202 protein-coding genes, 2 tRNA genes, 2 pseudogenes and 1 other annotated feature (2 of these 207 only partly in view) are annotated in these 230,686 nt (G+C 72.5%); of the genes and pseudogenes, 125 read left to right on the forward strand and 81 right to left on the reverse strand.

Annotation, left to right across the window (positions count from 1 at the left end):
- Nucleotides 1-913, reverse strand: partial view of an ABC transporter ATP-binding protein gene (locus tag AAEM63_RS05945; protein ID WP_341361319.1) — the 5' portion only. It extends 47 nt beyond the left edge of the window; 913 of the gene's 960 nt are visible here — the first part of the coding sequence; its start codon is at nt 911-913; its stop codon lies beyond the left edge, outside the window.
- Nucleotides 914-1,226: 313 nt separating this feature from the next.
- Between AAEM63_RS05945 and AAEM63_RS05950 the strand changes: the two genes are divergently transcribed.
- The 13 genes from AAEM63_RS05950 (at nt 1,227) to AAEM63_RS06010 (ending at nt 16,948) form a co-directional block, all read left to right on the forward strand.
- Nucleotides 1,227-1,997, forward strand: coding sequence for a winged helix-turn-helix transcriptional regulator (locus AAEM63_RS05950; RefSeq protein ID WP_341360707.1), 771 nt, complete (start codon nt 1,227-1,229; stop codon nt 1,995-1,997).
- Nucleotides 1,997-3,442, forward strand: a complete 1,446-nt coding sequence (gene sufB, locus AAEM63_RS05955) for a Fe-S cluster assembly protein SufB (RefSeq protein WP_341360708.1) — start codon at nt 1,997-1,999, stop codon at nt 3,440-3,442. The genes AAEM63_RS05950 and sufB overlap by 1 nt, the downstream gene beginning before the upstream one ends.
- Nucleotides 3,442-4,650, forward strand: coding sequence for a Fe-S cluster assembly protein SufD (gene sufD / locus AAEM63_RS05960; protein ID WP_341360709.1), 1,209 nt, complete (start codon nt 3,442-3,444; stop codon nt 4,648-4,650). Before sufB ends, sufD begins: the two co-directional genes overlap by 1 nt.
- A complete protein-coding gene (locus AAEM63_RS05965; RefSeq protein WP_341360710.1) occupies nt 4,647-4,997 on the forward strand; it encodes a non-heme iron oxygenase ferredoxin subunit in 351 nt (116 codons plus the stop codon). Before sufD ends, AAEM63_RS05965 begins: the two co-directional genes overlap by 4 nt.
- A gap of 27 nt (nt 4,998-5,024) precedes the next feature.
- Entirely contained in the window at nt 5,025-5,783 is a 759-nt protein-coding gene (gene sufC / locus AAEM63_RS05970) for a Fe-S cluster assembly ATPase SufC (RefSeq protein WP_341360711.1), read from the forward strand.
- 16 nt (nt 5,784-5,799) lie between these two features.
- On the forward strand, nt 5,800-7,125 hold the full coding sequence (locus tag AAEM63_RS05975) for a cysteine desulfurase (protein WP_341360712.1): 1,326 nt from the start codon (nt 5,800-5,802) through the stop codon (nt 7,123-7,125).
- Complete coding sequence (gene sufU, locus AAEM63_RS05980) at nt 7,118-7,606, forward strand: Fe-S cluster assembly sulfur transfer protein SufU (protein WP_341360713.1); 489 nt, start codon at nt 7,118-7,120, stop codon at nt 7,604-7,606. Before AAEM63_RS05975 ends, sufU begins: the two co-directional genes overlap by 8 nt.
- Complete coding sequence (locus tag AAEM63_RS05985; protein ID WP_123917943.1) at nt 7,603-7,950, forward strand: metal-sulfur cluster assembly factor; 348 nt, start codon at nt 7,603-7,605, stop codon at nt 7,948-7,950. Before sufU ends, AAEM63_RS05985 begins: the two co-directional genes overlap by 4 nt.
- 248 nt (nt 7,951-8,198) lie before the next feature.
- Nucleotides 8,199-9,518 carry a site-specific integrase gene (locus tag AAEM63_RS05990; protein ID WP_341360714.1) on the forward strand — a complete coding sequence of 440 codons (1,320 nt, stop codon included), beginning with the start codon at nt 8,199-8,201 and terminating at the stop codon, nt 9,516-9,518.
- 30 nt (nt 9,519-9,548) lie between these two features.
- Nucleotides 9,549-9,761, forward strand: coding sequence for a DNA-binding protein (locus tag AAEM63_RS05995; RefSeq protein ID WP_341360715.1), 213 nt, complete (start codon nt 9,549-9,551; stop codon nt 9,759-9,761).
- Between the two features lie 824 nt (nt 9,762-10,585).
- Nucleotides 10,586-14,140, forward strand: coding sequence for a MobF family relaxase (mobF, locus tag AAEM63_RS06000; RefSeq protein ID WP_341360716.1), 3,555 nt, complete (start codon nt 10,586-10,588; stop codon nt 14,138-14,140).
- 810 nt (nt 14,141-14,950) lie between these two features.
- Complete coding sequence (locus AAEM63_RS06005; RefSeq protein WP_341360717.1) at nt 14,951-15,610, forward strand: TetR/AcrR family transcriptional regulator; 660 nt, start codon at nt 14,951-14,953, stop codon at nt 15,608-15,610.
- 339 nt (nt 15,611-15,949) lie between these two features.
- Nucleotides 15,950-16,948 (forward strand): IS481 family transposase, encoded by a 999-nt coding sequence (locus tag AAEM63_RS06010; protein ID WP_341360718.1) that lies wholly within the window; start codon nt 15,950-15,952, stop codon nt 16,946-16,948.
- Between the two features lie 318 nt (nt 16,949-17,266).
- On the opposite strand, the gene AAEM63_RS06015 is transcribed toward AAEM63_RS06010, so the two are convergent.
- Entirely contained in the window at nt 17,267-20,374 is a 3,108-nt protein-coding gene (locus AAEM63_RS06015; RefSeq protein ID WP_341360719.1) for an efflux RND transporter permease subunit, read from the reverse strand.
- An 83-nt stretch (nt 20,375-20,457) separates the two neighbouring features.
- Between AAEM63_RS06015 and AAEM63_RS06020 the strand changes: the two genes are divergently transcribed.
- Nucleotides 20,458-20,952: a MarR family transcriptional regulator gene (locus AAEM63_RS06020; RefSeq protein ID WP_341360720.1), complete on the forward strand. Its 495-nt coding sequence runs from the start codon at nt 20,458-20,460 to the stop codon at nt 20,950-20,952.
- Nucleotides 20,953-21,148: 196 nt separating this feature from the next.
- Here the strand turns inward: AAEM63_RS06020 and AAEM63_RS06025 are convergent, their stop codons facing one another.
- The 3 genes from AAEM63_RS06025 to istA form a co-directional block, all read right to left on the reverse strand.
- Nucleotides 21,149-21,628 carry a peroxiredoxin gene (locus AAEM63_RS06025; RefSeq protein ID WP_341360721.1) on the reverse strand — a complete coding sequence of 160 codons (480 nt, stop codon included), beginning with the start codon at nt 21,626-21,628 and terminating at the stop codon, nt 21,149-21,151.
- A gap of 338 nt (nt 21,629-21,966) precedes the next feature.
- Nucleotides 21,967-22,794 carry an ATP-binding protein gene (locus tag AAEM63_RS06030; protein WP_341361320.1) on the reverse strand — a complete coding sequence of 276 codons (828 nt, stop codon included), beginning with the start codon at nt 22,792-22,794 and terminating at the stop codon, nt 21,967-21,969.
- 114 nt (nt 22,795-22,908) lie between these two features.
- Nucleotides 22,909-24,489 (reverse strand): IS21 family transposase, encoded by a 1,581-nt coding sequence (gene istA / locus AAEM63_RS06035; RefSeq protein WP_341360722.1) that lies wholly within the window; start codon nt 24,487-24,489, stop codon nt 22,909-22,911.
- A 737-nt stretch (nt 24,490-25,226) separates the two neighbouring features.
- On the opposite strand from istA, the gene AAEM63_RS06040 reads away from it, so the two are divergent.
- A complete protein-coding gene (locus AAEM63_RS06040) occupies nt 25,227-25,955 on the forward strand; it encodes a dienelactone hydrolase family protein (protein ID WP_246005955.1) in 729 nt (242 codons plus the stop codon).
- 224 nt (nt 25,956-26,179) lie between these two features.
- Here the strand turns inward: AAEM63_RS06040 and AAEM63_RS06045 are convergent, their stop codons facing one another.
- Both AAEM63_RS06045 and AAEM63_RS06050 read right to left on the reverse strand, forming a co-directional pair.
- Nucleotides 26,180-26,959, reverse strand: a complete 780-nt coding sequence (locus AAEM63_RS06045; RefSeq protein ID WP_341361321.1) for an IS1634 family transposase — start codon at nt 26,957-26,959, stop codon at nt 26,180-26,182.
- A gap of 52 nt (nt 26,960-27,011) precedes the next feature.
- Nucleotides 27,012-28,291 (reverse strand): IS3 family transposase gene (locus tag AAEM63_RS06050; RefSeq protein WP_341361322.1). Its coding sequence is split into 2 segments (ribosomal slippage): nt 27,012-28,018 and nt 28,018-28,291, totalling 1,281 coding nucleotides; the frame shifts between segments, so codons are not numbered across the junction.
- Nucleotides 27,888-28,019 (reverse strand) — a sequence feature (AL1L pseudoknot). It overlaps the preceding gene by 132 nt.
- A gap of 121 nt (nt 28,292-28,412) precedes the next feature.
- Here AAEM63_RS06050 and AAEM63_RS06055 point away from each other — a divergent pair.
- A protein-coding gene (locus AAEM63_RS06055; protein WP_341358930.1) for an IS3 family transposase occupies nt 28,413-29,578 on the forward strand; the annotation gives its coding sequence in 2 pieces (ribosomal slippage) (nt 28,413-28,659 and nt 28,659-29,578; 1,167 coding nt in all).
- Between the two features lie 45 nt (nt 29,579-29,623).
- On the opposite strand, the gene AAEM63_RS06060 is transcribed toward AAEM63_RS06055, so the two are convergent.
- A complete protein-coding gene (locus AAEM63_RS06060) occupies nt 29,624-30,325 on the reverse strand; it encodes a hypothetical protein (protein ID WP_341360723.1) in 702 nt (233 codons plus the stop codon).
- A 345-nt stretch (nt 30,326-30,670) separates the two neighbouring features.
- Here AAEM63_RS06060 and AAEM63_RS06065 point away from each other — a divergent pair, with 345 nt between their 5' ends.
- Both AAEM63_RS06065 and AAEM63_RS06070 read left to right on the forward strand, forming a co-directional pair.
- Nucleotides 30,671-30,883: a hypothetical protein gene (locus AAEM63_RS06065; protein WP_341360724.1), complete on the forward strand. Its 213-nt coding sequence runs from the start codon at nt 30,671-30,673 to the stop codon at nt 30,881-30,883.
- 45 nt (nt 30,884-30,928) lie between these two features.
- Complete coding sequence (locus AAEM63_RS06070; RefSeq protein ID WP_341360725.1) at nt 30,929-31,123, forward strand: helix-turn-helix domain-containing protein; 195 nt, start codon at nt 30,929-30,931, stop codon at nt 31,121-31,123.
- Between the two features lie 312 nt (nt 31,124-31,435).
- Here the strand turns inward: AAEM63_RS06070 and AAEM63_RS06075 are convergent, their stop codons facing one another.
- From AAEM63_RS06075 to AAEM63_RS06090, 4 genes are all read right to left on the reverse strand, one after another.
- Nucleotides 31,436-32,005, reverse strand: coding sequence for a PaaI family thioesterase (locus tag AAEM63_RS06075; RefSeq protein ID WP_341360726.1), 570 nt, complete (start codon nt 32,003-32,005; stop codon nt 31,436-31,438).
- Nucleotides 32,006-32,172: 167 nt separating this feature from the next.
- Nucleotides 32,173-33,027 (reverse strand): SDR family oxidoreductase, encoded by an 855-nt coding sequence (locus AAEM63_RS06080; protein WP_123914503.1) that lies wholly within the window; start codon nt 33,025-33,027, stop codon nt 32,173-32,175.
- A gap of 46 nt (nt 33,028-33,073) precedes the next feature.
- Nucleotides 33,074-33,607 (reverse strand): luciferase family protein, encoded by a 534-nt coding sequence (locus AAEM63_RS06085; protein WP_341360727.1) that lies wholly within the window; start codon nt 33,605-33,607, stop codon nt 33,074-33,076.
- Complete coding sequence (locus AAEM63_RS06090; protein ID WP_341360728.1) at nt 33,604-34,011, reverse strand: DoxX family protein; 408 nt, start codon at nt 34,009-34,011, stop codon at nt 33,604-33,606. The genes AAEM63_RS06085 and AAEM63_RS06090 overlap by 4 nt, the downstream gene beginning before the upstream one ends.
- Nucleotides 34,012-34,124: 113 nt before the next feature.
- On the opposite strand from AAEM63_RS06090, the gene AAEM63_RS06095 reads away from it, so the two are divergent.
- Nucleotides 34,125-34,472, forward strand: a complete 348-nt coding sequence (locus tag AAEM63_RS06095; RefSeq protein ID WP_341360729.1) for a winged helix-turn-helix transcriptional regulator — start codon at nt 34,125-34,127, stop codon at nt 34,470-34,472.
- A 292-nt stretch (nt 34,473-34,764) separates the two neighbouring features.
- A pseudogene (locus tag AAEM63_RS06100) lies at nt 34,765-35,344 on the forward strand (efflux RND transporter permease subunit); the annotation flags it as partial.
- Nucleotides 35,345-35,390: 46 nt separating this feature from the next.
- Here the strand turns inward: AAEM63_RS06100 and AAEM63_RS06105 are convergent.
- Nucleotides 35,391-35,831: a DUF6640 family protein gene (locus AAEM63_RS06105; RefSeq protein ID WP_341360730.1), complete on the reverse strand. Its 441-nt coding sequence runs from the start codon at nt 35,829-35,831 to the stop codon at nt 35,391-35,393.
- Between the two features lie 211 nt (nt 35,832-36,042).
- Here AAEM63_RS06105 and AAEM63_RS06110 point away from each other — a divergent pair, with 211 nt between their 5' ends.
- Both AAEM63_RS06110 and AAEM63_RS06115 read left to right on the forward strand, forming a co-directional pair.
- Nucleotides 36,043-36,525: a MarR family winged helix-turn-helix transcriptional regulator gene (locus tag AAEM63_RS06110; RefSeq protein WP_341360731.1), complete on the forward strand. Its 483-nt coding sequence runs from the start codon at nt 36,043-36,045 to the stop codon at nt 36,523-36,525.
- Nucleotides 36,526-36,589: 64 nt separating this feature from the next.
- Nucleotides 36,590-36,853 carry a hypothetical protein gene (locus AAEM63_RS06115; RefSeq protein ID WP_341360732.1) on the forward strand — a complete coding sequence of 88 codons (264 nt, stop codon included), beginning with the start codon at nt 36,590-36,592 and terminating at the stop codon, nt 36,851-36,853.
- Between the two features lie 13 nt (nt 36,854-36,866).
- On the opposite strand, the gene AAEM63_RS06120 is transcribed toward AAEM63_RS06115, so the two are convergent.
- Nucleotides 36,867-38,099, reverse strand: coding sequence for an IS110 family transposase (locus AAEM63_RS06120; protein ID WP_341360733.1), 1,233 nt, complete (start codon nt 38,097-38,099; stop codon nt 36,867-36,869).
- Nucleotides 38,100-38,294: 195 nt separating this feature from the next.
- On the opposite strand from AAEM63_RS06120, the gene AAEM63_RS06125 reads away from it, so the two are divergent.
- Nucleotides 38,295-39,773: an MDR family MFS transporter gene (locus tag AAEM63_RS06125; RefSeq protein ID WP_341360734.1), complete on the forward strand. Its 1,479-nt coding sequence runs from the start codon at nt 38,295-38,297 to the stop codon at nt 39,771-39,773.
- 489 nt (nt 39,774-40,262) lie between these two features.
- Here the strand turns inward: AAEM63_RS06125 and AAEM63_RS06130 are convergent, their stop codons facing one another.
- From AAEM63_RS06130 to AAEM63_RS06145, 4 genes are all read right to left on the reverse strand, one after another.
- Complete coding sequence (locus tag AAEM63_RS06130; protein ID WP_341360735.1) at nt 40,263-41,156, reverse strand: carbohydrate ABC transporter permease; 894 nt, start codon at nt 41,154-41,156, stop codon at nt 40,263-40,265.
- Nucleotides 41,156-42,187, reverse strand: a complete 1,032-nt coding sequence (locus AAEM63_RS06135) for a sugar ABC transporter permease (RefSeq protein WP_341360736.1) — start codon at nt 42,185-42,187, stop codon at nt 41,156-41,158. The genes AAEM63_RS06130 and AAEM63_RS06135 overlap by 1 nt, the downstream gene beginning before the upstream one ends.
- A gap of 119 nt (nt 42,188-42,306) precedes the next feature.
- Nucleotides 42,307-43,578, reverse strand: coding sequence for an extracellular solute-binding protein (locus tag AAEM63_RS06140; RefSeq protein WP_341360737.1), 1,272 nt, complete (start codon nt 43,576-43,578; stop codon nt 42,307-42,309).
- A 13-nt stretch (nt 43,579-43,591) separates the two neighbouring features.
- Nucleotides 43,592-44,686, reverse strand: coding sequence for a LacI family DNA-binding transcriptional regulator (locus AAEM63_RS06145; protein WP_341360738.1), 1,095 nt, complete (start codon nt 44,684-44,686; stop codon nt 43,592-43,594).
- 159 nt (nt 44,687-44,845) lie between these two features.
- Here AAEM63_RS06145 and AAEM63_RS06150 point away from each other — a divergent pair, with 159 nt between their 5' ends.
- The 4 genes and pseudogenes from AAEM63_RS06150 (at nt 44,846) to AAEM63_RS06165 (ending at nt 51,002) form a co-directional block, all read left to right on the forward strand.
- A complete protein-coding gene (locus AAEM63_RS06150) occupies nt 44,846-46,930 on the forward strand; it encodes a glycogen debranching N-terminal domain-containing protein (RefSeq protein ID WP_341360739.1) in 2,085 nt (694 codons plus the stop codon).
- Between the two features lie 323 nt (nt 46,931-47,253).
- Nucleotides 47,254-48,485: pseudogene (locus AAEM63_RS06155) on the forward strand (ISL3 family transposase); the annotation flags it as partial.
- Nucleotides 48,486-48,588: 103 nt separating this feature from the next.
- Nucleotides 48,589-50,001 (forward strand): cytochrome ubiquinol oxidase subunit I, encoded by a 1,413-nt coding sequence (locus AAEM63_RS06160; RefSeq protein WP_341360740.1) that lies wholly within the window; start codon nt 48,589-48,591, stop codon nt 49,999-50,001.
- A 17-nt stretch (nt 50,002-50,018) separates the two neighbouring features.
- Nucleotides 50,019-51,002 (forward strand): cytochrome d ubiquinol oxidase subunit II, encoded by a 984-nt coding sequence (locus tag AAEM63_RS06165; RefSeq protein ID WP_341360741.1) that lies wholly within the window; start codon nt 50,019-50,021, stop codon nt 51,000-51,002.
- A gap of 142 nt (nt 51,003-51,144) precedes the next feature.
- Here AAEM63_RS06165 and AAEM63_RS06170 read toward each other — a convergent pair whose 3' ends face one another.
- Together AAEM63_RS06170 and AAEM63_RS06175 are read right to left on the reverse strand one after the other, a co-directional pair.
- Entirely contained in the window at nt 51,145-51,963 is an 819-nt protein-coding gene (locus tag AAEM63_RS06170) for a cytochrome c oxidase assembly protein (protein ID WP_341360742.1), read from the reverse strand.
- A gap of 23 nt (nt 51,964-51,986) precedes the next feature.
- Nucleotides 51,987-52,475, reverse strand: a complete 489-nt coding sequence (locus tag AAEM63_RS06175) for a DUF2243 domain-containing protein (protein ID WP_341360743.1) — start codon at nt 52,473-52,475, stop codon at nt 51,987-51,989.
- A gap of 804 nt (nt 52,476-53,279) precedes the next feature.
- On the opposite strand from AAEM63_RS06175, the gene AAEM63_RS06180 reads away from it, so the two are divergent.
- On the forward strand, nt 53,280-54,722 hold the full coding sequence (locus AAEM63_RS06180) for a nucleobase:cation symporter-2 family protein (protein ID WP_341360744.1): 1,443 nt from the start codon (nt 53,280-53,282) through the stop codon (nt 54,720-54,722).
- 48 nt (nt 54,723-54,770) lie between these two features.
- On the opposite strand, the gene AAEM63_RS06185 is transcribed toward AAEM63_RS06180, so the two are convergent.
- A complete protein-coding gene (locus AAEM63_RS06185) occupies nt 54,771-55,652 on the reverse strand; it encodes a neutral zinc metallopeptidase (protein WP_341360745.1) in 882 nt (293 codons plus the stop codon).
- A 203-nt stretch (nt 55,653-55,855) separates the two neighbouring features.
- On the opposite strand from AAEM63_RS06185, the gene AAEM63_RS06190 reads away from it, so the two are divergent.
- Both AAEM63_RS06190 and AAEM63_RS06195 read left to right on the forward strand, forming a co-directional pair.
- Nucleotides 55,856-56,734 (forward strand): aminoglycoside phosphotransferase family protein, encoded by an 879-nt coding sequence (locus AAEM63_RS06190; RefSeq protein WP_341360746.1) that lies wholly within the window; start codon nt 55,856-55,858, stop codon nt 56,732-56,734.
- A 236-nt stretch (nt 56,735-56,970) separates the two neighbouring features.
- Entirely contained in the window at nt 56,971-58,584 is a 1,614-nt protein-coding gene (locus AAEM63_RS06195) for an ABC-F family ATP-binding cassette domain-containing protein (RefSeq protein WP_341360747.1), read from the forward strand.
- 34 nt (nt 58,585-58,618) lie between these two features.
- Here AAEM63_RS06195 and AAEM63_RS06200 read toward each other — a convergent pair whose 3' ends face one another.
- From AAEM63_RS06200 to AAEM63_RS06210, 3 genes are read right to left on the reverse strand one after another with little or no spacing between them, the layout of a single operon-like run.
- The gene (locus tag AAEM63_RS06200) at nt 58,619-59,698 is read right to left on the reverse strand and encodes an SURF1 family protein (protein WP_341360748.1); all 1,080 of its coding nucleotides are present in this window, start codon (nt 59,696-59,698) and stop codon (nt 58,619-58,621) included.
- A complete protein-coding gene (locus AAEM63_RS06205; protein ID WP_341360749.1) occupies nt 59,695-59,937 on the reverse strand; it encodes a hypothetical protein in 243 nt (80 codons plus the stop codon). The genes AAEM63_RS06200 and AAEM63_RS06205 overlap by 4 nt, the downstream gene beginning before the upstream one ends.
- Entirely contained in the window at nt 59,934-60,278 is a 345-nt protein-coding gene (locus AAEM63_RS06210) for a DUF3099 domain-containing protein (RefSeq protein ID WP_341360750.1), read from the reverse strand. The genes AAEM63_RS06205 and AAEM63_RS06210 overlap by 4 nt, the downstream gene beginning before the upstream one ends.
- Nucleotides 60,279-60,379: 101 nt before the next feature.
- Between AAEM63_RS06210 and fabG the strand changes: the two genes are divergently transcribed.
- The 3 genes from fabG to AAEM63_RS06225 are packed head-to-tail and all read left to right on the forward strand — an operon-like array spanning nt 60,380 to nt 62,415.
- On the forward strand, nt 60,380-61,096 hold the full coding sequence (fabG, locus tag AAEM63_RS06215; protein ID WP_341360751.1) for a 3-oxoacyl-ACP reductase FabG: 717 nt from the start codon (nt 60,380-60,382) through the stop codon (nt 61,094-61,096).
- A gap of 51 nt (nt 61,097-61,147) precedes the next feature.
- Complete coding sequence (gene fabI / locus AAEM63_RS06220) at nt 61,148-61,915, forward strand: enoyl-ACP reductase FabI (RefSeq protein ID WP_123918022.1); 768 nt, start codon at nt 61,148-61,150, stop codon at nt 61,913-61,915.
- Nucleotides 61,915-62,415 (forward strand): histidine phosphatase family protein, encoded by a 501-nt coding sequence (locus AAEM63_RS06225; RefSeq protein WP_341360752.1) that lies wholly within the window; start codon nt 61,915-61,917, stop codon nt 62,413-62,415. Before fabI ends, AAEM63_RS06225 begins: the two co-directional genes overlap by 1 nt.
- A 305-nt stretch (nt 62,416-62,720) precedes the next feature.
- On the opposite strand, the gene AAEM63_RS06230 is transcribed toward AAEM63_RS06225, so the two are convergent.
- From AAEM63_RS06230 to AAEM63_RS06240, 3 genes are read right to left on the reverse strand one after another with little or no spacing between them, the layout of a single operon-like run.
- Complete coding sequence (locus AAEM63_RS06230; protein WP_341360753.1) at nt 62,721-63,821, reverse strand: M56 family metallopeptidase; 1,101 nt, start codon at nt 63,819-63,821, stop codon at nt 62,721-62,723.
- Nucleotides 63,818-64,228, reverse strand: coding sequence for a BlaI/MecI/CopY family transcriptional regulator (locus AAEM63_RS06235; protein WP_341360754.1), 411 nt, complete (start codon nt 64,226-64,228; stop codon nt 63,818-63,820). The genes AAEM63_RS06230 and AAEM63_RS06235 overlap by 4 nt, the downstream gene beginning before the upstream one ends.
- On the reverse strand, nt 64,221-64,790 hold the full coding sequence (locus AAEM63_RS06240; RefSeq protein ID WP_341360755.1) for a hypothetical protein: 570 nt from the start codon (nt 64,788-64,790) through the stop codon (nt 64,221-64,223). The genes AAEM63_RS06235 and AAEM63_RS06240 overlap by 8 nt, the downstream gene beginning before the upstream one ends.
- Nucleotides 64,791-64,904: 114 nt before the next feature.
- Between AAEM63_RS06240 and AAEM63_RS06245 the strand changes: the two genes are divergently transcribed.
- From AAEM63_RS06245 to AAEM63_RS06255, 3 genes are read left to right on the forward strand one after another with little or no spacing between them, the layout of a single operon-like run.
- A complete protein-coding gene (locus tag AAEM63_RS06245; RefSeq protein WP_341360756.1) occupies nt 64,905-65,639 on the forward strand; it encodes a thioredoxin domain-containing protein in 735 nt (244 codons plus the stop codon).
- 2 nt (nt 65,640-65,641) lie between these two features.
- Nucleotides 65,642-66,652, forward strand: coding sequence for a cytochrome c biogenesis CcdA family protein (locus tag AAEM63_RS06250; RefSeq protein ID WP_341360757.1), 1,011 nt, complete (start codon nt 65,642-65,644; stop codon nt 66,650-66,652).
- The gene (locus tag AAEM63_RS06255) at nt 66,649-67,914 is read left to right on the forward strand and encodes a hypothetical protein (RefSeq protein WP_341360758.1); all 1,266 of its coding nucleotides are present in this window, start codon (nt 66,649-66,651) and stop codon (nt 67,912-67,914) included. The genes AAEM63_RS06250 and AAEM63_RS06255 overlap by 4 nt, the downstream gene beginning before the upstream one ends.
- Nucleotides 67,915-68,067: 153 nt before the next feature.
- On the opposite strand, the gene serB is transcribed toward AAEM63_RS06255, so the two are convergent.
- The gene (gene serB / locus AAEM63_RS06260) at nt 68,068-68,988 is read right to left on the reverse strand and encodes a phosphoserine phosphatase SerB (protein ID WP_341360759.1); all 921 of its coding nucleotides are present in this window, start codon (nt 68,986-68,988) and stop codon (nt 68,068-68,070) included.
- A gap of 43 nt (nt 68,989-69,031) precedes the next feature.
- Nucleotides 69,032-70,273: a glucose-1-phosphate adenylyltransferase gene (locus tag AAEM63_RS06265; protein ID WP_341360760.1), complete on the reverse strand. Its 1,242-nt coding sequence runs from the start codon at nt 70,271-70,273 to the stop codon at nt 69,032-69,034.
- 157 nt (nt 70,274-70,430) lie between these two features.
- Here AAEM63_RS06265 and glgA point away from each other — a divergent pair, with 157 nt between their 5' ends.
- Complete coding sequence (gene glgA / locus AAEM63_RS06270; RefSeq protein WP_341360761.1) at nt 70,431-71,657, forward strand: glycogen synthase; 1,227 nt, start codon at nt 70,431-70,433, stop codon at nt 71,655-71,657.
- A 95-nt stretch (nt 71,658-71,752) separates the two neighbouring features.
- On the opposite strand, the gene AAEM63_RS06275 is transcribed toward glgA, so the two are convergent.
- Nucleotides 71,753-72,553 (reverse strand): hypothetical protein, encoded by an 801-nt coding sequence (locus tag AAEM63_RS06275; protein ID WP_341360762.1) that lies wholly within the window; start codon nt 72,551-72,553, stop codon nt 71,753-71,755.
- 92 nt (nt 72,554-72,645) lie between these two features.
- Here AAEM63_RS06275 and AAEM63_RS06280 point away from each other — a divergent pair, with 92 nt between their 5' ends.
- From AAEM63_RS06280 to AAEM63_RS06305, 6 genes are all read left to right on the forward strand, one after another.
- Nucleotides 72,646-73,488, forward strand: a complete 843-nt coding sequence (locus tag AAEM63_RS06280; RefSeq protein WP_341360763.1) for an ABC transporter ATP-binding protein — start codon at nt 72,646-72,648, stop codon at nt 73,486-73,488.
- A gap of 65 nt (nt 73,489-73,553) precedes the next feature.
- Entirely contained in the window at nt 73,554-74,000 is a 447-nt protein-coding gene (locus AAEM63_RS06285; RefSeq protein ID WP_341360764.1) for an NfeD family protein, read from the forward strand.
- 31 nt (nt 74,001-74,031) lie between these two features.
- Nucleotides 74,032-75,390, forward strand: coding sequence for an SPFH domain-containing protein (locus tag AAEM63_RS06290; protein ID WP_341360765.1), 1,359 nt, complete (start codon nt 74,032-74,034; stop codon nt 75,388-75,390).
- Between the two features lie 294 nt (nt 75,391-75,684).
- Nucleotides 75,685-77,433, forward strand: coding sequence for an ABC transporter ATP-binding protein (locus AAEM63_RS06295; RefSeq protein WP_341360766.1), 1,749 nt, complete (start codon nt 75,685-75,687; stop codon nt 77,431-77,433).
- A 14-nt stretch (nt 77,434-77,447) separates the two neighbouring features.
- Entirely contained in the window at nt 77,448-79,367 is a 1,920-nt protein-coding gene (locus AAEM63_RS06300; protein WP_341361323.1) for an ABC transporter ATP-binding protein, read from the forward strand.
- 7 nt (nt 79,368-79,374) lie between these two features.
- Nucleotides 79,375-80,304 (forward strand): RNA methyltransferase, encoded by a 930-nt coding sequence (locus AAEM63_RS06305; protein WP_341360767.1) that lies wholly within the window; start codon nt 79,375-79,377, stop codon nt 80,302-80,304.
- A 283-nt stretch (nt 80,305-80,587) separates the two neighbouring features.
- Here AAEM63_RS06305 and AAEM63_RS06310 read toward each other — a convergent pair whose 3' ends face one another.
- Nucleotides 80,588-80,989: a nitroreductase family deazaflavin-dependent oxidoreductase gene (locus tag AAEM63_RS06310; protein ID WP_341360768.1), complete on the reverse strand. Its 402-nt coding sequence runs from the start codon at nt 80,987-80,989 to the stop codon at nt 80,588-80,590.
- A gap of 77 nt (nt 80,990-81,066) precedes the next feature.
- On the opposite strand from AAEM63_RS06310, the gene pip reads away from it, so the two are divergent.
- The gene (gene pip, locus AAEM63_RS06315) at nt 81,067-82,020 is read left to right on the forward strand and encodes a prolyl aminopeptidase (RefSeq protein ID WP_341360769.1); all 954 of its coding nucleotides are present in this window, start codon (nt 81,067-81,069) and stop codon (nt 82,018-82,020) included.
- 108 nt (nt 82,021-82,128) lie between these two features.
- Nucleotides 82,129-82,404: a DUF2277 domain-containing protein gene (locus AAEM63_RS06320; RefSeq protein WP_341360770.1), complete on the forward strand. Its 276-nt coding sequence runs from the start codon at nt 82,129-82,131 to the stop codon at nt 82,402-82,404.
- 72 nt (nt 82,405-82,476) lie between these two features.
- Here the strand turns inward: AAEM63_RS06320 and AAEM63_RS06325 are convergent, their stop codons facing one another.
- The 4 genes from AAEM63_RS06325 to AAEM63_RS06340 all read right to left on the reverse strand — a co-directional run bounded on the left by AAEM63_RS06325 (nt 82,477) and on the right by AAEM63_RS06340 (nt 85,406).
- Entirely contained in the window at nt 82,477-82,950 is a 474-nt protein-coding gene (locus AAEM63_RS06325) for a tRNA (cytidine(34)-2'-O)-methyltransferase (RefSeq protein WP_341360771.1), read from the reverse strand.
- 109 nt (nt 82,951-83,059) lie between these two features.
- Nucleotides 83,060-84,196, reverse strand: coding sequence for an AAA family ATPase (locus AAEM63_RS06330; RefSeq protein ID WP_341360772.1), 1,137 nt, complete (start codon nt 84,194-84,196; stop codon nt 83,060-83,062).
- Complete coding sequence (locus AAEM63_RS06335) at nt 84,196-84,732, reverse strand: YbaK/EbsC family protein (protein ID WP_341361324.1); 537 nt, start codon at nt 84,730-84,732, stop codon at nt 84,196-84,198. The genes AAEM63_RS06330 and AAEM63_RS06335 overlap by 1 nt, the downstream gene beginning before the upstream one ends.
- A 146-nt stretch (nt 84,733-84,878) precedes the next feature.
- Nucleotides 84,879-85,406, reverse strand: a complete 528-nt coding sequence (locus AAEM63_RS06340) for a YbhB/YbcL family Raf kinase inhibitor-like protein (RefSeq protein WP_341360773.1) — start codon at nt 85,404-85,406, stop codon at nt 84,879-84,881.
- A gap of 179 nt (nt 85,407-85,585) precedes the next feature.
- On the opposite strand from AAEM63_RS06340, the gene AAEM63_RS06345 reads away from it, so the two are divergent.
- The 6 genes from AAEM63_RS06345 (at nt 85,586) to AAEM63_RS06370 (ending at nt 91,986) form a co-directional block, all read left to right on the forward strand.
- Entirely contained in the window at nt 85,586-87,430 is a 1,845-nt protein-coding gene (locus AAEM63_RS06345; RefSeq protein ID WP_341360774.1) for a DUF4041 domain-containing protein, read from the forward strand.
- Nucleotides 87,427-87,612 carry a hypothetical protein gene (locus AAEM63_RS06350; RefSeq protein WP_341360775.1) on the forward strand — a complete coding sequence of 62 codons (186 nt, stop codon included), beginning with the start codon at nt 87,427-87,429 and terminating at the stop codon, nt 87,610-87,612. The genes AAEM63_RS06345 and AAEM63_RS06350 overlap by 4 nt, the downstream gene beginning before the upstream one ends.
- Nucleotides 87,613-88,362: 750 nt before the next feature.
- On the forward strand, nt 88,363-88,995 hold the full coding sequence (locus AAEM63_RS06355) for a hypothetical protein (protein ID WP_341360776.1): 633 nt from the start codon (nt 88,363-88,365) through the stop codon (nt 88,993-88,995).
- 1 nt (nt 88,996) lies between these two features.
- Complete coding sequence (locus AAEM63_RS06360; RefSeq protein WP_341360777.1) at nt 88,997-90,643, forward strand: DNA polymerase Y family protein; 1,647 nt, start codon at nt 88,997-88,999, stop codon at nt 90,641-90,643.
- A 96-nt stretch (nt 90,644-90,739) separates the two neighbouring features.
- Complete coding sequence (locus AAEM63_RS06365) at nt 90,740-91,618, forward strand: hypothetical protein (protein ID WP_341360778.1); 879 nt, start codon at nt 90,740-90,742, stop codon at nt 91,616-91,618.
- Nucleotides 91,615-91,986: a GntR family transcriptional regulator gene (locus AAEM63_RS06370; protein WP_341360779.1), complete on the forward strand. Its 372-nt coding sequence runs from the start codon at nt 91,615-91,617 to the stop codon at nt 91,984-91,986. Before AAEM63_RS06365 ends, AAEM63_RS06370 begins: the two co-directional genes overlap by 4 nt.
- A 39-nt stretch (nt 91,987-92,025) precedes the next feature.
- On the opposite strand, the gene AAEM63_RS06375 is transcribed toward AAEM63_RS06370, so the two are convergent.
- Nucleotides 92,026-93,948 (reverse strand): LTA synthase family protein, encoded by a 1,923-nt coding sequence (locus AAEM63_RS06375; RefSeq protein WP_341360780.1) that lies wholly within the window; start codon nt 93,946-93,948, stop codon nt 92,026-92,028.
- A 269-nt stretch (nt 93,949-94,217) separates the two neighbouring features.
- Between AAEM63_RS06375 and AAEM63_RS06380 the strand changes: the two genes are divergently transcribed.
- The 3 genes from AAEM63_RS06380 (at nt 94,218) to AAEM63_RS06390 (ending at nt 98,657) form a co-directional block, all read left to right on the forward strand.
- Nucleotides 94,218-97,790 (forward strand): error-prone DNA polymerase, encoded by a 3,573-nt coding sequence (locus AAEM63_RS06380; RefSeq protein WP_341360781.1) that lies wholly within the window; start codon nt 94,218-94,220, stop codon nt 97,788-97,790.
- 112 nt (nt 97,791-97,902) lie between these two features.
- Nucleotides 97,903-98,088, forward strand: a complete 186-nt coding sequence (locus AAEM63_RS06385) for a DUF6191 domain-containing protein (RefSeq protein WP_341360782.1) — start codon at nt 97,903-97,905, stop codon at nt 98,086-98,088.
- A gap of 125 nt (nt 98,089-98,213) precedes the next feature.
- Complete coding sequence (locus AAEM63_RS06390; protein WP_341360783.1) at nt 98,214-98,657, forward strand: hypothetical protein; 444 nt, start codon at nt 98,214-98,216, stop codon at nt 98,655-98,657.
- Between the two features lie 111 nt (nt 98,658-98,768).
- On the opposite strand, the gene AAEM63_RS06395 is transcribed toward AAEM63_RS06390, so the two are convergent.
- Together AAEM63_RS06395 and AAEM63_RS06400 are read right to left on the reverse strand one after the other, a co-directional pair.
- On the reverse strand, nt 98,769-100,109 hold the full coding sequence (locus tag AAEM63_RS06395; protein ID WP_341360784.1) for an AI-2E family transporter: 1,341 nt from the start codon (nt 100,107-100,109) through the stop codon (nt 98,769-98,771).
- 29 nt (nt 100,110-100,138) lie between these two features.
- A complete protein-coding gene (locus AAEM63_RS06400; RefSeq protein WP_341360785.1) occupies nt 100,139-101,161 on the reverse strand; it encodes an aminoglycoside phosphotransferase family protein in 1,023 nt (340 codons plus the stop codon).
- Nucleotides 101,162-101,393: 232 nt separating this feature from the next.
- Between AAEM63_RS06400 and AAEM63_RS06405 the strand changes: the two genes are divergently transcribed.
- Nucleotides 101,394-101,855 carry a hypothetical protein gene (locus AAEM63_RS06405; RefSeq protein ID WP_341360786.1) on the forward strand — a complete coding sequence of 154 codons (462 nt, stop codon included), beginning with the start codon at nt 101,394-101,396 and terminating at the stop codon, nt 101,853-101,855.
- A gap of 154 nt (nt 101,856-102,009) precedes the next feature.
- Nucleotides 102,010-102,915 (forward strand): D-hexose-6-phosphate mutarotase, encoded by a 906-nt coding sequence (locus AAEM63_RS06410; protein WP_341360787.1) that lies wholly within the window; start codon nt 102,010-102,012, stop codon nt 102,913-102,915.
- A gap of 45 nt (nt 102,916-102,960) precedes the next feature.
- On the opposite strand, the gene AAEM63_RS06415 is transcribed toward AAEM63_RS06410, so the two are convergent.
- Nucleotides 102,961-104,856 (reverse strand): DUF222 domain-containing protein, encoded by a 1,896-nt coding sequence (locus tag AAEM63_RS06415; protein ID WP_341360788.1) that lies wholly within the window; start codon nt 104,854-104,856, stop codon nt 102,961-102,963.
- Nucleotides 104,857-105,323: 467 nt separating this feature from the next.
- On the opposite strand from AAEM63_RS06415, the gene AAEM63_RS06420 reads away from it, so the two are divergent.
- The 3 genes from AAEM63_RS06420 to AAEM63_RS06430 all read left to right on the forward strand — a co-directional run bounded on the left by AAEM63_RS06420 (nt 105,324) and on the right by AAEM63_RS06430 (nt 108,376).
- The gene (locus AAEM63_RS06420) at nt 105,324-105,749 is read left to right on the forward strand and encodes a Fur family transcriptional regulator (RefSeq protein ID WP_341360789.1); all 426 of its coding nucleotides are present in this window, start codon (nt 105,324-105,326) and stop codon (nt 105,747-105,749) included.
- 136 nt (nt 105,750-105,885) lie between these two features.
- Nucleotides 105,886-107,418 carry a catalase gene (locus AAEM63_RS06425; RefSeq protein ID WP_341360790.1) on the forward strand — a complete coding sequence of 511 codons (1,533 nt, stop codon included), beginning with the start codon at nt 105,886-105,888 and terminating at the stop codon, nt 107,416-107,418.
- A 181-nt stretch (nt 107,419-107,599) separates the two neighbouring features.
- On the forward strand, nt 107,600-108,376 hold the full coding sequence (locus AAEM63_RS06430) for an enoyl-CoA hydratase-related protein (protein ID WP_341360791.1): 777 nt from the start codon (nt 107,600-107,602) through the stop codon (nt 108,374-108,376).
- Nucleotides 108,377-108,424: 48 nt separating this feature from the next.
- On the opposite strand, the gene map is transcribed toward AAEM63_RS06430, so the two are convergent.
- The gene (gene map, locus AAEM63_RS06435; protein ID WP_341360792.1) at nt 108,425-109,207 is read right to left on the reverse strand and encodes a type I methionyl aminopeptidase; all 783 of its coding nucleotides are present in this window, start codon (nt 109,205-109,207) and stop codon (nt 108,425-108,427) included.
- A gap of 52 nt (nt 109,208-109,259) precedes the next feature.
- The gene (locus AAEM63_RS06440; protein ID WP_341360793.1) at nt 109,260-109,934 is read right to left on the reverse strand and encodes a TetR/AcrR family transcriptional regulator; all 675 of its coding nucleotides are present in this window, start codon (nt 109,932-109,934) and stop codon (nt 109,260-109,262) included.
- Nucleotides 109,935-110,009: 75 nt separating this feature from the next.
- On the opposite strand from AAEM63_RS06440, the gene AAEM63_RS06445 reads away from it, so the two are divergent.
- The 4 genes from AAEM63_RS06445 to AAEM63_RS06460 are packed head-to-tail and all read left to right on the forward strand — an operon-like array spanning nt 110,010 to nt 115,926.
- Entirely contained in the window at nt 110,010-111,572 is a 1,563-nt protein-coding gene (locus AAEM63_RS06445) for a carboxyl transferase domain-containing protein (protein WP_341360794.1), read from the forward strand.
- Between the two features lie 5 nt (nt 111,573-111,577).
- On the forward strand, nt 111,578-113,716 hold the full coding sequence (locus AAEM63_RS06450; RefSeq protein WP_341360795.1) for a biotin carboxylase N-terminal domain-containing protein: 2,139 nt from the start codon (nt 111,578-111,580) through the stop codon (nt 113,714-113,716).
- Nucleotides 113,713-114,729, forward strand: coding sequence for a hydroxymethylglutaryl-CoA lyase (locus AAEM63_RS06455; RefSeq protein ID WP_341360796.1), 1,017 nt, complete (start codon nt 113,713-113,715; stop codon nt 114,727-114,729). The genes AAEM63_RS06450 and AAEM63_RS06455 overlap by 4 nt, the downstream gene beginning before the upstream one ends.
- A gap of 27 nt (nt 114,730-114,756) precedes the next feature.
- On the forward strand, nt 114,757-115,926 hold the full coding sequence (locus AAEM63_RS06460) for a nitronate monooxygenase (RefSeq protein WP_341360797.1): 1,170 nt from the start codon (nt 114,757-114,759) through the stop codon (nt 115,924-115,926).
- A gap of 36 nt (nt 115,927-115,962) precedes the next feature.
- Here AAEM63_RS06460 and AAEM63_RS06465 read toward each other — a convergent pair whose 3' ends face one another.
- From AAEM63_RS06465 to AAEM63_RS06475, 3 genes are read right to left on the reverse strand one after another with little or no spacing between them, the layout of a single operon-like run.
- The gene (locus AAEM63_RS06465) at nt 115,963-117,228 is read right to left on the reverse strand and encodes a Dyp-type peroxidase (protein ID WP_341360798.1); all 1,266 of its coding nucleotides are present in this window, start codon (nt 117,226-117,228) and stop codon (nt 115,963-115,965) included.
- Nucleotides 117,228-117,857: a copper chaperone PCu(A)C gene (locus AAEM63_RS06470; RefSeq protein WP_341360799.1), complete on the reverse strand. Its 630-nt coding sequence runs from the start codon at nt 117,855-117,857 to the stop codon at nt 117,228-117,230. Before AAEM63_RS06470 ends, AAEM63_RS06465 begins: the two co-directional genes overlap by 1 nt.
- Nucleotides 117,854-118,579 (reverse strand): copper resistance CopC family protein, encoded by a 726-nt coding sequence (locus AAEM63_RS06475; RefSeq protein ID WP_341360800.1) that lies wholly within the window; start codon nt 118,577-118,579, stop codon nt 117,854-117,856. Before AAEM63_RS06475 ends, AAEM63_RS06470 begins: the two co-directional genes overlap by 4 nt.
- Before the next feature lie 188 nt (nt 118,580-118,767).
- On the opposite strand from AAEM63_RS06475, the gene AAEM63_RS06480 reads away from it, so the two are divergent.
- Both AAEM63_RS06480 and AAEM63_RS06485 read left to right on the forward strand, forming a co-directional pair.
- Complete coding sequence (locus AAEM63_RS06480; RefSeq protein WP_341360801.1) at nt 118,768-119,748, forward strand: magnesium transporter; 981 nt, start codon at nt 118,768-118,770, stop codon at nt 119,746-119,748.
- An 82-nt stretch (nt 119,749-119,830) separates the two neighbouring features.
- Nucleotides 119,831-120,331, forward strand: coding sequence for a nucleoside deaminase (locus AAEM63_RS06485; RefSeq protein ID WP_341360802.1), 501 nt, complete (start codon nt 119,831-119,833; stop codon nt 120,329-120,331).
- Nucleotides 120,332-120,346: 15 nt separating this feature from the next.
- On the opposite strand, the gene AAEM63_RS06490 is transcribed toward AAEM63_RS06485, so the two are convergent.
- From AAEM63_RS06490 to AAEM63_RS06530, 9 genes are all read right to left on the reverse strand, one after another.
- Nucleotides 120,347-120,853: an A24 family peptidase gene (locus tag AAEM63_RS06490; protein WP_341360803.1), complete on the reverse strand. Its 507-nt coding sequence runs from the start codon at nt 120,851-120,853 to the stop codon at nt 120,347-120,349.
- 137 nt (nt 120,854-120,990) lie between these two features.
- Nucleotides 120,991-121,878, reverse strand: a complete 888-nt coding sequence (locus tag AAEM63_RS06495) for a type II secretion system F family protein (RefSeq protein ID WP_341360804.1) — start codon at nt 121,876-121,878, stop codon at nt 120,991-120,993.
- Nucleotides 121,879-121,886: 8 nt separating this feature from the next.
- The gene (locus tag AAEM63_RS06500) at nt 121,887-122,834 is read right to left on the reverse strand and encodes a type II secretion system F family protein (protein ID WP_341360805.1); all 948 of its coding nucleotides are present in this window, start codon (nt 122,832-122,834) and stop codon (nt 121,887-121,889) included.
- Nucleotides 122,831-124,402, reverse strand: coding sequence for an ATPase, T2SS/T4P/T4SS family (locus tag AAEM63_RS06505; RefSeq protein WP_341360806.1), 1,572 nt, complete (start codon nt 124,400-124,402; stop codon nt 122,831-122,833). The genes AAEM63_RS06500 and AAEM63_RS06505 overlap by 4 nt, the downstream gene beginning before the upstream one ends.
- Complete coding sequence (locus tag AAEM63_RS06510) at nt 124,399-125,616, reverse strand: AAA family ATPase (protein WP_341360807.1); 1,218 nt, start codon at nt 125,614-125,616, stop codon at nt 124,399-124,401. Before AAEM63_RS06510 ends, AAEM63_RS06505 begins: the two co-directional genes overlap by 4 nt.
- Nucleotides 125,613-126,389, reverse strand: coding sequence for an RcpC/CpaB family pilus assembly protein (locus tag AAEM63_RS06515; protein WP_341360808.1), 777 nt, complete (start codon nt 126,387-126,389; stop codon nt 125,613-125,615). Before AAEM63_RS06515 ends, AAEM63_RS06510 begins: the two co-directional genes overlap by 4 nt.
- Before the next feature lie 8 nt (nt 126,390-126,397).
- Nucleotides 126,398-127,375, reverse strand: a complete 978-nt coding sequence (locus AAEM63_RS06520; protein ID WP_341360809.1) for a pilus assembly protein TadG-related protein — start codon at nt 127,373-127,375, stop codon at nt 126,398-126,400.
- Complete coding sequence (locus tag AAEM63_RS06525) at nt 127,363-127,734, reverse strand: TadE/TadG family type IV pilus assembly protein (RefSeq protein WP_341360810.1); 372 nt, start codon at nt 127,732-127,734, stop codon at nt 127,363-127,365. Before AAEM63_RS06525 ends, AAEM63_RS06520 begins: the two co-directional genes overlap by 13 nt.
- Nucleotides 127,735-127,806: 72 nt before the next feature.
- Entirely contained in the window at nt 127,807-127,995 is a 189-nt protein-coding gene (locus tag AAEM63_RS06530; RefSeq protein WP_341361325.1) for a Flp family type IVb pilin, read from the reverse strand.
- 449 nt (nt 127,996-128,444) lie between these two features.
- Between AAEM63_RS06530 and AAEM63_RS06535 the strand changes: the two genes are divergently transcribed.
- Nucleotides 128,445-129,086 carry a TetR/AcrR family transcriptional regulator gene (locus tag AAEM63_RS06535; protein WP_341360811.1) on the forward strand — a complete coding sequence of 214 codons (642 nt, stop codon included), beginning with the start codon at nt 128,445-128,447 and terminating at the stop codon, nt 129,084-129,086.
- A gap of 125 nt (nt 129,087-129,211) precedes the next feature.
- Here the strand turns inward: AAEM63_RS06535 and AAEM63_RS06540 are convergent.
- A tRNA-Leu gene (locus AAEM63_RS06540) sits at nt 129,212-129,297 on the reverse strand.
- A 226-nt stretch (nt 129,298-129,523) separates the two neighbouring features.
- Here AAEM63_RS06540 and AAEM63_RS06545 point away from each other — a divergent pair.
- The 3 genes from AAEM63_RS06545 (at nt 129,524) to AAEM63_RS06555 (ending at nt 134,175) form a co-directional block, all read left to right on the forward strand.
- On the forward strand, nt 129,524-130,606 hold the full coding sequence (locus tag AAEM63_RS06545; protein ID WP_341360812.1) for a bifunctional GNAT family N-acetyltransferase/nucleoside triphosphate pyrophosphohydrolase family protein: 1,083 nt from the start codon (nt 129,524-129,526) through the stop codon (nt 130,604-130,606).
- Nucleotides 130,607-130,660: 54 nt separating this feature from the next.
- A complete protein-coding gene (locus AAEM63_RS06550; RefSeq protein WP_341360813.1) occupies nt 130,661-132,781 on the forward strand; it encodes a M3 family metallopeptidase in 2,121 nt (706 codons plus the stop codon).
- A 68-nt stretch (nt 132,782-132,849) separates the two neighbouring features.
- Complete coding sequence (locus AAEM63_RS06555) at nt 132,850-134,175, forward strand: M20/M25/M40 family metallo-hydrolase (RefSeq protein WP_341360814.1); 1,326 nt, start codon at nt 132,850-132,852, stop codon at nt 134,173-134,175.
- A gap of 21 nt (nt 134,176-134,196) precedes the next feature.
- Here the strand turns inward: AAEM63_RS06555 and AAEM63_RS06560 are convergent, their stop codons facing one another.
- Nucleotides 134,197-134,436 carry a DUF5703 family protein gene (locus AAEM63_RS06560; RefSeq protein ID WP_123918142.1) on the reverse strand — a complete coding sequence of 80 codons (240 nt, stop codon included), beginning with the start codon at nt 134,434-134,436 and terminating at the stop codon, nt 134,197-134,199.
- A 103-nt stretch (nt 134,437-134,539) separates the two neighbouring features.
- On the opposite strand from AAEM63_RS06560, the gene AAEM63_RS06565 reads away from it, so the two are divergent.
- A complete protein-coding gene (locus AAEM63_RS06565; protein WP_123918144.1) occupies nt 134,540-134,821 on the forward strand; it encodes a DNA primase in 282 nt (93 codons plus the stop codon).
- Nucleotides 134,822-134,823: 2 nt separating this feature from the next.
- Here AAEM63_RS06565 and AAEM63_RS06570 read toward each other — a convergent pair whose 3' ends face one another.
- Nucleotides 134,824-135,801 (reverse strand): aldo/keto reductase, encoded by a 978-nt coding sequence (locus tag AAEM63_RS06570; protein WP_341360815.1) that lies wholly within the window; start codon nt 135,799-135,801, stop codon nt 134,824-134,826.
- A gap of 151 nt (nt 135,802-135,952) precedes the next feature.
- On the opposite strand from AAEM63_RS06570, the gene AAEM63_RS06575 reads away from it, so the two are divergent.
- Both AAEM63_RS06575 and mshC read left to right on the forward strand, forming a co-directional pair.
- The gene (locus tag AAEM63_RS06575; protein WP_341360816.1) at nt 135,953-136,837 is read left to right on the forward strand and encodes an undecaprenyl-diphosphate phosphatase; all 885 of its coding nucleotides are present in this window, start codon (nt 135,953-135,955) and stop codon (nt 136,835-136,837) included.
- A gap of 120 nt (nt 136,838-136,957) precedes the next feature.
- The gene (mshC, locus tag AAEM63_RS06580) at nt 136,958-138,265 is read left to right on the forward strand and encodes a cysteine--1-D-myo-inosityl 2-amino-2-deoxy-alpha-D-glucopyranoside ligase (RefSeq protein ID WP_341360817.1); all 1,308 of its coding nucleotides are present in this window, start codon (nt 136,958-136,960) and stop codon (nt 138,263-138,265) included.
- Nucleotides 138,266-138,342: 77 nt separating this feature from the next.
- On the opposite strand, the gene AAEM63_RS06585 is transcribed toward mshC, so the two are convergent.
- The 3 genes from AAEM63_RS06585 to AAEM63_RS06595 form a co-directional block, all read right to left on the reverse strand.
- Nucleotides 138,343-138,570, reverse strand: coding sequence for a sulfurtransferase TusA family protein (locus AAEM63_RS06585; protein ID WP_341360818.1), 228 nt, complete (start codon nt 138,568-138,570; stop codon nt 138,343-138,345).
- Nucleotides 138,571-138,587: 17 nt separating this feature from the next.
- Nucleotides 138,588-139,646, reverse strand: coding sequence for a YeeE/YedE family protein (locus AAEM63_RS06590; protein ID WP_341360819.1), 1,059 nt, complete (start codon nt 139,644-139,646; stop codon nt 138,588-138,590).
- A gap of 210 nt (nt 139,647-139,856) precedes the next feature.
- The gene (locus tag AAEM63_RS06595) at nt 139,857-140,765 is read right to left on the reverse strand and encodes a PAC2 family protein (protein WP_123918156.1); all 909 of its coding nucleotides are present in this window, start codon (nt 140,763-140,765) and stop codon (nt 139,857-139,859) included.
- Nucleotides 140,766-140,852: 87 nt separating this feature from the next.
- Here AAEM63_RS06595 and AAEM63_RS06600 point away from each other — a divergent pair, with 87 nt between their 5' ends.
- A complete protein-coding gene (locus tag AAEM63_RS06600; protein WP_341360820.1) occupies nt 140,853-141,554 on the forward strand; it encodes an HAD family phosphatase in 702 nt (233 codons plus the stop codon).
- Here the strand turns inward: AAEM63_RS06600 and AAEM63_RS06605 are convergent.
- The gene (locus tag AAEM63_RS06605; protein ID WP_341360821.1) at nt 141,551-142,444 is read right to left on the reverse strand and encodes a PD-(D/E)XK nuclease family protein; all 894 of its coding nucleotides are present in this window, start codon (nt 142,442-142,444) and stop codon (nt 141,551-141,553) included. The two genes, AAEM63_RS06600 and AAEM63_RS06605, sit on opposite strands and share 4 nt — an antisense overlap.
- 107 nt (nt 142,445-142,551) lie before the next feature.
- Between AAEM63_RS06605 and AAEM63_RS06610 the strand changes: the two genes are divergently transcribed.
- From AAEM63_RS06610 to AAEM63_RS06640, 7 genes are all read left to right on the forward strand, one after another.
- The gene (locus AAEM63_RS06610) at nt 142,552-143,691 is read left to right on the forward strand and encodes a site-2 protease family protein (RefSeq protein ID WP_341360822.1); all 1,140 of its coding nucleotides are present in this window, start codon (nt 142,552-142,554) and stop codon (nt 143,689-143,691) included.
- A 150-nt stretch (nt 143,692-143,841) separates the two neighbouring features.
- The gene (locus AAEM63_RS06615; protein ID WP_341361326.1) at nt 143,842-145,026 is read left to right on the forward strand and encodes a tRNA (adenine-N1)-methyltransferase; all 1,185 of its coding nucleotides are present in this window, start codon (nt 143,842-143,844) and stop codon (nt 145,024-145,026) included.
- An 80-nt stretch (nt 145,027-145,106) separates the two neighbouring features.
- A complete protein-coding gene (gene arc, locus AAEM63_RS06620; RefSeq protein WP_341360823.1) occupies nt 145,107-146,864 on the forward strand; it encodes a proteasome ATPase in 1,758 nt (585 codons plus the stop codon).
- 8 nt (nt 146,865-146,872) lie between these two features.
- Nucleotides 146,873-148,558, forward strand: a complete 1,686-nt coding sequence (dop, locus tag AAEM63_RS06625) for a depupylase/deamidase Dop (protein ID WP_341360824.1) — start codon at nt 146,873-146,875, stop codon at nt 148,556-148,558.
- Nucleotides 148,559-148,588: 30 nt separating this feature from the next.
- On the forward strand, nt 148,589-148,774 hold the full coding sequence (locus AAEM63_RS06630; RefSeq protein WP_123918166.1) for a ubiquitin-like protein Pup: 186 nt from the start codon (nt 148,589-148,591) through the stop codon (nt 148,772-148,774).
- A complete protein-coding gene (pafA, locus tag AAEM63_RS06635) occupies nt 148,771-150,171 on the forward strand; it encodes a Pup--protein ligase (protein WP_341360825.1) in 1,401 nt (466 codons plus the stop codon). The genes AAEM63_RS06630 and pafA overlap by 4 nt, the downstream gene beginning before the upstream one ends.
- Nucleotides 150,172-150,209: 38 nt before the next feature.
- On the forward strand, nt 150,210-151,238 hold the full coding sequence (locus AAEM63_RS06640; RefSeq protein ID WP_341360826.1) for an FKBP-type peptidyl-prolyl cis-trans isomerase: 1,029 nt from the start codon (nt 150,210-150,212) through the stop codon (nt 151,236-151,238).
- A 106-nt stretch (nt 151,239-151,344) separates the two neighbouring features.
- Here AAEM63_RS06640 and AAEM63_RS06645 read toward each other — a convergent pair whose 3' ends face one another.
- On the reverse strand, nt 151,345-151,779 hold the full coding sequence (locus AAEM63_RS06645) for a rhodanese-like domain-containing protein (RefSeq protein ID WP_341360827.1): 435 nt from the start codon (nt 151,777-151,779) through the stop codon (nt 151,345-151,347).
- Between the two features lie 136 nt (nt 151,780-151,915).
- Nucleotides 151,916-152,500 carry a hypothetical protein gene (locus tag AAEM63_RS06650; protein ID WP_341360828.1) on the reverse strand — a complete coding sequence of 195 codons (585 nt, stop codon included), beginning with the start codon at nt 152,498-152,500 and terminating at the stop codon, nt 151,916-151,918.
- Nucleotides 152,501-152,570: 70 nt separating this feature from the next.
- On the opposite strand from AAEM63_RS06650, the gene hisF reads away from it, so the two are divergent.
- Complete coding sequence (gene hisF / locus AAEM63_RS06655; protein ID WP_341360829.1) at nt 152,571-153,341, forward strand: imidazole glycerol phosphate synthase subunit HisF; 771 nt, start codon at nt 152,571-152,573, stop codon at nt 153,339-153,341.
- A gap of 69 nt (nt 153,342-153,410) precedes the next feature.
- Here hisF and AAEM63_RS06660 read toward each other — a convergent pair whose 3' ends face one another.
- Complete coding sequence (locus tag AAEM63_RS06660; protein ID WP_341361327.1) at nt 153,411-154,043, reverse strand: TIGR03085 family metal-binding protein; 633 nt, start codon at nt 154,041-154,043, stop codon at nt 153,411-153,413.
- A gap of 169 nt (nt 154,044-154,212) precedes the next feature.
- On the opposite strand from AAEM63_RS06660, the gene AAEM63_RS06665 reads away from it, so the two are divergent.
- The 9 genes from AAEM63_RS06665 to trpA all read left to right on the forward strand — a co-directional run bounded on the left by AAEM63_RS06665 (nt 154,213) and on the right by trpA (nt 164,184).
- Nucleotides 154,213-156,192 carry an ABC transporter ATP-binding protein gene (locus AAEM63_RS06665; protein WP_341360830.1) on the forward strand — a complete coding sequence of 660 codons (1,980 nt, stop codon included), beginning with the start codon at nt 154,213-154,215 and terminating at the stop codon, nt 156,190-156,192.
- Entirely contained in the window at nt 156,189-158,060 is a 1,872-nt protein-coding gene (locus tag AAEM63_RS06670; protein ID WP_341360831.1) for an ABC transporter ATP-binding protein, read from the forward strand. The genes AAEM63_RS06665 and AAEM63_RS06670 overlap by 4 nt, the downstream gene beginning before the upstream one ends.
- 33 nt (nt 158,061-158,093) lie before the next feature.
- Nucleotides 158,094-158,465, forward strand: coding sequence for a phosphoribosyl-AMP cyclohydrolase (gene hisI / locus AAEM63_RS06675; protein ID WP_341360832.1), 372 nt, complete (start codon nt 158,094-158,096; stop codon nt 158,463-158,465).
- A complete protein-coding gene (locus tag AAEM63_RS06680) occupies nt 158,462-160,102 on the forward strand; it encodes an anthranilate synthase component I (RefSeq protein WP_341360833.1) in 1,641 nt (546 codons plus the stop codon). Before hisI ends, AAEM63_RS06680 begins: the two co-directional genes overlap by 4 nt.
- Nucleotides 160,099-160,803 (forward strand): Trp biosynthesis-associated membrane protein, encoded by a 705-nt coding sequence (locus AAEM63_RS06685; protein ID WP_341360834.1) that lies wholly within the window; start codon nt 160,099-160,101, stop codon nt 160,801-160,803. Before AAEM63_RS06680 ends, AAEM63_RS06685 begins: the two co-directional genes overlap by 4 nt.
- A 79-nt stretch (nt 160,804-160,882) precedes the next feature.
- Nucleotides 160,883-161,164: an HGxxPAAW family protein gene (locus AAEM63_RS06690; protein ID WP_341360835.1), complete on the forward strand. Its 282-nt coding sequence runs from the start codon at nt 160,883-160,885 to the stop codon at nt 161,162-161,164.
- Nucleotides 161,165-161,264: 100 nt separating this feature from the next.
- The gene (trpC, locus tag AAEM63_RS06695; protein WP_341360836.1) at nt 161,265-162,080 is read left to right on the forward strand and encodes an indole-3-glycerol phosphate synthase TrpC; all 816 of its coding nucleotides are present in this window, start codon (nt 161,265-161,267) and stop codon (nt 162,078-162,080) included.
- Nucleotides 162,077-163,372 (forward strand): tryptophan synthase subunit beta, encoded by a 1,296-nt coding sequence (gene trpB / locus AAEM63_RS06700; RefSeq protein WP_341360837.1) that lies wholly within the window; start codon nt 162,077-162,079, stop codon nt 163,370-163,372. The genes trpC and trpB overlap by 4 nt, the downstream gene beginning before the upstream one ends.
- Before the next feature lie 5 nt (nt 163,373-163,377).
- On the forward strand, nt 163,378-164,184 hold the full coding sequence (gene trpA / locus AAEM63_RS06705; protein WP_123920537.1) for a tryptophan synthase subunit alpha: 807 nt from the start codon (nt 163,378-163,380) through the stop codon (nt 164,182-164,184).
- 108 nt (nt 164,185-164,292) lie between these two features.
- Here trpA and AAEM63_RS06710 read toward each other — a convergent pair whose 3' ends face one another.
- A complete protein-coding gene (locus tag AAEM63_RS06710; protein ID WP_123918190.1) occupies nt 164,293-164,928 on the reverse strand; it encodes a hypothetical protein in 636 nt (211 codons plus the stop codon).
- Between the two features lie 250 nt (nt 164,929-165,178).
- Here AAEM63_RS06710 and lgt point away from each other — a divergent pair, with 250 nt between their 5' ends.
- From lgt to AAEM63_RS06750, 8 genes are all read left to right on the forward strand, one after another.
- Nucleotides 165,179-166,273, forward strand: a complete 1,095-nt coding sequence (gene lgt, locus AAEM63_RS06715; RefSeq protein ID WP_341360838.1) for a prolipoprotein diacylglyceryl transferase — start codon at nt 165,179-165,181, stop codon at nt 166,271-166,273.
- Nucleotides 166,274-166,820: 547 nt separating this feature from the next.
- Nucleotides 166,821-171,395 (forward strand): glutamate synthase large subunit, encoded by a 4,575-nt coding sequence (gene gltB / locus AAEM63_RS06720; RefSeq protein WP_341360839.1) that lies wholly within the window; start codon nt 166,821-166,823, stop codon nt 171,393-171,395.
- A complete protein-coding gene (locus tag AAEM63_RS06725; RefSeq protein ID WP_341360840.1) occupies nt 171,388-172,860 on the forward strand; it encodes a glutamate synthase subunit beta in 1,473 nt (490 codons plus the stop codon). Before gltB ends, AAEM63_RS06725 begins: the two co-directional genes overlap by 8 nt.
- 173 nt (nt 172,861-173,033) lie before the next feature.
- Complete coding sequence (gene pyk / locus AAEM63_RS06730; protein WP_341360841.1) at nt 173,034-174,461, forward strand: pyruvate kinase; 1,428 nt, start codon at nt 173,034-173,036, stop codon at nt 174,459-174,461.
- Between the two features lie 91 nt (nt 174,462-174,552).
- A tRNA-Leu gene (locus AAEM63_RS06735) sits at nt 174,553-174,634 on the forward strand.
- 125 nt (nt 174,635-174,759) lie between these two features.
- On the forward strand, nt 174,760-176,793 hold the full coding sequence (locus AAEM63_RS06740; protein WP_341360842.1) for a hypothetical protein: 2,034 nt from the start codon (nt 174,760-174,762) through the stop codon (nt 176,791-176,793).
- Nucleotides 176,794-176,952: 159 nt separating this feature from the next.
- Nucleotides 176,953-177,567: a response regulator gene (locus AAEM63_RS06745; RefSeq protein ID WP_246006294.1), complete on the forward strand. Its 615-nt coding sequence runs from the start codon at nt 176,953-176,955 to the stop codon at nt 177,565-177,567.
- Nucleotides 177,568-177,791: 224 nt separating this feature from the next.
- On the forward strand, nt 177,792-179,057 hold the full coding sequence (locus AAEM63_RS06750; protein ID WP_341360843.1) for an ABC transporter substrate-binding protein: 1,266 nt from the start codon (nt 177,792-177,794) through the stop codon (nt 179,055-179,057).
- 504 nt (nt 179,058-179,561) lie between these two features.
- On the opposite strand, the gene AAEM63_RS06755 is transcribed toward AAEM63_RS06750, so the two are convergent.
- The 5 genes from AAEM63_RS06755 to AAEM63_RS06775 form a co-directional block, all read right to left on the reverse strand.
- Nucleotides 179,562-180,362: an ABC transporter ATP-binding protein gene (locus tag AAEM63_RS06755; RefSeq protein WP_123918204.1), complete on the reverse strand. Its 801-nt coding sequence runs from the start codon at nt 180,360-180,362 to the stop codon at nt 179,562-179,564.
- 6 nt (nt 180,363-180,368) lie between these two features.
- Nucleotides 180,369-181,235, reverse strand: coding sequence for an ABC transporter ATP-binding protein (locus AAEM63_RS06760; protein WP_123918206.1), 867 nt, complete (start codon nt 181,233-181,235; stop codon nt 180,369-180,371).
- Nucleotides 181,225-182,211, reverse strand: a complete 987-nt coding sequence (locus tag AAEM63_RS06765) for a branched-chain amino acid ABC transporter permease (protein ID WP_123918208.1) — start codon at nt 182,209-182,211, stop codon at nt 181,225-181,227. The genes AAEM63_RS06760 and AAEM63_RS06765 overlap by 11 nt, the downstream gene beginning before the upstream one ends.
- 11 nt (nt 182,212-182,222) lie before the next feature.
- Nucleotides 182,223-183,620, reverse strand: coding sequence for a branched-chain amino acid ABC transporter permease (locus tag AAEM63_RS06770; RefSeq protein ID WP_341360844.1), 1,398 nt, complete (start codon nt 183,618-183,620; stop codon nt 182,223-182,225).
- A gap of 247 nt (nt 183,621-183,867) precedes the next feature.
- Nucleotides 183,868-184,278, reverse strand: coding sequence for a hotdog fold thioesterase (locus AAEM63_RS06775; RefSeq protein WP_123918212.1), 411 nt, complete (start codon nt 184,276-184,278; stop codon nt 183,868-183,870).
- A 146-nt stretch (nt 184,279-184,424) separates the two neighbouring features.
- Between AAEM63_RS06775 and polA the strand changes: the two genes are divergently transcribed.
- A complete protein-coding gene (polA, locus tag AAEM63_RS06780; RefSeq protein ID WP_341360845.1) occupies nt 184,425-187,103 on the forward strand; it encodes a DNA polymerase I in 2,679 nt (892 codons plus the stop codon).
- Nucleotides 187,104-187,137: 34 nt separating this feature from the next.
- Here the strand turns inward: polA and AAEM63_RS06785 are convergent, their stop codons facing one another.
- The gene (locus AAEM63_RS06785; protein WP_246006295.1) at nt 187,138-187,938 is read right to left on the reverse strand and encodes a class I SAM-dependent methyltransferase; all 801 of its coding nucleotides are present in this window, start codon (nt 187,936-187,938) and stop codon (nt 187,138-187,140) included.
- Between the two features lie 199 nt (nt 187,939-188,137).
- Here AAEM63_RS06785 and rpsA point away from each other — a divergent pair, with 199 nt between their 5' ends.
- On the forward strand, nt 188,138-189,613 hold the full coding sequence (gene rpsA / locus AAEM63_RS06790) for a 30S ribosomal protein S1 (RefSeq protein WP_123918218.1): 1,476 nt from the start codon (nt 188,138-188,140) through the stop codon (nt 189,611-189,613).
- 724 nt (nt 189,614-190,337) lie between these two features.
- On the opposite strand, the gene AAEM63_RS06795 is transcribed toward rpsA, so the two are convergent.
- Nucleotides 190,338-190,769, reverse strand: coding sequence for an OsmC family peroxiredoxin (locus AAEM63_RS06795; RefSeq protein WP_123918220.1), 432 nt, complete (start codon nt 190,767-190,769; stop codon nt 190,338-190,340).
- Nucleotides 190,770-190,912: 143 nt separating this feature from the next.
- Here AAEM63_RS06795 and coaE point away from each other — a divergent pair, with 143 nt between their 5' ends.
- The 5 genes from coaE to AAEM63_RS06820 all read left to right on the forward strand — a co-directional run bounded on the left by coaE (nt 190,913) and on the right by AAEM63_RS06820 (nt 196,866).
- Nucleotides 190,913-191,533, forward strand: a complete 621-nt coding sequence (gene coaE, locus AAEM63_RS06800; RefSeq protein ID WP_123918222.1) for a dephospho-CoA kinase — start codon at nt 190,913-190,915, stop codon at nt 191,531-191,533.
- A gap of 199 nt (nt 191,534-191,732) precedes the next feature.
- The gene (uvrB, locus tag AAEM63_RS06805; RefSeq protein WP_341360846.1) at nt 191,733-193,817 is read left to right on the forward strand and encodes an excinuclease ABC subunit UvrB; all 2,085 of its coding nucleotides are present in this window, start codon (nt 191,733-191,735) and stop codon (nt 193,815-193,817) included.
- A 232-nt stretch (nt 193,818-194,049) separates the two neighbouring features.
- Nucleotides 194,050-195,219: a TerC family protein gene (locus AAEM63_RS06810; protein WP_341360847.1), complete on the forward strand. Its 1,170-nt coding sequence runs from the start codon at nt 194,050-194,052 to the stop codon at nt 195,217-195,219.
- A gap of 7 nt (nt 195,220-195,226) precedes the next feature.
- Nucleotides 195,227-196,009, forward strand: coding sequence for an IclR family transcriptional regulator C-terminal domain-containing protein (locus tag AAEM63_RS06815; protein WP_341360848.1), 783 nt, complete (start codon nt 195,227-195,229; stop codon nt 196,007-196,009).
- 89 nt (nt 196,010-196,098) lie between these two features.
- Entirely contained in the window at nt 196,099-196,866 is a 768-nt protein-coding gene (locus AAEM63_RS06820; protein WP_341360849.1) for an IclR family transcriptional regulator C-terminal domain-containing protein, read from the forward strand.
- Between the two features lie 31 nt (nt 196,867-196,897).
- Here the strand turns inward: AAEM63_RS06820 and AAEM63_RS06825 are convergent, their stop codons facing one another.
- The 4 genes from AAEM63_RS06825 to AAEM63_RS06840 form a co-directional block, all read right to left on the reverse strand.
- The gene (locus tag AAEM63_RS06825; RefSeq protein ID WP_123918230.1) at nt 196,898-197,158 is read right to left on the reverse strand and encodes a hypothetical protein; all 261 of its coding nucleotides are present in this window, start codon (nt 197,156-197,158) and stop codon (nt 196,898-196,900) included.
- Between the two features lie 109 nt (nt 197,159-197,267).
- Nucleotides 197,268-198,233, reverse strand: a complete 966-nt coding sequence (locus tag AAEM63_RS06830) for a bile acid:sodium symporter family protein (RefSeq protein ID WP_341360850.1) — start codon at nt 198,231-198,233, stop codon at nt 197,268-197,270.
- On the reverse strand, nt 198,230-198,517 hold the full coding sequence (locus tag AAEM63_RS06835; protein WP_123918232.1) for a YciI family protein: 288 nt from the start codon (nt 198,515-198,517) through the stop codon (nt 198,230-198,232). The genes AAEM63_RS06830 and AAEM63_RS06835 overlap by 4 nt, the downstream gene beginning before the upstream one ends.
- A 41-nt stretch (nt 198,518-198,558) precedes the next feature.
- A complete protein-coding gene (locus AAEM63_RS06840) occupies nt 198,559-199,317 on the reverse strand; it encodes an MBL fold metallo-hydrolase (RefSeq protein ID WP_341360851.1) in 759 nt (252 codons plus the stop codon).
- Between the two features lie 71 nt (nt 199,318-199,388).
- Between AAEM63_RS06840 and uvrA the strand changes: the two genes are divergently transcribed.
- The 11 genes from uvrA (at nt 199,389) to AAEM63_RS06895 (ending at nt 212,422) form a co-directional block, all read left to right on the forward strand.
- Nucleotides 199,389-202,247: an excinuclease ABC subunit UvrA gene (gene uvrA / locus AAEM63_RS06845; protein ID WP_123918234.1), complete on the forward strand. Its 2,859-nt coding sequence runs from the start codon at nt 199,389-199,391 to the stop codon at nt 202,245-202,247.
- Between the two features lie 161 nt (nt 202,248-202,408).
- A complete protein-coding gene (locus AAEM63_RS06850; RefSeq protein WP_123918236.1) occupies nt 202,409-202,876 on the forward strand; it encodes an OsmC family protein in 468 nt (155 codons plus the stop codon).
- A 66-nt stretch (nt 202,877-202,942) separates the two neighbouring features.
- On the forward strand, nt 202,943-205,084 hold the full coding sequence (gene uvrC / locus AAEM63_RS06855) for an excinuclease ABC subunit UvrC (RefSeq protein WP_123918238.1): 2,142 nt from the start codon (nt 202,943-202,945) through the stop codon (nt 205,082-205,084).
- 195 nt (nt 205,085-205,279) lie between these two features.
- Nucleotides 205,280-206,227, forward strand: a complete 948-nt coding sequence (gene rapZ, locus AAEM63_RS06860) for an RNase adapter RapZ (RefSeq protein ID WP_341360852.1) — start codon at nt 205,280-205,282, stop codon at nt 206,225-206,227.
- The gene (gene yvcK / locus AAEM63_RS06865) at nt 206,224-207,327 is read left to right on the forward strand and encodes a uridine diphosphate-N-acetylglucosamine-binding protein YvcK (RefSeq protein WP_341360853.1); all 1,104 of its coding nucleotides are present in this window, start codon (nt 206,224-206,226) and stop codon (nt 207,325-207,327) included. The genes rapZ and yvcK overlap by 4 nt, the downstream gene beginning before the upstream one ends.
- 17 nt (nt 207,328-207,344) lie before the next feature.
- On the forward strand, nt 207,345-208,325 hold the full coding sequence (whiA, locus tag AAEM63_RS06870; RefSeq protein WP_123920542.1) for a DNA-binding protein WhiA: 981 nt from the start codon (nt 207,345-207,347) through the stop codon (nt 208,323-208,325).
- A 228-nt stretch (nt 208,326-208,553) separates the two neighbouring features.
- A complete protein-coding gene (gene gap / locus AAEM63_RS06875; RefSeq protein ID WP_341360854.1) occupies nt 208,554-209,561 on the forward strand; it encodes a type I glyceraldehyde-3-phosphate dehydrogenase in 1,008 nt (335 codons plus the stop codon).
- 89 nt (nt 209,562-209,650) lie between these two features.
- Nucleotides 209,651-210,841 carry a phosphoglycerate kinase gene (locus tag AAEM63_RS06880; protein ID WP_341360855.1) on the forward strand — a complete coding sequence of 397 codons (1,191 nt, stop codon included), beginning with the start codon at nt 209,651-209,653 and terminating at the stop codon, nt 210,839-210,841.
- A gap of 3 nt (nt 210,842-210,844) precedes the next feature.
- On the forward strand, nt 210,845-211,642 hold the full coding sequence (gene tpiA, locus AAEM63_RS06885; protein ID WP_341360856.1) for a triose-phosphate isomerase: 798 nt from the start codon (nt 210,845-210,847) through the stop codon (nt 211,640-211,642).
- A gap of 176 nt (nt 211,643-211,818) precedes the next feature.
- Nucleotides 211,819-212,064, forward strand: a complete 246-nt coding sequence (gene secG / locus AAEM63_RS06890) for a preprotein translocase subunit SecG (protein WP_123918250.1) — start codon at nt 211,819-211,821, stop codon at nt 212,062-212,064.
- 10 nt (nt 212,065-212,074) lie between these two features.
- On the forward strand, nt 212,075-212,422 hold the full coding sequence (locus AAEM63_RS06895) for an RNA polymerase-binding protein RbpA (protein ID WP_123918252.1): 348 nt from the start codon (nt 212,075-212,077) through the stop codon (nt 212,420-212,422).
- Nucleotides 212,423-212,519: 97 nt separating this feature from the next.
- Here the strand turns inward: AAEM63_RS06895 and AAEM63_RS06900 are convergent, their stop codons facing one another.
- The 5 genes from AAEM63_RS06900 to tkt form a co-directional block, all read right to left on the reverse strand.
- On the reverse strand, nt 212,520-213,464 hold the full coding sequence (locus AAEM63_RS06900; protein ID WP_123918254.1) for a glucose-6-phosphate dehydrogenase assembly protein OpcA: 945 nt from the start codon (nt 213,462-213,464) through the stop codon (nt 212,520-212,522).
- Nucleotides 213,465-213,513: 49 nt separating this feature from the next.
- On the reverse strand, nt 213,514-215,040 hold the full coding sequence (zwf, locus tag AAEM63_RS06905) for a glucose-6-phosphate dehydrogenase (protein WP_123918256.1): 1,527 nt from the start codon (nt 215,038-215,040) through the stop codon (nt 213,514-213,516).
- On the reverse strand, nt 215,037-216,734 hold the full coding sequence (locus AAEM63_RS06910) for a glucose-6-phosphate isomerase (protein WP_341360857.1): 1,698 nt from the start codon (nt 216,732-216,734) through the stop codon (nt 215,037-215,039). Before AAEM63_RS06910 ends, zwf begins: the two co-directional genes overlap by 4 nt.
- The gene (gene tal, locus AAEM63_RS06915) at nt 216,731-217,858 is read right to left on the reverse strand and encodes a transaldolase (protein ID WP_341360858.1); all 1,128 of its coding nucleotides are present in this window, start codon (nt 217,856-217,858) and stop codon (nt 216,731-216,733) included. Before tal ends, AAEM63_RS06910 begins: the two co-directional genes overlap by 4 nt.
- A gap of 159 nt (nt 217,859-218,017) precedes the next feature.
- Nucleotides 218,018-220,195 carry a transketolase gene (gene tkt, locus AAEM63_RS06920; protein ID WP_341360859.1) on the reverse strand — a complete coding sequence of 726 codons (2,178 nt, stop codon included), beginning with the start codon at nt 220,193-220,195 and terminating at the stop codon, nt 218,018-218,020.
- A 487-nt stretch (nt 220,196-220,682) separates the two neighbouring features.
- On the opposite strand from tkt, the gene AAEM63_RS06925 reads away from it, so the two are divergent.
- The 6 genes from AAEM63_RS06925 to AAEM63_RS06950 all read left to right on the forward strand — a co-directional run bounded on the left by AAEM63_RS06925 (nt 220,683) and on the right by AAEM63_RS06950 (nt 226,013).
- Nucleotides 220,683-221,597, forward strand: a complete 915-nt coding sequence (locus AAEM63_RS06925; RefSeq protein WP_341361328.1) for a heme o synthase — start codon at nt 220,683-220,685, stop codon at nt 221,595-221,597.
- Between the two features lie 12 nt (nt 221,598-221,609).
- Nucleotides 221,610-222,542: a site-specific tyrosine recombinase XerD gene (gene xerD / locus AAEM63_RS06930; RefSeq protein WP_341360860.1), complete on the forward strand. Its 933-nt coding sequence runs from the start codon at nt 221,610-221,612 to the stop codon at nt 222,540-222,542.
- Nucleotides 222,543-222,765: 223 nt separating this feature from the next.
- Nucleotides 222,766-223,596 carry a ParA family protein gene (locus tag AAEM63_RS06935; protein WP_341361329.1) on the forward strand — a complete coding sequence of 277 codons (831 nt, stop codon included), beginning with the start codon at nt 222,766-222,768 and terminating at the stop codon, nt 223,594-223,596.
- 130 nt (nt 223,597-223,726) lie between these two features.
- Nucleotides 223,727-224,671 (forward strand): ScpA family protein, encoded by a 945-nt coding sequence (locus AAEM63_RS06940; RefSeq protein ID WP_341361330.1) that lies wholly within the window; start codon nt 223,727-223,729, stop codon nt 224,669-224,671.
- On the forward strand, nt 224,668-225,270 hold the full coding sequence (gene scpB / locus AAEM63_RS06945; protein ID WP_341360861.1) for an SMC-Scp complex subunit ScpB: 603 nt from the start codon (nt 224,668-224,670) through the stop codon (nt 225,268-225,270). Before AAEM63_RS06940 ends, scpB begins: the two co-directional genes overlap by 4 nt.
- Nucleotides 225,267-226,013 carry a pseudouridine synthase gene (locus AAEM63_RS06950; protein WP_341360862.1) on the forward strand — a complete coding sequence of 249 codons (747 nt, stop codon included), beginning with the start codon at nt 225,267-225,269 and terminating at the stop codon, nt 226,011-226,013. The genes scpB and AAEM63_RS06950 overlap by 4 nt, the downstream gene beginning before the upstream one ends.
- A 139-nt stretch (nt 226,014-226,152) precedes the next feature.
- Here AAEM63_RS06950 and AAEM63_RS06955 read toward each other — a convergent pair whose 3' ends face one another.
- Nucleotides 226,153-228,225 carry a DUF222 domain-containing protein gene (locus tag AAEM63_RS06955; RefSeq protein WP_341360863.1) on the reverse strand — a complete coding sequence of 691 codons (2,073 nt, stop codon included), beginning with the start codon at nt 228,223-228,225 and terminating at the stop codon, nt 226,153-226,155.
- A gap of 311 nt (nt 228,226-228,536) precedes the next feature.
- Here AAEM63_RS06955 and AAEM63_RS06960 point away from each other — a divergent pair, with 311 nt between their 5' ends.
- The 3 genes from AAEM63_RS06960 to AAEM63_RS06970 all read left to right on the forward strand — a co-directional run.
- Entirely contained in the window at nt 228,537-229,661 is a 1,125-nt protein-coding gene (locus AAEM63_RS06960; protein ID WP_341360864.1) for a prephenate dehydrogenase, read from the forward strand.
- A gap of 208 nt (nt 229,662-229,869) precedes the next feature.
- Complete coding sequence (gene cmk, locus AAEM63_RS06965; RefSeq protein WP_341360865.1) at nt 229,870-230,574, forward strand: (d)CMP kinase; 705 nt, start codon at nt 229,870-229,872, stop codon at nt 230,572-230,574.
- Nucleotides 230,574-230,686 carry the beginning of a lysophospholipid acyltransferase family protein gene (locus AAEM63_RS06970; protein ID WP_341360866.1) on the forward strand. 577 nt of this gene lie beyond the right edge of the window, so the window shows 113 of its 690 coding nt (coding positions 1-113); its start codon is at nt 230,574-230,576; its stop codon lies off the right edge, out of view. Before cmk ends, AAEM63_RS06970 begins: the two co-directional genes overlap by 1 nt.

The following is a 230,686-nucleotide window of genomic DNA, read 5'->3' on the forward strand; positions in this document are numbered from 1 at the left end:
TGTCCTCGAGGGTCCGGCGGTGCACCGTGACCCCGGCTGCGCCGAGGCCCGCCGCGACCAGCGCCGCCGTGACGGCGGAGAGGGTGCCCGCGTCCAGCGGCCCCGCGACGGCCACCCGGACCTGGCCCCCGGCCACGGTCACCCCCGCCCCCGGCAGGGCCCCGAGCGCGCGTTGCACGTCCTCGACCGCCGTGCCCGGGGGCGGCGTCACCACCACCTGGGAGCCGCCGGTGAGCTCGGCCGGGGTGCCCTCGGCGATGACGCGCCCGTCGTCGATGACGACGACGTGGTCGGCCAGCTCCTCGGCCTCGGTCATGAGGTGGGTGGTCAGGACGATCGAGGTGCCGCCGGCGCGCAGCTCGCGCAGCAGGTCCCACACGGCCAGTCGCGACTGGGGGTCCAGACCGGCGGACGGCTCGTCGAGGAAGACCAGCTCGGCCCGTCCCACCACGGCGACGGCGAGGGCGAGGCGCTGGCGCTGACCGCCGGACAGGCGCCGCACGGGGGTCCGGGTGACGTCGGTCAGGCCGAGCCGGGCGAGCAGGGCGGCGGTGTCGACCGGGTCGGCGTGGAGGGCCGCCACGTGGGCGAGAACCGCCCCGGCGCGCGGGGCCATCGGCAGGCCGCCGTCCTGGAGCATGACGCCCACCCGTTCGCGCAGCTGGGCGCCCGCGCCGGGGGCGCTGCGGTCGAGCCCGAGGACCTCCACGGTCCCGCCGTCGGGCCGGCGCAGACCCTCGCAGCACTCCACCGTGGTGGTCTTGCCCGCGCCGTTGGGGCCCAGCACGGCGGTGATGTGCCCGGCGGCCGCCGTGAGGTCGAGGCCGCGCACGACCTCACGCGGGCCGTACGTCTTGCGCAGGCCACGCACCCGCAGCGCGGCGGCGGGCGGGGCGGGGGAGCCCGCGCCCACCGGTGGGGCGCTCGTGCTCGATGACAGGCCCGCCGGTGGGACGCCCGGGCGCGACGACGGGGCGCCCGTGCCCGCCGGGGCGGGCGCGGGCGTGTCCGGGGCGGGCCGGAGGACGTCGCCGGCGGCGGGGTCGAGGGCGGGCACGGGCCCAGAGTAGGCGGGGGCCGGGCCGGTGACGGACCGCACGGCCAGGTGAGGGTCGCCTTGCTTGCCTCGATCCATTTAAGGCACGACAATGTTTCCTATTGGGGTGTCGTCCGTGAACGCGCCGCACGTCGAAGCACCACACGCCGTCGAGGGGAGGTCTGCGCCCATGAGCGTCCCGGAGTCACGTCCCGTCGCGCCGCACGACGGCGAGGCCTCGACCCGCGAGCGGGTGCTCGAGCTCGTCGTCGAGCAGGGTCCCGTCAGCGCCGCCACGCTCGCCCGCGTGCTGCACCTGACGCCCGCGGCGGTCCGCCGCCACATCACCCACCTCGAGGACCACGGACAGGTGGTCGTGCACGACCCCACCGGCCTCGGCGCCCGCGGCCGGGGGCGGCCCGCGCGCCACTACGTGGCCACCGACGCCGGGCGAGCGGTCCTGTCCGACGCGTACTCCGACCTCGCCACCCACGCCCTGGGGTTCCTCCGCCAGGTGGCCGGGGCCGACGCCGTCGAGGCGTTCGCCGCCTCGCGGGTGGGAGAGCTCGAGAAGCGCTACGCCTCGATCCTGGAGGCCGCCGGCCCGGCCCCCGCCGAGCGGGTCCACGCCCTGGCCGACGCCCTGACCTCGGACGGCTACGCCGCCACCACCCGCTCCGCCGGCACCGCGGGGCTGGCCCTGCAGCTGTGCCAGGGCCACTGCCCGGTGCAGGACGTCGCCGAGGAGTTCCCCCAGCTGTGCGAGGCCGAGACCCAGGCCTTCTCGCGCCTGCTGGGCGTGCACGTCCAGCGCCTGGCCACCCTCGCGGGCGGCGGCCACGTCTGCACCACCCACGTCCCTCTGACCGCCGTCCGGCCGCGCACCACCCGGGTGAGCGGCGCGCAGGAGGCAGCCCGGACCACCACGCCGCCGACCGGCGACGTCACGGAAGGAAACTGATGACCAGTCCCACCCAGCAGGAGGTCACGGCCGCGCCGATGACCCAGGACGAGACGATCGCCTCCATCGGCAACTACAAGTTCGGCTGGCACGACGCCGACGAGGCCGGCATGAACGCGCGTCGCGGCGTCGACGCCGACGTCGTGCGGAACATCTCCGCCCTGAAGGACGAGCCGGAGTGGATGACCAAGCGCCGGCTCAAGGCGCTGAGCCTCTTCGACAAGAAGCCCATGCCCAGCTGGGGCGCCGACCTCTCCGGCATCGACTTCGACAACATCAAGTACTTCGTGCGGTCCACGGAGAAGCAGGCCACCAGCTGGGAGGACCTGCCCGAGGACATCAAGAACACCTACGACCGGCTCGGCATCCCCGAGGCGGAGAAGCAGCGCCTCGTCGCCGGCGTCGCCGCGCAGTACGAGTCCGAGGTGGTCTACCACCAGATCCGTGAGGACCTCGAGGCCAAGGGCGTGCTCTTCCTCGACACCGACACCGGGCTGCGCGAGCACCCCGAGATCTTCGAGGAGTACTTCGGCTCGGTCATCCCCGCCGGTGACAACAAGTTCGCCTCGCTCAACACCGCGGTGTGGTCCGGCGGCTCGTTCGTCTACGTCCCCAAGGGCGTGCACGTCGAGATCCCGCTGCAGGCCTACTTCCGGATCAACACCGAGAACATGGGCCAGTTCGAGCGGACGCTCATCATCGCCGACGAGGGCTCCTACGTGCACTACGTCGAGGGCTGCACCGCGCCGATCTACGACTCGGACTCCCTGCACTCCGCGGTGGTGGAGATCGTCGTCAAGAAGGACGCCCGGGTGCGGTACACGACCATCCAGAACTGGTCGACCAACGTGTACAACCTCGTCACCAAGCGGGCCACGGTCGAGGCCGGCGGCACCATGGAGTGGATCGACGGGAACATCGGCTCCAAGGTCACCATGAAGTACCCGGCCGTCTACCTCATGGGTGAGCACGCCCGCGGGGAGACGCTGTCCATCGCCTTCGCCGGCGAGGGCCAGCACCAGGACACCGGCTCCAAGATGGTTCACCTCGCGCCGAACACGTCGTCCTCGATCGTGTCGAAGTCGGTGGCCCGCAGCGGCGGCCGCGCGTCCTACCGCGGCCTCGTCCAGGTCCTCGAGGGCGCCACGCACAGCAAGTCCAACGTCCTGTGCGACGCCCTGCTCGTGGACCAGATCTCCCGCTCGGACACCTACCCCTACGTCGACGTGCGTGTCGACGACGTCGAGATGGGCCACGAGGCCACCGTCTCGAAGGTGAGCGAGGACCAGCTGTTCTACCTCATGTCCCGGGGCATGCCCGAGTCCGAGGCCATGGCGATGATCGTGCGCGGGTTCGTCGAGCCGATCGCCCGCGAGCTCCCCATGGAGTACGCCCTCGAGCTCAACCGCCTCATCGAGCTGCAGATGGAAGGGGCCGTCGGCTGATGACCGCGACCACCGAGAACCTGACCACCGACCACTCCCGGGCCGTCGCCGACGGCGCGCACAGCCACGGCCGCGGCGGCACCCCCGAGGCCTCCCGCGCGGACCGGAAGAGCTCGTTCGCGCTCGCCGACTTCGTCGTGCCCACCGGGCGCGAGGAGGACTGGCGCTTCAGCCCGGTCGACCGTCTCCAGCGGCTCTTCGCCGGCGACCTCAGCGGCGCCGGGCCCGTGGTCACCGCGGAGAAGGACGACGCCGTGACCCTCGAGCGGGTCGGGCGTGACGACCCCCGCCTGGGCGTGACCGGCGCCCCGGGCGACCGGGTGGCGGCCGCCGCCTGGGAGTCCTTCGGCGAGGCCACCGTCGTCACCGTCCCGCGCGGGTACACCGGCGGGCGGCACACCTACCTCGCGGTCAACGGCGACAGCGCCGACCCGGCCGCCGAGCACCTGCTCGTCGTCGCCGAGGAGCTCTCCGAGTCCCTCGTGGTCCTGGACCACGCCGGCACCGCCGAGCTCGCCCAGACCGTCGAGGTCGACGTCCGCGACGGCGCCCACCTCACCCTGGTCTCCATCCAGGACTGGGCCGAGGGCGCCGTGCACCTGGCCGCGCACCGGATCCGCATGGGCCGCGACGCGCACCTGCGGCACATCATCGTCACCCTCGGCGGCGACGTCGTCCGGGTCACCACCGACGCGGCGTTCACCGCGCCCGGGGCCGACGTGGAGCTCCTCGGCCTGTACTTCACCGACGCCGGCCAGCACCAGGAGCACCGGCTCTTCGTCGACCACGCGGTCCCGAGCTGCAAGTCCCGCGCCACCTACAAGGGCGCCCTGCAGGGCGACGCCGCGCACTCGGTGTGGGTGGGCGACGTCCTCATCCGCAAGGAGGCCGAGGGCACCGACACCTACGAGCTCAACCGCAACCTCGTCCTGACCGAGGGTGCGCGGGCGGACTCGGTGCCGAACCTGGAGATCGAGACCGGCGAGATCGAGGGGGCCGGGCACGCCAGCGCCACGGGCCGCTTCGACGACGAGCAGCTGTTCTACCTGCGCTCGCGCGGCATCCCCGAGGCCGACGCCCGCCGCCTCGTCGTGCGCGGCTTCTTCGCCGAGCTCATCAACCAGATCGGCGTCCCGCTCGTCCAGGAGCGACTCATGGAGGCCATCGAGGCCGAGCTCGACAAGACCATGGAGGCCGCCGCCCGATGAGCGCCCAGCACGCCTGCGACACCGGCGACCTCGAGCCCGGAGAGGCCATGCGCCTCGACCTCGAGGACACCGACGGCAGGAGCCTCCCCGTCGCGCTCGTGCGCGACGAGGACGGCGACTTCCACGCCATCTCCGACATCTGCTCCCACGGGCAGGTGAGCCTCTCGGACGGCGAGGTCGAGGGCTGCGCGATCGAGTGCTGGCTGCACGGGTCGACCTTCGACCTGCGCACCGGCCGACCCCTGAGCCTGCCGGCCACCCAGCCGGTGCCCGTCTACCCCGTGACCCTGGACGGTCCGCGTGTGCTGGTCGACGTCGACGCCCCCGTCGACGTCCCCGCCCGCTGACCGCCACGAAGAGAAGAGAAGAGACGCATGTCCACCCTTGAGATCAAGAACCTCCACGTCAGCGTCGAGACCAACGACGGCCCCAAGCCGATCCTGCGCGGCGTCGACCTGACCATCTCCTCCGGCGAGATCCACGCCATCATGGGCCCCAACGGCTCCGGCAAGTCCACCCTGGCGTACTCCATCGCCGGGCACCCGAAGTACACCGTCACCGACGGCGAGGTCCTCCTCGACGGGGAGAACGTCCTGGAGATGAGCGTCGACGAGCGCGCCCGCGCCGGCATGTTCCTCGCCATGCAGTACCCCGTCGAGGTCCCCGGCGTGACCGTCTCGAACTTCCTGCGCACCGCCCGGACCGCCATCTCCGGCGAGGCCCCGGCGCTGCGCAAGTGGGTCGGCGACGTCAAGGACGCCATGACCAAGCTCCGCATGGACCCCGAGTTCGCCCAGCGCGACGTCAACCACGGCTTCTCCGGCGGTGAGAAGAAGCGTCACGAGATCCTCCAGATGGAGCTCCTCGCGCCCAAGTTCGCCATCCTCGACGAGACCGACTCCGGCCTGGACGTCGACGCCCTGCGCGTGGTCTCCGAGGGCGTCAACCGGGTGCACGCCGCCACCGGGCTGGGCGTCATGCTCATCACCCACTACACGCGCATCCTCAACTACATCAAGCCCGACTTCGTCCACGTCTTCGTCGACGGCCGCATCGCCGAGCAGGGTGGCCCCGAGCTCGCCGAGCGGCTCGAGGCCGAGGGCTACGACCGCTTCCTCACCCCCGCCGTCTGAAGGGTCTGACCACGCCATGACAGCCGGGACCTCCCTGGCCGGCCGTGAGGCCGCCGGCCCCGCCCGCTCCCTGAGCGCGGCGGAGCTGGCGGCCGTCCGCGCCGACTTCCCGGTGCTCGGGCGCACCGTGCGCGAGCGCCCGCTCGTCTACCTCGACAGCGCCGCGACCGCGCAGAAGCCGCAGTGCGTCATCGACGCCGAGACCGAGTTCTACGAGCGGCACAACGCCGCCGTCCACCGCGGTGCGCACGCCCTCGCCGAGGAGGCCACCGAGGCCTTCGAGGGCGCCCGGGCCGCCGTCGCGGCGTTCGTCGGGGCCGACCCCGACGAGATCGTGTGGACCAAGAACGCCACCGAGGCGCTCAACGTCGTCACCTACGCCATCTCCAACGCCTCGCTCGGCCGCGGGGGAGAGGCCGCCCGGCGCCTCGCCGTGGGGCCCGGGGACGAGATCGTCGTCACCGAGGCCGAGCACCACGCCAACCTCGTGCCGTGGCAGGAGCTGTGCGCCCGCACCGGGGCGACCCTGCGCTGGATCGGGCTGACCGACGACGGGCGGCTCGACCCGGCCACCTACGGCGTCATCACCGAGCGGACGAGGGTCGTGGCGCTGACCCACGCCTCCAACGTCACCGGCGCCGTGAGCCCCGTGGGCGACGTCGTCGCCCTCGCCCGGGCGGTCGGCGCACTGGTCGTCCTCGACGCCTGCCAGTCCGTCCCGCACCTGCCGGTCGACCTGCGGGCCCTCGACGTCGACCTCGCCGCCTTCTCCGGGCACAAGATGCTCGGCCCCACCGGGGTCGGTGTCCTCTACGGCCGGCGCGAGCTCCTCGCCGCCATGCCGCCGGTCCTCACCGGCGGGTCGATGGTGCAGGTCGTGACGATGGAGTCCTCGACGTACGCCGAGGCCCCGGCGCGGTTCGAGGCCGGCACGCAGATGGTCGCCCAGGCCGTCGGGCTCGGCGCCGCCGCGGGCTACCTCGCCGAGCTGGGCATGGCCGCCGTCGCCGAGCACGAGGCCGGGCTCACCCGGCTGCTGCTCGACGGCGTCGCGTCCGTCCCCGGGGTGCGTGTCATCGGGCCCGCCGACGCCGCCGACCGGCTCGCCGTCGTCTCCTTCACCGTCGACGGCGTGCACCCGCACGACGTCGGGCAGCTCCTCGACGACTCCGGCATCGCCGTGCGGGTCGGGCACCACTGCGCCCAGCCCGTCCACCGCCGGCTCGGGGTGCCCTCCAGCGCCCGGGCCTCGGCCGGGGTGTACACCACCGCCGAGGAGATCGAGATCTTCGTCGAGGCCCTCGGGCGGGTCCGTCACTTCTTCGGGGTGGACCATGGCTGACGCGATGGAGCAGCTCTACCAGCAGGTCATCCTCGACCACTCGCGCGCCCGGCACGGCACGGGGGAGATCGAGCCCTTCGACGGCCAGTCCTTCCAGGTCAACCCCACCTGCGGGGACGAGGTGACCCTGCGCGTGCGCATGGACCACTCCACCTCGACCCCGCGCATCGCCGAGGTCGGCTGGGTCGGACAGGGCTGCTCGATCTCCCAGGCCTCGCTGTCCATCCTCACCGGGCTGGTCACCGGCCAGGACGTGGCCACCACCGACCGGCTGGGCGAGACCTTCCGCGACCTCATGCACGGTCGCGGCGTCCCGCTCGAGCCCGAGCGGCAGGAGTCCCTCGAGGACGCCGCCGCCCTCACCGGGGTGGCGCGCTACCCCGCCCGCATCAAGTGCGCGCTGCTGGGCTGGATGGCCCTGCGCGACGCGCTCGCCCACGCCCTGACGGCCGAGCCGTCCACCCAGAAGGAGGACTCATGACCGAGACCACCAACCCCACGGCGGCCGGCCCGTCGCCCACCACCGCCGCGGACGTCGAGGAGGCCCTGCGCGACGTCATCGACCCCGAGCTCGGCATCAACGTCGTCGACCTGGGCCTCGTCTACGGCGTCACCGTGGACCAGAACAACGAGGCGATCATCGACATGACGCTGACCTCGGCGGCCTGCCCGCTGACCGACGTCATCGAGGACCAGGCCGCCGTGGCGCTCGAGGGCCTCGTCACCGGTCAGCGGATCAACTGGGTCTGGATGCCGCCGTGGGGCCCGGAGAAGATCACCCCCATCGGCCGCGAGCAGCTGAGGGCGCTCGGCTTCAACGTCTGAGATTTTTCGCGGTGTCCCGCTGATCGCCAGATCAGCGGAGATGCCGCCTGACCTGCGACGACAGACTTTTCCGTCGAGGACCCAGGTGGACTGAAAGGCCCTCTCAGGGCACGTCATTCCCCCACAGTTCCCCCACGGATTTCAGTCCGTCTGCGCAGGCCGGAGCCCAGATCGTCGGCGCTGTCGGGTGTGCGATTCCCCCACCAGAGGAGGTCCGGGCGGGACACCTGATGGGTGGAGGCACACCCATGACCGAGAAGCAAGGACGAAAGCGGACCTTCGGCGAGCTGGAGCGACGCAGGAGCCAGCAGGCTGGAGCGGTCACCGGCTGGCGCGCCCGCTACACCGGGCCCGACCTGATGCGCCACTCGCGCAACTTCGGCGACAAGATGGCCGCCGAGGCCTGGCTCAACGCCGAGCGGCTCCTGATCGACCGCGACCTGTGGACCCCACCGCGCGACCGGGAGCGCCGCGCGCGGCTGGCTGCCCAGCGCGGGATCACGTTCGCCGAGTGGGCGGAGCGATCGATCGCCGGCAAACAGCTGCGCCCCTCGACCCGCTATCGGTACGAGCAGACACTGCGCAGACGCGTGCTGCCCGATCTCGGAGACATCCCGCTGCGGGACCTGTCGCGGCTGGACATCACCAACTGGTACACAAAGATGCGGGCGCAGCTGGCCGCCGAGGCCAGGGCCGCACAGCGCAGAGGCGAAGGTCGTGGCGCGGCGTTCTCCGCCTACCAGGTGCTGTCCTCGGTGCTGAACGACGCCGTCGACCACGACCTCCTTGAAACCTCGCCGGCCCGCGTCAAGGGGGCACTGCGGTACGACGCCGTCCACGAGCCCGTGGTGCTGACACCGGAGCAGATGTGGACGTTGCACGAGCTGATGCCGGACTACCTGGCAGCACTGGTGCCGTTGGCGGCGACCACCGGGCTGCGTCACGGTGAGCTGCGGGCATTGCGGCGCCGGCACCTAGACCTGGACGACCCGGCACGCGCCGTCGTGCAGGTACGGGGGACCGCGGCCAACAACCGGGTCCGTGGCAGGTTCAACGAGATCGGAGAACCCAAGACGAAGGCATCCCGGAGGGACGTCGCCATCCCGTCGTTCGTCGTGCCGATCCTGCAGGCTCACCTCGAGAAGCACGCACAGCCCGGTGACGACGGCTTCGTCTTCGTCGGACGGAAAGGCGCGGTGCTGCACGCGTCCGTCGTCGAGTCGAACTGGCAGACCGTGCGCCAGCAGCTGGGACTGGACGACCTACACATCCACGACCTGCGGCACACGGCGCTGACGTGGGCCGCCCGTTCGGGTGCGACGTTGGCTGAGCTCATGGCGATCGCGGGCCACAAGAACCCCACCATCGCGCTGCGCTATCAGCACATCGGTGACGAGGAACGTCGCCACGCCATCGCGGAGAAGGTGGGGGCCGCCTTCACCGACGAGCTCGCCCAGCGGCGTGCTCGGCGTGCGACGGGCGTCGAAGGGGTTACGCGGTCGGTGGGCTCAGGCGGACAGGGAGGGCCCGAAGGGGCAGGGGCGCACACCTCAGATGTGACGGAGTGACGGTGCGGTCCACACCACCAGGAGCAGCAGATGAGCACGAACCGGCGGGCGACCACGCGGGTGCCGAGCGGCAAGCTCGTCGCGCTCTCCGACGCCGCAGCAGAGTTCAGCGTCTGCACCAAGACGATCCGGCGACGCATCGCCGACGGCACGGTCACCGGGTACAAGGTCGGTCGCGTCATCCGGGTCGACCTCGAGGAGCTCCGCCGGGCGCTCGTCATCAAGATCCCGACGACGCGGTGAAAGTGGCGCCCGGCGTCTCGTCTTTCAGGGTCACGCGGCAGCACCCGCCCCGGTGCCCACCGAAATGTCGAGTCACTCGCTCCTCCTGACAGCAGCAACGACGAGAAGCGAACGCCGGACGTGGTGGTGAAAGGAGTCCTCACCACCGCTCTCTTCCCCCGAGGTGCCGTCTTCACCGAAGCGCACCTAACCCGGGGATGCTGGCCGCGTCTGCGGTCGTGACGAGTCGTCACCACCGCTCACTTCACCCGAGGTGCCGGCTCCACTGAAACGGGTCGTCTGCGCGGCGGCGGCGTGTCCGCGGTCGTGAGGAGTCCTCACCACCGCTCTCTTCCCCCGCGGTTGCCGTGGTCGGCGTGTATCGCGTTGCCGGCGTCCGGCTCACGTGTGTGATCGCGGGTTGCATGGGTCTTACTCTCGCGTGGGTGCGTTGCCGAGAACGTACGGGGGCATGACCCCGTACGCACCCCGTACGCACCCCGTACGCACCATGGCGGGACATATCGGCCCAGGTCAGGGTGCGTACGGGGAGAAGGTCGGCGTGAGTTGGCGACCTGACCTAAGTTCCCTCCTCTCTTCGCGCCCTGTGGTAGCTCGTCGACCAGCGCGCCCATGCCGGCGACAGCGTCCGGGAAGGGCTGTTCGACTATCAGGTGTGCCCACGACGCCAGAGGCCAAGCCACCGCGTCTCCGGACGTCCGGGGCCGACCGAAGACACGGTGACGGAGTCGACCCCCCGCTGGACGCCTACGGGTCTTCGGCCACTCGGTCGGGGTGGTTCGAGACGGCCCGTGGTTGCGGTCTCCACACCTCTGGCACCCGAGGTGGATTGGGTCGCGCACCTGGTGGGTGTGACGGTCTCGATGCGGGTGGTCTCGGCGGGCAAGGGGTACGGGTATCTGCTCCGCTCGGTGGTGCAGGGAGACGGCGACGCCGTCCAGGCGGCCGGGTTTACGCGGTACTTCACCGAGGCGGGTACCCCGCCGGGGGTGTGGCTGGGCAACGGGGTGGTGTTCTTCGGGGCTGGGGAGCTGCGCCCGGGGATGGCGGTGACACCGGAGCAGCTGCAGACGCTGTTGGGGCGCGGGAGCGACCCGGTCACCGGGGCGAGCCTGGGCCGGCCGTTCCGGGAGTACCCGAGCGTGGCGGAGCGGACCGCGGCGCTGACCGCGCGGGTGGACCGGGCCCTGCCGGCGGGGGAGTTCGACGCCGAGGTGACCCGCATCCGGGCCGAGCAGTACGCGCGCGGATCGCAGACCGCGACGGCGGGGTTCGATCTGACGTTCTCGGTGCCGAAGTCGGTGTCGGTGCTGTGGGGTCTGGCGGACGCGAACACTAAGGAGTTGATCGTCGAGGCCCATCACGCCGCCGTCGCGCAGGTGCTCGACCTGTTCGAGCGGGAGGTTGCGGCCACCCGCACCGGGCACGCCGGGATCGGACAGGTGCCGGTCGTCGGTGTCGCCGCGACGGCGTATGACCATTGGGACTCGCGGGCGAACGACCCGCAGCTCCACACCCACGTGGTGGTGTCGAACAAGGTGATGGCCGCCCATGACGGGCGGTGGCGGACCCTGGACTCGCGGGCGGTCCACCACGCGATCGTCGCCTTGTCTGAGCACTACAACGCCGTCCTCGCGGACCGGCTCACGGGCACGTTCGGGCTGTCGTGGGAGCGGCGCCAGCGGGGCGAGGACCGCACCGGCCAGTGGGAGATCCAAGGTGTCGGCGAAGACCTGATCGCCGCGTTCTCCAGCCGGGCCCGGGCCATCGACGTCGCGACCGACGCGAGGATCGCCGCCTACGTGGCCGAGCACGGGCACCGCCCCACGGACAGGCGGATCGTACGGCTGCGCGCGGAGGCCACCCTGGACACCCGCCCCGAGAAGTCCATCCGGGCACTTGCCGAGCTGACGGCCGAGTGGCGGGCACGCGCGCGGGACCTGGTGGGCGGCGACCCCACCGTGTGGGCACGCACCCTCACCACCACCCGTGAGCCAGCGCGGGCGCTGACCGGGGAGTCGGTGCCGATGTTCCTGATTGACCAGGCCGCCGCCGATGTCGTGGATGGCGTGTCGGAGCGGCGGTCGACCTGGCGGCACTGGAACCTGTGGGCCGAGGCCTCGCGCCGCACGATGGCCTGGCGCTTCGCCACCGCCGCGGACCGCGAACAGGCGGTCGCGCTCATCACCGACGCCGCCATCCGGCGGTCGGTCCCGCTCACCCCGGCCGACGTCGCATCCACCCCGGCGGGGATGCGGTGGGGTGACGGCACCAGCACCCTGCGGCCCCGGCACTCGACGTACTACTCGAGCTTGCGGCTGCTCGGCGCGGAGGACCGGCTGCTCGCCCTGGCCGAGGACCGCGACGCGGCGCTCGTCGCCCCGCAACACATCGTCGAGGCCGTGCCGGGCGGCCGGGGTGACGGTGTGGTGGTCGACGGGGAGCAGGCCGCCGCCCTCGCCAACGTCCTCACGTCGGGGCGGCGCCTGGACCTGTTGGTTGGTCCGGCCGGGACCGGGAAGTCCACTGCGATGGCCGGCCTGGCCGGTGCCTGGACCGAGGTGCACGGGCCCGGGTCGGTGGTGGGGATGGCGCCGTCGGCGGCCGCCGCGCAGGTGCTCGCCGAGGACATCGGGATCGGGTGCGACAACACCGCCAAGTGGGTGTACGACCACCGGCGCGGTAGGGCGGACTTCCGCCCGGGCGAGCTCGTCATCCTGGACGAGGCCACCCTGGCCTCTACCCGCACCCTGGAGGTTATCGTCACCCGCGCCGCCGAGGTGGGGGCGAAGGTCGTGCTCGTCGGGGACCCGGCGCAGCTGCAGTCCGTCGACGCCGGCGGCGCGTTCAACATGCTCACCGCGGTCCGCGGCGGCGACCTGGCCCGGCTGGTGGAGGTGCGGCGCTTCGTCCACGTCTGGGAGAAAGACGCCTCCCTCGGCCTGCGCGACGGCGACCCGACCGCGATCGACGCCTACGACAGCCATGGCCGGATCGTCGAGGGGACCACCGAGGCGATGATCGACGCCGCCTACCAGGCGTGGCAGCACGACCTGCAGACGGGGGTATCGTCCATTCTGGTGACCGAGGCCGCGGAGTCCGTGCGGCAGCTCAACGAGCGCGCCCGCGCCGAACGCATCCAGTCGGGCTTGACGTCCACACGGGGCGAGGTGGGGCTGCGCGAGGAGGCCCGCGCATCCGTGGGCGATGTGGTCATCACGCGCCGAAACGACCGCCGCCTGCACACCGGCCCCGGCACCTGGGTCCGTAACGGCGACCGGTGGACCGTCACCCACGTCGGACCAGGCGGCACACTCGATGTCTGCCTGCTCGGCGGGGGCGCGAGGGTGAGGCTGCCGGCCGGGTACGTCGCCCGGCACGTCGACCTCGGCTACGCCGTCACCGCCCACCGCGCCCAGGGCCTGACGGTCGACACCGCCCACGTCGTCGTCTCGCCGTCGACGACCCGGGAGAACCTGTACGTGTCCATGACCCGCGGCCGCCACGCCAACACCGCCTACGTCGCCCTCGACCAGCCCGACCCCCTCCACGCCACTCCAGCCGAGGCCGGCACCTCCGCGCGGACCGTGTTGTTCGGGGTGCTCAACCACTCCGGGTTCGAGCTCTCCGCACACCAGACTATCACCGCCGAGCAAGAGAAGTGGACCGGCATCGCCCAGCTCGCCGCCGAGTACGAGACCATCGCCACCACCGCCCAACACGACCGCTGGACCCGGCTCGTCACCGACACCCTCACCCGCGCCGGCGGGCTCACCCCGGCCGAGACCGCCCAGGTCACCTCCTCGGAGACCTTTGCCGTCCTCACCGCAGAGCTGCGCCGCGCCGAAGCCCACCACCACGACCTCGACACCCTCCTCCCACGCCTGGCCGCCCAACGCACCCTGCTCGACGCCGACGACATCGCCGCCGTCCTCACCACCCGCCTCGCCCGAGCCACCCGCCGACCCGCACCCGGCACGACCCCGGACCTCATCGCCGGACTCATCCCCGCCGCGAACGGGCCGCTGCCCACCGACGCCGCCCGCGCCCTGACCGAACGCCGCCAACTCATCGAGACCCGCGCCCGCACCCTCGCAGAGGCCGCCATCCGCGACCGGGCACCCTGGGTGGGGCGCATCGGTGACCGGCCGCACAGTGCCGGCGACCGCGAACGTTGGCTGGCCGAGGTCGCCGTCGTCGCCGCCTACCGCGACCGACACGCCATCACCAACCCCGCTCCGCTCGGCTCCTCGCCCCACACTCTCGCCCAGGAACGCGACCGGCGGCGAGCGGCTGACGCCCTGCGCCGCGCCCAGGGCATCGTCCAACGGCGCACGAGCGGCGCCGCCAGGGTGCGAACCCACGCACGCAGCCTCTAGGACGGTCCAGGCCCTCGTCCGAACCTCGCGAGTACCCAGCCGGGTAGAACAGAACGGTCCGCCGCAGAGTCTCGTCCGGGCCTGCGACCCTTGGCCGTTGCCCTGTTGGGCTGCGGCACAGCCCGGCTCGGTGATCCACGGCCGGTACGTCGGGCGGTGCCCGGCCCGCCAGGGGCCTCGGCCTGCGCGACCGTGGGCGGGATGGTCGGCTCGGCCCCGGTGCACCACGGGGCCTTGGCCTGCGCGACCGTGGGCGGGATGGTGGGCTCGGCCCCGGTGCACCACGGGGCCTTGGCCTGCGCGACCGTGGGCGGGATGGTCGGCTCGGCCCCGGTGGGCCACGACGCGGGAGCGGATCACGTCCGCGCACCCCTTGCCGTTACCGCGCTTGACCCACTCGTCCACCTTGGGAAGGTACCCGTCGATCATTCGCGGCCGGCATCCCTCAGGTCGAACCTCCTCGTAGTGCTCGAAGACCTCGAGCGAATCTCCGGAGGGACGCCTACGTCGGAGCGACACGACCCGTCCATGGCCACAGACGCGGAGAGCAACTGTCCGTCACCAGGGAAGTACGTATCCGTTTGCAAGAAGGTCGGCATGTCCCGCCAGCTGCAGACGACACGGACGCTGGCCCCGAGCACCGCCGCCGTGTCGCTCACACCGTGGTTTTGGACCTTTTCCACCTATAGCGGGTCATACTGAGAGCCACCGTCGCGCCAAGTGGAGGCGGCTGGGAGAGCACTACCACCCGAGAATGAGGTGTGTGGCTCTCGAGCCAGGATATTACGGTCTAGTGAGAGGGCGGGAGCGATGACACTTCTCCCTGACGACTCGCCGCCAGCCCGCCGCGGCCCCGGGCGTCCACGGCACGCCGACACCGAAGAACGCGCTTACCGGTCCGCCCTCGAGCTGTTCGGCCAGAGGGGCTGGGCAGGACTCAGTCTGGACGCCGTCGCCCAGCACGCTGGAGTCGGAAAGTCGTCGATCTACCTGCGGTGGAAGGACAAGCGCGAGTTGCTCCTGGACGCAGTTCGCGACTTCGAGACCCGGCACGTCAACCCGGCGGACCCGTCGCTCCCGATCCGCGACTACCTCGTCGAATACGCGGTCGCCCGGGCGGCCCTCTTTCTGGGCGAGCAGGGGGCCACCATGGCGGCGATCATCTCGGCTGCGGTGGCAAATCCAGAGGAGTACGCCGACATCCAGAACGAGAGCCTTAACCGAGGGGTGCTCGCTCTGATGGGCCGGCTCGAGCAGGCCGTCGCCGAAGGTGAGATGCCCATCGGTACATCCTCTGCCCAGTTCCTGGAAGCGCTCGAAGGGGCGATCGTCTTCCACACGATCATCGCGCCTGGCCGCCCATCCAAAGACCAGATCGCCCAGACCTTGCCGCAGTACGTCACTGAGCTCGTCGACTGGTTGCTCCGCGGACTGCCGCAGCGACGGAGCTCTGATCCGCCGGCGTGGTGAGCGTGGCCGCAGAAGTAGATGGAACCCCTTGTCAGAAGGCAACCCTGGCGCCGTCCTGATCCGGTCGCCCGGAAGGGCAGTCTCGGAGGCGAACCGGTCTGGACCGGTCCGGGGGCTGGTGGAGGACCGTGGTCGAGGCCAACGGGTGAACCGAACTCGGGCAGGCCCGTCCACCGCGGTAGACGCCGTACTCGCACCGCGGTGGAGACGCCGTACACGCTCTAGCTGTACTGACCCGGGAGGTTGTGGACACGTCGGCGTGCCTGTTGTGAACGAGTGAGGACCTCCGGGTAGGTGTGGAGCTGTCGAAGGCATCTACACCGAACCCAGGAGGTCCTCGTGTCCCACGCTAACGCCCCGCTGACCCCGACGGGTCGTCTGCGCCTGGCCCGGTGCGTCGTGGAGGAGGGCTGGCCGTTGCGCCGGGCGGCGGAACGCTTTGGGGTCTCGGTGACCTGCGCGCAGCGGTGGGCCACGCGCTACCGCGAGCTCGGCGAGGCCGGCATGGTCGACCGGTCGAGCCGGCCCCGGCAGTGTCCGCACCGCACCCGGGTCCGCACCGAGCACCGGGTGATCGGGCTGCGGGTGAGCCGGCGGTGGGGCCCGCACCGGATCGCGTACCACCTGGGTCTGAACGTCTCCACGGTCCACCGGATCCTGATCCGGTACGCCTGCCCGCCGCTGCGCTGGACCGACCCGGCCACCGGTGCCCCGGTCCGGGCCCAGCGCCGCAAGGTCGTGCGCTACGAGCACGAGGCGCCCGGCGACCTGGTCCATGTCGACATCAAGAAGCTCGGCCGCATCCCCGACGGCGGCGGACACCGCGTCCTCGGCCGGGCTGCCGGGAGGCGCAACAACCACAAGCACGACGTCGGCGGCGGTCGGGCCCTGGGCTACGCCTACCTCCACCACGCCGTCGACGATCACTCCCGGGTGGTCTACTCCGAGATCCTGACCGACGAGACGAAGGAGACCGTCACCGCCTTCATGACCCGCGCGCTGGAGCACTTCACCGCGAGCGGGGTCACGGTGGCCAGGGTGATGACGGACAACGGCTCGGCGTACCGCTCGAACGTCTTCAACACCCTGCTCGGCAAGGCCGGGATCACCCACAAGTACACCCGCCCCTACCGGCCCCAGACCAACGGCAAGGTCGAACGGTTCAACCGGATCCTGCTCGAGGAGTGGGCCTACGCCCGCCCCTACACCTCAGAGGCCGAACGCACCGCCGCCTACCCCGACTTCCTCCATCACTACAATCACCACCGCGGCCACACCGCCCTCAAAGGCGCCTCACCCGCCGACCGCGTACCCAACCTGGCGGGGCAGTACATCTAGCTCGCCGAGCCAGTCCAAGCCGGGCAACGCGTCGGGGGCGGGCCTCCACGATCGGAGTCCCTATGCGTCGCCGGATGAACACACATACCCATCCGCGGCGGGGGCCGGCCCCATGACGTCAGGTCGGTCACCCGCCACTGAATCCCGCCCGTAGCGCACGGTATTTGAAGTCCACCTGTACTTCTTGGAGAGGTCGTCAAGCACCGTCGCGGTCGCTCCGCCGTGGCGATGCGCGGCGCCCGGGGCGACGACGTTCATGCGATTCCCATCGGTCACTTCGGCTTCCTCCCACCCGGTGAGACTTCGGCATGGCCACGGTCAGGCCGGGAGGGTACCCCGGCGGCGGCCGCGCCGCTCACGCAGGGCCGTGCTGGCGCGTTCGGTCAAGTTGTACAGGACTGGGACGAGCACCAGCGTCAGAAGGGTGGAGGTGGTCAGTCCGCCGATGACCACCAGTGCCAGCGGCTGGGAGATGAACACGCTGCCGCCTGTCAGTCCCAGTGCCATCGGGGTCAGGGCACCGATGGTCGCCGCCGCCGTCATCAGGATCGGCCGCAGCCGGTAGCGGGAGCCTTCGATCACCGCGTTGAGGACACTCAGGCCCTGCTCGCGGTTCTGGTTGATCAGATCGATGAGCACGATCGCGTTGGTGACGACGATGCCGACGAGCATGAGCAGCCCGATCATCGACGGCACACCCAGAGGTGTGCCGGTGAGGAGCAGCAATGCCACCGCGCCGGTGGCGGCGAACGGCACCGACACCAGGAGTATGACCGGCTGAAGCAGGGAGCGGAACGTGGCGACCATCACCAGGTAGACGATGGCGATGGATGCCAGCAGCGCGAGATAGAGGTCGTCGAACGCGGACTGCTGCTCCGCGCTGACGCCCGCGATCTCGGCTTCTGCGCCCTCGGGCAGGTCGAGGGCGTCGAGCTGTTCCTGCAGCCTGGTGGTGATCCCTCCAAGGTTCTGATCGGTCGCGGTGGCGGTCACCGTGGCGGTGCGCACCCCATCCTGGCGGGTGAGGTTGGTGGGCTGCTGGACCTCGCTCACCTCTGCGACCTGCCCCAGGGGGACGATCCCGGTGGCGGTGGGGATCGCGGTGGCGCGCAGTGCCTGTACGTCGGCGGGCGCCTGGCCCAGGAGCATCACGACGTCGGTCGTGCGTCCGCCGATGTCCGCCTGACCGATCGGCGCACCGCGCAGCAGCCCAGCCATCGCCTGCCCGATCTCGCTCTCACTCGTGCCGGCCTGGACGGCCGCCTCACGGTCAACCTGGATCTGGAGGGCTGGTGCGTCCGAGGCCAGGTTGTTCACGACGTCGGTCGTACCGCGGACGTCCGCCATGGCAACGGCGACCAGGTCTGCGGCCTCGCGAAGGGTCTGGTCGTCGACGGCGCGGACCACGACCTCTACCGGGGGCAGCCCGAACCCGGCCTGGCCGGTGGTCACGGTGAGCTCGCCGGCATCGTCCAGGTCCGTGATCGCGGCACGAAGATCCTGCTCGACGCGGGCCTGGTCGGCGTCCAGGTCGGTGGTGATCGAGAAGGTGGCCGTGTTGGACCCCCCGCCGCCACCCAGGAAGGCGGTCTCCAGTCCGTCTCCACCCGAGCCGACGGTCACCTGGTACGTCTCGACCCCCTCCAGATCAGCAATGACGTCCTCGACCTTCCGTGCGGCGGCGTCGGTGACTTCCAGACTGGTCCCGGCCGGCAGCTGCTGGTTGACGCTGAGGGTGTTCTGCCCCGCGTCGCCGATGAAGTTGGTTTCCAGCCGCGGTGCGGCTGCGACGGTCCCGCCGAGCACGGCGGTCGCGATGACCAAGGTGATCACCGGGTGGGCAAGCGCTCCCCGAAGCACTGGCAGGTAGCTGCGCTGGAGGAGTCCGCGGCGTTCTCGCTGCTCGACCCGGTCTCGGTCCACAGCGGTGCGCGCGTGGTCGGCCGGGGCGCGCAGGAACCAGTAGGCCAGCACCGGGATGATGGTCAAGGAGACGAGCAGCGAGGCCAGTAGCGCCACAGCGACGGTGAAGGCGAAGGGCCGGAACAGCTCACCGACCTGACCTCCGACGATCCCGATCGGCACGAACACCGCCGCGGTCGTGATCGTGGACGATGTCACGGCGCCGGCGACCTCACGCACCGCGGCCAGGATCGCCTGCGCCTTGGCCTCCCCGTAACCGAGGTGGCGTTTGATGTTCTCGATCACGACGATGGAGTCGTCCACGACCCGCCCGACCGCGACCGTCAGTGCCCCGAGGGTCAGGATGTTCAGCGAGTATCCACCGACCAACAGCCCGGTCATCGCAATGAGCAACGACAGCGGGATCGATATCGCCGTGACCAGCGTGGACCGGAGCGACAGCAGGAAGAGCATGATCACGATCACTGCGAAGATCAGACCGAGGAGGCCCTCGGTGCTCAGGTCCTCGATGGACTTCTCGATGAACGGTGCCTGGTCGAAAACCACGTCGACCGCAGCACCTTCACCCAGCGCCGCCTCCATCCCCGGGATCAGATTCCGCACGTCGTGGGAGACGCTGACGGTGTTGCCGTCCGGAGTCTTGGTGATCGCCAGGGCGATGCTCGCCTGACCGTTCGTCCGCGCATACGAGGTGGCGGCGACCGCCGCCTGCTCGACCGTAGCCACGTCGCCCAGCGCGACCGGTGCACCGGAGGGGTTGGCGGCGGGCAGCGCGATCGCGGCGATGTCCTGCACCGAGGAGAGCCGCTCGCCCACCACCACGTTCAGGCTGCGCTGCCCGTCGGTGACCGTGCCGGCCGGGATGACCACACCATTGGCTTGCAGTGCCGAGCTCACAGCGTCGAAACCGATTCCCGCGGCCGCCATGGCAGCCGGATCCGGGACGACCTCCACGCGCATCTCCCGCGCACCGGACAGGGTGACCTCACGCAATCCCTCCACCCCGCGCAACTGCGGAAGGATCTCTTCCTCCACCCGGGTCACGAGCTCCTGCTCGTCCAGCTCCGGGGCAGCCACCGCCAGCTGCACCACCGGAAGCTGGTCGATGCTCCCGGTGATCACCGACGGTGTGACTTCAGCGGGAAGACCGCTGCCCGCGCCGGAAACGGCCTGTTCCAGGTCCTGCTGGGCAGCCTCCATGTCCGTGCCGTAGGCCAGTTCCACCGACACGACCGACAGGCTGTTGCTGCTGGTCGACTCGGTCCCCTCCAGACCCTCCACACCGCTGACGGCGCCCTCCACCACCTCGGTCACCTGCCGCTCGACCACGTCCGGCGCAGCACCCGGAAGAGGCGTCACCACCACTGCGAGCGGGACCTCCAAGGACGGAATGAGCTCCTGCTTCAGCGACGTGGTGGAAAAGACCCCCGCCACGATGAGGATCAGCGTGGCCAACGCCACCACAGCGCGGTTGGCGAGGCTCAGGCGGGCAAGGCGAGTCATAGGGATCTCCCGTATAGTCGGTTCGAGGTGAATAGTACGGCTTAGCCGAAGAATTGAGGGACGCGGTGGATCGGGACGGAGTGATGGCGGCGATCGCCGAGGACGAGGCGGCGCTGGTACGCCTCTTCTCGAGGGCGCAGTTCAGCGCTCTGTTGCAGACCACCTTGACGATGCAGCAACTCAAGGTCCTGTTGCTGCTGCACGTGGACGGGTCGCTGATGAGTCACGAGCTGGCCGACGCGCTGAAAATCAGCCCGGCATCGGTCACTGGTCTGGTGGATCGACTCGCAGACCGGGGGCTCGTCGAGCGAGTAGCGGATCCGGCGGACCGGCGTGCCCGACACATACATCCCACAGCTCGGGGATCAGATCTGGTGGAGCAGCTGATGGCCGAAGGTGCCGGACATCGCGTCGCGCTCCTGTCCCGCCTGGACGACGAGAGCGTTAAGACCATCGCGACGGCGTTCGCGGCGCTGCGTCGAGCCGCAGAGCAGCTCTACGGTCGCGATGTCACCCTCGCTGCTCCGCGTACCGGGGAGGGGCCGCAGGTCCGACCGCACGTCGTCGGCGCCGACTGACGTAGGAACGACCACCCGATCTTGCCCCGCGGTGCTGCTGGGCTTAACCACAGCCCCAAAGCGGCTGTCACTGACGCCCGTCCTCTGCCACACTGGATGTGAGCGCGGACCCGAAGATCGGTGCCTACGTGAACGAGCACGGCGCTGGCCCTCCAGCCAGCCTATCGATTGTGCGGCTGCAAGCCGAGGGCACGCGTCACAGTGGCGCCGGCGGCTCCTCGGCTTTCAATATGCGCAACGCCTCGTCCGCATGAGTCTCCATCCGCAGCTCACTACGGATGACCCCTCGTACCCGACGGTCGGAGCTGATCACAAACGTGCTTCGTCGCGGTGGGAGCCCGGGAAGGTTCCTCTGGATGCCGTAGTCGGAGGCGACGGTCCCATCCGGGTCGGACAGCAACGGGTACCCGAGGTGGTGTTCGGCGTCGAACTGACGTTGCCGAGCAACGGTGTCGCGGCTGATCCCGACCCTGATCGCACCGGCGGCGTTGAATTCCGCGGCCAGGTCACGAAAATGGCAGCTCTCCGCGGTGCAGCCTCGGCTCATCGCCAACGGATAGAAGAACAGCACCACCGGCCCGTCAACCAGCAACCGGCTCAACCGAACGGCGTTCTGATGCTGGTCGGGAAGTTCGAAGTCCGGGGCAAGGTCACCGACGCCAAGCAGACTGCTCATCTACGACTCCACCCGGACGAGAGGGACCGGCGCGGATCGCGCGACAAGGTGCGCCCAATCGAGAGGACCACGTCCACAGTGTCCGCACCGATCCTTCCGCCTGGAGATGGGCCCCGGCATGCCGACTCATGCACCCTAGGCCACCATTCTAGGTCAGGTCCTCATGAAGAGTAAGTACACTTCGTAAGTGCGCGTACAGTGGCGCGCGGCTGGCCCATAGAATCCTTCGCCCGGGGCGTGGTGGGTGTAGCAGGGTCAGCAGTGCGACGCCGATAGGTGTCGCTTGCCAGGGTGATGGGACCACCGTGTTGCCACGAGCATGGGACCACCTGGAGGTGTCACTGAGCATCGCGGGCCTGCCTCTCGTCGTCAACGGCGACACGCTCGGGGCGTTGGCGGTAGGAGGGGCCCTCGACGACGAGGGTGTGGGCTCCTGAGGTGAGGCGGTCGACGGCGGACTGGGCGAGCAGGGCGTCGGTGGTCATGCCTAGCCACTCGGACGGCTCGCGGTTCGACACCCAGATCGTCGGCGCCTTGCGGTGGCGCTCGACGACGAGCTCGTAGAAGTCGTTGGTCTGGGTCGCGTCCAGGACCCGGAGGGCGAAGTCGTCGATGATGAGGACGTCGACGGTGGTGAGGCGGCGCATCTCGGCCTCGAGGGTGTTGTCTAGACGGGCGGCCCGGAGGCGGGTGAAGAGCTTGTCGGCGCGGGCGAAGATGACGCTGTGGCGGCGGCGGATCGCGATGTGCCCCAGCGCGGTGGCCAGGTGGGTCTTGCCGGCCCCGACGGGGCCGAGGATGAGAACACCGGTGCCGGCCTCGGCGAACCGCAGCGAGGTCAGGTCGGACCAGAGGGTGCGGTCGTAGGACAGGCCGGGGTGCTCGTCCCAGGTCTCGAGCCGCATGGCCGGGTCCAGGCCGGCCTTGGCGGCGCGGAGCATCGCGGAGCGGGACTCGCGGCGGGTGACCTCGTCGGACAGCAGGAGCTCGAGGAAGGCGGCGTGGCCCATCTTGTGCTGGCGGGCCAGGGCCAGGCGCTCGGGCAGGGTGTCCTTAAGGCCGGAGAGCTTCAGGGCCCGCAGGATCCGGGACAGGTCCGCCCCGAGGGGGTCGACCGGCCCCGCGGGCGGCGAGGCCGGCGACGTCGTGGTCGTGGTGGTGGTTATCGGGTGGTCTCCAGTTCGGGTGTCATGGCGGCGTCAGCGCCGCCGCGGATGAGGGTCAGCTGGGCGGTCCCAGCACTGGCCGGGACGGTCCCACCAGTGCCAGGGGCGGTCCCCTCACTGGCAGGGACGGTCCCACCGGTGGCGACCGGGGTGGTCCTTCCGGTGGCGAACTCGGCGGGGTCGCGGGCGAAGCGCGCCGTGGTGGCGGCGGACCTCGCAGGCAGGAGCGGGGCGGGTGCCCTCGGTGGCCTTCTCCAGCATGGAAGCGACCTTGGTCACCGAGACGACGTCGAGGTCCAGGGCCCGGGCGCAGGTGGTCTCCACCGGGTCGGGCCCGTAGCGGCGGACCAGACCCAGCAGGCGGTAGACGGCCCGCATCCGGGTCCAGGGCAGCGGGTCGTCCAGGATCCGTTCGGCGTAGATGCCGATGTTCTCCCCGTGCGACGCGGCGGTGGCGATCAGCCGGGTGAGGTCGCGCAGGGCGTAGCCCGTCTTCTCCGCGGGCAGGTCCGCCCGGTCCGTCCAGCGCTGCCCGGGCCGCTGCCGCGGGTGCGTCTTGACCAGCTTGCCGCCCAGGTAGAGCTTGACCAGCTCGCTGTCGGCGCGCGCGTCGAGGTACTGGCCCAGGTAGTCCCCGGGGACGGAGTACAACGACTTGGCCACCTCGACGTGGAAGTCGCGATGGACCTTGACCCGGGTGAACACCGGCACGTCATAGGCGTCCGGGACGGCCAGCAGCGCGCCGGCCTCGGTCTCGGTGAAGACCTCGAGGGGGCGGGCCTGGATGGTGCCGTGGATCCGCATCCCCGCCCGGTCCTGGCACCACGCCTCGACGGCCTGCTGGGCGTGGGCGAGGTCGGTGAAGGTCTCCCCGGCCCAGAAGTTCCCCCGGACGTACTGCACCCGCTCGACGCGGGGCTTGTCCTTCGGGGACCGCACCCGGGCCGGGTCGGTGACGAACCCGGCGTGCTGGGCGTAGTCCAACCACCCCGTCGACAGGCGCGGATTGACGGCGTCGGCGTCGGTCACGACCGGCTTGAGGTTGTCCGGGACCAACACCCTGAACACCCCACCGAAGAACGCCCAGGCCGCCTCACACCCGGCGATGACCGCCGCCAGGGTCTGGGAGTACGTCAGCCAGACGAACATGTGCCGGGAGTACACGGCGGTGAGGATCAGCGCGTGGACCTTCCGCCGGCGCCCGTCCGCGGGGTCGGTCAGGTAGCCCATCTGTCCGAAGTCGACCTGCAGCTCGGCGCCCGGCTCGCCGTCGGCGACGCGGACGGTGGTGTCCTTGGCCCGGTACCCGCACCGCTCGGTCGCGAAGCGGTGCAGCGTCCGGTACGGCACCACGCAGCCCTGCCGGGCGAGGAGCTCCTCGATCTTCACGACCGACAGCGGCTTCTGATCCTTGCCATCCCCAGCCACCCACGCCCGGATCTGCTCCTCGCGCGCCAGCAGTGCTTCCCAGGCGGCGCCGTGACCGTTCGGGCGGACCGGACGCACCGCCGCCACGACCGCGCCGACCAGCTGGTCGTCGACCGCCGCCAGCCCCGCCGACCGCTCCAGCCCGGCGGCCTGGGCGGCCTGGACATAACGGCGGGCGGTCTTGCGGTCCACCCCCGCCCGCTCCGCGACCGTCCGCAAGCCCGCTCCGTCGAGCCAGCCCCGCAGCACCTCTCTGACCTCAATCACGCTGACCTCCCTGAACCCCACGCCCGGTGACCTCCGCGTCGACGAAGCTGACACAGCGATCAAACGGGCCATCGAGGAGACCACCAGCAAGACGCGCCGGGTGGTCCCATGACTGGCAATCCAGGTGGTCCCATGAAGCTGGCAGAAAACCGGCTACAGAGGTCCCATGCTCATGGCAGGCGACAGATAGGCAACTGTGAGGCTCCTGCAGCGCCCGGGAGCGGGAGTCGATCACGGGGGGCGAGGGCCTGTTGGCCATCTCGGAGACATAGTCTAGGTGAGCGGCCCCAACGGTCGGACCGCGTGGTGCATTCGGGCCTTTGGTGCGCTTGGCGATCTGCGCCGTGCTCAGGTCCACCAGCGACAGCTGCTGGAACGCGGCGACCCAGTCTCGGTCGGCCGAGCACTACCAAACGCGATCGTCACGTCTAGCTAGCTGAACGGGATCGTAGAAGTCCACCGCCGCATCGCCCGCGGCTTCCGCAACCCCACCAACTACCGACTCAGGATGCTCCTCGTCGGAGGCGGCCTCACCCCACCGATTCTCCGATGAGCCGTCAAACCGCTGACGTGGTGTGTGACATGAGCCCTCTGATTTGCGACTCGCAGCTGAGCATGGCCCAGGGCCTATCGCATCTCCGATGCTCCGGTAGCGTACCGCGAGTTAGGAGGATCGTCCGAGTTCGCAGAACTCGATACGGCGTCCATGCCCGCATCGCGATCGCTGGGGGACCACATTGCCCGAGACGACCATCCCGGCCGGCGCCAGTGCGCCCTCTCTGCGTGCTTACCTGGCCGCCCCTCCGATCGGGGAAGGGCCCTGGCCGGGTGTCGTGGTAGTGCACGAGGCCTTCGGGCTGACCGACGACACCAGGCAGCAGGCGGACCGGCTCGCAGCTGGAGGCTACCTGGCCGTGGCGCCCGACCTGTTCACCGCCGGTGGTCCGATGCGGTGCCTGAGATCGACGTTTCGGGCGCTCGCCCGCGGGGAGGGCCCTGCATTCGACGATTTGGCGGCCACTCGGGCGTGGCTGGACGAACGCGCCGACTGCACCGGGCGGGTCGGCGTGCTCGGCTTCTGCATGGGCGGGGGCTTCGCTCTCCTCGCCGCCACCCGCGGCTTCGACGCTGCCGCTGCCAACTATGGCCAACTCCCCGAGGACGCCGACAGCGCCCTCCTGGGCGCCTGTCCGGTGGTTGCCAGCTACGGAGCTCGAGACCGCACGCTGCCCGGGGCGGCCGAGCGACTGGACCGCGCGCTCTCAGGTCTCGGAGTTGAGCGCGACGTGAAGGAGTATCCCGACGCGGGTCACTCCTTCATGAACCGGCACAACAGCGGTCCTCTCGCTGTGGTTGAACGGATCGGCGGCTTCAACTACCACCACCCGTCATCGGAAGACGCCTGGGACCGCATCTTCAGGTTCTTCGAGCGACACCTCCGAAACGGTGGAATAGCGAAGTCCTGACGACTTCAGCAGCCGCCGGGGCCCTCGGTCACGCTTCGTTCTGAGTGCCGAACCACTCGACCTGAACGGATTCCCGTCGACGTCCTCTCCGATGGTTAATCAAGGCGATTACCAATCCGGCTGAGGCGCCTGCTCTGGAGGTCCAAGCGGGAGTCGCCCTTGCCGCGTTCACGCCGTGACCTACCTCGCCGTTCCTGCCGGCCTCGTACCTGAGTTCCACAGGGTTAGTGCCCCGTCGTGGTGATGGCCGGTAGGTGGTCGAGGATCTCGCGGGCGTCGGGGGTGATGGCGGGGTCTGCGGTGATGTGGTGGCCGTTGATGCTGATGGTCGCCGAGCGCAGGGGCCGCAGGGTGTTGACGATCTTCTTCAAGGATTTGCCGGTCGCGGTGGTGAGGTAGCGGCTGATGGCGAGAGCAGCGAAGACGACCGTGAGGTGGGCCTCGATGGCTTCGCGTTGGTGGTGGAAGACCGGGCGGGCGCGCAGGTCGGACTTGGTCATGCGGAAGGACTGCTCGACCCGCCACAGGTCGTGATATGCGCTGATGACCGCCGCGCCGGTCATCGTCTCGACGGGCAGGTTGGTCACATACCCCTTCAGCCCGGCGAGCTGACGGGCCCGGTCGATGGTGGCCTGGTCGAGCTCCTTGGTGGCGCCGGAGACCTTTAGGAACCGGGTTTTCCTCAGCGGGGCTGTGCCGGCGGCGATCTTCTCCGCCTTGGCGATCATCAAGTTGATGTCCCGGTCATCGCGCTTGTTCCGCTTGAACGACCACTGGTAGACCACCCGCCGCTCCCGGGCATTCGTCCCGGTGCCCATCACCCGGGTCGACTCCAGGATCTGCCCGTCGTCGAAGTAGTTGCCGTTGCGTTCGAAGTGTTCGGCCAGGTCGTAGGGTGCCTTGGTCAGCCGCGAGCCGACGATGAAGGAGAACCCCGCGTCCTCCAGGGCGTTGAGATTGGCCGCGGAGAGCATGCCGGCGTCAGCGACGACGACCATGTCCATCACGCCGTGGCGTTCCTGGAAGGCCTGAAGCGCCCCAGGTTCTGTGCCGCTCTCATACTGGCTGCGGCTCTCGGGCGAGAGTCGCGTAGTGGGCTTGCTCGTACTCGATGGGGGCGAGGTAGCCGAGGCTACTGTGCAGGCGTCGGGAGTTGTACCACTCGACCCAGCCGGCGGTGGCGAACTCGACGTCGGAGATCGTCTTGTAGGGCCCGGGGTGGAAGATCGTGGTGCGAACGCATTCGGTCTTGTACAGGCCGTTGATCGTCTCCATGAGGGCGTTGTCGTAAGCATCGCCGACGCTGCCGATCGAGGGACGGATGCCCTCGAGCTGGAGGTGCTCGGTGAACCGGACGGAGGTGTATTGGGCGCCGGCATCGGAGTGCGCGATCAGCTCACCGCCTGTGGCCGGGTGGCCCTCGCGGTCACGCTGCCAGATCGCCATGCGTAGCGGGATCATCACCAGGTCGGTGTGCATCGTGGCGGCGACGTGCCAGGCCACGATCCGCTGCGCGAAGACGTCGACGACGAAGGCGACGTAGACGAACCCGGCCCAGGTACGGACGTAGGTGAAGTCCATGACCCAGGTGCGGTTCGGTGCCGTGGCGGTGAAGTCGCGGTCGAGCAGGTCGCCGGCGCGCCGGCCGTCCCTGGCGGGGATCGTCGTGCGCAAGCCCTTGGCTCGCCGGATGCCGGACAGGCCCAGGGCCCGCATCGCCCGGTCCACCGCGCCCGGGCTCGACTCCGGCACGCGGCGGCGTACCAGGGCCGACATCTTGCGTCGCCCGTACAGGCCCTCCGGGGTCATCCTCGGTCGGCCCTCGTGATCGAGAGTCCAGGCCAGGGACCTGACGGTGTCCAGGACCTGGGCGTCGCTGATCGTGCGGGCCGCGACCGGCTGGTTGGCGCGCTTGCAGGCCCGGTAGGTTCGTGCGGCGATCTGGCAGCCCTGCTCACGCAGGACCCGGCAGACCGACTCGACCGCATAACCTTCGGCGCGCATCTGATCGATGAACGCCACGATCATCGGTTGCGGGGGTCGAGCTCCCCCGCGAAGAAAGTCGTCGCGGCCTTCAGCACGGCCACGTCTTCACGCAGGCGCCGGTTCTCCGCCTTCAACCGCCGGATCTCCTCGTTCTCCGCCGAGGTGATCCCTGGCCGGGTGCCCGCGTCAACCTCGGCCTGGGCGACCCACCGCCGGACCGACTCCCGGGCCACCCCCAGCTGCTTGGCCACCGCGACCATCGCCTCGGTCACCGAGGGGTACTCCTGTTGGTGCTCTCGAACCAGACGCACCGCCCGGGCCTTCAGCTCCGGATCGATCTTCTTCGGCATGGTGCTCATCCTCCTGGACTCAAACAGGAGCGGCATCAAACCTGGGGCGCTTTGAGGTGAGGGATTGAATCTGGACCAGGACCCCCAAGGTAGAATCCTTGGGAGAATTGGAAGGGATTCGATGGCTCCACGAAAGTTCACTCCGGAGTTCAAGACCGAGGCGGTGCGCGCGGTCATTAGTTCCTCGCGGACGGTCGCCGACGTGGCGCGCGAGTTCGGCGTTGGCGCGGAGACGTTACGGAACTGGGTCAATGCGTATCGGCGCGAGCACGCCGGGGAGGAGCCGGAGGTGACCGAGTCGGAACGGAATGAACTGGCTCGGTTGCGTAAAGAGGTCCGTGACCTGAAAGCCGAGCGTGAGTTCCTGGGAAAAGCGGCGGCCTTCTTCGCGAAGGAGTACCGGTGAGCGCGAAGTTCGCGTTCATCTCCAGCGAGGAAGGCAACTACTCCGTGCGGAACATGTGCTCCTGGGCGCAGGTGTCCCGGGCCGGCTACTACGAGTGGAGGGACCGGGCACCGTCGGCCACCGCGCGGTGGCGGGCCGAGCTCGGCGAGGTCATCGAGCACCTCTTCGCCGATTCCGACGGCACCTACGGCTACCGCCGCATCGCCGCCGCGCTGGCCCGCACGGGCCGGTACTGCGACGAGCAGACTGTCCGGGCGATCATGGCCGAACGCGGCCTGGTGGCTTGTCAGCCGCGCGCTAAGGGACCGGTGACCACGATCGCCTCGGACGCCGGTGACCTGCCCGACTTGCTCGAGCGGGACTTCACCGCCACCGAGCCCGGGGCAAAGCTCGTCGGCGATATCACGTACATCCCCTCCTGGCAGGGCTGGGTGTACCTGGCCACCGTGCTCGACTGCTTCTCCAAGAAGGTCGTCGGCTACGCGCTGGCCGAGCACATGCGCACCGAGCTCGTCACCGACGCCTTGGGTATGGCGAACAGGAATGGTCATATCCGCCCCGGCGTGACCATCTTTCATTCCGACCGGGGCACGCAATACACGTCGGCGGCGTTCGCTGAGTTCACCGCCGCGGTCGGCGTGACCCGTTCGGTCGGGCGCACCGGCATTTGCTACGATAACGCCTGGGCCGAATCTTTCAACGCGACCCTGAAGGTCGAGCGAGTTCACCGTACCGCCTATCCCACCCGGGGTCACGCCGTCCGAGATATCACCCGGTACATTGAGCTGCGGTACAATCAAAAGCGGCTCCACTCGACCCTCGGGTATCGCACACCGAACGAGGTCGAGCACGCCTGGTACGAAACGCACAGAGCCGCCTGAAAAGAAGCAGCAATCAGCGGTCCGGATTCAATCCCTCAGTCCACTTCAGGCCCGCAGGACCGGCACGATCGTCGTGGTCTCGGCCTTGTTGCCCTCGAACAGGTGGACCTCGAGGGGGAAGCCACCCGGGTCGACCAAGAGCCCGACCTGGACCTGGGGGTCGACCCGGTGCTCCTTGCTCATCCCGACCTTGCGCAGGTCGTCCTCGTCCTCGTTCTCGAAGTGCAGGGTGGTCACGTCGTACATCACCAACGCGGCCGTGCCGCTGGTGCGGGCGGAATGGGCCAGGCACGCCTTGGCGAGCCGGTCGCGGTAGTCCCTGCCCTGCGCCCGTCGCAGGGCCGCGTAGAGCGTGTTCAGGTGCGGGGCGCTGACCCCGATCTCCTCCAGCACCCGCACCGTGTCGGCCTTGGACGTCGGCTCGACGAGCCGGGCCAGGACCACCGCGGCGAACGCCTCGTCCTTCAACGACTCGAACCCCAGGACCCGGTAGGCGTCGGAGAGGACCTCCCACAGCACCCGGCTCGAGGTCCCGACCACATGGGCACGCACCGCAGAAGACACGGCCGGGGTGTCCAGGCCCAGGTCGAGTTCGTCCTGGCCGGCGTTGAGACGCTCTCGGGCGGCCTGGACCAGCACCGCCAGCTCGAGCTCGTCACGGGCAGAGCCCAGATGCTCCACGATCCGGCGCACCCCACCGCGCTTCTCCGCGATCTGTACCGCGGTCGCCCCAGAGGCGGTCTTCACCTTGCGGATGTAGGGCGACACATCCTGAGAATACCCGCCAACTTAGTGCCCCAAATCAACCCACCACAGAGCCCTGACCAGCACAAACACCGCTCAGCCCGCCACCACCTGTGGAAGTCGGGTCGTACCCTCCGAGGCTGGACCGTTGCCGCCGCGAGGGCCCAAAGCGGCTCTTCGAACATCCGGTGGGGAGTGAGACTCGCGGTGTGATCATGGCTGGGTAGGGGTCGAGGTCCCCGATGATCAGTAGCGACCAAGCAACCGCTCAACCCGAGGACCTCGACGTTGCCCAACGCTACGGGGTGCGTTGCCGCACCCACGACAGATCCCTGCTCGCGTTGTGACGTGCTGCTCGGCCTGGACCGTATCCGGGCCGAGGGCGTCGATCGCGACGAGACGGTGATGACCGTGGAGACGGTGATGACCGTGGCGGTCTCCACGCCCTGGCAGCTGATCGGTTGCCCGACCTGCGGGGTCGTCGCCCCGAGCCGCGGCCGGCGCCTGCGCGTCCTGCACGACGTTTCCGGAACTGTGGCGGTACAAGTGCTGTGGCGCTAGCGGACCTGGCGCTGCCTGGACCGCGGCTGCCCCAGGGGCACGTTCGTGGAGCAGGTCCCAGGGCTCGTCGCCGCCCGTGGCTCGATCACCACCTGGGCGATCACCTGGGCGATCGCGCAGCTGCGCCGTGAGCACGCCACGATCCAGGGCCTCGCCCGCCGGCTCGGGACGTCATGGAAGACGCTGTGGCGCACGGTCTGCCCGAGCCCGAGCGCCTCGCGGACACTACACTCAGACTGAGCGAACCGCCCGGTTCCCCGGAAACACAAGGGAATCCGTGAGTTCCCTAGGCTAGGCGCGGTTCACCCTGTTTCTGACGACGCTGCTCCGGGTTATCTACGCGTCCCCAGTGTGGAGTCTCGGCAAGCAGCCCTGCCCGCTATTCGTGACTTTACTCCACACGCGTCGGTGGGCTGGCTGCCCGAGGGGTGCGGTCGTCGAGTGCCGTGTCACGGCACCACCATGACGAACCTCCGACCAACGCGGTCCACGTTGCTACGTACCGGGAGCTAAGGCATGCCGCGGCCCCGCGGAAGACCGCCGAGACGCGCCCTACCCGCGTTGCTGACCCACCGCACCCTCCCGACCGCTGTCGCGGTGATCATCCGCGACGGGTGGCGTGGGGCTACCGCCGGATACGGCTCCGTGCCGGGCGAAATGTTCGACACCGACCGTGACGAACACCGCCGTCGACGTGGCCACGGTGCATCCGTCGAGGTCGCTCAGGGTGGCAGCAACAAAGAACTTCCGGTCCTCACGGCTCGTCACCCTCGCCTCCATCCGGTAGGTGACCCCCACGAGGACAGGTGACAGGTAGTCCACTGTGAGCTGGCGGGTGACTGCCGGCGTCCCCACCAGGTACAGCAGGAACCCCGACAGGTCATCGAGGACGGTGGCGACCGCGCCGCCGTGGACGACTCCTGGAGCTCCCACGTGGCGGTTGTCAAAGACGTGGTCGGCCGCCACCCCGTCCCCACGGCGGTTGACTTGGAGGTGATGGCCGTGGGCGTTGTCGGGGCCGCAGCCAAGGCACTGTTCGTGGTGCGGTGGCAGGATCGCGCCATCTGGGTGGGGCACGGCCCTCTCGGCCCAGTGCGCGAGCATCGCTTCCACGTCAGCCATCAAAGCGATCACCTTTCGCCTTACTGCTGCCGCGACGAGAGGTTCGCCGCAGGGAGAGGGTAGTGGGTGCGTGCTCACGGTGCCGGACGGTCGGTCTCGTCGAAGACCCGAAGTCAGTCACGCGGAGGTCAGGAAGCCCGCTGCGGGGCTCGCCTCGCATCCCATTGTCAGGCGGTGGGGGCGTTGGTCAACTTCTTCATCACGTCAACGAAGATCTGCCCGATGTCGGGGTCGGGGCGGCCGGCGCCGCCGGCTGCGACCCAGCCGCCGTCGACGACCAGGTTCGCACCGGTGACGTAGTCGGCCTCGTCCGAGCACAGGTACACCGCTGCCATCGCGATGTCCTCAGGCCGCCCGATGCGGGGGTTGAGCAGTGCGCGTTCGACCGGTGCGCGCCCGCCGGCCTCCAGCAGTGGTCGTGTAGCGGGGGTGTCGATGAACCCTGGGGAGACGGCGTTGACGCGGATGTTCCACGGTGACAGCTCAACGGCGAGATTGGTGGTCAGCCGCAGGACAGCGGCTTTGGCCACGTTGTGCACCAGGTTGCCTGCGACGTTCCCGGGCATGGCCGAGCCGACCATCGCGGCGACCGAGCCGGTGTTGAGGATGGTGCCGCGGCCCTTGCGCTTGAAGACCGGCAGGGCCTTCTGGATCGCCAGGAACAAGATCGTGACCTCGTTGGTCATGTCGAAGTCCCAGTCCACGCGGGTCAAGGACTCGATGGTGCCGCCGCGCACACCAGAGGCGTTGTTGTAAAGGATGTCGAAGTCGCCGTACTCCTTGACAGCGAAGTCGATCCAGCGCTGCACCCCGGCTTCGTCACCCAGGTTCAGCGGCTGCATCGAGACCATCTCACCGCCGTGTGCCCGGACGAGTTCGACGGTCTGTTCGGCTAGGTCCGCCTTGAGATCGCAGCCCACGATCTTGGCGCCTTCCATAGCGAAGGCGAGCGCGGCCGCCCGTCCCTGCCCGTCTGCCGTGCCGGTGATCAGGGCTACCTTGCCCTCGAGTCGTCCCGCCATGAGGTACTCCTTCTTGACTAGTTCCCGGACCAGCGCGACCTGAGAGTCAGGCCGTGCCCTCAGGGCCCGGTGTGGTCCCCGGCTCTGATCTGAGCGGAGGTTCTGCTCCTGTTGCGTAGGCGTATGACGCCATTACGAGACCGGCGGCGATGTCCGCCTCGTACGCGTCGCGTGGGGCGTAGATCATGACCGCACCGGGCGCGATGATCCCGAGGCGGGCGACGGGGTGCTGCTCGGCCCAGCCTGCTTCGATCGCAGCCTTGGCGGCCGTCGGCGGTAGTACCAGGTGCAAGGAATGGTCGGGGGCTGGATGGAGGTGGGCGAACTCGGTGTCGACCATGAAGGAATCGGGTGGGCCGTGGGCTCGGCCCCGGGGAAGCGTGAGCGCTCGTGCACCCGGGACGGAGATCATCGAGCTCGCCCAGACCACACCTGGCAGGTCGATGAGCTGCCCGATGAGGTACTGCCGCGGTTGGTCGTCGTCGGGCTGCTGGTCGAGCTGGGTGTGCGGGTTGGTCGAGGTCGTGGAGGGTCGTGGGCCAGGGCGATGAGGCATGGCCACGGGGTCGGCGTTGCTCATGACAGGGTGAACAGCGGGCTGACCAGGACGAGACCGAGATCGTCACCGAGGTAGGCGAAGACGGCGAACATCACCAGCGCCGCACCGGCCAGGGCCAGGTCCTTGAGGAACTGGGTCTGTTCCATGGCCTTGGCTCCGGGATCGGTCTCGGCCCAGAAGCCGTGCATGATGAAGGCTGTGGGTACCAGGAACGCCACCAGCAGCAGGGCACCGACGTCGGGCCAGATCCCCAGGGCCACCATCAGGGCGCCGACCAGGATCTGCAGCCCCGTCAGCGGGACCATCACGTTGGCGGCCGGCACGCCCTTGCCCGCGGCGTAAGCAGCCATCATCTGCCTCTGTGCCAGGTGGCCGTAGCCTGACCCGACGAAGAGCAGGCCGAAAAGCACCCTACCGAGGAGCACCAGGACATCCACGTTATCCTCCCGAGGTCGCCGCTTACCAAGAGTAAGTACTTGAGGTATAGCAGTACTCTGAGCTCAGGTCAATCACGCTTGAGCGGAGGTAGGAGGGCACGGTGGCGGACGAGGGGAGCGGCCCCATGGGTGGTGACTGCGGACGGTACTGCCCGTCCTTTCACCAGACCGTCGAGCTGCTCGGTCGGCGATGGAACGGTGTCATCCTTCATGCGCTGATGGCTCACGCGGAGCGCTTCAGTGAGATCCGCGCCGCGATACCGGGGCTGTCCGACCGCCTGCTGGCCGAAAGGCTGCGAGAGTTGGAACGCGAAGGACTGCTCTCGCGCACCTGCCCGGTGAGCAGCGGCGCGCCGCGATACGTGCTGACGGCCAAGGGGCGGGCTCTGGAGCCGGTGATCGACTCAATCTCGTCCTGGGCTTCAGACTGGAGCCAGGTAGCTGACTAGGCGTCGATCGCGCGGTGGCCTGACTTTCGGTGTGAGGTGGTCTGGCAGCGTGAACGCGGGAGTCTGGCGCCGGTGTGCCCGGCTATTGCAGTCGGACATGCCAACCTGGAGGCGGACACGTACTTCCCTGCTGACGGACACCTGATCTCCCTGTCTGTGGCCGTGGACCGGTCGTGTCGGTCCCGACGTAGGCGTCCCTCCGGGGATTTGCTCGAGGTCTTCGACCACCACGAGCAGGTTCGACCGGAGGGACGCGTGAAGAAGGCTGACAGGGAAGGCGGGGCCCACGCCCGAGATCGCCGGTATCAACGCGGAGCAGCAGGACGCCTTCGCCGACCTCGGCCTGGCGCTCTGGCCTTCGATGGCCATCGGCGACCTCGTCATGGTCGTAACGTTCCGGTCCCTGACCCAGCCGCTGATCCTGCTGGTCTCCGTGCCATTCGCCGCGACCGGCGCGATCGGCATGCTGCTCGCGACCGGGACACCGCTCCGCGTGCCCGCACTCATCGGACCACTCATGCTGGTCGGGATCGTCGTCACCAACGCCATCGTCCTGATCGACCTCACCCACCAGCACCGGGGACGAGGACTACCGGTTACTGAGGCCGTCATCGGACGGGCCCGCTACTGACTGCGGCCGATCCTCATGACGGCCGCCGCCACGATCGGTGCCCTCATCCCGATGTCCCTCGGGCTCACTGGCGGCAGCGTGTTCATCTCCCAGCCGCTCGCGTTGGTGGTCATCGGCGGGCTGACGACATCGACCCTGCTCACTCACCCTCGTGCTGGTCCCGGTACTGTACGAGCTCCTCGGCCGAGCGAGCAGCCGGCGCGCCCACCGAGACCACCGGGCCGGAAGGCAGCCGGCCTGAATCTGACAGCCCCTTGTCTCAGCTCCGGCACCCCGGCAGGCACGTGTCAGCCGTCAGGCGCCTTCGTCCCACGTCGCCGACGCCGGGCCGTAGTCTCCAGCGCGTAACCGGCGCCGCCCAGAGCGAGCATCGCCCCCGCCGCAAAACGCTCGTCGATCCAGACGCCACGGACCTGGGGGACGAGCCTGGGGAACTCCGACTCCAGACCCTCGGCGCCCGGGTAGGCGAACGCCGACGCCATCGCGGCCCAGAAGACGGCAGGCGCCGCGGCACCGACCACGAGCTCACGCTCCTGAGCGCCGTCGCGTAAGGCATAGAGCGACACGCCACCGAGCAGGGCACCGAGACTGATCGTCATCGCGTCATGGAACCGGGCATGCGGCGGCCATGCCGGGTTGAACAGGTGCGTGCGGTTCCAGTCCGCCGCGAAACCGCCCACTGCGGTGAGCCCAGCCACCACGCGAAGAAGAACGACGCCACCAGGCATGGTGCCACTCTGGCCCACATGAGCCCCGACGGCCACCGCAGCGACCGGCTCGCGTCGCCCGGACGACGACGGTGATCGTCGAACTCATCCACGCGCACCAGCGGACTTCCGCGGTCCGGCCAGCTGTCGCGTTTGCAGTCTCGCGCAGTTGATATATGGTTGCTCCATGCAAATAGGTGTGGACTCCGCTGTCGTGGAGCCCTTGGAGCCCTTGGAGCGGATCGAGCACGAGCTGACGCATCTGCTTCAGCGGGCGCAGCGCGTCTACTTGCACGCCGAGTTGCCGGGACAGCCGTTGGAGCGGTCCGCGTATCTGATCCTCGGCCGGCTGCGGGAGGAGGGGCCGCTGCGCAACGGTGCGTTGGCGGCGTTGCTCGGCCTCGATGCGTCGACGGTGAGCAGGCACGCAGCGGCGTTGCAGCAGGCCGGGCTGATCGCGCGGGAGGCCGACCCCGGGGACGGGCGGGCGTGCCGCCTGCGGCTGACCGAGAGGGGGCACCGGTCCGTGGTGGCCACTCGGAACGCCCGCCGCGCCCTGGTGCGGGAACTGCTCAGTTCCTGGCCGGTGGACGACCGCAGGACTCTGGCCGCTCTGCTGGAGCGGCTGAACGCGGGGCTGGACGACCGCCTCGCTCGCGCGGAGACGGGCGATCCTCCACCGTCGGCGCACAACCAGGCCGACGTCACAGTTTGAGGATCCCCCTGCAGAGCCCGTCGTTCACCCTTCCTACGGATCGCCACAGAGAGGCCGCACGCCCATGAGCTCAGCACCGGCCGACCGCCAGCACGGAACGGCGCACACCGAGCCGGTCATGCCGGTCCTGAGTCATCGCCAGGTCCTGACCGTGCTGGTCGGACTCATGCTCGGCATGCTGGTATCGGCGCTGTCCCAGACGATCGTGGCCACCGCGTTGCCGACCATCGTCGGAGAACTTGGTGGTCAGGAGCAGCTGGCGTGGGTGGTGTCGGCAACGCTGCTGACCTCCACCGCGTCCACGCCGATCTGGGGCAAGCTGAGGTGAAACCCCAAGGGGGTCAGGCTGGGACTGGCTCGGCGGTGACGGTGTAACCGAGTTGGGTGAGCTCGTTGATCAGGCGTCTGGCTCTGCGCTGAGGGTTGTTGCGGCGGATGAAGTAGTCGGCGCCGAGGTCTTGATATGGCTCGCGGCGTTCGAGCATGTAGAAGATTGACACCAGGATCGAGTGCTCGACGGCGACGATGGCCTTGGCGTGCCCGCGCCTGCCCTTGACCCGGGCGTAGAGCGCGGCGAGGTAGGAGCCCTTGACCTTGATCGCGGCGGTGGCGGCGTCGTGGAGGTAGGTCCGTAGCCACTTGTTGCCCTTACGCATGGCACCGGATCTGGATTTGCCGGCGGACTCGTGCTGTCCGGGGCAGCGCCCGGCCCAGGAGGCCAGTCGCTCCGCGGTGCCGAAGACCGTCATGTCGGCACCGATCTCGGCGAGGATCCCCTCGGCCGTGCGGGTGTTGATCCCTGGTGTGGTGGTGATCAGGTCACGCTCCGGCGCGAAAGGGTCGATCACCTTGTCGATCTCGACCGACAGGCGGGCGATGATCTCCTCGAGGTAGTCGATCTTGGCCAGGATCTCTCCGACGATCAGGGCGTGGTGATCGGAGAACCGCCCGGTCAGGGCCTGCTGCAGGGCGGGGATCTTCTTGCGTAGCGCGCCCTTGGCCAGATCGGCCATCACCTCCGGATCCTTGGTGCCGGAGACCAGGGCTGTGAGCATCGCCCGGCCAGAGACCCCGAGGATGTCCGAGGCTACCGAGGAGAGCTTGATCCCGGCGTCCTGCAACACCTTGTCCAGGCGCTGCGCCTCCCGGGTGCGTTCTTCGATCTGCGCCTTGCGGTACCGGGTCAGGCTGCGTAGCTCCCGGATCGGCTTGGGCGGCACGAACGAGGGCTGCACCAGCCCGTTGGCCACCAGCTGCGCGATCCACGCCGCGTCAGCCATGTCCGTCTTGCGGCCCGGGACGTTGCGCAGGTGCCGGGCGTTGAGCAACCAGCACGCCACGGCGTCCTCCAGGGCGTAGTACACCGGCTTCCAGTACACCCCGGTGGACTCCATCGCCACCAACGTCACCGCGTAACCGGTCAGCCAGTCCCGCAGCCCGAGCAGCTCCACCGTCGTGGTCCCGAACGTCGCCGCGTGCGTCTGGACCTGCGAGCCAGACGTGATCCGCACGCACGCAACAACCGTGTCCTTGTGCACGTCGAGCCCCGCACACCGCTCCACCAACGTCTCCACCGCTACCACCTCCACATCAACCAGCAAGAGGCGGATCACCCGAGGAGCTTCACCAGTGGAGTCTGAGGTACGCGCTCGAAGGCAGCAGTTCCATGTGCCCGAAGCTCCCACGTCACACTCAGAAACGGGCTCGATCGGCACCAAGCGCGCCCGACGTCGGCAGGTGACCCACCACAAAGGTTTCCCCCGCTCCACGTGGGCCGCAAGGCCCCCAACCACTCAGATCTGTACGGGCGGAAGATCATGTTCCAGTCCGCGATCAGGATCTTCCTGCTCGCCTCCCTGGCAAGCGGCTTCGCGCAGGACATGGCCCAACTGATCGGTTTTCGCGCGGTCCAGGGTCTTGGTGTCGGTGGATTGATGGCGTTGTCGCAGGCGATCATTGGTGACGTCGTCAGCCCACGGGAACGGGGCCGCTACCAGGGCTACATCGGGTCGGTCTTCGCGCTCGCCACGGTCGCGGGCCCCTTGCTGGGCGGATTCCTGGTCGAGAACCTGTCCTGGCGGTGGACGTTCTGGGTTGGCATCCCGGTCGGGATCGCCGCGCTCGTGGTGACCCAACGAGTGCTCAAGCTGCCGTTCCCGCGGACCCGGCACGCCATCGACTGGCTGGGCGCGTTCTTCATCGTCGCATCGGTCAGCGCGCTGTTGCTCATGCTGTCCCTAGGCGGTAAAGAGTTCGCCTGGAACTCGCCCTGGACTTACGTGTTGGCGGGCGTGGCCGCCGTGATGCTGGCCCTGGCCATCTGGCAGGAGCGCCGGGCCCGTGAGCCGATCATGCCGCCGCACCTGTTCGCCAACCACACCTTTGTCATCACAAGCCTGGCCGGCTTCGTCGTCGGTGTCGCGATGTTCGGCGCGATCATCTTCCTGCCGCAGTACCTGCAGATCGTCAAGGGCGAGTCGCCGACCGCCTCGGGGCTGCTGACGCTGCCGCTCATGGTGGGTCTGCTCGCTGCCTCCATCGGCTCTGGCCGGGCTATCACAGCCACCGGCCGGTACAAGATCTTCCCGGTCGTCGGCCTGCTGGTCGCCGCGGTGGGCCTAGGTCTGATGAGCCGGCTGGCCGTGGACACCTCGCTGGTCGTGGCTGGGTTGTACATGCTGGTCACCGGGGTCGGCATCGGCCTGGTGATGCAGGTACTGGTGCTGGCAACCCAGAACGCCGTAGAGCAGAAGGACCTGGGCGTGGCCACCTCCGGGGCGACGTTCTTCCGGTCCCTGGGGGGCGCCCTGGGCGTGGCGGTGTTCGGCGCGTTACTTACCCATCGCCTCGCCGACACCATCCCGTCCCGGCTCGCTGACGCCGGGGTCCCGGCCGAGCGGTTCGCCGGCGGCGGGCCCGCCCTGGGCAGCCCCGAGCAGATCGCGGCCTTGCCCGAACCCGTGCACGCCGCCGTCGTAGGTGGCTTCGCCGATGCCCTGCAGACCACGTTCCTGGCAGCCGTGCCGTTCGCCCTGCTGGGCTTCGTGCTGCTGCTCTTCCTACGGGAGACACCCTTGCGCCGCCACGCCGAACACCACGAGAGCGGTGAGCACCGGGCCGAGGCGTTCGAGACGGCCGTCGACCCCGACAGCGATCTGGGCCATGGCGACGAGGAAAGCGCCGCAGACCGCTCCGGCGCCGGCGGCAAGCGATCCGCGCCCCTCAGTTTGCCTCCGGACGAGCAGTAGGACGCCGCAGCGCCGGCAGACCGTCCGAAGTAGGACCAGAACCGTGGCCCGAGGAGACGACCGGCGGCGGGTCACGGGCGCTCAGCTCCCGGTTTGGCGAGCCAGCCCGGTGTGACTCAACAGGGGCTCGGAGGTGGCCGCCTCCAGAGGCCGGTCGTGGCCGACAACGGGCGCCGCCCCGGCCCCTTCTTCACCCGACGAGTCGATGCCATCACAACCTCCAGGATCACCGAAGTGTTGCGACCACACCTGGAAACCACCCCGTCGACACGGGGTCAGTTTTCACGCGTCGCCGACAGCGTCGTAGCACGACCCCATCGCGCCCACGGCGGCTCTCCAGCGCCATCTAGCCAGGAACCCGCGATCCGTTTGTCTACGAACTGGCGGAAGTCCGGCCGGAGTCGAGGTGGTGCTGCAGAGGGGTCGCGGTGTTCACGGGGGTTCTCGCGCACGTTAGTTCCCTGGCCCGGAGCTTCGCATGTCAGGAGGTCACTCCTTCACCGCCCCGGACGTGACGTTCATGATCCGCCGCTGGAAGACGAAGAACAGCACCGCGACCGGGATGGTCATGATGGCGGCTGCGCCGAGCTTGAGCGGGAACTGGCTGCCTTGACCAAGCCCACCGGCCGCGAGCTGGGCGACGCCCTTGGTGAGGGTGCGCAGCTCGGGGTCTTGCGCCGCCACGATGAAGTGGGACAGCTCGTTCCAGGACCCCTGGAACGAGAGAATGACGAGCGTGACGAGCGCCGGTGTGGCCATGGGCAGAACGATCGACCAGTAGGTCCGGAACGGACCGGCGCCGTCGATCCGGGCCGCCTCCTCCACGCTCTTCGGGATGGACTCAAAGAAGTTCTTCATGATGAAGATGCCGGCGGCATCTGCCATGAGCGGGATGATCATGCCGGCGAAGGAGTTGTAGATGCCGATCTGGTTGAGCACGAGGAATTTGGGGATGAGCAGCACCACGCCCGGTACGGCCATGACGGCGACCACGCCGGCGAACACCAGGCTCCGGCCGCGGAACTCGAGCCGGGCGAGGGCGTAGCCAGCGAGGGAGTTGATGAACACCCGCCCCAGGGTGACCACGATCGTGACGATCGTGGAGTTGCGGAACCACAGAGGGAAGTCCGAACGGAGAAAAAGCTCCTGGTACGCCGCCGACGACCAGGTCTGCGGGATTAGTCCCAGCGGCTCGGCAACCGCCTCGGACTCGGGCTTGAAGGACGTCGCCACCTGTACGAGGAAGGGGTAGATGTAGATGACGGCGAACGAGACCAGGACGACATATACCGCCACCGTGCCGATGCGGCGCTGTCGACCCGACCTGTCGGCGCGTCGTTCTGCGGCGGCGTACACGGACGATCGAGTGGTATCGGTGCTCATCAGGGCACTCCTGCTCCGGGGGTCGGGGCGCTCTCGCCGCCACGCGGGGTGAAGACCACGCGTTTGCGCCTTGGGGTGTCCCGTTCGCGCAGGATCCACCGCTGGATCGCGGTGAACACGACGATGATCGCGAAGAGGACGAACGCTATCGCGGCGCCCCTGCCCCACTGGTTCTGCTCGAACGACGCCTGGTAGGACAGGTACGCCGGCGTCAGGGTGGTCTTGGCCGGACCGCCCTGGGTGCCGGTGTAGATCTGGTCGAAGACCTGCCAGCACCCGATGAGGCCAAGCGTGATCACCGTGAACAGCGTCGGCCGGAGCATCGGCAGCGTGACGTACCAGAACCGCTGCCAGGCCGTTGCTCCATCCATGACCGCCGCCTCTTCGACATCAGCCGAGATGGCCTGGAGCGCCGCGATGAACAGCAGCATGAAGGTCCCGGAGGTGGTGAACACGGCCATGATGATGAAGACGCTCATCGCGACGCTGGGTCCAGCGAGCCACTGCCACCAGGTGATGCCGAGGAACCCGTTGGCGCCGAGCGCGGCCGGCGCGGAGTCGACGCCGAGGATGCCGAGCAGGATGTGGACCACGCCCCGGGCGTCGGCGAACCAGTTGGGCCCGTTGATGCTGAGATAGCTGAGCGCCTCGTTGACCGCGCCTGAGGCGGAGAACAGGAAGAGGAACAGGACCGTGATGGCGACCGAGCTCGTCACCGACGGGAAGTAGAAGGCCGTCCGAAAGACTCCTCGCCCCTTGAGGATCTTCCGGTTGACCATGACCGCCAGGAAGAGCGACAGGGCGGTCTGGAGGGGCACGACGAGGAAGACGTACCAGGCGTTGTTACGCAGGGCGGTGCCGAAGTCCTGGGTGGCGAGCCCACCGCCGGCGACGAGCTGGCGGTAGTTCTCCGCCCCGACGAAGCTCACCGAGGAGGACAGCGGGCTGCCGCGGCCGGTCCAGTCCGAGACGCTGACCCAGGCGGCCATGAGCACGGGGATGGCGAGGAAGAGCCCGAGGATGATGAGCATGGGTGCGATGAAGAGCCACCCGGCAACAGCCTCGCGGCCCTTGATCCCAGAGCGGCGCCGATTCGCCCGGGGCGGCCGGGTCGCCGTCTCTGGGCGCGGAACGGTGCTGGCGGCGGACATTAGCCCGCGGAGTCCAGCGCGGCCTGCATGTTGGTCTGGACCGAGGCCAACAGACCCTGGACGTCCGCGCTCTCCAGACCCTCGATCTGGCCGTTCATGTCGGCAATGACGTCGGACGTCCCCTGTACGGTCGGCATCCCACCGGCAAAATCGGCGCTGTCGATGAACGCCGCCTGCTCGGGGAACGTGGACCGGAAGTCCTCGGCGGCGGACTCCACCGAGGGCATGACGCCGAATGCCTCGGCGAAGGCCATCTGCTGCTCCGGTGTGGTGAGGTACTCGACGAGCTGCATGGCCTGCTCCTGGTTGTCGCTGTCGGCGGCGATGCCCCAGCAGTTGGTGAACTGCAGTGTCGCCTCGCCAGCCGGGCCGGCCGGTAGCGGGACGATGGTGTAGCTGGCGTCCGGGTAGTCGGCATTCATCGCCCCGATGATCCAGTTGCCCTCGATGGTCATGGCCGCGCGGCCGGAGCCGAAGGCTTCGCCGCCCCACCCAGAGTCGACCTCGGAAGGGAAGGCGAGCACGCCGTCGACGAGCATTTCCTGGACGAAGGTGAGCGCCTCGAGGTTCTCGGGGCTGTCGACGATCGCCGTCGTGCCGTCCTCGGCGATGAGGCCGCCGCCGGCCTGGGCCATGAAGGTGCCCACGCGTTGGTACTCGGGCCCGAAACTCAGACCCACCTGGTCCTCGGTGGTCAGCGCCTCGGCGGCGCTGCGGAGCCCGTCCCAGTCGGTGGGGACGTCGGCGTCGGTGAGGCCCGCCGCCTCCCATGCCGCGGTGTTGATGACCAGGGCCAGGGTGGAGAAGTCCTTGGGCGCGCAGTAAAATTCGCCGTCCACCGTGAAGTTCTCCACCAGCGAGGGGTAGAAGTCGCCGGCGTTGCTCAGCTGGTCGCCGTAGGCGTAGAGGGAACCGTTCGCTACCCAGCCGGCGAGCTGGTCGGTGCTGGCGTAGAAGAGGTCGGGCGGGCTCCCGGCGGCAAAGCCCTGGGCGAGTTCCTGGTTGAGGTCGGCTGCCACCGTGACCGACGCGGGGGTTCCCGACTCTTGCGACCAGGCGTCGACGGCCGCGTTGACGGCGTCGGTCTCGGCGTCGCCGCTGGAGCCGATGAGGACGCTGATCTCCCCGCCGCCGGCGTCCCCGCCGGCGTCACCGGTCGCGGCGTCGGTGGGCTCGTCGTCGAAGCCGGACCCGCCACCGCAGGCAGTCAGGGCGAGGGCACCCCCCGCGACGAGCGTGGTGAGGAATGTAGTGCGTGCTGTACGGCGCATGGTGACTCCTTCGTCAGGTCGGGTTCTGCGGTTGTGTTTGCTGGTCGGGCCGCGGGCTGGTTCTGCGCACGACGAGGGTGGGGTCGAGCAGGACATGGCGCCCGGTGCCCGGTGAGCCGATCCGGCCGAGCTGGTCGAGCAGCAGGAGGAACGCGCGCTTGGCGGCCTCGGTGACCGGCTGGGAGACACTCGTCAGACCGATCGTGCGTGCCACCGGGGTGTCGTCGAAGCCGACGACCGCCACCGCACCGCGCGGCTGCTCAGACTCCCCGGCGGAGTTCTCCCGCAGCGGTGGGATGCTTCGCGTGGCCGCCAGCACGCCGACAGCGAGTGTGTCGCTGACGCAGACGAACGCAGTCGGTGCCGACTCGCGGAGCAGGCGCCGGGCGGCCGCCACGGCCATCTCGATGTCGTCGGGCACACCCACGTCGAGACTGGCGATTTCAGCGGCAGGGATCCCGGCGGCCGTCATCCCTGCCCGCCAGCCGGCACGTCGATCGTCGCCGGTGTCGGAGCCGTCGGGCCAGCCGAGGAACGCGATCCGACGGTGGCCGAGCGCGCGTAGGTGGTCCGTCGCTGCACGGGTGCCGGACGCACCGTCGACGTCGACCCAGGCGTGCCCCCCATCCTTCTCGCCGGCCGGATCCCAGGGCCGTCCGAACGTCACGAACGGGACCCCTCGGAGGGCGAGCCAGCGGGTGCGCGGGTCGTCGTGGTGGGTGGACGTGAGTACGAAGGCGTCGATCTCCACGGTGTCGAGCAGCTCCGAGTATCGGGCGATCTCGAGGTCGTCGTCGGCCGCAGTGAAGAGCAGCACCCGGTAGCCGTGGTCCTGTGCCGTCTGGGTGAGGGCGTGGAGGAACCGGTCCAGGATGTCGCCGTTGATGCCGTCGCTGGGCTGGAGCCGCAGGCCGACGGTGTGCGATCTGCGCGTGCGCAGCTGACGCGCGGCGCCGTGCGGCCGGTAGCCCACCTCGTCGATCACCCGACGTACCCGCTCGATCGTGGTCGGGTGGACGAGGTGGGGGGCGTTGAGCACGTTCGACACCGTCTGCCGCGAGACGGCCGCCTGCCGGGCGACCGACTCAAGCGTGGGACGACTCCGCACCGACGCCTCCTCGCGTTGGCCCCCCACCGCTGGAGGGCTGTCTTCAGGCGCCCGGACCGGCTACTGTGCCGATCATTGGAACGCTCAAACTGTCGGGGATAGCCTGCTGATCCCCGGCACCGATGTCAAGGGATGCGCGCATCCCACGAAGGAGCACCGATGACGCTGCAGCCTCTCCTGCATGATCTCCTCGTCGCCACGATGGCCCCGGCCCAGGCGTGGTCGGCCCCGGACGGCCAGGTCCGCCCGGCGGGAGCACAGGGGTTCTACGAGGGCGACGTGCGGGTCCTCTCCCGCGCAGAGGTCATGGTCGCCGGGGCCGAGCCGGAGACGATCTCCGCCGGGCCCGCCGGCCCGGGAGCGGTCGAGGTGATCGCACTCCTCCGCGCCGTGGACGGACCCGGTGCCGATCCGACGGTCCGGCTGCGCCGCCGTCGGGAGGTCAGTCCCGGGCAGGTGGTGGAGCACCTCGAGGTCGCCTCCGCCACCGCGGCGGCGGTGCGGGTGCCACTGACGGTGACACTCGGCGCCGATCTGGCGCAAATGGACCGCATCAAGGCCGGCGAGTCACCTGCGCCGCTGCCAGCCGTGACCGACGGGAAGTCCGTCTCGTGGTCGGCCGAAGGCACCGACGTCGTGGTGCGCGCGGACGGGGCGAAGGTGGACCTGTCCGACCCGGCGGCGCCGCGGCTGCTGTGGGTGCTGGACGTCCCACCGGGCGCCAACCGCTCCGTCACATGGGCAGTCACCACCACACAGCCCGACTCCCCCATGCTCCCCGGACCAGGCGTTGCCACGTGGTCCACGCCCACCGTCCGGTGCGACGACAGGCGTCTGAGCGCCCTGATCGCTCGTGGGCTGGAGGACCTCGAGACCTTGCGCATGAGGGCGCGGTTCGCGCCCGACGACGTCTTCGTCGCGGCCGGCGCCCCTTGGTTCTTCACGCTCTTCGGCCGGGACTCGCTGTGGGCCGCCCGCATGATGCTTCCGCTGGGGACGGAGCTCGCGGCAGGCACCCTCCGCGCACTCGCCGCCCGGCAGGGCACTGTGGTCGATCCCGAGACGGCGGAGCAGCCGGGGAAGATCCTCCACGAGGTGCGCGGCGCAGAGCTCGACCTCGGCGGCGGCTCAGTCCTGCCCCCGGTGTACTACGGAACGATCGACGCCACGCCGCTGTGGGTGTGCCTGCTCCACGACGCGTGGCGCTGGGGCATGCCCACGGACGAGGTCGAGGCCCTCCTGCCCAATCTCGAAGCCGCCCTGGCGTGGATTGCCGACCACGGCGACTCTGACGGGGACGGCTTCCTGGAGTACCTCGACCAGACCGGCCGCGGCCTCGCCAACCAGGGGTGGAAGGACTCCGGCGACTCGGTACAGTGGCGCGACGGCACCCTGGCCCGCGGCCCCATCGCCCTCTGCGAAGTGCAGGCATACGCCCACGAGGCCGCCGTCTCCGGCGCCGCCCTGCTGGAGGCGTTCGGCCGCCCGGGCCCCGACCGGTGGCGAGGCTGGGCCGAGGCGATGCGCCGGCGGTTCCGCGGTGCCTTCTGGGTGGACGACGACCACGGCGGCTACCCCGCCATCGCGCTCGACGCCGACAAGCGGCCCGTCGACACCCTGACGAGCAACATCGGCCACCTCCTCGGCACCGGGCTGCTCACGAAGGAGGACGAGGTGCAGGTCGCCCGACGCCTCACCGACCTCGACTCCGGGTACGGGCTGCGCACTATGGCGACGACGTCTGCCGGGTACTGGCCGCTGCGGTACCACGGCGGCTCGGTCTGGACCCACGACACGGCCATCGCCGTCGCAGGCCTCGTGCGGGCTGGACACCCTGACGTCGCCGCCTCCTTGGCAGAGGGGCTGCTGGCCGCCTCGGCCGACGCCGGGTCACGGCTGCCCGAGCTCTACTCGGGCGACGCCCGGGGCACCGTGCCTGCGATGGTTCCCTACCCGGCGGCGTGCCGCCCGCAGGCCTGGTCGGCGGCGTCGGCGGTTGTGCTCCTCGGCGCCTTCCTGGGCCTGGAGCCCGATGTCCCGGCCGGGCGGCTGGGCGTCCGACCCGTCGTACCTGCGCCGTTCGGCGCCCTGGAGGTGCGGGGGCTGCAGGTCGCCGGCAGGGAGTTGACGGTCGCCGTCGATGCCGGAGGCCACGTCGTCACCGCGGAGACGTTGGCGCCGGTGCGGGTGGAGCCAGGCTCACCGTCTGGCCCGGATCCGCGAGCAGGGCTTGGCGGGTCCTGACGAGCAGACGCCCTTGGCGTTGGAACGGTGGAACGTTGGAACGGTGAGGCTTGAAAAATCTCGACCGTCCGGGTAAGGGGCATTTGTTTCATGGCTACGGCATGCAGGCGGCAAGGGAGGGCACCAACCGGCGGCAACGGCCCCGCCCGCACATCCGGGCCCGGCTTCGCCTCGTGTCGCGTGCCATGCATCGGACCGGTGTCGCCGGCTCTCTGGCTCTTCGCAGCAGGGTGTAGAGGGGAAGCGGGCGCGTCGGTCGCCGGATAGGGGTCGAGGCCTTCCGATGATGGGAGTTCTCACGCTGCCCATCCGAAGGACCTCGAGTGTCTGACGCTACCCTCGCTCGCCCTGAGCTGACCACGGTCGCCCGCCTCGACGAGCTCAGCCTCGATGTCGGCCAACGCCTCGAGCCCGATCGTGCAATCCTGGCCTGCCGGGTCGTGGAGCATGACAGCTGGTGCCGGCGGTGCGCGTGCGAATGCAGCCGCGGGACACCGTCACCCGGCGGCCGGCGCACGAGCCGCTCGGGTGGCGTCCCATGACGCTGGAGATCACTGTGCGCCGCTACTGGTGTACCCGGTGCGGGCACCTGTGCCGCCCGGACACCACCGCCGCGGCTGAGCCGCGGGCGAGGCTCTCGGGCCGGGGCCTAGTCTGGGCGCTGGAGGTCATCGTGTGCCAGCACCTGACCGTCGCCCGCGTCGCCGAATGACTCGGGGGTGTCGTGCAACACCGCCACGCGGCGGTCCTGGCCGAAGGCCGCCACATCTTGATCGAGGACTCTGCCCGGTTCGACGGCGTCACGGTCGTGGGGGTCGACGAGCACGCCTGGCGGCACACCCGCCGCGGCGAGAAGTACGTCACCGTCATCAACGACCTCACCCCGATCCGGGAAGGGACCGGGTCCTCGCGGTTGCTGGACATGGTCGAGGGCCGCTCCAAGCAGGCGTGCAAGCCGTGGCTGAGCGAGCGCCCGCAGGAATGGCGCGACGGCGTCGAGAGGTCGCTATGGACGATTTCACCGGGTTCAAGACCGCGACCGCCGAGAAACTGACCCACGCCGTGACCGTGATGGACCCCTTCCACGTCCTGCGATTTGCCGGCCATGCACTGGACCACTGGCACAAGGGCGACCCGCTCTACACCGCCCGCCGAACCCCGCACACCCTCGCCGACCTGCTCACCGGCAGACAGCAGGACCGACCGAGCAGGCTCTTCGCCACCGACGCCCACGTCGAGGTCGAGACCACCTGTGCCATCTACCAGCGGATGATCACCGCCTACCACGAACCCGACAAGACCCGATGCCGACACACCATGCAACACCTGCTGATCGACTCGCTCAGCCACGGCGTCCCCGGCGTCGCTGACAGAGGTCGTCACGCTCCGCCGCACCCTCCAGAAGCGGGCCGCCGACGTCCTGGCCTACTTCGACAGACCCGGCACCGGCAACAGACCGACAGAGGCGATCAACGCACCTCTCGAGCACCTACGCGGCTCCGCCATCGGCTTCCGCAACCTCACAAACTACATCGCCATATCAAAGCTGGAGACCCGCTCCTGTCGGTCCCCCTGTGTCCGCGTCGTGACCACTGTTCCGTTTCTGGTAGCGGGTGGCTCATCGGGCCCGCCGGCGCGGCCAGCCGTATGGTGCCTTCATGACGTACGACCTTGTGACGCTTGTCACGACTGCTGGAGACCCCGCTGGGCTGCTCCCGGCGCGGCAGCAGATGGCGCTGTCACTCGGATGGCACATCATCTTGGCGTCGTTCGGGGTGGGGTTCCCGGCCATGATCTTCGTCGCGCACTGGCGCGGTCTTGTCCGCAAGAACCCGGTGGCGCTGGGCCTGGCTCAACGGTGGGCGAAGGCTTCCGCGGTCCTGTTCGCCATCGGCGCGGTCTCCGGGACGGTGCTGAGCTTCGAGATGGGGCTGCTCTGGCCTGGTCTGATGGGTCGGTTCGGGGACGTGCTGGGCCTGGCGTTCGCGCTCGAGGGGCTGTCGTTCTTCGTCGAGGCCATCTTCCTCGGGATCTACTTGTACGGGTGGGGGCGCATGTCGCCCCGGTTGCATCTGTTCATGGTGGTGCCGATGGCGATCGCCGGTGTAGTAGGCACATTCTGCGTGATCTCGGTCAACGCATGGATGAATGCGCCCGCCGGCTTTCGTATCGTCAACGGTGAGGTCACCGACGTGGACCCCTGGGCGGCGATGTTCAACGACATCGCCGTGCCGCAGTTCCTGCACATGTGGCTTGCGGCCTACATGGTGGTGGGTTTCACCATCGCGGGCGTGTACGCGGTGGGGATGCTGCGGGACCGGCGCGACCAGCACCACCGGCTCGGCTTGATGATCCCGTTCGTCTTCGCCAGTGTCGCCGCTGTCATCCAGCCCGTGGCGGGGCATGTTCTCGGCAGTGACCTGGCCGATCGCCAGCCCGCCAAGCTGGCCGCCTTCGAGCTGGCCACCACCACGGAGAGTCCCTCGCCGCTGCGAGTCGGGGGCGTACTGATCGACGGCGAGGTGTACGGGGCGCTTGAGATTCCGATGCTCGGGTCGCTCATTGCACGTGGCTCGTTCACCGAGCCAGTGCCTGGGCTGGACACCATCCCGGTCGAGAATCAGCCACCGGTCAACCTTGTGCACTGGGCGTTCCAGACGATGGTCGGCATCGGTACGCTGCTCGCCCTGGCGGTGGTCGTCTACTGGGTTTTGCGCTGGCGCCGCCGCGATCTCCTTGAGCATGCGTGGTTCCTACGGTTCGTGGCCGTCACCGGTCCGCTGGCCGTCATCGCGGTCGAGTCCGGATGGGTCGCCACCGAGGTGGGCCGGCAGCCGTGGACGGTCTACGGCATTTTGCGCACCGTTGACGCCGCCGGTGCCAACTCTTACGGGCTGTGGTGGCTACTGGGCACGACCGCGGTCGTCTACACCGGGATGACGATCGGTGCGGTGGTCGTGCTGCGGTCGATGGCCCGGCGGTGGCGCGCGGGGGAACATGATTTGCCGAGCCCGTATGCCCCGCGAGCCCGGCTAGAGCACCAGGACGGTCCCCACGGCGGTGCGTCATGACGACGCTAGCTGTCGCGGTGGCCGCTGCCATGTTCGTCGGCCTGACGGCGTACGCGGTGCTCGGCGGCGCGGACTTCGGATCCGGCTTCTACGACCTCACCGCGGGCGATGCGGCGCGCGGTGCCGAGCTGCGGACCCAGGTCGACCACAGCATCGGCCCCGTCTGGGAAGCGAACCATGTCTGGCTGATCTACGTGCTGGTCATGTGGTGGACGGGCTTTCCCACCGCGTTTGCCGCCGCGATGACCACCTTGTTCGTGCCGCTGCTGCTCGCGCTGTTTGGCATCGTGCTGCGCGGCGCCAGCTTCGCCTTTCGCAAGTACTCCGCGACCCTGGCACAGGCCCGTTTCCATGGCGCACTGTTCGCCGCCTCGTCGCTGGTGGCCCCGTTCTTCCTCGGCACCGTGGCGGGGGCGATCGCCTCCGGGCGCGTCCCCGCTCAGGGCGGGGGTGACCCCTGGTCGTCCTGGCTGAACCCCACCTCCCTGCTCGTCGGTGTCCTCACCGTCGCGTCCTGTGCCTTCCTCGCCGGGACGTTCCTCACCGCCGACGCGGCACGGTCCGGTCGTGAGGACCTCGCCGCAAGCCTGCGTCGGCGCACCGTTGTGGTCGGTGCGGTCACCGGTGTGCTGGCACTCGGTGTACTCGTCCCGATCGGATACGACGCGCCGACCCTCGCCGAGGGGCTGACGACACGTGCGGCACCCCTGATCGCCACGTCCATCGTTGGTGGTATCGGCGCCCTGGTGCTACTGGTGCGCCGCCGCCACACCGCGGCCCGAGCGGGCGCGGTCGTGGCCGTCGTATCCGTCATCGTCGGATGGGGCGTCGCGCAGTACCCCTGGATGCTCGTCGACGAGCTCACGATCACCGCGGCCGCCGGCGCGCCCGCGACCCTGCGTGCGCTCCTGCTCGTCGCCGCGCTGGCCGCAGTCATCGTGCTGCCACCGCTGGTGTACCTGCTGCGCCTGACGCAGAGCGAGTCCTGGACCCAGCACTGAATCCGCGGCAATCCACAAGGGCCACTCCCAAGCCTTTTCACGCGTTCGCACCGGTCCCAAGTCACTGGCCCGTGGGCGGTGACATCTCGCAGCGCGAGTGGTGCATGGCTCATGACGCAGGTCGCCAGGAGGACAAAGGAGACTAGGCCGGCGCGGTGACGGCATCGTGAACGTTGGCGACGCCCCTGTGCCTCGACCGAGCGTGGTACCAGGTGGCGAAGAAGGTTACGGCGAGGGCGATCTCGGCGAGGTCTCCGCCGTAGTACATGACCTGTGCCGCCTGCTCCATCTCGGCGGCCGCGTGGCCGCCGCCCGGGGGCAGCGCGGACGCTCTGGCATACAGCATCTTGGCGAGATAGGCGTGCGAGGCCGCTGTGAGGACGAGCGCAACGAGACGCGCACGCGGGCCGGGGCGGTGGGGTGCCGGGTCGGGCCCGACGATCGCCCAGGTGAAGAGGGTGCCGGCAAGTACGAAATGTATGTTGATCACCCAGTGGAGCAGCGCGCTGTGCATGCTCGCGGCGTACAGACCGGTTAGGTAAAGGACGTACAGGCCGCCCATGTCGATCACACCGGCGACCATGGGGTGGGACGTGACACGAACTGGAAAACTGTCGAGCACGGTTGCGATTCGCCGCCGATTCTTCGTGGACGAGGCGCCCAGCAGCAGGGTCACCGGTGCCGCCAGCACCAGGCCCAGCGGGGCATACATGCCCAGCAGCAGGTGCTGGACCATGTGGCCGCGCGCATCGGTGTGAACCAGGTCGGTCATCAACGGCGAGACCCCGGACGCCAGCAGGACCACGCCGGCCACCCAGGCGCCCGTGCGCCACCCGCTCCACCGACGGCCCATCGCCCGGCGCCGGCGCGCCACCATGCCCAGGTAGCCGCCGATGAGTACCACCGTGAGAACAACGGGAAGAAGCCACCCGATGCCCTCCGCAACGAGCGCGTCCCGCATCGGGTTGTGCAGATGAGCGCTGTTCATCCCCGCGACGCCGTCGCCGGTGCCGTGGCCTCGTCCCGGCTGCGCAGCGCCAGCACGACGCCGGTCAGCAGGAGCACGAGACCAGCGGAGTTCCATGCCACGTCGTAAGGCAGCAGATCCACGCCGTAGCGGACCTGGTGCAGACCCAGCACCTTGTGGTCGACGAGCCCGTCGAACAGCTGGAAGCCACCCAGGCCGAGGAACGTCCCTGCCCACGCAGACCTCGGCGCGAGCGCCCGCCGCCGCCGCAGGTCCGCGAACCAGAAGAACCCACCGACGATGAGGACCAGCTCCCCCGCGTGCAGGAGTCCGTCGGACATCAACGCGACCGCGCTGGTGGACTGGTCGTAGAAGTGGTGCCAGGCCAGGATCTGATGAAAGACGATCTCGTCGATGGCCGCCATCAGCCCGACCCCGATCATCGCCGCCGCGAGGATCGATGACCGGCGCGCATTCGTTCCCGGGTCGGGGGACGGACTCGTCACGGAAACCTCCAGGGCGGCTCTGGGCACTTGTCCAACAACATCAAACCGCGTCCGGACATCACCCGCACCCACACGCGAACCATCCGGCCCCGCGGTCAGGTGCTTCCTGAGCCGGGGCGGCGCGGCTCTCGCCACCGCTGCTCGAGTCCTCCCTCGATTGCCCGTCGCCGGTGTGATCGGCGAAACGGTTGAATAACAAAGGAGCCGGCGTGCAACCGGGCTTGTCGTGAAGAGAAGGGCGGGCGGGCTCCCTCGATGGTGGCAAGCTGGTGTTGCACCACTCGAAATCTCCTACGTGAGAGGCAGACCAGCGCCATCGCGGTTGTCGGCAACGCTCGAAACCGAGGCGGATCCGACGGGGCTCGGTAGAGTGATGGTGGTGGGTGCGCTACCCATCCGAGATCACGACGATACCGTCGGGGTCTCGCCACCTCCGCTTCGCCGGGGGAGAGCGCATACGGCCCTGTTCCCCCATGGTTCCCCCACAGCGTCCAAGCTCAGAGCGAAACCCCAGGCCAGGACAGGTTCGGACAGTTCAACGTCTGAGAGCCGCGCCGGCCTCCCGCGTCGTCGGTCGCGTCCCTGACGGGGCGACGACCCGGGGCGGGCCGCCGCGTCGCCGGCCAGCCGTGGCCTCGGCCCGGCACCCCACGGGGTGCCGGGCCGTCGTCGTCCCCGGGTGCTTCCGGGACGCGGAAGAAGTTCCGTGATCTGGAAAAACCTGTCCAAACCTCCTTCCGTAAGGACGGTCCGTGCCCTAGCGTGTGCCGAACGTCACCACGACGGACTCACCCAGGAGGTCATGTGTCCAGCCCCGTCACTGCATCGGCCAAGCACCCGGTCGACGAGATCCCGCGGATCGACCGGCTCTTCCCGCTCGGGCTCCAGCACGTGCTGGCCATGTACGCCGGCGCCGTCGCGGTCCCCCTCATCGTCGGCGGGGCGCTCGGCTACTCCTCCGCCGACATCGCCTTCCTCATCAGCGCCGACCTCTTCGTGGCCGGCGTCGCCACCTTGGTCCAGTCGATCGGGTTCTGGCGGTTCGGCGTCCGGCTGCCCCTCATGCAGGGCGTGACGTTCGCGGCGGTCGGGCCGATGATCGCCATCGGCAACCAGTACGACATCACGGCGATCTTCGGGGCCACGATCGCCTGCGGGCTGTTCATGATCGCGCTGGCGCCCGTCTTCTCCTCGGTCCTGCGGTTCTTCCCACCGCTCGTGACCGGCACGGTCATCATGATCATCGGGCTGTCGCTCATGGGCGTGGCCGCGGGCTGGATCACCAACAACGAGGAGTCGGCGCAGCCGCGGGACCTCGCCTTCGCCGCCGGCACGCTGGTCCTCATCATCCTGCTCGAGAAGTTCGCGCCGCCGGCCCTCGCCCGGGTCTCGGTGCTCCTGGGCCTGGTCGTGGGCACGATCGTGGCGGTCCCGTTCGGCATGGTCGACTGGACCGGCGTGAGCGAGGCCGGCTGGTTCGCCGTCATCACGCCGTTGCACTTCGGGTTCCCGACCTTCCCGATCGCCGCCGTCATCTCGATGCTCGTGGTCGGTCTGGTGATCATGACCGAGACGACCGGCGACATGCTCGCGGTCGGGGAGATCGTCGACCGGCCGGTCACCAAGCGCCAGCTCGGCGACGGGCTGCGGGCCGACGGCCTGTCCACCATGCTCGGCGGGTTCTTCAACACCTTCCCGTACACGGCGTTCGCGCAGAACGTCGGGCTGGTGAGCCTGACGCAGGTGAAGTCCCGCTGGGTGACCGCCATGTCCGGCGTCATCCTCATCGCCCTGGGGCTGGTGCCCAAGGTGGCGGCCGTCGTCGAGGGCGTGCCGCGCGCCGTGCTCGGAGGGGCGGGCATCGCCCTGTTCGGCATGGTCGTCGCGGCGGGCGTGCGGACGCTGGTCAAGGTCCACTTCACCAACACGAACGTTCTCGTGGTGGCGATCGCGGTGGGCATCGCCCTGCTGCCGACCGTCCAGCCCGAGATCTACGCGAACTTCCCGAGCTGGTTCCAGCTCATCTTCGACTCCGGCATCAGCGCGGGCGCCCTGGCCGCGATCCTGCTGAACCTGCTGCTGAACCGGGAGCAGATGAACGACGACCACGTGGCCGCCGGGCACCACGCCCGGTCCATCCCCAAGAGCCTCAGCCGACCCGACGAGGTGCGCCGGGCGGAGGCGGCCCGGGAGGCTGGCCGGGCCGACCGCGAGGTGCTCGGCGACCGGGGCGACCCGGACCGCTGAGCCGTGGGCGCCCGGCCGTGGCGGCCGGGCGCCTGCACCGTCGGCCGCCTACAGCGACTCGGTGGCGAAGGTGTCGCACGCGGCCATGGACCCCTGCTCGTAGCCGGTCACGAACCAGCGCTGGCGCTGCTCGGCCGAGCCGTGGGTCCAGGTGTGCGGGTCGACCTCCTGACCCGCGCCCTCCTGGATGCGGTCGTCGCCGACGGCGGCCGCGGCGTCGAGAGCGTCGTTGACCTGGTCCCGCGTGGGGGGTTCGAGGAACGTCGCTCCGGAGTCGGGGTCGACGACGGTGGCCGCCTGGCCGACCCACATGCCGGCGTAGCAGTCCGCCTGCAGCTCCAGGCGCACCCCGTCGGACTCCGGGCCGGTGCCCTGGCGGTCGATCGTCGACATCGTGCCCTGCTGGTTCTGGATGTGGTGGCCCCACTCGTGGGCGACGATGTACATCTGGGCGAGCGGGGCGTTCTCGGCGCCGAGCTGGGACTCGAGCTGGTCGAAGAACCCCATGTCGAGGAAGACCGAGGCGTCCGGCGGGCAGTAGAACGGCCCGACGGCGGAGGTGGCGTTGCCGCAGCCGGTGGAGACCGAGTTCTCGAACAGCTCGAAGCCTGGCATCTCGTACTCGATGTCCGCCTGCTCGGGCAGCGCGGTGACCCAGTACTGGTCGAGCGCGTCCGCGGTGTAGATCATGCGGCAGTCGGTGAACTCGTTGGCGTCCTCGCCGCTCTGGCAGTGCGAGAAGTCCTGCGTCCCCTCCTCCTGGGTCTGCTCGCCGCCCCCGCCACCGAGGACGCCGGAGAGGTCCACGCCGGTGAACATGTAGATGAGCAGCGCCACGAGCCCGAGCCCGCCGCCCACGGCCGCGCCCTTGCCGCCGCGGGAGCTGCGCACGCGTCCGGTGTCGGCCCGGACGTCCTTGTTGAAGGTCATGGGCACAAACTAGTTCCACCGTCCTCACGCGGCATGGCGAGGGAGGTTCACAGCCCGGCACGGCCCGATCACTGCCCGGTGCGGCCCGCTTCGCCCTGTTTCGCGGTGCCCGGCTGGTGCCGGTCGAGGGCGGCGCGGGGACGGCGTCGTGGGCTCGGCTGTGCGCCGCGACCGGTTGCACTCCCATGAGGGAGGATCGGACGATGGTGCGCACACCTCCGGCCGAGGTCGGTGTCGACGCCGACCTGGTGCGCCGGCTCCTCACCGACCAGCACCCCGACCTCGCGGGGCTGCCGGTGCGGGCGGCGGTCAGCGGCTGGGACAACGTCGTGCACCGGCTGGGCGACCGGCTGGCGGTGCGCACGCCCCGCCGTCGAGCGGCCGCAGCGCTCGTCCGCCACGAGCAGCGGTGGCTGCCGGGACTGGCGTCCGGGCTGCCGGTCCGGGTGCCCGTCCCGCTGCGCACCGGCACCCCGACCACGTACTACCCGTGGCACTGGTCGGTGGTGCCGTGGTTCCCCGGCACCTCGGCGCTGACGCTCCCGCCGGTGCGGCGGGACGCCCTGGCGCCGGCGTTCGCCGACTTCCTCCTCGCCCTGCACCGGCCCGCGCCGTCCGGTGCGCCGCACAACCCGTTCCGGGGCGTCCCGCTCGCGGAGCGCGACGCCGTGGTGCGCGAACGGCTCGCGGGAGCCGACGTCCGGCTGCTCGCCGTGTGGGACCGAGCCCTCGCGGCACCGGCGTGGGACGGTCCGGCGGTGTGGCTGCACGGCGACCCCCACCCCGCCAACCTCGTGGTCGCCGGCGGACGGCTCGCCGCCGTCGTCGACTTCGGCGACCTCACCGCCGGTGACCCCGCGACCGACCTCGCGGCCGCCTGGCTGGTGTTCGGCCGGGCCGGCCGTCGGGTGATGCGCTCCCGGCTTGGCCCCTCCCGTGACACCTGGGCCCGCGCGGCCGGCTGGGCCCTGGCGATCGGCTCCGCCCTCGTCACCGCGTCCGACGACGCCCCCGCGATGCGGGCGGTGGGGGACGCCACGCTCTCGGCGCTCGCCCGCGACGGTGGGGCCGACGACGTCTGAGGGCCGCGACCCGGCGCTGAGGGCCGCGATCCGGCGCTGAGGGCCGCGATCCGGCGCTGAGGGCTGCGACCCGGCGCTGCGGCCGCACCCTGGGGACCGGCCGTCACGGGCCGGGGTGACGGATCTCCCCTCCGCGGCCCCGGTGGCCCGCCGTACACTGGGGAGGCGCACGTCCGCGAGGGAGTCCCGCCCGCGGCCACACCCCCCACCTTCTGCAGCGACCGAGGTATGCCCCTGTGATCACCGCCCACGACCTGACGATGCGCATCGGCGCCCGTGAGCTCCTGCACGAGGCGAACTTCCGGATCGACTCCGGGATGCGGATCGGCCTCGTGGGTCGCAACGGCGCCGGCAAGACCACCCTCACCAAGCTGCTGGCCAGCGAGGCCGCCACCTCCGGCGTCGTCCAGCACACGGGTCAGATCGTCCGCAGCGGCGACATCGGCTACCTCCCCCAGGACCCCCGCACCGGTGACATGGACGTCCTCGCCCGCGACCGCGTGCTCTCCGCCCGCGGGCTGGACGACCTCGTCCGGCGGATCCGCCGGGCCGAGCACGCGATGGCCACCTCCGAGGGTGAGGCCCAGACCAAGGCGATGGAGAAGTACGTCCGCCTCGACGCCGAGTTCGCCGCCCAGGGCGGCTGGGCCGCCGAGTCCGACGCCGCGCGCATCACCTCCAACCTCGGTCTGCCCACCCGGGTGCTCGAGCAGCCGCTGCACACCCTCTCCGGTGGCCAGCGGCGCCGCGTCGAGCTCGCCCGGATCCTGTTCTCCGGCGTCCAGACCCTGCTGCTCGACGAGCCCACGAACCACCTCGACCACGACTCGATCGTCTGGCTGCGCGAGTACCTGCGCACCTACTCGGGCGGGTTCGTCGTCATCAGCCACGACGTCGAGCTGCTTCGCGAGACCGTCAACCACGTCTTCTACCTCGACGCCAACCGCGGCGTGCTCGACGTGTACAACATGGGCTGGGACGCCTACGTCAAGCAGCGCGAGGCCGACGAGCGCCGTCGGCACCGCGAGCGGGCCAACGCCGAGAAGAAGGCCGGCGCCCTCATGGCCCAGGCCGACAAGATGCGGGCCAAGGCCACCAAGACCGTCGCCGCCCAGAACATGGCCCGCCGCGCCGAGCGGCTCCTGTCCGGCCTGGAGGAGACCCGCCGCGCCGACCGGGTGGCGCACCTGCGCTTCCCCGACCCCGCCCCCTGCGGGAAGACCCCGCTGACCGCGGAGGGGCTGAGCAAGTCCTACGGCTCGCTGGAGGTCTTCACCGATGTCGACCTCGCGATCGACCGGGGCTCCAAGGTCGTCGTCCTGGGCCTGAACGGGGCCGGCAAGACCACCCTGCTGCGCATCCTCGGCGGGGTCGAGGAGGCCGACACCGGTGAGGTGGTTCCCGGGCACGGTCTCAAGATCGGGTACTACGCGCAGGAGCACGAGACCCTCGACGTCGAGCGGACCGTCGTGGAGAACCTGCGCTCGGCGGCGCCCGACCTCGACGACACCGGCGTGCGGAGCGTGCTGGGCTCGTTCCTCTTCTCCGGCGACGACGCGGACAAGCCGGCGAAGGTCCTCAGCGGTGGCGAGAAGACCCGGTTGGCCCTGGCCGTCCTGGTCGTCTCCTCCGCGAACGTCCTCCTCCTCGACGAGCCGACGAACAACCTCGACCCCGCCAGCCGCGAGGAGATCCTCGGTGCGCTGCGGGCCTTCACCGGCGCCGTCGTCCTCGTCACCCACGACGAGGGCGCGGTCCAGGCGCTCAACCCCGAGCGGGTGCTCCTGCTGCCCGACGCCGACGAGGACCTGTGGAGCGAGAGCTACCTGGAGCTCGTGACGCTGGCCTGACGGTCGGCGCGTCGCGACGTCCGGGTCAGGCCGGTCAGCCTCCGGGCCGGCCGGCGCGTGGAGCGGCCCGCCCGCCGGCGTCCGTGCCGGCGGCTTGGTCGACGGCGCTCGTTGCCGGTGCGTCGTCGACCCGCCCGGCCGGCGCGTCGCTGACCCGTGGCGCCGCCGGAGCGTCGACGGATCTCGTCGCCGGTGCGTCGATGACCCGCGCCGCCGGTCCGCCGTCGACCGCGCGTCCGGGCGGGAGGGCCGGTCGGCGCAGCGCCGTGAGGACCTCCAGGTCCTCCTCGAGCTCGGCCCGTCCGACCGTGCGCACAGGACCGTGGCCCGAGCGCTCGGCCGCCTCGCGCCGGGCGAGCACGACGGGCGCCGCGAGGGCGCCGAGAGCGAAGAGCGCCCACTGGATCGTGTACGACAGGTTCATGCCGTAGTTGAAGGCCGGGCGCGGATAGCTGCCGAGGGCGACCTCGCCGACGGGACGCTCCTCGGCGGCGACGACGTACCCCTCGAGCGGCTCGACACCGACGGCCTCGGGCGGCGAGCCCGCGGCCGCGAGCACGGTCGTCGGGTCGAGGCTGTAGACCTGTCCCTCGGCCGCGGCCCGGTCCTGCGCCGTCTCGGCCAGCCGCAGCCGCGCGACGAGCTCGACCGTCCCGTCCGGGGACGCCGGCGCGGCGTCGGCGTCGGCGGTGGGCAGCCAGCCGCGGTCGACGACGACCAGCAGCTCCTCGCCACCCACGTCGGCGAGGAAGGGGGCGACGACGTGCACGGCGGCGGTGCCGTCGACGGGACGGTTGCGCAGGAGGACCGGCTCGCCGACGTACCGACCGGTGAGGAGCACCGGGCGCCACTGCGACCCGGCGTCGACGACGGGACCGGCAAGGGTCCGACCGATCGGCACCGGCTCGGCGTCGTGGACGGCGTCGACCTGCGCGGCCTGCGCCGAGCGGTCCTCGTAGCGACCCCACTGCCACGCACCCAGGAGAACGCACACCAGCGAGACGAGGACCATCGTGGTGATGAGCCGCACCCACCGCGGCGCGGTGAGGAACGCGTAGCGCCCCTCGGCGACCGGCGCGGGCGGCTCCGCCCGGTCCGGACCTGACCGGCTCACCCGTGGGACTCGTCGAGGTCGGCGACGGCGATGACGTCCCGCAGGAAGCTGCGCTGGTCGAGGAAGCCCCGCAGGCCCTCGAGGTGGTCCTCGCAGGCGAGCCAGACCTTGCGCCGGCCCGGCGTGTGCAGGCGCGGGTTGTTCCAGAGCAGCGCGTGCACCGCGTCGGCGCCGCAGCCCTTGGCGCTGCAGCGCAGCTCCTCGACCTCGACGTAGGGCAGGGCGGCGTCGGGGCTCATCGCAGGTACTCCGTGAAGGGGTCGTAGGGGAGCGGGCGGGCGGGCCCGATGCCCAGCTGTCCCGGGTCACCCGGCCCGCCGGGCAGGAGGTTCGCGGACGGCTCCGGCTTCTCCCGGCCGGCGTTGGCCACGAGGACGGCCAGCAGGGGCAGCAGGACCGCACCGACGAGGCACAGCCACTTCCACGGACCGGGCACCACGAAGAGCAGGAGGATGCAGCCGGTCCGGATGCCCATGGAGACGAGGTAGCGGATGGTGCGGTCGTGGACGTCCTCGGCAAGGGCGCGGCGCACCGAGGTGATCGCCTGGACCTGCGACCCGGAGTCGCGCCGCCTCCTCACCCATACAGGTTACGCCGCCGCCCCGCGGACGGCCTTCGCCGGTCCCGGCGGGCGTCGGCTACGGTTTCCTCGCAGCGACCGAGCGATGAACGGGAGACGACGTGGGCGAGCAGACGGCACGCAGCGTGCTGGTGACCGGCGCGAACCGGGGCATCGGCCGCGCCATCGCCGAGCGGTTCGTCGCCGCCGGGGACCGGGTCGCCACGATCTACCGCTCCGGCGATTTGCCCGACGGGGTCCTCGGCGTCGTCGGTGACGTGCGGGACACCGCCTCGGTCGACGCCGCCTTCACCCAGGTGGAGGAGGCGCACGGCCCGGTCGAGGTCGTCGTCGCCAACGCCGGCGTCACCCGCGACCAGCTCCTCATGCGCATGAGCGACGAGGACTTCGAGACGGTCATCGACACCAACCTCGCCGGCGCGTTCCGCGTGGCCCGGCGGGCGAGCAAGGGCATGATCCGGGCGCGCCGCGGGCGCATCGTCCTCATCTCCTCCGTCGTGGCGCTCTACGGCGGGCCGGGTCAGGTCAACTACGCCGCCTCCAAGGCGGGCCTCGTCGGGATCGCCCGCTCCATCACCCGCGAGCTCGGCGGCCGGGGGATCACCGCCAACGTCGTGGCACCCGGCTTCATCGACACCGCCATGACCCAGGCCCTGCCGGAGAAGCAGCAGCAGGCCTATCTCGGCGCGATCCCCGCGGGCCGTTTCGGAGGCGTCGACGACGTCGCGGCAGCGGTGGAGTTCCTCGCCGGCGACGGCGCGGCCTACATCTCCGGCGCGGTGATCCCCGTCGACGGCGGCCTCGGCATGGGGCACTGACCGAGCCTTCCACCCGCGGCCCGCCGGGCTGCGCCACAACCTAGGAGAGACATGGGACTGCTCGACGGCAAGACGATCCTCGTCACCGGCGTCCTCAAGGACAGCTCGATCGCCTTCCACGTGGCGCGGCTCGCCCAGGAGCAGGGCGCCACCGTCGTGCTGACCTCCTTCGGCCGGCAGTTCCGCCTCACCGAGGTCACCGCCCGCCGGCTCCCGGCCCCCGCGCCGGTGGTCCAGCTCGACGTGACCGACGAGGACGACCTCGCGGCGCTGGCGGACCGGGTGCGCGAGCACACCGACCACCTCGACGCCGTCGTGCACTCCATCGGCTTCGCCCCGCAGTCCGTCATGGGCGGGAGCTTCCTCGACGGTCGGTGGGAGGACGTCGCGACGGCGGTCCACGTCTCCGCGTACTCCCTCAAGGCGCTCGCCGTGGCCGCGAAGCCGCTCATGGGCCGCGGGTCCGCCGTCGTCGGACTGACCTTCGACGCGAGCTTCGCCTGGCCCGTGTACGACTGGATGGGCGTGGCGAAGGCCGCCTTCGAGGCGACCTCGCGCTACCTGGCCCGCGACCTCGGCAAGGACGGCATCCGCTGCAACCTCGTCGCGGCCGGTCCGGTGAAGACGACGGCGGCGACCTCGATCCCGGGGTTCGAGCAGGTCGAGGGCGGCTGGGACGAGCGCGCGCCGCTGGGCTGGGACGTCGCCGACGCCGACCCCACCGCCCGCACCGTGCTGGCCCTGTGCTCGGACTGGCTGCCCGCCACCACCGGCGAGATCGTCCACGCCGACGGTGGCGTCCACGCCATGGGGGTGTGATGGCGCGGACCCTCGTCCTGCTCCGCCACGCCAAGGCCGAGCCCGAGCGCGACCTCGGGGACGCCCAGCGACCGCTGGCGGCGAAGGGGCGACGCCAGGCGGCCGCGCTCGGCCCGGCCCTGGCCGACGCCGTCGGCGCCGTGGACCTGGCGCTGGTCTCCTCGGCGCTGCGCACCACCGAGACCTTCAAGCTGCTCGCCGGCGGGGTCGCCGTGCGGGAGCAGACCGTGGTCGACGACCTCTACGTCGCCGGTCCGCGCGAGGTCCTCGCGCTGCTGCGCGGGGTGCCGGAGTCGACCGGGACCGCCCTCGTCGTCGGGCACGAGCCGACGATCTCCCACCTCGCCTCGATGCTCCACGACGACGCCGACGACCTCGCCCTGCAGGTCTCCCTGGGCGTGCCCACAGCGACGGCGTGCATCCTCACCCTGCGGACGGGGTGGCGCGAGCTGGACCGCTCGACCGCTCACCTCACGCGGCTGCTGCGCCCGGAGCACTGAGGCGCCGAGGACGGCCGTCGGGCACTGAGGGTTTTTCGGGCGTCCCGGTCGCTGCGGTCACCACGAACCGGTCTGGCCCCGGAACGCCCGGCTGGGGCGTCGGCTCCGGGACGAGGTTGCTCGTGTGGTCGTGGTCAGCAGCCATCTGAGCGACTTCGTCGGGGGCCGCGCCGCTTCGCCCTGTGGCGCGCCGCTTCGGGCGACGGCCTGCGCAACCGTTCTGCTCAGGTGGTCGTGATGAGCAGCCATCCGAGCAGGCTCGTCACGTGCTGGCGGCCCGAGATGCGCATCAGGCGGCGTCCGGCTCAGCAGGTGCCGGTCACCAGCACCGTGCCGTAGGGCACGACGACGTGCGCGACCACGGCGACGACCGCCGCCACGTAGGCGACCACGGCCGCCAACCCCCAGCGTGACGGCGGCGACGGCGGGGTCACGAGGCGGGCGGTGCGCCACGGGACGGCCCGGCCGGCCGCGTGGAGCATCGGCATGCCGGCCGGGCCTCGCTGCAGGTCGGGATGACCTCCCAGGGCCAGCAGCGCCCCGGCCAGGGCGCGCGTGCCGGCCGCGCGGCGCGCGGCGTCGTCGGCGGCCATCTCGGCGTACCGGGCCGCCGACCGGTGCGCGTGGGCGACGAGCGGGACCCGGCCCAGGACCCGGGCCAGCGCGGCGAGCAGGCCGAGGACCGTGTGGTGGCGCTGGACGACGTGGGCGCGCTCGTGGCCGAGGACGGCATGGAGCTGCGGCGCGGTGAGGGCGTCGAGCCCGCCGCGGGTGAGCACCACCCCGCGCCGTCCGGGCAGCGCGTACGCAGCCGGTGCGTCGTCCTCGACGAGCCAGACGACGACCTCGTCCCCGGCCTCCGGCCGGGTTGCACCGTGCCGGGCTGAACTGCGCAGGGCGTCGCCGTGCAGGGCTGAGCCGTGCAGCGCCGTGCCGGGCAGCGCGTTCCTCTGCGGGGCGTCGCTGGGCAGGGCGTCGGCTCGTAGCGCTGTGCCGTCCAGGGCCGCGAGGTGCGCGTCGGCGGTGCGGCCCGCGCGGGCGAGGTCGATCACCGCCCGCCCCACCAGGGCGAGCGCCAGGACGGCGGGCACGAGGAGAAGGACGAAGACGGGGACGGCCGTGGTCGTGGTCGAAGGCGCTGGGCCGAAGGGGTTGGTGGCCACGAGGCACCTGCGGCAGACGTCGCCCACGGCCCCGGGCAGCGCCGGCCCGGTGACGGCCCAGGCCAGCAGCGGGCCGAGAACGAGCAGTCCAGCCGTCCAGGCGAGCGCCGCGCCCGTCCACGCGGCCAGGCCCAGGCGCGGCCGAGCGCTGAAGGTCGGCGTCGGACGCCGGCGCAGCCGCGGCGCGAGGGCACCCACGCCGAGCAGCACCGCCAGGAGCACGGCGAGGACCGCGGCCGTCATCGCCGCGGTGCCCGCGCGTCGTCGTCGGGCGCGTCGGGCACGTCGGGCACGTCGTCGAGGAGGCTGCGGAGGAGGTCGACGTCCTCGGGCGACATCCGCTCGACGAAGTGGAGGAACGACGCGGCCCGGTCGGGCGTGGCGGAGAACGTCTCCGCCATGAGCCCGCCGCAGTACTCGCTCCGGCTGGGGCCGTGACGGTAGGCCCAGGTGCGTCCTGCGGTGACCCGCTCGGCCATGCCCTTGCGCACGAGGTTGCCCAGGACCGTGGCCACGGTGGTGTACGCCAGACCCGTGGTGAGCCGCTCGAGCACCGCCCGGGTGGTCATGGCCGCACCGGAGTCCCACAGGACCTCCATGACCTCGCGCTCGAGGCTGCCGAGCCGGGGGAGGGGCGCGAGCTCAGGCATGCTCGGCGGCCGTCGGGGACGGGGCGGCCGGGGCGGCGGCGGGCGCCGGGACCGGGCAGTAGACCTCGCCGCGCAGCCGGACCACCAGCGCCCCGGCCGTCAGGGCGAGCCCGGCCACTGCGAGCACCGGCTGGAAGGGGGCGAACCACGTGAGCGCACCGGTGTAGCCGAGGGCCAGCAGGGCGATCTTGTTGCAGACGGGGCACCCCACGGCGAACCACGTGAGCACGCCCCCGGCCATCCCGGCCCGGCTCGGACCCTCGCCGGCGGGATCGGGTGCCGGTTGCGCGCGCCGCGGCCGGACGTAGGTCGCGACGAGCATCCCGGCGACGAGCGACGTGAGGATCCACACGGGGTAGTTCCACCACACGACCGGGATCTCCCGGCCGAAGACGGGGTTGGGGATGAGCACCGTCGGGATGCCGATGGCGAGCGCGACGGCGACGGCGGCGACCGCCGAGACGGCCCACCGGGCCGGCGTCCACGCGCGCAGCGCGGTCGCCGCGGTGCGCAGCGTGCCGGTGCGGGTGGGAAGGAGCGGGGTGGAGGTTCCGGGAGGCATGCGTCTACTATGCCGGATAGAGGTCTACTACGTCACGTAGTAGATCGCCCTCACCACCGGGCCCGCCCTCGGCCCCCCCCGGACCTCCCCCCGTCACCTCCGAAGGAGACCCTCATGCCCGCAGCGTCCGCCCGCCGGGTCCCGGCCTGGCTCGTCCCCGCCGCGATCGTCCTCGTCGCGCTCGTCCTGCTCGTCGTCTCCGTCGTCGGTGGCGACGACGAGGGTGCCGCCCAGCAGCCGGCCGCGACAGCGCCCTCCGACGCTCCGGTGGCCGACGTCGTCGAGCCCGAGCAGCAGACCTTGGAGATGGCGCGCCGGGAGGAGGGCGACGCGCTCGCCCACGGACCGGTCGACGCCCCGGTGACGCTCGTCGTCTACAACGACTTCCAGTGCCCGTTCTGCGCCGTGTGGGCGAAGGACACCGAGCCGACGATGATGGAGTACGCCGACGCCGGCGACCTCCGGATCGAGTGGCGCGACATCAACGCCTTCGGGCCGGTCTCGGTCCGCGCCGCGCAGGCTGCCTTCGCCGCGGGTCAGCAGGACGCCTACGTCGAGTACCACCACGCCCTCTTCGAGGGTGGGGAGAAGCGTCCCGCCGACGAGCTGACCGACGAGGCGCTCATCGCCCTCGCCGGCGAGCTCGGCCTCGACGTCGAGCGCTTCACCGCCGACCTGGACTCCCCGGAGGTCGCGGCCGGCGTCCAGGCGAACGTCGACGAGGCCGCCGCCATCGGCGTGTACTCCACCCCCGCCTTCCTCGTCGGTGGCACCCCGATCCTCGGCGCCCAGCCCACCGAGGTGTTCGTGCGGGCCTACGAAGAGGCGCTCGCGGAGGCGCAGGGCTGAGGGTGGAGATCAGCCTCCTCGCCGCCTTCCTCGGCGGTGTCCTGGCCCTCCTGAGCCCGTGCGGGGCGCTGCTGCTGCCGGCGTTCTTCGCCTCGACGCTGGGCGCCGGATCCCGCCTGTTCGCGCACGGCGCCGTCTTCTTCGTGGGCCTCTCGCTCACGCTCGTCCCGCTGGGACTGGGCGCGTCGTTCGTGGGGTCGCTCGTGACCACCGAACGTGACCTGCTCATCACGGTCGCGGGCTGGCTCATCGTCGTCTTCGGTATCGCCCAGATCCTCGGGTTCGGCTTCGACCTCTCCCGGGTGCTCCCCGGGGCGCGGAGCATCCAGGCCACGGCGCCGCGGCGGACCGGGGTGACCCGGTCGTTCCTCCTCGGCACGGTCTCGGGGATCGCCGGCTTCTGCTCCGGTCCGATCCTCGGCGCCGTGCTCACCATGGCCGCGACCGAGGACGACCTCGTGGCCGCCGGCGGCCTGCTCGCCGTCTACGGCGCCGGGATGGTCGTGCCGCTGCTCGCCCTCGCGGCGGTGTGGGGACGACTCGGGGCGGCCGGGCGGGCGCGGCTGCGCGGCCGGGAGCTGGCCGTGGGTCCGTTGCGCCTGCACACCACCTCGGTGATCACCGGCGTCCTGCTCGTCGCCGTCGGCGTCGTCTTCCTCAGGACCAACGGCATGGCCGCCCTGCCCGAGCTCCTGCCCGCGGCGCTCCTCGCGCAGCTCCAGCGCGCGGTGCTCAGCGTCTCCGCCGCCGTGCCCGAGCAGGTGGTCATCGTCGTGGCCGCGCTCGCCGCGCTGACGGTGTGGTTCCTCCGGCGCCGGCGCGTGACCGAGGACGGCGACGAACCGGCCGGCGCGGCCGAGCCCGACGCCGCGGGGGAGCCCGTTGCCGCGGAGGAGCGCGACGCCGCGGAAGAGCCCGCTGCCGCAGGGGAGCCTGCTGCCCCGGGGGACCCCGTTGTCGCAGGGAGGCTCGACGCCCCGGCGGAGCCCGACGCCGCGAGGAGGCAGTCATGACGCGCGTCACCGGCCGGGTCGCGCTGCGCCGGGGCGGTGCCGGGGTCGTCCTGGTCCTCGCGGCGCTGGCCGGGTGCGCGGACACCGCCGACGACGTCGCACCGGTGAACCCCACGCCTGTCGTCGTCGGTGAGAGCGCCCCGACGGCGCCCGTCGGCGCGTCCCTGCCCCTGCCGCTGGCACCGTTCCGCATGGTCGAGCCCGGCTGGGACCAGGTGCCGGAGGAGCTCGACGGGACCTTCCTCGGCCTGGCCGAGCCCACCCCGGACGGCGATACGTCGGACGCCGACACCGCCGACACCGCCGACGCCGACACCGCCGACGCCGACACCGCCGACGGCGCCGCGCTGAGGTTCGTGGCCGCCGACGAGCAGGGAACGGTGCTGTGGGAGGCCGCCCGTCCGCCGTCGTGCACCGGCTTCGCCCTCACCCGCGCCGGGGACCGGGCCCTCGCCGTCCTCACCGACCTCGCGCCGACGGACGACGCCGTGGCCGGCACCACCGCCACCGCCTACGACCTCACCACGGGCGAGCGGGTCTGGGGACCGGTCGAGGTGCCCGGGCCCCACCACGGTCCCGGGCTCGTGTTCTCCGCCGGGGCACCGCGGGCGACCGTGGGCGAGACCGGTCCCCGGGTGGTCCTCGACCCGGCGACGGGCGAGGTCCTCGCCGACGAGTCGGACGAGGCAGGCACCGGGGTCGTCGGTGAGTACGACGGGACGGTGCTCACGGCCGTGGACGGCGAGCTCGTCGCGACCGCCGGCGGTACGACGACGTGGCGGGTGCCGCTCGCCTCGCTCGGCCTCGACGGGGCGCCGACCGCCGTGGCCGGTGCCAGGCCGCCGCACGGCACCGCCCTCCTGGGTGCGCCGGGCGCCGAGACCGGTGCCCTCGTCGATCTCGCCGACGGTGCGGTCCTGGCCACCGACGTGGCCGACGCGCGCCGCGACCCCAGCTCCGGCGCGGTGGTCGCGCTCGGCGAGGAGCGCGTGACCGGTCTGCCGGCCACCGGGGAGCCGTGGGAGGTGCCGGTGACGGGCACCCGCCTCGCCGCGGCGGGGGGAGCACTGGTCTACCTGCGGGTCGGCGACGCCCTCCAGGTGCTCAACGCCACCACCGGCGCCGAGGCCCAGGCGTACGGCGAGGCAGGCTCGGCCGGTCTCGTCGTCCCCGTGCTGTTCTCGGCCGGCGGGGCCGCCGTGGTGCCCACGGAGACCGGGTACGGCCTCGTCACGACGGCGCCGGCGGGGGCGGAGGGCTGAGCACGCCGCCGGTGACGAGCCTGCTCATGTGGTCGTGATCAGCAGCCATCCGAGCAGGTTCGTCGGCTGACACGTCGTCAGGTTGCTCAGGTGGTCGTGATCAGCAGCCATCGGAGCGAACTCGTCACGGCACAGCGTCCGCGCGGTGCGGGCTCAGCGCCCGAGCAGGCCCCACACGGCGTCGAGCCGGGGGAAGGTGACGGCGGCGTCCGCCTCCTCCTGCACCACCGGCTTGGCCCGGAAGGCCACCCCGAGCCCGGCCGCACCGAGCATGTCCAGGTCGTTGGCGCCGTCACCGACGGCGACGACGCGCTCGAGCGGTACGCCGTCGGCCGCGGCCCACCGGCGCAGGTGCGCCTCCTTCGCGGCCCGGTCGACCACCGGCCCGAGCGTGCGCCCGGTGAGGCGGCCGTCGCGCACCTCGAGGGCGTTCGCCACCGCGTGGTCGATGCCGAGGCCGGCCCGCAGGGGCTCGACCACCTCGACGAACCCGCCCGAGACCACGCCGACCCGGCCGCCTGCGGCGTGCACCGCCTCGACGAGCTCGCGGGCGCCGGGGGTCAGCTCGACGGCGGCGCGCACGTCGGCGAGGACGGCCACGTCGAGCCCGGCGAGGGTGGCGACCCGCTCGCGCAGGCTGTTGGCGAAGTCGATCTCGCCGCGCATGGCGCGTTCGGTGACCGCGGCGACCTCCGTGCGGGTGCCCGCGTGCTCGGCGAGCAGCTCGATCACCTCGGCCGTGATGAGGGTGGAGTCGACGTCCATGACGAGCAGGCCCGGGCCGTCCTGGGCGAGCGAGCCCGTGGTCACGGCGACGTCGACGCCGAGCGCCGTCGCCGGCCCGACGAGCTCGGTGCGCAGCCGCCGCCCGACGGCGCCGGTGTCCCCACCGCCGGCGCGGAGCGAGGCCGTGACCGCGACGGCGAACCACCCGCCGCGCGAGGTCGTCGCGAGGGCGACGTCGTCGGCCACCGCGGCGACCAGCTCGCGCGCGTGCTCCACGAGCGAGACCGGCAGCGGCCGGGGCGAGACGAGGCCGACGCGCAGGGTGGGGCGGTCCGGGGAGACGTTCACGCCCGGCAGCCTACGGTCCGGCGCCGGAGCGGCGCCGGGGTGCTCAGCGCTTGACGACCATGCCCTTGGGCACGACGGTGATGCCCGACTCGGTGACGGTGAAGCCGCGCTCACGGTCCTGGTCGTGGTCCAGCCCGACCTGGGCGCCCTCCTCCACGACGACGTACTTGTCGAGGATGGCTCGCGAGACCGTGGAGTTGCGGCCCACCTGCACGCCGTCGAAGAGCACGGAGTCGCGCACCGAGGACCAGGAGTTCACCCGGGTCCCGGGGGAGAGGACCGACCCGACCACCTCGCCGCCGGAGACGATGACGCCGGGGGAGACGAGGGAGTCCAGGGCGTGGCCGAGGCGCTCGCGGTGGCCGTAGACGAACTTCGCCGGCGGGAGCCCGGTGTACCCGGTGAACAGCGGCCAGTCGTCGTTGTAGAGGTTGAAGACCGGGAAGACGGAGATGAGGTCCTGGTTCGCCTCGTAGAAGGCGTCCACCGAGCCGACGTCGCGCCAGTAGCTGCGGTCGCGGTCGGTCGCACCCGGCACGTCGTTGAAGGTGAAGTCGTACAGGCCGGCCGCGCCGTCGTTCACGAACGCCGGGACGATCGAGCCGCCCATGTCGTGCTTGGAGGAGTCGTCCTTCGCGTCGGCGGTGACGGCCTCGACGAGGGCGTCGGCGTCGAAGACGTAGTTGCCCATCGAGGCGAGCACCTCGTTGGGGGAGTCCACCAGCCCCTGCGCGTCCTTGGGCTTCTCCAGGAACTCCCCGATCTTGTGGGGGTTGTCCTTGTCGGCCTGGATGACGCCGAACTGGTCGGCCAGCGCGAGGGGCTGACGGATGCCCGCGACGGTCAGGGGGAACCCCGAGTCGATGTGCTGGGACACCATCTGGGAGAAGTCCATGCGGTAGATGTTGTCGGCGCCGACGACGACGACGATGTCGGGCCGCTCGTCGTCGATGAGGTTGAGGGACTGGTAGACGGCGTCCGCGCTGCCGAGGAACCAGTGCTTGCCGACCCGCTGCTGCGCGGGCACGGGCGCGACGTAGTTGCCCAGGAGGTTCGACATGCGCCACGTCTTGGCGATGTGTCGGTCCAGGCTGTGCGACTTGTACTGCGTCAGCACCACGATCTTGAGGTAGCCCGAGTTCACGACGTTCGACAGCGCGAAGTCGATCAGCCGGTAGATCCCCCCGAACGGCACCGCGGGCTTGGCCCGGTCCATGGTCAGCGGCATCAGCCGCTTCCCCTCGCCGCCGGCCAGGACGATCGCAAGTACTCGTGGGGATGCCATGCCCGAACCATATTGCCGTCGCGCGATCGGCGCGCCCGGATGGCAACTCCTTGCCTCGTGTTGCGCAGATCACCGCCCCAGGGGGCATGCTTGCCACGACCGCCGGTCACCGGCCCGCCCGGGCCGTCCCGCCGCCCGGAAGAACAGGACGTCAACGATGAGGGTCGATCTCCTCACCCGTGAGTACCCGCCGCACGTCTACGGCGGGGCCGGGGTGCACGTCACCGAGCTGGCACGCGTGCTGCGCCGCAGCATCGACGTGCGGGTCCACGCGTTCGACGGTCCGCGCCCGGCGGGCGACACCGACCACGACGTCGAGGTCCCCGTGACCGGCTACGACGACCTGCCCGAGCTCGGCTCGGCCAACGCCGCCCTGCGCACGTTCGGCGTCGACCTGACGATGGCCGCGAACCTCGCGGGGACCGACCTCGTGCACAGCCACACCTGGTACGCCAACCTCGCCGGCACGCTCGGCGGGCTGCTCAACGGCGTGCCCCACGTGCTCTCCGCGCACTCCCTCGAGCCGCTCCGGCCCTGGAAGGCGGAGCAGCTCGGCGGCGGGTACGCCCTCTCGAGCTGGGCCGAGCGCACGGCCTACGAGAGCGCCGCGGCGGTCATCGCCGTCTCCGGCGGCATGCGCGAGGACATCCTGCGCTCCTACCCGCAGGTCGACCCCGGCAAGGTGCACGTCGTCCACAACGGCATCGACCTCGACGGCTGGCGCCGGCCCACCGGCGCGGCGCAGGAGGAGGCCGCCCGGGCCACGCTCGCGCGCCTGGCCATCGACCCCGCGCGGCCCACCGTGGTCTTCGTCGGCCGCATCACCCGGCAGAAGGGCCTGCCGCACCTCCTGCGCGCCGTCGAGCAGCTGCCCCCCGAGGTCCAGCTCGTGCTGTGCGCCGGCGCCCCGGACACCCCCGAGATCGCCGCAGAGGTCACCTCCCTCGTCGAGGGTCTGCAGGACCGCCGTGACGGCGTGGTGTGGATCGAGGAGATGCTGCCGCGCGAGGAGCTCGTCGCGGTGCTCGCCGCGGGCACGGCGTTCGTGTGCCCCTCGGTCTACGAGCCGCTCGGCATCGTCAACCTCGAGGCCATGGCCGTGGGCCTGCCCGTCGTCGGCTCGGCGACCGGCGGGATCCCGGAGGTCATCGACGACGGCGTCACCGGCACCCTCGTCCCCATCGAGCAGGTGCAGGACGGCACCGGCACCCCGGTGGACCCGCGGGCCTTCGAGCACGACCTCGCCGAGGCCCTGACGGCGATGGTCTCCGACCCGGCCCGCGCGGCCGAGATGGGCGTCGCCGCCCGCCGCCGGGTGGAGGAGCACTTCGCCTGGGAGGCGATCGCCGAGCGCACCCTGGAGGTCTACCGCAGCGTGCTCTGACGGCCGTCACCGTTGCGGGTCGCTCGGTGTGGCGGCTCGCTCGGTGCGGTCGCTCGGTGCGGGTCGCTCGGTGCGGCTGGCTCGGCGCCGGTCGCTCAGTGCGGGGCCCGGGTGGCGGAGGCCGCGCTGAGCGCGTGCCGGGCCGCCCGGTCGACGGCGCGCAGCGCCGCCGCACGCTCCTGCACCTGGGCGGCGGTCCGGGCCCCGCCGTCGTCGGAGGTGGCGAGCTCGACGATGGCGAGCAGCCGCGCCGCCCGCTCGAGCACGTCCAGACGACGGGGCTCGATCGGCGGCAGCGGCTCGGCGAGGCCGGCGACCGAGATGTCGAGGAGCCGGTCGGCCAGGTCCGGGCGCTCGCGGGCGACGTCGAGATCCTCGAGCGTCTCGACGGCCTCGGTGAGGGCGAGCTGGATGTCCCGGCGCGCCTGGGAGAGGGAGTCGACGCCGGCGAGGAACAGGCTCGGCGCCGGGACGTGCTCGGTGACGTCGTGGTGCACCGACCAGGTGACCATCTCGCCCTCCTCGAAGACGCTGCCGAACCGCTCCCGCTCGGGCACCAGCACCGCGCAGGTCTCCCGCCCGGCCCGGGTGCGGCGCAGCAGCACGCCCTCCCCGGCGTCGACGAGCTCGGCCGAGCGCACCGCGGGCGCCCCCATGGGGTCGCCCGGACGGGGCAGGATCGCGGCGGTCTCGACGACGGGCCCGAGCCGCGGGATCAGCTCGGCCAGCGACCTGGCGGGCTGCTCGCCGCCGCCGTGCTCGAGGACCCGGTGCGGCTCGTCGGTGCCCGTGACCGCTCGCGCCGCGCGCCGGGCGGAGGGGACGCCGTCGACGTGGGGAAGCCAGATCGCGAGCGTCACCGATACGGGCAGCGTGAGGATCGCGGGGCCGGGCATGGAGCAACGATACGAGCCCGGCACGGAGGCGTCCCACCGGCCCGGCGCGCCCGCGCGGGGGCCACCGGTGCGGTCCCGTTAGGGTCGGTGCCATGGGTGATGTGCTGGAGCTGAACGACGTCTCCGTCCGGCGTGGGGCGAAGCTGATCCTCGACCGCGTGAGCTGGTCCGTCGACGAGGGCGAGCGCTGGGTGGTCCTCGGCCCCAACGGTGCCGGCAAGACGACGGTCATCCAGCTGGTCGCGGGCCGCCTGCACCCGACCTCGGGCACGGTGGACATCATCGGTGAGCGTCTGGGCCAGGTGGACGTCGCCGAGCTCCGCCCGCTCGTCGGCCTCGCCTCCGCGGCCCTGGACCAGCGCCTGCCCGCGGGGGAGCGGGTGCTCGACGTCGTCCTCACCGCCTCCTACGGCATGACCGGGCGCTGGCGCGAGCAGTACGAGGACGTCGACACCGTCCGTGCCGCGGCTCTCCTGGACGCCTTCGGCGTCGGCCACCTGGCCGAGCGGACCTACGGCACCCTCAGCTCCGGGGAGCGCAAGCGCGTCCAGATCGCCCGGGCACTCATGCCGGACCCCGAGGTCCTCCTCCTCGACGAGCCCGCCGCCGGCCTCGACCTCGGCGGTCGCGAGGAGCTCATGGGTGCCCTCGCCGAGCTCGCCGGGGACCGGCGCTCGCCGGTGCTCGTCCTCGTCACCCACCACGTCGAGGAGATCCCGCCGGGCTTCACCCACGCCCTGCTCCTGCGCGAGGGCACGGTCGAGGCCGCCGGGCCGCTCGAGGAGGTGCTCACCCCCCAGCACCTCTCCCGGGCGTTCGGTCTCGAGCTCGAGGTCGAGCGGCACCGTGACCGCTACAGCGCCCGCGCCTCGCGCGGGCACGCCGACGACCACGGCGCCCACAGCGCACCGGGGGACCGCGACGCGCTCGGGTAGGCGAATCCGGCAGATCGGCGCGGGCCGATCGCTAGGATCGTGAGGACATCGAGGGGAGTGTGACCATGGCCTGGCTCTGGTGGCTCGGCGGCGCCCTCGTCCTCGGTGTGGTCGAGATGCTCACGGTCGACCTCATCTTCCTCATGTTCGCCGGCGGGGCTCTCGCCGCGATGCTCATGGCGGTGCTGGGTGCGCCGGTGTGGGCGCAGATCCTCGTGTTCTCCGTCGTCTCGATCGTCCTGCTGTTCGGCGTGCGGCCCTGGGCGAAGAGGGCGCTGGACCGTTCCACCCCCGACTCGCTGACCAACGTGGCGGCCCACGTCGGGCGCGAGGCCACCGTCCTCATCGACGTCACCGACCGGGCGGGCCGGGTGAAGCTGCTCGGCGAGGTCTGGACCGCGCGCGCCGCGGGCCACGGCACCGTCCTGCCCGCCGGCACCACGGTGCGGGTCGTGCGGATCGACGGGGCGATCGCCGTCGTCGAGCCCGTGCCCACCACCCCCTACGGCTGAGCCGACACCGGCCGGCCATCGAAGGAGAATCGTGCTCGAGTCCCTCGGCGGCACCGTCGCCCTCGTCGTCCTCCTGCTGGTGGCGCTGTTCGTCGTCGTGGCGATCAGCCGCGCCGTTCGGATCGTGCCGCAGGCGGTGGCGCTCATCGTCGAACGTCTGGGCAAGTACCAGACGACCATGTACGCCGGCCTGCACTTCCTCATCCCGTTCGTCGACCGGGTCCGCGCCAGCGTGGACCTGCGCGAGCAGGTCGTGTCCTTCCCGCCGCAGCCGGTCATCACCTCCGACAACCTCGTGGTGAGCATCGACACGGTGCTGTACTTCCAGGTCACCGACCCCAAGTCCGCGACCTACGAGATCGCCAACTTCATCACCGGTATCGAGCAGCTGACGGTGACCACGCTGCGCAACGTCATCGGCTCGATGGACCTCGAGCAGACCCTCACCAGCCGCGACCAGATCAACGGTCAGCTGCGCGGGGTGCTGGACGAGGCCACCGGCCGGTGGGGCATCCGCGTCAACCGCGTCGAGCTGAAGTCGATCGACCCGCCGCAGAGCATCCAGGGCGCGATGGAGCAGCAGATGCGCGCCGAGCGTGACCGCCGCGCCGCGATCCTCACCGCCGAGGGCGTCAAGCAGTCGCAGATCCTCACCGCCGAGGGTGAGAAGCAGTCGGCGATCCTGCGGGCCGAGGGGCAGGCGCAGTCGGCGATCCTGCGGGCCCAGGGCGAGTCCCGCGCGATCCTGCAGGTGTTCGACGCCATCCACCGCGGCAAGCCCGACAGCAAGCTCCTCGCCTACCAGTACCTCCAGATGCTCCCCGAGATCGCCAACGGCTCCGCGTCCAAGCTGTGGGTGATCCCCACCGAGCTCACGGCCGCCCTCAACGGCATCACCAAGGGGTTCGGCGGCGTCGGTACCGGCGGGCCCGACGGGGACGACGGCGACCTCGACGACGGCGACCACCCCACCGTCGACTTCGGCACCTACGGGTCGGGGATGGCCAAGGAGCTCGGCGAGACGACCCTGCAGGACCCCGACGAGGCGCTCGCGCAGGCCCGGGGCGAGGCCGCCCGTGCGACGTCGGAGGCCACCACCGCCGGCGAGCGGTCCGGCTCGCCCTTCTCCCGCTCGGCCGAGCGCGGCCAGGCCCCGGCCGAGAGCGAGCAGACGCGGTCCGAGCGCCGCGCCGCCGCCCAGGCTCGAGAGGACGCCCTCGAGGCCGGCAGCGAGCGTGCCCGGCTGCAGGCGCAGCGTCAGGCCGAGGAGCTCACCGAGCGCACGCGTACCAGCCCCGGCGGGGCGGGTCCGCAGGAGGGGAGCCCCCAGGAGGACACCTCGCGCTTCGCCCCGCCCGAGCCGGAGGGCGAGGGTCCGGGTCAGCGCTAGTCGCCGCGGTCCTGACCTCCTCGTGCAGGCGGGTCAGGGCCGCGCTCGTCCGGCACACGGCGGGCACCGTGTCCCGTACCGCGCGAGCGCCCGCGGGCAGCCCCGCATCCGCCGGCAGCCCCGGCAGCCCTGGCAGCCCCGGCAGGCGTGCGCGGAGCCGGGCCCCACCGTGGCCGCCGGTGAAAAAGGACGGCTCGTCGTCACCCTCCCGGCGTAGTGTGAGTCCGGTCCGGACGGGGAGGCCGTCCCACTGCCGGCCCGGTCGGGCCCCGTCACCCGTCACTGAGAGGTCCGATGCTCCTGCGTGTCCTGCGCCGTTTCCTGCGCCCGTACGGGCGGGACGTCGCGATCGTCGTCGTGCTCCAGGTGATCCAGACCCTCGCCGCGCTGTCCCTGCCGAGCCTCAACGCCGACATCATCGACAACGGCGTCCTCACCGGGGACACCGGCTACATCTGGCGCACCGGCGCCCTCATGCTGGCCATCACAGCCGTGCAGGTGTCCTGCGCGATCGGCGCGGTCTACCTCGGCGCGCGCACCGCGATGGCTGCGGGCCGCGACCTGCGCGCCGCCGTCTTCGGCCGGGTCCAGCGTTTCAGCGTCGCGGAGATGGGCCGCTTCGGCGCGCCGTCCCTCATCACCCGCACGACCAACGACGTCCAGCAGGTCCAGATGGTCACCGTCCTGACCTTCACCATCATGGTCATGGCGCCGATCATGATGGTCGGCGGCGTCGTCATGGCCCTGCGTCAGGACGTGGCCCTGTCCGGCCTGCTCGTCGTCGTGGTCCCCCTGCTGCTGGGCGTCATGGGCTTCATGCTCGTGCGGATGCGGCCCCTTTTCCGGCAGATGCAGGAGCGGCTCGACCGCATCAACCTCGTCATGCGCGAGCAGATCTCGGGCGTGCGCGTCATCCGGTCGTTCAACCGTCAGGGCACCGAGCGGGTCCGGTTCGCCGAGGCGAACACCGCCCTCATGGAGACCGCTCTCGGCGTCGGCCGGCTCATGGCGCGGCTCTTCCCCGCGGTCATGCTCATCATCAACGTCTCCTCCGTCGCCGTCATCTGGTTCGGCGCGGGGCGGATCGACACCGGCGAGATGCAGGTCGGCTCGCTGGTGGCGTTCCTCAACTACCTCATGCAGATCCTCATGTCCGTCCTCATGGCGGTCATGATGTTCATGATGGTGCCGCGCGCGGAGGTCAGCGCCGAGCGCATCGACGAGGTGCTCTCCACCGACCCCGAGATCACCGCCCCGCCCGAGCCGCGCCGGCTGCCCGCCCGCGAGGGAGCCCGGCGCGGGCTGGTCGTCGAGCTCGAGGGCGCCACCTTCGGCTACCCCGGCGCCAACGAGCCGGTCCTCACCGGCATCGACCTCCGGCTCGAGCCGGGCCGCACGACGGCGGTCATCGGCTCCACCGGTGCGGGCAAGACCACCCTGCTCAACCTTGTCCCACGCCTGCTGGACGTCACCGGCGGCGCCGTGCGCGTGGGCGGGACCGACGTGCGCGAGCTCGACCCCGGCGAGCTGCGGGACCGGATCGCGCTCGTGCCGCAGCGGGCCTACCTCTTCTCCGGGACCATCGCCTCGACCCTGCGCCACGGCAGCCCCGGCGCGAGCGAGGAGCAGATCTGGGCCGCCCTCGGGGCCGCCCAGGCGCGCGACTTCGTCGAGGCCCTGCCCGAGGGGCTGGCCGCGCCCGTGGAGCAGGGCGGGACGAACTTCTCCGGCGGGCAGCGCCAGCGCCTGGCGATCGCGCGCGCCCTGCTGCGTCCCGCGGACGTCTACCTCTTCGACGACTCCTTCTCCGCCCTCGACTACGCCACCGACGCCCGCCTGCGGGCAGCCCTGCCAGCGGCGACGGCCGGCGCGACCGTCCTGGTCGTCGGGCAGCGGGTGGCCACGATCCGCGACGCCGCCCAGATCGTCGTCCTCGACGCCGGCCGCGTGGTCGGCCTGGGCACCCACGCCGAGCTCATGGCTGGCAACGAGACCTACCGGGAGATCGTCCTGTCCCAGATCACCGCGGAGGAGGCGGCGTGAGCGGCCGGGGCCCGATGGGTGGCGGACCGCACGGCGGCCTGGGTGCCGCCCCGCCGGCCAAGGTCGCGGACTTCCGCGGGTCGCTGCGCCGGCTGCTCGCCGCGCTGCGCCCCGAGCGGGTGTGGCTCGGCGCCGTCGTCGTCCTCGGCGCCGTCTCCGTGGCGCTGGCCGTGATGGGCCCCAAGCTCCTCGGTGACGCCACGAACATCGTCTTCGACGGCGTCGTGGGCCGGATGCTGCCCGCGGGCAGCACAAAGGCCGAGGCCGTCGAGGCGCTGCGCGCGGCGGGCGAGGACCGCATGGCGGACCTCGTCTCGGGCACCGGGGTGGTGCCCGGCCAGGGCATCGACTTCGACGCCCTGGGCCGTCAGATCGTCGTCGTCCTGGGTGTCTACGTCCTCTCGGCGGTGTTCCTGTGGGCGCAGGGCCTCATCCTCGCCCACGTCGTCCAGCGCACCGGGTTCCGCCTGCGTGCGGACGTCCAGGCCAAGATCGACCGGCTCTCCCTCGGCCACCTCGACAGCCGGCCCCGCGGCGACGTCCTCTCGCGCGTGACCAACGACATCGACAACGTCACCCAGTCCCTCCAGCAGACGCTCTCCCAGCTCGTGACGTCGCTGCTGACGGTCGTCGGCGTGCTCGTGATGATGTTCGTCCTGTCCTGGCAGCTCGCGCTCATCGCGCTGGTGACCGTGCCCGTCTCGGCGGTCATGACGATGCTCATCGCCAGGCGCGCCCAGCCGCACTTCGTCGCCCAGTGGAAGTCCACCGGCGACCTCGGCGGGCAGGTCGAGCAGGCCTTCACCGGGCACGAGGTCGTCACGGCGTTCAACGCCGGCGACTCGTTCGCGCGGACGTTCGACGCCGAGAACGACCGGCTCTACCGCGCCAGCTTCCGCGCGCAGTTCATCTCCGGGACGATCATGCCGGCGATGGGGTTCGTGTCGAACCTCAACTACGTCCTCGTCGCGGTCGTCGGCGGCCTGCGCGTGGCGTCCGGGGCGATCACCCTGGGGGAGGTCCAGGCGTTCATCCAGTACTCCCGCCAGTTCACCCAGCCGCTCGCCCAGCTGGCCTCGATGGCCAACCTCGTGCAGTCCGGGGTAGCCTCCGCCGAGCGGATCTTCGAGCTGCTCGACGCCCCCGAGGAGAGCGCCGACCCGGCCGCCCCGCGCACGTCCGAGCAGGTGCGCGGCCGGGTCCTCTTCGACGACGTCAGCTTCCGCTACGAGGCCGACACCCCGCTCATCGAGCACCTGGACCTCGTCGTCGAGCCGGGCCAGACCGTCGCGATCGTCGGGCCCACCGGGGCCGGCAAGACCACCCTGGTCAACCTCATCATGCGCTTCTACGACATCGACGCCGGCCGCATCCTCCTCGACGGCGTCGACACCCGGCAGATGAGCCGGCACGACGTGCGCAAGCAGGTGGGCATGGTGCTCCAGGACACCTGGCTGTTCAAGGGCACCATCGCCGAGAACATCGCCTACGGGCGCTCCGGCGCCAGCGACGAGGAGGTCCGCGACGCGGCGCGGGCCACCGGCGTCGAGCGGTTCGTCCACTCCCTCGCCGAGGGCTACGACACCGTCGTCGACGACGAGGGCGGTGCGATCTCCGCCGGTGAGAAGCAGCTCATCACCATCGCCCGGGCGTTCCTCTCCGACCCGCAGATCCTCATCCTCGACGAGGCGACCTCCTCGGTCGACACCCGCACCGAGGTGCTCGTCCAGCACGCCATGGGGGAGCTGCGCAAGGGCCGCACGAGCTTCGTCATCGCCCACCGGCTCTCCACCATCCGCGACGCCGACCGGATCCTCGTCATGGAGCACGGCTCGATCGTCGAGCAGGGCACCCACGACGAGCTCCTCGCCGCCGGCGGGGCGTACGCCGACCTGTACTCCTCGCAGTTCGCTGCCGCCGTGGTCGAGGAGTAGCCGGCCCGTGCCCCTCATCCGCATCACCGACCCGGCCGACCCGCGCCTGGGTGACTACACCGGCCTGACCGACGTCGCCCTGCGCTCCAAGCACGAGCCCGCCAAGGGGCTCTACATCGCCGAGAGCTCCAACGTCATCCGCCGGGCCGTCGAGGCAGGGCACCGTCCGCGCTCCTTCCTCATGGCGGAGAAGTGGCTGGAGTCCATGGCGCCGGTCGTCGCGGCTGCCACCGGGACCGACGACGCCTACGCGCCAGCGGGTCCCGACGACGCCGACGGCACCACCGGCGACGCTTCCGACGGCACCACCGACGACGGCTCCGACGTCGCGCCGGTGTTCGTCGCGGAGGAGCCGGTGCTCCGCGCCATCACCGGCTTCCACCTCCACCGCGGGGCGCTCGCCGCGATGCACCGGCCGCCGCTCGCGCCGGTCGCCGAGGTCCTCGCCGGGGCGCGCGGTGGTGCCGGTGCCCGGCGGGTGGCGGTCCTGGAGGACATCGTCGACCACACCAACGTCGGCGCCATGTTCCGCTCGGCCGCCGCACTGGGCGTCGACGCCGTCCTCGTCACCCCCCGCTGCGCCGACCCGCTCTACCGCCGGTCCGTCCGGGTCTCCATGGGCACCGTCTTCCAGGTGCCGTGGACGAGGCTGGACTCGTGGCCGGGCGGGGTCGCGGACCTCCAGGGGGCCGGGTTCACCGTCGCCGCGCTGGCGCTGTCCGAGGACGCGGTGAGCCTGGACGACTTCGCCGCCTCGCCGGCGGTGACCGCAGCGGGCTCGAAGGTGGCCCTCGTGCTCGGCACCGAGGGCGACGGGCTCGCCCGCGGGACCGTCGCGGCCGCCGACGTCGTCGTGCGGATCCCCATGGCGGGCGGGGTGGACTCGCTCAACGTCGCCGCAGCCTCGGCCGTGGCGTTCTGGGCCACCCGCGGCTGAGGAAGACCGCGCCGAGAGCCTACGCCCACAGATGTGTGCCGGTGTCCACCGTCCCGGCGTGTCAGCGGCTGCATGCGTCGAGTCGGATGTTGTTGTCGTCGCGACGCCATCCGCACTGCAACAACCCCCAACTCGACGACGGCGTGCGCACCGGCCGACTGTCCTGTGGCCACCAGCGGCCGACTCACCCCGGCGGCGCGGCTTCGCGGCCGGCAGCGGACGTTCCGCCCACGGCGTGCGCCTTGATGTGCGGCGTGCGGCGTCCGCAGCACCCCTCCCGGTCTCAGCGCTCCTGGAGGACCAGCTTCTCCTCCAGCACCAGGCAGTCGGGCACGTCGACGACCCCGAGGACCACCCGCACGAGTGGTGGGGCCCACGCCCGGTCCGGGTCGTGCTCGAGCCGGGGGCGCACGAGGGTGGCCCGCCGTCCCCGAACGCTGACCGTGCACCCGCCGGCGGCGAGGACGTTGCGCACCCACTGGGCGTCCCGGCCGTAGGTGAGGGCGAAGCGGTAGGCGCCGTCGTCGTCGCGGAAGACGTTCACCGGGATCGTGTACGCGCGCCCCGAGGTCCGGCCCACGTGGGTGAGGAGGGCGAAGCCCGGCAGGTGCGGCGCCAGGCGGGCCATCACCTTGTTGAGCAGGTGCCGGTTGGCGCGGGCGAGGGCGCGCGGGAGCGGGCTCACCGGGCCTCCCTCCTGCCGGCGCACCGCCGGCACGTCCACCGTAGCGACCGGCGCTCCCGCCCGGGCAGGATGACGGCATGTACCCCGCGACCGAGCCCGATGACGCCGGCATGCTCGCCGTCGGCGACGGCCACGAGATCTTCTGGGAGACGTGCGGCAACCCCGCCGGCCGGCCCGTCGTCATGCTCCACGGCGGCCCCGGGTCCGGCTGTACGCCGGGCCTGCGGAGCTGGTTCGACCCGCAGGGGTACCGGATCGTCCTGCTCGACCAGCGCGGCGCGGGCCGCTCCACCCCCAGCGCGGGCGACGACGTCGCGGACCTCTCCACCAACACCACCGCCCACCTCGTCGCCGACCTCGAGCGGCTCCGCGAGCACCTGGGCATCGGTACGTGGGTGGTCACCGGTGTCTCGTGGGGGACCACGCTGGCGCTCGCGTACGCGCAGGACCACCCGGACCGGGTCGACGCCCTCGTCCTCGTCTCCCCGGTGACGACCACCCACCGTGAGGTCGAGTGGCTCACCCGCGACATGGGCCGGATCTTCCCCGAGGAGTGGCAGACCTTCCGCGACGGTGCCGTGCCCGGCGTGGCGCCCGACGGCTCTGGCCTCGCGGCCGCCTACGGCAAGCTCCTGCACGACCCCGACCCGGCCGTGCGCGAGCGCGCCGCCCGGCAGTGGTGCGACTGGGAGGAGACCCACCCCGCGACCCACCCGGCCCACCGGCCCAACCCGCGCTTTGCCGACCCGCGGTTCCGGCTCGGGTTCGCCCGGCTCGTGACGCACTACTTCGCCCACGCCGCCTTCCTCGACGACGGCGCGCTGGTGCGCGGCATGACGCGCCTTGCCGGGATCCCCGGGGTGATCGTGACCGGCCGACTGGACATCTCCAGCCCGCCGGACGTCGCCTGGGCGCTGCACCGTGCCTGGCCCGGCAGCGAGCTCGTGCTGGTCGAGGGGGCCGGGCACGGGACGACCGCGGAGGCGATCGTCGCCGCGACGGACCGGTTCGCGGGACCGCCCGCGGGTTGAGCGAGCCGGTGCTGCCGTCTGCCGCGTCCCGCTCGTCGGCGCGCCGTCCCCTCGTCAGCCGCTAGCCAGGTCTTCTCCCCGGCTCCGCTCGGTGGCACGCTGGATCCCATGTGCCGCAACATCCACACCCTCCACAACTTCGCGCCGCCGGCCACCGAGGACGAGGTCCGCGCCGCCGCCCTGCAGTACGTGCGCAAGGTCGCCGGCATGAACAAGCCCTCGCAGGCCAACGCGGCCGCGTTCGACCTGGCGGTGGAGCGGGTCGTCGCCGCCACGCGTGACCTCCTCGGCGACCTCGTCACCACCGCCCCGCCGAAGGACCGCGAGGTCGAGGCCGAGAAGGCGCGCGAGCGCAGCCGCCGCCGGTTCGCCGAGGTCGGCTGAGCGGACGGGCTGCCCCGGATCTGACCGCCGCTGTTCGCCGACGTCGGTCGGGCCGCCGGTCCGCCCGGGACCTCAGACGCCGCCGGGATACCCGTGCTGGCGCCACGCCTCGTAGACGGCGATGGCCGCGGAGTTGGACAGGTTGAGGGAGCGCACGCCCGGCAGCATCGGGATGCGCAGCCGGCCGCTCACCCGTGGGTCGGCCAGCACCTCCGGCGGCAGGCCGGTCGGCTCGGGGCCGAAGAGGAGGGCGTCGCCCGGCTCGTAGGCGACGTCGGCGAAGCTGCGCGTCGCTGAGCCCGTGAAGGCGAGCACCCGCCCCGGGGCGACCGCAGCCAGCGCGGCGTCGAGGCCCGGGTGGACGACGACGCGGGCCATGTCGTGGTAGTCCAGGCCCGCGCGTCGGAGCTGGGCGTCGGAGAGGTCGAAGCCGAGCGGCTCGACGAGGTGGAGGGTCGCGCCCGTGCAGGCGACCATCCGGATCGCGTTGCCGGTGTTGGGCGGGATGCGGGGCTCGTAGAAGACGACGTGGAACACGCGCGTCATCGTCCCACCGCGGCCGCACCGCTCAGGTCGACGCACCGCTCAGGTTGACGCACCGCTCAGGTTGACGCACGGCTCACGTCGCCCCACCGCTCACGTCGCGGCGCCGCCCTCAGGGCCAGCGCCAGGCGGGCCGGTCCAGCGGACCGTCCTGGCCGACGACGACCGTCTCGCCCGCCGTCTTCGCCAGCTCCACGGTGAGCGGCTCCTCGCCCTCCTCCGCCACCGCACCGGCCAGGTCGGCGGAGTGGGTGACCACCACCACCTGGGTCGACCGGGCCGCCCGGGCGATGGTCCTAGCCAGCGCCGGCAGCAGCGAGGGGTGCATCGACTGCTCCGGCTCGTTGAGGACGACGAGCTGGGGCGGGCGTGGGGTGAGCAGGGCCGCGGTGACCATGAGGAAGCGCAGCGTGCCGTCGGAGAGCTCCGCGGCCCGCAGCGGTCGCAGGAGGCCCGGTTGGTGCAGGAGAACCTCGAAGGTGCCCTCCCGGACGGCGATCTCGAGCCGGGAGCCGAAGGCGTCGTCGAGCGCTGCGGTGAGGTCCCGGCGCCCGCCCATCTCGTCGATCGTGGCCAGGGCCGCGGCGAGGTCGGCGCCGTCGGGGGCGAGCGCCGAGGTCCGTGAGCCCGGCTGCGGCATCCGGGCCGGGGCGCCGGCGTCGGTGCGCAGGTGGTCGTAGAGGCGCCAGGAGCGCAGCTCCTCGCGCAGCGTCACCAGCTCGGGGGAGCGGCGGGGGTCCGCGACGACGTCGAGCATCGACTCGTGCGGTCGCGCGGTGGTCGTGAGCGTGGCCCAGCCGGTCTCGTCCCGGGTGCGCACCAGCGGCCCGCGACGCTCGGTGAGCACCGTGGCGGGCCGGGCGATCGCGCCGCCCCACACCGTCTCCTCCTTGACCTCCGGGTCGCGGGCGAACGCGCTGCGCTGGTCGGCCTGCGGCAGGCCGAGCTCGACGGCGTAGCCGGTGTCGTCCCCGGCTACGCCGAGCGCCACCCGCACCGGCCCGCGCCGGACGGTCCCCTCGGTGCCCCCGCCCTGCTCCGGACCCGCCCACAGCGCGGAGGCGAGACCACCCTCGCGAGCCAGGGCCGCCGGGGCACCCTCCCGCGCGGTGGCCGCCAGGAGGTGCAGCGCGCGGTAGAGGTTGGACTTGCCCGAGCCGTTGGCGCCGGTGACCACGGTGAGCGGACCCAGCGGCAGCACCACGTCGCGCAGCGACCGGTACCCGCGCACCGCGACGGTGGTGAGCATCAGGTCGTGGGGACCCCGAGGCCCTCGACCACCTCGACGCCGGGGAAGCCCACGAGGACCTCACCGGGCAGGAGGAGCTTCGAGCCGCGGACGCCCGAGCCCACGATCGCCGGGCCGACGGCGACCCGCGCGTCCACCAGTAGCCGCCACGACGGCGGCACCCCGATCGGGGTGATCGCCCCGTACTCCATCCCCGAGGCCTCGACGGCGCGCTCGGTCGGCCAGAACGAGGCCTTGCGCACGTCGAGCATGCGGCGGACGGTGGAGTTGACGTCGGCGCGCGTGCTCGCCCGCACGACGCACGCTGCGACCCGCTCCTCGCCGTCGCGTCGGCCCGCGACGAGGACGCAGTTGGCCGAGGCGCCCAGCGGGAGGCGGTACGCCTCGGTCATCGCCAGGGTGTCGGCGAGGTCGGGGTCGATCTCCGCGACGCGGACCTCGGCGACGGCGTCCGGCTCGATCGCCGCGCGGGCGGCCAGCGCCGCGCGGACCGGCTCGGCGAGGAGGTCCGGCCTGTCGAGGGCCGGCACCCACAGGAGGGTGCCGAAGGCGACCGACTCCTCGCCGAGGACAGCCGTGGGCTCGGGTGCGTGCCCGGGCGAGAGCGCCTCGCCCGCGGCGAGGGAGGTCTCCGGCGAGGTCCGGGCCGCCGTGCTGTCGCCAGGCGGCGGGACGTCCGTGCTCACCGCTGGTAGGTCGCCACGAGGATGCCCCGGGCGAGGGTGTGGAAGACGGTTCGGACCGCGACCTTCGCCGGCGAGTCGTCCTCCTCCAGCTCCATCGTCTCGGTGTCGAGGGCGTGGACGACGAAGTAGTAGCGGTGCTCGCGGTCCCCGGCGGGCGGCGCGGCGCCCGTGTACGTGTGGTCGCCGTCGTCGTTACGCAGGTGGAAGGCGGCCCCGGGCAGCATGAGGTCGGACTCGCCGGCACCCTGCTCGAGCTCGGTGGTGTCGGTGTCGAGGTCGAGCACGGTCCAGTGCCAGTAGCCCGACGGTGTGGGGGCGTCGGGGTCGAAGCAGGTGACGACGAAGCCGCGGGTCTCCGCCGGGAAGCCGGACCACGCCAGCTGCGGGGAGACGTTGCCGCCGCCCGCGGCGTGGAGGTCCGCCATCGGCTCGCCGTGCACGAGGTCGGTGGAGGTGACCGTGAAGGACGGCACCGCAGGAAGCTTGTCGTAGGGGTCCTGGGCGAGGGGGCGGTCGAGGTCCACTTCATCCTCCGGGAGTCGGCGACGGCGTCGGTCACAACCTACGGCCTGCACGGGCCGGACCGCGCGACGACCGCGCGACGACCGCGCGAAGAGGGCACGATCGGTGCGGCAGGCGCCGGACGGCGGGCGTGTCCAGGCAGTAGCGTGTGCCCGACACCCTGGGACCTGGGAGGACAACGGTGGCTGACGTCGACCACGGAGCCGCTCCGGCCGGCTGGTACCCCGACCCCGAGGACGCCGCGTTCCTGCGACGGTGGGACGGGTACTCGTGGACCGACGAGCGCCTGCCCGCGACCCGCGCCGCGCGCCGCTCCCTCCGCGCAGGTCGTGCCGCCGCATCTGCCGCCGAGGCCCCTGCCACCGTCGTCCACGCCGATCCGGACCCCGAGCGGCTGCGCGAGGATGCGCGGGCCGAGGCCGAGCGGCTGCGCGAGGAGGCCCGGGCTGATGCGGACAGGATCCGGTCCGAGGCGCGGGCCGAGGCCGAACGGGTTCGCGCCGAGCTCGCCGAGGCCGAGGAGGAGCTGTCGGCGGTCCGGACCGGGCTCGACCAGGGCCGGGACCAGCTCGCGGCGAGCAAGGGTGAGCTGAAGACTCGGCAGGCACGGCTCGCGGCGCAGCAGGAGGAGATCGCGGCCGGGCGCGCCGAGCTCGAGCGCCAGCGCGCCGAGCTCGAGGCCGGCCGCGCCGAGATGGCCGCGATCGAGGCCGAGGCCGCACGCGCGGCCGACCTCTCCCGGGCCGAGCTCGCCCACGAGCTCGACACGCGGCGGGCGGCCCTGGCACAGGAGGAGCAGCGCAGCCGGGCCGAGCTGGCTCGAGAGATCGAGACGGGCCGGGCCGAGCTCGACCGGCAGATCCAGAGCGGGCGCGCCGCGCTGGCCGAGGAGGAGCGGACCCGGCTCTCGGCGCTCGACGAGGAGGAGGAGCGCCGTCGCGGAGCGCTGGACGCGGAGGAGCGGCGCCGACGTACCGGCCTCGAGGAGGAGGCACGTGCGCACCTGACCGAGCTCGCCGACCGGGAGGCGGCCGCCGCGGCAGCCGTCGCCGCGCGGGAGTCCGAGCTCGCCGGGCGCGAGAGCGCCGCCGCGGAGGAGATCGCGGCCGGACGTGCCGACCTCGACGCACGCCGGGCCGAGCTCGTCGCCCGGGAGGCTGCCGTCGGCGAGGAGCTCGCCGCACGGGTGGCCCGGGTTCAGGAGCAGGAGGCCGCAGCAGCCCACGAGCTGACGCAGCGGCAGGCCGAGCTGGCCGAGCTGACTCGCTCGGCCGAGGAGGCTGCCCGGCTGGTCCACGACCGTGAGGACGAGATCGCCCGCCTGGAGGAGGAGAGCCGGCGGCTCGTCGGGGCACGCGAGGCGGAGCTGGCCCAGCTGGCCGACCGGAGCGAGCGGCTGGGCGCCGAGGTTGAGGCGCGCCGCGCCGAGCTCGCCGGACTCGAGGAGCAGATCGCGACGTCCCGCGAGGCGCTGGTGGACCTCGGCGAGCGGGTCCGGCTTCAGGAGACCGGCCTGTACGACTACCACCACCCGGCCGAGGACTCGGCCCGCCTCACCGCCCGCCTGGCGACGCTGCGCAAGGCCATCGTCGAGATGCTGCGCGACGGCGGCGCCATCACCGCGACGAGCTCGTTCAAGGTCGGGCACTCCGCGAGCAAGGGCCGCCAGATCGTCGAGGAGATCACCCAGCTCGGCCTGCGGGCGTACAACGCCGAGGCGGAGAACGCCCTGCGCACGGCGACGGTCGGGTCGATCGACGGGGCCCTGACCCGACTGCTGCGGGCGCGGGACGCCGTCGCCAAGCACGGCGAGCCGTTCGGGGTGGCGATCACGGACCAGTACCACGCGCTGCGCGTGCAGGAGGTCGAGCTGGCCGCCGAGCACCGCCGGCACCCGGAGCCGGTCCCGGCGCAGCAGCCGGACGCGGTCCGGCAGTACCAGCCGTACAACGAGGGGGCGGCGCGCGCCTGGTCGGCCGAGGGCGTGCCCGGCCCGTACCCCCGCGGCGTGGGTGAGCTGTCGTGACCGACCTTCCGCCGCCCTCGCCCCGCGACCGGGTGGACGTGCCCGAGGGCGGCTCGTCACTCCCGCCCCCGGCGACGGCGGACCGTGTGGAGCTGGACTCCTCCCGGTCGCGCGTGCTCCCGTGGCTGGTGGCCTCGGCGCTCCTCGCGCTCGCGGTCCTGGTCTTCTTCCTCCTGGGCTGATCCGGCTGGGCGATCTGCTGGTCCCGCCGGGCCGGATCAGCCTGGCTTGTGTCTGTCTGATGTGCACCAGGACCACGACGAGTCTGCTCGTCTGGTTGTGGACCGCGACCATCTGAGCAACCTCGTCCGGTGGTGAACCGACGGTGCCACGGGTGGACGCACCGAGTCGCTCATCTGGTCGTGGATCGCGACCATCTGCGCAACCTCGTCCGGTTGGGAGGGCTCGCGACCATCGATGTCGGTGGTGGCGTGAAGACTTCCGGCGCGGGTGCGAGCGCCGCGGGGAGACATGCCGAGCCGGTTGACAACCAGCCCTCCCCGACCAAGACTTGACGTATCGAACGCACGTTCGATTTGCCGGATGGGGAGGGGATGGCCATGGCGACGACGACGCTCGCCACCCTCCCCGGCCGTGCCGGTGCCCCGGACCTCGACGACGACCCCGCTGCCCGTCTGGCCCGGGCGCGGGAGGCCCTTGGCCGTGCGGAGGCAGCTGCTGGTCTGCGTACCCGGTTGGGAGCCGTGTCAGCCGCATCGGCCGCATCCCCTGATGCTCTGACGGGTCCGGCAGCTGCCTCGTCCCTCGACGGGTCGGTTGGTGTCTCGCCGCAGCCGGCCGCCGGTGCAGCGGCGGGACGGGCAGACGGTGCCCCGTCAGGACGTGGGGTCGGGGTCTCGTCGTCCGGACCCGCACCTGTCCTGCCGGACACCTCCGACCGGGCCGTGGGGCACGTCGGGGGAACGTTCCCCGTGCCCGGCGCCCTCGCCCCCCTCTTCCCCGGCGGTGTCCTCTCCCGCGGCAGCGTCGTCCAGGTGGCCGGCTCCACCTCTCTCGTCCTCGCTCTCGCGGCCGCCGCGAGCCGGGAGGGGGCGTGGTGCGCGCTCGCGGCCCTGCCCCACGTGGGGTGGCGGGCCGCGGCCGGGGCGGGGCTCGACCTCGACCGCGTCGCGGCGGTCCCGGCTCCCGGTCCTGACGCCGTCTCGGTGGTCGGTGCGCTGGTGGACGGCTTCGACGTCCTCGTCGTCGGGCGCAGCCCGGCCCTGACCGACCGGGACCGCAGGCTCGTCGCCGCCAGGATCCGGACCCGCGGCGCGGTGCTGCTCAGCACCCACCCGTGGCCCGGCGCCCACGTCGTCCTGCAGGCGACCCGGCCGGCCTGGCAGGGCCTGGGTCAGGGGTGGGGTCGCCTGGTGGAGCAGGAGCTCACCGTGCGCGCCGCCGGGCGTGCAGGAGCCGCCCGCCCGGGGGAGGTCCGGGTGCGGGTCGGCCCCGAGGGGGTCCGGCCACCCGCGGGCGAGCCGCTGGGTCCCGCGAGGCCGGTCGGCGCCGGGTCGGTGGGCGCCGGCGGGCCGCTCGACGTGCCGCTCCTGCGGGCGGTGTGAGGTGCCCACCACCGCGCGCCCCGCCACCGCCGCGCGCCCCGCCACCACCGCGGCGCGCCGGGTGGTGCTGTGGGTGCCGGACTGGCCCGTGGCCGCCGCGGTCGCCGAGGGGCTGGTCGACCCTCAGGTGCCCGTCGCCGTCCACGACGGGCGCGGCGTCCTCGTCGCCTCCGCGTCCGCCCGCCGGGCCGGGGTGCGGGCGGGCATGCGACGCCGCAGCGCCCAGCAGCTGTGCCCCGAGCTCGAGCTGCTGCCCGCCGACCCCGTCCGCGACGCCCGCGCCTTCGAGCCCCTCGTCCAGGCGGTGGAGACCGTCGTCGCCGACGTCGAGGTCGCCCGGCCGGGGATGGTCGTCTTCCTCGCCCGCGGACCCGTGCGTCACGTCGGCTCCGAGGACGCCCTCGCCGAGCTCCTCGTGGGCACGGTGGCCGCCGAGACCGGGGCCGAGTGCCAGGTCGGCATCGGCGACGGGCTGCTGGCCGCCACCCTCGCCGCCCGCGCCGGCGTCCTGGTTCCCGCCGGCCGGGAGACGACCGCCGCCTTCCTCTCCGGTCAGGACGTCGGGGTCCTCGTCCACGCCGCCGGCACCCGCCAGGCCGTGGCCGAGACCGACGAGCTCGTCGACCTCCTGCGCCGGCTCGGGCTGCGCACCCTGGGCGCCTTCGCGTCCCTGGGGGCCGGTGACGTCGCCGCCCGCTTCGGCACCCGGGGACTGGCTGCCCACCGCCTCGCCCGGGGCGAGGACGCTCGTCCGCCGGTCTCCCGGCGGGTGGAGGACGACGTCGTCGCCGCCACCGAGCTCGACCCGCCGGCCGCCCGCTCCGACGTCGCCGCGTTCGCCGCCCGGTCGCTCGCCGAGCAGCTCGCCGAGCGGCTCCTGCGCCGCGGGGTGGTCTGTGCGCGGCTGGAGGTCCGGGCACGCACCGAGGACGGTGCCGAGCTCGTGCGCACCTGGAGCATCGACGGGTCGCCCACCGCTGCCGAGCTGACCGACCGGGTCCGCTGGCAGCTGGAGGGCTGGCTCGCGGGTCGCTCGGGCCGGCCGCCGTCCGCGCCCCTGACCCACCTGGACCTCACCGCCCAGGAGGTCAGCCCGGCCGGTGCCGTGCAGGACGGGCTGTGGGGGCGCTCCTCGCGCGGGCAGGTCCAGGCCGCCCGGGCCGCCCTGCGCGTCCAGGGCCTGCTCGGCGCCGAGGGGGTCCTCGTCCCCGTCCTCCAGGGCGGGCGCGACCCCCGCTCGGCCGCCCGGCTGGTGGCCTGGGGGGACGACCCCGCCCCGCTGCGTCGCACCGACGCCCCGTGGCCGGGTCAGGTGCCCGAGCCCTGGCCCGCCACCGTGCCGGGGGAGCCGGTCGAGGTGCGCCTGCTCGACGACGCCGGCGCCGACGTCGCCGTCGACGAGCGGGGGAGCGTCAGCGGCCCGCCCGCGCGGGTCGTCGTCCCGCCGCCGCCCGCCGGACGACCGCCGCCCGCCGTGGACCCGGGTCGGTACCGGGTCCGGGCCTGGGCGGGTCCGTGGCCGGTGCGCGAGCGGTGGTGGGCCGGTGGCCGGCCGCGGGTCTACCTCCAGGTCGTCACCGACGACTCGCCCGCCCTTCTGCTCGCCGTCGAGGACGAACGGTGGCGGGTCGAGGGGGTCTACGACTGAGGGCGAGCACCGTGACCGCGCACCGAGCCCGTTGACGGGATGTACCGTCTTATGCCAATGTGTCAGCACATTGACTCATTGGCTTTGGGAGGCCCCGTGTCCGTCGTCGTGCTCCTCGTCGTCCTCGTACTCGCCGCCCTGCTCGTGGCGGCCCTCGCGGCCCTCGCCATGGCCGTGGCCGTCGTCGCCGGACGGGGAGCCACCACCGCACCGCCCGTGCCCGCGTGGCGTCGGGCGGTGCGCCGCGTCGACACGCTCTCCCTCGTCGCCGCTGCCGTGGGCGTCGTGGCCGCGCTCGTGGCCGCGACCGTCCTGCCGACCACTCTCGTCTCGGCCACCGCCACCCCGGGGCTGCTCGCCGCGCTGGGCCCGGTCCTGGCCGGCGCGGTCTTCGTCCTCACCCTCGCCCTGGGTGAGCTGACCTGGCCCCGGCCGCAGGGCGACCGGCGCGAGGCCTTCCTCGTCCGGCGCCCGCCGCTGGCGCCCGTGCGGCCCTTCGCCGCACGCCTCGTCCCGGCCTGGCTGGTGCTCGGGACGGTGGTGGTCGTCGTCGCCGGCCTGACGGCGCAGCCCGACGGTCGGTCGGTGGGCACCTCGACCCACGACGCGGCCGGGCAGCTCATCTCCAGCACCGCCGCCGGCCCGTTCCCCGGCTGGCCGTACGGCGTGCCGGTGCTCGTGGGCATGGTCGCCCTCGTCCTGCTCCACCTGTGGGTGCGCCACCTCATCACGCGCCGGCCGGCCGTCGCCGAGGTCGCCCCCGAGGAGGACCTGCGCGTGCGGGCCCTGTCCGCCACGCGCGTGGCTCAGGGGGTCCAGCTCGCCCTCGCCGTCACCATCGTCGGGCTCCTGCTCGTCGCCGGCGGGGCGGCCGCACGCGTCGACCTGCCCGTCGCCGCCTGGGCCGCCGTGGTCGTCGCCGCCGTCGTCGCTGTCGTCGCCGTGGTGGGGACCGTCCGCCCGGTGCGACCGTGAGCGTGCGCGTCCGGGTCGACCTCGGCGGCGGCGTCCCCCCGTACGAGCAGATCCGCGCCCAGCTCGCCTCCCTCATCGCCGCCGGCGCCCTCGCACCGGGGACCCGGCTGCCGACCGTGCGCGACCTCGCGGCCGACCTCGGCGTCGCCGTCGGGACGGTGACGCGGGCCTACCGCGAGCTCGAGGCCGTCGGGGCGGTGCACTCCCGTCGCCGCACCGGCACGGTCGTGGCCGAGGGGGCGGGGCGTGGCGACGACGGCCTCCACGACGACATCCGACGCGTGGTGGTCCGCGCCCGGGCCCTGGGCCTGTCCGACGAGGAGCTGCTCGGGCTCGTCCGCGGGGCGCTGATCTCCGGGGCGCAGTAGGCCGAGCGACTCACCGTCCGTCGGCACGCCGGAGTGGCGTCAGCCGCCCGCGGGCACCTCGAGCATCTCCCGGGCCACGTGGCCCTCGCCGACGACCATGTCGTACTGCACGAGGCGGTAGTCCTCGAGGAGCTCCTGGCCGCGCGCGGAGAGGTCCGCCTCGGTGATCTCCTCGCCCTGCGGGTCGAGCATCATCGTCCGCTCCATCGCCGGGACCTCCCGCGAGAGCTCGTCGAGGAGGGCGTTGTACGGCGTCACCGGGGCGCCGACGGTGGCGAGCATCTGGTTGACGAGGAAGTTCGGCCCGAGCACCGGCGGGGTCTCGACCTTCTCGGTGGGGAAGTTGGCCCAGACGAACCACGGTGTCTCGTACCGGGTCCGCTCGTCGTTGAGGTCGAGGACAGCCTCGGGCCAGGACGAGGGCAGGTGGTCGCCGTAGAGCAGCACGACCGTGCGCTCGTCCAGCGCCTCGAGGTCGGCGACGAGGCCGGCCAGCGCGTCGTCGGAGTGGGCCAGGCCCCGCACGTAGTTCCCCAGCCGCTCGGTCCGGGCGTCGTCGATGGGGCCGACGACGTCGACCGGGTCGTCGTACTTCCCCGACAGCGGCCCGTGGTTCTGCATCGTCACGACGTTGGCCAGGAGCGGCTCCTCCGACGCGCGGAGCTCGTCGAGGAGCTCGGTGAACGTCGCCGCGTCCGAGACGTGCGGGTCGCGGTCGATGGTGTCGGTGTGGGTCATGTCGTCGCGGAACTCCGCCCGCTCGAAGCCCAGGACCGGGTAGGCGTCGTCGCGCCGGTAGAAGCTCGCCAGGTAGGGGTGGATCGCGAGGGTGGCCCGGTCCGGCGCGCCGAGGCTCCACAGGAACGAGGGGAACTCCGACCGGTGGGGCACGAGCGCCTGGAACGGCGTGTGCACCTGCGCCTGGAAGTTGTGCAGCGCCATGCCGGTGAGGACCTCGAACTCCACGTTCGCCGTCCCACCGCCGAAGCCGGAGCTGAGCATCGTCCCCGACGTCGTCGACGCCATGAGCGAGCGGGTGTAGGGCAGGGGGTCCAGCCCGACCTCGACCCCGTCGAGGTTGAGGGGGTCGGTGAAGGTCTCGGCGAGGACGATGACGACGTTGGTCTCGGCCAGGGCTGCCGGGTCGCGGGTGGTGTTGGTCCGGGCGGCGATCGCCCGGTACTTCTCGGCGATCTCGGTCATCCGGGCGGCGTCGTAGCCCTCGGGGCGCTCCATGGCCGGCGCGGGGACGTTGTAGAGGGTGCCGGTGACGAAGCCGTTGCGGGCGTAGTTCTCGGTCTGGTTCCACGGCGCCCACGTGGTCCCGGCGTCCTCGTAGATCTCCCGGACCGGGTTGCCGGGCTGGTTGAACCCGGCCGCGGAGACGAGCACGAGCGTCGAGAGGACGCCGGCCACGGCGCGCAGCGCGTACGCCGGTCGCCGGGCGAGGAGGGGCTCGGGGCGGGGGCGACGGCGCCGCACCAGGCGCACGAGCGCCCAGGCGAGGACCGGCAGGGCGACCGCGGCGAGCGCGAGCGCCGCCGCGACCGTCGGACCGACCGTCTCGACGAGGAACCCCGGCTGGAGGAGGTAGATGGTGTCGGAGGGGTAGACCGGCTCGGTGCGCTGGAGCATCTTCTGGTAGTCGGCGAAGGCGATGACGGTCGCCATCGCCAGCGCGATGCCCGCCGCCGCCCAGAGCCGGCCGGTGAGGGAGAAGAGCAGGACGACGAAGGACCAGACCAGGAAGGTCCCGAGCAGGACGAGGTTGGTCGGCAGGCCGGTGAGTCGCTCGGCCGTCGGCACCCACGGGTCGTTGAGGGCGTGGACGGTCTCGAGGCCGATCGTGATGACGACGGCGACGACGATCGTCAGGGCGAGCTGGAGCGCCGCCAGGCCCAGGCGTCGGGCCGTCGATCGGCGGCCGGGCCGTCGCGCGGCCCGCTCGGTCTTGAGGAACATGCCTGCCGTTTCGTGGTGCCGGGCTGCCCCGCGGACCGGTCCCGGGTGGGGCGGTGGGAGGAGCGACGGGGGAACAGATGGTGGCTGGTCGGTGAACCGACGGTGACCGGTGGAAGAACAACGGTACCCGCCGTGGCCGCCGCGCCGATGGAAGGAGGTCGGAGGCGCGCACCCCGGGGCTGGGGGAAGGTGCGGGAGGGTGGTTGCGGCAAGGGTGGGGAGCCCGCCCAGTCATGTTCTGTCGAACGATTGTTCGATAGGATGGTGTGATGGTCGACGCCTACGCCGAGCTGCACGCGCACTCGGCCTTCAGCTTCCTCGACGGGGCCAGCGCGCCCGAGGAGCTGGCTGCGGAGGCCGCCCGGCTGGGCCTGTCCGGCCTGGCACTCACCGACCACGACGGGCTCTACGGCGTCGTCCGCCTCGCCGAGGCCGCCCGCGGGCTGGGCCTGCCCACCGTCCTCGGCGCCGAGCTCGGCCTGGGCACCACCGGGCGCGCCGGCGCCCACGAGGGTCCCGGTGGGGTCCCGGGCCTGTCGGGCCGGCCCGACCCCGACGGCACCCACCTCCTCGTCCTCGCCCGCGGGCCGGAGGGGTACGCCCGGCTCTCCACCGCCATCGCCGAGGCCCACCTGAACGCCGGCTCCAAGGGCCGTGCGGACTACGACCTCGAGGACCTCGCGGCCCGCGCCGCCGGGGAGTGGCTGGTCCTGACGGGGTGCCGCAAGGGGGCGGTGCGCCGCGCCCTGCAGTCGGGCCGCGGCGGCGCGCCGACGGCGGAGGGGGCGCGTGCTGCCCGCGCCGAGCTCGACCGCCTCGCCGCGCTGTTCGGCCGCGACAACGTCGCCGTGGAGATCACCGACCACGGCGCCCCGCTCGACTCCGCCGTCGCCGACGCCCTGGCCGAGCTCGCCGAGCGGGCGCGCCTGCCGCTGGTGGCGACCGGGGGCGTGCACGCCGCTCGGCCGGCGGACCAGCCCCTGGCCGACGTCCTGGCCGCGACCCGGGCGCGGGCGTCCCTGGAGGAGATCGACGGCTGGCTGCCGGCCTCCCCGGCCCACCTGCGCTCGCCGGCGGAGATGGCCGCCCGGCACCGTCGTCACCCCCGCGCGGTGCCGACGTCGGTCGCGCTCGCGGCCGAGTGCGCCTTCGACCTCCAGCTCGTCGCCCCCAACCTGCCCCCGCACCCCGTCCCGGCCGGGCACACCGAGGCCACGTGGCTGCGGGAGCTGACCTACCGCGGCGCCGCCGAGCGGTACGGCCCGCGGGGGGCGGAGCGCGTGCCGGGTGCGTACGCGATGATCGAGCACGAGCTCGAGGTCATCGTCGACCTGGACTTCCCGGGCTACTTCCTCATCGTCCACGAGATCGTCGACTTCTGCCGGTCCCGGCACATCCTGTGCCAGGGGCGCGGCTCGGCGGCCAACTCCGCGGTGTGCTTCGCGCTGGGGATCACCGCCGTCGACGCCGTCCAGCATCGGCTGCTCTTCGAGCGGTTCCTCTCCCCGGGCCGCTCGGGCCCGCCCGATATCGACCTCGACATCGAGTCCGGCCGGCGCGAGGAGGTCATCCAGTTCGTCTACGAGCGCTACGGGCGCACCCGGGCGGCGCAGGTCGCCAACGTCATCTCCTACCGGCCGCGCTCGGCGGTGCGCGACGCCGCCCGGGCCCTGGGGTACGACGTCGGGCAGCAGGACGCGTGGTCGAAGTCCATCGAGCGGTGGGGGAGCCTGCGCCGGCCCGACGACGGGCAGTCCGGTCGCGAGATGCGCACCCGGGACGGGCGGGCCGCCTCACCGGCCGACGACCTCGCCGGGATCCCCGAGCCGGTCATCGACGTGGCCGAGCAGATGCTGCGCCTGCCCCGGCACCTGGGCATCCACTCCGGCGGCATGGTGCTGTGCGACCGGCCGGTCATCGAGGTCTGCCCCGTGGAGTGGGCCACCATGCCCGGTCGCACCGTGCTGCAGTGGGACAAGGACGACTGCGCCGACGCCGGCCTGGTCAAGTTCGACCTGCTCGGCCTGGGCATGCTCACCGCCCTGCGGCTGGCCTTCGACGCCGTCAACGCGCCGGGCTACGACGCCGATGACGCGCCGTCGGGCGCCGCCGGTGCGCCTGCTGTCGCCGCGTCGGTCCCCCCGTCCCCCTCGCCCGGGACGCTCGGGCTGCACTCCCTGCCCCAGGAGGATCCCGCGGTCTACCGCCTGCTGCAGGCGGCGGACACGGTGGGCGTCTTCCAGGTCGAGTCGCGCGCCCAGATGGCCACGCTGCCGCGCCTGCGGCCGGAGAACTTCTACGACATCGTCGTCGAGGTCGCCCTCATCCGACCCGGCCCCATCCAGGGTGACTCGGTCAACCCCTACATCAACCGGCGCCTGGGCCGGGAGAAGGTCACCTACCTCCACCCCCTCCTCGAGCCGGCGCTGTCCAAGACCCTCGGGGTGCCGCTGTTCCAGGAGCAGCTCATGCAGATCGCGATCGACGTCGCCGGGTTCAGCCCCGCCGAGGCCGACCAGCTCCGCAAGGCCATGGGCTCCAAGCGCTCGACCGAACGGATGGAGGCCCTGCACGGCCGGCTCCTCCAGGGCATGGCCGGCAAGGGCGTGAGCGGCCCGGTGGCCGAGACGATCTACGACAAGCTCAAGGCCTTCGCCGACTTCGGCTTCCCCGAGTCGCACGCCTTCTCCTTCGCCTACCTCGTCTACGCCAGCGCCTGGCTCAAGGTCCACCACCCTGAGGCCTTCTTCGCCGCGCTGCTCGCCGCCCAGCCGATGGGCTTCTACTCCCCGCAGTCGCTGGTCGCCGACGCCCGACGGCACGGCGTGCGGGTGCTGCGGGCGGACGTCGCTGCCTCCGCGGCACTGGCGGGGGTGGAGCGCGTGGCCGACGGAGGCTCCACGTCAGTCCCCGTCGGCGGCGGCTCCGCGCCGACCTCCGTCGTCGCCCATCTCGTCCGCCCGCACCCCCACCTGGCGGTGCGGCTCGGCCTGGCCCCCGTACGCGGCATCGGGGAGACGACGGCGGAGCGGATCGTCGCCGAGCGCGAGCGCGGCGGCCCGTTCGCCGACCTGCCCGACCTCGCCCGCCGGGTCGACCTCAGCGCCGCCCAGCTCGAGGCCCTGGCCACCGCCGGGGCGCTGGGCTGCTTCGGGCTCGAGCGTCGTGAGGCGCTGTGGGCCGCCGGAGTGCTCGCCGGGGAGCACGGCACCCGGCACGGCACGAGGCCGCGACGTCGTCCGGCCGCGCAGTCCGGCCGTCCCGGTGCCACGCAGGCCGGCCTGCCGGCGGCCGCTCGATCCGGTCGTCCTGGTGCTGCGTCACACGGTCGTCCCAGAGCTGCACAGCCCGCCGGTGCCCCGTCCGGCTGGTACCAGCCGCCGCTGCCGGGGACCGCCGTCGGCGCCGACGCCCCGGGGCTACCGGTCATGGACCCGGTGGAGACCGCCGTCGCCGACGTGTGGGCCACCGGGGTCTCCGTGGACACCTTCCCCACCCAGTTCCGCCGGGAGGACCTGCGGGCCGAGGGGGTGCTGGCCGTGGGGGAGCTGGACAGGTGCACGCCGGGGGAGCGGTTGCGGGTCGGCGGGGTGGTCACGCACCGCCAGCGTCCGGGCACCGCCGGCGGGGTGACGTTCCTGTCGCTGGAGGACGAGACCGGGCTGCTCAACGTGGTGTGCTCGGCGGGGTTGTGGAGCCGCTACCGCCAGGTGGCCCGGACCTCCGCGGCGCTGGTGGTGCGCGGCACCCTCGAGCGTGCCGACGGCGTCACCAACCTCGTCGCGGACCACCTCGAGCCGCTGAGCCTCCGGGTGGCCTCGACCTCGCGGGACTTTCACTGAGCCCGCAGCACCTCTCGAGCACCCCGCGCCCCTGCACCCCGTGCACCCCGCGACCCTTCCCGTGCACCCCGCCACCCTTCCGATGAGCAGCGGCCGCGCGTAGGTTGACGGTGTGTCCGAGGTCTTCATGATCTTCGAGCCAGGGCTTCGCCACCTGCTCGAGGAACGGGAGCGCCGCCGTCACGAGGTGCAGATCCCAGGCTCGGCCGCGCCGCCGTTCGGGATCGACCTGGAGGCGGGGGTGGCGTACATCGACCCGCCCCAGGCAAACGCCGCCGCCGCCGGCGACGATGCCTGACCTGGCGCCGCAACCGACGCTTGACGCCCTGATCCGACACCGCGCCAAACGCACGTGTTCTGCCCCCACGGTGTGGTTTCCTACCGCAAGCACCAACCCCACGGACCGAGAGAGAGCGCTCGCGCATGCATGAGTCGAACCGCGAGGCCGCGGCCCCGCCGAACCCGTACGCGCAACCCGACCCGGGCGCCCGACCGGCGCAGCCGCCGTCGGCCTACCAGCCGCCGACGTTCGGCCAGCAGTCGGGCGTCGCAGCCTATGCGCCTGCCGCCAGCGGCACGGCACTCTCCGCCGAGAAGACTCGGAAGGCCGACACCGCCGTCCAGCTCTCCCTCGCCTTCGGCATCCTGGCCATGTCCTGGCTGCCGCTGATCTTCGGTCCGCTGGCGATCTGGCAGGGGAACAGGGCCGAGTCCCTGGGCAGGTCGGGCACGGTCGGACGGACCCTCGGCTGGATCGCCACCCTGCTCGGGCTGCTGGTGCTCGTGGCGGTCGTGGCGTGGGTGTACTACCTGCGGACCGGCGGTCTCGAGCGGCTCCTCTCTCAGCTGCCACCCGGCGTCGTCTGACGACGGAGGCGGTCGAACCGGACAACCGGGCACGTCTGCCGCGCCTACGCTCGGCTGCGGCTCAGGCGCGCGTGGCTGCGCCTCGGGCCGTGACGCGTGCACGGACTGTTCTCAGACCCGGACGGATACGTCGAGCTCGTCGTCCAGCGGCGGCTCGACCGAGCGTAGGGCCGAGTAGACCGCCCACGTCACGGCGATGAGCGGGATCGCGATGATCGCGCCGAGGAGGCCGCTGAGGAAGGTACCGGCCGTGACGCCGAGCGCCACGACCACCGGGTGCAGCGACACCTGCTTGCCCATGACGAGCGGCTCGAGGATGTGCCCCTCGATCTGACCGATGAGCGCCACGCCGATCGTCACGATGAGGGCGGCCACGAAGCCCTCGGCGGCCAGCGCCACGACCGCTGCCACGATCATGGCGATCGGCGCGCCGATGAGCGGGATGAACGCACCGATGAAGACCAGCACCGACAGCGGCGCGGCGAGCGGCACCCCGACGATGGTGAGCAGGGTGAACGCCATGAGCGCGTCGGCGAAGGCGACGATCATCGTGCCCCGGGCGTAACCGGAGAACGTGTACCAGCCTGCGGTCGCTGCGACGTTCGTCCGCTCGCGGTTGCGGGCGGGCAGCTGGGTGAGGAACCAGCGCCACATCACCTCGCCGCGGGCGAGGAAGAAGATCGTGACGAACAGGCTCAGGGCCAGCACGGTGAAGACCAGCGCGACGGAGCCGGCGTTGCTGAGGACCTGACCCACGAGATCGGTGGCGTTCTCCTGGAGATAGCTCGTCGCGGCGGCGATCGCCTCGTTGATGGCGTCGTTGATCTCGGCCTGGCTGAAGTGGAACGGCAGCGGGCCGGTCTCGAAGAACTCCAGGATCGTGTCGATGCCGTCGCTGAAGCGGGTGGCGAGGGACTCCCACTGCCCGGCCACCGAGGAGATGACGTAGGTCAACATCCCCGCGACGATCGCGAACGACAGCAGCAGGCTCACCACCGTCGCCAGCGGTCGTGGCATGTGCCGGGCGAGGGAGGTCACCACCGGGTCGAGCACGGAGGTCACGACCAGTGCCAGGAACACCGCGATGAAGACCGCCTGGATCCGCGACGTCGCGAACACGACCATCCCGACGACGATGACCACGCCGATGAGGAACCACGCGATCGTGCCGTACTTGCGCAGCCACCTCGGCACGCCGTCGTCGGGGAAGGAGGCATGGGCGGCGCGCTCGGGCATCCGCCGGACGGACAGTCTCCCCGCCGTCGACGGGCGCATGGCCCGGGCGGGCATCGTGAGCGTCAGCGGCGGCCGGGTGTCCGCCGCGACATGCGGCTGGGCCACCACCTGGTCGACGGACGACGGGCGCGAGGGCCGGTAGCGCAGCGGCGCGCGGCGGAGCTGCCGGCCCATCTGGCCCAGCAGCCTGCGCGACCGATCACCCATCGATGCCATCGCGCTCAGTGTGCCGCACCGGCACCCTCTCAGCCCGCGAGACGCGACCAGACACGCGCCTGCTCCAGCTCGACCAGCGCACCGTCCCGATCTCCCCGCTCTGACACCCGCCAGAGGGCGGACCCGCAGGTCCGGGCCAGTGCCCAGGCCGCGACGCGGTCGGGATCCATCTCGACGACGGCGCAGACCACCCGCGTCCGTGCGCGCAGCTCCGCCACCGGTGAGGGCTCCCGGAACGGGTCGGACAGCTGGGCCAGCAGCGGCCACGGGTCGTAGGCGGGGTCGCCGACGAAGGGTTTGGGGTCGATGGCCACCCACCGGCGCATCCCGCTGTCGTCGTCGGCGATGAGGTTGCGGGGGTTGAGGTCGCCGTGGAGCAGCACCGTACGACGGGCTTCCTTCGGGAGCTCGTCGAGGAGGTCGGCGGCCGCGGCGAGCAGCCCGGGATCGGCGGCGAGGACGTGGGCGTGGCGCCCAGCGCGCTCACGCAGCAGATCCGCCAGGTCCGGGGTGACCGAGGTGAGGTCCCGGATCGATGGCGGACGGTTCTCCGTCGGCCCGACGTGAAGATGGCCCATGACCGTGGCGGCGACCTCGAGGCGTGCCTCGACCCGCTCCTCACGCAGCTGCGGGTCGTCCTCGAGCGTGTGGCCGGGCCGGTATCGGCGCAGGAGCAGGGTCCAACCGTCGCGGCCGAGCAGCTCCGCCGCCGCCACCGGCACGCCCGCCCACAGCTCGAGCGCCTCCGCCTCACCGGCCGCGTCCTCGTGCGGGAGGACGACTTTGAGGACGGCCTCCTCGCCGTGGCGGGTCCGGGCCGGGGCGGTCCACGCGGTCTGCCCCGTCGAGAAGGGGGTGGCGAGCTGAAGGCCCCAGCGGGTGCGGGCAGCGTCGACGAGTCCCGGGAGGCTCTCGAGCCAGGCCCGGCCTGCAGGTGTCCTGCCGACGTCACGCAGCGCCGAAGGGATCGGCACGGCCGCGGCGGAGGTGTCGCGGTCCACGCGGGCGTCGGCGCGGTCCCGGGGATCCTGGTCGGGGTCGCGCTCGGGCACGGGTGCTCCAGTGTTCGGTGCAGGTGCGGACGAGCTGAGCCTACGAGTCCTCGGTCGACATGGTGGCCGCCCGAGCGCGACGACGTTCTCGGGTTGGGACGGGCACGACTGGGAGGGTGCGGGGCGCGGTCGGCGCTGCGCCGTGGCAGGCTGGACGGCAGGACCGAGACGGCGGGACCCGACGGCAGGGCCGGACGGCAGGGCCGCCAGTGCGAGAAGAAGGAGAACGACCGTGGCGAAGATCAGCGGGATCATGAAGCTGGCGATGGTGGCCGGGCCCACCGTGGTGGAGGTCGTGCGCAAGTTCGGACCGACCCTCACCAAGGCCATGAAGGAGAACCCCGAGGTCTTCCGTGTCGTCCAGACGCAGGTCAACCGGATGGCGAAGGCGCGCAAGTCCGGCCACGGGTCCGAGGGACTGCGCCGCCGCGTCAACATCCTGCGGGACCAGGTCGCCTACCTCCACGCCTCGGCCGACGACGCGCGCGAGACCAGGCACGCCGAGGAGTGGCGCCGTCAGCTCGACAAGATCGACGCCTCGATCTCCGTCCTCGGCGCCATGGGCAAGGAGACCGCCACCCGCGAGGAGGAGCACATCGGAAAGCGGATCGACAAGCTCTCCGGCGAGATCCTCAGCGCCTTCATCGACGAGCAGGAGGAGGACGCCCAGCTCGGTCGGGGTCCCGGCCTCTGAGGACGACCATTCCCGACGCGACGCTCCACGGGCTGGCAAGGGGTCTGCTCGTCGTGAGGTCTCGTCACTGCATGTGGCGGGTGGCCCTTGCCGCCCTCCGACAAGATCGTGCAACAGGTGGTTGGCCAGGGGGAGCGGGTCTAGCGTCGGAACCATGACCACCGCGATCAGCGTCGATCTCCCGCCCTCCGTCACCCTCGTCGAGGCGAGCGGGGAGCTGCCCGCCCTCCGGATCTCCACCCCGCTGGCCGAGGGGGAGGTGTATCTCCACGGAGCCCACGTGACGTCGTGGGTGCCGGCGGGCCACGACCCGGTGATCTGGATGAGCAAGGCGTCACGGTTCGCGCCCACGGAGCCCATCCGCGGCGGCGTGCCGATCTGCTTCCCGTGGTTCGGTCCGGGACGTGAGCCCGGGATGAGCCCCGCTCACGGTTTCGCCCGCCTCGCGGACTGGCGGCTCGTCGGGGCGAGCGACGACGACAGCGTGGTGACGCTGACGTTCCGGCTCGGCCACGAGGACGTCGAGGGATCGGCCGGTGCCGAGAAGTGGGCCCACCCGTTCGAGGCGACGTACACGGTGGTCATGGGCGGCGAGCTCACGCTCTCCCTCGCCGTGCGGAACCCCGGCGACGAGGAGTACTCCTACGAGGAGGCGCTGCACACCTACCTCCACGTGCAGGACGTCACGGCCGTCACCGTCGAGGGCCTCGACGGCACTCAGTACCTGGACAAGGCGCCGGACGGCGGTCCCGACCTGAAGACGCAGGACGGTCCGGTGATCTTCACGGGCGAGACCGACCGCGTCTACCACTCGAGCGGGGCCGCGGTGGTCGTCGACCCGGCGAGGGCACGCTCGATCAGGGTGTCGAAGGAGAGCTCGGCCGACACCGTCGTCTGGAACCCGTGGACCGCCAAGGCTGCCGCCATGCCCGACTACGACGACGCGGAGTGGCCCACCATGGTCTGCGTGGAGACGGCGAACGCCCTGGACAACGCCGTCGTGCTGGCGCCGGGTGAGTCCCGGACGATGTCCGCGACGTACGCCGTGAGCCACGCCTGACCCGCTGAGGTCCTGCCCGAGCACCAGCCCGTTCAGGTACTGCTCCTAGTAGGCGGGGACGCCGGCGCGGGGCAGTCGGGTGGTGGTGCCGTTGATCTCGCGCCGGTAGCGGTGGCCCGATGGTGTGGTCCACTCGAAGGTGCCGGGCGAGGGTTGGATGACGGTGAACAGGCCGTCGGTCTTGAGGACGTGACCGCCCTCGCACAGGGGGCCTAGGTCGTCTCGGTCGGTGCGGCCTCCCTGCGACCAGGCCAGGGTGTGGTCGATCTGGCACATGGCGGCTGGCGCCGTGCAGCCGGGAAAGACACACGTCCGGTCGCGCGCCCGGATGAACGCGGCCAGTGCCGGCGGCGGACGGTAGCGGGCTCGGCCGACGTCGAGCAGTCCTCCGGTGAGGGGATCGGTCACGAGCCTGCGCCAGACGCCCCCGGTGGCCAGGGCGCGGGCAACATCCGGCGTGATGGGACCGTAGCCGCGCAGCTCCGCGACCTGGGCAGGGTCGGGCCAGATGAGCGGTTCCGGTTCGTCGTCACCGCCCCGGGGCCCGGCCGCGGGATCGGCGGGGCTGGCCGGTTGCTGCCCGCCGGGCGGAGCACCAGGGCCGGCTGTGGCGCCGGCCTCCGGGCCGTCTGGGGCACTCGTGCCCGACGGGTTGGTGGTGGCGGCAGTCGCGTCGCCGGTGGCGGTCGTGGCCGGATCCTGCATGAGGAGGGACAGAGGGATGGTGACGTCGATCTGGAGCCTGCCTCCGGCTGCCTGGGCCAGGCGCATGGGTCGGGGCGTGGAGGTGAAGGCGCCCTCGATGCGTGGGATGGCCCACCCGGTGCAACCGGTCGTCCGACTCGTCGTCCTCGTGGCGCGACTCGCCGCTGAGTCCTGCTGATCGGGCGGGGGTGCACCGATCCAACCGGTGGCGAGGGCCTGCTGAGCCATGACCATGGCGGCGTCGTACCGCAGCTGGTCACGGGTGCGTCGGTCGCCGGCCGCCTTGGCGGCCGCGGCCGCGGCGTCCAGGACGAGGTCGAACGCGGCGAGCTCGTGGACCGGGCCGGTCAAGGTCGCCGACGCCATGGCGTCGGGCAACGCGGCGGGATGAGTGACCCGGCGCTCGCGGGCGGCGCGGTGGTGGCGGTTCGTGGCGTCGTCCGGGTCGACGGCGATGAGGGTCTTCGTGATCTGCCGGGTGAGCTGGTGCACGGTCGATCCGGGGGCGTCGCCGAGGATCTCGTCCTGGACGAGCCAGGCGACCTGCGCCGAGGCGTTCCACAGGTGGGACACGATCGCCTCGGCCTTCGCCACGTCGATCTCCCCGGCGAGAAGCTTGTCGCCGGTCGGCGCGAAGGTCTCGGTCATCGCCCGACCGAGCCGGACGAGCTTCTGGCCCTGGGTGCGGGTGGTACCGAGGCGGATCGCGAGCTCTTCGGGGGTCCCGTTGCGGACGGGGCGGGGGTCACCCACCAGCGGCGCCGTGGACATACCGTCCTTCTCTGCGAGGGCGGCTGCGGCCAGTGCCGCCATGCCGGCCGCCCAGCTCTCCATCCGCTTGTACGCCGCGACGATCTCCACCGCCTGGTAGGGGTCGACCTGGGTGACGTCGATGTCCTCCAGAAGCGCCGCCAGGGACGAGTCGGGTTCCATCTGCTGCCACGCCGCTGGCCTGATGGACTGACCCAGGGGCGGGTTGACCGGGGGCGGGCCGGTGTAGCGGTCCATCGCCTCGATCTCGGCCACTGTGGGCTCGTTCTCCGGCTCGGGCGACTCCTCCACCCCGGCGCAGTACTCCAGCAGCCAGTCCACCGAGGCCTGGTCGCCCTCGATCTTCGCCTCGGTGATCAGTCCCGAGAGACGTGCCACCTCGGCATCCCAGTCCGCGCTGCCTTGCGCGATGGTCTCCTCCGCGTCCCCCGCCAGGTGCTCGCACACCCCACCGACGCGGGCCACGAGGCAGCAGTCTGCAACCCCCGAGCAGTCCCACTCCGGCCAGGTCGACTCGACAGCTCTGTCGGCGGCAGTGGTGCCAGCTCCGACGGCCGCAGTGGTGCGGCCTTCGTCGGCGGCATCGGTGCCGGCTGCGTCCGCACGGGCTTCGTCGGCGGTAGCGGTGTCGGCGTCGGTGCGACAAACGGCATCCTCGTCACGGCCCGCGGGCTCGCGAGTCATCTCGGCCACCACCTCGACCACCTCATCTCGACGTCGAACCGCTGTACGAAGAACGCTAGACCAGGGCACTGACATCGACCCCGGCTGGTGTGGACCGCGGCTGACGCGGATGTCGGAGCCGGCGCCAGACGAGACGCTCTCGGACTCGTATCACGAGGCGTCATTGCTGGTCAGTGAGGTGTTCCCCTCGGCGACGGCCACGTACTCTCAAACTTGAACGGTTCCAGAAAAGGTGGTTGAGTGGCGTTATGGCCGTCACTCCTCCGGAATTGCTCCGCTCTGCGGGACTTCGGGTCACGGCGCCACGGGTCGCTGTCCTCGAGCACCTCGACGGCCACCCTCATGCCGACGCGGACGCGATCGGGACCGCCGTGCGCCAACGCCTCGGTGCCGTCTCGACCCAGGCGGTCTACGACGTCCTGCGCGCGTTGACCACGGCCGGTCTCGTCGAGCGGATCGAGCCCGAGGGCTCGCCGGGCCGCTACGAGCTGGCGCGCGCGGACAACCACCACCACGTCGTCTGCCGCGGGTGCGGCGCCGTCGCGGACGTCCCGTGCGCCGTCGGCCACGCACCCTGCCTCACGGCGAGCACGGACCAGGGCTTCGTCATCGACCAGGCCCAGGTCACCTACTGGGGCACGTGCCCCGCCTGTCTCGCAGGGTCCGCCCGCTGACCGCCCTCCGCGCCTGAACCGCAGCCATGCGCGCGAGTGCGCCGCCGCGCCGGTGACCGGTCGCGCACCACACCGCGGCTCACCGGCCGCCCACCCACCGTTCCGACTTCCCAGCAGTACCGACGAAGGAGAGAAATTGACCTACGACACCGGATCCACCACGGGCGCCGGCGCCCCCGCCGTGAGCGACCGCAGCTCGCTCTCGGTCGGCAGCAACGGCCCGCTCCTGCTCCACGACGTCCAGCTCGTCGAGACCCTCGCCCACTTCAACCGTGAGCGCGTCCCGGAGCGCAACCCCCACGCCAAGGGCGCCGGCGCGTTCGGCGTCTTCGAGACCACCGAGGACGTCAGCCGCTACACCAAGGCCGCCCTGTTCCAGCCCGGCGTGCGGACCGAGATGCTGGCGCGGTTCTCCACCGTGGCCGGCGAGCAGGGCTCGCCCGACACCTGGCGCGACGTCCGCGGCTTCTCGCTGAAGTTCTACACCGCCGAGGGCAACCTCGACCTCGTCGGCAACAACACCCCGGTCTTCTTCGTCCGCGACCCCATGAAGTTCCCGCACTTCATCCGCTCGCAGAAGCGCATGCCGGGCTCCGGCCTGCGCGACAACACCATGCAGTGGGACTTCTGGACGAGCAACCCCGAGTCCGCCCACCAGGTCACCTACCTCATGGGTGACCGTGGCCTGCCCAAGACGTGGCGGCACATGAACGGCTACGGCTCGCACACCTACATGTGGGTCAACGCCGCGGGGGAGCGTTTCTGGGTCAAGTACCACTTCCACTCCCAGCAGGGGCTGGAGAACCTGCCCAACGACGAGGCCGAGCGCCTCGCCGGGGCCGACGCCGACTTCCACCGGCGCGACCTCCACGACGCCATCGAGCGCGGGGACCACCCGAGCTGGGTCATGTCGGTCCAGGTCATGCCGTACGAGGCGGCCAAGACCTACCGGGTCAACCCCTTCGACCTCACCAAGACGTGGTCGCACGCGGACTTCCCGCTCATCAAGGTCGGCACGATGACCCTGAACCGCAACCCCGAGAACTTCTTCGCGGAGATCGAGCAGGCCGCGTTCGCGCCGTCGAACACCGTGCCGGGCATCGGGTTCTCCCCGGACAAGATGCTGCTCGGCCGGGTCTTCGCCTACGCGGACGCCCAGCGGGCCCGCATCGGCACCAACTTCCTCCAGCTCCCCGTCAACAAGCCGAAGGTGGCGACGAACTCCTACACCTTCGACGGCAACATGACCTACGAGCACACCGGCACCGCGCCGGTGTACGCGCCCAACTCCTTCGGACGCGGCTGGTCGGACGAGACCGGTCCCGTGGTCGAGGGTTGGGAGTCCGACGGCGAGATGGTGCGCAGCGCCTACTCGCTCCACCCCGAGGACGACGACTTCACCCAGCCGGGCATCCTCGTCCGCGAGGTCTACGACGACGCTCAGCGTGAGCGGCTCGTGCAGACCGTCGCGGGGCACCTGGCCGGCGGCGTGGTCGAGCCGGTCCTCTCCCGCGCCTTCGCGTACTGGAAGGCCGTCGACGCCGAGATCGGCGAGCGCATCGAGGCCGCCTACCGGGCGGGCCGGACCGACGACAGCCCGGGCGCCGGCTCCGACGAGCCCGAGCGCGCCGAGGCCGCGGTGGCCGACGCCGTCACGCACGCGGGCTGACCCCCGGCGCACACCCGGGCCCGGCGACCCTCGTTGGTCGCCGGGCCCGGCCCGTGCCGCGTGACGACGACGGCGCCAGGCTGGGCTGGTCTGCATTCCCTGCCGACGGCGGACCGGGTCGCGGTCAGGACGCCGTCGCTCGCCGAGCACTACGGTCGTGACCGACGCGAGAGGGGTACACATGAGCAACAACGCCGAGCTCGTCCACCTACGGGTCGAGGACGCCGTCGCCACCATCACGCTCGACTCGCCGCACAACCGCAACGCCCTCTCGGCCCGGGTCCGGCGCGAGCTCGCCGTCCACCTGCGCAGCGCGCTCGACGACGACGGTGTCCGCGTCGTCGTGCTCACCCACACCGGGCCCGTCTTCTGCTCCGGCGCCGACCTCACCGAGGCCCGGGGCGCCGCCCCTCAGGACCAGGGCGTGACCGAGCTGCCCGGCCTGCTGGTGGCACTGCTCGGAGCCTCGAAGCCGGTCGTGGCGCGGCTGGCGGGAACGGCGCGGGCGGGCGGGCTGGGCCTCGTCGCCGCGTGCGACCTCGTCGTCGCCGCGGACGACGTCAGCTTCGCGTTCCCCGAGGTACGGCTCGGTCTCGTCCCCGCGGTGATCACCGTCCCGCTGCGCCGCCGCGTCCAGGCCCAGGCGCTGCGGGCGCTGCTTCTCACCGGCGAGGTGTTCGACGCGGGACGCGCCGTGACGGTCGGTCTTCTCGACGCCGCCGTCCCCGCGGAGCGCCTCGACGAGGAGGTCGCTCGTCAGGTGGGCATGCTCCTCCGGGGGGCGCCCGGCGCCCTCGCCGCGACGAAGGCGGTGCTCGCCGACCCGCCGGAGAGCGACGCCGACGAGCTCGCCGTGCTCGGCCGGCTCTCCGCCGCGCACTTCGCCTCGGCCGAGGGGCAGGAGGGCCTGGCGGCGTTCGCCCAGAAGCGTCCGCCGTCGTGGGTGCCAAACGGCTGATTCCCCACCACCCGCGTGGAGCCGGCCGCGGACTCGGGCTGGTTCACCTCACCGCTGCGGGTCCCCGGGCAGGGTGAGGATCTCGGCGCCGTCGTCGGTGATGGCGATCGTGTGCTCGCTGTGGGCGGTCCGGCAGCCGGTCGCGCTCCGCAGCGTCCAGCCGTCGTCGTCGACGGCGAGCTCGGCGGTGTCCGCCATGACCCACGGCTCGAGGGCCAGCACGAGCCCGGGGCGCAGGACGTACCCGCGCCCGGGCCGGCCCGCGTTGGGCACGTGCGGGTCCTGGTGCATGGTCGACCCGACGCCGTGGCCCCCGAACTGGGTGTTGACCGGGTACCCCGCCTCGCTGAGGACCGTGCCGATGGCGTGCGAGAGGTCGCCGATGCGAGCGCCCGGCCGGGCGGCGGCGATCCCCGCGCTCAGGGCGCGCTCGGTCGCGCTGATCATCGCAAGGCTCTCCGCGGGCCGGGACTCGCCCACGACGAAGCTGATGGCCGAGTCCGCGACGACCCCGCCCCTGGCGACGGCGAGGTCGAGCGAGAGCAGGTCGCCGTCGGCGAGGACGTGGTCGTGCGGCAGCCCGTGGAGCACGGCGTCGTTGACCGACGTGCAGATGTAGTGCCCGAACGGTCCGCGGCCGAAGGACGGCTCGTAGTCGACGTAGCAGGAGCGCGCCCCGGCCTCGTCGATCATCTCGTGGGTCCAGAGGTCGATCTCCAGGAGGTTCGTCCCCGCCGCGGCGCGGCTCTTCAAGCTCTGCAGGATGTTGGCGACGACGGCGCCCGTGTCCCGTGCACGCGACAGCTCGGTGGGGTTGAGGATCTCGATCATGGGTGCCTTCCTTCGCACTTCCAGCGGGGACCAGTGTGCACCGCGACGCGGATCAGTGCGGTTCGACGTCCACGGCCCGGAGGGCCTGGAGCGCCATCCGGCGCAGCAGCGCGGCCATCTCGGCCCGGGCCAGCCGGGCGCTGTGCGGGGTCGAGTTGATGAGCCCGAAGGCCGCGTGCGCAGCTGCTCGCGCGGTGCGCACGTCGACGCCCCGATGTTCCGCCCGCAGGGCGTCGACCCATACCTCCACGTAGGCGAGCTGGAGACGTCGGACGTGCTCGCGGTCCTCGGGCCCGAGCGCGTCGAGGTCACGCGCCTGGACGGTGATGAGGTCGGGATGGTCGAGGGCGAACTCGACGTGCCAGTCGACCAGCGCTGCGACGCCGCCGACGTCGGTCTCCTCGCCGACTGTCTCTGTTGCCTCGCCGACGCCCATCTCCTCGCCGCCGGCGTCTCGCGCCCGACGCCGCCCCTCCTCGAGCAGCTCCTCGCTGATGCCGACCAGCAGCTCGCCGAGGATCGCCTCCTTGCGGGGGAAGTGCCGGTACAGCGCCGGTCCCGAGATCCCCACCGCGGCCCCGATGTCGTCGATGGAGACGCCCCGGAACCCTGAGCGCGCGAAGAGCTCGGCCGCCGCGTCGAGGATCTGGCGCCGCCGGGGGATCGGGGAGCCGGACGTGCGGGGGCTGGCGGAGCCGGGCGTGCGGGGGCTGGCGGAGCCGGGCATGACCGTCATGGTAGACACCGAGGTTAACGCTGGCTAACCTCACCAGCAGCGCTCGCTCACCGAGGAGGAACGCCGTTGGCAGTCTCGCCCACGCTCGCCGAGCTCGCCGCCGAGCTCCGGGAGAGGCTCGCCGTCGTGCGCCAGGGCGGCGACGCCCGCTCCCGCGACCGGCACACGGCGCGCGGCAAGCTCCTCGTCCGTGACCGCGTCGACCGCCTCCTCGACCCGGGCTCGCCCTTCCTCGAGCTGTCCCCGCTCGCCGGCCACGGCATGTACGGCGAGGACGTCCCGGCCGCCGGCATCGTCACCGGCGTCGGCCGGGTCGCGGGACGCGAGTGCGTCGTCGTCGCCAACGACGCCACGGTCAAGGGCGGCACCTACTACCCGGTGACGGTCAAGAAGCACCTGCGCGCGCAGGAGATCGCCGCCGAGAACCGGCTCCCGTGCCTGTACCTCGTCGACTCCGGCGGTGCCTATCTCCCGTTGCAGGACGAGGTCTTTCCCGACCGCGACCACTTCGGGCGCATCTTCTACAACCAGGCGCAGATGTCCGCCCGCGGCATCCCCCAGCTCGCCGCGGTCATGGGCTCGTGCACGGCGGGCGGCGCGTACGTCCCGGCGATGTCCGACGAGAGCGTCATCGTGCGCAACCAGGGCACGATCTTCCTCGGCGGCCCGCCCCTGGTGAAGGCGGCGACCGGCGAGGTCGTCACCGCCGAGGAGCTCGGCGGGGGAGACGTCCACGCCCGCCGCTCCGGCGTCGTGGACCACCTCGCCGACGACGACGCCCACGCCCTGGAGATCCTCCGGCGTCTCGTCGCCACCCTCGAGCGGACCACGTCCCCGTCGCTGCACCAGGAGCCGCCGGAGGAGCCCGCGGAGGACCCGGCCGGCCTCTACGACGTCGTCCCGGCGGACCTGCGCACCGGCTACGACGTCCGCGAGGTGGTCCGACGCCTCGTCGACGGCTCACGCCTGCAGGAGTTCAAGGCCCTCTACGGCGAGACCCTCGTGTGCGGGTTCGCCCGGATCTGGGGCTACCAGGTGGGGGTCGTCGCGAACAACGGCATCCTCTTCTCCGACTCCGCGCTCAAGGGCGCGCACTTCATCGAGCTGTGCGACCAGCGGGGCATCCCGCTCGTCTTCCTGCAGAACATCGCCGGGTTCATGGTGGGCAAGGACTACGAGACGGCGGGCATCGCCAAGGACGGCGCGAAGCTCGTCACCGCCGTCGCGACAGCGGTGGTCCCCAAGCTCACGGTCGTCATCGGCGGGTCGTTCGGCGCGGGGAACTACGGGATGGCAGGGCGCGCCTACGACCCCCGGTTCCTGTGGATGTGGCCCAACGCAAGGATCTCCGTCATGGGCGGGGAGCAGGCGGCCGCGGTCCTCGCCACCGTCCGCCGGGACCGGATCGAGGCCGACGGCGGAACCTGGTCGGAGGCGGACGAGGAGGAGTTCCGCGCACCGGTGCGCGAGCGCTACGAGCGTCAGGGCTCGCCGTACTACGCCACCGCCAGGCTCTGGGACGACGGCGTCATCGACCCGGTCGACACCCGGCGCGTGCTCGGCCTCGCCCTCGCGGCGACCGCGAACGCCCCGATCCCGCGGCCCCTGCCCGCGCTGTACCGGATGTGAGCGCCGTGGCGAGCGCAGCGACCACCGCGGCCGGGTCCGGGCGGCGGCCGTTCACGACGCTGCTCGTCGCCAACCGCGGAGAGGTGGCGGTGCGGGTCCTGCACGCCGCGCGCGCCGCCGGGCTGCGCACCGTCGCGGTGTACTCCGACGCTGACGCCGCCTCGCCACACGTCCGCCTCGCCGACACCGCCGTCCGGCTCGGGCCGGCGCCCGCGGCACAGTCCTACCTCGACATCCCCGCGCTCATCGAGGCCGTGCGGCGCACGGGCGCCGACGCCGTCCATCCCGGGTACGGCTTCCTCTCCGAGAGCGCCGCGTTCGCCCGCGCCTGCGAGGACGCCGGCCTCACGTTCGTCGGACCGCCGTCGGACGTCATCGCTCTGATGGGACGCAAGGACGCCGCCCGCTCGGTCGCCGTGCGGGCCGGGGTGCCGGTGCTTCCCGCGGTGGTCGACGGCGACCGGCCGGGGACCGGCGACGGCGACCAGCAGCTCGCGTACGACGACCCCACACGCGACGGGGACCTCGCGCAGGCAGACCGTGCGCACGACGACGATCTCGCCCGACGAGCCCTGGCCGAGGTGGGACTGCCCCTCCTCGTCAAGGCCGCCGCCGGCGGGGGCGGCAAGGGCATGCGGGTGGTGCGCGACGCCGCCGACCTGCCCGCCGCCATCGCCGCCGCCCGCCGGGAGGCGACGGCGGCCTTCGGTGACGGTGCCCTCCTCGTCGAGCGGTACGTCGAGGGCGGACGCCACGTCGAGGTCCAGGTCCTCGCCGACACCCGCGGCACGGTCCTGCACCTCTTCGAGCGGGACTGCTCGGTCCAGCGCCGCCACCAGAAGGTGGTCGAGGAGGCCCCGGCACCCACCATCACCGCGGCGGTGCGCGAGGAGTTGACGGCTGCGGCCGTGCGGCTCGCCCGGGAGGTCGGGTACGTCGGCGCCGGCACGGTGGAGTTCCTCGTCGCCGGCGACGAGGCGTACCTCCTCGAGATGAACACCCGGCTCCAGGTGGAGCACCCCGTCACCGAGGCGGTCACGGGTCTGGACCTCGTGGCGCTCCAGCTCGCCGTGGCCCGCGGGGACCGGCTGCCCCTGCGTCAGGAGGACGTCGCCGTCACCGGCCACGCGATCGAGGTGCGCGTCTACGCCGAGGGCCCCGACTTCCTTCCGCAGGCCGGCACGGCGACGACGGTCCGTTGGCCGACGACGGCGCGCACCGACACGGCCCTCGAGGCCGGGCAGGAGGTCGGCACCTGGTACGACCCGCTGCTCGCCAAGATCATCGCCGATGCACCCACCCGCGAGTCCGCCCGCGCGGCTCTCGTGCGGGCGCTCGACAACACGGCCGTCCTCGGTGTCACGACGAACACCGGCTTCCTGCGTCGGCTCGTCGCCTCCGACGACTTCCGTGACGCCGCCATCGACACCGCCTGGCTCGACACCCACCCCGGCGCCTTCGCCGCGGAACCCGACGACGTCGCGCTCGTCGCGGGAGCCGTGGCGCTCGCGGACTCGCTCACCGGCGCCGGCTTCGGGCCTGGCGCGACGAACGGCAACGGCGCCGCAAACCCGTTCGGTGCCGGCGACGGCTGGCGCCTCGGCGGCCCGCCCGCGCCGGTCGTCCTCACGCTTGAGCACGACGGCCAGGTGCACGAGGTGAGGGTGGGCACGCATGATCTTGTCGTCGACGGCCGGACCTTCACCGTGCGCCGCCTCCCCGGCGTGCCCGCTCCGTACGCACCCGACGTGCCCGCGGTGTCTGGCCTCGGTGCCGGACACGAGCTCCGGCTGGAGATCGACGGCCTGGCCCACGCCGTCGTCGTCGAGACCGGCCCAGGCCGTGTCGCCGTCGCCCGCCACGGCCAGACCACCGTGCTCACGGTGCCCGACCGGCGCGGCCGCGGCGCCGAGTCGTCCTCGGACGGTGCGGTCGCCGCCCCGATGCCCGGCCTCGTCCGCGACGTCGCCGTCGAGGCGGGGGAGCACGTGGAGGCCGGCGCCGTCCTCGGTGTCCTCGAGGCGATGAAGATGGAGACCCGCCTCCTCGCACCCCATCCCGGCACCGTGGCCGAGGTCCTCGTCGCACCCGGCGACCAGGTCACGCTCGGCCAGGCCCTCTTCACCGTCCGGGGGCACGGATGAGCGAGCCCCGCGCCGTGCCGCTCGCCGGCCTACCCGAACGGGTGACGGTCTACGAGGTCGGTCCCCGCGACGGCCTCCAGAACGAGCCCGTCGTCCTGCCCGTCGCCGTCAAGGCCGAGCTGGTCCGACGGCTGGTCGCCGCCGGCCTTCCCGCGGTCGAGGTCACGAGCTTCGTCCGGCCCGGTCTCGTGCCGCAGCTCGCCGACGCCGCACAGCTCATGGCCGCCGTCGACCACACGGCAGGCGTGCGCCACCCCGTCCTCGTCCCCAACGAGCGTGGGCTCGAGCGCGCCCTGACCGCCGGCGCCCGGGAGGTCGCGATCTTCGCCAGCGCCACGGAGTCCTTCGCCCAGCGCAACCTCAACCGCTCGGTGGCCGGCTCGCTCGAGATGTTCGCCCCCGTCGTCTCCGCGGCCCGGGAGGGTGGCCTGCCCGTCCGGGCATACCTCTCCATGTGCTTCGGCGACCCGTGGGAGGGCGACGTCGCACTCGGGCAGGTGGTCGACGTCGCCGCCCGACTGGTCGAGCTCGGCTGCACCGAGCTCTCCCTCGGCGACACGATCGGGGTGGCGACGCCCGGGCACGTGGTCGCGCTCCTCGACGCGCTGGCCGCCGTGGGGATCGGCACCGAACGCCTCGCCGTCCACTTCCACGACACCTACGGCCAGGCGCTCGCCAACACCCTCGCGGGCCTGCAGCACGGCATCACGACGGTCGACGCCGCGGCCGGCGGGCTCGGCGGGTGCCCCTTCGCCGGCAGCGCGACGGGCAACCTCGCCACCGAGGACCTCGTCTGGATGCTCCACGGCCTGGGGATCGAGACCGGCGTCGACCTCGACGCCCTCGTCGCGACGAGCGTGTGGCTGGCGGGGCACCTCGGCCGGCCGAGTCCCTCGCGGGTGGTGCGTGCCCTGAGCCGGCCCGACCACCCCACGGTGGAGCCACCGCCGTCCGCCGGGCCGTCCGAGACGGCGGCTCCCGCGCCGGACGAACCACCCGCACCCACCCGTTGACCTGCCACGACCCCACCGGAGGAGACCATGCGCACCGCCTTCACCGACCTCGTCGGGGTGGAGCACCCGCTCGCGGGGTTCAACCGCACCCCGGCAGTCGTCGTCGAGGTCTCCCGCGCGGGCGGGCTCGGCGTGCTCGGCGCCACGATGTACACGCCGGACCAGCTCGACGCCCAGCTCGCGTGGATCGAGGAGCAGCTCGAAGGGAGGCCCTACGGCGTCGACGTGCTCGTTCCGGCAGCGCCTGCGCGGGGAACCAGATCCGCGGCCGGCACCGTTTGGGCAGGGGGAGCGGGAGCCGGCGACGAGAACCCCGCGGGACATGAGCCCGCCATCCCGGCCGAGCACCGGGCGTTCGTCGACGCCCTCCTGGAGAAGTACGGCATCCCGCCGCTCAGCGAGCCGATGGACCCGTTCGGCCGCATCGACGCGAGCCTGGAGACCAACACCTCCGCCGGGCTCGTCGAGGCGCTCCTGGACGTGACGTTCGCCCACCGGCCGGCCCTCGTCGCCAACGCCCTGGGCACCCCGCCGCCGGCCATGCTCGAGCGGGCGCGGGCCGCGGGGATCCCCGTCGCGGCACTCGTCGGCAAGCGCGAGCACGCCGAGCGCCAGCTCGCCGCCGGGGTCGACCTCCTCGTCGCGCAGGGCACCGAGGCCGGCGGACACACCGGCGGCGTCGCCACGATGGTCCTCACCCCGGAGGTCGTCGCCGTCGCCGGGGACGTGCCGGTCCTCGCCGCCGGCGGCATCGCCACCGGTCCGCAGCTCGCCGCGGCGCTGGCCCTCGGCGCTGCGGGCGGCTGGGCCGGCTCGGTCTGGCTCGCCAGTCACGAGGACGTCGCCGGCCGGGCCATCAAGGACAAGCTTCTCGCCGCGTCGAGCTCGGACACGGTCATCTCGACGAGCCGGACGGGCAAGCCGGCCCGTCAGCTCGCCAGCGCCTGGCTGGCGGAGTGGGCCGCCCCTGGGGCGCCTGCCCCGCTGCCGCTGCCGCTCCAGCCGATGCTCGTGCGCGAGGCGTGGGAGCGCATCGATGCCGCCGCCGAGCGCGGGGTGGCGACGGCGCGGGAGCTCGAGTCGTTCTTCGTCGGGCAGGTGGTGGGTAGCTTCACGGAGCTGCGGCCGACGGCGGACATCGTCAACGACATCGTCACCGGCTGCGACGCGCGGCTACGCGAGCTGTGCGGGCGCTGAGCCACTGGGTCTCCGAGCCCCGGGCTTCGAGCCGGCTCAGCCCTCGAGCAGCCGCTGCGCCAGGTACTCGCCCTCCGCCCGCACGCCGCCGGGGACGGCGAAGACCGCCGAGCCGATCGGCACCGTCCACTCGTTGAGCAGGTCCATCTCGTCCAGGCGCCGCTGCAACGGGATGAACTGGTGCTCGAGGTCAGCCTGGTAGGCCACGAAGATCAGGCCGGAGCTCGACAGCCCGCCCGGCTCGGGCGGCACGTCGTAGTTGTAGGCGCGTCGCAGGATCCGCTGGGTCGGGTCCGACGTCCTCGAGCGCCGCACGTGCGAGGCGATGTCGATGACCGGGAAGCCGAGCTCGTTCGTCGCGTCGAGGTCGACGTCGTCGTGCTCGGCACCGCCGGTCAGCGGGGCGCCGGTGTCGAGGTCGCGGCCGACGACGATCTCGCGCCCGGCCCGGTCGAGCTCGTCCCAGCGGTCCACGTCCATGGCGATGCGGCGGACCACCATCGTCGTCCCGCCCTCAAGCCAGGCCGGGACGCCGTCGCCGCCCGTCCAGATGAGAACGTCGTCGGAGCCCATTCGCGGGTTCGTGGTGCCGTCCACCTGGCCGAAGAGGTTGCGCATGGTCTGCCCCGACGGCGTCGTGCCCGGTGCGTTGCGGAAGCCCTGCTGGACCCAGCGCACCGACGCGAAGGAACGGGCCTCCTTGGTGAGCAGCCGCACCGCGTGCGCGACGGTGATGGGGTCGTCGGCGCAGATCTGCAGGACGAGGTCCCCGCCCGACCAGCGGTCCTCCAACCGGTCGACGCCGAACGCGGGCAGGGGGCCGAGCCACGCCGGGCGCTGTGCCTCCAGGTCCGCTGCGGTGAAGAAGCCCGGCCCGAGCCCCAGGGTGACCGTCAGCCGGGCGGGCACCTCGGCCAGCTCGGGCTCGGTATCGGACAGGCCGCCGCGCCCGGTGGTGAGCCGGTCGACGTCGTCGGTCCAGACCCGCATGAGGCGGACGAGGGCGTCGCGGTCGACGTCGTCGGCGAGGTCCATCGCGAGGAAGGTGCCGAACGCCTGCGGAGCGGTGACGACGCCAGCCTGGTGCTCGCCCCGCCACGGGACCGTCGCGGTGCCGGCCGCGTCCTCGGGCGTCGGGGCCGGGGCAGCGGGGTCGGCTACCGCGCGGGTGCCCAGCCACGTGGCCGCGGCGCCGGCGACGGCGCCCGCACCGCCGGTGAGGAAGGTCCGCCGGCCGACCCCCGGGGCGCCGTCGGAGGTCGTCGGCGTCTCTTCGGTCGTACCCGGGCGTGCGCGAGCCATCAGCCGTCGGACCCCATCTCCGAGGGCTCCTCGGACATGCCCGTGGAGGACTCCATGCCCTCGCGCTCCTGGTTCTCCTCGCCGTGCGAGCCGTACTCCTCGTTGGCACCCGAGAAGGTTCGGCCCGAGGCGACGAACGTCACCGTGGCGCCGCCCTCGAGCTCGAGGGTGATCTCGACCTCGGCGCCGGCCTCGACGTCCTCGGTGAGCTCCATGAGCATGAGGTGGTCCCCGCCCGGGACGAGCTCGTGCTCCTCACCGGCCTCGACCACGAACCCGTCGGACATCTCCTGCATGACCATCGCCCCGCCGTCCCCCGCGACCGTCTCGTGCAGCTCGGCGCGCCCGGCGACGGGGGAGGAGATCCCGACGACGTGGACGTCCTGCTCGCCGTCGTTGGTGAGGACGCCGAACGCGCCCGTCATGCCGTCCTCGACGGTGGTGGCCTTGACCCAGGCGTCGGTGACGCTGAGAGACCCGCCGGCCGACGCGTCGTCGGCCTCCCCGGTCCCCGCCGCGTCGGACGTCGAGTCCGATGCGGCGCTCGTCGAGTCCGTCGTGCCCGGCGACGAGCACGACGCCAGGGCGGTGACGAGGACGAGGGTGGCTGCGAGCCCGGGGCGCTTCATGACTCTCCTTGTGGCGAGGCGGTGGTCCGTGCGGTGGCGGCTGGAGCTGGACAGGGCGGCGTGGTGGCCTCCGTCGTGGCGCGGGACCGCACGCTCCCGACGACGACGATCGCCAGCACGGCCAGGAGAGCCAGTCCGCCGAGCACGCCGGCGGCCCAGGTGGGGAACCCGTCGTCTGCCTGCTCCGGACCGGGCTCGGCGGCGGCGGCGGTCGGTGCGTCGTCGGCATCTGCGGGTGCTGCGGAACCGGGGCTGCTGAGCGACGGCGTGCCGACCGAGAAGGCGAACGCGCCCTGGATCCGGTGCCCGTCGCTGGAGACGACGGACCACGCCACGCGGTACGTGCCCTCCGCCATCGAGGAGGGCATCGGCATGCTCGCGATGGCATCTCTGATCTCGGGCGTGCCCTCGACGAGCGTCTCGCCGGCGGGGCCGGTGACGATCATCGCGGGGGCGACGCCGAGCAGGGACCTGTTGAAGGTGAGGTCGACCGAGGTGGGCGGGACGTCGACGGTCGCGTCGGCCTCGGGGGAGGTGCTCACGAGGTAGTCGTGCGCCACGGCGGGAGCGGAGCCCAGCGCGAGCACCAGGACGGTCCCCAGTAGGGAGATGACCGTGACGAGAGCCGAGCGAAGGCGTGCCGTTCGGGTTCCGCCGGTGCGGCCGGTGCGGCCGGTGCGGCCGGTGCGGCCGGTGCGGGGGCGCACGGCAGAGAACGACATCCCGACCTCCCTCCTGCGGCAGCGCGTGACCCTAGATGACCAGAGGTCAGTATACCCCTGGGGGCATACGCCAAGCGTTGGTGACGACAGTCCGCAGCGGCGTGATCTGGCCGTTTTCGGGCCCTTGGGCTCTGTCGTCAGGCCCTGATCCGGAGCATCCTGGGACGAACCGGACGAGGAGGTGCGGGATGACGGAGCTCGACACGCAACGTGCGACGGAGCTCGGTACGGCTGCGCAGCACGCCTCCCGGAACGTCCCCGTCGCACGGTCGACAGACACCGCCGGCGAGGTCCTCGCGGCCATGCACGGACACCGCTACGACAGCGCCGCCGTCGTCGCGCTCGTCGACGGCGACCGGCTCAGTGGCCTCGTCACGCTCGAGCGGCTCCTCGCCGCACCGCCGGAGACGGTCCTCGACCAGCTCATGGACCCGAACCCGCCCGTCGTCACGCCGTCGACCGCCCAGGAGCGGGCGGCATGGCTCGCCGTCCAGCACGAGGAGCCCACCCTCGTGGTCGTCGACGAGGACGGCCGGTTCGCCGGGCTGGTCCCGCCCACGGCGCTGCTGGAGGTGGTCCTGCAGGAGCACGACGAGGACATGGTCAGGCTCGGCGGCTTCATGCGCTCAGCCTCTCCCGCGCAGACCACGTCGGTCGAGGCGATCCCTCGCCGCCTCGGGCACCGGCTGCCCTGGCTGCTCGTGGGGCTCGCGGGGGCGCTGATCGCCGCTGGCGTCGTCGGCAGCTTCGAGGAACAGCTCTCCCAGGAGGTGCTCATCGCGTTCTTCGTGCCCGGCGTCGTCTACATGGCCGACGCCGTGGGTACGCAGACCGAGGCACTGGTGATCCGGGGCTTGTCGGTCGGGATCGGGGTGCGGCGCATCGCGGGCCGGGAGGTCCTCACCGGACTGCTGCTGGGCATCGTGCTCGGGCTGCTGTCGCTGCTGCCCGTGGGGCTGATCTGGGGTGACTGGCTCGTGGCGGTGGCGGTGGCTCTGGCGCTGCTGGCGGCGTCGTCGATCGCGACGGTCATCGCCCTGGGGCTGCCGTGGCTGATCCACCGGATGGGGAAGGACCCGGCCTTCGGGTCGGGCCCACTTGCCACCGTGGTCCAGGACCTGCTGACGGTGACGATCTACCTCGTGGTCGCCACGACGATCGTGCTGTAGGTCGGAGCCGTCGTGCTGTGCCGCGCCGCGGGTGCTCGGCCTGCGTGGCCGTCCGGCAGGCGCAACGGCTACGTTCGGGTCCGTGACCACCACTGGCAGCGGCGAGCTCACCCCCCAGGACGAGGCACACCTTCGTACGGCACTCCGGGTGGCGGTCGAGGCGAAGGCCGCAGGCAAGCATCCCTTTGGCGCGATCGTCGTGGACGGCGACGGACGCGTCGTTGCCTCGCGGGGGAACAACGCCCTCCCGCCCGACGGCGACCCCACCCAGCACGCGGAGCTGTTGGCGCTCTCGGACGCCGCCCGTGCGGTCGGGCCGGACGGGATGGGCCAAGCGACCCTGTTCACCAGCGCCGAGCCGTGCGTCATGTGCACGGGGGCGGGGTACTGGACGGGAGTCGGGCGGATCGTCTACGCGCTGTCGGAGGTGCGGCTGCTCGAGCTGACCGGCGCGCACCCCGAGAACCCGACTTTCTCCTTCCCGTGCCGGGAGGTGCTGGCGCGCGGCCAGCGCGAGGTGGCGGTCAGCGGGCCGCACATGGAGGACGAGGCGGCCGAGCCGCACGCGGGGTTCTGGGTGTGAGCGGCCAGGCGCCAGTTAGCTGAGTACGAGCGGCTGCCACGCGGCACCGACGGCGGCGCCGGCGATCATCCACGGTCCGAACGGGATCTCGCTCTTGCGTCCCACGCGTCGCAGCGTGAGGAGGATGAGCGAGACCGTCGCGGCGAGCACGAACGCTGTGAGAGTCCCCATGAGAACCTGCGGCCAACCGAACCATCCGAGGAATCCGCCGAGGAGCCCGGCGAGCTTGACGTCGCCGAGGCCGAGCCCGGCGGGGTTGATCCATGCTAGGACGAAATAGCCGACGAGGAGCACGCCGCCCGCGGCGGCAGCTCGACCGAGCCGAGACCAGTCGTTCTCGATCGCCGCAGCTAGCGCGAGCGCACCGTAGAAGAGCGGGTAGGTCGGCAGGATGATGGCGTCGGGTAGCCGGTACTCGGCGAGGTCGATGACAACGAGGAAGGCAGCGGAGACGGCGAGTATCGAGAAGGCGACGGCCTCGGCTGCCGTTGTCGACGCCAGAGCCGCACCGAATCCGCCCATCACCGCGATCGGGAGGTGCCGTCGTGAGACCAGGTGGGTAGCGGCTGCCGTCGCACCACGGGCGCAGCGCGCCGTGAGAAGGTGCGCCGCGACGCCCGCGGAGCCGGCAGCCGTGGCAGCAGCGAGCCAGGAAAGCATCAGCTGAACGCGGCCATGATGTCCATTGCGGCCGGACCGAGGAGCACGATGAAGAGCACGGGCAGGATGCACAGGAGGAGGGGAAAGATTACCTTGACCGGCACCTGCATGGCCTTCTCCTCGGCCCGTTGGCGCCGCTTCATCCTCATCTCGGCGGCCTGGGTCCTCAGCACGTCCGCAACCGCGATGCCATAGCTGTCCGCCTGAATGACCGCACGGATGAAGCGACGGAGGTCCACCACGTCGGTGCGCTTTCCGAGTGCCTCGAACGCCTGTCGACGTGACTGTCCCATCTGGATGTCCTGCAGGGTCCGGATGAGCTCCTCCGCGAGGGGCCCGCTGCCGTTCTGGCCCGCGCGCGCCATCGCGGAGTCGAATCCCAGGCCGGCCTCGACCGCGATGGTCATCTGGTCGAGGGTGTCCGCGAGCTCCAAGGTGATCTGTTCGCGGCGTTCGACGCCTCGGCTGTAAAGCAGCAGCTCAGGAAGGAAATAGGTCACCACCACCGTGGCGACGGCGACGAACACAAACAGCGGCGACGGCTCGGTCGCAGCGATCAGCGTGAGCATGGCCCAGCCGGCGATCACCGGCAGGGCTACCTTCACCACGAGGAGGAGCTCGACCGGCCACGCTGCTGGGCGGCCTGCCCTGGCGTGCAACTTGTCCAACAGCCGATAGAGGGGGGCCGGGGTGAGCCGCTTCGCCAGCGTCTGGAGGAGTGAGCCCTGGTCGACGTCCGCGTTGTCAGTGTGAGGAGCTTCGTAGCCACGGTGCAGGTTGGCTACGGCGCGTGCGCGAGTTCGATCTGGCCCGGCAAGCGCGGTCCAGGTGAGGAGCCCGAGACCCACGCTGAGCGTCAGGATGGCGAAGACTGCTGGCAGAGTCACGGCCGACCTCAGAACTTCACGCTGACGGTCTTGCGCATCCAGATCCCGCCCACCACCAAGAGGACGACACTGACCGCTATGAGGCCGTAACCAAGGATGCTCTGCGTGAATTTGACAATGTACGCAGGATTGGCCATGAACAGAAAGCCCGTGATGCCAAAGGGCAAGAGCATGAGGATGATGGCCGACAGCTTGCCCTCCGCTGCCAGTGCCTTCACCTGACGCCGGATCTGGTTCCGCTCGCGAATGGTGTGGCCGACGCCATCGAGTACCTCGGCGAGGTTCCCGCCGACCTCCCGGTTGATGGCCACGGCTTGGACGACCCACACGAAGTCCTGACTTCCCATCCGGTTGGCGGTCTCCTGGAGGGCGGCGTTGACCTCGCGACCCATCCGGGTCTCGTTGATCACACGGGCGAACTCCTCAGAGGTCGGTTCCTCGGCCTCACGGGCGACGGAGTCCAGTGCCTGCAGGAGGCTGTGGCCGGCACGTAGCGAGCTGGCCATGAGCTGCAAGGAGTCGTCGAGCTGGTCGGCGAACGCGGCGCGTCGACGGTCCGCCATGACCGACAGAACGACGCGAGCGAGGACGGGCACCGCCGCCGCGAGGAGCAGCCCGAGGAGGGGGCCGGCGACCAGGAGGCCCACGGCGCCGACTACCGCAGATCCGACGATAACCAGAAAGACGAAATCTGGCAGACGCAACTTGACGCCCGCCTGGCTGAGCGAGCTGTCTGCGGTGGCCGTGTCACGCCGCCCCAGCATCGTGCCGATCGCGCCAGTCATCGCGCTGGCACCACGCTCGAGGGCTCCCGACTGCGGTTCGACGCCCTGGCGCCGTCGATCGAGCGGGATTCGTGCCGGCCCGGGCGCCAGCAGCACGTAGACGGCCGCGGCGAGCGCGATGGCGATGAGCGCCACCGCGGTGACAGCGAGCGGCCCGAGGTCTGCGGTCACCGTACGGTCCTCCGCGGTGGCGGAGCTCCGAACACCTGCGGGGAGAGGGTGATCCCCAGCTCGGTGAAGCGGTCGGTGAACCGGGGGCGGATGCCGGTGGGAAGGGGACGCCCGAGGAACCGCCCGGTCGGGTCGACGCCGGCGCCGTAGTCGAAGAGGAAGGCGTCCTGGAGCGTCACGGTCTGGCCCTCCATGCCCTGGACCTCGGTGATGGCGGTCACCCGGCGGGTGCCGTCGCGCAGCCGGGTGAGCTGGACGACGACGTCGACGGCGGAGGCGATCTGCTCCCGGATGGCGCGGAGTGGCAGGTCCATACCGGCCATGAGGACGAGAGTCTCGAGGCGAGCGATGGCGTCGCGTGGCGAGTTGGCGTGGACGGTCGAGAGCGAGCCGTCGTGGCCGGTGTTCATGGCCTGGAGCATGTCGAGGCTCTCGCCGCCACGGACCTCGCCGACGACGATGCGGTCGGGGCGCATGCGGAGCGAGTTCTTGACGAGGTCGCGGATGTTGACCTCGCCCTTCCCCTCGATGTTCGGCGGGCGGCTCTCGAGCCGGACCACGTGCTCCTGCTGGAGCTGCAGCTCGACGGCGTCCTCGATGGTGACGATCCGCTCGCCTTCGGGGATGAACGAGGAGAGCACGTTGAGCAGGGTGGTCTTGCCGGTGCCGGTACCGCCCGAGACGATGACGTTGAGGCGGGCCTCGACACATGCGTGGAGAAGCTCTGCCATCTCCGGCGTGAGCGTGCCGAACGAGATGAGGTCGTCGACCTTGAACGGGTCCTTTGCGAACTTCCGGATCGTCAGAGACGACCCGCCGAAGGCCAGTGGCGGAATGATGGCGTTGACGCGCGAGCCGTCGGGAAGGCGCGCGTCGACGAGCGGTGAGGACTCGTCGATCCGCCGGCCGACGCGGGAGACGATGCGCTCGATGATCCGGCGTACGTGGTCCTCGGAGGCGAAACGCGCGTCGCTCCGCGTGAGCTTGCCGTGCTGTTCGACATAGACCATGTCCGGTCCGTTGACCATGATCTCGGTGACGGACGGGTCGTCGAGCAGTCGCTGGAGCGGCCCGTGACCGAGGACGTCGTCCTGAACCTCGCGGATGAGTCGTTGGCGCTCCTCCGGGGAGAGCGGGACCTTCTCCTCCTCCACCACATGGTTGAGCTCGGTCCGTACCAGCTTGTGGAGCTGGCTCTCGCTCAGATTGGTGTCGTTGAGCCGGCCACCCATGCGCTCGAACAGTGCTGTGGCGGCACGGTCCTTGAGCTTGAGCAGTGGATCACCGTTCGCTGTCCCGGCCGGGACGTCGGCGCGACGGGCTGTGGGCACGGTGGTTCTCGCCGAAGCGCTCGACGGGACCTGGGCCGACGGGCTGAGCGGTGCTGCCTCCGCCGAGAGCCGGTGAGGCTCGCCGGGCGACGTCACGACCTCCGGTCGCCCAGGGGCAGCAGGCGTGCTATCTCCGGGCGCGAGGGCCTGCGGTGGAGCGGACTGCGCCTCGACCGCATCGGATGGCGCCTTCAGCTCGGGCTCGCGGGCGGCACGGAGCCGCTCTGCCAGGTTCATCGTGACCTCGCCAGGCTCAGCCCGCGCGACCGGACATGCTTCCCACGCCGCGCGGCCTGGTCGGCGCCAGCGGTGAAGGTGCCGACCAGCTGTAGGAGCTTCTTTGTCATCGGGTCCTTGCCGGGTTCCTGGAGAAGTGGGATCCCCTGGTTGATCGAGGTCAGGACCTGAGGTGAGACGGGGAGCTCGAGGTCGACGTCCCGGCCGATCGTGACGCTCACGTCCTTGGTGGACAGGCCGCCACGCGGATCGCACATGTTCAGGACGACCTGGCTGGGGAGATCACCGAAGCCGAGCTCTCCGAGGATGTCCAGCTCCTTACGCATGCCCCGGATCCCGGGGACGTCCATGCTCGTCAGCAGGATCAGGTCGGTGGTCCTGTCGATCGAGGCGAGTGTGTGCTCGGAAAGACCGGGCGCGGTGTCCACCACGACGTAGCGGAACTGCGACGCGAGCATCGTCAGAAGCCGGCCGACCTCCTCGCCGCTGATGGTGTCAGCCACGGCGGGCGACTCCGGTGCGCAGATGGCGTACAGGCCGGTGTCATGAAGGCTGAGGAAGGTCTTCAGGGCCATCGTGTCCTGGGCGGCGGTGCCTCTCACGGTGTCGACAAGGGAGTACTCGGGCGCGAGGTTCAGCGCGGTGGCCACATCCCCGAACTGGACGTCAAGATCGACGATGACGGTCGAGGCCGGCTCCGCCAATGCGAGACCGACCGCGAGGTTCGTCGAGACGGTCGTCTTGCCCACACCACCCTTGGGAGACACGACGCTGATGACCCGGCCGGCGGTCTGGAAAGGTTCGGGTCGCGGAGCGTCGGGGGAGGCGAACGTCTGCAGCGGGGCCACCGCGGCACTCGCCCGGTCGAGGACGAGCTGGATGTCCTGGATGTCGGCGCGCGGGTGGAGCACGTCGCGCACACCGGCGCGCAGAGCTGCGAGGCCGATCTCCTCTTCGAGCTCACTGACCAGGACCAGCGCGATGCGCGGGAAATCTTCGGAGATCGATGCGGACAGGCTGAGCGCGGGGGACGGGTTGTCACCCGAGTCCAGAACGACCACATCCGGCAGCGGCGCTCCGTCGAGGTGCTGGAACAGCTCTGCGGCATTAATGGGAAGCGCGCCGAGCGGCACCGCAAAGTACGCTCCGCCGGTCGCGTAAGAAAAGCGCTCCCGGAACGTGGCCGAGGGTGTGGCGAGCAGGATGCGGGTCATTGGTAGATGTTCCCGCCGTTGACGATTCTCGAGCCGTCGGTGGGCGCGTCAGCGGGCTCCCGCGACAGCCAGATCGATCCCCACTCGGATCCAAACACGACCTTCTCGGCGTCGGGTGCACTCACGGCGAGCGTGACCATGATCTGTTCCGACGGCACCGCCTCGACAGCCGTACCCGGCTCAGCGGGCTCCTCAGCGCGGGTGTCGGCGACTGCCGCGGCATCAGTGGGCGCGGTGACCTCAACCACGCCGCCCTGGACGCGAGTGACGAGTACCTTGTTGAGGACCAACTTGGTCTGTTGCACCTCGTCGATCTCGAACGACTCGAAGATGGCCACCGTCTCGCCTGCCGCCAGGTGCCCACCGATGACCCGACGGGGCTCGAGCTGGATGGTGATCTCGTGCATCCCGGCCGGAACCACCACCTCGTCGGCCTGTGCGGTGACGACATCCTCGGGCGGTGCGAAGCGGTGAGCGGAGAGCTGCTCGCCTGCCACAATGTCGGCGGTCGTGAGCTCGCCGTCCACCTCCGCGATCGAGGTGAGCGCCCCAGGCGCGACTGCGGTGCCCGGAACCGACGACGACGCGGTCATCTCGAGGAGCTGCTCGGCGGTCGTTCCCGCCGGGATGTCCACCGTGGCGATGAGCACCGTAGACGGCTCAAGGTCGGCGACCGCGCGCTCATCCGAGGCTCCGACGTAGCTGACAAGAAGGACCGCGCCAAGGCCGGCCAGGACGACGGCCACGAGGGCCGCGATGAGTCGGCGGTTCACAATTTCTCTCAGTCTGTGAGGCTTACGACTTCGCTGCCGAAGTCGTAGTCGGGGTCGGTGCCGTAGTCAAAAGCCGCAGTTGAGTCCACGTACTCTTCGAAGTATCCACGGATGCAAGTGTTCACCGACTGCGGGCACGTGAGGCCCCACTGCTCTCCGCCGTTGCCGGTGAAGTCGTAGCCCTTGATGTGAAATGCGGCGTAGCCGCTGATGGTGAACCAGCCGTTGTTGCCCTCTCCACCGGAGTTGTCGAAAAGGGGCAGCAGGACGACCTTGTCGCGAGCGTCGACGAGGTCTGCCCAGTCGCAACCGGTCGAGATGCTATTTCCCGGGTCAGAGGCGATGTCCTCGCCGGCCTTGGTGATGGCATCACAAGTCCCGGGAACTGTCTCAAGCCAGCCGAATCCACCGGGCACGTGGTTGCCGGACTGTGGCATCTCGCAGGGCCAGTCGTCCGGCAGGTCATTCTCCTTGAGGTCTTTCGACCGCAGGATCGTCAGCGGCTCCGGAGCGTCCGCGAGACCGCCTTGGCTCTGTACTTGATGGTCGAACTCGCACTCGTTGAGGGCGAGAGGAAGAATGGGAATTCCGCCGGTGGGGTATCCCCAGCTAGCTGTGGCCGAGGCTTGCACATTGGTCTCATCGATCCCCAGGACAGGCGCGAACCAGTGCTCCGCAGTGCCCGTGGTGTCGACGGTGACGGTGCCGGTCGTGGGCGTGACGGGCGTCGATGTGGCTGCCGCGTCCGCGTCATCGACGTTCGCCGCGGTGAAGGTCGCGGCAGTGGTGCTCGGTGTTTTGCAGTCGCCTCGAGCGCAGTCCTGTGCTATTGCCAGGGCGCTCGCGTCCGCAGCGAGTTGGAGTTCCCGGCGCTCAGCGTTGATAGCAGCGATGTCTATGGACACGGCGGCGAACCCCACCAAGACAACCATGAGGAGGGCAACAAGGACCGCGATGGCGCCGCGTTCGTCTTTTAGCCGTTGCATCTCATTGTCGCCTTTCCCGTGATTTCAACTTCTCCGAAGAAAATGAGATCTACGTCGTGAGTGACCGTCACGGTCGCAGGATCAGTGGTGCCCTCACAGGTCGAAGGTGTGACAGTGACTTCATTGCTGGTTAGTGACACAGAAGTGGCGACATCAACTGCGGCGGATTTGGCTTGGGTGACGTCACTGTGGATCGCCATCGTCCGGACGCCGACGCGCGCGGCATCGGCCAACACGGTCTGCACGTTGTAAGCTCGCCCGAATTCCGCGATTCCAACTACCAGAAGCAGGAGGATAGGCAGTATCAGAGCAAATTCGACAGCTGAAGCACCGCGTTCCTCGGCGTGTACGATTTTCACTCGCTCCTCCAGTCAACGCGCCCGGCGCAGCGGGTTCACTACGCCGGGCGTCGGATCGCGAGGGTTACGGCGTCACGCGACCGTGCCGCCGAGCGAGGTCACGATGCTCCTGAAGAGTTCGTTCAGCCGTCCGCCAAGAGCGGTGACAGCGACGATGATAACGACGGCGATGAGGCCGACCATGAGGCCGTACTCGACGGCGGTGGCGCCGCGCTCCTTGCGGCCCTCGAAGCGGTCACCGACGACGGTGAGCATGGTCATGACGAATGCGGCTGCACGGTTCATGTCAAGAACTCTCTGTGAGTGGATGCTCTCCGGCAGGACCGGAGCGGATGTGCATGCCGACTTGCAGGGGGTGGAAATCGGCGCTGCAGCGCTGACACTTGCAGAACTTTGCAGCATCTGCAAGCACTTTGGAGCGGCAAACTTGCTCTGAAGCGAAGTTGTGATAGTTCGACCTGACCTGCAACGCCGGTGGACGGCTCGAGGAGCGTTCCCACAGGTGGGACCTTCGTCCCGCGCGATGTGGCGGATCTCATGACAAGGAGCAGAATCCGGGCTAGCCTCGACACCAGCGAGCACGCCTGGGGGCGGGCTGGCCGGCAGCGCAGATCTCGACGCAGGTGTTCGTCGTTCTCGGGGGAGAGGCGACCATCCCCAGCAGCGCTGGGGGTTTGCCGAAGTTGCAACCACGCGCGTGAGGAACGGGCATGGACTCCCCTGACATGGGCTTGCGAGAGCTCAAGAAGCTGATGACGCGAGAGACGATCGCGGACGCCGCCCTCAAGCTGGCGCTGGAGCACGGGATGGACAACCTGACGATCGACGAGATCGCAAGGTTGGCCTTCGTCTCGCCGCGGACCTTCTCCAACTACTTCGCGTCCAAGGAGGAGGCGGTCGTCGCCGCTGACGCCCCCCGCTGGGCGGGCTTCGTCGACGCCGCCGTGCAGCGGCCAGCCGACGAGCCACCGCTAGAGGTCCTGCGCCAAGCGGTCGTCGGTTCGACCAAGGCGTGGAGTCTCGAGCAGGTGCGCTCCTTCGTCCGCCATCTCGAGCTCGACGAGCAGTTCGCCAGCCTGCGCCCGTACCGCCTCGCCCAGTACGACGCCCTCGAAGCAGACCTTCGGGCCGTCATCGCCGACCGCACCGGCGCCGACCCGGACACCGACGCCTACCCCGGCCTCGTCAGCGCCGCCGCCGTCGCGACCATCCGAAGCACCATCGGCCTGTGGATGCGCTCCGGGTCCGCCGCCCGGCGACTGCCCGCCATGCTCGATGAGGGGTTTGCTCAGCTCGCCTCGGGACTGACCGGATCGAACCACCACCGCAGATCCCGTCGCCGCGGCGCGTGAGGGCTGCCAGGGCGGCCGGAGCGAGCCGGCAAAGGTGAGCGGTAGTGCAAGTGAACGTGAGAATTTGACAACGACGAAGGCCCCCGACCGAGGTCGGGGGCCTTCGTCGTCGCTGTCTCAACGAGTGTCCGGAGGGGGACTTGAACCCCCACGCCCGATAAAGGGCACTAGCACCTCAAGCTAGCGCGTCTGCCTATTCCGCCACCCGGACAGGTGGTGTTTCCCGGCTTCTCGTCCGGCACCTGAGCACCGTCCGCCCCGCTGGGCAACGCCAGAAAAGATAGCACGCGGCCAGGGGCACCTCCGAACCGCGAGGCGCCCACGACAGGCAGTCGTGACGGACGCCACACCTCCAGCTGCTTCGTCTCGTGAGCGGCGGAGCGAGAGCCCGGTTGTCGCCGTCGCACGACCCGCGCCACCCGGTAGCGTCCTGCGCCATGGAGACCTTCGAGTTGCGCTCGCCCGACGGCGCCGTGGTGCTCAGCACCCCCACCGCCGACGACGTCGATCGCATCAGCGACGTCTGCCAGGAACCGGACATCCAGTTCTGGACCACCATGCCGAGCCCGTACCGGCGCAGCGACGCCGAGAACTTCGTCACCGGCGTCGTCCCCGCGAGCTGGACGGACGGCTCGCCGGTCTGGGCGATCCGCGACGACGGCGGTGCGCGGCTCGTCGGCATGATCGGCCTCCACGGCGCCCAGGACGGCAAGGCCGAGATCGGCTACTGGCTCGCCGCCGAGGCGCGCGGCCGCGGCGTCATGTCCACCGCCGTCGGGCTCGTCCTCGACGCCGGCTTCGACCGGCTGGGCCTGCACACGATCGCCTGGCGCGCCGACGCCGGCAACTGGGCCTCCTGGCGAGCGGTCTGGCGCCACGGCTTCCGCAAGGAAGGAACGGTGCGTGCCCTCAACCACTCCCGCGGGGAGTGGAAGGACGGCTGGATCGGCACCCTGCTCAGGGACGACCCGCGCACCCCCGCCACACCGTGGGACGGACCCGACCTAGCCACGAGCCCGAGCGACACCGCCGCGGTAGCCCAGGCCGCCGCGCCGTCGCCCCGCGACCCCGACGCCCTCGTCCGGCAGTTCCACGAGACCTACCACCTGCCCGTCGTCGCCGATGCCCCCAGCGTCGACCGCGACCGGGTCCACATGCGCATGGCGCTCGTCGCCGAGGAGCTGGCCGAGCTCGTCGAGGCCGTCTACGGCGAGTCCGCCGGGGCAGAGGTCTCCGCAGCCTTCACCCGTGCCGTCGCGGCCGACGACGGCACCCGGGACACCGTCGAGGCCGCCGACGCCCTCGGTGACCTCATCTACGTCATCTACGGGATGGCGCTCGAGTGCGGGATCCCGCTGGACGAGGTCCTCGCTGAGATCCAGGCCTCCAACCTCTCCAAGCTCGGCGAGGACGGCAGGCCCATCTACCGTGAGGACGGGAAGGTGCTCAAGGGGCCCGGGTTCTTCGCGCCGGACATCGCCGGCGTCCTCGCGCGCCACGGTTTCCGTCCGAAAATGTGACGCGCGGCTGTGCATCTGGTCCGCATTGCCGGTGACGCACGGCACAATAGCCCGATGCCCGATCTCGCCACCGCACCGGAGGTCACGGCGCTACCCGCCGACAACCCCTTCGCCGCACCCTCCACGCTGCCCTACGGCTTGCCCGACTTCGCCGCGGTCCGTCTGGAGCACTTCCGCCCGGCAGTGCTGGCCGGCATGGCCGCCCAGCGGGCCGAGTGGGAGGCGATCGCCACCGACCAGGACCTGCCCGACGTCGCCAACACCCTCGAGGCGCTCGAGCGCTCGGGCGAGATCCTGCGCCGGACCATGGTCGTCCTGCACACCCTCGCCGGCTCCGTCGGCGGTGACGACCTCCACGCCCTCGAGTCCGAGATCGCCCCGCTGCTCGCGGCGCACGGCGACGCGCTCTACCTCGACCGGCGGATCTACAACCGGCTCGAGTCCGTCGCCAACGCGGCCCCGCTGCTCGACCTCGACGACGAGACCGCCTGGCTCCTCGAGCAGTACCGCAAGACCTTCGTCCGTGCCGGCATCCGCCTCACCGACCCGGAGCAGGAGCAGCTCCGGGCGCTCAACGCACGCATCGTCAGCCTCGAGACGGAGTTCTCACAGCGCGCCGTCCGTAGCCTCGAGGCCGGGGCCCTCCCGGTGCACGACCCCGCCCGCCTCGCCGGGCTCGACGAGGGCACAGTCGCGGCCCTCGCCCGCAACGCCGCCGACCGACCTGACGACGCCGCCTGTGCGGGCCACCTCATCACCCTCCAGCTGCCCACCCAGCAGCCCCTCCTCGCGCGCCTGACCGACCGCGAGCTCCGCACCGCTCTCCTCGAGGCGTCCCGCACCCGCGGGAGCGGGGTCGGCGCCGACTCGGACACCCGCGTCGTCCTCCTCGAGCTCGCCAGGCTGCGGGCTGAACGTGCCCGGCTGCTCGGCTACGAGCACCACGCCGCCTACATCGCGGAGGACGGCACGGCCCTGACAGCCGAGGCGGTCCGCGCCATGCTCGAGCGGCTCGCCGCCCCGGCGGCCCGCAACGCCCGCCTCGAGGCGGCCGAGCTCCAGGCCATGCTGGACGTCGACCACGCCGGCGAGACCCTCACCGCCGCCGACTGGGGCTACTACTCCGAGCGGCTCCGCAAGGAGCGCTTCGACCTCGACGACGACGTCCTGCGCCCCTACCTCGAGCTCGACCGCGTCCTCACCGACGGCGTCTTCCACGCCGCGACCGCCCTGTTCGGCATCACCTTCCACGAGCGGCCCGACCTCGTCGGCTACACCGACGGGGTCCGGGTCTGGGAGGTCAAGGAGGAGGACGGCAGCGGCCTGGGCCTCTTCGTGGGCGACTTCTACGCCCGCGCCGGTAAGCGCGGCGGCGCCTGGATGCACTCCTTCGTCCGGCAGTCCCACCTCCTCGGCCGCAAGCCGGTCGTCGTCAACAACCTCAACATCACCGCCCCGCCGCCGGGGGAACCGACCCTGCTCACCTGGGACGAGGTGCGCACCTGCTTCCACGAGTTCGGCCACGCCCTCCACGGGCTGTTCTCGAACGTGCACTACCCGACCCTGTCCGGGACCTCGGTGCCGCGTGACTTCGTCGAGTACCCCTCGCAGGTCAACGAGATGTGGATGACCGACGCCGCCGTCGTCGGCCGGTTCGCCCGCCACCACCGCACCGGGGAGCCGCTCCCGGAGCACCTCCTCGACAAGCTCCTCGCCCTCGGCGCCTACGGCGAGGGCTTCGCCACCACCGAGTACCTCGGCGCCGCCCTGCTCGACCAGGCCTGGCACCGGCTCACCCCGGACGAGGTGCCCACCGCCCCGGAGGACGTCGAGGACTTCGAGCACGCCGCGCTCGACGCCGCCGGCGTGGGTCTCGACCTCGTCCCGCCTCGGTACCGCTCCACCTACTTCAACCACTCCTTCGGCGGCGGCTACGACGCCGCGTACTACTCCTACATCTGGTCCGAGGTGCTGGACGCCGAGACCGTGGAGTGGTTCCACCACGAGGCGGCACAGGGCGACGACGGCGGACTCAACCGGGCCGCCGGTCAGCGCTTCCGGGAGGAGCTGCTCTCGCGGGGGTTCTCCCGCGACCCGCTCGCCTCGTTCCGGGCGCTGCGCGGGCGCGACGCCGGCATCGCCCCGCTGCTGGCGCGGCGCGGGCTCGTGGAGTGATAAGGCTTGCCGGGTCGGTCAGCTCCTCCGGTGGCGGCCTCCACGGTCATGGCAGATAGCCTGCCGAGGTGACCCACGCCGACACCCCGATCCGTCCGGAGGACGAGGTCGTCCAGATCTGCCGCGACCTCATCCGCATCGACACCTCCAACTACGGGGACGGCTCCGGGCCGGGGGAGCGGGTCGCGGCCGAGCTCGTCATGGCGCTGCTCACCGAGGTCGGCTTCGCCCCCGAGCTCATCGAGTCCGTGCCCGGCCGGTCGAGCGTGGTCCTGCGCATCCCCGGCACCGACCCCACGCGCCCCGCGCTGGTCCTGCACGGGCACACCGACGTCGTGCCGGCCGAGGCCGCCGACTGGTCGGTCGACCCCTTCGCCGCCGAGATCCGCGACGGCCTCGTCTGGGGCCGCGGCGCCGTCGACATGAAGGACATGGACGCCATGATCCTGGCGGTCGTGCGTGACATGGGCCGCACGGGCTGGCGCCCCCCGCGCGACCTCATCGTGGCGATGTTCGCCGACGAGGAGGCCGGCGGGAAGATGGGCGCGCAGTGGCTCGTGCGCCACCGGCCCGACCTCTTCGAGGGCGCCGACGAGGCCGTGAGCGAGGTGGGCGGGTACTCCACCGAGGTCGACGGCCGGCGCGTCTACCTCCTCCAGACGGCGGAGAAGGGCCTGGCCTGGCTCCGGCTCGTGGCGGGCGGCACCGCCGGGCACGGCTCCCAGGTCAACACCGACAACGCCGTCACCCGCCTCGCCGGCGCCATCCACCGCATCGGCGAGCACTCCTGGCCGATCCACCTCACCGGCACCGTCCGTGAGCTCCTCACCGGTGTCGCGGACCTCACCGGCACCACGTTCGACCCGGAGGACCCTGAGGGCATCGACCGCCTCGTCGACGCCCTCGGCCCGGCGAGGAAGTTCGTCGCCGCCACGCTGCGCACCGGCTCCAACCCCTCCCAGCTCGACGCCGGCTACAAGGCCAACGTCATCCCCGGCCAGGCGAGCGGCGTCGTCGACGTCCGGTCCATCCCGGGCGACGAGGAGGAGGTCTTCGCGACCATCAAGCGCCTCGCCGGCCCCGGCATCGAGATCGAGCCGGTCCACCAGGACGTCGGGCTCGAGGTGCCCTTCTCCGGGAACCTGGTGGACGCCATGGTCGCGGCCATCGACGCCGAGGACCCCGGCGCCGTCGTCCTGCCCTACATGCTCTCCGGCGGCACGGACAACAAGTCCCTGTCCCGCCTGGGCATCACCGGGTACGGCTTCGCGCCGCTGCAGCTCCCGCCGGACCTGGACTTCCCCGGCATGTTCCACGGCGTCGACGAGCGCGTGCCGGTCGACGCGCTGAAGTTCGGCTGCCGGGTGCTCGAGCGGATGCTGCGGACCTGCTGAGCGAGCGGCAGACGCCTCGGCTCAGAGTGTGCTCGGCACCCGCATGGCCTTGCGGCGCAGCCACACGCGTCGCGACCCACCCAGGTACAGCCGCGTCCGGGCCAGCTCCCAACGGCCGTACTCGGCCTCGTCGGTGAGCAGACGGCGCACGTCACCGTTGCTCACGGACCCGGGCAGGCTCAGCGTCCGGTACTCGTAGTAGGTGCCCGGGGTGGCCGCACGCCGGCGGGCGGCGGCGGTCCGGTTCTTCTCCGTCGGCATGTCCACATGCTCTCCCGCGGTCCGCTGGATCCGGAAATCACAGCGTATCCACGGTGCTTTGGCAACGGGTGAATCGCCTCGCCGGGGACGCTACGCTCAGGCCATGGCAAACGACCCCCGGGCTGCGCTCGACCGACTCATCGCCGCGTTCGAGGCGCACTACGACGCCGTCGCGGCGTCGCAGGACGGTGACGCCCCGGCCGTGGTCGCCGCAGCGAACACCCTCATGGACGCCTTCGACACCTACGACGACGCGCTCTTCACCGGCTTCGGGGTGGACACGCCCTTCGACATCTACACCGAAGAGGACGACGACGAGGACGACTTCGACGACGACGAGGATGAAGACGACGACGAGGACGGCGACGAGGACGACGAGTCCTGAGCTCAGAAGCGCTCGGGGTAGCCCAGCCCGGGGGCGGTGACCTCGTCCAGCACGGCCCGGATGGGCGCGGGCAGCGTGAGGTCCGACGCCGCGAGCACCCCGCGCAGCTGACCCGCCGTCCGCGCGCCCGTAATGGCCGAGCTGATGCCGGGGGCGTCCCGGACCCAGGCCAGGGCCACCTCGAGAGCCGTCCGGCCCAGCCCGCTCGCCGCCGTCGCGACGGCCTCGACGACCCCGCCGGCCCGCTCGTTGAGGTAGGGGTCGACGAACCCGCGCAGGTGCGGCGACGCCGCCCGTGAGCTCGCCGGCACCGTGGCGCGGTACTTGCCGGTGAGCACCCCGCGACCGAGCGGCGACCACGCCAGCACCCCGGCACCGAGCGCCTCGGCGGCCGGGAGCAGCTCGCGCTCGATCCCGCGCTGGAGGAGGGAGTACTCCACCTCCACCGCCGCCAGTCCCGGACCGGCAGGCGCGGCTAGCAGGGTCGCGGCGCGGGCGGTCGTCCACGCCGGGTAGTTCGACAGCCCCACGTAGCGGGTGCGGCCACTGCGCACCGCCTGATCCAGGGCCGAGAGGGTCTCGGTGAGCGGGGTGGCGGCGTCGGGGGACTGGACGAGCCAGAGGTCGACGTGGTCGGTGCCCAGCCGCTCGAGCGAGGCGTCGAGGGTGTCCAGGAGCGAGCCGCGCGAGGCGTCGACGACGCCTCCGCCATCTGGTGTGCGCCGGGTCCGCACACCGGCCTTGGTCACGAGCACGAGGTCCTCGCGGTCGACCTCGCCCGCCAGCAGGGCGCCGATGACCGACTCGGCGGCGCCGTCGCCGTAGGAGGCGGCCGTGTCCACGAGGGTCCCGCCGGCGTCGAGGAAGACCTCGAGCTGCTCGCCCGCGTCGTGCTCGTCGGTGTCCCGGCCCCAGGTCATCGTGCCCAGCCCGATGTCGGAGACCATCAGACCGGTGGCCCCGACCCTGCGCTGCTTCATGGGGTACCACCGTAGTGGCCGACGGCCGTCCGCCCCGCTGCCGCCACCCCTCGGCGCACGCGCCGCACAGGTGGCGCCAGAAGCCCGCGTGGCGCGGAACACGCCCGGGCCGTCACCTCCTCGTCACGACCGCGAAGTAGGGTGACCCCCCGTGACATGGTGGGAAGCGATCGTCCTCGGGCTCGTTCAGGGCCTCACCGAGTTCCTCCCGATCTCCTCGAGCGCGCACCTGAGGATCGTGGGGGAGCTCCTGCCCTCCGGTGCCGACCCCGGCGCCGCGTTCACCGCGGTGACTCAGATCGGCACCGAGACCGCGGTGGTCATCTACTTCCGCAAGGACATCTGGCGGATCATGCGGGCCTGGTTCGGTGCGCTGCCGGTGGGTCCGTGGAAGAACACGGTCCCGCGCACCGACCCCGACGCCCGCCTGGGCTGGTTCGTCATCGCCGGTTCGATCCCCATCGCCGTCCTCGGCCTGCTCTTCGAGTCCGCGATCGACGAGACCCTGCGCAACCTCTACATCACCGCCGCCATGCTGGCGATCTTCGCCCTCCTGCTCGGCTGGGCGGACGCGACCTCCCGGCGGACCCGCACCCTGGACCAGATGACGTGGCGCGACGCGGTCCTCTACGGCCTCGCTCAGGCGCTCGCCCTCATCCCGGGCGTCTCCCGCTCGGGCGGCACCATCACCGCCGGCCTGCTCCTGGGGTACACCCGCGAGGCCGCCGCCCGGTACGCCTTCCTCCTCGCCATCCCCGCGGTCATGGCGTCGGGCTTCTACAAGCTCTTCTCCGACGTCCTCGTCGGGGAGCCGACGCCCGGCGCGGCCGACGTGCCGGGCGCCCTCATCGCGCTGGCCACGGCCGTCGCGTTCGTCGTCGGCTACGCCGTCATCGTGTGGTTCCTCGCCTTCGTCTCCCACAACAGCTACAAGCCGTTCGTCCTCTACCGGCTCATGCTGGCCGCCGCGGTCGTCATCCTCATCGTGGCCGGGGTCATCGACGCCGTCCCGGGCGGCGCCTCCGCCGCCGGCTGACGCCGGTCGCCCGACGCACCGGCGCCGGCGACCGGCGCATCCTCGGGCCGGCGCCGCCCGGCTGATCCGCGAGCTGGACCCGCCGGGCGACCGGACGGGACCGGACGGTAAGGTTCACCGGTGCACAGCTGGTCCGCCCCCGACGTCCCCGCCCTACCCGGGCACGGTGCACGGGTGCACCTCTTCGACTCCACCGCCCGCGCGCTGGTGCCCACCCGCGGCACGGAGGAGCCGGCCACGCTGTACGTCTGCGGCATCACGCCCTACGACGCCACGCACCTCGGTCACGCGAACACCTACACCGCCTTCGACCTGCTCGTGCGGGCCTGGCGCGACGCCGGCAGGGACGTCCGCTACGTCCAGAACGTCACCGACGTCGACGACCCGCTGCTCGAGCGGGCGACGGCGACCGGCGTGGACTGGCGCGAGCTCGCAGCGAGCCAGATCGAGCTCTTCCGCGGGGACATGACCGCCCTGCGCGTCGTCCCGCCCGAGCACTACATCGGCGCCGTGGAGTCGATGGAGACGGTCGTCGGTGCGGTCGAGGGCATGCTCGCCGCGGGCAGCGCCTACCGGGTCCCGCTCACGCCCGAGGAGGCCGCCGTCGCCGGCGACGACCTCGGCGACGTCTACGCCGACACCTCGGTGGACGCCTTCTTCGGCGTCGGCGCCCACCTGGACCACGCCGAGATGGTCGACGTCTTCGGGGAGAACGGCGGCGACCCGGGCCGGCCGGGCAAGCGCCAGGCCCTCGACCCGCTCCTGTGGCGCCGCACCCGCGCGGGCGAGCCCGACTGGGACGGCGGCACGCTCGGTCGTGGCCGGCCCGGGTGGCACATCGAGTGCGCCTGCATCGCCCGGTGCCACCTCGGTCCGGTGGTCGAGGTCCAGGGCGGCGGCCGCGACCTCGTCTTCCCGCACCACGAGATGAGCGAGTCGCACCTGCGCTCGCTCACCGGGGAGCCCGCGCCCGTGCTGCTGCACGTCCACGCCGGGATGGTGGGCTACCACGGCGAGAAGATGAGCAAGTCTCGCGGCAACCTCGTCCTCGTCTCCCGGCTCCTTGCCGACGGAGCGGACCCCATGGCCGTGCGGCTCGTCCTCCTCGCCCACCACTACCGAGCCGACTGGGAGTACACCGACGACGACCTCGCCGTGGCCACCGCCCGGCTGGGCCGCTGGCGCGAGGCGATGCACGGCTCGGGACCGTCCGCCGAGGAGCTGCTCGACGCCGTCCGGCGGGCCCTCGCGGCCGATCTCGACGCCCCGGCCGCGCTGGCGGCGGTCGACGCGTGGGTCGACCGCGCGCTCGACGGCGACGGTGACGGCGACGCGGCCTCTGACGGCGACGCGTCCGCCCCGGCCGGTGCCGATGGCCCGGACCTTGCGCGCCGCGCTGTCGACGCCCTGCTCGGCGTCGCCGTCTGACGTCACGACGACGCCCGGCCCACCCCGAGGGGTGGACCGGGCGCCGTCGTCGTGGTCTTCGCGACGTCGTCGTCGGTCTAGGCCTTCTGAACGGTGATGGTCCAGCTCGCGTCGCCCCGGCGGTCGAAGTTCGTCACCGGGTAGCCGTTGTCCGCGGCCCACTGCGGGATGGCCTCGGTGGCCTGCGTGCAGTCGAAGTCGATGACCAGCTCGTCGCCGATCGGGATGGCGGCGATGGCGGCCTTGGCCTCGACGAGGGGGAACGGGCAGACCTGGCCGTCGGTCTTCAGGACGTGGGTGCTCATGGTGGTCTCTCTCTCGGTCAGGCGTTGGTGAGGGCCGGGGCCCGGTCGCCGGCGGCGGCGCGGGAGGGGTTGATGATGTAGACCTTCGCGGCGAGGCCGGTGCCCAGCAGCATGAATCCGAAGGCCAGCCACCCCTCCCAGGAGAACTGGGCGGTGGCGACCATGGCGGCACCGATGGTGCAGCCGCCGGCCAGGGCGGCGCCGACGCCCATCCCGATGCCGCCGGCGATCGAGCGCAGCACGGTGGTGGCGTCGGGAACCCGGATCCGGAACTCCCCGGAGGCCTTCGCGGCGATGAAGGAGCCGAGGACGATCCCGACGAGGAGGAAGACCGCCCAGTCGATGAGCTCGGTGTCGGCCGTGACGACGTAGGTGGCGATGTCCGCGGCGGGCGTGGTGATGCCCAGGCCGGCCTCGCGCCCCGTGGCGGTGGACAGCGGCCAGGCGGCGATCGCGATGACGCTGATGACCAGGGCGGTGGCGAACGGGTGCCAGCGCTTCTCCAGGAGCACGTGCGCGACCCCGGTGCGGCGCGGCGGGAGGGTGGCGACCGGCCGGCGCGGCACGGACAGGTGCCGGTGGACGGCGTAGAGGGTCGCGGCGAGCAGCCCGGCCACGAGGAACCACGAGGAGATCCCGAGCGTCTCGTGGATGGTGGTGAGGCCCACGGTCTGGGACCGCGCCCAGGTGGTGAGGTCGGCGAAGACGCCGTACTTCATGGCGCCGGCGGAGGCGCCGTAGAAGATCAGGGCGATCCAGGACCCGACCAGGCCCTCGCCGGAGCGGTAGACGGTGCCGGTGGCGCAGCCGGCGGCCAGGACGATGGAGTAGCCGAAGATGAGCGAGCCCACGACGACCGCGCCCAGCGGGAGGGGGTCGGAGGCGGGGCTGATGACCCCGAGGCCCTCGAGCGCCGCCACCCCGACCGCCTGGACGGCGATGACGAGGACGAAGGCGGTGAGCCAGGTGGTCTTGCGGGCGACGAAGACGTCGCGGAACGCGCCGGTGACGCAGAAGCGCCCGCGCTGGAGGACGAATCCGAGCGCGGCGCCCAGGACGAGGCCGGTGAGGAGCATGGTGATCCTTTTGTGCGGGAGGCAGGGGCCGGACGCGCGGCGGTCCGGACGTCGGAGAACGTAGGGCTGCGCCCGCCGGTGTCAGGGCGCACTCGGGGCACGTCTCACTCCCCGGGTCGGCCGGTCACCGTCGTCTCGGTGCGTGGGACCGAGCCCGCACTCCTTGCGCCCCCAGGTGTGGGGCCTGCTAGGGCGTGTGTATCCGAGGGCTCAGCGCCCGCCCGGTGCGGGCGGCCCGCCCTTGTCGCCCTTGCCCGTGTCGCGGCGGCGCAGGTACCGCTCGAACTCCCGGGCGATGGCCTCACCGCTGGCCTCGGGCAGCTCGGCGGTGTCCTTGACCTGCTCGAGCTGCTGGATGTACTCCGCGACGTCGGGGTCCTGACCCGCCAGCTCGTCCACCCCCGCCTGCCACGCGCGGGCGTCCTCGGCCAGCTCGCCCACCGGCAGCGGCTCGCCGACGAGCTCCTCGAGCTTGACGAGGATCGCCAGGGTCGCCTTCGGCGAGGGCGGCTGCGCGACGTAGTGCGGCACCGCCGCCCACACGCTGAGGGTGTGCAGGTCCCGCTCGGTGGCGTAGTGCCCGAGCACGCCGACGATGCCCGAGGGGCCCTCGTAGTCCGAGCCCTCCACCCCGAGGAGGGCCTGGACCTGGGGGTCGTTGGAGGAGGTCTGGACCGGGATGGGCCGCGAGTGGGGGACGTCGGCGAGCAGCGCACCGACCCCGACGACGGTGCCGACCTCGAGCTCGGTGGCGACGTCGAGGATCTCGTCGCAGTAGTCGCGCCAGTGGAAGGACGGCTCGACGCCCTGGACGAGGACGACCTTGCGACCCGCCAGCGGGGTCGTGACGACCGAGATCGTCGTCTCGGGCCAGGTGAGGAGGCGGTTGCCCTCCTCGTCGGTGCTCACCTGGGGCCGGTTGACCTGGAAGTCGTGGAAGTCCTGCGGGTCGAGCTCGTGGACGACCTCGGCGTCCCACGCCTCGGCGATGACCTCCAGCGCCTGGGTGGCGGCGCCGCCGGCGTCGTTCCAGCCCTCGAACGCGGCCAGGAGGATGGCGGGGGGCAGGTCGTGCCCGCCGGCGGCGTCGTCCCGCTCCGCGTCATGGCTGCTGGTCATGGGAACACCCTAGACACCGCACGGGCCCCGGGCCGTACGCGGTGGACCGGTGCGGTCCGCGCGTCGCCGGCGTCCTATCGTCGGTCCATGACCTCCAGCCCCTCCCTGCCCGCCGCCGTCCTGCTCGACATGGACGGCACCCTCGTCGACACCGAGCCGTACTGGCTCGCCACCGAGCACGAGGTGGTCGAGCGGCACGGCTCCACCTGGTCGCACGAGCAGGGCCTCAAGCTCGTCGGGCAGGACCTGCGCACGGCCGCCAGGATCATCCTCGACGAGACCGGGCTCGCCGGGGAGCCCGACGACCTGGTGGCCGAGCTGGTCGCCGGCGTGGTCGAGCGCATGCGGCGCGAGGGCACGCCCTGGCGGCCCGGGGCCCAGGCGCTCCTGGCGCGCCTGGCCGAGGCCGGCGTCCCCTGCGCGCTGGTGACGATGTCCTACGCGGAGGTCACGACCGCCGTCGTCGAGGGCTCGCCCGCGGGGACGTTCGCCACCGTCGTCTCCGGCGACCAGGTCACCCACGGCAAGCCGCACCCCGAGCCCTACCTCACGGCCGCGAGCCGCCTCGGGGTGGACGTGCGCCGGTGCGTCGCGATCGAGGACTCCCCGGTGGGGGCGAGCTCTGCCCTGGCCGCCGGTGCGCGGACGATCGCCGTGCCGCTCATGGTCGACGTCGCCGCCCGGCCGGGCCTGAGCCGGCTGCGCTCCCTGGAGCACCTCGACCTGGACCTGCTCGGGCGGATCCTCGACGGCGAGGACGTCGACGAGGTGGTCGCCACCCGGGCCTAGCCGGCCTGGACGGTGAGCAGGTGCGCGAGCCCCTCCTCGGGCAGCGGGGGCTGCTCGCCGCCGAAGAGCGGGCAGCGGGCCTGGTGGCTGCACCAGTCGCACAGGCGTGAGCGCCGCGGCTGGAAGTCGCCGGAGCGGGCGGCCGCCGCGATCGTCGACCACAGCTCGTCGAGCATCCGCTCGACGGCGAGCAGCTCGGCCTCGTGCGGGTCGTGGGTGAGCGTGCGGCCGTCCCCGAGGTAGACGAGCTGGAGCCGGGCGGGGACCGTCCCGTTGAGGCGCCACAGCATGAGGCCGTAGAACCGCATCTGGAACAGCGCCTCCTCGACGAAGCGGGGGTTCGGCGAGCGGCCGGTCTTGTAGTCGACCACCCGCACCGCGCCGTCGGGGGCCACGTCGAGGCGGTCGACGTACCCACGCAGCAGCACCCCGGAGGCGAGCTCGGTCTCGACGAGCAGCTCCCGCTCCGCGGGCTCGAGCCGCCGCGGGTTCTCCATCCGGAAGTACTGCGTGAGGAGGCTGCGGGCCTGGGCCAGCCACGCCGCGAGGTCCTCCGGCCCGGTGAACATCTCGGTGACCTCGGGCCGGCCGGCGCGCAGCGCCGTCCACTGCGGGTCGAGCAGCTCCTGGGCTGCGGCCTCGGTGCGCCCGGCCGCGGGCAGGTCGAAGAGGTGCTCGAGAACCGCGTGGACGAGGGAGCCCTTGACGGCCGCCGGGCTGGGCGGCTCCGGGAGCCGGTCCACCGTGCGGAAGCGGAAGAGGAGCGGGCACTGGTTGAAGTCCTTGGCCCGGGAGGGCGACAGGGCCGCGCGGCGGCGGCCCTCCCCGCCCGCCCCGGGCGGCAGCGGGTCGGCCGCCGTGAGCGGCGCGGTCGCGGTCTCGATCGTCATGGCGGCCACCGTAACCGCGCCCGCCGACATCGCCGTGCACCCCCGTCCGGCGTGGGGACGGCCCGGCACCCCGGGCGGCGGGGGAGGACTCGCCTACCCTGGGGCGGGTGAGTCAACAGCGCGGCGCCCGCCGCACCTCGGGGTGGGTCATCGGCCGGGTCGCCGGCGTGCCCGTGGTCCTGTCCCCGTCCTGGCTGCTCGTCGCCGGCCTCATCCTCCTCATCTACTTCCCCTTCGTGCAGCGGGTCCTCGGCGGCGCGGACGCCGTGACGATCGCGCTGACCACCCTGGGCTTCGTCGTCGTGCTGTTCGTCTCGGTCCTCCTCCACGAGCTCGCCCACGGGATGACGGCCGCGCGGTACGGCTCCCCGGCCCGGGAGTACGTGGTCACCTTCTGGGGCGGGCACACCGCGTTCGACCGCGACCTCTCCTCGCCCGGCGCCTCGGCGGTGGTCTCCGCCGCGGGCCCGGCGGCGAACCTCGTCCTCGCCGCGGCCGCCTGGGCCGCGACCCGGGCGGACCTGCCGACGCCGCTGTGGATCGTCCTGTGGGGCGCGACGATCACCAACGCCCTCGTCGCCGGGTTCAACCTGCTGCCGGGGCTGCCCCTCGACGGCGGCCGTGTCCTCGAGGCGCTGGTGTGGAAGGTCACGGGGCGCCGCTACCCCGGCACGGTCGCCGCGGCGTGGGGCGGGCGCGTCGTCGCCGGCGGGCTGGCGGTGTGGGCGCTGGGCGTCCCGCTTCTCCAGGGTCGCAGCCCCGACCTCACCACCATCATCTGGGTGGCGCTGCTCGCCTCGGTCCTGTGGAGCGGCGCCACCCAGGCCCTGGCGTCGGCCAAGGTGCACCGGGCGGCCGAGGGGCTCGACCTTCGCCCCCTCGCCCGGCCCGTCCTCCTCGTCCCGGCCGGCACCGCCGTCGCCGAGCTCGACGTGCGCGCCCCCGAGACGCGCGAGGCCGGCGGACCGACCGTGGTGCTCATGCGCGGGGAGGTGCCGGTCGCCGTCGTCGACGTCGAGGCCCTCGCGGCGATCCCCCCGCAGCACCGGGCCTCGACGCCGCTCGACGCCGTCGCCCGGACGCTCTACCGCGAGATGGTGGTCGGCCACGTCACCGGGCCGGAGGCGGTCGCCGCGGTCGCGCGCGCCCAGCGGCACACCAGCGAGGTTCTCCTCACCCAGGACCGTCAGGTCCTCGGCATGGTGCGGGTCGCCGACGTCGCGCGCGCGCTCGGCCGGCCCGCCTGAGCCCCGCCGGCCGGCCCACCTGAGTCCCGCCGGCCGGCCTGGCCCGTGCCGCGCGGCTGCGTAGACTCGCCCGTCGTGACCGATGAGCCCCCCACGCCCTCCGCCCTCGACGACGCCACGGGCGTCGCGGACCCGCGGGACGACGCCGACCTGCCGGGCGGTCCCGCCCGGCGCCGGGGCCCGCTCCGGGCCGGCGAGCGGGTCCAGATCACCGACACCAAGGGTCGGCTGTACACGGTCGTCCTCACCCACGACGGCTTCTTCCAGAGCCAGCGCGGCTCCTTCCGGCACAGCGAGCTCATCGGCCGCCCGGACGGCTCGGTCGTCACCACCGCCACCGGTCACCAGGTCCTCGCGCTGCGCCCGCTGCTCAGCGACTACGTCCTGTCCATGCCCCGCGGCGCGGCCGTCGTCTACCCCAAGGATGCCGGCCAGATCGTCCAGATGGGCGACATCTTCCCCGGCGCCCGCGTGGTCGAGGCCGGCGTCGGCTCCGGCGGGCTGAGCATGAGCCTGCTCTCGGCGGTGGGGGAGCGCGGCCACCTCCTCTCGGTCGAGCGGCGCGAGGACTTCGCCGACATCGCCGTCGGCAACGTCGAGTCCTGGTTCGGCGGGCCGCACCCGGCGTGGGAGGTCCGCGTCGGCGACCTCGCCGACGTCCTGCCCGACGCCGTCGAGCCCGGCTCGGTGGACCGGATCGTCCTGGACATGCTCGCCCCGTGGGACAACCTCGCCGTCGCCGCGGATGCCCTGGCGCCGGGCGGGGTGCTCATCGCCTACGTCGCCACCACCACCCAGCTGAGCCGCTTCGTCGAGGACGCCCGGACGAGCGAGCAGTTCACCGAGCCGCGCGCGTGGGAGTCGATGGTGCGGACCTGGCACCTCGAGGGCCTGTCCGTACGGCCGGACCACCGGATGATCGGGCACACCGGCTTCCTCGTCACCACCCGGCGCCTGGCCCCGGGCACCACCCCGCCCCAGCGCACCCGCCGGCCCGCCAAGGGCGCCTACGCCCCCGACGGCGAGTGGGCGCCCGAGGACGTCGGCGAGCGGTCGATCTCGGACAAGAAGGTCCGCCGGGTCCGCCGCGACATCCACCGTCGCAGCGTCATGGAGGAGACCGGCATGGCCTCCCAGCCCGGTCCGGCCACGACCACCGAGCCGGCAGGTCCGGTCACGACCACCGAGTCGGCGGGTCCGGTCACCACCACCGAGCCGGCGGGTCCGGTCACCACCACCGAGCAGGTAGGCCCCGGCGGGACCGCCGCACCGGTCGGGCCCGTCCGGAGCGCCGCCACCCCGGCCACCCCCGAGGAGCCCGAGGACCGCGCCTGAGACGGCCGCCACACCCCCGCGGCGGCGGCGTGTCCGGACCCGGGCATAGGGTGGTCGGGTCGGCCGACGAAGGGACGGACATGGCACAGGCGGACCGGTTCGGGGAGGCCCGGGCCCGGGAGCTCGAGCAGCAGGCGATCTCGCTGGCGTCGAAGAACGAGCGGCTCGCCGAGGCTCTCGACGCCGCCCGCCAGCGGCTCGTCCAGCTCCAGGACCAGCTCGACAACGTCTCGAAGCCGCCCGGCTCGTACGGCACGTTCCTCGCCGGGCACCTCGAGGAGCGCGAGGCCGACGTCTTCGTCGGCGGCCGCAAGATGCGCGTCGCCGTCTCCGCCGCGGTCCCCCTCGGCGCCCTGCACCCGGGGCAGGAGGTCCGCCTCAACGAGCAGCTCCTCCTCATCGCCGCCGGGCCGTACGAGACCACCGGCGAGCTCGTCACGGTCAAGGAGGTCCTCGACGGCGACCGCGTCCTGGTCCTCGCCCGCAGCGACGACGAGCGCGTCATGCGCCTGGCCGGCCCGCTCCTCGGGGTGCACCTGCGCGTCGGGGACGCCCTCACCGCCGACATGCGCACGAACTTCGTCACCGAGCGGGTCGTGCGCTCCGAGGTCGAGGAGCTCCTCCTCGAGGAGACCCCCGACACCCAGTACTCCGACATCGGCGGCCTCGGCCCGCAGATCGAGCAGATCCGCGACACCGTCGAGCTGCCCTTCCTCCACCCCGAGCTCTACCGCGAGCACGGCCTCAAGCCGCCCAAGGGCGTCCTGCTCTACGGCCCGCCCGGGTGCGGCAAGACCCTCATCGCCAAGGCGGTGGCGACCTCGCTCGCCGGCACCGCCGACCGGCGGCGGGAGGAGCGCGGCGAGGAGCGGGGCGGCGCGGCCCGCAGCTACTTCCTCAACATCAAGGGGCCTGAGCTCCTCAACAAGTACGTCGGCGAGACCGAGCGGCAGATCCGGGTCATCTTCGCCCGCGCCCGGGAGAAGGCCGTCCAGGGCATCCCCGTCGTCATCTTCTTCGACGAGATGGAGTCCCTGTTCCGCACCCGCGGGACCGGCGTCTCATCCGACGTCGAGACGACGATCGTGCCCCAGCTGCTCAGCGAGATCGACGGCGTCGAGAAGCTCGAGAACGTCATCGTCATCGGTGCCTCCAACCGCGAGGACATGATCGACCCGGCCATCCTGCGGCCGGGCCGCCTGGACGTGAAGATCAAGATCGAGCGCCCCGACGCCGACGGCGCGACGGAGATCTTCGCCAAGTACCTCACCACCGACCTGCCCCTGCACCCCGCCGAGCTCGACCGTCACGACGGCGACGCGGCCGCCGCCGTCGCCGCGATGATCGACGCCGCCGTGACCGCCCTCTTCGGCACCGGGCCGGAGAACGAGTTCCTCGAGGTCACCTACGCCAGCGGCGAGAAGGAGGTCCTGCACTTCAAGGACTTCGCCTCGGGCGCGATGATCGCCAACATCGTCGACCGCGCCAAGAAGCGGGCCATCAAGGACCTCCTCGCCACCGGCGAGCGCGGCCTGCGCACCGAGCACCTCCTCGGCGCGCTGTCGGCCGAGATGCGCGAGAACGAGGACCTGCCCAACACCACCAACCCCGACGAGTGGGCGCGGGTCAGCGGCAAGAAGGGCGAGCGGATCACGTTCATCCGCACCCTCGGCGCCGGGCGGTCCCTGCCCGCGCCGGACGAGGGGAGGGGCGTCCACGACCTCCCGGTCCACCACGGTGGGTCCGGCACCACCGTGGGCGACGTCCACGGCCCGGCCGCGGACCACCTCGGTGCCCGCGACGTCGACACCATCACGCCCACCGGCGGCTACCTGTAGGGGGACCGATGAGCGTGCACCGCCCCATGGGCATCGAGACCGAGTACGGGCTCCTCGAGCACGGCAACCCCGGCGCCAACCCCATGGTGCTGTCCGCCCACGTCGTGGCGGCTTACGCGGGGTCCGCGCTGCGCGGGCGCACCGTCCGCTGGGACTACGCCGGGGAGGACCCGCTCGCCGACGCGCGCGGGTTCCGCCTGGACCGGGCCAGCGCCCGGCCCTCCCAGCTCACCGACGACCCGGACGCGCCGGCACCGGCGGAGGACGGCGACGGCGAGGACGCCCGCCAGGTCGGTGGCGAGGGCGCCCGCGAGGGCGACGGCGCCGTGCGCACCACCCGCCTGCGCCGTCCGAGCGCGGCCGAGCTCGCCCTGCCCACGGCCAACAACGCCGTGCTCACCAACGGGGCCCGGCTCTACGTCGACCACGCCCACCCCGAGTACTCCAGCCCCGAGGTGACCAACCCCCTCGACGCCGTGCGCTGGGACCGCGCCGGCGAGCTCGTCATGCGCGGGGCGATGGACGCCCTCCACGCCACGGCGCTCGCCCCGGACGTCGTCCTGTACAAGAACAACGTCGACGGCAAGGGCGCCGCGTACGGCACCCACGAGAACTACCTCGTCGAGCGGTCGGTGAACTTCGGCGACATCATCCGCTACCTCACCCCGTTCTTCGTCACCCGGCCGATCTTCTGCGGGGCGGGCCGGGTCGGCCTGGGCCAGCGCAGCGAGCGGCCCGGCTTCCAGATCTCCCAGCGCGCCGACTACGTCGAGAACGACGTGGGCCTGGAGACGACGTTCAACCGCCCGATCATCAACACCCGCGACGAGCCCCACGCCGACGCCGAGCGCTACCGGCGCCTGCACGTCATCGGCGGCGACGCCAACCTCTTCGACGTCTCCACCTACCTCAAGGTCGGCACCACCGCCCTGCTGCTGTGGCTGCTGGAGAACGACGCCGTCCCGCTGCAGCTCGACGCCCTCATGATCGCCAACCCGGTGGGGGAGACGTGGGCGGTCAGCCACGACACGTCCCTGACCCACCGGCTGACCATGAGCGACGGCAGCGAGATGACCGCGCTGGAGATCCAGCGCGTCTACCTCGACGTCGTCGCCGACGCCGTGCGCCGGGCCGCGCCGCCCGCCGGGGTCGACGCCGCCACCGCCGACGTGCTCGAGCGGTGGGCCGGTGTGCTGGACCGTCTGGCGACCGACCCCGCCACGGCCGCCGCGGAGGTGGAGTGGGTGGGCAAGCTCCAGCTCCTCGAGCGCATGCGCGAGCGGGAGAACCTCCCGTGGGACCACCCCAAGATCCAGGCGCTGGACCTGCAGTGGTCGGACCTGCGGCCCGAGCGCTCCATCGTCGCCCGGTTGGCGGCCGCCGGGCGCGTCGAGCGGCTGGTCAGCGACGCCGAGGTCCTCGCCGCCGAGCGCACCCCGCCGACCGACACCCGTGCCTGGTTCCGCGGGCAGGTCGTCGAGCGCTACCCCGGCCAGGTCGCCGGGGCGAGCTGGGAGTCGGTCGTCCTGGACGTCCCCGGCGCCGAGCACCTCGTGCGCGTGCCCATGACCGACCCGCTGCGCGGCACCCGCGCCCACGTCGGCGCCCTCCTCGAGGGCGCGGAGACCGCCGCGGAGCTGCTCGAGGCTCTCACGGGCGCGCGCCCAGCCGCCGGGCGCGGCGCCACGCCGTAACCTGGAACGACGCAACAGCAGGAGGAAGACATGGCACAGCAGGAGCAGCGCCGCACCACCCGGCGGGACGAGCCGGACCCCGTCGACCCGCCTGTCGCGGCCGCGGCGCAGACCCGGGTCCAGGAGGTCGACAGCCTCCTCGACGAGATCGACTCCGTCCTGGAGGCCAACGCCGAGACCTTCGTGCAAGGTTTCGTGCAGAAGGGCGGCCAGTGACCGCCAGGCGCATCTTCGGCGTCGAGACGGAGTACGGCATCACCTGCGCCCAGCCCCCGGCCGCGCCGGGGCACGAGCAGCAGGTCATCACCGCCGACGACGCCGCGCGCTACCTCTTCCGCCGCGTCGTCGCCCTCGGCCGCTCCTCCAACGTCTTCCTGCGCAACGGGGCCCGGCTCTACCTCGACGTGGGCTCGCACCCGGAGTACGCCTCCGCCGAGTGCGACGACGTCCACCAGCTCGTCGTCAACGACCGGGCCGGGGAGCGCATCCTCGACGAGATGACCGAGGAGGCCAACGGCCTCCTCGCCGAGGAGGGGATCGCCGGGACGATCCACCTGTTCAAGAACAACGTCGACTCGGCCGGCAACTCCTTCGGCTGCCACGAGAACTACCTCGTGCGCCGCCGCCGGGACTTCCCGGCCATGGGCGAGGCCCTCGTCCCGTTCTTCATCACCCGGCAGATCCTCACCGGCGCCGGGCACATCCGCCCCCGCGCCGGCGGCGGCGCCAGCTACGCCTTCTCCCAGCGCGCCGACCAGATGTGGGACGCCATGAGCTCGGCGACCACCCGGTCGCGCCCCATCATCAACACCCGCGACGAGCCGCACGGCGACGCCGAGCTCTACCGGCGCATGCACGTCATCGTCGGTGACTCCTCGGTCGCCGAGACCACGACGATGCTCAAGGTCGGCATGACCGAGCTGCTGCTCGCCGTCCTCGAGGACGGCGTCAAGATCCGCGACCTCGTCCTGGCCGAGCCCATGCGGGCGATCCGCGAGATCTCCCACGACACCACCGCCACCGTCCCGGTCGAGCTCGCCACCGGGCGGCGGCTCAGTGCGCTGGACATCCAGGAGGAGTTCTACGCGCGCGTGCGCGGCCACCTCGACGCCGAGGGCCGGTCCGCCGAGCTCACCGCCGTCCAGCGGAAGGTCCTGGAGCTGTGGGAGCGGGGCCTGCGGGCGCTGCGCACCCAGGACCACTCCCTGGTGGAGACCGAGCTCGACTGGGCGATCAAGGGCCGGCTCCTCGAGCGCTACCGCGCCAAGCACACCCTCGGCCTGGACGACCCGCGCGTCGCGCGGCTCTCGCTGGCCTACCACGACATCTCCGCCGTGCGGGGCCTGGCCCCCTCCCTCGTGGCCCGCGGCCTCATGGCCCGGATCACCACCGACGAGGAGATCGCCGACGCCGTCACCCACCCGCCGACCTCGACCCGGGCCAAGCTGCGCGGGGACTTCGTCGCCGCGGCGCAGGAGCGGCGCCGGGACATCACCGTGGACTGGGTGCACCTGAAGATCAACGACGCCGCCCAGCGCACGGTCGTCCTCAAGGACCCGTTCTCGCCCGTCGACGACCGGGTCGACGCGCTCATGGCGGCGCTGCGGGCGTGATCGGGGGCAGTCCTGGCGGCGACGTAGGCTTGCCTGTCGTGGAGCGCAGCACCCGGACCCAGACCACCCTCCGCGCCCGAGCCGCCGCGCTGGTCGCGGCGTTCGTCGCGCTCGTGATGCTCGCCGGCTGCGGGGACCAGGACAGCCCGAACGAGGAGGAGACCGTCGACGCGGTCGCCGTCTCCGGGCAGTTCGGCTCGGTGCCCGTGGTGACCTTCACCCCGCCGCTGCCGCTCGCGGACTCCTCGGTCGACGTGCTCATCGAGGGCGAGGGCCGCGAGCTCGCCGAGGGCGAGCCCATGCTCCTGAGCCTGACGGCCTACGACGGCGAGGACGGCGAGCTCGTCGAGGACCGTGAGGTGGGCGTGGCGCAGACCCTCACGCTCAGCCGCGAGGACGTCGGCGAGGACCTCTTCCCGGTCCTCGTGGGCGCCCAGGAGGGCAGCCGGCTGCTGCTGCGCCAGCCCATCACCGAGGACGACGTCGACCGGATGCTGCTCCTCGTCGTCGACGTGCTCTACACCCGGGCCCGCGGCGAGGCGGTCGAGCCGCGCGAGGGCCTGCCCACCGTGAGCCTGGCCGACGACGGCGCGCCGTCGATCAGCCTGCCCGAGGGTGAACCCCCCACCGCGCTGGTGGTCCAGCCGCTCATCCGCGGCGACGGCGCCCAGGTGCGGCGCGGCCAGAGCGTGACCCTGCAGTACACCGGCGTGGCGTGGGAGTCCGGCACGGACTACGACTCCACGTGGGCGCAGGGCAAGGTCCCCCAGACGATCGCCATCGACGAGGTCTTCCCGGGCCTGCGCGACGGCCTGGTCGACCAGCACGTCGGGTCCCAGGTCCTGCTGGTCATCCCGCCCGGCCTGGCGCAGGGCACCGAGACCCTGGTCCTCGTGGTGGACATCCTCGCCACCTCCGGCGGCGACGAGGACGCCGTGGTCCAGGAGTCCCCGGAGGCCACGGAGGAGCCGTCCGAGGAGACGGAGCCGGCGTCGGAGGACCCGGCCGAGGAGACCGAGCCGGCCGAGGACACGACGGAGCCGGCCGCCGAGGAGACGACCGGCTGATCCGCCGTCACGGGTCCGGCTGATCGGTGTCGACACGGTCCGGCTGTTCCGTGATCGAGACGGTCCGGCAGAGCCGTGCTGTGGCTCTGCCGGTCCGCGCCGCGGCTCAGGACGTGGCGACGCCCGCGCCGACGAGGGCGTCGAACCCGCCGGCGTCGACGACCGAGGTGAACCCGGCGTCCTGCATGGCCTGGTAGGCCGCGGCCGAGCGGTTGCCGCTGCGGCAGTACACGACGTAGGCGCCGTCGGGGTCGAGCTCGGCGATCCGGTCGGCGAAGTCGGGCGACTGCACGTCGATGTTCTCCGCGCCGTCGACGTGGCCCTCCGCGAACTCCGCGGGCGTGCGCACGTCGATGACCGTGTGGTTGCCGGCCTCGATGACCTCGGCGGCGGCGGCGGGGTCGACCTTGCCCTGGAGCTGCTCGACCGAGACGCTGCCGGGGTCGGCCGAGCCGGCGTCGTCCGTGCCGCACGAGGCGAGGAGCAGGGCGGCGACCGTGGCGGCCGCGAGGGAGGGGATGCTGCGGGAGAATCTCTGCATACCCCCAAGGGTATATCGGGCCTGGCGTCCGCGCCATGGTCGGCGGGTCAGAGCCCGGGCGGAGCGGACCGGCGGCGGGGTCAGGGCCCGGGCGGAGCGGACCGGCGGCCGGGGCTCCACCGGTCCGCGTCACGGGTCAGCCGGTCCGCACCACGAGGTCGGCGAGGGCGCGGGCGTCGCGCACGGCCAGGAGGGCGTCCTCCTGCGCCGCCCACGCCGCCCAGCGCTCGGTCCACGTGTGGTCGTCGCGCTCCAGCGCACGCCGCCGGCGCACCTCCTCGGGGGCCTCGAGCCACACCAGGACGTCGAGGTAGGGCGCGCAGGCGGCCGAGCCCGCGCCGCAGCCCTCGACGACGACCACGTCCGGGACCGGCCGGCCCGGCGCCGGCACCCGCAGCACCGGGCCGGGGCGGGCCGCGTCCCAGTCGAACGTCCGCACCGTGCCCGGCTCGCCCCGGGAGAGCGGCGCGAGGACGCCGCGCGCGACGGCGGCCACACCGGCGGCGAGCCCGTCCCAGCCGGGGTAGGCGTCCTCGAGGGCGAGCAGGGCCACGTCCGTGCCGTCGGCCCGCAGGGCTGCGGTCACCGCGCCGGCGAGGTCCGACTTGCCCGATCCCGACCGGCCGTCGACGCCGAGCACCACCGGACCCGGGCCGTCGTGCCGGACCCTGGCGGCGGTGACGAGCCCGAGGACGGCCTCGAGCGGGTCGTGGACGCTCACCGGGGCGAGGCTACCGGGGCGGTTAACCTGTAAGCCGCCGGTGGGGCAGACCCGCCGGGAAGGAGTGGAGATGTCGGTCGCGGTGCGCGTGATCCCCTGCCTGGACGTGGCGGGCGGTCGCGTCGTCAAGGGCGTGAACTTCCAGGGGCTGCGCGATGCCGGGGACCCGGTCGAGCTGGCGCGCCGCTACGACGCCGAGGGCGCCGACGAGATCACCTTCCTCGACGTCTCCGCCTCCGCCGAGGCCCGCCACACCACGATGGAGGTCGTCTCGCGCACCGCCGAGGAGGTCTTCGTGCCCCTCACCGTCGGTGGCGGGGTGCGCTCGGTCGCCGACGTCGACCGCCTCCTCAAGGCCGGCGCCGACAAGGTGGGCATCAACACCGCCGCGATCGCCCGGCCCGAGCTCATCACCGAGGTCGCCGAGCGGTTCGGCAACCAGGTCGTCGTGCTGTCCGTCGACGCGCGCCGGGTCACCGGCGAGACCCGCACGCCGTCGGGGTACGAGGTCACCACCCACGGCGGCCGGGTCGGCACCGGCATCGACGCGGTGGAGTGGGCGCTGCGCGGGGCCGAGCTCGGTGCCGGCGAGATCCTCCTCAACTCCATGGACGCCGACGGCACGAAGGACGGCTACGACCTGACGATGCTCGCCGACGTCCGTCCCGGGCTGCACGTCCCGCTCATCGCCTCCGGCGGGGCGGGCAAGGTCGAGGACTTCACCGGGGCGGCGCTCGCCGGGGCCGACGCCGTGCTGGCGGCATCGGTCTTCCACTTCCGCACCCTCACGATCGGCGAGGTCAAGGACCACATGCGCGCGGCGGGCGTCACCGTCCGCTGACGGTCCCGGCTCCTCCCGCGGTCAGCGGCTCGGGCCAGGCGCGGAGGGTTCGGGCGAGGCGCAGCCGGCTCAGGCCTGGTCCGCCCACTCCTCGAACCGCGCCACGGTCTCAGGGGCACCGAGGATCTCCACGTCGGCGACCTCGCGGCGTCCCAGCGCGAACAGCGCCTGCTCCACCGGGTCGCCGGAGACGACGACGGCGTCGGCGCCGCGGCGCACCACCTTGCGCGGACCGCCGGGAACGACGAGCACGACACCCACCGGGGAGGACCGGTAGGCCGTGCGCGCGAGCGCACCGAGGTGCTGCCACACCGCCCGGACGAGGTCGGGGGGCAGGACGCGCGGCTCGGCCGGCTCCGCGCCCGCCCGGCGCACGTCCTCGTGGTGGACGACGTACTCGATCAGGTGGGCGCGGTCGCCGAGCGCCACGATGCGCGAGCCCCCGCCGGCGAACCGGTCCACCAGCGCGGCGTACCCCGGCGCGGTGACGGCGGAGCCGGCCAGCCGCGACAGGAAGGGTTCCGCACCGGGCTCGCGGCCGAGCCGGGTGGCCGCCATGTCCGCGGCGTAGCGCGCCGGCTCCTGCTCCCGCTCGACGAGGTGGGCGAGCAGGTGCCGCACGGACCAGCCCTCGCACAGTGTGGGCGCGTCGGGGTCCGCCCCGCGCAGGGTCTGCACCAGCGCCTCGCGCTCGGTCTCCATCCAGGTCACCGGTCCGCCTTCCGTCCGTCCGCCGCCTCGCCGCGAGAGCTCGGGCCCCCGCTGACGCTCGACCCACCGTGCCACACGGTGGGGGGCGCCGCCGCCGCGGGCGCCGCTGCCGGCCCTGTGCGAGGATCGACGGGCCGCCCCCAGGAAGAAGGACCTCGCTGTGCCCGTGATCGACCACCCGCGGCCCGGCGACGGCGCCGCCGACGACCCCGGCGGCACCGCCGGCGAGGCGGCGAACGTGGACACCGACGACCTGCGCACCCCGCACCCGTACGCCCTGCCGGGCGGCACCCTGCGCCGCAGCCTCGTCCTCATCGGCCGCGGGCTGGCGGACTCCCGGCGGACCTCGACCGTCGCGGTCGTGGCCGCCGCCGTGTACGGCGTCGGCACGGTCGCGTCCGGGTGGCTGCTCGGCCGGGTCACCGACCAGGTCGTCGCCCCCGCCGTCGCGGAGCGCTCCCTCGACGCCGGCCAGGTCTGGGCCGCCGGGGGCGCGCTGCTCGTCGTCGGCCTGCTCACCGCCGCCGCCGTGGCGCTGCGCCGGATCTACGCCGGGTGGGCGGCGTACGAGATCCAGGCCGCGCACCGGCTGCGCGTGACCCGCCAGTACCTGCGCCTGCCCATGAGCTGGCACCGCCGCCACCCCACCGGGCGGCTCCTCTCCAACGCCAACGCCGACGCCGAGGCCGCCTCCGGCGTGTTCGTGCCGCTGCCCTTCGCCCTCGGCGTGGTCGTGATGATGCTCGTCGCCTCGGTGGCGATGTTCCTCGCCGACCCCTGGCTCGGCGCCATCGGCGTGAGCGTCCTGCCGCTGGTCGTGCTCGCCAACGCCGTCTACCGCCGCCGCATGGCGCCGGCCGTCACCCGCTCCCAGCGGCTGCGGGCCGCCGTCTCCGACGTCGCGCACGAGAGCTTCGAGGCGGCCCTGCTCGTGAAGTCCCTCGGCACCGCCGAGCGGGAGGAGCGCCGCTTCGCCGCCGTCACCGAGGACCTGCGCGAGGCCAACGTGGCGATGGGCCGCGTCCGGGCGGTGTTCGACCCCGTCATCGAGCTCCTGCCCTCCGCCGCCACCCTGGCCGTCATCGCGGCAGGCGCGTGGCGCGTGCAGGAGGGTGCCGCGGCCACCGGCGACGTCGTCACGGTCGCCTACCTCCTCACCGTCATGACGATGCCGATCCGCTCCATCGGCTTCGTCCTGGGGGAGGTCCCGCGCTCGCTCGTGGGTCACGACCGCATCGCCCGCGTCGTCGACGCCACCGGCACCCTCACCGGCGGCCGGGCGGTCCTCGGCGGCCGGGGCGGCCTAGAGGTGCGCGTGGAGGACGTCACCTTCACCGTCCCGGCCCGCCTGGCCAAGGACCCCGACGGCGCCCCGGCCGGCCGGCCGGGCCGCGACCCCGGCACGGTGGACCTGCTCTCCGGGGTCTCGCTCCGGGTGGCACCGCGCGCCACGGTGGCCCTCGTCGGCGCCACCGGGGCAGGCAAGTCGACCCTCGCGGCGCTCGTCGCCCGCCTCATGGACCCCACCGCCGGGCGGGTGCTCCTGGGCGGGCACGACGTGCGCGAGCTCGACCCCGCCGCGCGCACCGCCGCCGTCGCCCTGGTGAGCCAGTCCACGTTCGTCTTCGACGACACCGTCCGCGGCAACGTCACCCTCGACGACGGCGACCGCTTCGACGACGACGACGTCTGGGCCGCGCTGCGCACCGCCCGCGCCGAGGACTTCGTCCGCGCCCTGCCCGCCGGTCTCGACACCGTCGTGGGCGAGCGCGGCGCGACGCTCTCCGGCGGGCAGCGCCAGCGCCTGGCGATCGCCCGGGCACTCGTCCGGCGGCCCCGGCTCCTCGTGCTCGACGACGCCACCTCCGCCGTCGACCCGGTCGTCGAGCAGGAGATCCTCGCCGGCCTCGGCGCCGGGGAGGGCGGCACCTCCGTGCTGCTCGTGGCCTACCGGACCTCGACGATCGCCCTGGCCGACGAGGTCGTCCACCTCGACGCCGGGCGGGTCGTCGACGCCGGCACCCACGCCGAGCTGGCCGAGCGGGACCCGGGCTACCGCGAGCTCGTCACCGCCTACGCGGTGCGCACCGCCGAGCGGGAGGCCGCCCGGGCCGGGCGCGCCGGGGGAGGGGACCGATGAGCGCGATCTCCGCCGCGTCCGACCTCGGGGTCGTCGCCACCGTCCGCCGGGGCCTGCAGCTCTCGCCGGCGATGACCGACGGCATCGCCACCACGCTGCTGCTCGCCGTCGTCGCCACCGCCGGACGCGTCGTCGTCCCGGTGGTCCTCCAGCAGGCCACCGACCACGGGATCCTCGCCGACGGCGGGCCCGACGTCGCCCGGGTGGCGTGGCTCGCCGTAGCCGGCCTCGTGGTGCTGCTCCTGACCGGCCAGGTCAGCGCCGCCGTCAACGTCCGGCTCTACCGCACGAGCGAGCGAGGCCTGGCCCAGCTGCGGGTGGCCACCTTCCGTCACGTCCACGACCTGTCCACGCTCACCCAGTTCGCGGAGAAGCGCGGCTCGCTGGTCTCGCGGGTGACCTCCGACGTCGACACGGTCTCCCTCTTCGTCCAGCGGGGCGGGCTCATGCTCGTCCTCAACGCCGGCCAGCTGCTCCTCGCCGGCGCGGCGATGCTGGTGTACTCCTGGCAGCTCGCGCTGCTGGTGTGGGTGTGCTTCCTGCCGATGGTGCTGCTCGCACCGCGCGCGCAGAAGCGGGTCTCCGCCGCCTACGGCCGGGTCCGGGTGCGGGTGGGGGCCATGCTCTCGGCGATCTCGGAGTCCGTGGTCGGGGCGGAGACGATCCGGGCGTTCGGCGCCGCCGGGCGCACCCAGCGCCGCATCGACGCCGCCGTCCGGGAGCACCGCGAGGAGGCCGTGCGCGCCCAGACCTACGTGGCGATCGCCTTCTCCACCGGCGTCGTCCTCGCGGCCGTGGCGCTCGCGGCGGTGGTGGTGGCCGGCACGTACCTCGGCGCCGCCGGGGACCTCACGATCGGGGAGGTGCTCGCGTTCCTCTTCCTCGTGCAGATGTTCACCGGGCCCGTGCAGAACGCGACCGAGATGCTCAACGAGCTCCAGAACGCCGTGGCCGGCTGGCGACGCGTCATCGCCGTCCTCGAGACGCCCGTCGACGTCACCGACCCGGCCGACCCGCTGCCGCCGCGCAGCCGGCACGCCACCCGCCCGGCGCCGGGCGACGCCCCCACGCCGGGCGTCGTCCACGAATCGGCCGGCGCTCCGGCGGTGCCGGCGCCGGACGGCGCGCACCGGGCGGCCCGGGTGGAGTTCCGGGGCGTGCGCTACGCCTACCCCGGCGGCCCCGAGGTGCTCCACGGCGTCGACCTCGCGATCGAGCCCGGCACCCAGGTCGCCGTCGTCGGGCGGACCGGGTCGGGCAAGACCACCCTCGCCAAGCTCCTCGTCCGGCTCATGGACCCCACCGCCGGCGAGGTCCTCCTCGACGGCGCGGACCTGCGCCGCCTCACCCTGCGGGACCTGCGCTCCCGGGTGGTGCTCGTGCCCCAGGAGGGCTTCCTCCTCGACGCCTCCATCGGGGAGAACATCGCCTACGGCGCGGTGGACCACCCCGCCGAGGAGGTCGAGGCCGCCGTCGCCGCCCTCGGCCTGGACGGGTGGGTGGCGAGCCTGCCCGCCGGGCTCGACACCCCGGTCGGTCAGCGCGGGGAGTCGCTCTCGGCGGGTGAGCGCCAGCTCGTGGCCCTGGCCCGCGCGTCGCTCGCCGACGCCGACCTCCTCGTCCTGGACGAGGCCACCTCCGCCGTCGACCCGGCCACCGAGACCCGGATCGCCCGGGCGCTGGACCGCCTCACCGCGGGCCGGACGTCGGTGACCATCGCCCACCGCCTCTCCACCGCCGAGGCCGCCGACCTCGTCGTCGTCGTCGAGGACGGGCACCTCGCCGGGGTGGGCAGCCACGAGGCGCTCCTCGCCGCGGGCGGGCCGTACGCGCGGATGCACGCCTCCTGGGTGGCGCAGACGCGCTGACCGGCTCGCGCCGCCCCGTGGCAAGATCGTCCGGTGCCCGAGAACCCCACCCTCGACCCGTCCGTCGCCGACCGCCTCAAGCGTGACGAGCACGGCCTGGTCTGCGCCGTCGTCCAGCAGCACGACACCGGCGAGGTGCTCATGGTCGGCTGGATGGACGACGAGGCCCTGCGCCGGACCCTCACCAGCGGCCGGGCGACGTACTGGTCGCGCTCGCGCCAGGAGTACTGGCGCAAGGGGGACACCTCCGGGCACGTCCAGCACGTCGTCTCCGTGGCGCTGGACTGCGACGGCGACGCCCTGCTCGTGCGCGTCGACCAGGTCGGCGTCGCGTGCCACACCGGCACCCGGACCTGCTTCGAGGCCGGCGGCGACCTCGGCGCCGTCGTCGGGGACGTCTCGTGAGCGCCCCCGACGCCGCGGCCCCCTCGGAGGTCGCTGCGGCCCCCACGGAGGTCTCGGTCGACTGGGGCCAGACCTGGCCGGACCTGCCCACGTTCCGGGCCATGGCCGCGGACCGCCGGGTCGTGCCCGTGGTGCGCCGCCTTCTCGCCGACGACGTCACGCCCGTGGGCCTGTACCGCCAGCTCGCGGGCTCGCGCCCGGGCACCTTCATCCTCGAGTCCGCCGAGCACGACGGCGCCTGGTCGCGCTGGTCGTTCGTCGGAGTGGCCTCCCGCGCCGTGCTCACCGCCCGCGGCGGCCACGCCCGGTGGAGCGGCGACGTGCCCGTCGGCATCCCGGCCGAGGGGCCCGTGCTGGAGGTCCTCGCGGCGACCCTCGAGGCGCTGCGCACCCCCGCCCTGCCCGGCCTGCCGCCGCTGACGGGCGGGCTCGTCGGTGCGCTGGGCTGGGACGTGCTGCGGGAGTGGGAGCCGAACCTGCGCGCACTCGCTCCTCGCGAGCACACCACCCCCGACGTCGCGCTGTGCCTGGCCACCGACATGGCCGCCGTCGACCACCACGACGGGTCCGTCTGGCTCATCGCCAACGCGGTGAACTTCGACGACACGGATGAGCGCGTCGACGCCGCGCACGCCGACGCCGTCGCCCGGCTCGACGCGATGACCGACGCGCTCCTGCGCCCGGCGCCCGCCATGGCCGCCGTGCACGTGGGCACCGCGGCGCCCGACCTGCGCTTCCGCACGTCCCGGCCCGACTTCGAGAACGCCGTCCTGGCGGCAAAGGAGGCCATCCGGGACGGCGAGGTCTTCCAGGTGGTGCTCTCCCAGCGCCTCGACATCGACTGCACGGCGGCCCCCCTGGACGTCTACCGCGTCCTGCGCACCATCAACCCCAGCCCGTACATGTACTACCTCCAGCTGCCCGCGGACGAGGGCGGCGGCAGCGACGGCGATGGCGGCGATGGCGGTGCCCCGGGCGGGGCGGGCACGTTCGCCGTCGTCGGCTCCAGCCCCGAGACGCTCGTCCACGTCCAGGACGGCGACGTCACGACGTTCCCCATCGCCGGGTCCCGCCCGCGCGGGGCGACACCGGGGGAGGACCGGGCCCTGGCCGAGGAGCTCCTCGCCGACCCCAAGGAGCTCTCCGAGCACGTCATGCTCGTCGACCTCGCGCGCAACGACCTGGCCAAGGTGTGCCGGCCCGAGACGGTCGAGGTGGTCGAGCTCATGGAGGTCAAGCGCTTCAGCCACATCATGCACATCTCCTCCACGGTGGTCGGGCGTCAGCGCGACGGCGTCAGCGCCCTGGACTGCCTCGTCGCGACGTTCCCCGCGGGCACCCTGTCGGGGGCGCCCAAGCCACGGGCGATCGAGCTCATCGACACCCTCGAGCCGGCCCGCCGCGGCATCTACGGAGGGGTGGTGGGCTACTTCGACCTCGCCGGCAACGCCGACCTGGCCATCGCGATCCGCACCGCCGTCATCGCCGGCGGCCAGGCCTCGGTCCAGGCCGGGGCGGGCATCGTGGCCGACTCCGTGCCGGCCACCGAGTACGAGGAGACGAGGAACAAGGCCGCGGCCGCCGTCCGGGCGGTCCAGCTCGCCGCCGGCCTGCGGCCCGCGGCGGGCCGGCCGTGACCGCCCGGCCGGCGAGGCGCCGCGTCGTCCTGGCCACGCTCGTCGTCGTCGTGCTCCTCCTGGCCGTCACCTCGGCCACGTGGGTGAGCGGGACGGCCCCCACGGTGATCGGGACCGAGACGGTCTCGGTGGCCGGGACGTCCGCGGCCCCGGCGGTGACCGCGGCCGCGCTCGTCATGGGCGCGGCCGCGCTGGCCGTCGCCATCGGCCGGCGCGTCGCCGTCATGCTCGGCGGGCTGGCGCTCCTGGGGGCTGCCGTCATGGTCGTCGTCGCCGTCGCCGGGCTCCTCGCGGACCCCGCCGGGCCGCTCCTCGGGGCCGCGGCGCAGGTCAGCGGGGTCCGGGTCCTCGAGGGCGAGCCCGCCCTGGCGCCGTGGCCGTACGTGGCCGCACTCCTGGGCGCCGGCGCCGGCGTCGCGGGAGTGGTGGCGGTCCTCTCCGCCGGGCGGTGGCAGCACGCCGGGCGTCGTTTCGAGCGGGCCGGTGCGGCCGCGCCCGGGGCCACCACGGGTGCGCCGATGGCGTCGTCACCGGACCCGGCCACGACGGCGCCGGGGGAGTCGACCACCCGGCCGGCCGGGGCGACGGGTCTCGCTGTCGGCACGGTCGCCACGCCGGAGAGCGATGCCCGCACCCGCGCCATGGACGACTGGGACGCCCTCGGCCGCGGCGAGGACCCCTCGCGCGACCAGGCACCGTGACCGGCCGCGCGCGACGCACTGCCTGACCGGTACCTGGCCGATATGCTGCGGCCAGACCGACCCTGCCCCGGAGGACACCATGCCGCAGATTCCCGCGACCGAGCCCTACACGCTGCCGTCCGCGGCGCCCTACTCCAACCACGGGCGCACCCCCGCCGCATGGGTCATGACCTGGGGGGTCAGCCTCGCGTTCCTGGTGGGCGGGCTGAGCCTCATGATCGAGGCCGACTGGCTCACGATCGTCGCCCTGGTGATCGGGGTGGGGGCGGTCGTGGTCTCGGTGGTCATGCGCGGCATGGGGCTGGGCCAGCCCGCGCCGCCGCCCGCCCGCGAGCGTGAGCGGGACTGGTACAGCGACTGACGGCGGCGGGCGCGGAAACTGCCGCCTGGCGGACGCCGTTCGAGGCACCCACGACTGACACCTACGATGAGGGAGTCGTCAGTCGAGGGGAGTACGAGCTGTGACCGTGCTGGATGAGATCATCGCCGGGGTCCGGGAGGACCTCGCCGAGCGTGAGGCGAAGCGGCCCCTCGAGGTCCTCAAGGACATGGCCCAGCGCCGGGACGGGGCCAAGGACGCCGTCGCCGCGCTGCGCGGTGAGCACCAGGCCGTCACGATCATCTCCGAGGTCAAGCGGTCCAGCCCCTCCAAGGGTGCGCTCGCCGACATCGCCGACCCGGCCGGCCTCGCCGCCGAGTACGAGGCCGGTGGCGCCGCCGTCATCTCCGTCCTCACCGAGGGCCGCCGCTTCGGCGGCTCCCTCGAGGACCTCGCCGCGGTGCGCGCGGCCGTGAACGTGCCCGTGCTCCGCAAGGACTTCGTCGTCACGCCCTACCAGGTGTGGGAGGCCCGGGCCTACGGTGCCGACCTCGTCCTGCTGATCGTCTCCGCCCTCGAGCAGACCGTGCTCACCTCCCTCGTCGAGCGGGTGCACTCCCTGGGCATGACCGCACTCGTCGAGGTGCACGACCGTGAGGAGGCCGTGCGCGCCGTGGACGCCGGCGCCCGGGTGGTCGGCGTCAACGCCCGCGACCTGCGCACCCTCCAGGTGGACCGCGGCGTCTTCGCCCAGGTGGTCGACGTCCTGCCGAAGGGCGTCCTGCGGGTCGCGGAGTCAGGGGTCCGCGGTCCCCACGACGTCCTCGACTACGCCCGTGCCGGCGCCGACGCCGTCCTGGTAGGGGAGGCGCTGGTCACCCAGGGCAACCCGCGCCAGGCCGTCGCGGACATGGTCGCCGCCGGGTCGCACCCCTCCCTGCGGGCGGTGCGCCGATGACCGCGACCGAGGGCGGGCAGGCAGGCCCCGGCCGCCTCGCCGACGCCGCCGGCCCTTACTTCGGCGACTTCGGCGGCCGGTTCGTCCCCGAGGCGCTCATCGCGGCGCTGGACGACCTCGCCGCCGCGTGGGAGGAGCTGCGGGTCGACCCGGGGTACCTCGCCGAGATGGACCACCTCAACCGCACCTACGTCGGCCGGCCGAGCATCGTCACCGAGGTGCCCCGCTTCGCCGAGCACTGCGGCGGAGCCCGGGTCATCCTCAAGCGTGAGGACCTCAACCACACCGGCTCCCACAAGATCAACAACGTCCTGGGCCAGGCGCTGCTCACCCGCAAGGTCGGCAAGAAGCGGGTCATCGCCGAGACGGGCGCCGGCCAGCACGGTGTCGCCACCGCGACGGCCGCCGCCCTCCTCGGCCTGGAGTGCACCGTGTACATGGGCGAGGAGGACGTGCGCCGGCAGGCGCTCAACGTCGCCCGCATGAAGCTCCTCGGCGCCGAGGTCGTGCCGGTGACCACCGGTTCGCGCACCCTCAAGGACGCCATCAACGAGGCCTTCCGGGACTGGGTCACCAACGTCGGGACCACCAACTACCTCTTCGGCACCGCCGCCGGTCCGCACCCGTTCCCCGCGATGGTGCGCGACCTGCAGAAGGTCATCGGGGACGAGGCGCGCGAGCAGGTGCTCGAGCTCACCGGCGCGCTGCCCGACGTCGTCTGCGCCTGCGTGGGCGGCGGCTCCAACGCCATCGGCATCTTCAACGCCTTCCTCGACGACGACGGCGTGCGGCTCGTCGGTCTGGAGGCCGCCGGCGACGGTGTCGAGACCGGCCGGCACGCCTCCTCCATCACCGGCGGCACGCCCGGGGTGCTCCACGGCGCGCGGACGTACGTCCTCCAGGACGAGGACGGCCAGACCGTGGAGTCGCACTCGATCTCCGCCGGGCTGGACTACCCCGGCGTGGGCCCCGAGCACTCCTGGCTGGCAAGCATCCACCGCGCCGAGTACCAGCCGGTCACCGACGCCGAGGCCATGGAGGCCTTCCGGCTGCTGTGCCGGACCGAGGGGATCATCCCCGCGATCGAGTCGGCGCACGCCCTGGCCGGCGCGATGCGGATCGGGACCGAGGCGAAGGCGGCCGGGCTGCCCGCGCCGACGATCCTCGTCAACCTCTCCGGCCGCGGGGACAAGGACGTCGAGACCGCCGCCCGGTGGTTCGACCTCGTCGACGAGGAGGCGCTGGCCCACCCGGGCCCCGCCGAGCACGCCACCGGGAGCATCGAGAAGTGAGCGTCATGACCCCCTCGAAGTCCGCCGCCGCCGTGGACGCCGCCCGCGCCCGGGGTGGCGCCGCCCTCGTCGGCTACCTGCCGGTGGGCTTCCCTGACGTCGCCACCTCGGTCGAGGCGGCGAAGGCGCTCGTCGCGGCCGGCGCCGACGTCATCGAGCTCGGCCTGCCCTACTCCGACCCCGGCATGGACGGAGAGGTCATCCAGCGCGCCGCCCAGGCGGCCCTCGACGGCGGCACCCGCACCCGCGACGTCCTCTCCGCCGTCGAGCAGGTGGCCGCCACCGGCGCGGCGGTGCTGGTGATGACCTACTTCAACCCGGTGCTGCGCTACGGCGTCGACCGGTTCGCCCGCGACCTCGCGGCCGCGGGCGGGGCGGGCCTCATCACCCCCGACCTCATCCCGGACGAGGCGGCGGAGTGGGTCGCGGCGTCCGATGCGCACGGTCTGGACCGCGTCTTCCTCGTCGCACCCAGCTCGACCGACGCGCGCCTGGCCATGACCGCCCGTGCGTGCCGTGGCTTCGTCTACGCCGCCTCCACGATGGGTGTCACCGGCGCCCGGGCCAGCGTCGACACCCACGCCCGTGAGCTCGTCGCCCGCACCCGTGCGGCCGGGGCGGAGCGGGTGTGCGTGGGGCTGGGCGTCTCCACCGGTGAGCAGGCGGCCGAGATCGCCGAGTTCGCCGACGGCGTCATCGTCGGGTCGGCCTTCGTGCGCACCCTCATGCGTGCCGACGGCGACCGCACCGCGGGCCTGCGCGACCTCGGCGTGCTGGCCGAGGAGATCGCCGCGGGCGCACACGGCGCCTGAGGAGGCCCCGTGTGGACCGACAGTGCCCGGCGGCTGACCCACGGGTCGGCCGGCGGAGCCGTCGGACGCACCGGTCGGCCGGCGGAGCCGTCGGACGCACCGGTGCGGCTACCCGCTCAGCAGCCCCACGTGGAAGCCGGCCTCGCCCCACGTCGCTCGTAGCGTCCCCCGCTCGGGCAGGGTCACCTCGTCGCAGCCGCGGGTGATGGCGCCCTCGGTGCCGTCCACGAGACGGCACACGATCGCCGCGCCGGTCACGGGCGGCTCGCCGGACTCGTCCCGGCCGATCGTGAAGCGACCCCGGGCGTCGACGGCCGCGACCTCCCCGCCCCAGGACCCGACCGTCGCCTCGTCGAGGTGGAGCCGGACGTAGGGCAGGTGCGTCACCGGGGGCCGCCAGTCGTCCCGGGCGGCGCGGTCGAGGAGCGCGTCGAGGTGCTCGGCCGGGATGGCGGCGACCCAGCCGCCGCCGTCGGCGTGGTCGGGCAGCCCGGTGTCGTCGACGCCGACCATCACCCCGTTGACCCCCCGCTCGCCGGGCGGCAGGGGCGACGGCGTCGGCACGCCGGTGCACCCCGCAAGGAGGGCCGCCAGGAGGAGCGACGGCAGGACGCGGGAGCGCAGGGCACGGCTCCTCGGCGCCGTCCCGCGCGGCCAGGGCGTGCCGTCGGGCCGGGGCCGCGCGGCCCCGGGCCGGGGCCGCGTGCCCGTGGTCCGCGCTGATCCCGGCCCGACCCCGTCCACGACGACCCCCTCGCTGTGCCGGGCACGAGCGTGCCGACGTCGCCCGGCACGGGGTGCCCGCGCCGACCGGCACCGATGTGCCGGCGCCACCGGCCGGCGGAGGCGAGGCCACGCCCACCGGGACGTGACGCCGACCCTGCCAGACCCGTGCCGCCGAGGTGGCCGGATCCGTGCGGGGTCCTCCGCTCGCGGGGTGGCTCCGCATCCCCCTCTCGCCGGGTGGGCTCGTCCCAGCGGTTAGGCTGCGGGGGTGCTCCCGCCCCTCGCCTCGATCCCCAGCCCGTCCCAGGCGGAGTGGGCGATCGGCCCCTTCCCCGTCCGCGCGTACGCCCTCGCGATCCTCCTCGGGATCGTCGCGGCGTGGTGGATCCTGGACCGCCGGTACACCGCCAAGGGCGGGCCGAAGGACACGGCCATGGACGTCGCGTTCTGGATGGTCCCGTTCGGCATCGTCGGCGCGCGGATCTACCACGTCTTCTCCTCGCCGGACGCGTACTTCGGCCCCGACGGCGACCCCGTGCGTGCCTTCTACATCTGGGAGGGCGGGCTGGGCATCTGGGGTGCGGTGGCGCTCGGTGCCGTCGGCGCCTGGCTGGCGCTGCGCCGCCGCGGCCTGCGGCTCGCGCCGTTCGCCGACGCGCTCGCCCCCGGCCTCCTCGTGGCCCAGGCCGTCGGCCGGCTCGGCAACTACTTCAACCAGGAGCTCTACGGCGGGCCGACGACGCTGCCCTGGGGCCTGGAGATCGACGAGGCACACCTCGTGCCCGGGTACGAGGTGGGCACCCTGTTCCACCCGACCTTCCTGTACGAGATGGTGTGGAACCTCGCGATGGTCGCCGTCCTGCTGTGGGCCGAGCGCCGCTTCCGGCTCGGGCACGGCCGGGTCTTCTGGCTCTACGTCATGCTCTACACCGCGGGCCGCGTGTGGATCGAGATGCTCCGGATCGACGACGCGGAGATCGTCCTCGGGCTCCGCCTCAACGTCTGGACCTCCATCCTCATCTTCCTCGTCGCCCTGGTGATCTTCGTCGTCGTCGGGCGCCGGAACCGCGACCGGCCGGACACGCTGTGGCTGCCCGGCCAGGAGCCGGTCGGCGTCGAGCCTGACGAGGCCCGCGCCGACGCCGACGTCGCCGTCGGTGAAGGCGCGGCAGGCGTGGACGCGGCCGGCTCCCGCAGCTCCGACGTTCACGCCGCAACTGCGCAGACCGACCCCGCCGGTCCGCGCACGGACGATTCCGCGTCCACCGACGCGGCCGGCTCGCGCACGGACGAGGCCGCGGCCACTGACGCGGCCGGCTCCGAGCCGACGGACGGCGCGTCTGCGTCCGACCAGAAGGTCTGAGAGCTCGCACCGGTGCGAATGCCGGGGCCCCTTCGGCTTCACTCAGTAGCCAACGGTTCGAGTCGGTAGGCGCGGCGGTACGTACTCGGCGTGTGGCTACGTGCTCGGCGCGTGGCTACGTGCTCGGCGCGTGGCTACGTGCTCGGCGCGTGGCGACGTACTCGGCTTGAGTCAGGAGCCAGCGGTTCGAGTCCGTAGGCGCGGCGGTACGTGCTCGGCGCGTGCCTACGTACTGGGCGCGTGGCCACGGACGCGCCGGCTTACGCCGTTCGCGTAGAGTCCCGCCCGGTGCGCCGCCCGAAGCGCCCGCTGTCCCTCTCCGGACGTCCCCGGGTGCTTGACAACCCACCCCGGCGCCCGTTTCCTGGGAGGTCCGGAGGGGTGGCGCCCCGCGGGAGAAGTGTCAAGAATGTGGACACCTCGTGTCACCTGTACGTCATCTGCGAGTAACATCTCGCCACCAACGGGCCGACGCCGACCCGACCACATCACCAGCACGACGATGCGGGTCGTTCCGTCCGGGGCGACCCAGTGAGGACGCACGCGGATGGACCACCAGGTCACGGCCAGCCCGTTCCCCGCCGCACAGCGCCGGGGGCTGTACGACCCCACGCAGGAGCACGACGCCTGCGGCGTCGCCTTCGTGGCGACCCTGCGCGGCACGCCCGGTCGTGACATCGTCGACGCCGGCCTGACCGCGCTGCACAACCTCGACCACCGCGGCGCCGTCGGCGCCGAGGAGAACACCGGCGACGGCGCCGGTCTCCTCACGCAGGTGCCAGACGCGTTCCTGCGCGCCGTGGCCGGCTTCGACCTGCCGCCTGCCGGCCGGTACGCCGCCGGTCTGGTGTTCCTGCCCGGGGAGAGCGCCGGCGAGGCCGCCGTCGCCGAGGCCGTCGCGGGCATCGAGGCGATCGCCGCCGACGAGGGCCTCACGGTCCTCGGCTGGCGTGACGTGCCGGTGGACGCCTCGATGATCGGCCCGAGCGCGCTCGCGTCCATGCCGACCTTCCGCCAGCTCTTCGTGGCCGACCCCGACGGCGCCGCCGGCCTGGAGCTGGACCGCCTCACCTACCGCCTGCGCAAGCGGTCCGAGCGGGAGACGGGCATCTACTTCGCCTCGCTCTCCGCGCGCACCCTGGTCTACAAGGGGATGCTCACGACGACGCAGCTCGCGCCGTTCTTCCCCGACCTGTCCGACCCGCGGTTCGCCTCCGAGATCGCCCTCGTGCACTCGCGCTTCTCGACGAACACGTTCCCGTCGTGGCCCCTCGCCCAGCCCTTCCGGCTCGTCGCCCACAACGGCGAGATCAACACCGTGCGCGGCAACCGGAACTGGATGGCCGCCCGCGAGGGGATGCTCGCCTCGAACGTGCTGGGCGACCTCGAGCAGCTCATGCCGGTGTGCACCCCCGGCGCCTCGGACTCGGCGACCTTCGACGAGGTCCTCGAGCTCCTGCACCTCGCCGGCCGCTCCCTGCCGCACGCGGTGCTCATGATGATCCCCGAGGCCTGGCAGAACCACACCTCGATGGACCCGGGCCTCAAGGCGTTCTACGAGTTCGCCTCCACCATCATCGAGCCCTGGGACGGCCCCGCCGCGATGACCTTCACCGACGGCACCCTCGTCGGTGCCGTCATGGACCGCAACGGCCTGCGCCCGGGCCGGTACTGGGTCACCGACGACGGTCTCGTCGTCCTCGCCTCGGAGTCCGGCGTCCTGGACATCGCCGCCGGCAAGGTGGTCAAGAAGGGCCGCCTCGAGCCGGGGAAGATGTTCCTCGTCGACACCGCGGCGGGCCGCATCATCGACGACGAGGTGGTCAAGCGCAGCCTCGCCGACGCCCACCCCTACCAGCAGTGGCTCGACGAGGGCCTGGTCGAGCTCGAGGACCTGCCCGAGCGCGACCACGTCGACCACTCGCGCCTGTCGGTCGTGCGGCGCCAGCAGACCTTCGGCTACACCGAGGAGGAGCTGCGCATCCTCCTCGCGCCGATGGCCGCCACCGGCGCCGAGGCGATCGGATCGATGGGCACCGACACCCCGCTGGCGGTGCTCTCCGCCCGCCCGCGGCTGCTGTTCGACTACTTCACCCAGCTCTTCGCCCAGGTGACGAACCCGCCGCTGGACTCCATCCGCGAGGAGCTCGTCACCTCCCTCGCCGGGGCGATCGGCCCCGAGCCGAACATGCTCGTCGACACCCCCGAGCACGCCCGCAAGCTGCTCGTGCCCTTCCCGACGATCGACAACGACCAGCTCGCGAAGATCAAGCACATCCGCAAGACCCCCCGGCAGGGCCGCGGCTTCTCCTCGGTGACCATCGAGGGGCTCTACCGGGTCTCCGGCGGCGGCGCGGCGCTGCAGGCCCGCCTGGAGGAGATCTTCGACGAGGTCGACAACGCCATCGACGCGGGGATCAGCTTCATCATCCTCTCGGACCGCGAGTCCACCGCCGAGCTCGCGCCGATCCCGTCGCTGCTGCTCACCGCGGCGGTCCACCACCACACGCTGCGCAAGCACACCCGCACGAAGATCTCCATCGTCGTCGAGGCCGGCGACGTGCGCGAGGTCCACCACGTCGCGCTGCTCGTCGGCTACGGCGCGGCCTGCGTCAACCCGTACCTGGCGATGGAGAGCGTCGAGCACCTGGTCAGCTCCGGCGTCCTGGAGGGCATCAGCGCCGAGCAGGCCGTCAAGAACGTCATCAAGGCGCTCGGCAAGGGCGTGCTCAAGGTGATGTCCAAGATGGGCATCTCCACCGTGATGTCCTACCGCGGCGCCCAGGTCTTCGAGGCGATCGGCCTCTCGGAGGACCTCGTCGACGAGTACTTCACCGGCACGCCGACGCCGCTGGGCGGGGTCGGCCTCGACGTCATCGCCGCCGAGGTCGCCGCCCGGCACGCCACCGCCTACCCGCCGTCGGGCATCTCGCCCAAGCACCGCACGCTGCGGATGGGCGGGGAGTACCAGTGGCGCCGCGAGGGCGAGCCGCACCTGTTCGACCCCGAGACGATCTTCCGGCTCCAGCACTCCACCCGGACCCGCCGGTACGACATCTTCCGCAAGTACACCGAGGGCGTGGACGAGCAGTCCCGGCGGCTGATGACCCTGCGCGGGCTGTTCCGGCTGCGGGAGGGCGAGCGGGCGCCGATCAGCATCGACGAGGTCGAGCCGGTCAGCGAGATCGTCAAGCGGTTCTCCACCGGTGCGATGAGCTACGGCTCCATCTCCGCCGAGGCCCACGAGACCCTCGCGATCGCGATGAACCAGCTCGGCGCGAAGTCCAACACCGGCGAGGGCGGGGAGGACTCCGACCGCCTCCACGACCCGCGCCGCCGCTCGGCCATCAAGCAGGTGGCCTCGGGCCGGTTCGGCGTCACCGCGGAGTACCTCACCCACGCCGACGACATCCAGATCAAGATGGCGCAGGGTGCCAAGCCCGGCGAGGGCGGCCAGCTCCCCGCCCACAAGGTCTACCCCTGGGTGGCCAAGACCCGGCACTCCACCCCCGGCGTCGGCCTGATCTCCCCGCCGCCGCACCACGACATCTACTCCATCGAGGACCTCGCCCAGCTCATCCACGACCTCAAGAACGCCAACCCGGCGGCGCGCATCCACGTCAAGCTCGTCTCCGAGATCGGCGTGGGCACCGTCGCGGCCGGGGTGTCCAAGGCGCACGCCGACGTCGTGCTCATCTCGGGCCACGACGGCGGCACGGGCGCCTCGCCCCTGACCTCCCTCAAGCACGCGGGCGGCCCCTGGGAGATCGGCCTGGCCGAGACCCAGCAGACCCTCGTCCTCAACGACCTGCGCGACCGCATCGTCGTCCAGGCCGACGGGCAGATGAAGACCGGGCGCGACGTGCTCGTCGCCGCGCTCCTGGGCGCGGAGGAGTTCGGCTTCGCCACCGCCCCGCTCGTCGTCGAGGGCTGCGTCATGATGCGCGTGTGCCACCTGGACACCTGCCCGGTGGGCATCGCCACGCAGAACCCCGTCCTGCGTGAGCGCTACACCGGCCGGGCCGAGCACGTGGTGACCTTCTTCGAGTTCGTCGCCCAGGAGGTGCGCGAGTACCTCGCCGGCCTCGGGCTGCGCTCGGTGGAGGAGGCCATCGGCCAGGTCGACCTCCTCGACATCACCGACGCCGTCGACCACTGGAAGGCCTCGGGCCTGGACCTCGAGCCGCTCCTGACCAAGGTCGACCCCAAGGAGGGCTCCGCGCTGCGGCACGTGCGCGCCCAGGACCACGGCCTCGAGCGGGCGCTGGACAACCGCCTCATCGAGCTGGCGGAGCCCGCGCTCGAGCGCGGCGAGCCGGTCCGCATCGAGCTGCCCGTGCGCAACGTCAACCGCACCGTCGGCACGATGCTCGGGCACGAGCTGACCAAGCGGTACGGCGCCGAGGGCCTGCCCGACGGGACGGTCGACATCACCCTCACCGGCTCGGCCGGGCAGTCCTTCGGGGCGGTCCTGCCGCGCGGGGTCACCCTGCGCCTGCTCGGCGACGCGAACGACTACGTGGGCAAGTCGCTCTCCGGCGGGCGGATCGTCGTCCGGCCGGCGCCCGGCTCGCACCTCATCGCCGAGCAGAACGTCGTCGCCGGCAACGTCATCGCCTACGGCGCGACCTCGGGGGAGATCTTCCTGCGGGGCCGGGCGGGGGAGCGGTTCGCCGTGCGCAACTCCGGTGCGACGCTCGTCGTCGAGGGTGTGGGCGACCACGCCGCGGAGTACATGACCGGTGGCACCCTGCTCGTCCTGGGCCCGACAGGGCGCAACCTCGGCGCCGGCATGTCCGGCGGCACCGCGTTCGTCCTGGACCTCGACACCGCCAAGATCAACGTGCCCGCGCTGGCGGGGGGCGACCTGCTCGTCACCGAGCTCGACCCCGAGGACGAGACGATCGTCGCCGAGCTCCTGCGCCGGCACGTCGAGCTGACCGGCTCCACCGTCGCCTCGGACCTGCTCGCCGAGCCCGGCGCCCTCACCGCGCGGATCACCAAGGTGCTCCCGCGCCAGTACGCCGCCGTCTCCGCCGCCCTCGTCAAGGCGGCCGAGGACGGCCTGGACCCCAGCTCGCCCGACGTGTGGGCGACGATCATGGAGGCGACCCGTGGCTGACCCGCGCGGATTCCTGACCTACACCGAGCGCGAGCTGCCGCGCCGACGCCCGGTGCCGGTGCGCATCCTCGACTCCCGCGAGGTGTACGAGCGCCGCTCCGAGGACGGCCCGGCGCTGGTGCGCCAGGCCACCCGCTGCATGGACTGCGGCGTGCCCTTCTGCCACAACGGGTGCCCGCTGGGCAACCTCATCCCCGAGTGGAACGAGCTCACCCGGCGCGAGGACTGGGAGGCCGCCATCGAGCGCCTCCACGCCACGAACAACTTCCCCGAGTGGACCGGCCGGCTGTGCCCGGCCCCCTGCGAGACCGCCTGCGTCCTGGGGATCAACCAGCCGGCCGTGACGATCAAGAACATCGAGCAGTCGATCGCGGACAACGCCTTCGACCGCGGGCTCGTCCAGCCGCAGGTCCCGGAGCGGCTCACCGGCGCCACCGTCGCCGTCGTCGGCTCGGGCCCCGCCGGGCTCGCCGCCGCCCAGCAGCTCACGCGGGCCGGGCACACGGTCGCCGTCTACGAGCGCGACGACCGCATCGGCGGGCTCCTCACCTACGGCATCCCCGACTTCAAGATGGAGAAGGACCAGGTCGACCGCCGGGTCGCCCAGATGGAGGCCGAGGGCACCCGGTTCCGCCCGGGCGTCGACGTCGGCGGCGCGGACCTCACCGGCCAGGACCTCCTCGAGCGGTACGACGCCGTCGTGCTGGCCATGGGCTCGACCATCGGCCGCGAGCTGCCCGTCCCCGGGCGCGAGCTCGGCGGGATCCACCTGGCCATGGACTACCTCGTCCAGGCCAACCGGGCCGTCGACGGCCAGGAGGTGCCCGACCAGATCCTCGCCACGGACAAGGACGTCGTCGTCATCGGCGGCGGCGACACCGGCTCGGACTGCCTCGGCACCGCCACCCGGCAGCACGCCCGGTCGGTCACGCAGATCGACATCCACGCGCTGCCGCCCGAGGAGCGCGCCGAGGACCAGCCGTGGCCGACCTACCCCAAGGTCTACCGGACGTCGACCTCCCACGAGGAGAACGGCGAGCGGGTCTACGCCAGCTCCACGGTGGAGCTGCTCTCCGAGGGCGACACCGGCGAGGTCACCCACCTGCGCCTGGTCACCGTGGAGAAGGCCGACGACGGCACCTACGTCCCCGTCGACGGCACGGAGCGGGTCATCCCGGCCCAGCTCGTCCTCCTCGCGCTGGGCTTCACGGGTGTGCCGCGGGCCGGGCTCGTCGAGCAGCTCGGCGTCGAGCTCGACGCGCGCGGACGCCTCGTCCGCGATGAGAGTTTCGCCACCTCCGTCCCCGGTGTGTTCGTCGCCGGCGACGCCGGCCGGGGGCAGTCGCTCATCGTGTGGGCCATCGCCGAGGGCCGCGCCGCGGCGTCCGCCGTCGACGCGTTCCTGCGCGGCGAGAGCGAGCTTCCCGCCCCGATCCTGCCCTCGACGGTCTCCGTCTCGGCCTGATCGAGGCGCTGCGGGGCCGTTCCGGACGCGGTCCGGGACGGCCCCGCGCGCTCGCCCGGGCGGCCCCGGCGGGCGCGGCGCCCGCGTGACGTGACGCGGGCCACTGGCGACAACATCCGGCACCGGGACCTTCACCCGGGACCGCGCAGAGCACCTGCTCTAGGCTGGGGCGCATGCGTAGAGCGAAGATCGTGTGCACCCTCGGACCGGCCACCGCGTCGGCCGAGAAGGTCCAGGAGCTGGTGGATGCCGGCATGGACGTCGCCCGGATCAACCGCAGCCACGGGGCGGTGGAGGAGCACGAGGCGGTCTACCGCAACGTGCGTGCCGCCGCGCAGGCCTCCGGCCGCGCGGTTGCGGTCCTCGTCGACCTCCAGGGGCCGAAGATCCGGCTGGGCAAGTTCGCCCCCGAGGAGAAGGTCGAGCTCAAGGAGGGCGACACCTTCACCATCACCACCGAGGACGTCCTCGGCACCGCCGAGCTCGCCTCGACCACGTTCAAGGGTCTGCCCGGTGACTGCAAGCCCGGCGACCGCATCCTCATCGACGACGGCAAGGTCGCGGTGCGGGTCCTCGAGGTCGACGGACCGCGCGTCGTCACCCGCGTCGAGGTCGCCGGCCCCGTCTCCAACCACAAGGGCCTCAACCTCCCCGGCGTGGCCGTCTCCGTCCCGGCCCTGTCCGAGAAGGACAAGGACGACCTGCGCTGGGCCCTCAAGGTCGGCGCCGACGTCATCGCCCTGTCGTTCGTGCGCAACGCCTCGGACATCGACGGCGTGCGCGCGATCATGGACGAGGTCGGCCGTCGCGTGCCCGTCATCGCCAAGGTCGAGAAGCCCCAGGCCGTGGAGAACCTCGTCGAGATCGTCGACGCCTTCGACGGCATCATGGTCGCCCGCGGCGACCTCGGCGTCGAGCTGCCCCTCGAGCAGGTCCCGCTGGTGCAGAAGCGCGCCATCGAGCTCGCCCGCCGCAACGCCAAGCCCGTCATCGTCGCGACGCAGATGCTCGAGTCGATGATCACCAGCCCGCGCCCCACCCGCGCCGAGGCATCCGACGTCGCCAACGCCATCCTCGACGGCGCCGACGCGGTCATGCTCTCCGGCGAGACGTCCGTGGGTGACTTCCCGATCGAGACCGTGCGCACCATGGCCCGCATCGTGGAGAACACCGAGGAGAACGGCGGCGAGCGGATCGCGCCGCTCGGGTCCTCCCCGCACACGCGCGGTGGCGTCATCACCCGCGCCGCGGCCGAGATCGGCGAGATGCTCGAGGTCAAGTACCTCGTGACCTTCACCGAGTCCGGCGACTCCGCCCGCCGCATGTCGCGGCTGCGCTCGCCCATCCCGCTGCTCGCCTTCACCCCGAGCACCGACACCCGCAACCGGCTCGCGCTGAGCTGGGGCGTGCAGACCTACACCGTGCCCTCCGTCACCCACACCGACGACATGGTCAACCAGGTCGACCAGCTCCTCCAGACCACGGGCCTGGCCGACGAGGGCGACCGCGTCGTCATCGTCGCGGGCATGCCGCCCGGCACCGTGGGGTCGACCAACTCGATCCGCGTGCACAAGATCGGCGAGACCTACACCAAGGCCTGACCGGTCCGTCCGACCGCCCGGCCCCGCCACCTCGGTGGCGGGGCCGCGTCGTCGGCGGACGGCGGCGGGGCGATACCCTGACCGCCGAGACGCTCCTGTGGTGGAACTGGCAGACACACCGCACTCAAAATGCGGCGCCGAGAGGCGTGCGGGTTCGAGTCCCGCCGGGAGCACCGTGCCGTCGGCGACGGGCCCGTTCCGCCCCGACCGGCGTTCCGGGCCCGGATGTGACGGACCCCACTCGTGGACATGTCGGCGGATGGGTAGAAGGGGTGCCCGGCACCCCGATGATGTCCCGGTGTCGATGACGCCCGAGCGGGCCGGCGAGTGGCGCACCGCGATCCCGTCGCGCCGGTGGGCGGTCGTGCTCGTCGTGGCGTGGTCCGCGGCTTTCGCGCTCTCCGTGGTGACGGACACCGTGCCCTGCTCACCGGCGGACCCGAGCGTGTGTGGGCCCGACACGGGTTTCGCCGTCTTCGTCGTCCCGCTCCTCGCGACGCCGCTGCTGCTCCTGCTGCGGCCGGCCCTCGGGGCCGCGGCCGGCGTGGTGTTCGCCGTCGGCGACGTCGCCCTGGACGACCACCTCCCGGCCAACGTCGCGTTCGGGCTGGTCGGCGCCGGCTGCGCAATGTACCTCTGGCGGATCCTGCGCGGTCGGCGCCGCCAGCGGCTGCTGACCGGCGGCACCCGGGTGCCGGGACCTGTGTCGGAGCAGCCCGAGCCCGACTCGTGGGACCTGGTCCGCGTGGGCGCGGCGGTGCTCCTGCTCCTCGGCGCGCTGGGCCTGGCGGGCTGGTACGCGCGGAGCGTGGCCGTCGAGGAGGACCGGCTGGCCCGCTCGGTGGTGGTCGACGGCGAGGTCGTGGCCGTCGACGACGTCGACTACCTGCTCGACGTCGCGCTCGGTGACGGCGGCGCCCGGCGGACGGTGACCGTGCCCGTCCTGGAACCGACGGACCACACCGTCGGTGCGAGCGTCCCGGTGCTGCTCGACCCTGCCGCGCCCGACCGGTCCACCCTCGTGGCCGAGCCGCCCGACCACACCGGCTGGCTGAGCGCCGCCCTCGGCGCCGCGACGGCCGCGGCGCTGCTGCTGGTGGCCGAGGTGAGGAGACGGCGAGCCGTGCGGGAGCTGTGGGTGGGCGCCGCCCACCGGACCGAGGTCGTCCTCCTTCCCGACGGGTCCGGGTCGGTGCTGCTCCTGCCGGTCGGCGGGGCCGGCGGCTCGGGCGGGCGCCACGCGCTCCGGCCCCTCGGCCGGGTCCCCGTCGCCTTCGCCGTGCCGCGGGCGTCGGACGACTCCGCCGTCGACGCCGGTGGCGAGCCCGACGCCGACGGCGAGCCCGACACCGACGGCGCCACGTACGCCGATGGCCCAGGTCCTGACGACGAGCTCGATCTCGAGACCACGCGCCGGCTCGAGGCCGAGGCCGTCGCGCTGTTCGGGCAGGTCTGGCGCGACGAGGTGCACTGGACCGCGATGCTCGACGACGACGACCTCGCCGGGCTCGAGGTGCCGGTCGAGCAGTCCGCAACGGTCGTCGGCAGCCTCCACGAGGGCGGCTACGTCCTCGTGGTCACCGAGGACGAGGTGCTCGTGCCCGACGGTCCGGTCCGTCCTACGACCGACGGCGGGTGGCAGGAGCGTGGTGCGGCCGCCGGCCGTGGGGCGCTCGACGCCCTGCGGCGCACCTTCACCGGCGCGGACGCGGACGGCGACGCCGTCGTCCCCGCCGATCCCGCGCCGATTCCGGAGGAGGGGCCACCCGGCCACGCGGTGGCGCCTGGCCCGGTGACCGGCACGGTCGTCGTCGGCACGACGCAGGCGCGGCGCGCCGTCGGCGTCGCCCTCGTGGTGGCGGGCCTGCTCGGCGGGCCCGCCTGGGTGCGCTGGATGACCGAGGGCGACTGGTTCCAGGCCCTCTCCGCCGCGTTCGCCGCCGTGACCGTCCTGCTGGCCGGGACGCGACGGGCCCTGACCGAGGTGCGGGGCGAGACGTCCGGCCTCACCGTCGTCACCGGGATGTGGCGCTACCAGGTGCCCTGGTCGTCCTTCCACGGCGTCCGTCGCGACGGGACCGGTCTCTGGCTCGCCTGGGAGCCGTTCACCGAGGTCGAGCTGCCCGCCGTCACCGGCGGCACGGACGACGGACGACGCGCCGAGGACCTCGCACGCGCTCTCGCCGGGCTGGCCGCCCACTCCCGGCGCGCCGTCGAGGCGGACGCGGCCGTCCGACCCGCGCCCGGGCCGGCGGTCCGGCGCGAGCCGGGCCCCGCACTCGCGCTGCTCGTCCTGCTCGTGGTCGGGGTCGCCGCTGCGTGGTGGGCCTGAGCCGGCCGCGATGGCCGTGAGTACGCAGGTCAGCGGAACCACAGGAGCCGCGAGACCTACGTCACGAGCGTGCGCCGGTCAGGCGTCGGCGGCGGGATATACCCTGATCCTGTGACCGAGAACGAGAAGGACGCCCCCACCAGCACGGACGAGCTCGAGCTGCCCGGCCCGGAGGCGGGAGCGGCGGAGGAGCGTACGCGCGCCCACCGCGTCGTCGTGGCGGAGGACGAGACCCTCATCCGCCTCGACATCGTCGAGTCGCTCACCGAGGCCGGTTTCGACGTCGTCGGGGAGGCTGCCGACGGTGAGGCCGCGGTGCGCCTGGCCACCGAGCTCGAGCCCGACGTCGTCGTCATGGATGTCAAGATGCCCGTCATGGACGGCATCACCGCCGCCGAGCGCATCATCGCCAACCGCACCTGCGCCGTCGTCATGCTCACCGCGTTCTCCCAGAAGGAGCTCGTGGAGCGGGCGCGCGACGCCGGGGCCATGGCGTACGTGGTCAAGCCCTTCACCCCGGCCGACCTCCTGCCCGCGGTCGAGATCGCCATCTCCCGGCACCAGGAGATCACCTCCCTCGAGGCCGAGGTGGCCTCCCTGTCGGAGCAGTTCGAGACCCGCAAGCGCGTCGACCGCGCCAAGGGTCTGCTCATGACGAAGATGGGCCTGAGCGAGCCCGAGGCGTTCCGCTGGATCCAGAAGACCTCCATGGACCGCCGCCTCACCATGCGCGAGGTGGCCGACGCCGTCATCGAGCAGGTCGGCGCCCGCTAGGACCCCCGGCTCACTCCGTCCGACGGCCCGGACCCCGCCACGGGGTGCCGGGCCGTCGGCGTCCGCGGGGGTCCCGCGACCGGACCGAGACCTCGAGTTCACGGGCCGGACACACCGAGAAGCCGATCTTCACGGGCCGGACACACAGGGACACAGGGCGGATACACGGGCTTCCTACGGTGGCGGTACGGGCGGGCCCCGCCCACGTCCACCAGGAGGAACGCATGATCCGCAGGAGCTCTGCCGTCCGCACGTCGGCCCTGGCCGTGGCCGTCGCCCTCACCCTCGCCGCGTGCGGGGCTGCCGAGGGCGACGACGTCGGCGCCGCCACCGACGAGGCTGCCTCGTCCGAGGGGCTGGTCCTGGGCACCCTGCTGCCCCAGACCGGTTCGCTGTCGCAGCTCGGTCCGCCGGAGATCGCCGGCGTGGACCTGGCCGTGGAGGAGATCAACGAGGCCGGCGGCGTCCTGGGCGCCGACGTCTCGGTCTCCCACAAGGACTCCTCCGACGCCGACAACGCCCAGGTGGCCACGCAGTCCGTGACCGAGCTCGTCAGCGAGGACGTCGCCGTCATCATCGGCGCCGCCTCCTCGCAGGTGACGCTCAACGTCATCGACGACGTCGTCGGCGCCGAGATCGTCATGGTCTCCCCGGCGAACACCTCCGCAACGCTGTCCGGGTACAGCGAGTACTTCTTCCGCACCGCCCCGCCGGACACGGTCCAGGGCGACGTCCTGGGGAACCTCATCCTCGGCGACGGCCACGCCAACCTCGGCATCCTGGTCTTCAACGAGGACTACGGCACCGGTCTGCGCGACGTCGTCCAGGGCGTCGTCGAGGGCGCCGGCGGCACGGTCACCTACGGCGGGCCCGGCGAGGAGTTCGACCCGACCGAGCAGAACTTCTCCACGATCGTCGGCAACGCGCTGGGGACCGCACCCGACGCCGTCGCGATCATCGCGTTCACCACCCAGACCCCGCTCATCATCGCCGAGCTCGTCAACCAGGGCTTCGACATGTCGAAGGTCTACTTCGTCGACGGCAACCTTCAGAACTTCGGCGACGACTTCGACCCCGGCACCCTCGAGGGCGCCCAGGGCACCCAGCCCGGAGTGTTCCCCTCCGACGAGTTCCGTGAGCGTCTCATGGGGGTGGACCCCGAGCTCGCGGACTTCAACTACGCGGCGGAGTCCTACGACGCCACCATGCTCGCCGCCCTCGCCGCGGTGCGCGGCGACGGCACGGACGGCCCGGCGATCCAGGCCAACATGGCGGCCGTCTCCGGCGCCGAGGGCGGCACGGAGTGCGCCGGGTTCGAGGAGTGCGCGGCGCTGCTCGAGGACGGCGAGGAGATCGTCTACCAGGCTGTCTCCGGCGTCGGGCCCTTCAACGCGGAGAACGACCCCTCCGCTGCGAACATCGGTGTCTACCTCTTCGACGGCGAGAACAACAACTCCTTCCAGCGCGTGGAGTTCGGCGAGATCGGCTGACCAAGGCGCGCGGCGCGAGCGGTTCTCGCCGTGCTCTCCCCGCGCTCGCGACGGCGCCCGGTGGTTCACCGGGCGCCGTCGTGTGTGCGCCGGCTCGCCGTCGGGGTGAGTTTCCGGGGCTGGCCTCGAGGCGCGTCTGCCGGTGCGGCTGCGTTGCTGGCCGGTGCGGCTGCGTTGCTGGCCGGGGCGGCTTCTTGCTGACGGGGGCGCTGCCTCGCCGCCGGTGCCTGATTCCGTCCGTCGCTGTCCGGCGGGCGCCACGAGTAAGCAGCCAACGGGTCGGGTCAGCTGGAGGTTCCCTGCCGACTGGCCCCGCCTGCTGCTGGTTCGGCGCGGAGGTACTGACTGGCTGCGGCCGGGGGGTCGCCGCGGGCCGGCGGGCGCGGCCCGATCGGCCGCGCCGGTCGGGCGGTGCCGCAGGAGCTAGCTCAGGCCGCGCCGGTCGGGCGGTGCCGCAGGAGCCAGCTCAGGCCGCGCCGGTCGGGCCGTGCCGCAGGAGGTTGCTCAGGCCTCGCCGGCCCGCACGGCGGCATCCTCGACGTCGGCGGCGAGGGTGCCCAGGTACAGCTCGACGACCTTGGGGTCGTCCATGAGCTCACGTCCGGGCCCGGAGTAGGCGTTCGTGCCCTGGTCGAGGACGTAGGCGCGGTCGCAGATCTGCAGCGCCCGGCGGGCGTTCTGCTCGACGATGACCACCGAGACACCGGCCTTGTTGATCTTCCGGGTGCGCAGGAACGTCTCGTCCTGGCGCACGGGGGACAGGCCCGCGGAGGGCTCGTCGAGCAGCAGGACCGAGGGGTCCATCATCAACGCGCGGGCCATCGCGACCATCTGCCGTTCGCCGCCGGACAGCGACCCGGCCCGCTGACGGCGGCGCTCGCCGAGGTCGGGGAAGATCTCCACGACGGCGGCGAAGCGCTGGGCGAACCTCTTGGGCGCCTGGTAGACGCCCATCTGGAGGTTCTCCTCGATGGTCAGGCCGGGGAAGACGTTGTTGTTCTGGGGGACGAAGCCCACCCCCCGGCGCACGAGGCTGTCCGCCCGCTCGTTGGTGACGTCCTCGCCGTCGAGCGTGACCCGTCCGGATCGGACGGTCACCAGCCCGAACAGCGCCTTGAGGAGCGTGGACTTCCCGGCCCCGTTGGGTCCGATGATGCCCACCAGCTCACCGCGGTGCACCCGCAGGCTGCACCGTTCGAGGATGTTGACGCCCGGCAGGTAGCCCGCGACGAGCTCCTCGGCGGCCAGGAGCGGGGAGCCGTCGGGCTCGCCGAGGTGGACGGGGCGGGTCGGCGTCGTGGTCATCGGTCCTCAGTCCTGGAGCAGGGCGTCGTCGCCGAGGTCGGTGTCGTGGTGGGCGCCGAGGTAGGCGTCGACGACGGCCGGCTCACGCATGACCGAGTCGGCGGGGCCCTCGGCGACGATGCGCCCCTCGGCCATGACGACCACCCAGTCGGAGATGTGGCGCACCATGTGCATGTCGTGCTCGACGAAGAGGACGGTCATCCCCTCGTCGCGCAGGTCGGTGATGTGCGCGAGGAGGGACTGGGTCAGGGCCGGGTTCACCCCGGCCATCGGTTCGTCCAGCATGATCATCCGGGGCTCGGACATCAGGGCCCGCGCCATCTCGAGGAGCTTGCGCTGGCCGCCGGAGAGGCTGCCGGCGAAGTCGTCCTTCTTGGTGTCGAGCCGGAACCGCTCGAGCAGGGTCATGGCCCTGTCGGTGATGTCCCGCTCCCGTGCGCGCCACAGCCGGGGGACGAGCGCGACGGCGGGGTGCTCGCCGGGCTGGCGCGTGGCACCCAGGCGCATGTTCTCCAGCACCGTCATCCGGTTGAGCGCCTTGGTGAGCTGGAACGTCCGGACCATGCCCGAACGGGCGACCCGCGCCGCACCCAGGCGCTCGACCTGCCGGCCGTCGAACCACCACCGCCCCGAGCTCGGCCGGTCGAAGCCGGTGAGCAGGTTGAACAGGGTGGTCTTGCCCGCGCCGTTGGGCCCGATGAGTGCGGTGATCGCGTGTCGGGGGACCTCGAGGTGCTCGACGTCGACCGCGGTCATGCCCCCGAAGGAGCGCTTGACGTCGTCGACGACGAGGATCGGGTCCGGCTTGGCCGAGCCCGGGGCCCGCTCGGTGTGCGTGAGGTCCGCGCGGGGGCGGGTGGTGTCAACGGACATGGATCGCCAGCTCCTTCTTGTCGCCGAGGATGCCCTGTGGTCGGAAGATGATGAGCGCCATGAGGGTCACGCCCACGAGGATCCAGCCGAAGGCCTCGATCTGGGCCACGCTCATGACGTCGGACGGCACGACGGCGCGCATGAAGCCCTTGATGAGCATGAGGGAGGCCCAGAAGAGCATCGAGCCGATGATGGGTCCGAACACCGTCGCCGCCCCGCCGAGCAGGAGGATCGTCCACACGTAGAAGGTCGTCGGCCGGCCCAGGGAGTCCGGCTGCACCGCTCGCGGCAGGACGTAGAGGATCCCGGCGAGGGCGCCGAGCACGCCACCGAGCACGAGAGCTTGCATCTTGTACCCGAAGACGTTCTTGCCGAGCGATCGCACCGCGTCCTCGTCCTCCCGGATGCCCTTGAGCACCCGTCCCCAGGGGCTGCGCATGAGGCGCCAGACGAGCAGGGCGGCGAGCACGACGACCGCCCAGCCCACGAGGCGCAGCCACCAGCTGTTCGAGGCGTTGATCGCATAGCTGAACGGGCCGAGGGCGAAGCTGCCGTCGGGGAAGGGGGAGGCGTCCTGGAAGGTCTGCTTGAAGGAGTTGCCCAGCAGGCCGTTGGAGGCGCCGGTGACGTCCGTCAGGGCGGTCGACCGGCCCACGAGCCGGACGATCTCGGCCGCCGCGATCGTGACGATCGCCAGGTAGTCACCGCGGAGCGTGAGCGTCGGGATGCCGAGGAGGACGGCGAAGGCCACGGCCGCGGCCACGGCGGCACCGACGGCCGCCCACAGCGGCCAACCGGCGATGGTGGCGATGGCGAAGCCGTACGCGCCGAGCAGCATGAAGCCGGCCTGGCCCATGTTGAGCAGCCCCGTGAGCCCGAAGTGGACGTTGAGCCCGATGGCAGCCAGGGCGAACGCGGCCGTGGTGGGGGCGAAGAGCTCGCCCGCCACGTTGGTGAGGAGGTTGGACCAGTCCATGGCGCTGCCCTTCAGCCGACGCGTTCGGCGCGGCCGAGGATGCCCTGGGGCCTCAGCAGCAGAACGAGGATGAGGATGACCAGCGCCGCGGCGTAGCGCATGTCGCTGGGGATGACGAGGGTGGACAGCTCCACGACCAGGCCGATGACGAGCGAGCCGACGAGTGCGCCGTACGCCGTGCCGAGGCCGCCGAGGGTGACGGCGGCGAACATGAGCATGAGCAGCGCCGTGCCCATGTTCCACCGGGTGGCGGACAGGTAGAGCCCGAGCAGCACCCCGCCGAGGGCCGCCAGGCCCGTGCCCATCGTCCACACGAGACGCACGATCCGGTCGACACCGATCCCTGAGGCGGCAGCCAGGGCGGGGTTGTCCGAGACCGCGCGCGTCGCGCGGCCGAGCCGGGTGGTCCCCAGGAAGAGCGCGACGGCGACCAGCACCACGACGGCGATCACCACCGAGACCGCGGACTGCTGGGTGAGGCTGACCGGCCCGACGTCGATGATCGGCGGGTTCGACGTGACGATCCGCAGGCTCCCGCCGCCGGCGAAGAGGTTGAAGGCGTACTGCAGAGCCATCGCCAGGCCGATGGTGACGATCATCTGCTGGGTCAGACCCACCCCCCGGCGGCGCAGCGGTGCCCAGATGCCCAGGTCCTGGACGTAGCCGACGACCAGCCCCGCGGTGACGGCGAGGAGCCCGGCGACCGGCAGGGGCAGGCCCACCACCTGCGTGAAGAAGTACGCGAGCAGGGCGCCGAGGGTGACCTGCTCGCCGTGGGCGAAGTTGCTCAGCCCCGTGGTGCCGTAGATGAGGGACAGGCCCACCGACGCCAGGGCGATGAGCAGGCCGAAGATCAGGCCGCTGACCACGAGCTGGCCGACCCGGCCCGCGCTCGCCCCGGTCGCGGTGGCCGACTCGGGGGCGAGCTCGACCTCGTCGGACGTCCCGTCCGAGCCGCCGGTGGCGGCCTCGCTCGCATCGTCGCCGGCCGGTGCAGGCGCCGCCGCGGGCGGACCCAGGGGGAAGAGGGCGCCGGCGGAGCTGCCGAGGGTGACGGTGACGGTGCGGGGGTTGGCCGCGGGGTCCCGGAGCGTCTCGCCGTCGGGCAGCGTGGCCTCGTCGAGGGTGACCGTGTGCTCGCCCGGCTCGGTGACGGCCGCGACCCACCGGCCCGTCCCGTCCGTGACGGCCGCGACCGTCCCGCCGGGCCCCTCGACGCTCAGCTCGACCCCGACGGCCGGCTCACCGTCGGCCGTGCGGATGGTGCCGGCCAGGCAGGCGGTGGTGGCGTCGGGGGTGCAGGTCGCGGTGGCGGCGACGGCGGTCGCGGGCTGGAGCAGCCACAGGGCCGCCAGCAGGAGGCCCAGGAGGGCGCTGGCGCCGGCCCACGCTCTGGCTGCCGGTCTCATGAGGGCTCCGTCCTGTGGCCGAGCGGGCCGGACGGTGGAGGCCGTCCGGTGCCGCGAGACTAGGGACGGAGTGTTTCCGTGGCGTTGCGCCCACCGGACGACGGTGTTTCGTCGGCGGCAGCGGCCGAACCGCGCGTGGGCGAACCGCGCGTGGGCGAACCGCGCGCGATCGAACCGCGCGCGGCCGACGTGCGCGCGGCCGAGCTGCGCGTGAGCGCCGCGGAGGGCGTAGGACGTACCTGAGTGGTCAGGACCGGTCGAGGACCAGACAGCTCAGCCGGGCGGTGCAGACCCGCCGGCCGGCGTCGTCGACGATGGTGATCCCGTAGCTCGCTGTGGTGCGACCCTCGTGCAGCGCCTCGGCGGTCGCGGTCACCCAGCCGTCGCGGACGCCTCGATGGTGCGTGGCGCTCAGCTCGGTGCCCACCGCGACCCGGCCGGCGCCGGCGTGGATCGCCGCGGCGTAGGAGCCGACGGACTCGGCCAGGACCGCGGACGCGCCGCCGTGCAGCAGGCCGTAGGGCTGGGTGTTCCCCGCGACGGGCATGCGCGCCACGACCCGTCCGGCGGACGCCTCGAGGACCTCGATGCCCAGCTTTGCGCCCAGTGCGTCCGCGCCGGAGCCACGGAGGTCGTCGATGATCTCGTGCACGGTCATGGGGACAGCGTGGCACGGCCGGGCAGGCACCGCCGTGAGCGCGCCCGCGCCGCCGTGAGCGCGCCCGCGCCGCGGTGGCACGTCCGGGGTATCGGCGTGTCGACGCGCCGGCGGCGGCGTCGGTGGCGGCGGTTAGGGTGGCACCCGTGACCGAGTCCCCCCGCCTGCTCCTCGTCGACGGCCACTCGATGGCGTTCCGCGCGTTCTACGCCCTGCCGGCGGAGAACTTCTCCACCACCACCGGTCAGCACACGAACGCCGTCTACGGGTTCGTCTCGATGCTCATCAACCTCATGGCGGAGGAGCGGCCCACGCACGTCGCCGTCGCGTTCGACGTCGCCGGCGGGACCTTCCGCACCGAGGACTACGCCGAGTACAAGGGCAACCGCGACGCCGCGCCGGCGCCGTTCCAGGGGCAGGTCCCGCTCATCCAGGAGGTCATGGGTGCGATGAACGTCCCGGTCCTGGAGAAGGCCGGGTTCGAGGCCGACGACATCCTCGCCACCCTCGCGACCCAGGCGGCGGCCGCCGGGCTCGAGGTGCTCATCTGCTCGGGCGACCGCGACACCTTCCAGCTCGTCGACGAGGCAGTGACCGTCCTGTACCCCGTCAAGGGCGTCTCGACGATGAACCGGATGACCCCCACGGCCGTCGCCGACAAGTACGGCCTGCCGCCGGAGCGCTACCCCGACCTCGCCGCCCTCGTGGGGGAGACGAGCGACAACCTTCCCGGCGTGCCGGGGGTGGGCCCGAAGACGGCCGCGAAGTGGATCGTGCAGTACGACGGGCTCGACAACGTCATCGCCCACGCCGACCTCATCGGGGGCAAGGCCGGCCAGAGCCTGCGCGACAACCTCGACCAGGTCATCCGCAACCGCCGCCTCAACCACCTCCTCACCGACGTCGAGCTGCCGCTGGGCGTGGACGACCTCGCCCGTCGACCGCTCGACCGCGAGAAGGTCCACCAGGTCTTCGACGCCCTGGAGTTCGACGTGCTGCGCAAGCGGCTGTTCGACTCCCTCCCCGAGGCGCAGGGGCCGGCCGAGCCGGCGCCCGCCCTGGACGTCGACGTCGTCGCGCACACCGCGCTCGACGGCGGCCTGGCGCCCTGGTTCGCGGCGCGGGCCGGGCGCCTGCTCGGCCTGGACGTCACAGGCAGCGCCGCCCAGGGGACCGGTGACGCGTGGGCGCTCGCCGTCGCTGACGACGCCGGGCACGCGGTGACCGTGGACCTCGCCGAGGTCGACCAGGATCAGGAGCAGGCCCTCGCGGCCTGGCTCGCCGACGGCGACGCCCCCAAGGCGCTGCACGAGGCCAAGTCGGCCTGGCACGCCCTGGGCGGGCGCGGTCTCGAGCTCACCGGCGTCGTCATGGACACCGCCCTGGCGGCGTACCTGTGCCACCCCGACCAGCGCAGCTACAGCCTGCCGGACCTCACCCTGCGCTACCTCAAGCGCGAGCTGCGCGAGGACGAGGGCGAGGGCGGTCAGGCCATGCTCTCCCTCGACGGTGAGGCGAGCGACCGGGTCGCGGGGCTGCGCGCCTCCGCCGTCGTCGAGCTCGCCGGGGCGCTCGGCGCCGACCTGGCCGACCGTGAGGCCACCGCGCTGCTCACCGACCTCGAGCTGCCCGTCCAGCGCGTCCTCGAGGGCATGGAGCGGGCCGGGATCGCCGCGGACGTGGCCAACCTCGACGCCCAGCGCGGCGACTTCGACCACGCCGTCGAGCGGGCCGCCGCGCAGGCGTACGAGGCGATCGGCCACGAGGTCAACCTCTCCAGCCCCAAGCAGCTCCAGGAGGTGCTGTTCACCGAGCTGGACATGCCCCGGACGAAGAAGACCAAGACCGGCTACACCACCGACGCCGACGCCCTGGCCGACCTCTACGCCAAGACCGGCCACCCGTTCCTTGAGCACCTGCTGGCGCACCGCGACCAGATCCGGCTCCGCCAGACGGTCGAGGGCCTGCTCCGATCCGTGGCCGCGGACGGGCGCATCCACACGACCTTCCACCAGACGATCGCCGCGACCGGACGCCTGAGTTCCACCGATCCGAACCTGCAGAACATCCCGGTGCGCACCGAGGACGGGCTGCGCATCCGCGAGGGCTTCGTCGTGGGGGAGGGGTACGAGAGCCTGCTCACCGCCGACTACTCCCAGATCGAGATGCGCATCATGGCGCACCTGTCCGGTGACGCCGGGCTCATCGAGGCGTTCCGCTCGGGCGAGGACCTGCACTCCTACGTGGGCTCGCGGGTCTTCGAGGTGCCGACCGACGCCGTCACCGCGGCGCAGCGCAGCAAGATCAAGGCGATGAGCTACGGCCTCGCGTACGGGCTCAGCGCGTTCGGTCTCTCCCGTCAGCTCAAGATCGAGGTGGGTGAGGCGCGCACGCTCATGGACGAGTACTTCGAGCGGTTCGGCGGCGTCCGCGACTACCTCACCGGCGTCGTCGACGAGGCCCGCCGCACCGGGTACACCCAGACCATCATGGGCCGGCGCCGCTACCTGCCCGACCTCACCAGCGACAACCGGCAGCGCCGGGACATGGCCGAGCGGATGGCGCTCAACGCCCCGATCCAGGGCTCCGCCGCGGACATCATCAAGGTCGCCATGGTCCGCACCGCGCAGGGCCTGGCCGAGGCCGGCCTGCGCTCGCGCATCCTCCTGCAGGTCCACGACGAGCTCGTCCTCGAGGTCGCGGCCGGCGAGGCCGATGAGGTCGAGCGGATCGTCCGCACCCAGATGGGTGCCGCGGCAGACCTGTCCGTGCCCCTCGACGTCTCCGTCGGCACCGGCCGGTCCTGGCGCGACGCCGCGCACTGAGGCACACCGACGACGCCCGGTCGGCCGGTCGGCGCTACGGCCGGTGGGTCCGGAAGATCGCCGTGCCGGGCAGCAGGGCGCCGCGCACCGGTCCCCACCCGCCCCACACGGACGAGTTGTCCGTGGGCCACTCCGGCTCGACCAGGTCGTCGATCACGAGGCCCGCGGCGACGACGTCACGCACGTGGTCGCCCAGGGTGCGGTGGTACTCGGCGTAGACCGGTGCCCCCGAGGCGTCGCGCTCGACGTACGGGGTGCGGTCGAAGTAGGAGCGGTCCGCGGTCAGGCCCCGTTCGCCCGGGTCGTCCGGAAAGGCCCAACGGATCGGGTGGGTGACGGCGAAGACCCACCGACCCCCCGGCCGGAGCACCCGGGCCAGCTCGGCGTGGATCGCGGCCGCGTCGGGCACGAACGCGATGGCGCCGTACGCGGTGAAGGCCACGTCGAACGAGCCGTCCGCGAAGGGCAGGGACCGCGCGTCGGCGAGGACCTTCTCGACCGGGACCCCCGTGACGGCGTCGAGCTCGGCCGCCCGGGCGAGCATCCCCTCCGCGACGTCGGACGCGACGACGTCGACACCCTGCGCGGTGAGCCACCGCGAGCACTGTGCGGCGCCCGCGCCCACCTCGAGCACCCGCAGGCGGCGCAGCGCCGTCACCGGACCGAGCAGGTGCGCCTCGGCCTCGCGCAGTCCCTCGGGGCACCAGCGGAAGTCGGCCTCCCCGAGGAACGTGCCGTGCTCGGCCAGGTAGTCGCCGGCCCCGGCGCTCCACCACTCGGCGTTCGCCCGGGCGGCCGCCGCACCGTCGACGCTCTCGTAGCCCGCGCTCGTGATGTCCACCCGCCCAGTGTGGCCGAGGCGGGGGAGACCGACGTCACTGCCGTGCCGGGCCCGGGGCCGGGAGGGCCGGTTGCCCCGCCGTCTCCGGCGTCGGTAGGATCGACGGGCGCATGTATGTCTTCATGCTGCCTGCAGTTCAGCACCACCCATCCTGTCCGCACTACTTCCTGTCCGCATCGGAGTCCACAGCTCAATGACCACCACTACGCCCACGCAGCCGACGTCCCCCCAGGTTGCCGTCAACGACATCGGCTCGGCCGAGGACTTCCTCGCCGCCATTGACGAGACCATCAAGTACTTCAACGACGGGGACATCGTCGAGGGCACCATCGTCAAGGTCGACCGGGACGAGGTCCTCCTCGACATCGGCTACAAGACCGAGGGCGTCATCCTCTCTCGCGAGCTCTCCATCAAGCACGACGTGGACCCCGACGAGGTCGTCTCCGTCGGCGACAAGATCGAGGCCCTGGTCCTGCAGAAGGAGGACAAGGAGGGCCGGCTCCTCCTGTCCAAGAAGCGCGCCCAGTACGAGCGCGCCTGGAGCACGATCGAGAAGATCAAGGACGAGGACGGCGTCGTCACCGGCACCGTCATCGAGGTCGTCAAGGGCGGCCTCATCCTCGACATCGGCCTGCGTGGCTTCCTCCCCGCCTCCCTCGTGGAGATGCGCCGCGTCCGCGACCTCCAGCCCTACGTGGGCAAGGAGCTCGAGGCGAAGATCATCGAGCTGGACAAGAACCGCAACAACGTCGTCCTCTCGCGTCGCGCCTGGCTCGAGCAGACCCAGTCCGAGGTGCGCTCGCACTTCCTGCAGACCCTGCAGAAGGGCCAGGTCCGTCCCGGCGTCGTCTCGTCGATCGTCAACTTCGGCGCGTTCGTGGACCTGGGCGGCGTGGACGGCCTCGTGCACGTCTCCGAGCTGTCCTGGAAGCACATCGACCACCCGAACGAGGTCGTCGAGGTCGGCCAGGAGGTCACCGTCGAGGTCCTCGACGTCGACATGGACCGCGAGCGTGTCTCCCTCTCGCTCAAGGCGACGCAGGAAGACCCGTGGCAGGCCTTCGCGCGCACCCACGCCATCGGCCAGGTCGTGCCGGGCAAGGTCACCAAGCTCGTCCCGTTCGGCGCGTTCGTTCGCGTCGAGGACGGCATCGAGGGCCTGGTCCACATCTCCGAGCTCGCCCAGCGTCACGTCGAGCTGCCCGAGCAGGTCGCGAAGGTCGGCGACGACGTGTTCGTCAAGGTCATCGACATCGACCTGGACCGCCGTCGGATCTCGCTGTCCCTCAAGCAGGCCAACGAGGGCGTCGACCCCAGCAGCGAGGACTTCGACCCGTCGCTGTACGGCATGGCCGCGGAGTACGACGAGGCGGGGAACTACAAGTACCCCGAGGGCTTCGACCCCGAGACCAACGAGTGGCTCGAGGGCTACGAGACCCAGCGCGAGGCCTGGGAGGCCGAGTACGCCAAGGCGCACGCCCGCTGGGAGGCGCACAAGAAGCAGGTCGCGTCCGCCCAGGACGCCGACGCCGAGGCTGCCGACGCCGGGGTCTCCGGTGCGGGTCAGGCCGGCCCGGCGACCTACAGCTCGGCCCCGGCCGAGGCCGCCGGCACGCTGGCGTCCGACGAGGCCCTCGCCGCGCTGCGCGAGAAGCTCACCGGCAACTGAGCCACCCGGCTCTGAGCTGACGAGGCCCGCCGTCCCCCGAGGGGGACGGCGGGCCTCGCCGCGTCTGGGCCGACGGTCCTGCCGTACGGGCCCGACGCCTACCCGCGCGCTACCGGTGTCCCGCGTGCCCGCCGCCGACGAACCGCCTGCCGCGGGGTCCGGTCGCCTGCTTGCGCGCTACGGGTGGTCCGGGTGCCGTGGGGTTCGGGCGCCTGTGGTGCGCCGCCGGCGCTCCCGCCTGCCGTGGGTCCGGCGCGCGTCTCGTCGAGGTAGCAAGAAACGGGACGAGTCAGCAGGAATGTCGGTGCTGACTCGTCCCGTTGGGTGCTGATTAAGCTCGAACCTGCTGACTGAGCGCAGGTCCCTCGTCCGGTGCCCGGTGCCCGGTACCCGGATCCCGGTGTGGTCCAGCGCCTCCCTCGTCGAGGCAGTAGGCAACGGGACGAGTCAGCAGGAATGTCGGTGCTGACTCGTCCCGTTGGGTGCTGATTGGGCTCGAACCTGCTGACTGAGCGCGGGTCCCTCGTCCGGTGCCCGGTTCGCGGTGCCCGGATCACGGTGCCCGGTGCCCGGTGCCCGGTGCCCGGTGCCCGGTGCCCGGTACCCGGATCCCGGTGCCCGGTGCCCGGTGCCCGGTGCCTGGAGCGCGACTGGGTGTGAGCCTTCGCGCCACCGACGGTCCGGCTCGCGTGCCGCGTCGAGGTCCGCTCTCGCCGGGCCGTGCTCAGACCAGGGTGGCCGTGAGGGTGATCGTGGTGCCGGTCAATGCCTGGCTCACCGGGCAGCCCACCTTGGCGGCCTCGGCGATGCGCTGGAAGTCCTCCTCGGAGATGCCCTCGATCTGGGCGTTCACCGTGAGGTGGATGCCGGTGATGCCCTCGCCGGCGACGAACGTGGCCTCGGCGGACGTGTCCAGCTGGGCGGGCGGGGTGCCGTTCTGGTCGAGCTCGTTCGAGAACGCCATGGAGTAGCAGGTGGCGTGCGCGGCGGCGATGAGCTCCTCGGGGGAGGTGGTCCCCCCGGCCTCCTCCGCACGGGCCTTCCAGTTGACGTCGAACGTCCCGAGTCCGGAGGTGTCGAGCCGGGCGGTCCCGGAGCCCTGGAACAGGTTGCCCCGCCAGGTGGCGCTGCCCTTGCTCACGACTGGGTTCGGCATGGTGGTGTCCTCCTTCCCGGGCCCGGTCCCTCCGGGCTCGGTGTCATGCCCATCCTGCCGGTCCTCCTGCCGGGGCGCAGAGGGAGGCGGCGACGACGCCGGTAGCCTGGGCAGGTGCGCTCGTCTCCCGCCCCGGCCCGGCCGTGCTGAGCGTCGGCCTCACGGGCGGCATCGGCTCGGGCAAGTCGACCGTGGCCGCGGAGCTGGCGCGGCTGGGTGCCGTCGTCGTCGACGCCGACCGGATCGCGCGCGAGGTCGTGGAGCCCGGGACCCCCGGGCTCGCGGCGGTCGCCGCGGAGTTCGGGCCAGAGGTGCTCCGCCCGGACGGCTCGCTCGACCGTCAGGCTCTCGCCGCGCGGGTCTTCGCCGATCCGGCCGCGCTGCGCCGGCTCGGGGAGATCACCCACCCCCTCGTCGCCGCCGAGAGCCGGCGCCGGCAGGAGGCTGCGGCGCCGGATGCGGTGGTGGTCCACGACGTGCCCCTCATCGTCGAGAACGGCCTCGCCGACCACTACGACCTCGTCGTGGTCGTCGGCGCGGACGAGGACACCCGTACGGCCCGGCTGGTCTCCTCCCGCAGCATGACCGAGGACGACGCGCGTGCCCGGATCCGGGCCCAGGCCGACGACGACGCCCGCCGCGCCGTCGCCGACGTCTGGCTCGACAACTCCGGCACGACGGACGAGCTGCTCTCCGCCGTCGGCCGGCTCTGGCGCGAGCGGCTGCTGCCGGCGGCGCACGGGTCCGGCCTCACCGCAGGCTGACGACCCCCGGGAGGTAGCCCGCTGTCCGTCCGGCCGGCTGACCGCCTCCGGATGACCAGCGGGGCGCACTGCGGACATCGTCGGTGCGGGGATCTCCTCCTGGCCGGCCTGCTCCCGGAGGACCCCGGACCGTCCGCCCTGGGCCGAACGGCAGGCCCTCGCCCGCCCGATGTCAGTGCCCCGACGTACCGTTGACCCCATGCGCCCAGTGACCGACCTGCAGCGTGCGGTGGCACCCTTCGAGGTCGTCTCCGACTACGTCCCCTCGGGCGACCAGCCCACGGCGATCAAGGAGCTCACCGAGCGGCTGCGCGCGGGGGAGAAGGACATCGTCCTGCTCGGCGCCACCGGTACGGGCAAGTCCGCGACCACGGCCTGGCTCGTCGAGCAGGTGCAGCGGCCCACGCTGGTCATGGCGCCCAACAAGACGCTCGCGGCCCAGCTGGCCACCGAGTTCCGCGAGCTCCTGCCCAACAACGCCGTCGAGTACTTCGTCTCCTACTACGACTACTACCAGCCCGAGGCGTACGTCCCGCAGACGGACACCTACATCGAGAAGGACTCCTCGATCAACGACGAGGTCGAGCGGCTGCGGCACAGCGCCACGAACTCGCTGCTCACCCGCCGCGACGTCATCGTCGTCGCCTCGGTCTCGTGCATCTACGGCCTGGGCACGCCCCAGGAGTACGTCGACCGGATGGTCCAGCTGCGGATCGGCGACCGGGTCGACCGCGACGACCTCCTGCGCCACTTCGTGTCCATGCAGTACACCCGCAACGACATGGCGTTCACCCGGGGGACGTTCCGGGTGCGCGGGGACACGATCGAGATCATCCCCGTCTACGAGGAGCTCGCCATCCGGATCGAGCTGTTCGGCGACGAGATCGAGACCCTGAGCACGCTGCACCCCCTCACCGGGGACGTGGTGCGGCGCGAGGAGGCCGTCCACCTGTTCCCGGCCACGCACTACGTCGCCGGGCCGGAACGGATGGAGCGGGCGATCGGGACCATCGAGGCCGAGCTGGCCGAGCGGCTCGACGAGCTCGAGCGTCAGAACAAGCTCCTCGAGGCACAGCGGCTGCGCATGCGCACCACCTACGACATCGAGATGATGCGTCAGATCGGCACCTGCTCGGGCATCGAGAACTACTCGCGGCACATCGACGGCCGCGGGCCCGGCACCGCCCCCCACACCCTGCTGGACTACTTCCCCGAGGACTTCCTCCTCGTCATCGACGAGTCGCACGTCACCGTCCCGCAGATCGGGGCGATGTACGAGGGGGACATGTCCCGCAAGCGCACGCTCGTCGACCACGGGTTCCGCCTGCCCTCGGCGATGGACAACCGGCCGCTGCGGTGGGAGGAGTTCCTCGAGCGCATCGGCCAGACGGTCTACCTCTCCGCGACTCCCGGGCCGTACGAGCTGAGCCAGTCCGACGGCGTCGTCGAGCAGATCATCCGGCCCACCGGGCTCGTGGACCCCGAGGTCGTCGTCAAGCCGACCAAGGGCCAGATCGACGACCTCCTCGGCGAGATCCGCGACCGGGTCGACCGTGACGAGCGCGTGCTCGTCACGACGCTGACGAAGAAGATGGCCGAGGACCTCACCGACTACCTCCTCGAGCGCGACGTCCGCGTGCGCTACCTCCACTCCGACGTCGACACGCTGCGCCGGGTCGAGCTGCTGCGTGAGCTGCGGCTGGGGCAGTACGACGTGCTCGTCGGCATCAACCTCCTCCGGGAGGGGCTCGACCTGCCGGAGGTGTCCCTCGTCGCCATCCTCGACGCCGACAAGGAGGGCTTCCTGCGGTCCTCGACCTCGCTCATCCAGACCATCGGGCGCGCCGCGCGAAACGTCTCGGGCCAGGTGCACATGTACGCCGACAGGATCACGGCGTCGATGGCGCACGCGATCGAGGAGACCACCCGCCGCCGCGAGAAGCAGGTGGCCTACAACACCGAGCACGGCATCGAGCCGACGGCGTTGCGCAAGAAGATCGCGGACGTCACCGACATGCTCGTCCGGGAAGACATCGACACCGCCGAGCTGCTCGAGGGCGGCTACCGCGGGGCCGGCGGGAAGGACCGGAAGCGGGGCGGCACGACCGCCCGCGAGAAGCTCGCCGGTGCGGCTGCCAGCGAGCTGGCGCAGCTCATCCACGACCTCTCGGACCAGATGCACGCCGCCGCCGAGGAGCTCCAGTTCGAGCTCGCCGCCCGTCTGCGGGACGAGATCTCGGACCTCAAGAAGGAGCTCCGGCAGATGACGGCCGCGAACGCCTGACGCCGCATCCCTGGCCCGCGACGGCGTCGCCGGTGTTGCGAGCGCCACGGTGGACCCGCGTGGCCGGGCCCAGGGGGGTGCCGTATCCTGGCCGGGCGGAGGGGAGTATTCCCCACAACAGTGGTGCCGTCATCACGGCCGGTCGTGGACCGGCTCGGTGCCATCGGCCCGGCGATCCGTCGCCCGGGCGGGAAGAGACCTCCGGTACCCGCCCCTACGTACCGGAGGAAATGTGGACGTCCACGCTCTCGGTTGGATCCTGCTCATCGGCATCATCGTCGTGATGATCGCCGTCGACATCATCGGCCATGTCCGCACCCCGCACGCCCCCTCCATGAAGGAGGCCGCCTGGTGGTCGGTCGCCTACGTGGCCATGGCGATCGTCTTCGGCTTCATCGTGTGGATCGGCTACGGCGGTGTCTACGCCGGTGAGTACTTCGCCGGGTACGTGACCGAGAAGAGCCTCTCGGTGGACAACCTCTTCGTCTTCGTCATCGTCATCGCCGCGTTCCGGATCCCCCGGAAGTACCAGCAGGAGGTCCTGCTCGCCGGGATCGTCATCGCCATGGTGCTCCGGGCCATCTTCATCGCCGCCGGCGCCGCCGTCATCGAGAACTTCTCCTGGGTGTTCTACCTCTTCGGCGCGTTCCTCATCTACACGGCCGTCGCCCAGGCCCGCGAGGGCGTCGAGAAGCCGGACGAGCACGACGAGTACCACGAGAACGGTTTCGTCCGGCTCGTGCGCCGCTTCGTCCCGGTCACCGACGGGTTCGTCGGCGGCAAGCTCGTCCACCGCCACGCCGGCAAGACGATGATCACCCCGATGTTCCTGGCGATCCTCGCGATCGGCAGCGCCGACATCCTCTTCGCCGTCGACTCCATCCCGGCCATCTTCGGCCTCACCCGGGAGCCCTACCTGGTCTTCGCCGCCAACGCATTCTCCCTGCTCGGCCTGCGCCAGCTGTACTTCCTCATCGACGGCCTCCTCGACCGGCTCGTCTACCTGCACTACGGTCTCGCCGCCATCCTCGGCTTCATCGGCGTCAAGCTCCTCATCCACGCCCTCCACGAGAACGAGCTGCCCTTCATCAACGGCGGCGAGCACTGGGACGTCCTGCCCGAGCCGTCCATCGTCGTCTCGCTCCTGTGGATCGTCGGCGTCCTGGCCGTCACCATCGTGGCGAGCCTGCGCCGGAACAAGAAGGACGAGCGTCTGGCCGCCGCCGAGGAGGTCCTCAAGTCCGGTGGCGAGACCACCGAGGGGGAGCGGCACCTTCCCCGGGAGGAGGGTGCGGCCCCGCTGCCGTCGGACGCCCACGCGGGCGACGACCTCCGCGACGAGGACCGGCGCGCCGCGGCCCGCGGCGCCGGTGAGGGCCGGCGTCCGAACCACGACGACTGAGCGGCCGGTGACGGCGCGGTCGCCGGAGTCCATCCGCTCCCTCGAGCGCGGGCTCGGCGTCATCACGGTCTTCGACGCGGACCACCCCCGGCTCGGGCTGTCCGAGGTGGCGGCCCGCTCGGGCCTGCCCCGCGCCGTGGCCCGCCGCGCGCTGACCACCCTCGTCGAGCTCGGGTACGCCGAGCAGTCCGGGCGCGACTACACCCTCCGGCCGCGGCTGCTCGACCTCGGCTTCCTCCGCCTGGCCGACCTCAGCCTCGCCGACGTCGCTCGCCCGCACCTGTCGACCCTCTCGGACCGGCTCGGTGCGTCGGCGTCGGCGTCGGTGCTCGAGGCCGGCCAGATCGTCTACATCGCCCGCGCCGCGACCCGGGACCTCATGCGCGTGCGGATCCGGACGGGCACCCGGTTCCCCGCCGAGTCGACCTCGATGGGCCGGGTCCTCCTCGCCGCCCGCTCGCCCGAATGGATCGAGGGCTTCGTCGCGACCGTGCGGGTCGAGCGCCGCTCGCCGTACACGACGACGGACACCGACCGGCTGCGCTCGATCCTGGCGCTGACCCGCCGTCAGGGGTACGCCCTGGTCGACCAGGAGCTCGAGGAGGGGCTCCGGTCGCTGGCGGTGCCCGTACGGGACCGGACCGGCACCGTGGTCGCCGCCGTCAACGTCGCGACCATGGCCGAGCCGGGTGGCGCGGAGGCGTTCCTGCGCCGGGCCCTGCCCGAGCTCCGTGCGACCGCGGCAGCCGTCGAGGCCGACCTCGTGCCGGTCAGCCACGTCCTGTCCTGACGCCGCTGCCGGTCGGGCGCGTCCTGTGCTCACGCCGCGCCGGTATCCTCCCTGAACACCTGCACGGCTGGCGAACGAGGAGACGGTCCATGGACCCGGTGGCACCCCCGTCGGAGGGCCTGCAGTCCCTCGCCCGCGGCCTCGCCGTCATCGAGGCGCTCGCGGCCGCCGACGAGCCGATGACCCTGGCGAGGGTCGCCCAGTCCGCCGGGCTCAACCGCGCGGTGACCCGCCGCGTCCTCCTCACCCTGGTCGACGTCGGCTACGTCCTCGCCCACGGCCGGGACTTCACGCTGCGGCCCCGCGTCCTCGAGCTCGGCGAGGCCTACCGCGCGAGCCTGCGCCTGCCCGCCCTCGCGGTCGGCCCCATGCAGGACCTCACCCGGTCCACCGGGCGCTCCAGCGCGCTCGGGGTCCTCGACGGGGCCGACGTGGTCCACGTGGAGCGGGTCGCCGCGGGCCGGATCGTCGACGCCGTCCCGGACATCGGCACCCGGTTGCCTGCCCGCACGAGCGCCCTGGGCAGGGTCCTGCTCGCCGCGCTCCCCGAGGACGCCCTCCGCGACGTGCTGCGCGGCGGCGTCTCCGCCCCGTCGGCGGAGGATGACGACGACGGCAAGCTGGTCGCGACGCTCGCCGGCGTGCGGGCGCAGGGCCACTGCGTCGTGGCCGAGGAGCTGCAGCGTGGCCTCACCTCGGTGGCCGCACCGGTGCGGGACGCGACCGGCCGGGTCGTGGCGGCCGTCGAGCTCGCCCTGACGACCGTCACCCTCCCCGACGGGTGCGTGCCCGAGGAGGACGTCGCCGCGGTACGTGCCGCCGCCGAGGCGATCTCGGCGGCCGCCGCCGGGCTCTGACGGCGGCCGCCGCCGGGCTCTGACGGCGGGTCTACTCCTTGCAGGCCCCGAAGTGGTCCGCGTCCCGCCGCTCGACGTTGCCGCCCATCGCGATCGGGATGATGCCCACACCGGTGAGCGGCCCGCCCTGCCCGGCGGGGGTCTGCTCGGTCTGCCGGGCGCCGGCGTTGTCCGCGGCCGGTGTGCAGCGCAGCGGGTTGATGCCGTGGACGTGGGCCGAGGCCCCTACGGCGGGGGCGACCACGAGGCCGGCCGCACAGATGGCTGTGGCGAGGATCCTGCGCACGCTCATGCTGACTCCTTCGTCGGCGGGGCGCCCCACGTCGTCGTGGGACGTCGTCACCGGTGGTACGGCCGTCGACCCCGCACGGATTGCGACCGCGGCGGTCGGAGATCGAGGGTCAGTCGGCCCGGACCGCCAGCCGCCGCGCCAGCACCGCCGCCACGACGAGCTGGAGCTGGTGGAAGATGATGACGGGCACCGCGATCGTGGCCGCCGTCGCGACCGGGAAGAGGACGGCCGCCATCGGCAGGCCGGTCGCGAGGGACTTCTTCGAGCCCGCCATGAGCAGGGCGACCCGGTCGGCCCGGTCCAGCCCCAGCGCCTGCCCACCCGTCCACGTGGCGGAGAGCATCACCGCCAGGAGCGCGGCGGAGAGGAGCAGCAGCGCGGCGACCATGCCCCACGTGACCCCCTCCCACACGCCGGCCGCCGTGGCCGCGGTCACGGCGCCGAGGACCACGAGCAGGATCGTCCCGCGGTCCACCGTGAGCGTCAGCCACCGCCGAGCCCGGACCCATCCGCCGACGAACGGCTGGAGGAGCTGGCCCACGACGAACGGGAGGAGCAGCTGGAGCAGGACGTCGCGCAGGCCGCCCAGACCGACCGAGCCCGAGCGGCCCATGAGCGCGAGGACCAGCAGCGGCGTGACCACCATGCCCAGGACGTTGGAGAGCGTGGCCGCCGTGATCGCCCCGGCGACGTTCCCGCGTGCGATGGAGGTGAAGGAGACCGACGACTGGACCGTCGACGGCAGCAGGGTGAGGTAGAGCATGCCGGTCGCGAGCGCCGCCCCGAGCAGCGGCACCGCGGCGGCGTGCAGCAGCAGGCCGAGCAGCGGGAAGAGCAGGTAGGTGGCGGCCAGGATGCCGCCCTGGAGGCGCACGTTGCGCATGCCCGCGAGCACCTCCCGGGTGGACAGCCGCATGCCGTACACGAGGAAGAGCACCGTGACGGCGACGTCGCCGGCCGTGGCGACGACGTCGCGCACGGCCGCGGGGACGGGGACGAGCAGACCGAGGAGGAGGACGAGGACGAGCGCGACGACGAACGGGTCCACCCAGGTGCGCAGCGCGCGTCCGATCACCTGATGTCGCCGATGACCGGCTTCCACGCGCGGGCGGTGCGGCGGGTGATGAGGTGGGCCCGGTGGAACGGGTCGGGGTCGAGCGCCTTGACGGCCTCGTCGTGGTTCTCCGCCCGGACCAGCAGCAGCGCGCCGGGGGTGGCGTTGTCGAGCCACGGCCCGGAGGCGATGACGACACCCTTGCCGTTGAGGTCGGAGAGGAAGGCCCGGTGCTGGGGGCGGAGCGTCTCGATGTCCTTGGTGCGGTTGAGGTCGTAGACGTACTCGACGGCGAAGATCGTCATGGTCGTCAGGGTAGCGGCGCGCGGCCCGCCAGGGGTCGCGGTCACCACCCGCGGGCGCGCCACTGCTGCAGGTGCGGGCGCTCTGCGCCGACCGTGGTCCCGTCCCCGTGGCCCGGGTGGACGACCGTGTCGTCGCCGAAGCGGGCGAACACCCGCTCGGCCAGGTCGTCCATGAGCGAGGTGAAGTCCGCCGGCGACCACGTCCGGCCCGGCCCGCCCGGGAACAGCGAGTCCCCGGTGAGCAGGTGCACGCGGCCCGGATTCGGTGCGCTCGCCGGCTCGGTCAGGGCCAGCGCCACCGAGCCGGGGGTGTGCCCGCGCAGCGCGACGACGTCGAGCGTGAGGTCCCCGACGGCGACGGTGGCGCCGTGCACGAGCAGCCGGTCCGCCGGCACGGGCAGCTCCGACGCGTCCTGCGCGCCCGCGAGGACCTGCGCCCCCGTCGCCGCCACCACGGCGGCGAGCGCGCGGTGGTGGTCCCAGTGCCGGTGCGTGGTGACGACGGCGGTCAGCGGGTCGCCGCTCGCGGCGACGAGCTCGAGCAGGCGGGGGGCGTCGTCGGCGGCGTCGACCAGGATCTGCGCGCCGGGCACCGAGACGAGGTAGGCGTTGTTGTCCTCGGCGGAGACGGAGAGCTTGGTCAGGGTCACCGGCCCCAGGCGGTGGACGACGGGCGGGCCGCCGGGATGGACGTGGGAGGCGGCGTTCTCCGGGTCGGGCACGGCGGCGGGGGAGCGGGCGTCGTCCGGGTCGGGCATGGCGGGGGAGCCGGCGCCGTCGTGCGGCTCGGGACGGGGCATCGGTTCCTCCGGACGCGGACGTGACATCGAACACTCGTGCGATGTGGGTCAGTTCTGCCTATCATCTTGGGGTGAGTGACCAGCTTCTCGTGCGCGGCGCGCGCGAGCACAACCTCCGCAACGTCTCCATCGACCTCCCGCGCGACAGCCTCGTGGTGTTCACGGGCCTGTCCGGGTCGGGGAAGTCGTCCCTCGCGTTCGACACCATCTTCGCCGAGGGCCAGCGCCGCTACGTCGAGTCGCTCTCGTCCTACGCCCGGCAGTTCCTGGGGCAGATGGACAAGCCCGACGTCGACTTTATCGAGGGCCTGTCGCCGGCGGTGTCGATCGACCAGAAGTCGACCAACCGCAACCCGCGGTCGACCGTCGGCACGATCACCGAGGTGCACGACTACCTCCGGCTGCTCTTCTCGCGCGCCGGCACCCAGTACTGCCCGGTGTGCGGCGAACGGGTCACCGCCCAGACCCCCCAGCAGATCGTCGACCGGCTGCGCGAGATGCCCGAGGGCACGCGGTTCCAGGTCCTCGCCCCGGTGGTGCGCGGTCGCAAGGGGGAGTACTCCGAGCTCTTCCGGGACCTGCAGTCCCAGGGCTTCGCCCGCGCCCGGGTCGACGGCGAGGTCGTCCCGCTCAGTGAGCCGCCGACGCTGGAGAAGAAGCTCAAGCACGACATCGAGGTGGTCGTCGACCGCCTCGTCGTCCGGGAGAACGTCCGCCAGCGCCTCACCGACTCCGTCGAGACGGCGCTGCGGCTCGCCGACGGCCTCGTGCTCGTCGAGCTCGTCGACCTCGACGCCGACGACCCCGCCCGCGAGCGGCGCTACTCCGAGAAGCGCGCCTGCCCCAACGACCACCCGCTCGCGCTCGAGGAGATCGAGCCGCGGACCTTCTCCTTCAACGCCCCCTACGGCGCGTGCCCGGAGTGCTCGGGCATCGGCTCGCGCCTCGAGGTCGACCCCGAGCTCATCGTCCCCGACGAGGAGCTGAGCCTCGCCGAGGGTGCGGTGGCCCCGTGGGCCGCCCAGTCGGAGTACTTCCTGCGCCAGCTGCGGGCCCTGGCCGAGCAGCTCGACTTCTCCGTCGACGCGCCCTGGCGTGCGCTGCCCAAGCGGGCCAAGGACGCCGTCCTGCACGGCAACGACTACGAGGTCCGGGTGCGCTACCGCAACCGGTGGGGCCGGGAGCGGGCCTACACCTCCGGCTTCGAGGGCGCCGTCTCGTTCGTCCGGCGCAAGCACGCCGAGACCGAGTCGGAGTGGTCGCGGGAGCGGTACGAGGGCTACATGCGCGAGGTGGCGTGCCCGGTCTGCAAGGGTGCGCGGCTCAAGCCGGAGGTCCTGTCCGTGCGGATCGGCGACCTGTCGATCGCCCAGCTGTCGGACCTGTCGATCGCCGACGCCAAGGCGTTCCTCGACTCCCTGGTGCTCGGGCAGCGCGAGAGCGCCATCGCCGGTCAGGTCCTCAAGGAGATCCACGCCCGCCTCGGGTTCCTCCTCGACGTCGGGCTGAGCTACCTCACCCTCTCGCGCGGTGCGGCGACCCTCTCGGGCGGCGAGGCGCAGCGCATCCGGCTCGCGACGCAGATCGGCTCGGGTCTCGTCGGCGTGCTCTACGTCCTGGACGAGCCCAGCATCGGGCTGCACCAGCGGGACAACCGTCGTCTCATCGACACCCTCACCCGGCTGCGGGACCTGGGCAACACCCTCATCGTCGTCGAGCACGACGAGGACACCATCCGCGCCGCGGACTGGGTGGTGGACATCGGTCCGGGGGCGGGCGAGCACGGCGGCAAGGTGGTGCACTCCGGGCACCTCGAGGGCCTCCTCGCGGCGGAGGAGTCCGTCACGGGCGCCTACCTGTCCGGGCGGCGGCAGATCGTCACACCGACCAAGCGGCGCAAGGTCGACAAGAGCCGGCAGATCACGGTGGTGGGCGCCAAGGAGAACAACCTCCGCAACGTCACCGTCTCTTTCCCGCTGGGCACCCTCGTCGCCGTCACGGGCGTCTCCGGCTCGGGCAAGTCGACGCTCGTCAACTCCATCCTGTACCAGGTGCTCGCGAACCAGCTCAACCGCGCCCGCTCCGTGCCGGGCCGGCACACGAGGGTCACAGGCATCGACGACCTCGACAAGGTCGTCCACGTCGACCAGTCGCCGATCGGGCGCACCCCGCGGTCCAACCCGGCCACGTACACCGGCGTGTGGGACCACGTCCGCAAGCTCTTCGCCGAGACGACCGAGTCCAAGGTCCGCGGGTACGGGCCGGGCCGGTTCTCGTTCAACGTCAAGGGCGGGCGGTGCGAGGCGTGCAAGGGCGACGGCACGCTGAAGATCGAGATGAACTTCCTCCCCGACGTCTACGTCCCCTGCGAGGTCTGCGAGGGCGCGCGGTACAACCGGGAGACCCTCGAGGTCCACTTCAAGGGCAAGACGGTCGCCGAGGTGCTGCAGATGCCGATCGAGGAGGCGGCCGAGTTCTTCGGCGCCGTCCCCGGGATCACCCGGCACCTGCGCACGCTCGCCGACGTCGGGCTCGGCTACGTCCGGCTCGGGCAGCCCGCCCCCACCCTCTCCGGCGGGGAGGCCCAGCGGGTCAAGCTCGCCTCGGAGCTGCAGAAGCGCTCCTCCGGCCGGACGGTGTACGTCCTCGACGAGCCCACCACGGGGTTGCACTTCGAGGACATCCGCAAGCTGCTCGCCGTCCTCCAGGGGCTGGTGGACAAGGGCAACACGGTCGTCGTCATCGAGCACAACCTCGACGTCATCAAGAGCGCCGACTGGGTGGTGGACATGGGCCCGGAGGGCGGCTCCGGCGGCGGCACGGTCGTGGCCACCGGGACGCCCGAGCAGGTCGCCCGCGTCGCCGGGTCCTACACGGGGCAGTTCCTCGCCGAGGCGCTGCAGGACCGGCGGGTGCCGGCCGGGGTCTGAGGGACGCCCAGCCGCCCGGCGGCCGGGCACCCGCAGCCCGCCGGCCGGGCACCCGCAGCCCGCCGGCCGGGCAACCCGCCGGGAGCGCGCCCGGGCGTGGGATCGGCACGGCGCGGGCAGAGGTCCTCGCCCGGGCCGCGTGTGACGGCTAGCGTGTCGGCATGGGAGCACTCCAGACGTACAACGTCACGGTCGACTGGACGGGCGCGGACGAACGCGGCACGGCCAGCTACACGAGCTACTCGCGCGACCACGAGGTGCGGGTGGAGGGCAAGCCCACGCTCCTGGCCACCTCCGACCTCAAGGTGCGTACCGACGTCAGCCGCTACCGCGCGGAGGAGCTGTTCGTCGGCTCGATCTCGCAGGCGCAGATGCTGTGGTTCCTGCGCACGGCCGCCAAGCACGGCGTCGTCGTCCTCGCCTACACCGACCGGGCCATCGCCACGCAGCGGGTCGAGGGCGCCGGCTCCGGGCCGTTCGTCGAGGTGGTGCTGCGCCCGCGCGTCACGTACGCCGATCCGGTGGGGGAGGAGACCGCGGCGCGGCTGCACCACGAGGCCCGTGAGCACAACCACGTCGCCCGGTCCGTGAGCTTCCCCGTGCGGGTGGAGCCCGTGCACGCCCACTGAGACCCGCCCCGTAGCACCTGCGGCGCCGGGACGGCAGGGTCGCCGTCCTGACGTAGGCTCGAACACATGGCCGACCCGTCCACCTACCGACCCGCGCCAGGGGAGGTGCCCGACGCACCGGGGGTCTACCGCTTCCGCGACCCGCACGGCCGGGTCGTCTACGTCGGCAAGGCCAAGTCGTTGCGCTCGCGCCTCGCCAGCTACTTCCAGGATCCCTCCGCGCTGCACCAGCGCACGCGGCAGATGGTCACCACGGCGTCCTCGGTGGAGTGGACGGTGGTGGGCACCGAGGTCGAGTCCCTCGCGCTGGAGTACGCCTGGATCAAGGAGTTCGACCCGCGGTTCAACGTCAAGTACCGCGACGACAAGTCCTACCCGTTCCTCGCCGTGACCATGGGGGAGGAGATCCCCCGCGTCCAGGTCATGCGCGGCGCCAAGCGCAAGGGCACCCGCTACTTCGGCCCGTACACCCACGCGTGGGCGATCCGCGAGACGGTCGACCTGCTCCTGCGGGTCTTCCCGGTGCGGACCTGCTCGCCCGGGGTCTACCGCCGGGCGGCGTCCTCGGGCCGCCCCTGCCTGCTCGGCTACATCGACAAGTGCTCCGCGCCGTGCGTGGGACGGATCTCCCCCGAGGACCACCGCGAGCTCGCCGAGGAGTTCTGCCGGTTCATGGAGGGCGAGACGGGCCCGCACCTGCGCCGCCTCGAGAAGGAGATGCGCGCGGCCGCGGCCGCGCAGGACTACGAGCGTGCCGCCCGGCTGCGCGACGACGTCGCGGCCCTGCGCCGGGTGGTGGAGAAGAACGCCGTCGTCCTGCCCGACGGCACCGACGCCGACGTCTTCGCCCTCGTCGCCGACGACCTCGAGGCCTCCGTGCAGGTCTTCCACGTCCGGGGCGGGCGCATCCGCGGCCAGCGCGGCTGGGTGGTCGAACGGGTCGAGGACCTCGACGACGCCGGGCTCGTCGAGCACCTCCTCCAGCAGGTCTACGGCGACGCCGAGGCGTTCGCCGCCCCTGTCGCCCCGACCGACGAGCGCTCCGTGGGCAAGTCGCGGCGCCGCGTGCGCGACGGCGAGGCGACCAGCGTCGACGACGTCGTGCACACCCCGACGACGGCGGTGCCGCGCGAGATCCTCGTGCCCGTCCTGCCGGAGGACCTCGCGGGACTCACGGAGTGGCTCTCGGGCCTGCGCGGGTCGCGGGTGTCCATCCGGGTGCCGCAGCGCGGGGACAAGAAGACCCTCGCCGAGACCGTGCGGACCAACGCCGAGCAGGCGCTCCGGCTCCACAAGAGCCGGCGGGCCGGCGACCTCACGAGCCGCTCGCAGGCGCTGCGCGAGCTCGAGGAGGCCCTGGGGCTGTCCGAGTCGCCCCTGCGCATCGAGTGCTACGACATCTCCCACACCCAGGGCAGCCACCAGGTCGGCTCCATGGTCGTGTTCGAGGACGGGTTGCCCAAGAAGTCCGAGTACCGGCACTTCATCGTCCGCGGCGAGGACGGCGAGGGGGCCCGCGACGACACCGCCGCGATGGACGAGGTGCTCCGCCGGCGGTTCCGGCGCTACCTCGCCGAGCGCGAGGCGATGGCCGAGGCCCGGGAGAACGGCGACCCCGGTGCGCACGACACCGCCGAGCGCGCCGTGGGCGCCGCCCTGGCGGATCAGGACCCCGACCAGCTCGACGACGACGGCGTGCCGCTGCGCTCCGGGCCGGTCGACCCCACCACGGGCCGGGCGCGCCGTTTCGCGTACCCGCCCAACCTCGTCGTCGTCGACGGCGGCCAGCCCCAGGTGGCGGCGGCCGCCCGGGCCCTGGCCGACCTCGGCGTCGAGGACGTCGCCCTCGTCGGGCTCGCCAAGCGCCTGGAGGAGGTGTGGCTCCCGGGGGACGACTTCCCGGTCGTCCTGCCGCGCACCTCGCCGGCGCTGTACCTCCTGCAGCACCTGCGCGACGAGTCCCACCGCTTCGCCATCAGCCACCACCGCTCCCGCAGGGCCAAGGCGATGACCCGCTCCGTCCTCGACGGCGTCCCCGGGCTGGGGCCCACCCGGCAGGCCGCGCTGCTCAAGGCCTTCGGGTCGGTGAAGAACATCCGTGCCGCCTCCGTCGAGGAGGTCGCCGCCGTCAAGGGCGTGGGGCCGCGCACCGCCGTCGCGGTGCTGGAGGCCCTGGGGTCGCCGCCCTCCGCCGGGTCGCCCGGGTAGGACCGCCGGCGCGCGGCGCGCGGTGCGTTGCGCGCGGTGCGTGGCGCGAGGCGGACGTCGCCTCGGCGCGGCGTCCGGCCGGCACCGGGCCTGACGACCGCCGCACCACCGGGCCTGACGACCGCCGCACCACCGGGCCTGACGACCGCCGCACCACCGGGCACGCCCGGGCCGCTGACCTGGCATCCTGGCCCCATGAGCGAGAACGGATCCGACGCACGGCCGCCCACCGTCCCCGAGGGCATCCCCGTGCTCGACGAGACCACCCCGCTCGCGCCCGCCGAGGTCCCCGAGCTGCTCATCATCTCCGGCATGTCCGGCGCCGGCCGTTCCCGCGCCGCCGCCGCGCTGGAGGACCTCGACTGGTACGTCGTGGACAACCTGCCCCCGCGGATGCTCGGGGCGCTGGCCCGGATGATGACCCCCGCCGAGGGGGGCGTGCACCGGCTCGCGGCGGTCGTCGACGTGCGCAGCGGGGAGTTCTTCACCGAGCTCGTCGACGTCCTCGACCAGCTGCGCGCCCAGGGTACGGAGTACCGGATCGTCTTCCTCGACGCCTCGGACGACGAGCTGGTCCGCCGCTACGAGTCCGTGCGCCGTCCCCACCCGCTCCAGGGCGACCGGCGCCTGCTCGACGGGATCGGTGAGGAGCGCAAGCTCCTGGGCACGCTGCGCCGCCGCGCGGACGTCGTCATCGACACCACCGAGATGTCGGTGCACGACCTCGCCCGGAAGGTCCGCGAGACCGTCGCGGGGGAGGCCGACCGCCCGCTGCGGGTCACCGTGGTCTCCTTCGGCTTCAAGTACGGCCTGCCGCTCGACGCCGACCACGTCGTCGACGTCCGGTTCCTCACCAACCCGTACTGGGTCAGCGAGCTGCGCCACCTCACCGGCAAGGACAAGCCGGTCGCCGACTACGTGCTTGGCCAGGAGGGCGCCACGCTCTTCGCCGACCGGTACGTCGACGCCATCGCCCCCGTGCTGGACGGCTACCTCAACGAGCTCAAGCCCTTCGTCACCATCGCCGTGGGCTGCACCGGCGGCAAGCACCGCTCGGTCGCCATGACCGAGGCGATCGCGCAGCGACTGCGGGAGCACGGCCAGTCCGTCCGCACCCTCCACCGGGACCTGGGGCGGGAATGACCGAACCCCTCCGGGACGGCGTGGAGCCCAACCTCCGCCCGTCCGGCCCGGGGCCCGGTGCCCGCGGGCCGGGCCTCGAGCCCGGTGCCCGCCCCATCGGCCTCGAGCCCGGTGCCCGCGGCCCGGCCGTCGTCGCCCTCGGCGGCGGGCACGGCCTCGCCGCCACCCTCGGCGCCCTACGGCACATCACGCAGAACGTCACGGCCGTCGTCACGGTCGCCGACGACGGCGGCTCCTCCGGCCGCCTGCGCGGCGAGCTCGGCGTCCTCCCGCCCGGCGACCTGCGGATGGCCCTGTCGGCCCTGTGCGACGACGGCGAGTGGGGCCTCACCTGGCGCGACGTGCTCCAGCACCGGTTCCGCACCGCGGGCCCGCTGGACAACCACGCCGTCGGGAACCTGCTCATCGTGGCGCTCTGGGAGCTCCTCGGCGACCCCGTGGCCGGCCTGGACTGGGTGGGGCGCCTGCTCGGGGTGCGCGGGCGGGTGCTGCCGATGGCGTCGGTGCCGCTGGAGATCGAGGCGACCGTGCGCGGCGAGCACGGCACCGAGACGATCCGCGGCCAGTCCGCCGTCGCGGTGTGCACCGGCGTCGTCGAGCAGGTGCGGATCATCCCCGAGAACCCGCCCGCCAGCCCCGAGGCGGTGGCCGCCGTCCGCGCCGCCGACTGGGTCGTCCTCGGGCCCGGCTCCTGGTACACCTCGGTCATCCCGCACCTGCTCGTCCCCGAGCTCGCCGCCGCGCTGCACGAGACGCGCGCCCGCCGCGCGCTCACCCTCAACCTCTCCGCCCAGCACGGCGAGACGGAGGGGATGACCGCCGCGGACCACATGCGCTCGCTGCACAGCCACGCCCCCGATCTCCGCCTGGACGTCGTCGTGGCCGACCCGGCGGCGGTGGAGGACCTCGACGACCTCGCCGACGCCGCCGCGGCGGCCGGTGCCACGCTGCTGCTGCGCCAGGTGGGGGTGGGCGACGGGTCCCCGCGCCACGACCCGCTGCGGCTGGCGGCGGCGTTCCGGGACGCGTTCGAGGGGGTGCTCGGCGACGTCGAGCCCGAGCCGGGCCCACGAGGGCCGGGAGGAACCACCCGAGGATGAGTGCGAAGATGACCGGCATGTCGTTGACCTCCGCCGTGAAGGACGAGCTCGCCCGGCTGCGGGTGGACAAGGTGTCGGCCCGCAAGGCCGAGGTGGCCGCGACCCTCCGGTTCGCCGGCGGGCTGCACATCATCTCCGGGCGCATCGTCGTCGAGGCCGAGCTCGACACCGCGATCGCCGCCCGCCGCCTGCGCCAGACGATGCAGGAGGTGTACGGCCACTCCAGCGACATCATCGTCGTCTCCGGCGGCGGCCTGCGCCGCGGCAACCGCTACGTCGTCCGCGTCGTCAAGGACGGCGAGTCGCTGGCCCGCCAGACCGGCCTGCTCGACACCCGCGGGCGTCCCGTGCGGGGCCTGCCGCCCCAGGTGGTCTCCGCCGGCGTCGCCGAGGCGACGGCGGCCTGGCGCGGCGCCTTCCTCGCCCACGGCTCGCTCACCGAGCCGGGGCGGTCGAGCTCGCTCGAGGTCACCTGCCCCGGCCCCGAGGCCGCGCTGGCCCTCGTCGGTGCCGCCCGCCGGATGAACGTCGTCGCCAAGGCCCGGGAGGTGCGCGGCATCGACCGCGTCGTCATCCGCGACGGCGACGCGATCTCGGCGATGCTCACCCGGATGGGGGCGCACGACGCCGTCCTCGTCTGGGAGGAGCGGCGGATGCGCCGGGAGGTCCGCGGCACCGCGAACCGGCTGGCGAACTTCGACGACGCCAACCTGCGCCGCTCGGCCCGCGCCGCGGTCGCCGCCGGCGCCCGGGTGGAGCGCGCGTTCGAGATCCTCGGCGAGGAGGTCCCCGAGCACCTCGTCGAGGCCGGCCGGCTGCGCCTGGAGCACAAGCAGGCCTCCCTGGAGGAGCTGGGCCAGCTCTCGAACCCGCCGCTGACCAAGGACGCGGTCGCGGGCCGGATCCGGCGCCTGCTGGCCATGGCGGACAAGCGCGCCAGGGAAAAGGGCATCCCGGACACCGAGGCGATCCTCACCCCGGACATGCTCGACCTGTAACCCGCCCCGCGGCCCGTGCGGCGAACGTCCCTTGTGGGCGTTCTCACAGGGTGTCCGTGGACGATGGTCCCCCGCGACGAATCGCCACAACTGGGTAGTCTTGGACCTGCTGGACCGGCCCGCCCACGCGCCCCGGCGCGAGGCGGTCCAGGGTCCAGGAGCACCCAGAGCGGTGCTGACGAGATCCGGACAATGCGTGCGCCGAGCGGCGCACTCCAGGAGGACATAGTGACCATCCGCGTCGGCATCAACGGCTTCGGCCGCATCGGCCGCAACTTCACCCGCGCTGTGCTGGCCTCCGGCGCCGACATCCAGATCGTGGGTGTCAACGACCTCACCGACAACAAGACGCTGGCCCACCTGCTCAAGTACGACTCCGTCTTCGGCGTCCTCAAGGAGGACGTGTCGTTCACCGAGGACTCCATCACCGTGGGCGGCCAGACCTTCAAGGCCCTCGAGGAGAAGGACCCCGCCGCGCTGCCGTGGGGCGAGCTCGGCGCCGACATCGTCATCGAGTCCACCGGCCGCTTCGTGGACGCCGAGTCCGCCGGCAAGCACATCGCCGCCGGGGCCAAGAAGGTCATCATCTCCGCGCCCGCGAAGAACGAGGACGCCACCTTCGTCGTCGGCGTGAACCACACCGAGTACGACCCGGCGAACCACCACATCATCTCCAACGCCTCGTGCACCACGAACTGCCTGGCCCCCATGGCCAAGGTGCTCGACGCCGAGTTCGGCATCGTGCGCGGTCTCATGACCACCATCCACGCGTACACCGCCGACCAGAACCTCCAGGACGGCCCGCACCGCGACCTGCGTCGCGCCCGCGCCGCCGCCCTGTCGATGATCCCGACGTCCACCGGCGCGGCCAAGGCCGTCTCGCTGGTCCTGCCCCAGCTCAAGGGCAAGCTCGACGGCTACGCCATGCGCGTGCCGACCCCGACCGGCTCCGCCACCGACCTCACCTTCACCGCGGGCCGCGACGTCACCGTCGAGGAGGTCAACGCCGCCATCAAGAAGGCCTCGGAGAGCGAGGAGCTCAAGGACGTCCTCGAGTACACCGAGGACCCGATCGTCTCCGCCGACATCGTCGGCAACCCGCACCCCTCGATCTTCGACGCCGGCCTGACCAAGGTCATCGGCAACCAGGTCAAGGTCGTCGCCTGGTACGACAACGAGTACGGCTACGCCAGCTCGCTGGTGAAGCTCTCGGAGTACGTGGGCGCGCGTCTCTGACCCACCACCCGCCGGAAGTACGGACGTCCGCGTGCGCAGCTGAAGGCTCGCGCACGCGGACGTCCGCCTGTCAGGACCCAAGGAGAAGCATGAAGACCATCGAGGACCTCGGCGACCTGCGCGGCAAGCGCGTGCTCGTCCGCTCCGACTTCAACGTCCCGCTCGACGGCACCACCATCACCGACGACGGCCGCATCCGCGCCGCCCTGCCCACGCTCGCCGCGCTGACGAAGGCCGGCGCCCGCGTCGTCGTCACCGCGCACCTCGGCCGCCCCAAGGGTGCGCCGGAGGCCAAGTACTCCCTCGCGCCGGTCGCGGCGCGCCTGGGCGAGCTCCTCGGCCAGGACGTCGTCCTGGCCAAGGACACGGTGGGCGAGGACGCCCGCGCCGTCGTCGAGGGCCTGGCCGACGGCGACGTCGCCCTGCTCGAGAACATCCGCTTCGACGCCCGCGAGACCTCCAAGGACGAGGCCGAGCGCGGCGCCCTGGCCGACGAGCTCGCGGCGCTGGCCGACGTCTACGTCTCCGACGGGTTCGGCGTCGTCCACCGCAAGCAGGCGTCGGTCTTCGACGTCGCCCAGCGGCTCCCGCACGCGGCGGGCACCCTGGTCTTCAAGGAGATCGACTCCCTGCGCCGGGCCACCGAGAACCCCGAGCGTCCCTACGTCGTCGTGCTCGGCGGCTCGAAGGTCTCCGACAAGCTCGGCGTCATCGCCAACCTCCTGGGCAAGGCCGACCGCCTCCTCATCGGTGGCGGGATGGTCTTCACCTTCCTCGCGGCCCAGGGCCACGGCGTCGGGAAGTCCCTGCTCGAGGAGGACCAGGTCGAGACCGTCAAGGGCTACCTCGCCCAGGCGCAGGAGAAGGGCGTCGAGATCGTCCTGCCCACCGACATCGTCGTGGCGCCGGAGTTCAAGGCCGACGCGCCGGCCACCGTCGTCGCCGCGGACGCGATCCCGGACGACCAGATGGGCCTGGACATCGGTCCGGAGTCCGCCAAGGCCTTCGCGGCCAAGATCGCCGACGCGCGGACCATCGTCTGGAACGGCCCCATGGGCGTGTTCGAGTTCGACGCCTTCGCCGCCGGCACCCGCGCCGTCGCCCAGGCGATGTCCGACGCCGACGGCTTCACCATCGTCGGTGGCGGCGACTCCGCCGCGGCGGTGCGCACCCTCGGGTTCGACGAGTCGACCTTCTCGCACATCTCCACGGGCGGCGGCGCCTCCCTGGAGTTCCTGGAGGGCAAGACCCTCCCCGGCATCGCCGTCCTGGAGGACTGACCCATGGCCACCACCCGCACGCCCCTCATGGCGGGCAACTGGAAGATGAACCTCGACCACCACGAGGCCATCGCGCTCGTCCAGAAGCTCGCCTGGACCCTCAAGGACGCCAAGCACGACGCCGCGGCCGTCGAGGTCGTCGTCGTGCCGCCGTTCACGGACCTGCGCTCGGTGCAGACCCTCGTCGACGGCGACAAGCTCGACATCCGCTACGGCGCCCAGGACGTCTCGGCGCAGGCCTCCGGCGCGTACACCGGCGAGATCTCGGCGACGATGCTCGCCAAGCTCGGCGTCAGCTACGCGGTCGTCGGGCACTCCGAGCGCCGGCAGTACCACGGCGAGGACGACGCCCTCGTCGGCGCCAAGGCCAAGGCCGCGCTCGGCGCGGGCATCACGCCGATCATCTGCGTCGGTGAGGGCCTGGACGTGCGCAAGGCGGGCGACCAGGTCTCCTACACCCTCGCCCAGCTGGACGGCGCCTACGCCGGGCTCAGCGCGGACGAGGCCGCGCGGACCGTCGTGGCCTACGAGCCGGTCTGGGCCATCGGCACCGGTGAGGTGGCGACGCCGGAGGACGCCCAGGAGGTCTGCGGCGCGATCCGCGGGCGGCTGGCCGAGCTGTACGACGACTCCGTCGCCCAGACGGTGCGCGTGCTCTACGGCGGCTCGGTGAAGTCGTCCAACGTCGCCTCGATCATGGCGAAGGAGGACGTCGACGGCGCCCTCGTGGGCGGCGCGAGCCTCCAGGCCGAGGAGTTCGCGGCCATCGTGCGCTTCCAGGACCACCAGGTCGGTCTGTAGCAGCACGCGTCGCGGGGGAGGCCGGCGCCCGTCGGCCTCCCCCGCGGTGCGTCGTGCTCGGTGCCCCCGGAGGTACGGGCGCGTCCGCGGCGCGGTCGTGCGCCGAGCCCGCGCGGCGATCACCTATCCTGTACCGGGCGAGCGGACGCCGCCCCAACGAACGGAACGGAGAGCCCGTGGACGTCCTTCGGATCATCATCGAGGTCGTGCTGGTGATCACCAGCATCTTCCTCGTCATGACCGTCCTCATGCACAAGGGCAAGGGCGGCGGGCTGTCGGACATGTTCGGCGGCGGGCTGTCGAGCTCCATCGGCTCCTCCGGCGTGGCCGAGCGTAACCTCAACCGGATCACCATCGGCGTCGCGCTCGTGTGGACGACCGCCGTGGTGCTGCTCGGTCTGATCCAGAAGTTCGAGATCTAGGAGTAGCGACGTGGCTGGTGGAAGTGCGATCCGTGGTTCGCGTGTCGGTGCGGGCCCCATGGGTGAGGCCGAGCGCGGCGAGGCGGCCCCCCGGGTGTGGGTGTCCTACTGGTGCAACCAGGGCCACGAGGTGCGCCCGAGCTTCGCCAAGGAGCCCGACATCGTCATCCCCGAGACGTGGGACTGCCCGCGGTGCGGCGGGCCGGCCGGCCAGGACAAGGAGAACCCGCCCTCGCCGACCAAGAACGAGCCCTACAAGACCCACCTCGCGTACGTGAAGGAGCGCCGCTCCGACGAGGACGGCGCCGCGCTCCTCGACGAGGCCCTCGCCGCCCTGCGGGAGCGCCGAGGGGGCTGACCGAGCCCCTCGCCCGACACGAGCCCGGCCCCGCGGCAGACGCCGCGGGGCCGGGCTCGTTCGTGCTCAGGCCTGCCGGCTCAGGCTTCCGGCGGGCTCAGGCCTGCAGCGCGGGCGCCCCCAGCAGCGCCAGGCCCTCGGTGAGCACCTGCCCGTAGGTGACGTCCGGGTCGAGACGGCGCAGCTCCTCCATGAGGCCGTTGCGCACGTCGCGGATGGGCAGGTTGACGTACTGGTCGGGCCGTCCCGGCCGGGACAGCGCCGCGACGGCCGAGCCCTGCGGGCGCTGCAGGGAGATGGGGCCCGAGGCCCGCTCGAGGACGACGCCGCTGATGGCGTCGTGGCCCTCGCCGCGGATCTCCACCGGGCAGCCCAGGCGCAGGCCCAGCCACGCCGCGAGCAGGTCCACCGACGGGTGGACCGGGGAGCCCGAGACCGTCACGGCCGTGACGGGGTCCAGCGGCGGCTCGTCGAGGGCGGCGGCGAGGATGCTGCGCCACAGCGTCAGCCCCGCCCAGGCGAGGTCGGAGTCGCCGGGGGAGTAGTTCTGCGCCAGCGCGGTCAGGGCCTTGGCCGGGTCGGGGCACAGCGTGGAGTCGGTGATCCGGCGCTGGGCCATGAGGCCGATGGGGTGCTGCGAGGGCGCGGCGGGCGGGTCGGTCGGCCACCACGCCACGATCGGGGCGTCGGGCAGCAGCAGCGGCATGACGAGGGTGTCGGGTGTCGAGCCGCCCCCGCCGCGGGGCCGCAGCACGATGACCTCGGACGCGCCGGCGTCGCCGCCCACCCGGATCTGGGCGTCCAGGCGCGGCTGGGTGCCCTCGGCCGGCGGCTCGTCGGGCAGGACGACGATCACGCGGGAGGGGTGCTCGCGCGAGACGTCGTTGGAGGTGCGGATGGCCCGCTCCGCCGTCGCGTCGTCGGCGGCGAGGACGACGAGGGTCAGCACCCGGCCCAGGGCGACGGCGCCGCCCTCCTCCCGCAGGGAGACGAGCCGGCTGCCGATCTTGGCCGAGGTGGTCCCCCGGAGGTTGATGATCACTGCTGGTCCTTCCTCGTCGGGCGTTCGCGCCGTGTCGTCCGGGCCGGGCTCACGGCCGGCGCCAGGTGCGGCCGTCGGCGGCGAGCATGGCGTCGGCGCTGGGCGGGCCCCACGACCCGGGCTGGTAGGTCTCCGGGCGGCCGTCGGCGGCCCACTGGTTGATGACCGGGTCGAGGATCTGCCACGACAGCTCGACCTCGCGCTGGTGCGGGAACAGCGGCGGGTCGCCGAGGAGGACGTCGAGGATGAGCCGCTCGTAGGCCTCCGGCGAGTTCTCCGTGAAGGCGTGGCCGTACCCGAAGTCCATGGTGACGTCGCGGACCTCCATCGCCGTCCCGGGCACCTTGGCGCCGAACCGGATGGTCACCCCCTCGTCCGGCTGGACCCGGATGACCAGGGCGTTGTGCCCCAGCTCCTGGGTGGCGGAGAGGTCGAAGGGCAGGTGCGGTGCCCGCTTGAAGACCACCGCGATCTCGGTGACCCGGCGGCCCAGCCGCTTGCCGGCCCGCAGGTAGAACGGCACCCCGGCCCACCGCCGGGTGTCGATGTCCAGGCGCAGCGCGGCGTAGGTCTCGGTGGCGGTGTCCGAGGGGATCCCGTCCTCCTCGAGGTAGCCGCGCACCTCCTCCCCGCCCTGCCAGCCGGCGCCGTACTGGCCGCGGGCGGTGTGCGCGGAGAGGTCCGGAGGCAGCCGGACCGCGGAGAGGATCTTCTCCTTCTCGGCGCGCAGGGACTCCGCGTCGAAGGAGACGGGCTCCTCCATCGCGGTGAGCGCGAGGAGCTGCAGGAGGTGGTTCTGGATGACGTCGCGGGCCGCGCCGATGCCGTCGTAGTAGCCGGCGCGGGTGCCGATGCCGATGTCCTCGGCCATGGTGATCTGGACGTGGTCGACGTGGTTGGCGTTCCAGATCGGCTCGAAGAGCTGGTTGGCGAACCGCATGGCGAGGAGGTTCTGGACCGTCTCCTTGCCGAGGTAGTGGTCGATGCGGAAGACGGAGTCCGGGGGGAAGACCTCGGAGACGACGTCGTCGAGCGCCCGCGCGGAGGCCAGGTCGTGCCCGAAGGGCTTCTCGATGACCACGCGCCGCCAGCTGTCGCCGGTGGAGTCCGACAGGCCCGAGCGGGCGAGCTGGCGCAGCACCACGGGGAAGGCGTCGGGCGGGACGGAGAGGTAGAAGGCGTGGTTGCCGCCGGTGCCGCGCTCGGCGTCGAGGCCCTGGACGGTCTCGGCGAGACGGTCGAAGGCGTCGTCGTCGTCGAACTCGCCCTGGACGAACCGGAAGCCCGAGACGAGCTGGGCCCACGTGCGCTCGTCGAAGGGCGTGCGGGCGTTCTCGCGCACGGCGTCGTGGACCACCTGGGCGAACTGCTCGGTGGACCACTCGCGCCGGCCGAACCCGGTGAGCGCGAACGACGGCGGCAGGAGGCCGCGGTTGGCGAGGTCGTAGATCGCCGGCATGAGCTTCTTGCGCGCCAGGTCGCCGGTGATGCCGAAGATCACCACCCCGGAGGGTCCGGCGATGCGGGGCAGGCGCCGGTCGCGCGGGTCGCGCAGGGGGTTGACGTTCGCGTTCATGGGTTCACCGGTCCGGCCAGGACGCCGGCGAGCCACGCCAGGGCGTCGGGGGTGGTCACGTGCAGCCGCAGCACCGGCCGGCCGAGGCCGGCGAGCACCGCGGCGTCGCCGGCCGCCTGGGCGGCGAGGAGGGCGGCGAGGTCGAAGTCCCGGCCCGGCACGAGCACCTGGTGCTCGGCCTCGCCGGTGATCTGGAGGAAGGCGCCCACGGCCGGGCCGCCCTTGTGGAGCTGGCCGGTCGAGTGCAGGAACCGTGGGCCCCACCCGAAGGTGACGGGCCGGCCGGTGCGCGCGGCGAGGTCCGCGCGCACGTCCCCGAGGAGGTCCGCAGCGCGGCCCTCCCGGTCGAGGTAGGCCATGACGGCGAGGTAGCCCCGCTCGCCCAGGGTGGCGAGGAGGGCCTCGACGGCGCCCGCGACCGTGTCCGCGCCGCCGAGGAGCTCCGCGGACGCGCGCACCTCCACCCCGGAGTCCTCGAAGGCGGGGCGCTCGGGCGGCGGGGTGGACTCCAGCAGGCCGCGAGCGGCGGACTTGGCGGCCTCGACGTCGGGCTGGTCGAAGGGGTTGACGCCGAGGAGCCGCCCCGCGATGGCGACGGCGTTCTCCCACAGGAGCAGCACCGCACCGAGCGAGCCGGCGACGGTCACCTCGGTCCGGGCCGCGTCGTCGTCAGCGCCGCTGGAGTCGTCGGAACCCGGTGCTGCGTCGTCGGTGAGCGGCAGGAGCACGACCGGCAGGACGTCGGGAGCCGCGCCGTCGAGCTCGGGCGCGCGCGAGCCGACGACCACCGGCAGCAGGCCGGTGCCGTCCTTCCCGGTGGACTCGGCCACGAGCTGCTCGACCCAGTCCCCGAGGTGGAACAGCCCGGAGCCGGCGTCGCGCAGGACGATCTTGTCGCGCAGGGGCTCGGTGCCGGCGAGGGCGGCGGCGAGGACGAGCGCGGGGTTGGCCTCGGAGTCCTCGGCGTAGACCTCGGCGACCTCCGCCGCCTCGTCGAGGAGCTGCTCGACGTCGACGCCCGCCAGGGCCGAGGGCACGAGCCCGAAGGCGCTCAGCGCGGAGAAGCGTCCACCCACGTGAGGGCCGGCCTCGAAGACGGCCCGGTAGCCGGCCGCCGTCGCCGCCTCGTGGAGCGGCGAGCCGGGGTCGGTGACGACGACGATCCGGCTCGCGGCGTCGATCCCGGCGTCGGCGAACGCGGCCTCGAAGATCCGGCGGTGGGAGTCGGTCTCGAGCGTGCTGCCCGACTTCGAGGACACGACCACGACCGTGGCGCGCAGGTCCCCGTCGAGGGCGCGGCGGACCTGGTCCGGGTCGGTGGAGTCCAGGACCGTCAGCTGGGCGCCGGCGGTGCCCGCGACGACCTCGGGCGCGAGCGAGGAACCGCCCATGCCGCACAGGACGACCCGGTCGACGCCCTCGGCGGCGAGCTCCTCCCGCAGGGCGCGCAGGGGAGCCAGCAGCGCGCGGGAGGTGGCGTGCAGGTCGGTCCAGGCGAGCCGGACGGCGGCCTCGGCCTCGGCGGCCTCACCCCACAGGGTGGGGTCGTGGGCGGCGAGGCGGGAGGCCACCTTCTCGGCGACGAGCCCGGGCACGTGGTCGCCCACGGCCCGGGCGGCGTCGCCGGTGGCGCTGACCTCCACCACGGCGCCCTCCTCGGGACCCGCCCACACGACGGTGGCGGGACGGGTCATCGCGCCGCCGTCCGTGCCAGCGCGGCGGTGACGGTCTCGAGGAGCTCGTCCCAGCTCTTCTCGAACTTCTCGACGCCCTCGGCCTCGAGGGTGTCGGTGACGTCGGTGTAGGAGATGCCGAGGCGCTCGAGGGCGTCGAGGTGCGCCCGGGCGGCGTCGTACGTGCCGTGCACGGTGTCCCCGCGCAGGTCCGCGTGGTCCGCCGCGGCCTCGAGGGTCTTCTCCGGCATGGTGTTGACGACGCCGTCGACGACGAGCTCGTCGACGTACATCGTGTCGGGGTAGGCGGGGTCCTTGACACCGGTGGACGCCCAGAGCGGGCGCTGCGGGTGGGCGCCGGCGGCGGCGAGCTCCTCCCAGCGCGGGGTGGAGAAGATCTCCTCGTACGCCTCGAAGGCCAGGCGCGCGTTCGCGATGCCGGCCTTGCCCTTGAGGGCCTTGGCCTCGTCGGTGCCGATCTTGTCCAGGCGCGCGTCGATCTCGCTGTCGACGCGGGAGACGAAGAAGCTCGCCACCCCGCGGATCTTGGCGAGGTCGATCCCGGCCCGCTGGGCGCGCTCGAGCCCGTCGAGGTAGGCGTTGGCGACGGCGCGGTAGCGGTCGAGGGAGAAGATGAGCGTCGTGTTGACGCTGATCCCCTCGCCGATCGCCTGGGTGATGGCGGGCAGGCCCTCGACCGTGGCGGGGATCTTCACCATGAGGTTGGGACGGTCGACCGTCGACCACAGGGTCCGGGCCTGCTCGATCGTGCGCTCGGTGTCCTTCGCCAGGCGCGGGTCCACCTCGATGGACACGCGGCCGTCCTGGCCGCCGGTCGCCTCGTGGACCGGCGCGAAGAGGTCGGCCGCCTCCCGGACGTCGTCGGTGGTGACCGCCATGACGGCCTCGTCCAGGTCGGTGCCGGCAGCGGCGAGGGTCGCCATCTGCTCGTCGTAGGAGCTGCCCTGCGACAGGGCGGCGGCGAAGATCGTGGGGTTGGTCGTCACGCCCACGACGTGGCGCTCGTCGATGAGCTGCCGCAGCCCTCCGCCCGTGAGGCGGGCGCGGGACAGGTCGTCCAGCCAGATGGAGACGCCGTGCGCGCTGAGCTCGGCGAGCCGGTCGGTCGGGGTGGTCTCGCTCATCGTCGTGCTGCTCCTCGTTCGGGATGTGGGCGGTACGGGACGTCGTGCGGGCAGAGCCGCGGGTGGTACGAGGCCCTGCGGGCGGAGCCAGGCGCCGTGCGGGAAGCCGTGCTCGCGGACCCGGGGCCGGCGGCGGGGTGCCGCCGGCCCCGGGGTGCGCTACTTGGGCAGGTCGCCGGTGCCGGACAGCGTCGGCACGCCGGCGCGCACGGGCTGCGCGGCGCCGTCGGCGGCGATCGACTCCTGCGCGGCGGCGACGACGGCCTCGGCGGTGATGCCGAACTTCTCGTAGAGGACCTTGTAGTCGCCGGAGGCGCCGTAGTGCTCGAGCGAGACGGACCGGCCGGCGTCGCCGACCAGCGAGCGCCAGCTCATCGCGAGCCCGGCCTCGACCGAGACCCGGGCACGCACGGCGGCGGGCAGGACCTCCTCGCGGTAGGCGTCGTCCTGCTCGTCGAACCACTCCATGCACGGCACCGAGACGACGCGCGCGGCGACGTCCTGGGCGGCGAGCTGCTCGCGGGCCGCCAGGGCCAGCTGCACTTCGGAGCCCGAGGCCAGGAGGATGACGTCGGGGCTGCCGCCCGGGGCCTCGGCGAGGACGTAGGCGCCGCGGCGGACGCCCTCCGCGGAGGCGAGCGTGTCGCCGTCGGCGGCGCCGTCACCACGCACGGGGTTCGGCACGTCCTGACGGGTCAGGACGATGCCGGCGGGACGGTCGGTCCGCTCGAGGATGCCGCGCCAGCCCTGGGCGGTCTCGGCGCCGTCGGCGGGGCGGACGACGTCCAGGCCCGGGATGGCGCGCAGGGCGGTGAGGTGCTCGACGGGCTGGTGGGTCGGGCCGTCCTCGCCGAGGCCGATCGAGTCGTGGGTCCACACGAAGGTCGACGGCGCCCCCATGAGCGCGGCGAGGCGCACGGCGGGGCGCATGTAGTCGGAGAAGACGAGGAAGGTGCCGCCGTAGGGCCGGGTGAGCCCGTGGACCGCGATGCCGTTGACGATCGAGCCCATGGCGTGCTCGCGGATGCCGAAGTGGAGCGTGCGGCCGTAGATGTTCCCGGGGAACATCTTCGTCGAGCGCTTCTCGGGCAGGAAGGACTCCTCGCCCTTCATGGTGGTGTTGTTCGAGCCGGCGAGGTCGGCCGAGCCGCCCCACAGCTCCGGCAGCGTGCCGGCCAGGGCCGAGAGGACCTCGCCGGAGGCCTTGCGGGTCGAGACCGCCTTGCCGCCCTCGAAGGTCGGCAGCGCGGAGGTCCAGCCCTCGGGCAGGGCCCGCTCGCGGAGCCGGTCGAGCAGGGCGGCGGCGTCGGTGTTCTTCTCGCGCCACGCGGCGTAGGCGGCGTCCCACTCCTCGTGGGCGGCGCGGGCGCGCTCGGCGACGTTGCCGCGGGTGTGGGCGATGACCTCGTCGGTGACCTCGAAGGTCTTCTCCGGGTCGAAGCCGAGGACCTCCTTGACGGCGCGGACCTCGTCCGCACCCAGGGCCGAGCCGTGGATGGCGCCGGTGTCCTGCTTGTTCGGGGAGGGCCAGCCGATGATCGTGCGTAGGGCGATGATCGACGGCTTGCCGGTCTCGGCCTTGGCGGCCTGGACCGCGGCGTGGAGGGCGTCGACGTCCTCGACGTACTGGCCGCCGTCGTTGGTCCAGTCCACCCGCTGGGTGTGCCAGCCGTACGCCGCGTACCGGGCGAGGACGTCCTCGGTGAAGGCGATGTTGGTGTCGTCCTCGATGGAGATGTGGTTGTCGTCGTAGATGACGACGAGGTTGCCCAGCTCCTGGGTGCCGGCGAGGGAGGAGGCCTCGGCGCTGACGCCCTCCTGCAGGTCGCCGTCGGAGGCGATGACGAAGACGTGGTGGTCGAACGGGCTCTGGCCGGCGGGCGCCTCGGGGTCGAGGAGACCGCGCTCCTTGCGGCCGGCGTAGGCCATGCCGACGGCGGAGGCGATGCCCTGGCCGAGCGGGCCGGTGGTCATCTCGATGCCCTTGGTGTGGCGGTACTCGGGGTGACCGGGGGTCTTCGAGCCGTAGGTGCGCAGCGCGACGACGTCGTCGAGCTCGAGGCCCTGACCGGCGAGGTAGAGCTGGATGTACTGGGTGAGGGAGGAGTGGCCCGCCGAGAGGACGAACCGGTCACGACCGAGCCACTGGTCGTCCGCGGGGTCGAGTCGCATGACCTTCTGGAAGAGCAGGTACGCCGCCGGGGCCAGCGACATAGCCGTGCCGGGGTGGCCGTTGCCGACCTTCTGGACGGCGTCGGCGGCCAGCACTCGTGCGGTGTCGACCGCTCGCTGGTCGAGCTCGGACCAGTCCAGCGCGGTCTCGGGCGATGCGTTCACAGATCCTCGTTTCCGTCCTGGCCGTGCCAGAACCTCTCCGGCCGGACGCCGTCTGAAAATCGGCGTCCCCGCGTCGTTTCTTGACTCGCGCTCGACCTTACCGGGGCCCGCCCACGGGTGCGTGTGGGGGCCATATGTTGTCGCGGACGGCGTTCCGGCGCCGTTCGGGCGTCGGTGCGCGGCCCTCGTGCGTGGCCGTGCGGCCACGAAGGACGCCCCTCGACGGTCGTGCCTGGCTGCCTCCACCACGGCGGCGGCCTGCCTCTGCCGGTGCGGCCGGCCTGCCCCGACCGGTGGCGCCGGCCCGGCCCCGTACCATGGAGGCCGAGCGGGGGAGGTCTGCCCTCCGACGGACGGCGAAGCCAGGGAGAGGATCTGCGTGCACAGTGCCCAGTCCGCCGCCGACCGACCCGTGGGGCACGAGGACCGATCTGTGAGCGACGCGACGCAGTCGGCAGACCCCGCGTCGGGCGACGCGCAGGGGCCGCTGCACCCGGCGGCGACCACCGGCGGCCGGCCGCGCCGCTCGAAGCTGCTCGCCTACGTGGCCTTGACGAAGCCGCGCATCATCGAGCTGCTCCTCATCACCACCTTCCCCACGATGATCCTCGCCGCCGAGGGCTGGCCGGGGACGTGGCTGCTCCTCGCGACCCTGCTGGGCGGGGCGCTCGCGGCGGGGTCGGCCAACGCGTTCAACATGTACATCGACCGGGACATCGACCGGTTGATGAACCGCACGAAGCAGCGCCCGCTCGTCACCGGCGAGCTGACCGAGCGCCAGGCGATCGGGTTCGCCACCGCGCTGGGCGTCGTGTCGGTCGCGTGGTTCGCGCTCGTCGTCAACGGTGCGTCCGCGTGGCTCGCCCTGGCGGCGATCCTGCTCTACGTCGTCTTCTACACGATCGTCCTCAAGCGCCGCACCGCGCAGAACATCGTCTGGGGCGGCGTCGCCGGTGCCATGCCGGTCCTCATCGGCTGGGCGGCCGTGACCGGGACGCTCGCGTGGGCGCCGGTCGTCCTCTTCCTCGTCATCTTCTTCTGGACGCCGCCGCACTACTGGCCGCTGTCGATGAAGTTCAAGAAGGACTACGCCCGCGCCGGTGTGCCGATGCTGCCCGTCGTCGCGGCGGACCTCGCCGTCGCCCGGCAGATCATCTACTACGCGGCCGCGACGGTGGCCACCACCCTCGTGCTCGTCCCGGTGGCGGGGATGGGGTGGGTCTACACCGCCGTCGCCGCGGCGGCAGGTGCGTGGTTCCTGTACTCCGCGGCCCAGCTCTACCGCCGGGCCCGTCACCCGGAGCGGGGCAAGCTCGCCGCGATGAGGGTCTTCCACGGCTCGATCACCTACCTGTCGGTGGTCTTCGTGGCGGTGGCCGTCGACCCGTTCCTGCCGTACTGACGCGGGACCGACGTGCGGGGGGCGACGGCGACGACGGCGGAGGTGCTCGGGGAGTACCTCGCCCACCTGGCCGTCGAGCGTGGCATGAGCGAGAACACCCTCGCCGCCTACCGCCGGGACCTCGAGCGGTACGCGGCCTTCCTCGAGGCCCGCGGGCTCGCCTTCGACGAGGTGCGCGAGGGTGACGTCGTCGCCTACGTCGAGGCGCTGCGCACCGGGGCCGACGGTCGTTCGGCGCTCGCCGCCTCCTCGGCGGGCCGCGCGGTGACGGCCCTGCGCGGCTGGCACCGGTTCGCCCTCGAGGAGGGCCTCGTGGCCGGTGACCCGAGCGCCGAGGTGCGCCCGCCGTCGTCGGCCAAGCGCCTGCCCAAGGCGATCTCGGTGGACCGGGTCGAGGCGCTGCTCGAGGCGGCGTCGCTGGGGGAGGGGCCCGTCCCGCTGCGCGACCGGGCGCTGCTCGAGCTGCTCTACGGCACCGGCGCACGGATCAGCGAGGCCGTGGGGCTCGCCGTCGACGACCTCGATCTCACCGCTGCGTCCGTGCGGCTGTTCGGCAAGGGACGCAAGGAACGTGTGGTCCCCGTGGGCCGGTACGCCGTCGAGGCCGTCGAGGCCTACCTCGTGCGGGGGCGCCCCGCGCTCGCCGCCGCCGGGCGGGGCAATGCGGCGGTGTTCCTCAACACCCGCGGCAACCCCCTCAGCCGGCAGAGCGCCTGGGCGGTGCTCCAGCAGGCCGCGGCGCGGGCGGGGCTCACCGAGCACGTCTCGCCGCACTCGCTCCGGCACTCGTTCGCGACCCACCTCCTCGCCGGTGGGGCGGACGTGCGCGTGGTCCAGGAGCTGCTCGGCCACGCCTCGGTCACCACGACGCAGATCTACACGCAGGTGACGGTCCAGACGCTCCGCGAGGTCTACGCCGCCTCGCACCCGCGCGCGCTGGGTTGAGGCCGCGGGCGGGCACGCGCGGTGCCCGCGGGGTCGGTGCACGCGATGCCCACGGGCTCGGTCACCCGGGTTCCCGCCGGGGTGACCGACGTCACCCCAGGAATCGCCGTGCCGTCGCGTCGCGTGCCGTGTTGGGGGCGCGCGAGGCGTCGACTAGCGTGGCGGCGTGAGCAACGAGCAGCCTGGACTGATCCCGGAGAGCGGCGCGCGCGCAGGCACGGGCCTGGCCGAGGCGACCGAGCGGGAGTTCCCCGTCCCCACGCCGCTGGACGGTCACGGGCCGGCGCGGATCATCGCGATGGCCAACCAGAAGGGCGGGGTCGGCAAGACGACGACCACGATCAACCTCGGCGCTGCGTTGGCCGAGTACGGCCGCCGCGTCCTCCTCGTCGACTTCGACCCGCAGGGCGCTGCGTCGGCCGGGCTGGGGATCAACGCCCACGAGCTCGACCGCACGATCTACAACCTCCTCATGGAGCCGCGCAGCGACGTCCGCGAGATCATCGAGCGGACGACCGTGGAGAACCTCGACGTCGTCCCGGCCAACATCGACCTCTCGGCCGCCGAGGTCCAGCTCGTCAACGAGGTGGCCCGCGAGCAGGCGCTCGCGCGCGTGCTCCGGCCTGTCCAGGACGACTACGACGTCATCCTCATCGACTGCCAGCCCTCGCTCGGCCTGCTGACCGTCAACGCGCTCGCGGCGGCGCACGGTGTGCTCATCCCGCTGGAGGCCGAGTTCTTCGCCCTGCGCGGCGTTGCCCTCCTGGTGGAGACCATCGAGAAGGTCCAGGAGCGGATCAACCCGCGCCTGCGGATCGACGGCATCCTCGCGACCATGGTCGATCTGCGCACCCTGCACTCGCGCGAGGTCATCGAGCGGGTGCAGCAAGCCTTCGGTGAGAAGGTCTTCGACACGATGATCTCCCGCACGGTGAAGTTCCCCGACGCCTCGGTCGCGTCGGAGCCGATCACCTCCTACGCCCCGAGCCACCCGGGCGCGGAGGCCTACCGGCGCCTCGCGCGCGAGCTCGTCGCCCGCGGCGATGCCGCCTGACCAAGACTTCCTCGGGGCGCCCGACGTGACGCCTCCCGACGTGACGGTGTCGCTGGGCGGCGTCCCGCAGGCCCCGGACGTGGCGCCCTCGCCGGACGTGGCGCCTTCGCCGGACGCGGCGCTGCCCGACGTGACGGCGTCCCCCGACGAGGAGGGGTCGCCGGACGCCCCGCCGTCGACGAAGCGCCGGTTCGAGCTGACCCTCGCGAACTTCACCGGGCCGTTCGACCTCCTCCTCTCGCTCATCTCCAAGCACCGGCTCGACATCACCGAGGTGGCGCTCGCGCAGGTGACCGACGAGTTCATCGCCTACATCTCCGCGCAGGACGAGTGGGACCTGTCGCAGGCCAGCGAGTTCCTCGTGGTGGCGGCCACCCTGCTCGACCTCAAGGCGGCCCGCCTGCTCCCGCGCGGCGCCGTCGAGGACGAGGACGACCTCGAGCTCCTCGAGGCGCGGGACCTGCTCTTCGCGCGACTGCTGCAGTACCGCGCCTTCAAGGAGGTCGCCGACCACGTCGCGGTCCTGTGGGCGACGAGCGCACGGAGCTTCCCGCGCAGTGTGCCGCTGGAGCCGCACCTCGCGGCGCTGCTGCCTGAGCTGGTGATAAAGGTCGGGCCGGAGGAGCTCGCTCGCCTGGCCGCCGGCGCGCTCGCTCCGAAGCCCGGGGCGCCCGAGGTGGAGATCTCCCACCTGCACAACCCCGTGGTGCCCGTCCGCGAGCAGGCGGCTCTCATCGTCGACCGGCTACGGCGGATGCGCAGCGCCACCTTCCGCACGCTCACCGAGGACGCCGAGATGACCGCGGTCGTCGTCTCGCGCTTCCTGGCTCTGCTCGAGCTCTTCCGGGAGGGCGCGGTCTCGTTCGAGCAGGCCGAGGCACTCGGTGAGCTGACGATCCGGTGGTCCGGGTCGGAGGAGGGCGAGGTCGCCGTCGCGGAGGAGTACGACGGCGAGGCGTCCGACGCCGATGCCGATGCCGATGCCGATGCCGATGCTGATGCCGATGCCGACGGTGACGCCGACGCCGACGCTGACGACGGCCCTGCCGTCGGCCCCACCGAGGAGGAACGATGACCGAGCAGCGTTACGAGCCGGTCCCCGACGACGCACTTCCCGAGGAGCACCTGTCCGCGCTCGAGGCGATCCTCATGGTGGTCGACGAGCCGGTGCCGGCCGCGGATCTCGCGAGCGTCCTCGGTCTGCCCACCGGGCAGGTCTCCGAGCTGCTCGACGACCTCGCCGCGGAGTACCGGGGCGAGCGCGGCGGGAGACGTCGAGGATTCGAGCTCCGCGAACTCGCCGGCGGCTGGCGGATCTACTCCGCGCCGGCCCATGCGGACGTCGTCGGCAAGTTCGTCCTGGAGGGTCAGACCGCTCGCCTCACGCAGGCGTCGCTCGAGACCCTCGCGGTCATCGCCTACCGCCAGCCGGTCGCTCGCGGGCGGATCGCGGCCATCCGCGGTGTGAACGTCGACGGCGTGGTGCGTACCCTGCTCACCAGGGGACTGATCGAGGAGGCCGGCCCGGACACCGAGGGTGGGGCCATGCTCTACCGGACGTCCAGCTACTTCCTCGAGCGGATGGGCCTTGCCTCGCTGGAGGACCTGCCGCCGCTCGCCCCCTACCTGCCCGACCTGGGCACCCTGGACGACGTGGAGAGTGAGCTTCGATGAGCAAGGACGTGCACGAGCCCGAGGGGGTTCGCCTGCAGAAGGTGCTCGCCGGCGCCGGACTGGGATCGCGGCGGGCGTGCGAGGACATCATCGCCTCCGGCCGGGTGACGGTCGACGGCCAGGTCGTCCGTGAGCTCGGCACCCGGGTGAACCCCACGAGCGCGGTCATCCACGTCGACGGGCTCCGCGTTCAGCTCGACGACTCGCTTCTCACCCTCGCCCTCAACAAGCCGGTCGGCGTCGTCTCGACCATGGACGACCCGCAGGGCCGTCCGAGCCTGGCGCAGTACGTCGCCGACCGACCCGAGCGCCTCTTCCACGTCGGGCGCCTCGACGCGGAGACCTCGGGCCTCATCCTGCTCACGAACGACGGCGAGCTCGCCCACCGGCTCACGCACCCGTCCTACGAGGTGCCCAAGACCTACGTGGCGACCGTCGAGGGTCGGGTGCCGCGCGGCATGGAGAAGACGCTGAAGAAGGGCGTCGAGCTCGAGGACGGGATGGTCCAGGTCCACTCGTTCGTGGTGAAGGAGACGACGCCGGACTCCTCGCTCGTGGAGATCGTGCTCCACGAGGGCCGGCATCACATCGTTCGCCGTCTGATGGAGGAGATCGGCCACCCGGTCATCCAGCTCACCCGCACGAGGATCGGGCCGATCTACCTCGGTGGGCTGAAGCCCGGTCGCACTCGGGTCATCGGAGGGACCGAGCTCGGCACGCTCATGAAGGCCGTCGACCTGTAGGCAGCAAGGTCGAGGGCTGTAGGCAGCAGGATCGAGGGGCCTGGAGACAGCAGGATCGAGGGGCCGCGACGATCCCGTCGGTGGGGATCGGACTCGGTCTGTCACCGGGACGCGGACGGCGCCCATCTGGACCTGCCGGTCAGTACGGCGGGTCCGCGCCAGGCGGTTCGGTCCCGGTCGCGTCGACCGCGGTACGGCGCGGCAGGTCCGGCAGCTGCGGGTTGCGGTAGGTGACGCTGCCGTCGGACTCGCGGCGGTAGATCAGACCGGTCAGCGAGGACGTCCACTCGAAGACACCGCTGCGGATCTGGCGGACCTTGAAGTGACCGCAGGTCTTGAGGTCGTGGTCACCGCCGCACGCACACCCGAGGTTCGTCAACGCCGTCGTGCCGCCCTGAGACCAGGCGAGCGAGTGGTCGAGCTCGCATCGTGCCGCGGCGGTGCCGCAGCCCGGTCTCACACAGGTACCGTCGCGGTCCCGGACGAGGTCGGCCAGGTCCTTGGGCGGTCGGTAGGTGGTGCGGCCGTGGTCGAGGACGGTTCCGGTGAGCGGGTCGGTGACGAGGCGTCGCCAGGTGCCGCGAAGCGCGAGCGCGCGAGCCGTGGCGGGGTCGATGGGCCCGTACCCCTCGAGGGTTCCGGGCTCCCCTCCACCGAGGAGCGTCGTCAGCGGCACCGTGACGTGGACCCGGACCGGTGCGGAGCCGAGCGAGATCGCCACCGGGGCGGAGCCACCGGCGGATGCCGCAGGTCCTGCGCTGCTCCGATCGCCCGACGTCGAGCAGTCCGGTGTGGCGCTGGCAGGGGGCGGCGCCGCCGAAGGTCTTGCGCCGGACGTTGCACCCACCGGCGGGGTGCCGACGGCGGGGGTGCCGACGGCGGGAGCGCCGTCGACGGGCGGGATCCCGACCGCGTGCGGAAGGACCTGAACGGGTCCGAGCAAGATCTGGCCGGTCGTGAGTGCGTTGACACCGATGGTGGCGAGTGTGTCGGCCCGCAGCTGGTCCATCGTCCGGGCATCACCGGCACTCTTCGCGTGCCGGGCGGCGTGATCCAGAGTGAGGTCGAGAGCGATGGCGTCCTCCGCCGGTAGGACGGCGTAGAGCGAGGCCATGCCGTCCGGAAGGGCTCTGGGGTGGCAGACGCGACGGGCCGTGCGGGCCTGACGGTGGCGCCGCTCGGCTTCGTGGTGGTCGACGGAGATGAGCGCGCGGGCGAGGTCGCGGCGGAGCTGCTGAGGTGTGCGGCCCTGGGCGCCGGGAAGCACGGCGTCCTCGATGTCCCAGGCGATCTGGTGGGGCACGTGCTCGAGGGCGTCGGCGATGACCTGAGCCTTGGCGGGATCGATGGCGCCGTGCTCGAGGCTCAGCCCGGTCGACGTGAGCGGTCCGTTGAGGAGGGAGCTCGTCCGCACCATCCGGATGGCGGCCTGCTTGGTGGTGGTCAGCCGCATGGCGATCTCGGTGCCTGCCACCGTGACCGGGTCGACGGTGCGACCGGGAAGGTGCCGGCCGTGCTCGGCGGCGGCGTCGGCCAAGGCCGCGGCCGCCTCCCCCCGGCGGGCGGTGGACCACGAGATCATGCGGTTCCAATTGGCGATGAGCTCGATGAGGACGTCCGGGTCCTGACCGTGGACGGGGACGGCGTCGAGGGCGGCCGCAAGAGGGGCGCCGTACAGACCCACGGCCCGTGCCAGCACCGCGGCGGCGGCGGTGATCTCCTCCGCGCTCGGCATCCCCGTGTCATCGGCCTCGGTCTCCGGGTCGGCCTCGGCGCCGGTCCGGCACTCGGTGTGGACAGTGGTGCCGGGCTCGGCGCCGGCCTGGCTCTCGGTGTCGTCGGTGGTGCCGGGCTCGCCGCCGGGGTCGATCCCGGAGTCGGTGTCGCTGTCGGGCTCTCCGAACGCGACGGCCAGCTCGACGGGCTCGGCGTAGACCGCGTCCACGAGCCTGAGCCGCCTCGCGCCAGCGGCCGGGTCGGGCGTCGGCGCCGAGCCCGGGGCCTCCTCGGTGGCGGCCTCCGCGCCATGCGCTGGGGTGAGCGTCAAGGCCAGGCTCCCCGCGGTGGGGGTGGTGTCCGGCGTCGTGCCCGCCGCACGAGCGTGGGCCAGCGCGACGTCGCGGACCTCCGCGAGGTAGGCCTCGACGGTGCTGTCCCAGCCCCGGGCCCTCACCGCCGCGAGGTCGATCCTGCGACCACGTCTCGAACTCATGCCTCGAACGTAGGTGCGGCCACTGACATCGCCCTCAAAGCGGGTGAAGTACCAGGTCAGGGTGTCAATGCCGCGGAGGGGACGGTTGCCGAGCCCCCGTGACGGTCCAGGACGGGCTTCGGGAGGTGACCCGGCACCATCCGGCCCTGCCGAGCGGCGAGGGCGTGGTTGGACCGGAGCCCCTGCCGAGCGGCGAGGGCGTGGACCCGCGCCCCTGCCGAGCGGCGACGTGCGCGGTTGGCCCCGCGCACGTCGTGCGCATCACGCTGGGAGCCCCCGGTGCCTGACCGAGCGGGCGGTACCCTCTCGGGGTGCCCGTGAACCCGACCGCCGCTGTGTCGACGACCGGACCGGTCAAGATCGTCGGCACCGGGCTGCTGGGTGCCTCGATCGGTCTGGCCCTGACGTCGGCGGGCGTCGACGTCCAGCTCGCCGACCTGTCCCCGACGGCGCAGGCGCTGGCCCGTGACCTCGGCGCCGGCCGGCCGTTCGCCGCCGGCGAGCCCGACCCGGTGCTCGTCGTGGTCGCCACCCCGCCGGACGTGACCGCGGCCGCCGTGGTGGCCCAGCTTCGCCAGCACCCCGGCGCGGTCGTCACCGACGTCGCGTCCGTCAAGGCGCTCGTGGCGGCGGAGGTTCAGGCAGAGGCGGGAGCGGACGCGGAGCGGTACGTCGGCTCCCACCCCATGGCCGGTCGTGAACGGTCCGGCGCCGCGGCAGCCGACGCCGACCTCTTCGTCGGGCGCCCCTGGGTCATCGTGCCCGGCGAGCGCTCGACGCCGGAGGCGGTCCGGGTGGTCCGCGCTCTCGCCGTCGACCTCGGTGCGGCGCCGGTGACCCTCGGAGCTCAGGAGCACGACGACGCCGTCGCGCTCGTCTCGCACGTGCCCCAGCTGGCCTCGTCCCTGGTCGCGGCTCGCCTGCACGGTGCGCCCGAGTCGGCGCTGGGTCTGTCCGGACAGGGCCTGCGCGACGTCACCCGGATCGCCGCGTCGGACGCGCAGCTGTGGTCGACCATCCTGGTCGGCAACGCCGGTCCGGTGGGACGCGCGCTGCGGGCCCTGCGTTCCGACGTCGACGACCTCATCTCCGCGCTCGACCGCGCGGCCACCGAAGGCCCGCTGACCGAGGGCGCCGTCGGTCCGCTCGCTCGGGTCATCGCCGCCGGCAACGCCGGCGCCGCGCGTATTCCCGGCAAGCACGGCGGCGCACCGAACCGGTACGGCGAGGTCGCCGTCCTCGTTCCCGACGCCCCGGGTGAGCTGGGCCGGCTCTTCAGCGAGGTCGGCGAGGCCGGTGTCAACATCGAGGACCTCCAGCTCGAGCACTCAGCGGGCCAGAGCGTCGGTCTCGCCGTCCTCTCCGTGGTGCCGGCGGCCGCCGAACCGCTCGAGGCGGAGCTCGACCGGCGCGGCTGGCGGGTGGTGCGTCGGTGAGCGACAACCCGACGACGGCGCGCAACGAGCGGGCGCGGCGATGACCGATCAGGCCACGGAGTCCGACGTCACCGACCGGCCCGCAAGGACCGGCGGCGCGGACCGGCACACGCGGGCGGACTCGGCAGAGAAGGAACGGGCCGTTCCGGCCGACCCCGCAGAGAACGACCGGACGGCGGGGACACCATCCCGCCAGGAGGAGGAAACGGTGGCACAGGCGGACGGGCGCGGGCTCGTGGTGGCGATCGACGGACCTTCGGGGTCGGGGAAGTCAACGATCTCGCGGCGCCTCGCCACCGAGCTGGACCTGGCCTACCTCGACACCGGCGCGATGTACCGGGCGGCCACGTGGTGGTGCCTTCGGCGCGGCGTCGACCTCACGGACGTCGACGGCGTCGCGGCCGTGGTCCGGCAGATGCCGCTGGTCATGGTCACCGACCCGGCCGCCCCGCGCGTGGTGTGCGACGACGTCGACATCACCGAGGCGATCCGCGCCTCCGAGCTCTCCGCCGTCGTCTCCAAGGTCGCGACGAACCTCGACGTCCGCGCCGAGCTCGGCCGGCTGCAGCGGGAGATCATCGCCGCCGAGGCGGGCCGCAACGGCATCGTCGCCGAGGGCCGTGACATCACCACCGTCGTGGCGCCCGACGCCGACGTGCGCCTCCTCCTCATCGCCGACGAGGCCGCCCGGCTCGCGCGACGCGCCAAGGAGCTCCACGGCACCGCCGACGAGACCACGGTGGCACGCACGCGCGACGAGGTCGTGCGCCGCGACGCCGACGACTCCACCGTCTCGACCTTCATGACCGCCGCCGACGGCGTCGTCACGGTCGACTCCTCCGCCTTCGGGGTCGAGGAGACCTTCGAGGCCGTGCTCGCGGTGGTCGAGGCGGCCCGGGCGGGGGAGCGCTGATGGCGCAGAGCCGCGGGCAGGCCGTCCGCCCGGAGGACATCTACCGGTGGGGGCCGGTGTGGTCGCGGCGCGTGGGCTGGGTGCTGGACCACCTGTGGTGGAACACCACGGT

The sequence above is a fragment of the Georgenia sp. M64 genome, from assembly GCF_038049925.1.
Lineage (GTDB): Bacteria > Actinomycetota > Actinomycetes > Actinomycetales > Actinomycetaceae > Georgenia.

Coding starts and splice junctions, on each gene's coding strand:
- AAEM63_RS06225 (WP_341360752.1), top strand. CDS start 61,915: ATGGCGCGGACCCTCGTCCTGCTCCGCCACGCCAAGGCCGAGCCCGAG.
- AAEM63_RS06455 (WP_341360796.1), top strand. CDS start 113,713: ATGAGCGAGCCCCGCGCCGTGCCGCTCGCCGGCCTACCCGAACGGGTG.
- rpsA (WP_123918218.1), top strand. CDS start 188,138: ATGACCACCACTACGCCCACGCAGCCGACGTCCCCCCAGGTTGCCGTC.
- sufD (WP_341360709.1), top strand. CDS start 3,442: ATGACCGCGACCACCGAGAACCTGACCACCGACCACTCCCGGGCCGTC.
- AAEM63_RS06560 (WP_123918142.1), bottom strand. CDS start 134,436: ATGCCGACGGAGAAGAACCGGACCGCCGCCGCCCGCCGGCGTGCGGCC.
- AAEM63_RS06190 (WP_341360746.1), top strand. CDS start 55,856: ATGGTGCGCACACCTCCGGCCGAGGTCGGTGTCGACGCCGACCTGGTG.
- AAEM63_RS06770 (WP_341360844.1), bottom strand. CDS start 183,620: ATGAGACCGGCAGCCAGAGCGTGGGCCGGCGCCAGCGCCCTCCTGGGC.
- AAEM63_RS06410 (WP_341360787.1), top strand. CDS start 102,010: ATGACCACCGCGATCAGCGTCGATCTCCCGCCCTCCGTCACCCTCGTC.
- AAEM63_RS05975 (WP_341360712.1), top strand. CDS start 5,800: ATGACAGCCGGGACCTCCCTGGCCGGCCGTGAGGCCGCCGGCCCCGCC.
- AAEM63_RS06105 (WP_341360730.1), bottom strand. CDS start 35,831: ATGCCTGGTGGCGTCGTTCTTCTTCGCGTGGTGGCTGGGCTCACCGCA.
- scpB (WP_341360861.1), top strand. CDS start 224,668: ATGACCGAGCAGCGTTACGAGCCGGTCCCCGACGACGCACTTCCCGAG.
- AAEM63_RS06205 (WP_341360749.1), bottom strand. CDS start 59,937: ATGAGCCCCGACGCCGCCCTGCCCTACGTCGAGGTCGAGGAGCTGCGC.
- AAEM63_RS06690 (WP_341360835.1), top strand. CDS start 160,883: ATGCCGCAGATTCCCGCGACCGAGCCCTACACGCTGCCGTCCGCGGCG.
- AAEM63_RS06420 (WP_341360789.1), top strand. CDS start 105,324: ATGGCCGTCACTCCTCCGGAATTGCTCCGCTCTGCGGGACTTCGGGTC.
- AAEM63_RS06545 (WP_341360812.1), top strand. CDS start 129,524: ATGGAGACCTTCGAGTTGCGCTCGCCCGACGGCGCCGTGGTGCTCAGC.
- AAEM63_RS06300 (WP_341361323.1), top strand. CDS start 77,448: ATGGGTGGCGGACCGCACGGCGGCCTGGGTGCCGCCCCGCCGGCCAAG.
- gltB (WP_341360839.1), top strand. CDS start 166,821: ATGGACCACCAGGTCACGGCCAGCCCGTTCCCCGCCGCACAGCGCCGG.
- AAEM63_RS06240 (WP_341360755.1), bottom strand. CDS start 64,790: ATGCCTCCCGGAACCTCCACCCCGCTCCTTCCCACCCGCACCGGCACG.
- hisF (WP_341360829.1), top strand. CDS start 152,571: ATGTCGGTCGCGGTGCGCGTGATCCCCTGCCTGGACGTGGCGGGCGGT.
- AAEM63_RS06020 (WP_341360720.1), top strand. CDS start 20,458: ATGGCGGCGATCGCCGAGGACGAGGCGGCGCTGGTACGCCTCTTCTCG.
- trpA (WP_123920537.1), top strand. CDS start 163,378: ATGACCCCCTCGAAGTCCGCCGCCGCCGTGGACGCCGCCCGCGCCCGG.
- AAEM63_RS06645 (WP_341360827.1), bottom strand. CDS start 151,779: ATGCAGAGATTCTCCCGCAGCATCCCCTCCCTCGCGGCCGCCACGGTC.
- AAEM63_RS06880 (WP_341360855.1), top strand. CDS start 209,651: ATGAAGACCATCGAGGACCTCGGCGACCTGCGCGGCAAGCGCGTGCTC.
- AAEM63_RS06395 (WP_341360784.1), bottom strand. CDS start 100,109: ATGGCATCGATGGGTGATCGGTCGCGCAGGCTGCTGGGCCAGATGGGC.
- pip (WP_341360769.1), top strand. CDS start 81,067: ATGTACCCCGCGACCGAGCCCGATGACGCCGGCATGCTCGCCGTCGGC.
- AAEM63_RS06140 (WP_341360737.1), bottom strand. CDS start 43,578: ATGCGCCGTACAGCACGCACTACATTCCTCACCACGCTCGTCGCGGGG.
- AAEM63_RS06130 (WP_341360735.1), bottom strand. CDS start 41,156: ATGAGCACCGATACCACTCGATCGTCCGTGTACGCCGCCGCAGAACGA.
- AAEM63_RS06185 (WP_341360745.1), bottom strand. CDS start 55,652: ATGACCTTCAACAAGGACGTCCGGGCCGACACCGGACGCGTGCGCAGC.
- arc (WP_341360823.1), top strand. CDS start 145,107: ATGGCACAGGCGGACCGGTTCGGGGAGGCCCGGGCCCGGGAGCTCGAG.
- whiA (WP_123920542.1), top strand. CDS start 207,345: ATGTCGTTGACCTCCGCCGTGAAGGACGAGCTCGCCCGGCTGCGGGTG.
- AAEM63_RS06285 (WP_341360764.1), top strand. CDS start 73,554: ATGGCCTGGCTCTGGTGGCTCGGCGGCGCCCTCGTCCTCGGTGTGGTC.
- tal (WP_341360858.1), bottom strand. CDS start 217,858: ATGAGCGAGACCACCCCGACCGACCGGCTCGCCGAGCTCAGCGCGCAC.
- AAEM63_RS06520 (WP_341360809.1), bottom strand. CDS start 127,375: ATGCAACGGCTAAAAGACGAACGCGGCGCCATCGCGGTCCTTGTTGCC.
- AAEM63_RS06085 (WP_341360727.1), bottom strand. CDS start 33,607: ATGAGCAACGCCGACCCCGTGGCCATGCCTCATCGCCCTGGCCCACGA.
- uvrC (WP_123918238.1), top strand. CDS start 202,943: ATGGCCGACCCGTCCACCTACCGACCCGCGCCAGGGGAGGTGCCCGAC.
- AAEM63_RS06015 (WP_341360719.1), bottom strand. CDS start 20,374: ATGACTCGCCTTGCCCGCCTGAGCCTCGCCAACCGCGCTGTGGTGGCG.
- AAEM63_RS06265 (WP_341360760.1), bottom strand. CDS start 70,273: ATGGCATCCCCACGAGTACTTGCGATCGTCCTGGCCGGCGGCGAGGGG.
- AAEM63_RS06235 (WP_341360754.1), bottom strand. CDS start 64,228: ATGCCTGAGCTCGCGCCCCTCCCCCGGCTCGGCAGCCTCGAGCGCGAG.
- AAEM63_RS05990 (WP_341360714.1), top strand. CDS start 8,199: ATGACCGAGAAGCAAGGACGAAAGCGGACCTTCGGCGAGCTGGAGCGA.
- map (WP_341360792.1), bottom strand. CDS start 109,207: ATGATCGAGATCCTCAACCCCACCGAGCTGTCGCGTGCACGGGACACG.
- AAEM63_RS06045 (WP_341361321.1), bottom strand. CDS start 26,959: ATGGACATGGTCGTCGTCGCTGACGCCGGCATGCTCTCCGCGGCCAAT.
- AAEM63_RS06245 (WP_341360756.1), top strand. CDS start 64,905: ATGCCCGCAGCGTCCGCCCGCCGGGTCCCGGCCTGGCTCGTCCCCGCC.
- AAEM63_RS06115 (WP_341360732.1), top strand. CDS start 36,590: ATGAGCTCAGCACCGGCCGACCGCCAGCACGGAACGGCGCACACCGAG.
- trpB (WP_341360837.1), top strand. CDS start 162,077: ATGACCGCGACCGAGGGCGGGCAGGCAGGCCCCGGCCGCCTCGCCGAC.
- AAEM63_RS06840 (WP_341360851.1), bottom strand. CDS start 199,317: ATGCCCCGTCCCGAGCCGCACGACGGCGCCGGCTCCCCCGCCATGCCC.
- uvrB (WP_341360846.1), top strand. CDS start 191,733: ATGCGCCCAGTGACCGACCTGCAGCGTGCGGTGGCACCCTTCGAGGTC.
- sufU (WP_341360713.1), top strand. CDS start 7,118: ATGGCTGACGCGATGGAGCAGCTCTACCAGCAGGTCATCCTCGACCAC.
- AAEM63_RS06465 (WP_341360798.1), bottom strand. CDS start 117,228: ATGGCTCGCGCACGCCCGGGTACGACCGAAGAGACGCCGACGACCTCC.
- zwf (WP_123918256.1), bottom strand. CDS start 215,040: ATGAACGCGAACGTCAACCCCCTGCGCGACCCGCGCGACCGGCGCCTG.
- glgA (WP_341360761.1), top strand. CDS start 70,431: ATGAGGGTCGATCTCCTCACCCGTGAGTACCCGCCGCACGTCTACGGC.
- AAEM63_RS06835 (WP_123918232.1), bottom strand. CDS start 198,517: ATGACGATCTTCGCCGTCGAGTACGTCTACGACCTCAACCGCACCAAG.
- AAEM63_RS06460 (WP_341360797.1), top strand. CDS start 114,757: ATGCGCACCGCCTTCACCGACCTCGTCGGGGTGGAGCACCCGCTCGCG.
- AAEM63_RS06535 (WP_341360811.1), top strand. CDS start 128,445: ATGGACTCCCCTGACATGGGCTTGCGAGAGCTCAAGAAGCTGATGACG.
- AAEM63_RS06490 (WP_341360803.1), bottom strand. CDS start 120,853: ATGGGCGGATTCGGTGCGGCTCTGGCGTCGACAACGGCAGCCGAGGCC.
- AAEM63_RS06795 (WP_123918220.1), bottom strand. CDS start 190,769: ATGCCGAACCCAGTCGTGAGCAAGGGCAGCGCCACCTGGCGGGGCAAC.
- pyk (WP_341360841.1), top strand. CDS start 173,034: ATGCGTAGAGCGAAGATCGTGTGCACCCTCGGACCGGCCACCGCGTCG.
- AAEM63_RS06850 (WP_123918236.1), top strand. CDS start 202,409: ATGGGAGCACTCCAGACGTACAACGTCACGGTCGACTGGACGGGCGCG.
- AAEM63_RS05995 (WP_341360715.1), top strand. CDS start 9,549: ATGAGCACGAACCGGCGGGCGACCACGCGGGTGCCGAGCGGCAAGCTC.
- AAEM63_RS06135 (WP_341360736.1), bottom strand. CDS start 42,187: ATGCTCATCATCCTCGGGCTCTTCCTCGCCATCCCCGTGCTCATGGCC.
- AAEM63_RS06480 (WP_341360801.1), top strand. CDS start 118,768: ATGACGGAGCTCGACACGCAACGTGCGACGGAGCTCGGTACGGCTGCG.
- AAEM63_RS06075 (WP_341360726.1), bottom strand. CDS start 32,005: ATGGCTGACGTGGAAGCGATGCTCGCGCACTGGGCCGAGAGGGCCGTG.
- AAEM63_RS06605 (WP_341360821.1), bottom strand. CDS start 142,444: ATGACGATCGAGACCGCGACCGCGCCGCTCACGGCGGCCGACCCGCTG.
- AAEM63_RS06380 (WP_341360781.1), top strand. CDS start 94,218: ATGGTCGACGCCTACGCCGAGCTGCACGCGCACTCGGCCTTCAGCTTC.
- AAEM63_RS06025 (WP_341360721.1), bottom strand. CDS start 21,628: ATGAGCAGTCTGCTTGGCGTCGGTGACCTTGCCCCGGACTTCGAACTT.
- AAEM63_RS06670 (WP_341360831.1), top strand. CDS start 156,189: ATGAGCGCGATCTCCGCCGCGTCCGACCTCGGGGTCGTCGCCACCGTC.
- AAEM63_RS06550 (WP_341360813.1), top strand. CDS start 130,661: ATGCCCGATCTCGCCACCGCACCGGAGGTCACGGCGCTACCCGCCGAC.
- AAEM63_RS06170 (WP_341360742.1), bottom strand. CDS start 51,963: ATGCGGGACGCGCTCGTTGCGGAGGGCATCGGGTGGCTTCTTCCCGTT.
- AAEM63_RS06080 (WP_123914503.1), bottom strand. CDS start 33,027: ATGGCGGGACGACTCGAGGGCAAGGTAGCCCTGATCACCGGCACGGCA.
- AAEM63_RS06590 (WP_341360819.1), bottom strand. CDS start 139,646: ATGCTCCTCACCGGCCTCGTCCTGGGCGCCGCGCTCGGATTCGTCCTC.
- AAEM63_RS06440 (WP_341360793.1), bottom strand. CDS start 109,934: ATGCCCGGCTCCGCCAGCCCCCGCACGCCCGGCTCCGCCAGCCCCCGC.
- AAEM63_RS06505 (WP_341360806.1), bottom strand. CDS start 124,402: ATGAACCTGGCAGAGCGGCTCCGTGCCGCCCGCGAGCCCGAGCTGAAG.
- AAEM63_RS06390 (WP_341360783.1), top strand. CDS start 98,214: ATGCATGAGTCGAACCGCGAGGCCGCGGCCCCGCCGAACCCGTACGCG.
- AAEM63_RS06760 (WP_123918206.1), bottom strand. CDS start 181,235: ATGTCCGTTGACACCACCCGCCCCCGCGCGGACCTCACGCACACCGAG.
- AAEM63_RS06005 (WP_341360717.1), top strand. CDS start 14,951: ATGACACTTCTCCCTGACGACTCGCCGCCAGCCCGCCGCGGCCCCGGG.
- AAEM63_RS05985 (WP_123917943.1), top strand. CDS start 7,603: ATGACCGAGACCACCAACCCCACGGCGGCCGGCCCGTCGCCCACCACC.
- AAEM63_RS06470 (WP_341360799.1), bottom strand. CDS start 117,857: ATGAAGCGCCCCGGGCTCGCAGCCACCCTCGTCCTCGTCACCGCCCTG.
- AAEM63_RS06660 (WP_341361327.1), bottom strand. CDS start 154,043: ATGGAGACCGAGCGCGAGGCGCTGGTGCAGACCCTGCGCGGGGCGGAC.
- AAEM63_RS06630 (WP_123918166.1), top strand. CDS start 148,589: ATGGCACAGCAGGAGCAGCGCCGCACCACCCGGCGGGACGAGCCGGAC.
- AAEM63_RS06160 (WP_341360740.1), top strand. CDS start 48,589: ATGACGTACGACCTTGTGACGCTTGTCACGACTGCTGGAGACCCCGCT.
- AAEM63_RS06510 (WP_341360807.1), bottom strand. CDS start 125,616: ATGACCCGCATCCTGCTCGCCACACCCTCGGCCACGTTCCGGGAGCGC.
- AAEM63_RS05965 (WP_341360710.1), top strand. CDS start 4,647: ATGAGCGCCCAGCACGCCTGCGACACCGGCGACCTCGAGCCCGGAGAG.
- AAEM63_RS06530 (WP_341361325.1), bottom strand. CDS start 127,995: ATGACCATGCTCACCGTCGTCGGTGACCGCTTCGAGGGCCGCAAGGAG.
- dop (WP_341360824.1), top strand. CDS start 146,873: ATGAGCGTGCACCGCCCCATGGGCATCGAGACCGAGTACGGGCTCCTC.
- AAEM63_RS06570 (WP_341360815.1), bottom strand. CDS start 135,801: ATGAAGCAGCGCAGGGTCGGGGCCACCGGTCTGATGGTCTCCGACATC.
- AAEM63_RS06375 (WP_341360780.1), bottom strand. CDS start 93,948: ATGTTCCTCAAGACCGAGCGGGCCGCGCGACGGCCCGGCCGCCGATCG.
- yvcK (WP_341360853.1), top strand. CDS start 206,224: ATGACCGAACCCCTCCGGGACGGCGTGGAGCCCAACCTCCGCCCGTCC.
- rapZ (WP_341360852.1), top strand. CDS start 205,280: ATGAGCGAGAACGGATCCGACGCACGGCCGCCCACCGTCCCCGAGGGC.
- sufC (WP_341360711.1), top strand. CDS start 5,025: ATGTCCACCCTTGAGATCAAGAACCTCCACGTCAGCGTCGAGACCAAC.
- AAEM63_RS06280 (WP_341360763.1), top strand. CDS start 72,646: ATGGGTGATGTGCTGGAGCTGAACGACGTCTCCGTCCGGCGTGGGGCG.
- AAEM63_RS05950 (WP_341360707.1), top strand. CDS start 1,227: ATGAGCGTCCCGGAGTCACGTCCCGTCGCGCCGCACGACGGCGAGGCC.
- AAEM63_RS06150 (WP_341360739.1), top strand. CDS start 44,846: ATGACGCTGCAGCCTCTCCTGCATGATCTCCTCGTCGCCACGATGGCC.
- AAEM63_RS06565 (WP_123918144.1), top strand. CDS start 134,540: ATGGCAAACGACCCCCGGGCTGCGCTCGACCGACTCATCGCCGCGTTC.
- AAEM63_RS06955 (WP_341360863.1), bottom strand. CDS start 228,225: ATGAGTTCGAGACGTGGTCGCAGGATCGACCTCGCGGCGGTGAGGGCC.
- AAEM63_RS06330 (WP_341360772.1), bottom strand. CDS start 84,196: ATGCTCACCACCGTCGCGGTGCGCGGGTACCGGTCGCTGCGCGACGTG.
- AAEM63_RS06275 (WP_341360762.1), bottom strand. CDS start 72,553: ATGCCCGGCCCCGCGATCCTCACGCTGCCCGTATCGGTGACGCTCGCG.
- AAEM63_RS06325 (WP_341360771.1), bottom strand. CDS start 82,950: ATGACGCGCGTGTTCCACGTCGTCTTCTACGAGCCCCGCATCCCGCCC.
- AAEM63_RS06255 (WP_341360758.1), top strand. CDS start 66,649: ATGACGCGCGTCACCGGCCGGGTCGCGCTGCGCCGGGGCGGTGCCGGG.
- AAEM63_RS06320 (WP_341360770.1), top strand. CDS start 82,129: ATGTGCCGCAACATCCACACCCTCCACAACTTCGCGCCGCCGGCCACC.
- AAEM63_RS06910 (WP_341360857.1), bottom strand. CDS start 216,734: ATGACCCGTCCCGCCACCGTCGTGTGGGCGGGTCCCGAGGAGGGCGCC.
- AAEM63_RS06230 (WP_341360753.1), bottom strand. CDS start 63,821: ATGACGGCCGCGGTCCTCGCCGTGCTCCTGGCGGTGCTGCTCGGCGTG.
- AAEM63_RS06765 (WP_123918208.1), bottom strand. CDS start 182,211: ATGGACTGGTCCAACCTCCTCACCAACGTGGCGGGCGAGCTCTTCGCC.
- AAEM63_RS06585 (WP_341360818.1), bottom strand. CDS start 138,570: ATGAGCACCCACGTCCTGAAGACCGACGGCCAGGTCTGCCCGTTCCCC.
- AAEM63_RS06600 (WP_341360820.1), top strand. CDS start 140,853: ATGACCTCCAGCCCCTCCCTGCCCGCCGCCGTCCTGCTCGACATGGAC.
- fabI (WP_123918022.1), top strand. CDS start 61,148: ATGGGACTGCTCGACGGCAAGACGATCCTCGTCACCGGCGTCCTCAAG.
- AAEM63_RS06950 (WP_341360862.1), top strand. CDS start 225,267: ATGAGCAAGGACGTGCACGAGCCCGAGGGGGTTCGCCTGCAGAAGGTG.
- AAEM63_RS06820 (WP_341360849.1), top strand. CDS start 196,099: ATGGACCCGGTGGCACCCCCGTCGGAGGGCCTGCAGTCCCTCGCCCGC.
- AAEM63_RS06825 (WP_123918230.1), bottom strand. CDS start 197,158: ATGAGCGTGCGCAGGATCCTCGCCACAGCCATCTGTGCGGCCGGCCTC.
- AAEM63_RS06475 (WP_341360800.1), bottom strand. CDS start 118,579: ATGTCGTTCTCTGCCGTGCGCCCCCGCACCGGCCGCACCGGCCGCACC.
- AAEM63_RS06295 (WP_341360766.1), top strand. CDS start 75,685: ATGCTCCTGCGTGTCCTGCGCCGTTTCCTGCGCCCGTACGGGCGGGAC.
- AAEM63_RS06755 (WP_123918204.1), bottom strand. CDS start 180,362: ATGACCACGACGCCGACCCGCCCCGTCCACCTCGGCGAGCCCGACGGC.
- tpiA (WP_341360856.1), top strand. CDS start 210,845: ATGGCCACCACCCGCACGCCCCTCATGGCGGGCAACTGGAAGATGAAC.
- AAEM63_RS06595 (WP_123918156.1), bottom strand. CDS start 140,765: ATGACCAGCAGCCATGACGCGGAGCGGGACGACGCCGCCGGCGGGCAC.
- sufB (WP_341360708.1), top strand. CDS start 1,997: ATGACCAGTCCCACCCAGCAGGAGGTCACGGCCGCGCCGATGACCCAG.
- AAEM63_RS06775 (WP_123918212.1), bottom strand. CDS start 184,278: ATGACCGTGCACGAGATCATCGACGACCTCCGTGGCTCCGGCGCGGAC.
- AAEM63_RS06750 (WP_341360843.1), top strand. CDS start 177,792: ATGATCCGCAGGAGCTCTGCCGTCCGCACGTCGGCCCTGGCCGTGGCC.
- AAEM63_RS06430 (WP_341360791.1), top strand. CDS start 107,600: ATGAGCAACAACGCCGAGCTCGTCCACCTACGGGTCGAGGACGCCGTC.